Consider the following 230,686-nt stretch of genomic DNA (forward strand, 5'->3'; position numbering starts at 1 on the left):
GAGCGGCGAAACAGCGGATACCGGCCGTCCAACCCCGGGTGCAGGCCCTCGACGCCGTCGAGGAGGGTGTCGAGGACGCGTCGCGCCGCCACCGACGTCATGTCGGCGTTCGCGTGTCCGGGTCCGTCCCCGCCGTTCTCCCGCGACCGTTCCCCGGTCACCGCCACCACGCCTCCAGACACGGGGCCGTCAGGCCGCCGCCTGCTCGAATCCCGTCCGGGGCGGCCGCGGCCACCACGTCCTCAGGCTTCACGGCCGCCCTCCCCGCCGCCCCGACGCAGCCACGGGGCCGCCGTCGCGCCCGCCGCGATCAGGGCGACCGCGGGCCAGCCCCACGCGTACGTGTAACCGGCCGCCTCGGCGAGTGCGCCCAGCACCCCGGGACCCACCGCGAACCCCGCGAAGAACCCCGCCGACACCAGCGCCGTGGCCCGCCCCGCCCGGGGCCCGGGCACGGCGGTCATCACCGCGATCATCGACACCGCGTTCGCCGCCACCGCGAGCCCCCCGACGGCGACCGCCGCCGGGTACACCAGCGCCGGAACCCACGCCGCCGCCACCAGCAGCACGGGCCCCAGGACGGCCCCGCCCGCCAGCGGAGCCAGCAGGCCGAACGGTCCCCGGCGGTCGGCCCTCGCCGCCCACAGCACCCGGCCCAGTACCCCGGCCACACCCAGGACCGCCACCACCAGACCCGCCGCCACCGGGGCCAACCCCAGCTCGTCGGCGGCGAACAGCCCCACGTGCGCGTTCATCGACGACACCCCCACGCCCAGGAAGAGCGAGAACACCGCCAGCCGCGCCACCGGGCCGCGCGGCGGCGGCCCGGCGCCCGCGCCCCGTGCGCCACCGCCCGGGGCGTCGGCGGCGAGCGTGAGCAGCGCCCACACCGCGAGCAGCAGCGCGACCGCGGCGGCCACCGCGATCGCGACCCGCCACCCCGACCAGGCCGCGACCAGCGACAGGGGCACCCCCGCCACCAACGCGCCGAGCTGTACCCCGGACTGCTTCCACCCGGTCACGCCGCCCCGCCGTTCGGCGGGCACCGACCGCAGGATCGCCTTGTTGGTCGCCGGGTTGGCGAACGCCTGTGGAAGCCCGGACAGCGCCAACGCCAGGCACAGCGTGACCAGGTCCTGAGCCGCCGCGAGCAGCCCCAGCCCGACCGCCGCCAGCACCAGCAGCCCGACCGTGCACCGCCGCGGCCCCCACCGGTCGGTCAGCCGACCGGCCAGCGGGGACAGCGCGGCGGCCACCGCGAACCCGGCGCCGACCGCGAGTCCCAACTCCGCCGGTCCCGTGCCCAGGTCGGGGCCGAGCCGCGGCGCCAACGCCGCCACCGTGAACAGGGGCAGCATCGACCAGGCCATGACCAGGGTCAGCAGCACGGTCGTGCCGCCCACCCGGTCGGGTGTCCTCGTCTCCTCCAGGCGGTCGGGGGTCATCGGCGCTCCGATACGGTCAGGGGGTATATGAGGTCCCGGTCAGTGTCTCATCCCGCTCGCGGGTCCGCTCCTTCGCGTCCGCCCCGACCGCCGCATCCGCCGCGTCCGCCCCCGCCGGGCCGTTCCTTCGCGCACGCCACCCGAGGACGGCGTCCACGGCCAGGAACACCAGCAGCGACACCCCGACCAGCGGCACCGCCCAGCCGACCGCCGCCAGCACGACCACGGTCACCGCCTTCAGCGGCAGCGGCAGCGCTCGGAAGGCACCGCGCGGGTAGGGACGGCCGACCCCCAGCGCCCGCGACCGCGTGGGCCGCCGCTGCCACCACATCCGGTAGCCCCAGCCGACGACGGCCAGCAGACCCGCGGTCAGCACGGTCAGCACGACCTGGTTGGCCACCCCGAACAGCAGCCCCATGTGGGCGTCGATCCCCCACCGGGTGAACTTGGCCATCAGCGGGTAGTCGGCGAACCGCACCACGTCGGTGACCTCCGCCGTGTCCGGCGCGATCGCCGCGCTGTCCGCCCGCGTCGGCCAGAGCCGGTCGAGCTGCCGGACCACGTAGGGCGAGGCGGGCGTCTCGGGGTAGGCGATCTCGATCGGGCCGTCCAGACCGGCGTCCCGCGCGCTGGCCGACACGGCGTCCACGCCCAGATCCACGCCGGGTGAGGCGGGCGGGGCCTCCGCGGACACCGACGGGGTCGTCCAGGACATCCGTTCCCGCAGGTCGGCGATGTTTCCGCCCGCGTACTGCGACCACGTCATCCCGGTCGCCGACAGGAACAGCAGGCCCACCGTGATCCACAGACCGGTGGCGCCGTGCAGCGAGACCGACCGCGCCCGCCCCCGGGACGTTCCCGAACCGGGCACCAGCGCACGGCGCGCCCCGCCTCGCGACCGCCGCACCCGGGCGATCCACAGCGCGACGCCGCCCAACGCGACCACCCACAGCCAGCTCGCCGCGAGTTCGCTGTACAGGCGTCCGACGTCGCCCAGGTGCAGGTTCCGGTGGAACACCTCGATCCACGTGCGCACGGGCAGCGCCCCGCTGGTGCCGTAGGACTCGGTCACCCCGAGCACGTCACCGTCGTAGGGGTCGACGAACACCGCCGCCCGCTGCCCCGAGCCCAACCCGGGCACGTCGAACAGCACCCGCGTGGCGTCCTCCTCGGTCGTGGGCGGACGCACCGCGTCGAGTTCGGCGTCCGGCAGCTCCTCCCGCGCCACCCGCACCTGTTCGTGGAGCGGCAGGGTCTCCCCGGCGGGTTCGACGCGCAGCAGGTCGGCGTAGGCGGCGTCCTCGATCTGCGGCGTCCACACGTACAGCAGTCCGGTGACCGCCGCGATCAGGACGAACGGGGCGACGAACACCCCAGCGTAGAAGTGCAGCCGCAGGACCAGCGGCCGGAGCGCCGTCCATGCCCCGCGCCGCGTCCGTTCCGCCGCGTCCTCGGGGGGTGTGCCTTCGGCCTGTTCCATGGCGGCGTTCTCCTCGTCGCCGGCGCGTCGCGCCGATGCTGGTGCTGTTCTCCCTGTTCAGGTCGTTCGCGTGGCCTGTCCGGTTCCCGCGCCGAAATGTTTGGCCCCGGGGGCGAGCGCGGCGGCGCCCGGACCGAGGAAGCACAGGGCCGCGCACACGGCGAGCACCGCCTCGGTGCCGAACGCCTGCGTCGCCGGGGCGATCAGCGCCAGACCGACCGGTGCCAGGCCGTAGGAGAAGAGGAAGTCGAGTGAGGAGACCCGGGCGAGCTTGTCCGGCGCGACCTCCCTCTGGGCGGCGGTGAACCACGGCACGTTGAACAGCTCGATCCCGATTCCCGCGAGCACGTAGGCGGCGACCACCGTCCACGGGCTCGCGGGGAACAGCAGGCTCAGCGGCGCGAACCCGTACAGCGCCAGACCGGCCAGCGCCGCCCATCCCTGGGCGGCGGGACGCCAGCGCCCGATGAGCACGGCCCCGGCCAGGGCCCCGGCGGTGTAGGCGGTCATCGCACCCGCCAGCACCGCCTCGGTGCCGAAGGTGTCGCGGCTGACCACCGGCAGGAGGACGCTGGTCGCGGAGTATCCGGCGGCGATGACGGCGGTCAGCGCGCCCAACCCGGCGAGGAACCAGGTGTGCCGCCGGGCCTCGCGCAGCCCGTCGGCGAAGTCGGTGACCGGCGACCACGGCCGCCCCGGGGCCGCCGTGACCGGCCGCACCCGTGCCCCCTTGGGCGGGGCCAGTGCCGCGACCGCCCACGTCGCGGCCGTGACCAGCAGCAGGGCGGTCGTTCCCAGGACCGTCGACAGCAGCGCCGTCAGCGCGGGGGCGACCAGGGTGGTCACCCTGACGGAGATGGTGAGCGCCGCGTTGGCCCGCTGCCGCCGGGGCTCGTCGACCACCTCGGCGGTCAGCGCCTGGAACGCGGGCCGGCACGCGCCCTGACCCGCGCCGACGAACGCCGCCGCGACCGCCGCGAGCGCGATGGCCGAGGTCCCCACGCCGGTGGCGACCACCGGTGTGGCCACCGCGGCGGTGAGCCCCGCCCACAGCACCACCGACCGGCGGGAGAACCGGTCGGCGAGCAGTCCCCCGAGGGGGAGGGCGACGAGGAAACCGGCGGTGCGCGTGGCCAGGGTCAGGCCGAGCCCGAGGGCGGTGAGCGAACCGTCCAGGACGGCCAGGCCGAGGATGAACGGCATCGCCCACGTGGCCAGGCCGGAGGCGGTGTTGCCCGTCCACAACCGGAGGAAGGCCGGGTCCGGCAGCACGCGCGTGCGCGGTGGGGAGGGGCTTGCGATCTGGGTCTCCTGAGGGTGGGCCACGGTCGTTCGACGTCCTTTCCACGTGCGGTCGGTGAGGGAGGGGGCCGTGCGCGGACTCGCCCGGACGGCCGTGCCGGGCACACGGCCGACACCCCGCGCGGTGCCGGTCCCGTGCGGGGTGTCGAGACCGTGGGGGCGCCTTCGTGCCCGGGGCGGCGGTCGTTCCCGAGACCGAATCCCCGCGCGGAGCCGACACCGTCCGTCGGGCCGCCCCCGCGTCCCGAGGCCGACACCGTTCCCGGGGCGGTGTGCCTCCGCGGCGGGTCGATCGACGGCGTCCCGAACGGTGGTTCCCGACACTCTTTGATGACAATGGTTATCGTTTTCATTAAGATAGCGCACGACCTCCGGAACCCGGACGCCCCGCGCCCCCTTCGCGTCCGCGTGCCACATCCGCCCCAGGAAGGACCCCTGTGGACCGCTCCCTCGTGACCGAGCTGCCCCCGCCACTGCCCGCCGAGCGGATCCTCGCCGTCAATCCGCCCAGGAACGACCTGCGCACCACCCGCTCCTACACCTGGAACGGCTGGGACTTCGAGGTGCCGCCCGGGGTCTTCCTGCCCGGCGGAACCAGCCGGATGATCCACCAGCGCCTCCTGGACGACGACATCGACGTGCGCGGCCGCCGCTACGCCGCCATGGGCGTCGGTCTCGGCGTGGAGGCCGTCGCCGCCGGGGCCCGCGGGGCCGGTGAGGTCCACGCGATCGACGTACACGCCCCCAGCGTCGAGGCCACCGCCCGCAACTTCGACCGCGTCCTCGACGGCGGCACCACCACCCGGCTCGTGCCCTGGGTCAGCGACATGTTCGCGGGCCTGCCCGACGACGCCCGCTTCGACGTGGTCACCTTCAACCCACCCGCCGTCAGCCATCCCACCAGCATCGACCCCGACGTCGTGCGCAACGTCTGCGTCGGCGCGTCGATCACCGCGACGTTCTTCACCCAACTGCGCGAGCGCCCCCTCCTGGCCCCGGACGCCGAGGTCTACCTCATCGCCTCCAACACCGCCGACCTGCGCCGCATCGTCGCCCACGCCGAGGGCTCCGGCTTCTCCGGCGAGGTCCACCACCGCCACGACTGGGGCGACGGAGTCCTGACCTACCTGTTCCGCTTCCGGGAGGACGAGCGCCGGTGACCCTCGACGACCTCTTCCGCGACGCCCTCGGCCAGGTCGGCGACACCGCGGCCACCAGCGTCTTCTGGCTGCACCACGGCACCCGCCTGACCGGGAGCGGCACCACCTACCTCAACCGGTACGTCGCCGTCCGCGTCGGCGGGGCCTTCGGGGCCTGCGCCTTCGAGGACGGTCAGATCCCGCCGGACCTGTGCCGCGAGGCCTCCGGCGCGCCCCTGGCCGACCTGCTGGCCGAGGGCCCGCTGCCCCTGCGGACCGCCGCCCTCGACGCCCACCTCGGCCACACCCGCCCGCACCGCGACGACCCCCGCGCCGAGCCGGTCACCCTGCCCGCCGGGACGCCCGAACAACGCGCCGCCGCCCGCGACGCCGCCGTCGCCGAGCTCGCCCCCGTCACCGAGGGAGCCAGGATCGCCCTCATCGGCGTCGTCAACCCCCTCGTGGCCGCGATCCGCGAGCGCGGCGGCCAGTGCCTGCCCTGCGACCTCAACCTGCGCACCACCCGGTGGGGCGACCCGATCACGGAGTCGATGGCGGAGGTGGTCGACGCCGCCGACGCCGTCGTGGCCACCGGCATGACCCTCGGCAACGGCACGTTCGACGAACTCCTCGCGCGCTGCCGCGAGCGCGACATCCCGCTGTACGTCTACGCCCAGAGCGCGAGCGCCGTCGCCCGCGCCTTCCTCGGGCACGGGGTCGCCGGGGTCTGCGCCGAACCCTTCCCGTTCTCCCAGTTCAGCGCCGACCCCACCACGCTCTACCGCTACCGGGCCACCGGCACGGCCTGAGGCCGCTCCGGCCCCCGAACAGGGCGGGCGCGCGCCCTCGTCCCTCCCGCGCGCCCGCCCACCCGTCAGCCACTCCCAGCGGATGGCCTCCGCCCGCACGACCCCCCACCTCACCAAGGAGAACGACCGTGGACGAGCACGTGTCCGAAGCGATCGGCCGCCCCGACCTCATCGACCTCGGCGGCGGCCTCCTGTGCCTGCGGTTCGAGACCCTCAAGGTGGTCTCGGCCCTGGCCGCGGTCCGCCGCCTCATCGAGACCGGGGCCGTCCGGCCCGGCGACACCGTGATCGACAGCTCCAGCGGTGTCTACGCCCACGCCCTCGCGCTGGCCTGTCACAGGTACGGGTTGCGCTGCCGCATCATCGGCTCCACCACCGTGGACCGCACCCTGCGCGCGCAACTGGAGATCCTGGGCGTCCACCTGGAGCAGATGGAGTCCACCGACGACCTCGGACTCGACCAGAACCGCCGGGTGCGCCGCGTCCGGGAGATCCTCGCCGCGAACCCCGACCACCACTGGATGCGCCAGTACCACGACCCCGTCCACTACCTGGGGTACCGCGAGGTCGCCGAGACGATCCGCCGCGAGGCGGGCGGCGGTGGCCTCACGCTCGTGTGCGGCGTCGGGACCGGTGCCTCCAGCGGGGCGATCGGCACCTACCTCCGCGAGAGTGACCCGGACACCCGCGTCGTGGGCGTGCAGCCGTTCGGCAGCGTCACCTTCGCCAGCGACGGCGTGCCCGACCGGGACATCATCATCGCGGGCATCGGCAGCGCCATCCCCTTCGGCAACGTCGACCACACCCTCTACGACACCGTGCACTGGACCGGATTCGAGGCGGCCCTGGCCGGGACGGTCGACCTGCTCCGGCGGCACGCCGTGTTCGCGGGACTCTCCAGCGGCGCCGCCTACCTGGCCGCGCGGTGGGAGCTCGAGCTCGACCCCGGCCGGACGGTGGTGTTCGTCGCCGCCGACACCGGACACCGGTACACCGACTCGGTGTTCGCCCGGCACCGGGAGGCCGAGGCGGTCGAGGACCTCAAGCCGCTGGACGTCGCCGACACCTCCGAACTCGAGCTCCCCTGGGCGCGCATGGAGTGGCGTCGGGCCGGGGCGCCGCGCCAGGCCCAGTTCGACCGCACCGCCTGAGCCACCCCCCACCACGAACGGGCCCCGTGCGGATCGTCTCCGCACGGGGCCGTGTCCTCGTGGTCCCGCGCTTGGCCTCGGACCGGACGGCAACCCCCTGAGGTCACCGTTCAGGACCTCAGGAGTCCAGTTCGCGCAGGTACTCGGCGAAGCCCTCCAGGCCGTCGATGTTGCGCGGGCTGGAGATGCCCTCGTTGTAGTCGAGGATGTAGAAGTCGTCGTTCTGGACCGCGGGGAGGTCGGCGGTGGCCTCGTACTCCCGCAGGAACTCGATCTTGTCCTCGGCGGGCTGGTCCCCGTAGTCGAAGATGATGATCACCTCCGGCTGCGCCTCCACGACGGCCTCCCATCCCACCTGGGTCCACCGCTCGTCCAGGTCGCCGAAGACGTTCTCACCCCCCGCGAACTCGATGATGTCGTTCGCGGGAACCTGGCTCGCCGCCGTGAACGGCTGGTCGGTGCCCGAGTCGTAGAGGAACACCGGAACCGGGTCGCCCCCGGGGGCCTGCTCCCGGACGGCCTCGACCCGCTCCCGGTACTCGGTGACGAGCTCCTCGGCCCGCTCCTCGACACCGAAGATCCGGCCCAGCCGCTCCAGGTCGGTGTACAGACCCTCGAACGGGGTGTGGCGCTCGGGGAAGTTCGGGTAGTTGTAGCAGGACTCGGCGTGCATGAAGCTCTGGATGCCCAGCCCGTCGAGGATCTCGGGGGTGATCCCGCGCTCGTCGCTGAAGCCGGACTGCCACCCGGCGAGCACGAAGTCCGCCTCGGCGTCCACCACCAGTTCCCGGTTGAGCAGGTCGTCGCTGAGGAACTCCACCCGCTCGTACTCGGCGGCCCAGGGGGACTCCGAGACCGGCGGGTTGGCGGGCGGCAGGACGTAGCCGTGCACGTGGTCGGTCAGGCCCAGCGCGAACATCTTGTCCGCGCTGCCGCCCTCGTAGACCACCGCGCGCCGCGGCGTCGTGTACTCGACCTCCTCGCCGCAGCGGTTGACCGTGACGGTCGCGGCGGCGTCCTCGGCGTCCTCGGCGCCCTCGACCTGGGCTCCGCAGCCCGCGGTCAGCAGCGCGAGGGCGCCGAGCGCGGCGGCGGCGCGCGGCGGTCGGCCGAATCGGTGGCTCATGTGGTGCCTTCCTCTGGTGTGTCGGGGTTGAGGGTGTAGAGGAGCTGGGGGTCTCCGGTCAGGGGGTGGGGGACGACCGTGGCGGCCACGCCGAAGACCCGCTCGACCAGCTCGGGGACGAGGACCTCCCGGGGGGTTCCGGAGGCGACCAGGCGGCCCTCGGACAGCACACCGATGCGGTCGCAGACCGCGGCGGCCAGATTGAGGTCGTGCAGGACGAGCAGAACGGTGATCCCGGCGCTCCGCACGAGCGACAGCAGGCCGATCTGGTGCCGCACGTCGAGGTGGTTGGTCGGCTCGTCCAGGACGAGGACCCGCGGTTCCTGCACCAGGCAGCGCGCGACGAGGACGCGTTGGCGCTCGCCGCCGGACAGCGAGAGCACGCCCCGGTCGGCGAGGTGGGCGACGTCCATGCGCTCCATCGCCGCCCGGCACAGCCCCCGCTCGCGCGCGTCCAACGGCCGGTTGCCCCGCACGTGCGGGGTGCGGCCCAGCGCGACGATCTCGGCGACGGTGAAGTCCAGGTCGCTGCCGCCCTCCTGGGTGAGCGCGGCGACCGACCGGGCGCTCTCGCGCAGGCTCAGTCCACTCAGGTCCCGCCCGTCCAGCCACACCGTGCCGCGCGAGGGCCGCAGCGCCCGGTAGACGCAGCGCAACGCGGTCGACTTGCCCGACCCGTTGGGGCCGACCAGCCCCACGACACGGCCCTCGGGCACCTCCAGTGACAGTTCGCGCACCAGTTCCGTGCCGCCGACGGCGACCGACATCCCGTCCATACGCAGTTCCATCAGCGGCCTCCGAACAGGTAGCCCCTGCGGCGCAGCAGGAGGATGAACACGGGGACGCCGACCAGCGCGGTGATGAAGCCCAGGGGCAGCTCGCGCGGGGCGGCGACCACCCGCGCCACCAGGTCGACCCAGACCATGAACACCGCGCCGACCAGCGGCGCGACCGCCAGCACCCGGCGGTGGCCCGCGCCGACGACGATGCGCACGACGTGCGGGACGACCAGGCCGACGAATCCGATCGCGCCGCTCACCGCGACCATCGCGCCGGTCATCAGGGCGGTGATGAGGAACAGGCCCCGGCGCAGGCGGTCGGTGTCCACACCCAGGCTGGCGGCGGTCTCGTCGCCGAGGGTCATGACGTCCAGGCGGCGGCTGGCCGAGACGAGCAGGGCGATCCCGGCGAGCACGATCGCCGTGACCAGCGGCAGGGAGCCCCACGTCGCCGCGCCGAAGCTGCCCATCGTCCAGAACAGGACGGTGCTGGTGGCCTCGTTTCCGGGGACGAAGTAGACGATCACCCCCATGACCGCCTGGAAGCCGAAGGACAGCGCGACGCCCGTGAGGACCAGGCGCAGCGGCGTGATGCCGCCGGCCGACAGCGACGCGAGGTAGACGAGCACCGTGCCGCCCAGCGCGCCCAGGAAGGCGCCCGCCGAGACCGCGTAGACGCCCAGGGAGCCCAGGACACCGAAGACACCCACCGCGACGGCGCCGACCGACGCCCCCGACGAGACGCCCAGGACGAACGGGTCGGCCAGCGGGTTGCGGACCAGCGCCTGGACGGCCGCGCCGACGGCGCCCAGTCCCGCGCCGACGGTCGCGGCGAGCAGAACCCGGGGCGTGCGCAGCTGCCAGGTGATCTGGTACCGCGTGACCTCGTCGGCGCCGATCAGGTCACCGGTGGTGCCCGCCCACAGGTAGCGGAGGGTGTCGGTCGGGGCGATCACCGCCGACCCCAGGCCGATGGCGAGCACGGCGGAGACGGCCAGCAGGACGGACAGCGCGGCGACCGTCCAGGCGGTGCCCGGGAGGCCGCGGGGGGTCCGCGGGGGCGGGGGAGCGCCGACGGGCGGCGGCGGGGCGGTCGGGGGCGAGGATGCGGTCCGCGCCACGGGGCGCACCTTCCTTCTCGGGACGGGGGAACGGGCGGCGGCGGGGGACCGCGCCGGGGTTCGCGGGGGCGTCGTGACGGGCGGGAGAAGGGGGCGAGGGCGGTCCTCTCCCCAGGACAGGGGGCGAAGCCGGATAGACAATGAAAATGATAATCATTCTGTCAAGCTCCAGGTGAGCGGAGTCCCCGGAGTCGGCGGCGGCCGCGCGCGGACGCTCGCCGTGCGTGGCCGCCGCCGGTTCTCCCGCCGCTACTCCAGGTCGATGACCTCGAAGGACAGCGCGCCCTGGATCCTCACGACGTCCCCGGGCAGCGCCTTGCGGCCGATCGGATGATGGCAGTCGGGCGACGCGTAGAAGCGCAGGAGCCCGTCGGTGCGGTTCTTGGCCCGCTCGGCGGAGGGCAGGCCGGGAAACACCTGCGGGATGTCGTGGCAACCCTCGGCGGGGTCGGCGGCCGCAGTGACGGGTTCGTTCGCGAGGCCGTGCTTGAAGAGGACGACGCCCTCGGCGGCGTGGGCGGGTGCGGTGAACAACGGCAGCGCCACCGCGGCAGTGGCGGCGGTGACGGCGAGGCGCTTCAACACGTTCGGGTGCTCCAGTCGTGCTCGACGGGCGAGATATTGCCAAACGTCCCCATTCAATGACCGAGAGCGACAAGAGTGGGCGGGCAACGCCGATCGAGTGCCGTGTCTTTGCCTGAGCGGGAGTGGCGCCGAAGTCGCACTCCGTCGTGGATCGCGTTCCCGGGGTGATTGGCGCCCCCGTGCGGAGGGCAGACCCGTAGCGGTACCGACCGTGGGGGAGCCGCCGTGCCGTCACCGCTCAACAGCTACGACGAGTGGTCGCCGCTCAGGGAGATCGTGGTCGGCCGGGGTGAGCACCACCCCGCCCACGACCCGGACATCTCCTTCCGGCGCTTCTACCACGACGAACTTCTCGGGCAGGAGGGCGGGACCGACTGGAGCGGGACCTCCCGGCGCCTGCCCGGACGCTACGTCGACGAACTGGTCGAGGACCTGGAGGAGCTCGCCACCACCCTGCGGGGCCTGGGCGTCACCGTGCACCGCCCCGACCCCCTGCCCGAGGGCGCGGAGTTCGCGACTCCCTCCTGGCGGGCGACGATGCTGCCCGCGCTCAACGTCCGCGACCAGACGCTGGTCCTGGGCGACGAGGCCATCGAGACCCCGCCGCAGCTGAGGGCCAGGTACTTCGAGCCGGAACTGATGAAGCCCGTGCTGGGGGACTACTTCCGCCGCGGTGCGCGGTGGACGGTGATGCCCCGGCCGGTGCTGGGAGGGGCATCCCCCGCCGCGGGTGAGGAGATGACGTTCGACGCGGCCCAGTGTGTGCGCCTGGGCCGGGACGTCCTCGTGAACGTGTCCACGCCGGGCAACGCCCTGGCCCTGGAGTGGCTGCGCCGCCACCTGGGGGACCGGTTCCGCCTCCACCGGGTCGACCGGTTGTGCGACTACCACCTGGACACCACCGTCCTGGCACTGCGACCGGGAACCCTCCTCGTGCGCGACCCCGGGGTCGCCGGGCGGCTCCCCGAGGCGCTGCGGCGGTGGCAAATGATCTTCCCGCCCGAACCGGAGGAGGGGGGCTTCCCCGAGCCTCCGCCGGGCGTACCCCTGCTCACCAGCCGCTACATCGACCTGAACGTGCTGTCGGTCGACCCCGACACGGTGATCGTCAACGCGCTGTGGCCCAAGCTCATGGTGTGCCTGGAGTCGCACGGGTTCACGGTCGTGCCGGTCCGACACCGCCACCGGCGGCTGTTCGGAGGCGGGTTCCACTGCGTCACCCTGGACACCGTCCGCGAGGGATCCGAGCCCCTCGACCACCTCGCCTGACCCGGGTGCCGGTCAGGAACGGTCACCCCTGGCCGGATCGGGTTCCGGGAGTAGCCTGGAAGGGGACTCGACGGCCGCGCGCCCGTGTTCACCCGGGTCGGCGGCCCGACGGACGAGGGGGGTCCGCGATGAGTACGGTCCGCGGTGTCATGACGTCCCAGGTCGTCGCCGTCACGGAGGACGCCGGTTACCGGGAGGTCCTCGAAGCGCTGGTCGACCACCACGTGAGCGCGCTGCCCGTCACCGACGCCGAGGGGCGTGTGGTCGGGGTGGTGTCGGAGGAGGACCTGCTCCACAAGGAGGAGTTCAAGGGCGGTGACTACGTGCCGCCGCCGAGGGCGCGCCTGCGGGCGCACCTGGGCGTCGGCGGAGCGGCGCGGGACAAGGCCAGAGCCACGAGCGCGGCCGAACTCATGACGCGGCCCGCCGTGACGGTGGGGCCTGACAACAGTGTGGTCGAGGCGGCTCGGCTGATGGAGCGGCGCGGCGTCAAGCACCTTCCGGTCGTGGACGGGGAGAAGCGCCTGGTCGGGATCGTGAGCCGGTCCGACCTGCTGCGGGTGTTCCTGCGCGGGGACTCCGACATCGCCGACGAGGTGCGCGGTGAGATCGCCGAGGTCATGAACCGGGCGCGCGACGAGGATCCGACCGCGACGGTGACCGACGGAGTGGTCCATCTCACCGGGACCGTGCGGCTGCGCAGCGAGGCCCAGGAGCTGGTCCGCCGCGCCCAGCGGGTGGAGGGCGTGGTGTCCGTCGACTCCAGCGTCGACTGGCACGTCGACGACATCGTCCCCGAACACGTCCGCTGGCGCTCCGTGACGCCGTGACCCCGGACCCGCCCGTCGGAGGAGGCGCCCGCCCGCGGCGGGAACGGCTTCCTCACGCCGGTCCGGCGCGGTTGGCGGGCGGGTTCCAGGACGCCAGTCCGAACAGCCGCGCGGCGTTGTCGTGGCAGACCGCGCGCAGCCACTCCGTTCCCAGTCCGGTGGCCTCCAGCGCGTCGAGCGCGTCGGCGTAGCGGTAGGGGATGTTCGGGAAGTCCGTCCCGAGCAGGACCCTCCCGCCCAGGTCCGCCAGCCGGGGCAGCGCGGCGCGCGGGAACGGCGCCATGTCCTCGATGAACGGGGTGAACGCCATCGTGGTGTCCAACATGACGTGCGTGTGACGCTCCGCCAGGGAGAGGAAGTCCTCGTACTCGGGCGCCCCCAGGTGCGCGACGACCAGCCGCAGCCCCGGGTGGCGGTCCAGGACGGCGCCGATCGGGCCCGGGCCGGTGAAGGCCCCCGGAACCGGACCGGAACCGCAGTGGGTCACGACCGGCGTTCCGGCCTCGGCCAGCAGCCCCCACACCGGCTCCAGGACCGGGTCGGTCGGATCGAATCCGCCGACCTGGAGGTGGCACTTGAACACCCGAGCGCCCTGGTCGAGGGCGCGCCGCACGTCGTCGCGGGCACTCGGCTCGGCGAAGAAGGTGGCCGTGTGCAGACAGTCGGGGGTCCGCTCGGCGAACTCCGCCGCCCAGTCGTTGAGCCAGTGCGCCATGCCGGGCCGGTGCGGGTACAGCATCGACGTGAACGCGCGGACGCCGAAGCCCCGCAGCGTCTCCACCCGCTGCTCCTCCTCCTGGCGGTAGGTGATGGGCCAGGGCCGTCCCACGAGCGGACCCGCCTGGTCGAAGTGGGCCCACACCTTCGCCAGGACCCGCTCGGGCATGAAGTGGGTGTGCACGTCCACCAGGGCGGTCAACCCGAGCGACCGGCGCAGCGCCGCGACCCTCTCCCGGTCGTCGGCGGCCCGCCGCTCCTGTTCCGTGCGCATACCGGCTCCCCCTTCGTTCCTCCTGTCGGGCGACGACGATGCCACACCGACCCCGGACCGCCGCAGGGATGGTCCCGGGCCACGCGCTAGGGTCGCGGGATGGACTGGATCGACCGGGTCGCGGGGATGAGGCGTTGGACCCGCAACGGTTACCGCGCCCCCCACAAACCCCTCCTGCTGCTCTACGCGCTCGGCCACCACCAGCGCCACGGCGCTCGCCCGATCCCCTACAGCGAGGCCGAGCGGCAGCTGGCCCACCTCCTCCGGGAGTTCGGCCCGCCCCGGCGGACGTCGCCCGCCTACCCTTTCCACCACCTGACCAGCGACGGTCTGTGGCGGGTCACCACCGTGGACGGTCGGAAGTGCGACGCCGACACCGCCACGGGGCTGCGGAACGAGAGCGCGCGCGGGGGCCTGAGCCCGGAGTTCTCCACCGCCCTGTCGCGGGACCCCGGCCTGACCGTCCGTATCGCGCGCTACCTGCTCGACGCGAACTTCGAGCCCTCCCTGCACGCGGAGATCTGCGTGCTCGCCGGACTCGACCTGGATACCGGGGCCGTCCGGACCGATGACGTCCGCCTCGTCGCGGGACACCGTGACCCCCGCTTCCGCGACCTGGTCCTGGACGCCTACGACCACCGGTGCGCCTTCTGCGGCTACGACGGGTGGATCGACGGCGGTCCCGTGGCACTGGAGGCCGCACACGTGCGTTGGTGGGCGCTCGGCGGCCCCGACGACCTCACCAACGGCCTGTGCCTGTGCTCGATCCACCACCGGCTGTTCGACAGGGGCGTCCTCGGCCTCTCACGCGACCACACCGTCGCCGTCTCCACCCGGTTCAAGGGACGGTCCCGGGCCTCGGAGCGGCTCGTGTCCTCCCTGGAGGGGCAGCCGCTGAACCGCCCCGGGGGCACGGACCCGGCGGTCGAACCCGACCACGTCGACTGGCACGGCCGCGAGGTCTTTCGCGGCGACCACCCGACTCTCGCCACGTAGTCCGGGGTCAGCCGACCTCGCGGACGACCGTGGCCCGCCACGGGCACCAGATCGATCCGGGAAGGAAGCCGTCGCCGACGACGTCCAGGTGCTCGCCGACATAGGACGGATGGGAGTCGCACACCTCGATCTCCCGCTGGAAGAAGGAGATGCTGGCGGGATCGAGGTGGAAGTCCCAGGCGGGGTTGTAGTCCACCCGTGCCTTGACGATCACGCCCTTGACGTTGACCCGCCTGGTCTCCTCCCCCGAGACGATCCTGCGCGCGTGGGCGATCCGCTTCCCGTTGGTCAGCTTGAAGACGAACTCGCTGTGCCCGGGGTACTGGAAGGCGAAGTAGGCGGTGTCGGCCATGGGGAGCCCCTCGGATACGTGGATACGGTCGGGTCCGTCACCGGGAGGCGCTGAGCGTACGCGGGGCGGACGCCGGTCAGAACACTACACCGGGCGACACGGTGAATGCCGAGGGTGTCTGTTTCTCGGCGGTGCGCCGCTCGTGCGCCGCGGTGGCCGGACCCGGCCAGAGGACGGCACCCGTTCACCTCCGGTATGACCTGCGGTATCCGGCATCGCTAGGATGCGACCCGGACTGAACGGGAAAATCCAGAGAGACGAGAGCACAGTGGCTGCTGAAGGAAGTACCAAGGCCGTCGTCGTGGCGTTGGGGGCGAACCTCGGGATCGCCGCCACCAAGTTCGTGGCGTTCCTCCTCACGGGCTCCTCGTCCATGCTGGCGGAGTCCATCCACTCCGTCGCCGACTCCGGCAACCAGGGCCTGCTCCTCCTCGGAGGTAGGCGCGCCAAGCGCGACGCCACCTCCGCGCACCCCTTCGGCTACGGCCGCGAGCGCTATATCTACGCCTTCCTCGTCGCGATCGTGCTCTTCAGCGTCGGCGGCCTGTTCGCGCTCTACGAGGCCTGGCACAAGATCTCCGACCCGCACCCGATCGAGGACTGGCGCTGGGTCCCGATCGCCGTGCTGGGCGTCGCCATCATCCTGGAGTCGATGGCCATGCGCACGGCCATCAAGGAGTCCAACGCCGTTCGGGGCGAGGCCGGCTGGGTCGACTTCATCCGCCGGTCCAAGTCACCCGAACTGCCGGTCATCCTCCTGGAGGACGCGGGCGCCCTCCTCGGACTGGTGTTCGCGCTCACCGGTGTCAGCCTGACCCTCATCACCGGCAACGGCATCTGGGACGGCCTGGGCACCGCCGCGATCGGCCTCCTGCTCGTCGCGATCGCCGTCGTCCTGGCCGTCGAGATGAAGAGCCTCCTGGTCGGCGAGTCCGCCACCGAGGAGCACGTGCGCGAGATCGAGCGCGCCATCGCCGGGACCGAGGACATCGACTCCGTCATCCACATGCGCACCATGCACCTGGGGCCGGAGGAGCTGCTGGTGGCCGCCAAGGTGGAGGTCGACGGAGAGGACGACGCCGCTCGGGTCGCCCGCGCCATCGACGCGGCCGAGGCGCGCGTCCGGGAGACCGTCCCGATCGCCAGGCTCATCTACATCGAGCCCGACCTCAGGCGCTCCCTCCAGGCCGCCGAGGGGGCCGCCGCCTCCCCGGCCGACGAGTAGCCCTCGCCCTTCCGACCACGTCCCGCGCCCGAAGCCCCGTGCTCCGGGCGCGGTGTCCTGCGCCCACCCTCCGGCCCGCCCGGAGCGCACTCCGCGTGTACCCGGTGACGACCCGGGGTAGATCAGGTACGGCACCCCGCCCGTCCTCCCTCGTCCTGACCGAACCGCGTGACGGCTGTGAAGAGGAGAGGACCATGCTGGAACGGATCCCGGACGCGCCCGCCGGAGTCGACGCCCTGAAGGCCGTCGGCGACGTCACCAAGGACGACTACGAGACGGTGATCGACCCGATCGTCGACGAGGCCCGGCGCGAGGGGCGCCGCATCCGCATGCTCTGCGAGTTCGGCCCGGAGTTCGACTCCTTCACCCCCGGGGCCGCCTGGGAGGACCTCAAGGTCGGGATGGGCGCCATGCGGCTCTTCGAGGGCTGTGCGGTCGTCACCGACACCGGGTGGATCCGTGAGGCGACCCGCCTCGGACGCTTCCTGGCACCGTGCCCGGTGCGCGTCTTCGACGTCGACGACCGGGACGACGCCCTCCGCTGGCTGGCCTCCCTGCCCGAGGGGCCGGGCCTGTCCCACCGCCTCGATCCCCGCTCCCGGGTCCTGGTGGCCGAGGTCGAGGCGCCGCTGCGGGTCCAGGACTTCGACGCGCTGGCGCAGACGGCGGACACCTGGCTCGACACGCACGATGAGCTGGCCGGAATCGTCATCCACACCCGCGGCTTCCCCGGCTGGGAGAACATCGCGAGCCTCCTGCGCCATGTGCGCTTCGTCCGCGACCACCACCGACGGGTCCGCAGGGTGGCGCTGGCGGCGGACAGCGGGCTCGCCGGCCTGATGCCCCGTCTGGCCGATCACTTCGTCCGGGCCGAGCTGCGGCACTTCGACTACGACGACCTCGACGACGCCGTCGCCTGGGCCGCGGGCCCGCGGAAACCGGCCGACGGCGACTGAGGAACGCCCGGAGGCCCCGCGGCACCAGGACGGATCACCCGTCGCCGCGCGCGATCCCGTCGAGCGTGTCCACGGCCCGGTCGATGTCGCCGTGCGAGACGAAGTAGTGCGGTGAGGCGCGCACGACCGCCTCCAGCCCCCGGCGCTCCATGTCGAACCGGGTGGACTCGCGGCGGCTCACCGTGACGGCCACACCCGCGTCCCACAGCGCCGCGGCCACCCGCCTCGGCTCCGCGCCGGCACAGGTGAACGTGACGATCCCGTTGTGGTCGGTCCCGATGTCGGTGACCTCGACACCCTCCACTCCGGCCAGCCCCCGCCGCAGCCGCCCGGCGCGGTCGGCGACGGCGTCGGCGACCGCCTCCAGCCCGAGGTCCAGCGCGTAGCGGGCGGCGGCGATCAGCCCCAGGCGCTCGGCCACGCCGTACTCCCACAGCTGGTGGACGCGGGCGTCGCCGCGGAGCCGGTAGGTGGTGGCGCTGTCCCACTCCGCTCCGGAGTGGTCGACCAGGAGCGGTCGCAGGCGCTCGGCGGCGGAGCGGCGGACCGCGAGGAAGCCGGTGCCCCGGGGCCCGCGCAGCCACTTGCGGCCCGTGCCGGAGAGCATGTCGACCCCCAGGTCGTCCATCCGCACCGGCCGTTGTCCGACGGACTGGCAGGCGTCGAGCAGGACCAGGGCGCCCGCCTCGTGCGCGGCCTCGGCCGCCTCGCGGACGGGGTTGGTCAGCCCGGAGTTGGTCGGTACGTGGACGAGGGAGAGCAGTCTGACGCGCTCGTCCAGCATCTCCCGCAGGGCCCCGACCGACATCGCCCCCGAGGCATCCGAGGGGACGACGTCCACGCGCGCGCCGTGCCGCTCCGCCAGGCGCAGCAGTGCGACGGCGTTCGCTCCGTACTCGGCCTCGGTGACCAGGACGCGGTCCCCCGCGCCCAGGGGAACCGATCCGGCCAGGGTCAGCCACGACCGGGTGGCGCTGTCGGTGAAGGCGACCTCGTCGGGCGCGCAGCCGAGGAGGCCGGCGAACACGGCGTGGCCCGCCTCCACGTCCTCCGCCCGTTCGGCGTAGGCGCGGTAGCCGCCGATCTCCGCCTCGCGCCGCAGGTGGGCGATCACCTCGTCGAGGACGGGGGTGGGCGGCAGGGAGGAGCCGGCGCTGTCGAGGAAGATCCTCCCCTCGCAGCCGGGGGTGTCTGCCCGAGCGGTCTCGATGTCGATCATGCGGGGTCCCTTCCAGGGGGATGCGGAGGGTGGCGGTGTGACGGTGACGGGCATGTCAGCGGCGGCGCGAGCGCCACCACCCGAGTCCGCCGACACCCGTGACGAGGGCCGTGAGGACGAGCGCGGTCCACCACGGGCCGACGGACTCCAGCAGGCGGACCAGCTCCGCCTGCACACGGGTCGCCGCGCCCACGACGGGGTCGTCGGCCGAACCCCCGGAGAACACGCGCAGCTCGAACCACCCGTAGTAGGCCACGTACAGGCCCGCCAGGACGAGCAGTACCCCGCCGGCGCGCGTCACATACGGCATGGCTCGGCGCAGGCGCGAGGCCACCGAGTCCCGGGCCAGCGCGACGGCCACGGTCAGGACGCCGACGACCAGTCCCATGCCCAGCGCGTACGCCAGGAACACGGCCACCACCCCGACCGGGCTGGTCGACCGCAGCGCCGCCGTGGTCAGGGCGAGGAACGGGCCGACCGTGCAGGACAGCGACGCGATCGCGTACGTGATCCCGTAGACCAGGGCCCAGCGGAGGGAGCGGGCGGGCCGCCCCGGGGAGGGCTTGGGCAGCAGCAGTGTGACCTCCCGGCCCGCCGCCAGCCACGCGCCCAGCCCCACCAGGGCCGCGCCGATCACCACCGTCACCCAGGGCAGATGGCGCTCCACCGACAACGCGAGGGGGGTGACGACCAGCCCGAAGCCCGCGAAGACGAAGGTGAAACCACAGGTCATGGCCGCCGTCGTGGCCAGGGCACGCCCCAGCGGGCGCCACCGGGCCCCGCCCGCCGTCGCACCGCCTCCGCCGTCCCCGCCGTCCGAGGCGACCAGGAGCGCCAGGTAGCCGGGCAGCAGGGCGAAACCGCACGGATTGAGTACCGCGAGCATGCCCGCCACCAGGGCGATCGCGATCGGAAGCTGACTCATGACCCCTCGGTGACCGCCGCGACGCGGGCGTCGAGGTCGTCCCCGGTCAGGGTGCCCTGGACCGTCTCGAAGGTCCCGTCGGCGTCGACGAAGGCGAAGGCGGGCTGGCTGGCGACGCCGAAGCCCGACCAGATCGAGCCGTCCTCGTCCGCCAGGTGGGTCATCTCCCCGGTTCCGGTGTCGGAGACGAAGCCGCGCATGGCGTCGACCTCGCCGAGCCCGGCGACGCCGATGAACTCCACGTCGCCGGAGTGCCGCTCGGCCGCTTCGAGCACGCCCGCCGCCTCGCCCCGGCAGACGGTGCACCACGGGGCCCAGAACCACAGCACGGCGGGCTCTCCCGCGAGCGAGGCGCCGGAGAAGCCGTCGCCGTCCACGGTCCGGGTGTCGAACGCCAGCGCGTCGGGGGTCTCCTCGGGGGCGGTGCCGGACCCGGAGGTGTCCGGTCCCGGCGTGTCGGGTGCCTCGGCGGAGCCGTCTCCGGCGCCCTGCCCGGGCTCGGTGGCGGCGCAGGCGGTCAGACCCAGGGTCGCGGACGTCGCCACCGCCGCGAGGATCATCGGGAGGCGGCGGTCGGAGAGGGGCTCGGTCGTCATGGTCACCTCGGGGGACGGTCGCGGGGAGGGGTGGAACCCCAGCGAACCAGACCGCGGCCACGCGGTCCACGGGGGCTCCTCCCCTCCGGGGACCGCGTCCACCGCGGAATGCCGTGAACGGGGGGTCCGACGTGTGACCAACGGCCCGCGCGAGGGTACTCCACTAAGTGAGACGGGTCACATCCCGGGCTCGTGCCATGAGCTCGGATCACCTGGGAGGTGGAGACCATGTCCACGATCGCTCACGCTCGTTCACACGCCATGACGCACGCCTGGAGGGGTGCGGTGGCCGGTGCGATCGGTGGTGTCGTCTTCGGGGTCCTGATGGCCATGACGGGCATGCTGCCGATGGTCGCCATGCTGGTCGGCAGTGAGAACGCGGTCGTGGGTGCGGTGGTGCACCTGGCGATCTCCGTCGTCTTCGGTGTGGTGTTCGGGGTTCTGGCGGGCGCCTACGCCGACCACGTGTGGGCCACCCTCGGGGCGGGCCTGGCCTACGGTGTCGCGCTGTGGGTCGTCGGCGGCCTCATCCTCATGCCCGCGTTGCTCGGCATGGCGCTGTTCCCGATGGGGCAGACGTCCATGATGAGCCTGTTGGGGCACGCCATCTACGGTGTGGTGGCGGGGGCCTCGCTCTACGGCCTGAGCAGGAAGCACGTGTAGTCCGAACCGGGTCCGCCGCCCCGTGTAGCCGCGCCGGCGCCCCCTCCGGGGCGTCGGCGCCGGCGTGCGCCGCGGCGCACGCCACGGGCCCCTACGCCACGGAGGTGCGCGCCCCGGTGACGGCGGCCTCGGCGGCGGCGATCCCGCTGGCGACCGACACCTCGCCCAGCAGCCCGGGCGCCGCCACGGCGTCCCCAGCCAGGTAGACGCCGTCGCCCCGGTCGATCGCGGGCCGGTCCCGCCACGTACGGCCCGGCAGGTCGAGGGCGCCCGTCCGGCCCCGGCACATCTGGTCGCGCCGCCAGGTCGTCCGCTCCCGCCAGCCGGGCAGCGCGCCGTCCAGCAGGCGCTCCATCCGGGCGGTGACCTCGGCACGGGACTCGCCCGCGCGCACCGGGAGCTGCGCCTGGTACAGCCCCTCGCCCTCGGGCGCGATCCCCGGGTCGAGGAAGGAGTAGCACTCGACGAACCCCGACTCGTCGAGGTCGAACACGATCGTCGGATCCTTCGCCCGACCCCGTACCCCCAGGTCCACGAGCAGGGAGTGGCCGCTCTCCCACGCCAACGCGTCGTCACCGAGCAGCGACCGGGCGGCGGCGAGCGAGGTCGCCACGATCGTCGGCGTGCCCGGGAGCTGCGTCACCCGGACGCCGGTCTCGATCCGCACCCCCATCTCACGCGCCCGCGACGCCATGCGTTCCACCAGCGCGCCCCAACCGCCGCGCGGGTAGCGGACGGTGGGGGACTGGAGCGCGGTCACCCGCGTGAAGCGTTCCCACACGAACTCCGCCGAGAGCCGCCCCAGGTCCGCCTCGTAGGTGGTCACGCCCAGGAGGCCGCAGACCGCCCGGGTGGCGGCGGCACCCAGGTTCTCCCGGCCCCACGTGGCGAAGTCCCGGTCGTGCGGGGCCCGCAGCCTCCGCCGCCGGATCGCCCCGAGCAGACCGGCCGACGGCAGGCGACCCACCCGGCCCCCGTGCCGGAACCGCGTCCTGGCGAGGAAGGCCCGGGTCGGCTCGCGGACCGGTGGGAGGAGGCCGCGTTCGGCCAGCCACGTGTACGGCGCCCCGTCGCTGTACAGGGCGTGCGGGCCGTCGTTGACCACGTACGGCGGCTCGGTCGAACGGGCCCTGCCGCCCAGCCGCTCGTGAGATTCCCACAGGGTGACGTTCGCGCCCCTCTCGGCGCCGGCGATGGCCGCGGTCAGTCCGGCGAGGCCACCGCCCACAACGGTGATGTCCATGCCCCTAGGACGAGGCGGGCGTCCGCAGACGTGACATCTTCTCCGGATTGGCGATGAGGTAGACGTGTTGGACCAGGTCATCGACCACGTCCAGCACGAGCAGCGTCACGACGTGGCCGTCCGCCGCGACGTACGCGGCCGGGGCGCCGTTGACCTCCATGACCCCCGTCTCCAGCTCCGCCGGGTCCGCGAGCCCGGCGGAGTCGAGGAAGCGCCGGGCGTTGCGCTCCTGGGCGACGGCGTACAGGAAACCGGCGACCTTCCGGACCCCCTGGAGGACCCGCAGGGGCGCCCTGACCCTTCCGCCGCCGTCGCCGACCAGGGTCGCGTCGTCCGCCAGCAGGGCGGTGAGGCCGTCCAGGTCGCCCTCCAGGCACGCCTGGAGGAAGCGTTCGGTGATCCGGCGCCGGGAACCCCGGTCGGCGTCGAACCGGGGGCGCCGCTCGCGCACGTGGTCGCGGGCGCGCCTGGCGAGCTGCCGGGCGGTGGCCTCCTCGCGGCCGATGACCTCGCCGATGCGCGCGTAGGGGAACTGGAAGGCCTCGCGGAGCACGAAGACCGCGCGTTCGAGGGGGCTGAGGGTCTCCAGGACGACGAGGAGCGCGTACTCCACCGAGTCGGCGAGCTCGGCGTGGTCGGCCGCGTCGGGCAGGTCGCTGACCGGTTCGGGGAGCCACTCGCCGACGTAGGACTCGCGTCGGTGCCGGGCGGAGCGGAGCCGGTCGAGGGCGATCCGGGAGGCGACGGTGACCAGGTAGGCGCGGGGGTCGTCGACGGTGGCGGGGTCGACGCCGCTCCAGCGCAGCCAGGTCTCCTGGGTGACGTCCTCCGCGTCGGCGGCGCTGCCGAGGATGCGGTAGGCCACCCCGGTGAGGAGGGAGCGGTGCTCTTCGAAGACATCGGTGGTCATGTCGCAAAGACGTACCACGGTGCCCCGGGCGTGACATCCCGGGGCGGTGACGGGGGTCACTCGGCGTCGGCGCCGCCCTCCTCGGAGGGGCCGCCGATGTTCTTCCTCCAGGGGCCGCTCGCGACCAGCCAGTGCGGCACGAACCGGACGGGGAAGGGGAGGTCGGTCTCGAAGACCTCCTCGCCGTAGGCCTGGGTGACCTCGCGGTACTGGCCGTCCTCCAACCGGAACTCGACGATGCCGGCCTTGTCGGGCAGCGGGTTGATGATCCAGTAGGACCGGACGCCGAACGCCGCGTACTCCGCGCGCTTGGTGTGGTTGTCGCGGAACACGCTCTCGGGGGACACGATCTCCACGGCGAGCACCGGTGGCACCGTGTAGTAGCCCTGCCCCGGGCGCTCACAGTCGAAGACCGCGAGGTCGGGGATCCGGTGGTGGGTGCCGTCCGGCCTGAGGTTGACGCCCGGACCGGTCAGGACGGCGAACTCCTCCGGAGCCTCGGAGACGAGGTGGTACGTCAGACGAGTGTCCACGTCGGTGTGGATGGGCTTGGGCGCCGGCGACACGTCAAGCCGCCCGTCGACCAGTTCGTACCGCCGTCCGTCGTCCGGCGTGTTCTCCAGATCGTCCACGGTCAGACGCCGCTCGGGTACTTCCGTGTGCCTGATGGTCATGACAGCCATACTGCCTCCTCGGTCGCATGATGACCAGCATGGCGTGGACACGCTCGGTTACCGGCCGGTTTCCCGAAGAAGCCGGATCGATCCTCATGCCACGGACCCCTTGCCCGGCGGCGTGTCGCGCCCCTACCGTGGCGCGCCCGTGGACCGTGTGGAGAGGGGTCCGGGTGTACCGACTGCGGGAGTGGCGTCCCGGCGACGCCGACCGTCTGCTGGAGGCCTTCGAGGACGGGGAACTGGCGCGGCAGACCGTGGTCGTGCCGCGCACGCGCGCGCTGGCGCGGGAGTGGATCGCCCGGTGCCGGGACCGCGCCGCCGGCGGGCGGGCGTTCGCCTTCGCGGTCGTCGGGGGTGACGGGCCGGTCCTCGGCCACGTCGAGGTGGCGGTGACCGACCCGCGCCACGACACCGGCTGGGTGTCCTACTGGGTCCATCCCGCCGAGCGGGGGCGGGGTGTGGCGTCCGCGGGGGCCTCCCTCGTCGCCGAGTACGCCTTCGGCGCCCTGTCCCTGCACCGGTTGGAGCTGGCGCACCGGGTCGACAACCCCGGCTCGTGCGTGGTGGCGCTCCGTGCCGGGTTCCGTCCCGAGGGGGTGCGGCGGGCCCGGTTGCGGTACGGGCCCGAGCGCTTCGACGTCGGGGCGCACGCGCGCCTGGCCACCGACTCGGCGGAGGGCGTCAGTCTGCCGCCGTGCGGTGGCCGATGAGGCGGGAGGAACCGGCGGGGCACGGTGCGCGCCGTGCCCCGCGCTCGCCCCTCAGCGGGATCAGTTGTGGATGTTGTTGTTGGCGTTGCTGTCGATGACGTTGCAGCCGTCCAGGCTGACCAGGGCGAACTGGAGGACGTCGGCGCAGATCGGGACGGTGATGTTCTGGATGTCGGCGTTGTTGTCCGCGGCGGCGGTGCCGGTCAGGGAGCCGAGGGCGAGGCCGGTGGCGAGAACGAGGCCGGCGGCGGTGGAGAAACGCTTCATGGTGTTGGTCCTTGTCGGTTCGCGATGTGATCGTTGGTTCGGTGGAGACCGGTCGGCCTCCGGGATGCGTGCCCGTGGTTAGCGGTGGACGCTGATGTTGCCGTTGGCGTCCTTGTCGACGACGTTGCAGCCGTCGGCGGTCAGGCCCGCGACCTGGATGACGTCCAGGCAGACCGGGATGGTGATGTTCTGGACGTTGGCGTTGTTGTCCGCGGCGGCGGTGCCGGTCAGGGCACCGAGGGCGAGGCCGGTGGCGAGGACGAGCCCGGAGGCCCTGGCGATACGCGTCATGGAGGTCACCTTTCGGAAGGTCCAAAATCGGGTGGCTGTAGCCGCCGGAAATAACTTAGCGTAGTCGAGCGCGTGCTCGGAGTGCTTTCGGGGAAGAATTCAGAGGTTCCTCGGGATTTCTCTGGCCCCGCGCGCGACATGACGGACATGTCACGCCAACACGGCGGCATCCTGTGACCGAACTGAGAACACGGCGTGCGTGGCCCTTCGGCGAGTCCTTCGAGGCCCGACGCGGAAGGCGCGCACGAAAAAGGGCCCGCGCGGCGCGCGAGCCCTTCGGATCGGTGGAGCTGCTACCAGCCCTGCTGCTGCCCGTACCCCGGGTACTGCTGTCCGTACCCCGGCTGCTGCCCGTAGCCGGGCTGCTGCTGGCCATAGCCCGGGTACTGCTGCGGGTCGTACCCCGGGTACTGGTGCTGGTCGTAGCCGGGCTGCTGCCCGTACCCCGGCTGCTGCTGGGCGTAGCCCGCGTACGGGTCGTACGCCTGCTGGGTCCCCGTGTGGGGGTACGCCTGCTGCTGGCCGGAGTGGTCCGGCTGCGGAGCGGGCTGCTGCTGGGCCTCGGCCTGGGCGGCGCCCTGGGCCGCCGACGCGTCCGGCCGGAAGATGAACAGGCGCGAGGCCCTCTCCTCGGACTCGCTCGGCGCGGTCATCTCCAGGCGCCACCCCGCCTCCTCGATCCCCTCAAGGATGCGGGTCAGGCCGGGGCGCAGCTTGCTGTCCTTCTCGTCGTAGGCGTTGACGTCGAGCTGGATGATGAACATCCGGCGCTTCTGCTGCGCGGCGACCTTCGCGTGCTCGACGACCGTGCTGTCCCTCACGACCTGTGTGACGCTCATGAATAACCGTACCCATCTGCTCTGATCGGAGCTGCTTCACCCGCCGGGGGCCTCCCGGTCATCCGCGTCCAGCATGGCGGAACTCCGCCGGGCTCCGGATCCATGATGCCTCCTGTGCGTGCATCTGGCCACAGAACGCCCGAACCGTCCCCCCGAGGCGTGCTCCGCGGAACACGCCTAGGACGCGGCGCCACGGACCGCGTCCGCGACGGGTGTGTGACCGTTCACCAGGTTGAGAGTCCTGCCGACCGTCCCTGGTTCCTCCAACAGGGCGAGGACCACCGCGGCCACGTCGTCACGGGTCACCTCGGCGCGCTCGACGTCCGGGCCGAGCGCCACGAGCCCCGACCCGGGTCCGTCGGTCAGCCGCCCCGGCCGCAGGATCGTCCAGTCGAGCTCCAGGTGGCGCTCCCGCAGGTCGGCGTCGGCGGCGCGCTTGGCCTCGACGTAGGCGGCCCACACCTCGTCGGTGCCCTCGGGGACGGGTTCGTCCACCCCGATGGCCGAGATCTGGACCAGTCGGCGCACACCGGCCAACGAGGCCGCGTCAGCGGTCAGGACGGCGGCCGCGCGGTCCACGGTGTCCTTGCGGGGCGCGCCGCTGCCGGGACCGGCGCCGGCGGCGAAGACCACGCCGTCGGAGTTCATGATCTTCTCGGTCAGCTCGGTGACGGTGGCCTTCTCCAGGTCCACCACCACCGGCTCCGCCCCGGCGTCACGGACGTCCTGGGCGTGGTCGGGGTTGCGGATGAGGGCGACGGGCTCGTCGCCGCGGTCGGCCAGCAGCCTGGCCAGACGCAGCGCGATCTTCCCGTGCCCTCCGGCGATGACGATACGCATGCCCGAAGCGTATTGCCTCGGGTACCGGCCCCGGCCGGGGCGGGGCGGAACCGGGCACCGGGACGGCCCGCGGCCCCGGCCGGGGAGGGCACGGGCCCACGGCCCGCGCCCTCCCCGAGGGCCGTCCGACTACTCGACCGTCCAGGTGTCCCCGCTGGCCAGCAGCGACGCCAGGTCGCCCTCGCCCCGTGCGGCGCGCGCGTCGGCGACCTGCTCGTTCAGCAGCTCGTCGTAGGTGGGGCGCCGCACGTCGCGGAACACCCCGATCGGCACGTGCTCGAACGCGGGCTGGTCCAGCCGGGACAGCGCGAACGCGTACCCCGGGTCCTCGCGGTGCGCGTCGTGCCGGATCAGCCGCTCCTCACCGACGGAGCCGACGTCCACGACCTCCAGCCCGCCGAACTCCCCGGCGACCACGCCCCGGTCCGCCCCCAGTCGGAGCGGTTCGCCGTGCTCCATGCGCAGCAGACGGGTGTCCCGCGAGGACGGGTCCTTGAGCGGCTCGAACGCGTCGTCGTTGAAGATCGGGCAGTTCTGGTAGATCTCCACGAAGGACGCGCCCGGGTGGTCCGCCGCCGCCCGCAGCACCGACGTCAGGTGCTTGCGGTCGGAGTCGACCGTGCGCGCCACGAACCCGGCCTCCGCGCCCAGGGCCAGCGACACCGGGTTGAACGGGTGGTCGAGCGATCCGACCGGCGAGGACTTGGTGACCTTGCCCGGCTCGGAGGTCGGGGAGTACTGGCCCTTGGTCAGCCCGTAGATCCGGTTGTTGAACAGCAGGACGTTGATGTTGACGTTGCGCCGCAGCGCGTGGATGAGGTGGTTGCCGCCGATCGACAGACCGTCCCCGTCGCCGGTCACCACCCACACCGACAGGTCCGGCCGACTGCTCGCCAACCCGGTGGCGATGGCCGGCGCACGCCCGTGGATCGAGTGCATGCCGTAGGTGCTGAGGTAGTAGGGGAACCGGGAGGAGCAGCCGATCCCCGACACGATCACGATGTTCTCCCGTGGGACACCCAGCTCCGGGAGGAAGGACTGGAAGGCCGCGAGGATCGCGTAGTCGCCGCAGCCCGGGCACCAGCGCACCTCCTGACCGGACTTGAAGTCCTTCGCCTTGTAGGCGGCGTCGGTCTTCGGGACCAGGCTCAGCCCGGACGGGCCCGCGCCGTTGCCGTTCACCGCTGCGCCGTTCTCACTCACCACGGTCGATGACCTCCTGAAGCACGCCCGCCAGCTCCTCGGCCCCGAACGGCAGACCGCGGACCTTGTTGTAACCGATGACGTCGACCAGATACCTGCCGCGCAGCAGCAGGGCCAGCTGGCCGAGGTTGATCTCCGGGACCACCACCCGGTCGTAGCGGCGCAGGACCTCGCCGAGGTTGGCCGGGAACGGGTTCAGGTGGCGCAGATGGGCCTGGGCGATCCGTCCGCCCGCGCGCCTGACCCTGCGCACCGCCGCCGTGATCGACCCGTAGGTGCCGCCCCAGCCCAGGACCAGGACGTCGGCGTCGCCGGTCGGGTCGGACACGTCCACCGGGGGGATGTCGCGCGCGATGGCGTCGATCTTGCCCTGCCGGGTGCGGACCATGAGGTCGTGGTTGGCGGGCGTGTAGGAGATGTCGCCCGTCTCGGCGTGCTTCTCGATACCGCCGATCCGGTGCTCCAGCCCCGCCGTGCCGGGCACCGCCCACGGTCGGGCCAGCGTCCCCCCGTCCCGCAGATACGGCAGGAAGGAGTCGTCGGGGCCGTTGGGGCCGGTGGCGAAACCGGGGTCGATCACGGGCAGCGCGTCGACCTCCGGAAGCCGCCAGGGCTCAGAACCGTTGGCCAGGTACCCGTCCGAGAGCATCACCACCGGCGTGCGGTAGGTGACCGCCAGACGGACGGCCTCGACCGCCGCGTCGAAGCAGTCCGCGGGTGAGGACGGCGCCACCACCGGGAGCGGGGACTCGCCGTTGCGGCCGTACAGGGCCATGAGCAGGTCGGTCTGCTCGGTCTTGGTCGGCATGCCCGTACTCGGTCCCGCGCGCTGCACGTCGACCACCACGAGCGGGAGTTCGGTCATGACGGCCAGGCCGACCGTCTCCTGCTTGAGTACCATGCCCGGGCCCGAGGTGGTCGTCACGCCCAGCGCGCCGCCGAACGCCGCGCCCAGCGCCGCGCCGACCCCGGCGATCTCGTCCTCGGCCTGGAACGTGCGCACGCCGAACCGCTTGTGCCGGGACAGCTCATGGAGGATGTCCGAGGCGGGGGTGATCGGGTAGGACCCCAGGAAGAGCGGGAGCCCGGACCGCTGGGACCCGGCGATCAGCCCGTAGGCGGTCGCGAGGTTGCCGGTGATGTTCCGGTAGGTGCCCGAGGGCAGCCGCGCCGGTTTGACCTCGTAGGAGACCGCGAAGTCCTCGGTGGTCTCCCCGAAGTTCCACCCGGCCTGGAAGGCGGTCAGGTTGGCGGCCAGGATGTCGGGCTTGGTGGCGAACTTCGACTTGAGGAAGGACGTCGTGCCCTCGGTCGGCCGGTTGTACATCCAGGACAGGAGGCCGAGCGCGAACATGTTCTTCGCCCGCTGCGCGTCCTTCTTCGAGATGTCGATCTCCGCCAGCGCCTCCACGGTCATGGAGGTCAGCGGTACCGCGCTGACCTTGAACCCGTCGAGTGTGCCGTCGGTGAGGGGGTCGACGTCATAGCCGACCTTGGCCAGGCTGCGTCGGGTGAACTCGTCGGTGTTGACGATGACCGTCGCACCCCGCGGCAGGTCGCCGAGGTTGGCTTTGAGCGCGGCGGGGTTCATCGCCACCAGCACGTCCGGGGCATCGCCCGGGGTCATGATGTCGTGGTCGGCGAAGTGCAACTGGAAGCTGGACACACCGGGCAGGGTCCCGGCGGGGGCGCGGATCTCCGCGGGGAAGTTCGGCAGTGTCGACAGGTCGTTGCCGAACGACGCGGTCTCCTGGGTGAAACGGTCGCCGGTCAACTGCATTCCGTCGCCGGAGTCACCGGCGAAGCGGATGATGACGCGGTCGAGCTGTTCGATCTGTTTGGCCACTGAGATCGACGACCTCCTCGGTGAGCCGCCTGTCGTGTCGGGCGGCGGCGCTCGGTTGTCAGCCCCGGACGAGTCGTGTCGCCTCTGGCGGAACGGCCGGTCCGTGGGCGTGGGGACAGCGTGTGCGGCCCTCGCGGGGACCGGGCGCGCCAACCCGGCCTCGCGTGTCGCGGCGTCGCCGCGGCGGTCGGGTCGTGAAGGGGCCAGCCATCGACGACACGGCCGCTCTCCCACCGGGCCGGGCGGGACCCGGACCGATGTCTGCGGTGCGTGTTCCGCGGACTCCCACCCCGCTCGCGGCGGGCGGAAGTCACCGAACACGCCCTGGTGATAAGGGCCACGTTCGCACTATAGGTCTTCGGCCGCAGTCGGTTCTCTCCTGGGTGGCGATTGTCACAGCGGGTGGGCGGTGGCGGGGTCCGGGGATGTGACGGACAGCTGGTCACATGGGGAACGCAAGACGCCGACCCGCACGTTTGTCACCATGTACGCATCCAAAGCGGGCGCGGATTCGGTTCGGAGGAGGTGGCGGCGTGCACGTCAACGCGGTCCGTGCGGTCGGTCTGTTCGTCGGCGCCGGAGTCCTCCTCGTGGCCGCCGGCTGGCTGTTCGGGGCCGCCGCGGGAGCCCAGTTCTGCCTGGCGCTGGTCGTGTGCGCCGGGGTGCTGGTCCACCTGTTCGGGGAGACCCTGGCGCTGCGCGCGATGCGGGCCCACCCGGTGAGCGAGATCGAGCAGCCGGACCTGTACCGGATCGTCCGCGAACTGGCCACGGCCGCCCGGCAGCCGATGCCCCGGCTCTACCTGTCGCAGGTGCGCACCCCCAACGCCTTCGCCACGGGGCGGAGCCCGAGACGAGCGGCCGTGTGCTGCACCACGGGGCTGCTGCGCACCCTCGACGAGCGTGAACTCCGCGCCGTGCTGGCGCACGAGCTGGCGCACATCCGGGCCCACGACACGGTCATCAGCTCCGTGGTGGTCACCCTGGCCGGGCTCATCACCGCGTTGACGATGGTCACCTTCCTGCTGCCCCTGGGCGACTCGGAGGAGACCGATATGCCCAACCTCCTGGGCGGCCTGCTGCTGGCGCTGCTGGCGCCGCTGGCCGCGGTGGTGGTCCACTGCGGGGCGGGGCGCCGACGGGAGTTCCGGGCCGACGAGGAGGCCGCACGGCTGACCGGTGACCCGGAGGCGCTGTCGAGCGCGCTGCGCAAGCTGGAGGCGGGCGCCCGCGCCTACCCGCTGCCACGGGAACGCCCCCTGATGGCCTCGGCGCATCTGATGACCACCAACCCCTTCCCCTGCGGGATCGGTCGGCTGTTCTCCGCGCACCCGCCGGTGGCCGAGCGCGTGCGGCGGCTGCGCGAGTTGCGTCGCGGCTGGGACCTGGGCTGAGAAGCGCCGCGGCCGTCCTCCCCCGCCTGGGGAGGACGGCCGCGTCCGGCGCCGGGGGCGGTTACCGGTAGTTGACGAACTGGAGGGCCAGGTCGAAGTCCTTGGCCTCGACGAGCTTCATGACGCTCTGGAGATCGTCCTTCTTCTTGGAGCTGACGCGCAGCTCGTCACCCTGGATCTGCGCCTTGACGCCCTTGGGGCCCTCGTCGCGGATGAGCTTGGAGATCTTCTTGGCGTCCTCGGAGGAGATGCCCTCCTTGAGGCTGATGGGGAGGCGGTACTCCTTGCCGGAGGGCTTGGGCTCGTCGGCCGGGTCCAGGACCTTCAGGGAGATCTTGCGCTTGACCAGCTTCTCCTTGAAGACCTCCAGAGCCGCCGTGGCGCGCTCCTCGGAGCCGCTCTTGATCTCGATACCGTTCTCGCCCTGCCAGGCGATGGTGGTTCCGGTGCCCTTGAAGTCGAACCGCTGGGCCAGCTCCTTGCCCGCTTGGTTCAGGGCGTTGTCGACCTCCTGACGGTCGAGTTTGGACACGACGTCGAAACTGGATTCGGCGGCCACGTACGCTCACACCCCGTTGTCTGTCATGGGTAGCGGGCGCTCGTCGGGCGCCCGCGCGGTCTCGTTCGGCCCGTGCCGACAGTCCGGCCGGGCGGGGTCACGAGCTTAGCCGCGTGCTGCCCTGGACGCCCGAAGGCCCTGCTGGGCGCCGGACGGACAAACCGATTTCAGGTTTGGGCCGATCATCCGCTAGTCTCTTACATGCGCCGCGACGAACACGTCGCCGCAGCCCAGGCAGGTTGCCCGAGCGGCCAATGGGAGCGGACTGTAAATCCGTCGGCTTTGCCTTCGAAGGTTCGAATCCTTCACCTGCCACCCTGGGATGAGGCCCCGGTGGCCAGCGGACACGCTGGCCACCGGGGCCTTTCGCGTGTCTGGGGCGGGTGAGCTCCGACGGGAGTGGTGTGCGTCACTCTCCGTGAGTCCTGGCGGGTCTACGCGTGCGCTGTCGTCACTCTCGGTGGATTCGGCCGGTCGCGGATGGATCGCGATGGCGTCACGGGGCGATCACGCTGAGTGATGTTCGGGTTGTGATGGTCGCCTGCCCTCGGCTCTCCGTCCGTACGTCTCTGATCTGCGGTTTCGCCGAAGGGGAGGGCGATCTGGGATCGCTGCCGTGGGGATTGTGGGCGGATATCTCATGTTACGCGCGCCTGGTCGAGTTTGTGTGGCTTGGTGAAGGTGTGCGGCTTTATTCGCTTTCATACGTTAATGGATGGCTGGGGATGTTTCGCGCGCCCCACATAAAGAATGTCAACGACAATCCGGACAAATTGCTTTCCGGGTTTCGGCGTTGACAAAAAACAGGGGCCGGATGATGATTGCTCCAGTCCACCGCGACACAGGTGCAAGAAGCGCCTGCGTCTTTTTCTGTCAACACCTCGCATTGATTCTCGGGGGAAGTCATGATCAAGAAGATGGCCGCTGCTGGCCTGGTCGCCGGTGCCGCGATGGGCGCGATCCTCACGGGGGCTCCCGCTTTCGCCTCCCACGGTGGCGACCAGCAGTTCAACCAGAACCTGCAGGTGGTTCCGATCCAGTCCTGCAACCTGACCGGCAGCGTCGGTCTGGTTGCCGTCACCATCCCGATCCTGTCGCCGCAGACCACCGGCGACTGCACGAACGGGCCCGTCGGCACCAACATCAGCTAGTTTCCGGCAATTCGCCAGACCGAGACAGTTCACAATCTTTTCTGAAGGGTAATGCAAATGCTGCGTAAGCTCGGTGTTGCCGGCCTCATCGCTGGCGCCGCTTTCGGCGTGGTTCTCTCCGGTTCCCCGGCCTCCGCGGACTCGCACGGCGGTCACCAGCAGTACAACCAGAACCTGCAGGGCATCCCGGTTCAGCTGTGCAACACCAGCGCGGCCGTCGGCCTGGTGGCCGTCAACGTTCCGGTCCTGTCGCCGCAGACCACCGGCGACTGCACCAACGGCCCGGTCTCCACCAACATCCGCTAGGGGTTAACCGACATGCTGCGCAAGATCACCACCGCCGGCGCCGTCGCCGGAATCGCTCTGGGCGCCATCCTGGCCGCCACGCCCGCCTCCGCTTCGCACGGCGGCGACCAGCAGTACAACCAGAACCTGCAGGTCGTTCCGGTTCAGCTCTGCAACACCGAGCTGGCCGTGGGCCTCCTGGCCGGTGTCAACATCCCGATCCTGTCGCCGCAGACCACCGGCGACTGCGTCAACGGGCCCACGCACACCAACATCGACTAGGAGATCCGGCGATGCTGCGTAAGCTCACCGTGACCGGTGCCATCGTGGGGATCGCGTTCGGGGCGGCTCTGGCGGCCTCCCCGGCCTCGGCCTCGCACGGCGGCGACCAGCAGTTCAACCAGAACCTGCAGGTCGTTCCGGTTCAGCTCTGCAACACCGAGCTGGCCGTGGGCCTCCTGGCCGGTGTCAACATCCCGATCCTGTCGCCGCAGACCACCGGCGACTGCGTCAACGGGCCGGAGAGCACCAACCTGAGCCACGGGGGCGGCGGGTACTAGTCCCCGAGTGGCGGGGCCTGACGGCCCCACAGTGACGGAAAAGAGCGGTTCGAAGGCCCCCCGGCGTGTGCTGGGGGGCCTTCTCGCTGTTCAGGGGCATGATGGGGGTCACACGGAGGAGGTCGGAATGAAGCGTGCCCTTCTGAGCGGTATCGCCCTTGTCCTGCTGACGGCCTGCGGAGAGCAGGTGGCCACGCCCAGGGAGCCCGAGGGCGGGGGCACGTCCCCGGACGACGGCGGGACGCCGAACTCCGGCGACGCCGACGGCGGGACCCACGTCTTCAACCGGCACGGCGACGCCGAGGGATACCCCGACCAGGAACCCCGGGACTACGTCGCCACCGAGTTCACCACCTTCACCCGGATGAACTGGGAGGACTGGTCCGAGGGCACCGCGCGGGGGCACGGCGAGCTCTCCGGTACCTGGTGCTTCGAGCAGGGCTGCGTGGACGATCCCTACGAGGTGGACGTCGAGCTCTCCGACCCGAAGGAGGTCGACGGCACCGCGTACTTCTCCACCTACACGATCAGCGACCCCGCCGGGGACATGCCCGCTGACGCCCGCGAGGCGATGGAGGCCGCCGACGGTGGCCGACTGGACCTCCCACCGGAGGAGTGACCGTGTGACTCGGAATAGGCCCAAACTTCCGAAAAAGTACATAGTCCCTGCTCAGGACGGGTGATGGAGGTGGCTCAGCCGAGCCATACGGGGCCGATCCGGGCGTGGCGCGTCCGTGAGGTCTCTACTCTGCTGAGTTGTGGGACTCAAGGAGCGTCCGCAGGACGGCGCGCACGACGGAAACGGCCCCGGCGATCAGCCGACGCCACGGCACGGCCGCGCGGCTCTGCTGCGCCTGGCCTCCTGGTTCGAGGAGGCCGAACCCGACCGTGCCGACGCACTGGCCACCGCCGCCTACGGCCTGTACGCCTCCCTCCACCTCGGGGGCCGCGCGGACGACGTCGTCGCCGCCACGACCAGTTGGTGGCAGGCCGACCCCGATCGCAGTCCGGTCACCGAACGCCCCGGCACCCGCCCGCCCGAGCCCGTTCGCGACCATCGCGCCCAGCGCGCCCGGCTTCGCGACGCGGCCGAGTCCTCCGCCCACTGGCGCCGCGCGGGAGCCGCGCAGGTGCGGTCCCTGCTCACCGAGCCCACCGGGGCTCGGGCCAGCCTGGACCTGTCCGGGGCCGGGATGGAGGTCCTCATGGAACTCCTCACCGCGGCTCTCGGTTCCGGCGACGCGAGCCACCGCCCCACGTCCGCCGGGGACCTGGAGTTCTCCCTGCGACTGCACGTGGTCCCCGAGCCGGGAGCGGAGGTCACCGTCCTGGGGGAGGGCGGCGAGCTGTCCCTGGAGGGGCTGCGCCTCTGCGTGACCCCCTACGAACAACACGTCGTCGAACTCCCGCCCCTCCCGGCCCCCCTTCCCGAGCCCGCCGCCCAGGAGCCCCCCGGCCCCCGGGACGCCGTGGCACGGGGGGGCTCCTCCGGCGCTGACGGAGCCTCGGAGTCCCCGGACGTCCTCACCTCCGGCGAGGCCGACCAGCCCCAAACCGCCACGGAGCTCCTCACGTCCCTCCTGCCCCAGGACAACGCTGGGCACCCGCAGCACCCTGAGGCCTCCGACGCCGTGTCGGGGCCCGACGGGTCGACCGAGCCCGCCGAGCCGTCCGAGACGCGGGGCGCGGACGTCCCGCGGGAGACGTCGGACTCCGACGTGGCTCCGGTCGCCACGGCACCTGACGGCACGCCCGCACCAGAGACGCCCCCCGCCGGGGAGGGGCCGTGGGCCGCCCCGGAGGTCCGACCGGACCCCACGGACGCGGACGCGGACGCCGACACCGGCCCCATCCCCGTCGTCCCGACGGAGGTTCCCGGCGCCGGTCCGGCGACGCCGGTCGACACCCCCGGGCCGGACGACGGAGAGACCGAGGATCCTCGGGACGTCCCGCCCTCCGGGGCGGGCGCCAACCCCGACAACGAGACCACCGGACCGATCGACCTGTCCGCGCACCGGCGCGACGCCCACCAAGGGGGGTGAAGGAGACGGACACCTACAGCGAGGACGCCGCCCTCATCGGCGAGCGCCAGGCGGCCGCTCGCGCGCTCATGGCGCGTCCGCTGATCACCGCGCGTACCCACCCGGCCGAATTCGCGCTCGTGCGCTCCCACGCCGAGTGGCTCATCCAGCGCTTCCAACGCGTGCTCGGCTACCGGCTGACCGTCGCCGACGACCACGCGCGCCTCGCCAAGCGCGGGCTCGTCACCGAGGTCACCCGACCCCACACCCGGCACACCGGCGCCCGCTTCACCCCCCGTGCGCACACCTACCTGGCACTGTCCCTGGCGGTCCTGCTGGAGGAACCGGCGGCCGTCCCCGCCCGGACACTCGCCACCCGCGTCCGCTCCGCTGGGCGAGAGGCCGGTGTCGACGCCGACCCCGCGCGCGGGCTCGGGGAACGCCGCGCGTTCTGCGCCGCCCTGACCCGGCTGGTCGACCTCGGCGCCCTCACCGAAGTGTCCGGAACCGTCGCCGACCACCGCGCCGACGCCACCGCAGACCCCCTCCTGCGCCCGGAACACCACGTGCTCCGTTCCGTCGTCGCACACCCGCCCCACGCGGACGACACCCCCGACACCTTCCTCGCGGAGGCGGTCGACCCCGACCCCTCCGGGGACCACGCGGGGGAGATCGCCCTGCGCCGTCTGCTCGCGGAGACCGCCGTCGTCTACCGTGAGGAGCTCCCCGACCGCCAACGCGACCGACTCGTCGCCCACCAGTGGCGCGCGGCCGCCGCCCTCGCCAACCTCCTCGGCGTCGACACCGAGGTCCGCGCCGAGGGCGTCGCGCTCGTCTCCCCCGACGAGGCCGCCCCGCACGCCGCGTTCCCCTCCGGCGACCCCGTCGGCCAGACCGCCCTCGCCCTGGTCCGACACCTCTCCGGCCGCCTGCACCCCGGCCGACCCACCACCTCCGTCCCCGTCCCCGAACACGAACTGGAGACCGCGCTCGACACCCTGTGCGCCGAGGGGACCCCCGAACGGGCCGAGTGGGCCCGCACGGCCGGACCCGAGATCCCCGATCCGGCCCGGCTCCGCTCACGGGTGCTGATCCTGTTGGCCGACCTCGGCCTGATCCGCGGCGGCCCCGGCCACCGGCGGCTCACCGCCGCGGCCGCGCGCTACGGCGCCGACACGGACGAGCGCGTCCTCCGGATCCAGGACAATGACGACAACAGCCGGACACACCCCGACGAAACGAGTGGCGCCGACCCCGGCGCGCCCGGGGCCCCCGCCGACCCCCACGGTGATCTGAGCCGCGTGGCGTCCGTGCTGCAAGCGGTGGCGAACGAGAAGGTGAGCGCGACCAGTGGTGACCCAGGAGACGAGCGAGACCCCCGGAACGGTTCCGACTGACCCGGCCAGCGCGCCCCGCTACCGTCTCGAACGGGCGGGCATCCGCAACGTCTGGCAGTACGACGACCAGGTCCTCGACTTCGCCGAGGGGCGGCTTCTGCTGCGCGGCCGCAACGGCGCGGGCAAGTCCAAGGCCCTGGAGATGCTGCTGCCCTTCCTCCTGGACGGGGACGTCCGCCGCCTGGACACCACCGGCACGAACCGCACCAGCCTGCGCTGGCTGATGGCCGACGGTCCCCGGGCGGGCCGCGGCCCCGGCCCCGAGGAGACCGGCCCCGACCTGCTGGGCGGCGCCGACCCGGACGAACCCGCCGACCAGGACGACGACACGGAGGGCACCGGACCCGCCACACGCCTGGGCTACCTGTGGGTCGAGTTCACCACCGCGCGGGGCGACCGCGGCCTGGACGCCGTCGGGCGCGGCACCCCCCGGGAACGGGACGACTCCGCGGGCGGTCCGGCCGCTCCGCCCCGCCACCTCACCCTCGGCGCCGCCGTCCTGGCCGTCGGCGACGCCGACCCGCGCTGCGTGTTCTTCGTCACCGAGCGCCGCGTCGGGCGCGACCTGGAGCTGGTCACCGACGGCCGTCCCAAACCCATCGACCGCCTGCGCTCCGAGATCGGCGCCGACCACTGCTTCACCAGCCCGGTCGCCTACCGGGCCCGTGTCATGAGCGCCCTCTTCGGCATCGACGACTCCGTTCGCTACCGCAACCTCGTCCACCTGCTCTACCGTCTGCGCAGGCCCACCATCGGCGACCGCCTCGAAGCGGGGGAACTCGTCAGCGTCCTGTCGGAGGCCCTGCCACCGATGGACGAGACCGTCCTCGACGAGGTCGCCCGCAACATCGCCGACCTGGAACAGGCCCGCGCCGAGAAGAACGCCCTCACCCGCGCCGACACCGGGGTCGCCGACTTCCTCACCGACTACCGCGGCTACCTGGTGCACGCCCTGCGCGCCCGCGCCACCGCGGTCCGCGAGCGCCTCGACGCCTGCGCCGAGCGCACCGCCGAAGCCGACCGCCTACGCGCCGAACTCGACGAACTCGTCACCGCCGAGGGACGCGTCTCCGAGGAACGCGACCAGGCTCGCCGTACCCGCGACACCGCCGACGCCGACGGCGGTACCCTCGCCGCGGCCCGGGGCGGGGGAGCGACCGCGACCGACAACGAACGCCGCGCCTACGACGCGGCCGTCGGCGCCTACATCCGCGCCGCCGAGGCCGCCTGGGTCGCCGCGGAACACGCCGAGCGCACCGAGAACCACGCCGTGGAACGGCTCGGCGAGGACACCAGCGCCATCGAACGCGCCCTCGACGTCCTCCGGCAGACCCACGCCGAGGCCACCCGCGCCGCGGTGGCCGCCGGGATCGACCCCGACGCCCTCGGCCGTGTCCCCGACACCGACGCCCGCGTCCACGCCCCCCGCGAGAGCACCACCCGCGTCGACCTCCAGGGACTGGAGCAGGCCGTCGAACGCCCGCCCGTCGACGGCGTCGACCTCGACGCCCTGCGCGAGCACCTCGGCCGCCTCCACGACCGATTCACCTCGGCCGCCGCCCTCGCCGACGACCGCAGCGACGCCGCCACCCGCCTCACCGGCCTCACCACGGACGAGGCCACCGCCGACCGCCGCCTGGTCGCCCTCACCAGCGAGGCGGAGAGCGCCGAGGCCCACCTCGAACACGCGCACACCCGCGAACGCGACGCCATCGACCTCCTGCGCGAGGAGAGCGCCGACTACGCCGAGGGCGTCCGCGCCTGGACCGCCCGCCTGCGCGACTCCAGCCACGCCCACGCCCTGGGTGAGGCCATCCACGAACTGGAGGGCAGTGTCGAACTGCCCATCAGTGAGGACCTGCGGGTCCTGGCCGCCGACGTGCCCGCCACCGTCTCCCGCTTGGCCCACGCCGCCGTCGACCCGCTCCTGGAGGAGCTCCGAGCCCGCCGCGACGTCGCCGTGGGGGAGGAGGGCCAGCTCTCCGACGAACTCCACGAACTCGCCGACCGCCGCACCCGGAACACCGGCCACGCCCCCGAGCGCCCCGCCTGGGCCACTCACCCCCGTCCCGAAGGCGAGGGCGTCGCCTTCCACCTCGCCGTCGACTTCGTCGAGACGCTCACCCACGACCAACGCGCCGGACTCGAAGCCGCCCTCGAGGCCAGCGGGCTGCTCACCGCGTGGATCCGCGCGGACGGCACCCTCCACGACCCCGCCACACGCGACGTCGTCCTCACCCCCGCGCGCCCCGCCAAGGGCCGCACCCTCCTCGACGCCCTCGTCCCCGTCGCCTCCCCCGACACCGGCGTCAGCCACGACACGCTGCGTACGCTGCTGTCCTCCATCGCGCTGCGCTCCGAGGCCCAGGACGCCGCCGAGGACTCCGAACCCAAGCACCGCCGCGACGCCTCGGTCGCCACCGTCAGCTCCATGACCCTCGGCGGCGGGTGGCGCCTCGGCGTCGCCTCCGGGGCGCACCACAAGTCCGACCCCGAGTTCATCGGCGAGGCCGCCCGCAAACGCGCCCGCGACCGCCAACTGGCCAACACCGAACGGCGCAGGGACATCGCCGAGGCGCTGCTCTCCGAGGCGGGGGAACGCCGCTGGGCCGTGGAGAGCTCCTACGCCGAACTCCTGAAGGTCTCCCGGGACCTCCCCGACCCCGCTCCGCTGGTCCGTGCCTGGGCCACCCTCGACGTCGCCCGAGCCGACGTGGCCGCCGCCCGCCGCGCCCACGACATCGCCCAGACCGCCGCCGACGAAGCCCGGGCCGAGCTCCTCGACATCCGCGCCCGGCTTCGCGAGGCCGCCACCTCCCACGCGGGGTCCCCGGCGCACCCGCTCCCGACCGTGCGCGCCGAACTCGACAGCACCCTGCGCGCCCTCGACCACCTGCGCGTCCTGGTCGCCACAGCGCTGCGCGACCTCGACGTTCTGGCCTGGGGCCTGGCCGACCACGAGCGCCACGTCGCAGCCTGGGCGCGTGCCCGCTCCGACCGTGTGCTGGCCGAGGACGCCCGGGCCGCCGCCATCGACGACATGATCACGGTCCGCCGCCAGATCGAACTGGGCGACCGCGCCCGCGGCGTGCCGGAGGACCAGCTCGACGCCGCCCGCGAACAGGTCCGGGCCCGGTCCGAGGAGGCCGCCGCCCGGCTGCCCGAACTCGAACGCGCCGCCCAGCGCGCCCGTGACGACCGCGTCAGCGCGGAGGCCCGCCTCGCCGCCGCCACCCGCGAACGGGCCGAACAGGTCCGCCTGGCCCTCGTCAGCGGGGACGCGCTCGTCTCCGCGGTCACGGTCGGCGCCGCAGCCTCCGGAGACGCACCCGACGCCGTCCTGCTCGGTGCCGCGGGCCTCGCCGCCTGCGCGGCCGCCGACGCGCCCCTGGCCCGCTACCTCGCCGCCCGCGCCGAGGGCGCCGTTCCGTCTGAGGGCGCCGGCGCCGGCACCGACGACCCGGTGGCCACCGCGGCCCCCGCCGCGCCGCCCGGCCCCGACACCCGCCTCGCCCTGCTGGAGGCCTTCGTGGCCCAGTTGGAGGAGGGGCTCGCCGGGCAGGACGGTGTCGCCGACGTCGACGACAGCGCGATCCTCGGCAGCCGCGAGGAGCTGCGCCGCCTGCTCACCTCGGTCGGCTGGTCCCAGACCCGCACCGAACTCAGCGAACCGCGCGGCCTCAAGCGGCTCACCGTCCACGACGAGGACGGGACCCACGACGTCACCGTCTACGCGGAACGCGTCACGGCCGCCGCCGCGCGCGCCGAGGAGACCGTCGCCATCGCCGAGGAAGAGGCCTTCGAACGGCACCTGCTCGGTGAACTCGCCGGCCACCTCTCCCGCCAGATCGACGAGGCGCGTCGCCTCATCGCCACCATGAACGGCGTGCTCAAGGACGTCACCACCTCCGCCGGTCTCGGCGTCCGCCTGGACTGGGACCTGGCCCCCGACGCGGGAGCCGACATCGAGGCCGTCGTCCCGCTCCTGGCCACCCCCGCCGAGAAACGCACCCGCGTCCAGACCACCCGCCTGCGCGACGCCCTGCGCCGCTGCATCGAGGCGATCCGCCGACTCGACCCCACCGCCACCGGCGGCGCCCAGCTGCGCGCGGCCCTGGACTACCGTTCCTGGTTCGCGTTCACCGTCTACGTCACCGACGGCAGCGGGGACGAGCGCAGGCTCGGCCACCGGACCGCCCTCAGCCAGGGGGAGCAGCGGGTCGTGGCCTACCTGGTGCTGTTCGCCGCGGCGGCCGCCCAGTTCGACGCCCTCGGCGCCCACGCCCCCTGGGCTCCCCGGCTCATCCTGCTCGACGACGCGTTCGCCAAGGTCGACGAGCCCACGCACGGGCGCCTGCTCGGCCTGCTCGTCGAACTCGACCTCGATTTCGTGCTGACCTCCGAACGGGTGTGGGGCTGCTTCGCCAGCGTGCCGAGCCTCAACATCTACGAGTGCCTGCGCGACCCCGACGTCCCCGGTATCGCCACCCTGCACTTCACCTGGGACGGGAGCAGGCGCAGGCTGGTCGGCGTGTGAGCGGGGAGAGAACGGGGGGAAGTTCGGGTCGTACTTCCCCCTCTGTCCTAATCTGCTTGTGCAGGATCGACGACGGAGCGGGGTGGCGCAGGTGACTCGGGGACCCGAGGCGTTCGACGACGGAGGACAGCACGACCGTCATCCCCCGCCGTCCGCGGACGACCCCGTCACCGAGGGGCTCCTGGACGAGCTGGCGCGGTCGGGCCTGCCCGCCGAGGTCCGTTCCTGGGTCACCGCCGCCCTGTGGGGCGACGAGGCCCTGACGGCCCTGCTGAACGGCGAGCGCATGCCCGACGCCGCCCAGGGCGCCACGCCCGGACCCGACACGAGCCCGGGCGGCCCGGTCCGTCGCGCCTACCTCACCGGAATCCGGGTGCAGGGTTTCCGCGGCATCGGCCGGCCGGCCGAACTCACCTTCCCGCCCGGCCCCGGCCTCACGGTCATCGTGGGCCGTAACGGCTCGGGCAAGTCCAGCTTCGCCGAGGCCGCCGAGGCCGCGCTGACCGGGCGCAACCCCCGCTGGGACGCCATGCCCACGGGGTGGCGCGACGGGTGGCGCAACCTCCACTACGACGAGCGCACCGAGGCCACCGTCGACCTGCACATCGCGGGCGACGACGGCCCCACACGGGTCAACCGGCGCTGGACCGGGGAGAGCGTGCGCTCGGCGCGCGGAGAGGTGGTCCACCCGGACGGGGAGACCTCTCCACTGCGCACCCTCGCCTGGGGCGAACACCTCGTCCGCTACCGGCCGTTCCTGTCCTACGACGAACTCGGCCGCACCGTCACCGGGCGGGCCGCCGAGCTCTACGACACCCTCACGGCCCTCCTGGGCCTCACCGGTCTCGCGGATGCGGAGCGGCGGCTGGCCCGGGTGTGCGACGGCCTGGCCAAGCGCCGCGACCGGCCCTCACGCGAACTCAGGTTCCTCCTGGAGGCGCTCCAGAGCACGGACGACCCCCGCGCCGCCCGCGCCGTCCAGCTCCTGACGGCGTCCCACCTGGATCTGGAGGCGCTGCGCTCGATCGCCGCCGACGACGGCCCGAACGACCCCGCCCTCCATACCGTCCTGCGCCGGCTGCGCCGGCTCTCCGTCCCCGAACGGGTGGTGATCAGCGACGTCGTCAACGAGCTCCGCGGCGCGGCCATGGAGCTCGCGATGGCCGCGGGCACCAAGGGCGACCACGCGCACGGCGTCGTCCGCCTCCTGGAACAGGCCTTGGAACACCACCAGCGCCATCCCACGGAGACCACGTGCCCCACCTGCTCCACGCAGGGGGCCCTGGGCGCCGACTGGGTTCGCCGCGCCAACGCCCAGCTCCGCGCGCTGCGCTCCCAGGCCGCGTCCGCCTCCGCGGCCTACGAGCGCGCCGACGCCGCGCGCGACCAGGCGCGCTTCCTGCTCGCTCCGGCGCCCTCGTGGCTGCCGCCGGAGAGCGAACTGGGACAGGTGTGGGCCCTGTGGGAGTCCGGGGCCGACATCACCGACCTCGGGGAGCTGGCCGAGCACGTGGAGACGGTCGGGCGCAAACTCCGCGCCGCCGCCGTCACCGCCCGCCGCGACGCCACCGAGCGCCTGGAGGACCCCACCGGCGGATGGGCGCCCCTGGCCGAACAACTCTCCGGGTGGCTCGACGACGCCCAGGAGGCCATCGCGGCCCGGGAGGCGCTCGCTCCCGCGGAGGCGGCCCTGAACTGGCTCTCCGAGCAGGCCCGGGAGCTGCGGTCGCAGCAGCTGGGCCCGGTCGCCACCCAGGCCGAGCAGGTGTGGTTCCGACTGCGCCAGGAGCGTCACATCGACCTCCAGGGGATGCGCCTCATCGGCCGGGGCGCCCGGCGCAGGGTCGAGGTGGACGTGTCCGTGGACGGGGTCGAGGACCAGACCAGCGCGCCCGGTCTGCTCAGCCAGGGCGAGTTCCAGGCGCTGGCGCTGTCCATCTGCCTGCCGCGCGCCCTCGTGGACGGGAACCCCTTCGGCTTCCTCGTCCTCGACGATCCGGTCCAGGCGATGGACACCGAGACCGTGGAGGGGCTGGCCTCCGTCCTGTCCGAGGTGGGGCGCCACCGGCAGCTCATCGTGTTCACGCACGACACGCGTCTGTCCGACGCCCTGCGCAGGCTCGGGCTGCCCGCCACCATCCGCACGATCAACCGCGACGCCATGTCCAACGTGTGGGTGACGGAGGGGGACGGATGAGGCGGGGGAGACGCCCGCGGGGAGCGGCCTGGATCACATCGACGGGTTCCGCGGGCGCCGCGTGAGGGGCCGGGCAGTCCGCGAAACCGCCCCTGTACTGGCCCTTTCCCTCTCCGTGGATGGAGTCGTGAGTGCGCCGGAGGGGCTGTTCCGGGGGCGGAGGGGATTTGATTTGGCAGACCACCCCCGAAGACCTGTATAGTCATGACCAGCGCAAGGGGGCAACGCCCCCGGGGCGGACGAGAGAAAGCCCCACAGCGCGCCCCTTTAGCTCAGTCGGCAGAGCGTCTCCATGGTAAGGAGAAGGTCTACGGTTCGATTCCGTAAAGGGGCTCCACCACTTGAAGCGGTCCGGTCCACTCAGGTGGGTGGCCGGTGGAGCGACTACCGGCCTGGTACCGGGAACGGTCAGCATTGACCGTCCCCACCGATCGGGGCGGAGTAGCTCAGTCGGTAGAGCAAGCGGCTCATAATCGCTGTGTCGTCGGTTCAAGTCCGGCCTCCGCTACCAACCCGCTGACCCCTGAGGCCCTACTCAGGGGTCGAAGCGGGCCCTTTGCAGTGTTCACTGCAAACCAAGTACCGTCTCCAGCGAGAAAGGCACTCCGAAGTGGCTGCCACCGACGTGAGGCCGAAGATCACCCTGGCCTGCCAGGAGTGCAATCACCGGAACTACATCACGCGTAAGAACCGTCGGAACACCCCCGACCGTCTCGCGATCAAGAAGTTCTGCCCGAACTGCCGTAAGCACAACGAGCACCGCGAGACCCGCTGAGTCCCGCCGCGTGCCGTCGCCCGCCCGCAGGCGCGTGTGGGCGGTGGCTCCGTTCGACTTAGACTTCCGGCCCGGCGAGCGATCCGCTCGCCGGGCTGTTCGCGTGTCCGGGCCCTTCCCCGGGCAGAAGGACCAGGAGAGGGAGACCGTGGCGATCAACGCCGAGTACATCGGCCGGGAGTACCCGGCTCCGGAGCCCTACGAGGTGACCCGCGGCAAGATCCGCGAGTTCGCCGAGGCGATCAACGACCCCAACCCGGTCTATGTGGACCGGGCGGCGGCCGAGGCCGCCGGGTACCCCGATGTGATCGCGCCGCCCACCTTCCCCGTCATCCTGGGCATGGCCGGTTCCGCGTACGCCGTCGCCGACCCTGAGCTGGGGGTGGACTTCTCCCGCGTCGTCCACGGCGACCAGAGCTTCCACTACAGCCGTCCCCTGCGCGCGGGCGACGTCCTGACCGCCGTCACCCGGATCACCGACGTCAAGACCCTTGGCGGCAACGGGATGCTCACGCTGGAGACCGTGGCCACGGCGGCCGACGGCGAGCACGTCGTCACGGCGGGCATGATGCTCGTCGTGCGCGGCGAGTGACCAGGACCGACCACCAGAACGTGAGGAACGCGACCGTGAGCCTGCGCCACGCCGACGTCGAGGTCGGCACCGAACTCCCCGAGCAGACCTTCCGGGTCCGCCGCCTGGACCTGGTCCGCTACGCGGGCGCTTCGGGCGACTTCAACCCCATCCACTGGAACGAGCGCTTCGCCAAGTCCGTCGGTCTGCCCGACGTGATCGCGCACGGCATGTTCACCATGGCCGAGGCCGGACGCGTGCTCACGGACTGGACCGGGGACCCCGGCTGCGTCGTCGACTACTCGGTGCGCTTCTCCGCGCCCGTCGTGGTGCCCGACGACGACGAGGGCGCCGACATCACCGTCGGCGGCAAGGTGAAGGCCAAGAACGACGACGGTACCGTGAACGTGCTCCTGACGGCGCGCTCCGGCGGCGCCAAGGTGCTGGCCAAGTCCACCGCCGTCGTCCGCCTGGCCTGAACGGCGGATCCGCGCCGGCCTTCGACCACCGTGCCGCGGCAGCAGTGAAGCAGTGAGGTAGAACCGTGTCCACACTCTCCGGAGCCCTGCTCTCCGACCACACCACGCTCGGGCTGGGCGGCCCGGCCAAGACCTTCCTCGTCGCCCGCACCACCGACGCGCTGGTGGACGCGGTCACCGCGGCGGACCTGGACGGTGAGCCGCTCCTGGTCCTGGGCGGCGGCAGCAACCTGATCGTCGCCGACGACGGCTTCGCGGGCACCGTCGTGCACGTCGACTCGCGCGGGGTCTCCCTCACCGAGGCCGGGCACGACCCGGAGACCGGCGAGGACGTCGTACTGCTGCGCGCGGAGGCGGGCGTGGAGTGGGACCCGTTGGTGGAGCGCACGGTCGCCGAGGGGCTCAGCGGGGTCGAGTTCCTGTCCGGGATCCCGGGCCGGGTCGGATCCACCCCCATCCAGAACGTGGGCGCCTACGGGCAGGACGTCAGCCAGACCGTGCGCGAGGTGCTCGTCCACGACCGGCACACGGGTGAGCGGCGCACCATGGCCAACGCCGAGTGCGGCTTCACCTACCGCGACAGCGTGTTCAAGGGCCAGGACCGCTATGTCGTGTGCGAGGTGGTCTTCGAGCTGCGCAGATCCGAGCTGAGCCGCCCCATCCGCTACGCCGAGGTGGCCAGGACCCTGGGGGCCGAGGCGGGCGCCCGGGTGCCCCTGGCGCGGGCCAGGGAGACCGTCCTGGCCCTGCGCGCGGGCAAGGGCATGGTCCTGGACCCCGACGACCCCGACACGCGCAGCGCGGGCTCGTTCTTCACCAACCCCGTGGTGACCGCCGAGGAGTTCGCCGCGGTGCGCGACCGTGCCGCGGGACGGCTCGGCCCGGACGTCGAGGTCCCCGGCCACCCTGACGGCGACGGCAACGTCAAGCTGTCCGCCGCCTGGCTGATCGACCGCTCCGGGTTCACCAAGGGCTACGGGACCGGCCCCGCGCGGATCTCGGGCAAGCACACGCTGGCGCTGACCAATCCGGGTGGCGCGACCACGCGCGACCTGCTGGACCTGGCCCGCGAGGTGCGGGCCGGGGTCGAGTCCGTGTTCGGCGTGCGCCTGGTCAACGAACCCGTCATGGTCGGTGTGAGTCTTTGAGGCGGTGCCTTTGCGGGCCTTTGCTGCGCCTCGGTTGCCCGCGACATGTTTGAGGCCGTGCCCAATTCTTGAGTTGGGCACGGCCAACTTGTTTATCAGGGGATCCTTAAAAACAAATTCGCCGAGCGAATGAATTGCCTTTTCCTTTTGTTTTGCTAAGGTCTTGTGTGTCGAAGGGGAGTAGTCCCCAATCCACGCGATCGACACACTGGCCGCTCGGCGGCCCGGTCGTGTGAGCCCGTCACGGTAGTGGCTGAACAGCCAAGGAGCAGGTTCCAGTCAGGGCGGACGAGACCTTTGGCCCGGTAGGAAACGACCGGGTTGAAGGGGTGTCCGCTGCTTCCTTCTGCCCGAAACCCTCGGTCGGAGGAGGACGTGTGACAGCATTTCTCACGGGTCTGGCTGTGAGCACCATCGCCATTCTCATCGCGGAGATGGGGGACAAGACCCAACTGGTGGCGATGTCCCTGGCGACCCGCTACCGCGCTCTCACGGTCATCCTCGGCGTCACCGCCGCCACTGCCGTCGTCCACGCGGGCAGCGTCCTCCTGGCCGAGGTCCTGGGAGCCAGCATCCCCACCGACTGGCTGACCTTCACGGCCGGAGTCGCCTTCGTCGTCTTCGGGTTCTGGACCCTGCGCGGGGACGAGATGACCGCCGAGGACGAGGAACGCGCCGCCTCCCGGCGGATCCGTTCCGGCCTGCTCACCGTCTTCGTGGTGTTCCTCACCGCCGAGCTCGGGGACAAGACCATGCTCGCCACCATCACCGTCGGCACCCAGTACCACTGGCTGGCGGTCTGGATCGGCTCGACGATCGGCATGGTCGCGGCGGACGCCGTCGCCATCGTGCTCGGCGCGGTCCTCGGAAAGAAGCTCCCCGAACAGGCCGTCCGGGTGGGCGCCGCGATCCTGTTCTTCGCCGCCGGCGCGGCCATGCTCGGCCAGGGCGCCTGGCTGCTCCTGAGCTGAACCGCCCGCGCGCGGGGGGGAGCCCCGGATCAGGCCGGATCGCCCTCCGGCGCCGTCGCCAGCCACGCGTCGATCCCCGCCAGGAGGTCCTTGCGCACGGCGTCCGGGGCGCCCGACCCCCGCACCGACATCCGCGCCAGCTCGGCGAGCTCCCGGTCCCCGAAACCGAACACCTCCCGCGCGATCCGGTACTGCTCGACCAGGCGCGGCCCGAACAGCAGCGGGTCGTCGGTGCCCAGGGCGATCTGCACCCCCGAGTCGAAGAGCCTGCGCAGCGGCAGGTGCTCCACCCGCTCGAACACCCCCAGGCCGACGTTCGAGGTCGGGCAGATCTCCAGCGTCACGCCCTGGGTGGCGATCCGCTCCACCAGGTGCGGGTCCTCCACCGCACGGACACCGTGCCCCACCCGGTCGGCGCTGAGATCGTCCAGGCACTCGCGCACGCTGCGCGGTCCCAGGAGTTCCCCGCCGTGCGGAGCCGACAGAAGTCCCGCGCGCCGGGCGATCCGGAAGGCGGCCTCGAACTCGCGCGCCCGTCCCCGTCGCTCGTCGTTGTTCAGGCCGAAGGACACCACGCCCCGGCCCGCGTACTGCCGGGCCAGTCGCGCCAGCGCCCGGGCGTCCATCGGGTGGCGCGTGCGGTTGGCGGCCACCATCAGGCCGATCGGGACGCCCGTGTCCCGTTCGGCCGCGCGCGCGGCGTCCAGGATGAGCTCCAGGGTGGCGGTCAGACCGTCGAACAGGGCGGCGTATCCGCTCGGGTCCACCTGGATCTCCAACCAGCCCGACCCCGCGGCCCGCTCGTCCTCGGCCGCCTCGCGCAGCAGCCGGTAGACGTCCTCGGGCCTGCGTAGGACCGAGCGGGCGATGTCGTAGAGGCGCTGGAAGCGGAACCAGCCGCGTTCGTCCGTGGCGCGCAGTCTGGGCGGCCACTCGTCGACCAGGGCTTGGGGGAGGTGGACCCCGTGTTCCTCCGCGAGTTCCACGAGGGTCGAGTGCCGCATCGATCCGGTGAAGTGCAGGTGCAGGTGTGCCTTGGGCAGCCGGTCCAACCGGCGCGCGCTGGTCGGTGTCTCCATGACGCAATGCTGCCGCAAACCGCGCACGCGTGGTACCGGGACCCGAAGACCGGTCGGGAAACGGTGGTCGAACGCGGGTGTGCCCCCGGCCGCGGCCGAGGGCACACCCGCTGATCCGTTCGGGCGCCGGCAGGGTTCTGCAAGACGAGGCGAGCCGCTAGCGAGGAACGAGCGTCAGGCGTGGCCGAGGATGAAGAATCCCTGGCCGCATGGGCGCCCGAACACGGTCCGAAGCGGAGCGGAGGACCAAGGTAGGTGCAGTTCGGGCGCCGTCGGGCGAGGCGAGCACTGCCTACACGGCCTCGGCCAGCAGCTTCTGGACGCGGCTCACGCCCTCGACGAGGTCCTCGTCGCTGAGCGCGTAGGACAACCGGAGGTAGCCGGGGGTGCCGAAGGCCTCACCGGGCACGACCGCGACCTCGGCCTCCTCCAGGATCAGCTCGGCCAGCTCGGTGGAGGTGCTCGGCCGCCGGCCGCGGATCTCCTTGCCGAGGACGCCCTTGACCGACGGGTAGGCGTAGAAGGCGCCCTGCGGCTCAGGGCAGACCACGCCGTCGATCTCGTTGAGCATCCGGACGATGGTCCTGCGTCGGCGGTCGAAGGACTCGCGCATCGTGTCGACGGCGGACAGGTCGCCGGAGACGGCGGCGATCGCGGCGGCCTGCGAGACGTTGGCGACGTTGGAGGTGGCGTGCGACTGGAGGTTGCCCGCCGCCTTGACCACGTCCTCGGGCCCGATGATCCACCCCACGCGCCAGCCCGTCATGGCGTAGGTCTTGGCCACGCCGTTGACGATGACGGTGCGGTCGGCCAGCTCGGGCACCTCGACGGGGATCGAGGCGAACTCGGCGTCGCCGTAGACGAGGTGCTGGTAGATCTCGTCGGTGAGCACCCACAGGTCGTGTTCGAGGGCCCACCGACCGATCGCGCGGACCTGCTCGCGCGGGTAGACGGCGCCCGTCGGGTTGGACGGGGAGACGAACACCAGGACCTTGGTGCGCTCGGTGCGCGCGGCCTCCAGTTGCTCGACACCGGCCATGTAGCCGGTGCTCTCGTCGGTGGTGACGAAGACCGGAACGCCGCCCGCGAGCTTGATGGACTCGGGGTAGGTGGTCCAGTAGGGGGCCACGACGATGACCTCGTCCCCCGGGTCGAGCAGGGCGGCGAAGGCCTCGTAGATGGCCTGTTTGCCGCCGTTGGTGACCAGGACCTGGGAGGGCTCGACCCGGTACCCGGAGTCGCGGGCGGTCTTCTCGGCGATGGCCTTCCTGAGTTCGGGAAGGCCCCCGGCCGGCGTGTAGCGGTGGAAGCGCGGCTCGCGGGCTGCCTCCACAGCGGCCTCGACGATGTAGTCGGGGGTCGGGAAGTCCGGCTCTCCGGCCCCGAAACCGATGACGGGGCGCCCCTCCGCCTTCATGGCCTTGGCCTTCGCGTCGACGGCGAGGGTGGCCGACTCGGAGATAGCGCTGATACGTGCAGAGACTCGCGGTCGCTCAGTCATGTCTCCATGGTGTCACGTGCCCCCGGCAGAGCTGGTGGGGAAGGGTACAGGGCGATCGCGGAACCGGCGCGACGGGGTGCCCGGAGGAGCGCGGTTTGGTCTCCGCGCCGCCCAGGGCATAGACTCGTTCGCGCCGACCGGCCACGGACGGGGCGGCCCCGCGTACAAGTGGGGTGCGGACCCGGTTCGGACCGGCTATGGTGGGGAACGCAGTTTCCGCTCAAGGGCAGTGGCTCAATTGGCAGAGCACCGGTCTCCAAAACCGGCGGTTGGGGGTTCGAGTCCCTCCTGCCCTGCACGAACGCACGGTGTGGCGGTCTTCGGGCCGCCGCACCCTGCGGGGCATACGGAACTACGGGGATGACCAGCAGCCCGCGACCCTAAGGACCCCAGGTGACCCAGACTGACGCCGACGCCAAGCCCGACAAGGAGCCCAAGCGTCGTACCGGTCCTGTGACCTTCACCAAGCAGGTCGTCGGGGAGCTTCGCAAAGTCCGCTGGCCCACGCGCCGCGAGCTGGTCACCTACACCATCGTCGTCCTGGTGTTCGTCGTCCTCGTCCTGAGCTACGTCTCGCTCCTCGACTTCGTCTTCGCCGCGCTCACCACCTGGCTCTACGCTGGATTCAGCCCCGAGGGCGAGTTCCAGGCCCTGCCGCTGTGGACCAGTATCGCCACCGGCGCCCTGGCCGTCATCTTCGGCGCCATGGGGCTCATGCGCAGCAAGGGCGACTGAGCCCCGCTCCCCTGGTCCTCCGCACCGCCCAGGTCCGGAGCCCGAGCGGAGCCGCGGCCGTGACGCGGGCCGCCGTCCCCGTCCACCCGTGCCTGGTCCCATCCCGCGCGCGGAGACCGTAAGCTGGCAGGACTGGGTTCGACGTCGACCGCTGTCCGGTGCGCGTCGGCCCGCAGTAGCGCATCCGACGAGAGAAAGAGCAGCCGTGTCCGAGTCCCCACTGACCCCTGACGACTTCCCCGAAGAGGAGCCGGGTCAGTCGTCGGAGGAAGAGACCGGCCTGGCGGGCGAGCTGTCCGAGGACACGGCCGAGCAGGCCGACACCGACAGCCCGGAGCTGACCGGTGACGCCGACGAGGCCGACGAAGAGGCCGAGGAGGCCGAGCAGGAGCCCGAGCTCCCCAAGCTCGACCCCGTCGAGGAGTTCCGGAACGAGCTGATCCTGCTTCCCGGCGACTGGTACGTCGTGCACACCTACGCCGGGTACGAGAAGCGGGTCAAGGCCAACGTCGAGAGCCGCACCCAGTCGCTCAACATGGAGGACTACATCTTCCAGGTCGAGGTGCCCGAACACGAGGTCACCGAGGTCAAGAGCGGCAAGCGCCAGCAGGTCACCGAGAAGGTCCTGCCCGGCTACGTGCTCGTCCGCATGGACCTGACCGACGAGTCCTGGTCGGCCATCCGCAACACCCCGGGCGTGACCGGCTTCGTCGGCCTGTCCAACAAGCCCGCCCCGCTCAGCCTCACCGAGGTCGCCAAGCTCCTGGCGCCCGAGCCCGAGGAGGAGCCGGAGGAGGAGCGCAAGGCCAAGGCCGGCGCCGGTGTCAGCGAGGCGCGCTCCGACGTGGCCTACGAGATCGGCGAGTCCGTCACCGTCATGGAGGGCCCGTTCGCGACGCTGCCCGCCACGGTGAGCGAGATCAACCCGGACACCCAGAAGCTCAAGGTGCTCGTGTCGATCTTCGGCCGCGAGACCCCGGTCGAGCTCTCCTTCAACCAGGTCGCCAAGATCTGAACCGTCCGGGCAGTGACCCGGCCGACGTAGACTTGGTGGGTCCGCCTCCGGGCGGACCCACTCGCGTGCTCCGCCCACGGCAGGGCGGGGACCAGCACACACCGCACATCAGGCAAAGGACCCGATATGCCTCCGAAGAAGAAACTGGCCGCACTCGTCAAGGTGCAGCTCCCCGCCGGTCAGGCCACCCCGGCGCCGCCCGTCGGTACCGCCCTCGGTCCGCACGGCGTCAACATCATGGACTTCTGCAAGCAGTACAACGCTGCTACGGAGGGCCAGCGCGGCAACGTCATCCCCGTAGAGATCTCCATCTACGAGGACCGCTCCTTCAGCTTCGTCACCAAGACGCCCCCGGCGCCGAAGCTGATCCTCAAGGCCGCCGGCCTGGACAAGGCCGCCACCGACCCGGGTCGCAGCACGGCCGGTTCGATCACCGCCGAGCAGGTCCGCGAGATCGCGCAGACCAAGCTGCCCGACCTCAACACCGACGACATCGAGGCCGCCGCCAAGATCGTCGCCGGCACCGCCCGCTCGATGGGCATCGAGGTCAAGTAGCTCCCCGCACCGGGGCTCCGGGCCGACGCCCGGGCCGCGTGGGGTGCTCGCCGTCAAGAACCGACAGTGGCAGGGCCAGGCGCTGGCCCACTGACCACACGTTCCACAGGAGAACAGCGTGAAGCGCAGCAAGAACCACCGCAAAGCCAGCGAGCTGGTGAACCGTGACAAGCTCTACAGCCCCGCCGAGGCCGTGAAGCTCGCCAAGGAGACCTCCAGCGTGAAGTTCGACGCGACCGTCGAGGTCGCCCTGCGCCTGGGCGTCGACCCGCGCAAGGCCGACCAGATGGTTCGCGGCACCGTGAACCTGCCCAACGGCACCGGTAAGACCGCCCGGGTCCTGGTCTTCGCGACCGGTGAGCGTGCGGAGCAGGCTCGCGCCGCTGGCGCCGACTACGTCGGTGACGACGACCTCGTCCAGGAGATCCAGAACGGTTTCCTCGACTTCGACGCCGTCGTCGCCACCCCGGACCTCATGGGCAAGGTCGGCCGCCTCGGCCGCGTGCTCGGTCCGCGTGGTCTCATGCCCAACCCCAAGACGGGCACCGTCACCCCGGACGTGGCCAAGGCCGTGACCGACATCAAGGGCGGCAAGATCGAGTTCCGCGTCGACCGCCACGGCAACCTGCACTTCATCATCGGCAAGGCGTCCTTCGACGACGCCAAGCTGGTGGAGAACTACCAGGCCGCCATCGACGAGGTGAACCGCCTCAAGCCGTCCGCCGCCAAGGGCCGTTACATCAAGAAGGCCGTGGTCACCACGTCCATGGGCCCGAGCATCCCGCTCGACGCCTGATCGAACGGCGCCCGAACCGGCACGTAGCCGAACGGCCCCCCGGATCCCGTCAGGGAACCGGGGGGCCGTCGCCGTGCGGAGGGCCCCCGACTAGATGTCGGTGATCTGCTCCTCGGAGGGCATCTCGAAGGAGGTCTCGCCCAGGGCGGAGAAGACCATCGAGAGGTCGGTGACGTCGTCGCTGAAGTCGATGCGCATCGGGAAGCCGTCACCGGAGATCCAGATGGACGTCTCCATGGCCCCTTCGATCGAGCCGCCGATCAGATCGTTCAGGGCGCCCGCCTGCCCCTCCGGGAGGGCGTCGATCTCCTCCTGCGTGAACGTGCCGTCGACGCGGGTGGTCTCGACCCCGCTGATCTCCTCGGTCCCGGCCTCCTCGACGGTCTCGATCTCGGAGATCGCGCCCGCGACGTCCGAGAGCTGCGAGGCGTCGAACATGTCCTCCGTGGTCGGCATCGAGTCCATGCCGCTGGCGCCGCGGACCCAGGCCGTGTCGGCCTCGAAGTTGCCGTTGTGGTTGGACACCAGGGCCTCGCCCTCGGCGGGGACGATGACGATCGAGGTGCCGAGCTCCTCCGCGGTCATGCCCGAGCTCTCACCGCTGAGCTCCTCGAGGTCCAGCATCATCTCGCCGATCTCCGGCATGACGATGGTGACCTGGGCCGCCTGCGGGTCGCTCATGACCTCGTAGGTGAAGTCCATGTTCGTCTCGCCGAGCTCGGGGTCGGTCATGCCGATCGCCATGTCGAGGGTGTAGTTGTCCACCGACTCGGTGGTCGAGGCGAGGTCGGCGAGGAGGCTCATGACGCCTCCGCCCCCGTTCTCCTCCTCCGTCGCGGCTTCGGTGGTCTCCTCGGGCTCGGCGGACTGGTCGCCACCGCAGGCGGCGAGGGACAGGCTCAGGGCGCCGACGGCAAGGAAAGCCGGCACACGGGTCTTCATGGGGGTGGATACCTTTTCGATGAGGGAGATGGTGTGCGAGGAAGGGAGCGGGCCTTCAGCGGGTCATGTTGCCACGTGTGTAGGACATCTCGGACACGAGGCAACACTTGTTACTGGGACGTTGTCCCATTTCGTGGGGTTGCGTGACGCTCCTCACGTCAGGTGGGGGCCGGTCGCCCGGAATCCGTTCTCCGCACCCTTCCCGGTCCTGTAGCATGAGTACTTGCCGAAGACCGCTGGTCGTCACCCGAACGGGTGACCTAAGGACCCATCCGCGATGGGCGCCCGCGCAGGTGTCACCAGAGCTTTCCCGTTCCGGGTGCGTTTCCGCGCCCCGTGGACGCGGTCGTGCCCCGTGCGCCTCGCGCTCGGGGCTTTTTCTCGTGCTGACGCCGATCGCGTGAGTCCTTGGGAACCAACCAGCGTTCACTGTTGGAAGGAGTCCCATGGCGAGGCCGGACAAGGCAGCCGCGGTCGCCGAACTCACGGAGGAACTCCGTGGGTCGAACGGCGCCGTGCTGGCGGAATACCGGGGACTCAGTGTGGCCGGGCTCAACGAGCTCCGCCGCAGCCTCGGCCAGAACGCGCGTTTCCGCGTCGTGAAGAACACGCTGACCAAGATCGCCGTGAGCGAGGCCGGAGTCGACGAGAAGGTCAAGGACCTGCTCGAGGGCCCCACCGCCGTCGCTTTCATCCGCGGTGACGTGGTCGAGACCGCCAAGAGTCTGCGTGACTTCGCGAAGGCGAACGAGCCCCTGGTGATCAAGGGCGGCGTCATCGACGGTAAGTCGATGTCCGCCGAGGACATCACCAAGCTGGCCGACCTGGAGTCCCGCGAGGTGCTTCTCTCGAAGATGGCCGGTGCGCTCAAGGCCAAGCAGGGCCAGGCCGCCGCCGTCTTCCAGGCGCTCCCGACCAAGGCCGCGCGTCTCGCGCAGGCCCTGGCGGACAAGCGCTCCGAGGAAGCGGCCTAGACAACCTGATTTCCGGCGGGTGTCGACGTCACCCGCCTCATGGCTCGCACGTGGCGCCGACGGGCGCGCGTGTCCGTAGAGAAAGAGAGATCGCATCATGGCGAAGCTCAGCAACGAGGACCTGCTGGCCGCGTTCGAGGAGATGACCCTCCTCGAGCTGTCCGAGTTCGTGAAGCTGTTCGAGGACAAGTTCGACGTCGAGGCCGCCGCCCCGGCCGCCGTCGTCGCCGCCGCCCCGGGTGCCGGTGGCGGCGCCGCCGAGGCCGAGCCCGAGAAGGACGAGTTCGACGTCGTCCTCGAGTCCGCCGGCGACAAGAAGATCCAGGTCATCAAGGAGGTCCGCGGCCTCACGAGCCTGGGTCTCAAGGAGGCCAAGGACCTGGTCGACAACGCTCCCAAGCCGCTGCTCGAGGGCGTCAACAAGGAGGCCGCTGACAAGGCCAAGGCCGCCCTGGAGGGCGCTGGCGCCACCGTCACCCTCAAGTAGTCCCACGCGGGCCGTACGGGCCCGCTGGTACCCGCGGCGCGGCCGTTCCTCCTCCGGGAGGGGCGGCCGCGCCGTCGTGTGTCCGACTCCCCCGAGGGGACGAAGGTCCCTTCGCCGCTCCCGGCGCCGTGTCCGATCCCGCCCCGGGTGGGAGGTGTGCGAAGCTGGGTCGGCGGTGGGACGGGGATCCGCGTGTGCGAACTGTCCCGCGGACGCGATAATCTCCCGTCCCGGGATTCTTGACGGGCTCGGGGGAGAGTGTTTACCCGCCCTGGGCGGGGGAACTCTTCCGGGTGTCCGACGGCTCGTATCCCCCTGGGGGCCGGGACGGGCGCGCTGGACCACCCACACGGTCCCGGTGGGTCGCCGGGGACGGAATCCGAGGTCGGGTTCCGGGCCGGGGACGGTGTCCGGGCTTGACGGATCGCCCGCCACGGGTGATCCTGCCGGTGTCGTGAGTGGCGCCGTGGACCGTGAGTGGACAGCGGTGTGGTGTTCGGCTACACTGCTCTTTTGCGCTGCCCTTTGGTGATCCCTGTGTCGGTGTACGGCTTCCGCCATCCCATTTTCGTCTGGACACGGTAGCCCGTTCCCGCTCGATGTGACCGTCTCAACCGTGTTGCGGCGGTCCTCCAGTGACGGATCGTCTGGCGTGCGCGCTTCAACCGCCACAAGCCTTCGGAAGGACCCCTGTTGGCAGCCTCGCGCAACGCCTCCGCTAACGCCCTTGGTCCGCACCGCGTTTCGTTCGCCCGTATTCAGGAACCCCTCGAGGTCCCGAACCTGCTCGCCCTGCAGACCGAGTCGTTCGACTGGCTGCTGGGCAACGAGAAGTGGAAGACCCGGGTCGAGACGGCCCGAAACGCTGGCCGCAAGGACGTTCCGGAGCAGTCCGGTCTCGAAGAGATCTTCGAGGAGATCAGTCCGATCGAGGACTTCTCGGGCACGATGTCGCTGTCGTTCCGCGACCATCGGTTCGAGCCGCCCAAGTACTCCGAAGAGGAGTGCAAGGACAAGGACATGACCTTCTCCGCCCCGATGTTCGTCACGGCGGAGTTCATCAACAACGACACCGGTGAGATCAAGAGCCAGACGGTGTTCATGGGCGACTTCCCGCTCATGACCGTCAAGGGCACCTTCATCATCAACGGCACCGAGCGCGTCGTCGTGTCCCAGCTGGTCCGCTCCCCGGGCGTGTACTTCGACCGGTCGGTCGACAAGAGCTCGGACAAGGACCTCTTCGGCTGCAAGGTCATCCCGTCCCGCGGCGCCTGGCTGGAGTTCGAGGTCGACAAGCGCGACTTCGTCGGTGTGCGTATCGACCGCAAGCGCAAGCAGGGCGTCACCGTCCTGCTCAAGGCGCTGGGCTGGACCACCGACCAGATCCTCGAGCGCTTCGGCCAGTACGAGTCCATCCGCAACACGCTGGAGAAGGACCCGACCGCGGGCACCGACGACGCGCTGCTGGACATCTACCGCAAGCTGCGTCCGGGGGAGCCGCCCACGAAGGAGTCGGCCCAGGCGCTGTTGGAGAACCTCTACTTCAACCCCAAGCGCTACGACCTCGCCAAGGTCGGCCGCTACAAGATCAACAAGAAGCTCGGTCTGGAGACCGACTACACCCAGGGCACCCTCACCGAAGAGGACATCGTCTCCACCATCGACTACCTCGTGCGCCTGCACGCGGGTGAGGTCGAGCGCGAGACGGCCATCGGTGTCCGCCCCGTCGAGACCGACGACATCGACCACTTCGGCAACCGGCGCCTGCGCACGGTCGGCGAGCTCATCCAGAACCAGGTCCGCCTGGGCCTGGCCCGCATGGAGCGCGTCGTCCGCGAGCGGATGACCACCCAGGACGTCGAGGCGATCACGCCGCAGACCCTGATCAACATCCGCCCCGTCGTGGCCTCCATCAAGGAGTTCTTCGGCACCTCGCAGCTGTCCCAGTTCATGGACCAGACCAACCCGCTGGCGGGTCTGACCCACAAGCGCCGCCTCTCGGCGCTGGGGCCGGGCGGTCTGTCCCGTGAGCGCGCGGGCTTCGAGGTCCGTGACGTCCACGCCTCCCACTACGGCCGCATGTGCCCGATCGAGACCCCTGAGGGTCCCAACATCGGTCTGATCGGCTCCCTCGCCGCCTACGGCCGCGTCAACTCCTTCGGGTTCGTCGAGACCCCGTACCGCCGCGTGGTCGACGGTCGCATCACCGACCAGGTCGACTACCTCACCGCGGACGAGGAGGACCGGTACGTCATCGGCCAGGCCAACACGCCGATCAACCCGGACGGCACCTTCGCCGAGTCCCACGTCCTGGTGCGCCGCAAGGGCGAGGAGTTCGAGCAGGTCCGCTCGGACGAGGTCGACTACATGGACGTGTCGCCGCGCCAGATGGTGTCGGTCGCCACCGCCATGATCCCGTTCCTGGAGCACGACGACGCCAACCGCGCGCTCATGGGTTCCAACATGCAGCGCCAGGCGGTGCCGCTGCTGCGCGCCGAGGCGCCCTACGTCGGCACCGGCATGGAGTACCGGGCCGCCACCGACGCCGGTGAGGTCATCCTCGCGGAGAAGGCCGGTGTGGTCGAGGACGTCACGGCCGACTACGTCACCGTGATGGCCGACGACGGCACCCGCAAGACCTACCGCCTGGGCAAGTTCCAGCGCTCCAACCAGGGCACCTGCTTCAACCAGCGGCCGATCGTGCAGGAGGGCCAGCGGGTCGAGGAGTCCCAGGTCCTGGCGGACGGCCCGTCCACCGACCAGGGTGAGATGTCGCTGGGCAAGAACCTGCTCGTGGCGTACATGTCCTGGGAGGGCCACAACTACGAGGACGCGATCATCCTCTCCCAGCGTCTGGTGCAGGACGACGTCCTCTCCTCGATCCACATCGAGGAGCACGAGGTCGACGCCCGTGACACCAAGCTGGGCCCGGAGGAGATCACCCGCGAGATCCCCAACGTCAGCGAGGAGGTCCTGGCCGACCTCGACGACCGGGGCATCATCCGCATCGGCGCCGAGGTCGTCGACGGCGACATCCTCGTCGGCAAGGTGACCCCCAAGGGTGAGACCGAGCTGACCCCGGAGGAGCGCCTGCTGCGCGCCATCTTCGGTGAGAAGGCCCGCGAGGTCCGCGACACCTCCCTGAAGGTGCCGCACGGTGAGACCGGCAAGGTCATCGGCGTCCGCGTGTTCAGCCGCGAGGACGGCGACGAGCTCGCCCCGGGCGTCAACGAGATGGTCCGCGTCTACGTCGCCCAGAAGCGCAAGATCACCGACGGTGACAAGCTCGCCGGCCGCCACGGCAACAAGGGCGTCATCGCCAAGATCCTGCCCCAGGAGGACATGCCCTTCCTGGAGGACGGCACGCCGGTCGACATCATCCTCAACCCGCTGGGCGTCCCCGGCCGAATGAACGTCGGCCAGGTGTTGGAGGTCCACCTGGGCTGGCTGGCCAAGAACGGCTGGTCGGTCGAGGGGCTCGACGAACCGTGGAAGCAGTCGCTCCACGACATCGGGGCCTCCGAGTCCGAGCCGGGCTCCAACGTGGCCACCCCGGTCTTCGACGGCCTGCACGGCGACGAGCTCAGCGGCCTGATCCAGTCGGTCCGCCCCAACAAGGACGGCAACCGCCTGATCAACGAGGACGGCAAGGCGCGGCTGTTCGACGGCCGCACCGGTGAGCCGTTCGCCGAGCCGATCTCCGTCGGCTACAAGTACATCCTGAAGCTCCACCACCTCGTGGACGACAAGATCCACGCGCGCTCCACCGGCCCGTACTCGATGATCACCCAGCAGCCGCTGGGCGGTAAGGCGCAGTTCGGCGGTCAGCGCTTCGGTGAGATGGAGGTCTGGGCGCTGGAGGCCTACGGCGCCGCCTACGCGCTCCAGGAGCTGCTCACCATCAAGTCCGACGACGTGGTGGGCCGGGTCAAGGTCTACGAGGCCATCGTCAAGGGCGAGAACATCCCCGAGCCGGGCATCCCTGAGTCCTTCAAGGTGCTCATCAAGGAGATGCAGTCGCTCTGTCTGAACGTGGAGGTGCTGTCCAGTGACGGTATGTCCATCGAGATGCGGGACAGCGACGAGGACGTCTTCCGCGCTGCGGAAGAGCTGGGAATCGACCTGGGTCGGCGTGAGCCGAGCAGTGTCGAAGAGGTCTAACTTCCGCGATCTTCGAGAGCAGGGGACGAATTAAGTGCTCGACGTCAACTTCTTCGACGAGCTGCGCATTGGCCTCGCGACGGCCGACGACATCCGCCAGTGGTCGCACGGCGAGGTCAAGAAGCCCGAAACCATCAACTACCGGACCCTCAAGCCGGAGAAGGACGGACTCTTCTGCGAGAAGATCTTCGGTCCGACCCGGGACTGGGAGTGCTACTGCGGTAAGTACAAGCGCGTCCGCTTCAAGGGCATCATCTGTGAGCGCTGCGGCGTCGAGGTGACCCGCGCCAAGGTGCGCCGTGAGCGGATGGGCCACATCGAGCTGGCCGCGCCCGTCACGCACATCTGGTACTTCAAGGGCGTGCCCTCCCGCCTGGGCTACCTGCTGGACCTGGCGCCGAAGGATCTCGAGAAGATCATCTACTTCGCCGCCTACATGGTCACCTGGGTGGACACCGAGGCCCGTGAGCGCGACCTCCAGTCCCTGGAGGCGCGGATCTCGGTCGAGAAGCAGCACCTGGAGCAGCGCCGCGACTCCACCATCGAGGAGCGCCACCGCAAGCTCGAGGCCGACCTGGCCGAGCTCGAGGAGCAGGGTGCCAAGGGCGACGCCCGCCGCAAGGTGCGCGAGGGCGCCGAGCGCGAGATGCGCCAGCTGCGCGACCGCGCCCAGCGTGAGATCGACCGCCTCGACGAGGTCTGGAACCGCTTCAAGAACCTCAAGGTCCAGGACCTCGAGGGCGACGAGATGCTCTACCGCGAGATGCGGGACCGCTTCGGGAAGTACTTCCGCGGCGGCATGGGCGCCCAGGCCATCCAGGACCGGCTCTCCAACTTCGAGCTGGACCAGGAGGCGGAGAAGCTCCGCGAGACCATCCGCACCGGCAAGGGCCAGAAGAAGGCCCGCGCCCTCAAGCGGCTCAAGGTCGTCTCGGCGTTCCTCAACACCACCAACAGCCCCATGGGCATGGTGCTCGACTGCATCCCGGTCATCCCGCCGGACCTGCGTCCGATGGTGCAGCTGGACGGTGGCCGCTTCGCGACCTCCGACCTCAACGACCTGTACCGCCGGGTGATCAACCGGAACAACCGCCTCAAGCGACTGCTCGACCTCGGCGCGCCCGAGATCATCGTCAACAACGAGAAGCGGATGCTCCAGGAGGCCGTCGACGCCCTGTTCGACAACGGCCGCCGCGGCCGTCCGGTCACCGGGCCGGGCAACCGTCCGCTCAAGTCGCTGTCCGACATGCTCAAGGGCAAGCAGGGCCGCTTCCGTCAGAACCTGCTCGGTAAGCGCGTCGACTACTCCGGCCGTTCGGTCATCGTCGTCGGCCCGCAGCTGAAGCTGCACCAGTGCGGTCTGCCCAAGCAGATGGCGCTGGAGCTGTTCAAGCCGTTCGTGATGAAGCGCCTGGTCGACCTGAACCACGCGCAGAACATCAAGAGCGCCAAGCGCATGGTGGAGCGGTCCCGCCCGGTCGTGTGGGACGTCCTCGAAGAGGTCATCACCGAGCACCCGGTGCTGCTCAACCGCGCTCCGACGCTGCACCGCCTGGGCATCCAGGCCTTCGAGCCGCAGCTGGTCGAGGGCAAGGCCATCCAGATCCACCCGCTGGTCTGCACGGCGTTCAACGCCGACTTCGACGGTGACCAGATGGCCGTGCACCTGCCGCTGTCCGCCGAGGCCCAGGCCGAGGCGCGGCTGCTGATGCTGGCCACGAACAACATCCTCAAGCCGTCCGACGGCAAGCCCGTGACCATGCCCACCCAGGACATGATCATCGGTCTGTACTACCTGACGACGGAGCGCTCCGGCGCCCGGGGCGAGGGGCGGGCGTTCCGCTCCCCGGCCGAGGCGATCATGGCCTACGACCTGGGCGACCTCGACCTCCAGGCCAAGATCCGCCTGCGGATCGCCGACGGCGCTCCCGCGCCCAAGGACTGGACCCCGCCGGAGGGCTGGCAGCAGGGCGACGTCTACGTCCTGGAGACGACGCTGGGCCGGTACCTCTTCAACGAGGCCACCCCGGTCGACTACCCGTACGTCAACTTCCAGGTGGGCAAGAAGCAGGTCTCGGCCCTGGTCAACGACCTGGCCGAGAACTACCCCAAGGTCCAGGTCGCCACGACCCTGGACGCCCTGAAGGACGCCGGTTACCGCTGGGCCACCCGGTCCGGTCTGACCATCGGCATCGAGGACGTCGTCGCGCCTCCGGCCAAGACGGAGATCCTCGAGGGCTACGAGCGCAAGGCCGACAAGATCCAGCGCGAGTACGACCGTGGTCTCATCACCGACGACGAGCGCCGTCAGGAGCTCACCGAGGTGTGGACCCAGGCCACCGCCGAGGTCGCCCGGAACATGGAGGACAACTTCCCCGCCGACAACCCGGTGTGGATGATGGTCCAGTCCGGTGCCCGTGGTAACCCGATGCAGGTGCGTCAGATCGCCGGTATCCGCGGTCTGGTCTCCAACACCAAGGGTGAGACGATCCCGCGCCCGATCAAGTCCTCCTACCGCGAGGGCCTGTCCGTCCTGGAGTACTTCATCTCCACGCACGGTCAGCGCAAGGGTCTGGCCGACACCGCCCTGCGTACCGCCGACTCGGGTTACCTGACCCGTCGTCTGGTGGACGTCGCGCAGGACGTCATCGTCCGCGAGGTCGACTGTGAGACTGACCGCTCGCTCTGGCACGAGATCGGTGAGAAGACCGCCTCCGGCGCCGTCGTGCGCAAGCACAACGTCGAGAACACCGGTTTCGGCCGTACCCTCGCCGAGCCCGCCGTGGACGCGGACGGCAACGTCGTCCTGCCCGCGCTGGCCGACACCTCCGAGCAGAACATCGACAAGCTGGTCGAGGCGGGCATCACCCGCGTGCGCATCCGCTCGTCGCTCACCTGTGAGGCGAAGATCGGCGTGTGCTCCACCTGCTACGGCCGCTCCATGGCGACCGGCAAGCCGGTGGACGTCGGTGAGGCGATCGGTATCATCGCGGCCCAGTCCATCGGTGAGCCCGGTACCCAGCTGACCATGCGGACCTTCCACATGGGTGGTTCGGCCGGTCAGGACATCACCCACGGTCTGCCCCGTGTCCAGGAGCTCTTCGAGGCCCGCATCCCCAAGGGTGTGGCCCCGATCTCCGAGGTGGAGGGCCGGATCCGGATCGACGACACGGAGAAGAGCCGTAAGATCGTCGTCATCCCGGACGACGGCTCGGACGAGATCGCCTACCCGGTGCCGATGCGCGCCCAGCTCCTGGTCAGCGACGACGACCACGTGTCGGTCGGACAGCAGCTGATCCAGGGTGCGATCAACCCGCACGAGGTCCTCCGCATCCAGGGGCCGCGCGCGGTGCAGCAGCACCTCGTGTCGGAGGTCCAGGAGGTCTACAAGTCGCAGGGTGTGTCCATCCACGACAAGCACATCGAGATCATCGTCCGCCAGATGCTCAAGCGGGTGAACATCCTCGAGTCGGGTGACACCGAGCTGCTGCCGGGTGAGATGGTCGAGCGGCCGAAGTTCGAGCGGATCAACCGCCGCGTCGTCTCCGAGGGCGGACAGCCCGCGGCCGGACGCCCGGTGCTGCTCGGCATCACCAAGGCCTCGCTGGCCACGGAGTCCTGGCTGTCGGCGGCCTCCTTCCAGGAGACCACCCGGGTGCTCACCGAGAACGCGATCCACGGCAAGAGCGACCCGCTCCTCGGCCTCAAGGAGAACGTCATCATCGGTAAGCTCATCCCGGCCGGTACCGGTATTCCGCAGTACCGCAACATCCGGGTGGAGCCGACCGAGGAGGCCAAGGCCTCGATGTACTCGGTCTCCGGATACGAGGAGCCCAGCGAGTACACCTTCGGGCAGGGGTCGGGCGAGGCCGTCCCGCTGGAGGAGTACGACTTCGGGCCCTACAACCGGTAAGAGCGGTTGACTGAACGGACGGCGGCGGTCCACCACCTCCTCAGGGGGGTGGTGCCGCCGCCGTTCGACGTGGTCGGTCCGCACATCGCGGTGTGGACGGGGAGAGGGCGCTTCGGCGCTGTCGGGAGAGCAGGCGCACAGTGACTGAAAACGGGGGCGGACGGGACTCGGGCGCGCGCGAGGCGGACTCGTGGTTCAAGCCGAGCGAGAACCGCTACCGCACGCAGTCGGAGTACCAGGACCCGATGGAGGACGGTGAGACCGGCGACACGGTCTTCCCGGACAGCGGGGGCTACGCGGGGCTGAGCACGTCGCGGCCCCCGATGGTCGAGCCGTATCCGGAGGCGCTGGGCGGCCCGCCGGGGTCGACCTCTCCGGCCCCGCCGACACCCGGGGCGCTCTCCTACCCCGGCGCGGGCGCCTCGGCGTACGAGCCGCTGACCCGCGTCCCGGGGGAGCCCGAGCCGGAGAACGAGCCGAGTTTCCCGGGGATCGCCGCGAGCGCGGAGGTGCCGCTGCCCCCGGAGACGGACTCCGTCCCCGGCGGCGCGTCGACGGGCACCTGGCCGGCGGAACCGGGGGCCGGTACCGCGTGGGCCCCTGAGTCCGCCGGACCGTCGTTCGACGAGCCCCGTGACGGTTCCGCGGACGAACCGGGGACCCCTGATTCCGCGTCCTCCTCCGGCGATGAGCCCTGGGCCGCCGGTGACCTCGGTGACCGGAGCGATGATCCGTGGTCCTCCGAGCCCGCCCGCGCGCAGGAGCCGTGGGGCCCGGGCCCGTCCCTTCCCTCTTCTTCGGCGTCGTCCGACTCCGCCACTCCCGTGGATGACGCGCCATGGGGCGCCGGCCATTCTGACGACCGGCCGTGGGCCCCTGAGCCCGCCGGACCGTCGTTCGACGAGCCCCGTGACGGTTCCGCGGACGAACCGGGGTCTTTCGAGTCCACCGCTCCCTCGGTCGGTGAGCCGTGGGGCACCGGTGACGTGAGCGGCGAGGGCGACGAGTCGTGGTCGCCGGGTGCCGCCGGGCCGTCGTTCGACGAACCCGTGGGCGGTGCCACCGGGCAGCCGTGGTCCTCCGGCCCCGAGTCCCCCTCGACCGACGCGCCGTGGGGCGCCGGTGACCCGGGTGACCGGGATGATGACCTGTGGTCCTCCGAGGCCGCTCACGCCGACGGGGCGTGGTCTCCGGGGTCCGACAGCGTGCCGGGTGACGCGCAGTGGTCCCCGAACGACGCCGCTCCCTCGGCCGCGCCGTTCCCCGAGCCCGCCGGGCCGTCGTTCGACGAGCCCCTGGGCGGTGCCACCGGGCGGCCGTGGTCCTCCGGCCCCGAGTCCCCCTCGACCGACGCGCCGTGGGGCGCCGGTGACGTGAGCGACGAGGACGACGCGCCCTGGTCACCGGGTGCCGCCGCGACCACGGATCCGCTGTCGGCCGAGCCCGCCGCTCCCTCGGCCGGTGCCGCTGGCGACCGGCCGTGGGCGCCTGAGCCCGCGCGTGCCGACGAGTCCTGGGGCGGGGAGACCTCCTCCACGGACGCTCCGTGGTCTTCCGAGTCCGCCGCACCGGGTGCCGACGAGCCCTGGACTCCGAGCGCCACCACGCTCTCCCCGGAAACCCCCGCCCCGTCGTTCGACGAGCCCCGTGGCGGCTCCACCGACATGCCGTGGTCCCCCGAGCCCGGCGACGCGCAGTGGAACCCCGGCCCCGCCCTCGACCGCGTCAACGAGGCGTGGTCCCCCGGCACCCCTCCGGCCAACGAGCCCTGGACCCCCGAGGCACCGGCCGACGACGGACTCGGGGCCCGGTCCCCGATGCCCCCGGCGGACGGCCCGGACCCCCTGGCCCCTCGCCCGGACTCCTGGGCCGACGACGAACTCGGCTCCGAGTCCTGGGGCGCGGACGCGCGTTCCGGCGGCCTCGGTGCTCCCCGGACCTGGGACGAGCGCACCGACGACCTGGACACCTGGGCGCCCGCCCGGGACGGAGGCGACACCTGGAGCGGCACGCGGCCCGCCGAGCCGTGGACCGGCCCGTCCACGGACGGTTACGACGACGAGCTCTCGCCCGCTCCGGCGCCCCTCGAGCAGAACCCGCCCGGTGGCGGCACCGGCAACACCTGGGTGTTCGACCGCGATGACGCCCGCCTGCCCGACTCGGTGCGTGAGGCCGAGCGGCGCCGCCGGGAGAACGGCCCCGCCCGACCCGAGTACCGGGACTGGGGCGGTGAGCCCGAGGGGCCGGACGACGGTGCCCCCTCCGCGGCCGTCCCCGGCTCCGACGACCCGCTCGGAACGATCGCCGACATGCAGTCCAGGGCCCGCTTCCAGGACGAGGGGAACGTCCGCGACGCGGAGCAGCAGCCGGGCGGCGCCACCCAGATGTTCGACGCCCTCTCCTTCGACGACCCCGAGCCGGGCGCCGACCGGTACGGGGCTCCCGCGTACGGCGACGGGGGGTACGACGACTACGGGGACGGTGACGATCCCCGCTACGCGGACGACGGGTACGCCGAGCAGTCCTACGACTCCCGGTACCACGACGTCGGATACGACGAGGACCCGGCGGAGGGCTACGACGACGATCCCCGCGCCGCCGCCCCGGGGATGCCCTCGGACCTGGGTCCCGCTCCGGAGGAGACGGCTGATCCGCAGGGGCCGGACGCGGAGTCCGAGTACGACGACGGATTCACCCCGGCCGACTACGGAATGCCGGTGGACCAGCCGAGGCAGCGGCGGCGGCGTGACCCGATCGCGAGCGACTTCCCCGGCTTCGATGACCGTCCTCCCGGCGGTGAGGTGGGCGACGCCTACCCCGGTTACGACAGCATCGAGTACCTCGCCGACACCGATCGGGGGGCGCTGGTCACCCTGTGGCTCGGCCTGGCCTCCCTGCTGCCCGGGATCGGTCTGGCCACCGCGGCCGTGGCGCTGTTCGTCACCGGACCGAAGGCCAGGCGGGCGATCCGCGGGTCGAACGGTCAGCTCGACGGTCTGGGCCTGATCACCACGGGAACGGTGTTCGCGGTGATCGGGATCCTGGTCACCGTGATCTCCGTCGCCTTCTTCCTCGTCCGTTAGCACATCGGCCGCCTTCCCCGGACCTGGTCCGGGGAAGGCGGCCGCTCGTGTGTGGGCGACGACATCCCCATCCAGCACGCAAACCTGGGACGAAACAAGTCGCGAAGCGCGTAGACTAGAGGAGACCCACGGCTACGCGAGGATCGAAACTCGCCATGTCGCACACCGTTTTGACCGTGTACACGGCGGGCGGTAGCCTGTGTGATTGTGCCCGTGAGTCGACGGGTCACACGTGTGTGTGCGGCGCCTTTCGCCCGACCGGGAGCGGCTTGAACCCTCCCGAGGTTCGGCACTGGCGTGCCGCTCATGTGAACCCCCTTCCATCAACGGCCTCCGGCCGGGTGTGTTCCTCTTCGCCATGCGCGAGAACGAGCGCGACACGCCCGACATCGGGGGTCGGGGAGGTTCGGGAAATCCAGCAGGTCAATAGCGATATCGGCTACGAGAACCGGCGTAGGTCACGAGGAAGACGGAGACGCGGTGCCCACCATCCAGCAGCTGGTCCGTAAGGGCCGACAGGACAAGGTCGCAAAGAACAAGACCCCGGCGCTGAAGGGGAGTCCGCAGCGTCGTGGTGTGTGCACGCGTGTCTACACCACTACGCCGAAGAAGCCGAACTCCGCTCTGCGCAAGGTCGCTCGCGTGAAGCTGAGCAGCGGCATCGAGGTGACTGCCTACATTCCCGGCATCGGTCACAACCTCCAGGAGCACAGCATCGTGCTGGTCCGTGGTGGTCGTGTGAAGGACCTGCCGGGCGTCCGCTACCGAATTGTCCGCGGCTCGCTCGACACCCAGGGTGTCCGGGGCCGCAAGCAGGCGCGTAGCCACTACGGCGCCAAGAAGGAGAAGTAAGCATGCCGCGCAAGGGCCCGGCGCCGAAGCGCCAGCTCATCACCGACCCGGTCTACGGCTCGCCGCTCGTCACGCAGCTGATCAACAAGGTGCTGCTCGACGGCAAGCGCTCCATCGCCCAGCGCGTCGTCTACGACGCCCTGGAGGGCGCCCGCGAGAAGACCGGCCAGGACCCGCTCGTCGTTCTCAAGCGCGCCCTGGACAACGTCAAGCCCGCGCTCGAGGTCCGCAGCCGCCGCGTCGGTGGCGCGACCTACCAGGTGCCGGTCGAGGTTCGCGCCTCCCGGTCCACCACGCTGGCCCTGCGCTGGCTGGTCTCCTACTCGCGCCAGCGTCGCGAGAAGACCATGACCGAGCGTCTGATGAACGAGCTGGTCGACGCCAGCAACGGTCTCGGCGCGGCCGTCAAGAAGCGTGAGGACACGCACAAGATGGCCGAGTCGAACAAGGCCTTCGCTCACTACCGCTGGTAAAGCGGCTGGATCGGAACAGACCGAGGGACGACGAGCCTCATGGCTAAGACTTTGCTTGACCTGGCCAAGGTGCGAAACATCGGCATCATGGCCCACATCGACGCGGGTAAAACCACGACGACCGAGCGCATCCTGTACTACACCGGTGTCACCCACAAGGTGGGTGAGGTCCACGACGGCGCCGCCACGATGGACTGGATGAAGGAGGAGCAGGAGCGGGGTATCACCATTACCTCGGCTGCTACCACCACCCACTGGGCCGACCACACCATCAACATCATCGACACGCCCGGCCACGTCGACTTCACGGTCGAGGTCGAGCGTTCGCTGCGTGTCCTCGACGGTGCGGTCGCCGTGTTCGACGCCAAGGAGGGCGTGGAGCCCCAGTCGGAGCAGGTCTGGCGTCAGGCTGACCGCTACGGCGTTCCGCGCATCTGCTTCGTCAACAAGATGGACAAGATCGGCGCCGAGTTCCAGCGCTGCGTGGACATGTTCCGCGAGCGCCTGGGCGCGAACGCGATGCCGATCCAGCTCAACATCGGCGCCGAGAGCGACTTCAAGGGCGTCATCGACCTCGTCCGGATGAAGGCCTACGTCTGGAACGAAGAGGCCGCGCTGGGCGAGATGTACGACACGATCGACATCCCCGACACCCACGCGGACGCCGCCCGCGAGGCGCGCGACCAGTTCATCGAGACGCTGGCCGAGGCCGACGACGAGATCATGGAGCTGTACCTGGAGGGCCAGGAGCCCACCGTGGAGCAGCTCGTTCCCGCGATCCGTCGCGCCACCATCGCCGGTACCGCCGTGCCGGTGCTGTGCGGCACCGCGTTCAAGAACAAGGGCGTCCAGCCCCTGCTCGACGCGGTCACGGACTACCTCCCCTCGCCCCTGGACGTCGAGGCCATCGAGGGCCACGACCCCAAGGACGAGAGCGAGGAGACCAAGCTCGCCCGCAAGCCGAGCGTCGACGAGCCCATGTCCGCCCTGGTCTTCAAGATCATGAGCGACCCGCACCTGGGCAAGCTGACCTACGTGCGCGTCTACTCCGGCGTCCTGGAGCAGGGCACCCAGGTGCTCAACAGCCTCAAGGGCCGCAAGGAGCGCATCGGCAAGATCTACCGCATGCACTCCAACAAGCGTGAGGAGATCTCCCAGGCCGGCGCCGGCGACATCGTCGCCGTCATGGGTCTGAAGGACACCACGACCGGCGAGACGCTGTGCGACCAGTCGGCTCCGATCGTTCTGGAGTCCATGTCGTTCCCGGCTCCGGTCATCGAGGTGGCCATCGAGCCCAAGACCAAGAGCGACCAGGAGAAGCTGGGCATCGCGATCCAGCGTCTGGCCGACGAGGACCCCTCCTTCCAGGTGGCCTCGGACGAGCAGACCGGTCAGACCGTGATCTCCGGCATGGGTGAGCTGCACCTCGAGGTGCTCGTCAACCGCATGCGTGACGAGTTCAAGGTCGAGGCGAACATCGGCAAGCCGCAGGTGGCGTACCGCGAGACCATTCGCAAGAAGGTCGAGGGGCACGTGTACACCCACAAGAAGCAGACCGGTGGTTCGGGTCAGTTCGCCAAGGTCAAGATCAACCTCGAGCCCCTCGAGACCGAGAGCGGCGACGCGTCCGGCTACGAGTTCGTCAACTCGGTCACCGGTGGCCGCATCCCGCGGGAGTACATCCCGTCGGTCGACGCGGGTTGCCAGGAGGCCGCCGAGCTGGGCGTGCTCGCGCACTACCCGCTGGTCGGCATCAAGGTGACGCTGACGGACGGTCAGTACCACGAGGTCGACTCCTCCGAGATGGCCTTCAAGACCGCCGGCTCGATGGCCTTCAAGGAGGCCGTCAAGCTCGCGAAGCCCACGCTCCTGGAGCCGGTCATGGCCGTCGAGGTCACCACTCCGGAGGACTACATGGGTGACGTCATCGGTGACCTGAACTCCCGCCGTGGACAGATTCAGTCCATGGACGAGCGTTCCGGCGTCCGCGTCGTCAAGGCCCAGGTTCCTCTCTCCGAGATGTTCGGCTACGTGGGTGACCTGCGTAGCCGCACGCAGGGTCGAGCCAACTACTCGATGGTGTTCGACTCCTACGCGGAGGTTCCGTCCGCTGTCGCCCAAGAAATTGTGGCGAAGGTTCGCGGCGAGTAATCGCTCGCGGACACGTAACCAGCCCGTTCCCGCGGCCGCGGGAACGGGCACCAGATAGCTCTGTACGTCTAGGAGACATCCAGTGGCGAAGGAAAAGTTCGAGCGGACTAAGCCGCACGTCAACATCGGCACCATCGGTCACATTGACCACGGCAAGACCACGCTGACCGCGGCCATCACCAAGGTGCTGCACGACGCGTACCCGGAGCTGAACCCGTTCACCCCGTTCGAGGACATCGACAACGCTCCTGAGGAGCGCGAGCGCGGTATCACCATCTCCGTCGCCCACGTCGAGTACCAGACCGAGGCGCGTCACTACGCCCACGTCGACTGCCCGGGTCACGCCGACTACGTGAAGAACATGATCACGGGTGCGGCGCAGATGGACGGCGCGATCCTGGTCGTGGCCGCCACCGACGGCCCGATGCCGCAGACCAAGGAGCACGTGCTCCTGGCCCGCCAGGTCGGCGTCCCCGCCATCGTCGTCGCCCTGAACAAGGCCGACATGGTGGACGACGACGAGATCTTCGAGCTCGTCGAGCTCGAGGTCCGCGAGCTGCTCACCGAGTACGAGTTCCCGGGCGACGACGTTCCGGTCACCAAGGTCTCCGCGCTCAAGGCGCTGGAGGGCGACGCCACCTGGGGCCAGGCCATCCTGGACCTCATGGGCACGGTCGACACCTTCATCCCCGAGCCCGAGCGTGACACCGAGAAGCCGTTCCTCATGCCGATCGAGGACGTCTTCTCGATCACCGGTCGCGGCACCGTCGTCACCGGTCGTATCGAGCGCGGCATCATCAACGTCAACGAGACCGTTGACATCGTCGGCATCAAGGAAGAGAAGCAGACCACCACGGTCACCGGTGTCGAGATGTTCCGCAAGCTGCTCGACCAGGGCCAGGCCGGCGACAACGTCGGTCTGCTCCTGCGCGGCATCAAGCGCGAGGACGTCGAGCGCGGCCAGGTCGTCATCAAGCCGGGCACGACCACCCCGCACACCGAGTTCGAGGGCCAGGTCGTCATCCTGTCCAAGGACGAGGGTGGCCGCCACACGCCGTTCTTCAACAACTACCGCCCGCAGTTCTACTTCCGCACGACCGACGTCACCGGCGTCGTCACGCTGCCGGAGGGCACCGAGATGGTCATGCCCGGTGACAGCACCGCGATGTCCGTCCAGCTGATCCAGCCGGTCGCGATGGAAGAGGGCCTGAAGTTCGCCATCCGTGAGGGTGGTCGGACCGTGGGCGCCGGTCGCGTCACGAAGATCATCAAGTAGTACCCAGGTTGGGGTGGCGATTCGCCACCCCAACGTGGTGGTCGGGCCGTGTTCGCACGGCCCGACCACCGCACCACCAAAGACGTCATCGGGCTCTGTGACGGTGACGCACCGCAGGGGCAAGCCCTGTTGCGGTTTCTCAAGGGAATAGGGGCTCACGGTACACGGCGGTCTCCGCCGGGGCCTGGGCGTCTGTGACCGGGACAGACACCGTTACGGACACTGAAGCGAAGGACGAACAGGCCACATGGCGGGACAGAAGATCCGCATTCGGCTAAAGGCCTATGACCACGAGGTCATCGACAGCTCGGCGAAGAAGATCGTCGAGACTGTGACGCGAACTGGTGCACAGGTCGCGGGCCCGGTGCCGCTGCCGACGGAGAAGAACGTTTACTGCGTCATCAAGTCGCCGCACAAGTACAAGGACTCGCGCGAGCACTTCGAGATGCGCACGCACAAGCGGCTGATCGACATCATCGACCCCACGCCGAAGACCGTCGACTCGCTCATGCGGCTCGACCTGCCGGCGGGCGTTGACATCGAGATCAAGCTTTAAGGACGCACAGACATGGCCACCAAGCAGATCAAGGGAGTTCTGGGCGAGAAGCTCGGCATGACCCAGGTCTTCGACGACGCGGGCAAGATCGTGCCCGTGACGGTTCTGAAGGCCGGTCCGTGCGTCGTGAGCCGCATCCGGACTCCGGACACCGATGGCTACTCCGCTATCCAGCTCGGCTACGGGCAGATCAACCCGCGCAAGGTGAACAAGCCGCTCGGCGACTACCTGCGCGCGCACGACCTGACCCCGCGCCGGCACTACGTCGAGGTCCGCACCGAGGACGCCTCCGAGTACCAGCTCGGCCAGGAGGTCTCCGCGGACAGCTTCGAGAGCGGCCAGAAGGTCGACGTCACGGGTAAGAGCAAGGGCAAGGGCTTCGCCGGTGTGATGAAGCGCCACGGTTTCCGTGGTCTCTCCGCCACGCACGGCACGCAGCGCAAGCACCGCTCTCCCGGTTCCATCGGCGGCTGCGCCACGCCCGGCCGCGTTTTCAAGGGCATGAGGATGGCTGGGCGCATGGGCAACGTGCGCAAGACCGTCCAGAACCTGACCGTCCACTCCGTGGACGCGGAGAAGGGCCTCATCCTGGTTAAGGGTGCTGTTCCCGGTCCCAACGGCGGTCTGGTGCTCGTCCGCACCGCTGTGAAGGGGGACAAGTAAGCCATGGCCCAGATCGAGGTCAAGAACCCCGAGGGTGGCGCCAAGGGCAGCGTCGAGCTGCCGGACAGCGTCTTCGCCCAGCAGGTCAGCATCCCGCTGATCCACCAGGTCGTGAACGGCCAGCTGGCCGCCGGCCGCCAGGGCACCCACGCCACCAAGACCCGCGGCGACGTCCGCGGCGGTGGCAAGAAGCCCTACCGCCAGAAGGGCACCGGCCGAGCCCGCCAGGGCTCCATCCGGGCGCCGCAGTACGCCGGCGGTGGCACGGTCCACGGCCCCCAGCCGCGGGACTACTCCCAGCGCACCCCGAAGAAGATGAAGGCCGCCGCCCTGCGCGGTGCCCTCTCGGACCGGGCGCGTCACGGGCGTATCCACGTCCTCAGCGCCTTCGTGGCCGAGGACGCCGACACCAAGCTCACGCAGACGGCCCTCAAGGCGCTGCGTCAGGTGACCGAGTCCGACAAGGTCCTGGTCGTCCTGGCCCGCGAGGACGAGCACAACCGGCGCGCCCTGCGCAACCTCGAGGAAGTCCACATCCTCGACGCGGACCAGGTGAACACCTACGACGTCCTCTACTCGGACGACGTGGTCTTCACCGAGGCGGGCTACGCCGAGTTCCTGGCCCACGCGGCCGGTGCCAAGGCCGCGCAGTCCGAGGAGGACGACCAGTGAGGATCGCCGACCACCGGGACATCATCGTCGAGCCGGTGATCTCCGAGAAGAGCTACGGGCTCATGGACGAGAACAAGTACACGTTCATCGTTCGCCCGGACGCCAACAAGACCCAGATCAAGATCGCGGTCGAGAAGATCTTCGACGTGAAGGTCACGAGCGTGAACACGATCAACCGCAAGGGCAAGCGCAAGCGCACCCGCTTCGGTTACGGGAAGCGTCCCGACACCAAGCGCGCGATCGTCAGTGTCGCCGAAGGCGACCGGATCGACATCTTCGGTGTCTGACCTTCCGGGTCTGACCGCTACACATCAAGTAACACGTAAAGGAATGCGCGAAGAAGATGGGCATTCGTAAGTACAAGCCGACGACACCGGGTCGTCGCGGTTCCAGCGTGAGCGACTTCGTCGAGATCACGCGCTCGGAGCCGGAGAAGTCCCTGGTGCGTCCGCTGCACTCCAAGGGTGGGCGTAACGGCCACGGCCGCATCACCGCTCGCCACCAGGGTGGCGGTCACAAGCGCGCCTACCGCGTGATCGACTTCCGTCGCCACGACAAGGACGGCGTGCCGGCCAAGGTCGCGCACATCGAGTACGACCCGAACCGCACGGCCCGCATCGCCCTGCTGCACTACGTGGACGGTGAGAAGCGCTACATCCTGGCGCCCGCCGGCCTCAAGCAGGGTGACCGCGTCGAGAACGGTCCGCAGTCGGACATCAAGCCGGGCAACTGCCTCCCGCTGCGCAACATCCCCACGGGTACGTTCGTGCACGCGGTGGAGCTCAAGCCCGGTGGCGGTGCCAAGCTCGGCCGCTCCGCGGGGTCCCAGATCCAGCTCCTGGCCAAGGAGGGGCGTTACGCCACGCTGCGTATGCCCTCCGGCGAGATGCGCATGGTGGAGATCACCTGCCGCGCGACCGTTGGACAGGTCGGCAACGCCGAGCAGTCCAACATCAACTGGGGTAAGGCCGGCCGTTCGCGGTGGAAGGGCAAGCGCCCGACCGTCCGTGGTGTGGTCATGAACCCGGTCGACCACCCGCACGGTGGTGGTGAGGGCAAGACCTCCGGTGGTCGGCACCCGGTCAGCCCCTGGGGTAAGAAGGAAGGCCGGACCCGGGCCAAGAACAAGGCCAGCGACAAGCTCATCGTGCGGCGTCGGCGTAGCGGTAAGAAGAAGCGGTAAGGAGCACGTCTGATGCCACGTAGCCTTAAGAAGGGTCCCTTCGTCGACGACCACCTCGTCAAGAAGGTGGAAGCGCAGAACGAGAAGGGGACCAAGAACGTCATCAAGACGTGGTCCCGGCGGTCCATGATCATCCCGGAGATGATCGGTCACACGATCGCCGTCCACGACGGCCGCAAGCACGTCCCCGTGTTCGTGTCCGAGTCGATGGTCGGCCACAAGCTCGGCGAGTTCGCTCCCACGCGTACTTTCCGCAGCCACGTCAAGGAAGACCGCCGTAGCCGCCGTTAGCGGTTGCAGCAGGAGTAAGAACCATTTCTCCACGGTGAGTGGAGATGAATTTCCGTGAGCGAGGGAAAAGCGATGGGAACGAGGGCTCAGGCACGGTTCGTCCGTGTTACGCCCCGGAAGGCCCGCCGGGTGGTGGACCTTATTCGCGGGTTGCCCGCTGACGAGGCACAGGCGGTGCTCCGGTTCGCGCCCCAGTCGGCGAGCGAGCCTGTTGGCAAGGTACTGGCCAGTGCCATCGCCAACGCTGAGCACAATGACAAGCTGGACCGTGAGACGCTGGTGGTCGAGCGCGCGTGGGTGGACGAGGGTCCGACCCTGAAGCGCATTCGTCCGCGAGGCTTCGGCCGCGCATTCCGGGTGACCAAGCGCACGAGCCACATCACCGTGGTCGTCGCTGAGAACTCGGGCGCCTCGTCCAAGACGAAGGAAAGGACCCGATAGTGGGGCAGAAGGTTAACCCGCACGGGTTCCGCCTCGGTGTCACCACCGACTTCAAGAGCCGCTGGTACGCGGACAAGGCCTACAAGGACTACGTCAAGGAAGACGTGGCGATCCGCCGGATGCTGACCCGCGGCATGGAGCGCGCGGGCATCTCCAAGGTCGAGATCGAGCGCACCCGTGACCGTGTCCGCGTGGACGTCTACACCGCCCGGCCGGGCATCGTCATCGGCCGCCGCGGCGTGGAGGCCGACCGTATCCGGACCGACCTGGAGAAGCTGACCGGCAAGCAGGTTCAGCTGAACGTCTTCGAGGTCAAGAACCCCGAGATCGACGCGCAGCTGGTCGCCCAGGGCGTCGCCGAGCAGCTGAGCAGCCGTGTGGCCTTCCGCCGCGCGATGCGCAAGGCCATGCAGAGCGCCGTCAAGAGCGGTGCCAAGGGCATCCGTATCCAGTGCGGTGGCCGTCTGGGCGGGGCCGAGATGTCCCGCTCGGAGTTCTACCGCGAGGGTCGGGTCCCGCTGCACACGCTGCGTGCCGACATCGACTACGGCTTCTTCGAGGCCCGTACGACCTTCGGCCGCATCGGCGTGAAGGTCTGGATCTACAAGGGCGACGCGCCCGCGACCCGCGCCGAGCGCGAGGCGGCCCAGGCCGCCCAGCGTTCCGCCGGCGGTGGCGGCGGTCAGCGCCGTGAGCGTCCGCAGCGCCGCCGTCGTGGCGGCGGTGGCGGCCAGCAGGGTGGCCAGCAGGGCGCCGAGTCCAAGGCCCCGACTGAGTCCGCGAAGACCGAGGGGAGCTGACCAGTGCTTATTCCTCGTAAGGTCAAGTACCGTAAGCAGCACCACCCGGACCTTCGTGGCAAGGCCAAGGGCGGCACCTCGGTGACCTTCGGTGAGTACGGCATCCAGGCGCTGGACGCGGCCTACGTGACGAACCGCCAGATCGAGGCGGCTCGTATCGCCATGACGCGGCACATCAAGCGTGGCGGCAAGGTGTGGATCAACATCTTCCCGGACCGCCCGCTGACGAAGAAGCCCGCCGAGGTCCGTATGGGTTCCGGTAAGGGTTCGCCCGAGTGGTGGGTCGCTCCGGTCAAGCCCGGACGCGTGATGTTCGAGCTGTCGGGCGTGCCCGAGGCCGTGGCCAAGGAGGCCATGCGCCGTGCGATGCACAAGCTCCCGATGAAGTGCAAGTTTGTTAAGCGGGAGGGGGAGTGATGGCGAAGTCCGTGACTGCCCACGAGCTGCGCGACCAGTCCGTCGAGGACCTGGTCGAGAAGCTCAAGGAAGCGAAGACCGAGCTCTTCAACCTCCGCTTCCAGGCCGCCACCGGCCAGCTCGACAACCACAGCCGTCTGCGTACCGTGAAGCGTGAGATCGCGCGGATCTACACGGTCCTGCGGGAGCACGAGCTGGGCATCGTCCCGCTGTCTGGTGAGTCGGCTGAGGAGACGAAGGAAGCAGCCGAATGAGTGAGAACCAGACCGCGACCCGCAACTACCGCAAGGTGCGCGAGGGCTACGTCGTCAGCGACAAGATGGACAAGACCGTCGTTGTCGAGGTCGAGGACCGCGTCAAGCACGCCCTGTACGGCAAGGTCATCCGTCGGACGACCAAGTACAAGGCGCACGACGAGGCGAACTCCTGTGGCGTCGGTGACCGGGTCCGTTTGATGGAGACCCGGCCGCTCTCCGCGACGAAGCGTTGGCGCGTCGTGGAGATCCTGGAGAAGGCTAAGTAACCCCGGCCTGTCGGCGGCCGACACTCGGTGTCGGCCGCCGGCGCGAGGGGTGAGACCACCTAGCCGTGCGGCAGTGGACCGCACGCATCACATCAGGAGCAGACGTGATTCAGCAGGAGTCGCGACTCAAGGTCGCCGACAACACGGGTGCCAAGGAGATCCTCACCATCCGTGTTCTCGGTGGCTCGGGTCGGCGCTACGCCGGGATCGGCGACACGATCGTCGCCACGGTGAAGGACGCCCTGCCTGGCGCTGGAGTCAAGAAGGGCGACGTCGTCAAGGCCGTTGTCGTGCGCACCGTCAAGGAGCGCCGCCGGCCCGACGGCTCCTACATCCGCTTCGATGAGAACGCTGCCGTGCTCATCAAGGACGGTGGGGACCCGCGAGGCACCCGTATCTTCGGCCCGGTCGGGCGCGAGCTGCGGGACAAGAAGTACATGCGCATCATTTCGCTGGCGCCGGAGGTGCTGTAGGCGATGAAGATCAAATCTGGCGACGAGGTCATCGTCATCGCCGGCAAGGACAAGGGTGCTACGGGGAAGGTCGTCAAGGCCCTTCCGCGTGAGGACCGTGTCGTCGTCGAGGGCGTCAACCTGGTCAAGAAGCACAGGAAGGCCAACCCGGCGGGCGGCCAGCAGGGCGAGGTCGTCACCAAGGAGGCCCCGATCCACGTGAGCAACGTTGCGCTCGCGGAGGACGGCAAGGCCGCCCGGGTGGGCTACCGCTTCGAGGAAGACGGAACCAAGGTTCGGGTCTCCCGCCGCACTGGTAAGGACATCTGATGACGGTCACCAACGACATCACGGTCCCTCCGATGCCGCGGCTGAAGGAGAAGTACCGTAACGAGATCGCTCCCGCCCTCAAGGAGGAGTTCGAGCTCGCCAACGTCATGCAGATCCCCGGTCTGACCAAGATCGTGGTCAACATGGGTGTCGGCGAGGCGGCGCGGGACGCGAAGCTGATCCAGGGCGCGGTCGCCGACCTGTCGGCGATCACCGGGCAGAAGCCGCGGATCAACCGCGCGAAGAACTCCATCGCGCAGTTCAAGCTGCGCGAGGGGCAGCCGATCGGCGCCAGCGTCACGCTGCGCGGCGACCGGATGTGGGAGTTCCTCGACCGGATGCTCTCCCTGGCCCTGCCCCGAATCCGGGACTTCCGTGGTCTGTCCCCGAAGCAGTTCGACGGGAACGGGAACTACACCTTCGGTTTGACCGAGCAGGTCATGTTCCACGAGGTGGACCCGGACAAGGTCGACCGGCAGCGTGGCATGGACATCACGGTCGTCACCACGGCGACCAACGACGACCAGGGCCGCAGCCTGCTCAAGCGGCTCGGTTTCCCGTTCAAGGAAGCCTGAGGGGTAAGGCAAGATGGCTAAGAAGTCCCTGATCGCGAAGGCGGCCCGCAAGCCGAAGTTCGCCGTTCGCGCGTATACTCGATGCTCGCGGTGCGGCCGCCCCCGCGCCGTCTACCGGAAGTTCGGCCTGTGCCGCATCTGCTTCCGCGAGATGGCCCACCGGGGCGAGCTGCCCGGTATCGCCAAGTCGAGCTGGTAGTTCCCGGTGGGGCCGGCCCCGCATCGCCCTCCCGTGAGGGAGAGCACCGCGGGGCCGCCCCCCGGAGCCGCCGCTCACTGGCTCAACAGCAGTGGCCGTTCCCCCACGGCGGGAACGGTCCGGCACCATCCAACCATCAGGGCACGGCAGTCCCTCTCGGGATCGCGGTGCCCACGACCACGCCGTAGGTCCGTTTGTGCACCTCCACGGGTACGCCCGTGCGGGGACAGGTTCTGGGAAGACCCGCACTCGGAAACCGCGGTGAGGAAGGGCCAGTCGGCCATGACAATGACCGACCCGATCGCAGACATGCTGACGCGTCTGCGCAACGCGAATTCGGCGTACCACGACACCGTGACGATGCCGTATTCCAAGATCAAGGCGCACATCGCCGAGATCCTCCAGCAGGAGGGCTTCATCCAGGGATGGCGGACCGAAGAGGCCGTCGTCGGCAAGAGCCTCGTCCTGGACCTGAAGTACGGCCCCACCCGTGAGCGCTCCATCGCGGGCATCCGCCGGGTCTCCAAGCCCGGTCTGCGCGTGTACGCGAAGAAGGAGAACCTGCCCCGGGTGCTGGGCGGCCTCGGTGTGGCGATCATTTCGACGTCCGGTGGCCTGATGACCGACAAGCAGGCCAAGAAGCGTGGCGTTGGCGGCGAAGTTCTCGCCTACGTCTGGTAACAGGGAGAGATTGAAGCATGTCGCGTATCGGTCGACTGCCGATCTCGGCCCCCAAGGGCGTCGAAGTCACGATTGACGGGCAAGACGTCACTGTCAAGGGGCCGAAGGGCGAACTGAAGCACACCGTCGCCGAGCCGATCACCGTCTCCAAGGACGAGGCCGGCGTCATCACGGTGGTGCGTCCCGACGACAAGCCGGAGAACCGGTCGCTGCACGGTCTGACCCGTGCGCTGATCAACAACCTCATCGTGGGTGTCTCCGAGGGCTACGCCAAGACGCTGGAGATCCACGGTGTGGGTTACCGCGTCCAGGCCCGCGGCGCCAACCTGGAGTTCTCGCTGGGCTACAGCCACCCCGTCGTGGTGGAACCCCCGGAGGGCATCAAGTTCCGCGTCGAGAAGCCGACGCTCCTCCACGTCGAGGGCATCGACAAGCAGCTGGTGGGCCAGGTCGCCGCGAACATCCGCGGTCTGCGCAGGCCTGACCCGTACAAGGCCAAGGGCGTGCGGTACCAGGGTGAGCACATCCGCCGCAAGGCCGGAAAGGCTGGTAAGTAGGGATGGGCATCACCGTGAGCCGCAAGCGGACCGCCAAGCGCGCCACTTCCCGTGCGCGCCGCCAGTTCCGCGTTCGCAAGAAGGTGCTGGGCACCGCCGAGCGTCCGCGTCTGGCTGTGTTCCGCTCCTCCAAGCACATCGTCGCGCAGGTCATCGACGACACGAAGGGCCACACGCTGGCCGCCGCGTCCTCGGTCGAGGCCGATGTTCGCGGCCTTGAGGGCACCAAGTCCGACAGGTCCGTCAAGGTGGGCCAGCTCCTCGCGCAGCGCGCGAAGGACGCCGGCGTCACCCAGGTCGTGTTCGACCGTGGCGGGAACCAGTACGCCGGCCGTATCGCCAAGCTCGCCGACGCGGCGCGCGAGGGCGGACTGGAGTTCTAGCCGATGACCTCTGTACTTGGCAACATCAACCACGAGAAGAGGAACCACTGATGGCTGCAGCACCGCGGCGCGGCGCCGGTGGCGAGCGGCGTGATCGCCGTGACGATCGCCGCGGCGGCGCCGCAGACAAGGGTGTCTCCTACATCGAGAAGGTCGTGACCATCAACCGGGTCGCGAAGGTCGTCAAGGGCGGCCGTCGCTTCTCCTTCACCGCCCTGGTCGTCGTCGGTGACGGCAACGGCATGGTCGGTGTCGGTTACGGCAAGGCCAAGGAGGTCCCGGCCGCGATCGCCAAGGGCGTCGAGGAGGCGAAGAAGAACTTCTTCCGCGTTCCCCGCGTCCAGGGCACGATCGTGCACCAGGTCCAGGGTGAGGACGCCGCGGGCGTTGTCCTGCTCCGTCCGGCCGCTCCGGGTACCGGTGTTATCGCCGGTGGTCCCGTGCGCGCCGTCCTGGAGTGCGCCGGCATCCACGACGTCCTGAGCAAGTCGCTCGGGTCGTCCAACCCGCTCAACATCGTGCACGCCACCGTGGCTGCTCTGAAGGGCCTCAACCAGCCCGAGGAGATCGCCGCTCGCCGTGGCCTGCCGATCGAGGACATCGCCCCGGCCGCGCTCCTGCGTGCTCGTGCTGAGGCGAAGGCAGGAGCCTGACCATGGCCAAGCTCAAGATCACGCAGACCCGCTCCAAGATCGGCGGCAAGGAGAAGCAGCACGCTGCCCTCCAGTCGCTGGGCCTGGGCCGGATCGGCAAGTCCACCGTCCGTGAGGACCGCCCCGAGGTTCGCGGGCAGATCACGATCGTCTCGCACCTCGTCTCTGTCGAGGAGGTTGCCGAATGAGCGACTACAACCCCGACGAGCTGCTCAAGCTGCACCACCTGCGGCCGGCCCCGGGTGCCAACAAGACCAAGACCCGCAAGGGCCGCGGCGAGGCGTCCAAGGGCAAGACCGCCGGTCGAGGCACCAAGGGCACGAAGGCTCGTAACACCGTGCGCCCGGGCTTCGAGGGTGGCCAGATGCCGCTCATCAGGCGGGTGCCCAAGCTCAAGGGCTTCAGCAACGCCCGGTTCAAGACGACCTACCAGATCGTCAACCTGGACCGTCTGACCGAGCTCTACCCCGAGGGTGGCGCGGTCACGGTCGAGGACCTGGTCGCCAAGGGCGCGGTTCGCAAGAACCAGCCCGTCAAGGTGCTGGGGACCGGTGAGATCACCGTCGCCGTGCAGGTGAGCGCGAACGCGTTCTCCGCCTCGGCGAAGGAGAAGATCACCGCCGCCGGTGGCTCCGTCACCGAGCTGTAGGGGTCTTCCCCGCGATGCGTTTTAGGGGGCGCCCGCCCAGCAGGTCAGTGACAGACCCGCTGGCGGGCGCCCTCGTGCTTTGTGAGTGGCGATCGTTATGACGGTCGGTCCGCCGTGAGCGGGTGATGACTGTTACAGTGCCATCTGTTCGAACCCCCCGCTTGACGTAATGTGAATACTTCCGAGCACAGGGCGAGACGCTCCGTGCTGACGAGCTACGACGATTCAGGATCGGCCGCGATGTCTGGAACCCGTTCCGCCGCCGAAATCGCGCAGGAGGAGACGTGCTAGGTGCGTTCGTCCGTGCATTCCGCACGCCCGATCTGCGCAATAAGTTGCTGTTCACACTGTTCATCCTGACGCTGTTCCGTCTTGGGGCGGTCATCCCCGCACCGGGTATCAACTCGGCGGCGATCCGGGACCAGATGGAGGCGTTGCGAGCCGGGGACGACACCGGTCTGTACGACGTCGTCAACCTGTTCAGTGGTAACGCGATGCTGCAGCTGGCGGTGTTCGCGCTCGGGGTCATGCCCTACATCACCGCGAGCATCATCATCAACCTGTTGACGGTGGTGATCCCCCGCCTGGAGTCCCTGAAGAAGGAGGGGCAGGCCGGGCAGGCCAAGATCACCCAGTACACCCGTTACCTGACCCTGATGCTCGCGGTCCTGCAGTCGACCAGCATCGTGGCGATGGCGCGCACGGACCTGCTCTTCCAGGGCATCATCCCGGTTCAGGCCTACATGCCCAACCAGGACATCATCACCCTGGTCACCATGGTCTTCGTCATGACCGCCGGTACCGCGCTGGTCATGTGGTTCGGTGAGCTCATCACCGAGCGCGGCGTCGGCAACGGCATGTCGCTCCTGATCTTCACCACCGTCGTGGCGTCGTTCCCGTCGGCGATCCTGGGCATGTACGAGGAGCGCTCGGTCTGGGTCTTCACCATCATCTGCATCGCGGCGCTGGCCCTCGTGGCCGCCGTGGTCTTCATGGAGCAGGCGCAGCGCCGTATCCCCGTGCAGTACGCCAAGCGGATGGTGGGACGCCGGATGTACGGCGGGAGCTCCACCTACATCCCGCTGAAGGTCAACCAGGCGGGCATCATCCCCGTGATCTTCGCCTCCTCGATGCTGTTCCTGCCGCAGATGATCGTCAATCTGGTGGGACCGGAGTCGGACAACGTCGTGATCACGACGATCCAGACCTACTTCCTGCGGCCCGACCAGCCGGCGTACATGGTGACGTTCTTCCTCATGATCGTCGGCTTCGCGTTCTTCTATGTGGCGATTACCTTCAACCCCGTTGAGGTCGCCGACAACATGAAGAAGTACGGTGGGTTCATCCCGGGTATCCGACCGGGGCGTCCGACCGCCGAGTACCTCAACCACGTGTTGAACCGGCTGACGACCCCCGGCTCCCTGTACCTGGGCGTGATCGCTCTCCTGCCGATGGTGGCTCTGGGCGCCACCGGCGCCTCGATGAACGTCCCTCTCGGCGGTACGAGCATCCTGATCATGGTCGGTGTCGGGCTGGACACGGTGAAGCAGATCGAGAGTCACCTCCAGCAGAGGAACTACGAAGGTTTTCTGCGATAAATGCGTGCAGTATTGGTGGGACCCCCTGGGGCCGGTAAAGGCACCCAGGCCCAGATCCTCGCGGCCGAGCTGTCGGTCCCCAAGGTGTCCACGGGTGACATCTTCCGGGCGAACGTCAGCGGCGGCACCGAGCTGGGCAAGAAGGCCAAGGAGTACATGGACCGCGGCGACCTCGTCCCGGACGAGGTCACGAACGCCATGGTCAAGGACCGCCTGGCTCAGGACGACGCGGAGCCGGGCTTCCTGCTCGACGGTTTCCCCCGCAACGTCCCCCAGGCCGAGAAGCTCCGGGAGATGCTCGGGGAGCTCAAGACGCGGCTCGACGTCGTGCTGGAGCTGAGGGTCGACGAGGACGAGGTCGTCAAACGGCTCTCGGGCCGCCGTTCGTGCCCCCAGTGCGGTCGGGTGTACCACGTGGAGTACGACGCGCCGGAGACGGCGGGCCGCTGCGACACCGAGGGCGCCGAGCTCTACCAGCGCGAGGACGACCGCGAGGAGACGATCCGCCACCGTCTCAAGGTCTACCGGGAGCAGACCGCTCCGCTCGTGGAGTTCTACGAGGCGGAGGGGCTGCTGGCCACCATCGCCGCGGCGGGTGCCGTGGAGGAGGTGACGGCCCGTGCCAAGGCCGCCATCGCGGAGAAGGTCGGGAAGGCCGACTCCTGATGTTTCGTAGGGCGGAACCGGACGTGCAGATCAAGACGCCGGAGCAGATCGCCAAGATGAGGGCGGCGGGCCAGGTCGTGGCCCGTGCCCTGGACACCCTCCGGGCCGCGGTGCGGCCCGGAGTGTCCACCCTGGAGTTGGACGCGATCGCGGAGAAGGTGATCCGCGACGCGGGCGCCATCCCCTCGTTCAAGGGCTACCACGGCTTCCCCGGCTCCATCTGCGCCTCGGTCAACGAGGAGGTCGTCCACGGCATCCCCAACGCCGAGCGGGTGCTGGCCGAGGGCGACATCATCTCTATCGACTGCGGGGCCATCCTGGACGGCTGGCACGGCGACTCGGCGATCACCGTCGCGGTCGGCGAGGGCCGTCCGGAGGATCTCCGGATGATGGAGGTGTGCGAGGAATCCATGTGGAAGGGGATCGCCGAGCTGCGGCCGGGCAAGCGCCTGGGCGACGTCGGCCACGCGATCGCCGCCCACATCTCCAAGCACGGCGGCTACGGCAACGTCCGTGAGTACGGTGGCCACGGCATCGGTACCGAGATGCACATGGACCCGCACGTGCTCAACTACGGCAGGCGCGGCAAGGGCCAGCGCCTGGTCGAGGGGATGTGCCTGGCCATCGAGCCGATGACCACGCTCGGCAGGCACGACGTGGTCACACTCGACGACGACTGGACCGTTGTGACCAAGGACGGCGGGCGCGCGGCGCACTTCGAGCACTCGGTGGCCATCACCGCCGAGGGCCCGATGGTCCTGACCGCACGCGAGTCCAACCGCGATAAAATCGCGGAGATGGGGTTCGTCCAGCCGACTTGGTAGTGGCCTTCCGCGTCGTGCGGCGCGCGGCGCCCTTCGGGGAGAAGCGAGGTGTGCGCGGTGTCCGAACCGGTTCCGTCGATGCGGACGTCCGACGAGGAACGCGACCGGGTGGCCCAACTCCTCCAGGAGCAGTTCGCCCAGGGGCGGTTGGACCAGGAGGAGTTCACCGACCGGTTGGGGCAGGTCTACAAGGCGCGCACCGTCGGTGAACTGGCGGAGGTCACCCGGGACCTGCCCGAGCGCGACCTCGCCGACCTGACCGGCGCCGGTCCCCGGGGCGCCGAGTTCGCCGTGGCGCCGCCGATCAGCATGCGGGACCCGGCGCTGATCGTGCCGTGGATCCTCTACGGCGGCGTCAACGTCCTGTGCTTCGTCATCTGGCTCATCCTCTTCCTCACGGGGCAGAACAGCTACCCCTGGTTCCTGTGGGTTCTGGGGCCATGGGGGATCGTGATGGGTGTGGTGACCGTGGGGGTGCTGGCCGCACAGAGAGGCCCGGACGACGGTTCCACCTGACGGTGTTCGCCCTGGGCCTGCCGCTTCGCTTCGGCCCGAACGACACCCCCTCGGGTGGCCGTTTCGCCCCGCGGGTGCGACGGTGTAGGGTGCTCTGCCCGTCGGTTAGGAGTACTTGTCCGAAGGGGATACACTGACACTGCCCATACGCGGGCTGTTGGGTCAGTCTGCCTTCTTCGTGCCCCGTCTTTCCGACGACGTACGCTCTCGCAGTTGGCCCGAACTTCCAGTGTGCTTCGGCGTCGACGACGGTTGGCTTCCTGCACCGTCGTCGGGGCCATCGTGTCATGCGAGGGCACACCGGGACCCGTCGGGTTGTCCTGATCAACCAATCGATGAGCGAGGCGTGGAGGACATGGCAAAGAAGGACGGCGCCATCGAGATCGAGGGTTCCGTTGTCGAGTCCCTACCCAACGCTATGTTCAAGGTAGAGCTCGACAACGGGCACCAGGTCCTTGCCCACATCAGCGGCAAGATGCGGATGAACTACATCCGTATTCTCCCCGACGACCGCGTCGTCGTGGAGCTGAGCCCGTACGACCTCACGCGCGGGCGTATCGTTTACCGCTACAAGTAGCCCGTCGCGGGCCGCACGGCCCAGAGCGGGTGACATCGAGTTCGGAGTCACCATGAAGGTCAAGCCGAGCGTGAAGAAGATCTGCGCGAAGTGCCGCGTGATCCGCCGTAACGGCCGGATCATGGTCATTTGCTCGGACCCGCGGCACAAGCAGCGCCAGGGCTAGCACCCTCGCTCGCCGCGGCTTCCGCGTCGCGACCGCCCGGCAGGGGAACGCGTTCCCCACTGGGCCTGCAAGAACGAACACCTGTTCCGATTCCCGGGAGTGCTCGGGAACCACCCCCGGTCGGAGGCCGGGGCCTCGTCGGTTGGGCGACGGGAGGGTGGAACGGGTCAGACCTCCGCACACACATTGGATGGAGTCTCGCCCACATGGCACGTATCGCCGGCGTCGACCTCCCCCGCGACAAGCGGGTGGAGATCGCTCTCACGTACGTTTTCGGGGTCGGCCGCACCCGCGCGCTCGAAACGCTGAAGAACACCGGTGTCGACGGCAACACGCGCGTCTACAACCTGTCCGAAGAGGACCTGGTCAAGCTGCGCGAGTGGATCGACGCCAACTACCAGGTCGAGGGTGACCTGCGTCGTGAGGTCCAGGCCGACATCCGTCGCAAGATGGAGATCGGCAGCTACCAGGGCATCCGGCACCGCCGAGGCCTCCCGGTCCGCGGTCAGCGCACGCAGACGAACGCCCGCACCCGCAAGGGCAAGAAGAAGACCGTGGCCGGTAAGAAGAAGGCCGGTAAGAAGTAGTCCGCTCGGACTGTCGACCGCGTCCGAGACACACACACGGACCGATGATCTCTGGGAGTTTCGCTCATGCCGCCTAAGGGCCGTCAGCAGGGTGCCGCGCGTAAGGTGCGCCGCAAGGAAAAGAAGAACATTGTTCACGGTCACGCTCACATCAAGAGCACGTTCAACAACACGATCGTGAGCATCACCGACCCCACCGGTGCCGTGATCTCGTGGGCCAGCTCCGGACAGGTGGGCTTCAAGGGTTCGCGTAAGTCGACCCCGTACGCCGCGCAGATGGCCGCCGAGGCCGCCGCGCGCCGCGCCCAGGAGCACGGCGTCCGCAAGGTGGACGTCTTCGTGAAGGGCCCGGGTTCCGGCCGGGAGACCGCCATCCGTTCGCTCACCGCGACCGGTCTCGAGGTCGGCTCCATCCAGGACGTCACCCCGGTTCCGCACAACGGCTGCCGTCCGCCCAAGCGCCGCCGGGTCTGACCCCCGGGCGTCGCTCCGCGCCTCCTACCGCGCGGAGCGTACGCGGCGCTTGGCCCGCGTGGTCCCCGTTGGGGCCGCGCGGGCTGGGTAGGAATCCGAGTAGTGGGCACCGCCGTCTGGGCGGTGTCCGTCCGATGGCCGTCAAATAGCGGTCGGCCATGTGGAAGGGAAGACACGGACCATGTTGATCGCACAGCGTCCCACGCTGACCGAGGAAGCCATCTCGGACCTGCGCTCGAAGTTCGTCATCGAGCCGCTGGAGCCGGGTTTCGGTTACACCATCGGCAACTCGCTTCGGCGTACCCTGCTGTCCTCCATCCCCGGCGCGGCTGTCACCAGCATCCGCATCGAGGGCGTCGAGCACGAGTTCACCACCGTGCCCGGTGTCAAGGAGGACGTCACTGAGATGATCCTCAACCTCAAGGGCCTGGTCGTCAGCTCCGAGCACGACGAGCCGGTGCTGATGTACCTGCGCAAGCAGGGCCCCGGTGTGGTGACCGCCGCGGACATCGCTCCGCCGGCCGGTGTCGAGGTGCACAACCCCGACCTGCACATCGCCACGCTGAACGGCAAGGGCAAGCTGGAGATGGAGCTGACGGTCGAGCGCGGCCGCGGTTACGTCTCGGCGACGCAGAACAAGCAGGCGGGCCAGGAGATCGGCCGGATCCCGATCGACTCCATCTACTCGCCCGTGCTGCGTGTGACGTACAAGGTCGAGGCCACCCGTGTCGAGCAGCGCACCGACTTCGACCGTCTGATCGTCGACATCGAGACCAAGCCGGCCATCCGTCCCCGTGACGCGGTCGCCAGCGCGGGCAAGACCCTGGTCGAGCTGTTCGGCCTGGCGCGTGAGCTCAACGTCGACGCCGAGGGCATCGACATGGGCCCGTCGCCGACGGACGCCGCCCTCGCGGCGGACCTGGCGCTGCCGATCGAGGACCTCAACCTCACGGTCCGGTCGTACAACTGCCTCAAGCGTGAGGGCATCCACAGCGTTGGCGAGCTGGTTGCCCGCTCCGAGCAGGACCTGTTGGACATCCGCAACTTCGGTGCCAAGTCCATCGACGAGGTCAAGCAGAAGCTCGTCGACATGGGCCTGTCGCTGAAGGACTCCCCGCCCGGATTCGACCCCAGCACCGCGGCTGACTCCTACGGCTCCGATGACGACGAGGGCCAGTCCTTCGTCGAGACGGAGCAGTACTAACCGACCTTCGTCGCCCACATGGTCCCCGGCCGAGTGCGGCCGCGGACCGCATCACTAGGAGAACGACACCATGCCCACGCCTACCAAGGGCGCCCGTCTGGGTTCCGGGCCCGCTCACGAGCGGCACATCCTGCGGAATCTCGCCACCGCGCTGTTCGAGCACGGCCGTGTCCGCACCACCGAGGCCAAGGCCAAGCGCCTGCGCCCCTACGCCGAGAAGCTCATCACCCTCGGCAAGCGCGGTGACCTCCACGCCCGCCGTCAGGTCCTGACGCAGATCACGGACAAGTCGGTCGTGCACGAGCTGTTCACCGAGATCGGCCCGCGCTACGAGAACCGCCCCGGTGGTTACACGCGCATCACCAAGATCGGTCCGCGCAAGGGTGACAACGCCCCGATGGCGATCATCGAGCTCGTCGAGGCGCTCGCCGCCCCGGCCGCCCCGGCCAAGGCCCCCGCCGCCGAGGCCACCGAGGCTCCGGCCGAGGAGACCGCCGAGGCTCCGGCTGAGGAGACCGCCGAGGCTTCCGCCGAGGAGAGCTCCGAGAGCAAGTAGGACGTGACGGCGCGGTCGGGTGAGGACCCGGCGCCTACCGTTCGTCGAGTGCCCGATCCCCTGGGGGTCGGGCACTCGTGTTTTCCGGGATGGGTGCGATGGACGACAACGACACGACGGTCCGGCTGAGGCTGGACATCGCCTACGACGGCACGGACTTCTCCGGATGGGCGGTCCAGCCCGGTCGGCGCACGGTCCAGGGGGAGCTGGAGGCCGCGCTGGCGCGGGTGCTGCGGCTGCCCTCGGTCTCGCTGACCTGTGCCGGGCGTACCGACGCCGGGGTGCACGCCAGGGGCCAGGTGGCCCAGGCCGACATCCCGGCCGCCACCTGGGAGAGCGAGGGGGAGCGGGTGGCGCGCCGTCTGGCCGGGGTGCTGCCCAAGGACGTGCGGGTGACCGGGGCGAGGTTGGCGCCGCCCGGGTTCGACGCGCGCTTCTCGCCGCTGTTCCGGCGCTACGCCTACCAGGTGAGCGACGCGCCCTACGGGGTCGACCCGCTGCTGCGGCGGTACGTGCTCTGGCACCGCGGCCCGCTGGACGTGGACCGGATGAACGAGGCTGCGGCGCGTCTCGTGGGCGAGCACGACTTCGCGGCGTTCTGCAGGAAGCGGGAGGGCGCCACCACCATCCGCGAACTGCTGCGCCTGGAGTGGGAGCGCACGGACCGGTACCTGTTGCGGGGAACGATCCAGGCGGACGCGTTCTGCCACAACATGGTCCGTGCGCTCGTGGGCGCGCTCCTGGCGGTCGGGGACGGCCGCAGGGGGGTCACATGGCCCGGAGAGGTGCTCGGGGCCGCTGTGCGCGATTCCTCGGTGCACGTGGTGGGCCCGGAGGGGCTCAGCCTGGAGGAGGTGCGCTATCCGGCCGACGGGGAGTTGGCCGAGCGAGCGACCTCGACCCGCAGGGTGCGGACGCTGCCCTGCCGGGGGCACTCGGCCTGAGCGAGCCCCGTGCCGGGCCCCGTGCCGAGCCCACGAGGCCGTAGAAGACACAGTTGAGAACACAGAGGGCACCCGGAACGGATTCCGGGTGCCCTCGCGCGTGTCGGCGGTGGCGTGTCAGCCGCCGCTCCCGGTGAGCAGTGTGAAGGCCTCGCCGAGGAAGCCCTCGCCGATCGTCTGGAGTTCGGTCGCGACCTCCGAGTCCTCCTCGGCGTCGTTGCCGTCCTTGTTGGCGGCCAGGGAGAAGACGATGTGGTTGCCCCACTGCCCGCTGCTGCCGTAACCGCCGGCGAAGCCGAGGCGCTCGGTGCCGCTGCCCTCCTCGCCCGCGAGTCCGGCGAACCACTTGGCGGCGACCAGGTCCTGCTCGCCCTGGGCGGTGACCGCCTCGCCCTCCGTGGCCATGGTGGCGATCCCCACCGTGACGGCGCGCGTCTCGTCCTCGTTGAGGTAGGAGGCCCGGACGACCTGTTCGCAGCCCTGCTCGGTGAGGACCGTGCCGTAGTCGCCGTGGGCGGCGGTCGCGCAGTCCTCGGCATCCTCCGTCACCACGCGGGTGAAGGTGCCGGCGCCCTCGACGTCGATGGTCTCCGGGAACAGGGACTCGGCGGACAGCGGGCCCTCGGGGCCGGTGGCGCCGTCGGAGGAGGCGCCGTTCCGGGCGAACAGGAAGGCGCCGCCGCCCGCGACGACGAGCAGCGCGACGAAGCCCGCGATGAGGAGGATCTTCGTCCTTCCCCCACCGGAGCTCCGGGACCGGTCCGACCGCTGGTCGGGGTAGCCGTCGTAGTCGTCCAGGTCCTGGAGGTCGAACTGCGCGGTGTCCGCGCCCGCGTTCTCGGGGACCTCGTCGCGGTAGAGCGGACGGTCGTTCCGCGAGCTGGGAGCGGCGGGGACCGCCTGGATGTGCTGTGTGGGGCCCGCGGCGTCCACCGGGGCCATGGGGTCGGGCGCCTGGGGCGGGGGAGGCGGTTGATGCCCCTGGGGGGCCTGACCGGGGGCGCCGGGCATCTGGGCGTACGGAGGCGGGTTGATCGGAGCTTCCCGCGGCGGCCCCTGTGGCGCTCCCGGTTGGGGCGTCATGGCGGGGTGGCCGCCGGAGGGGGCGCCCTGGTAGGCGGTCGGAGGCTGACCGGGGCCTCCCGGCGCGGGTGGGCCGGGAGTGTGGGGCTGTCCCGGTGGGAACGGCGGCTGGCCGGTGCCGGGCCGCTGGTGTTGCTGGTCCTGCGGAGGGGGGAACTGCGGTGCTCCGGCGGGTCCCTGCGGACCCGTGCCCGGAGGCTGCTGGGGCGGTCGCTGGCCGGGCCCGGGGGCGCCGAGGGGTGGGTTCGGACCACTGGGGGTGAGATGTGCCATTCCGGACCGGCCGCCCATCGGGGCGGGGCCGTGCGGCTGCCGCGCGCCGGGATCCATCGGCGGTTGCCCGCCGGTCGGCGCGCCAAGGGCCGGGGGCCGGGGGGCTCCGGGTGGTGTCTGCGGGCCGCTCGGACCGTTCGGAACGGGCGTCTGCGGGCCGCTCGGACCGTTCCGCGGGGGGGCTTGGGGCCCACTCGGGCCGACGTGTCCGGTGGGGGCGCCGGGCTGGGCCCCTCCGGGGCCGGCCGGAGGGGCCGGGGGGTAGGGCTGCCCGTACGCGTCGGGGTGCGGGGGAAGGGGCATCGGCTGCCCGGGCGCGCCGTGCGGCGACGGGGCGCCGTGTGTGGGATGCTGACCGTCGGGCCGGGCCGGGGCGGGGCCGAGCAGGTCCTGTCCGTCACCGCTCTCCGGGCCGGTGGGGTACCCGTCGGGGCCGGGCTGCGGCTGGTTCGGGTGCGTACTGATGGGTGTCTCCGAAGGCTCAGAGGGGGGACTGGACGGCCGCCGGATCCCTGCTCCGGGCTACCGTGACGGGCGTCTCCATGATTCGCGTCCGCGCCCGTCGAGGCGGGCGGAGAACGGCCTTTCGGTGCAAGCGTAGCCAACGCGGAGGCGGAGGAAGGACGAAGCACTCCCGGCGACAGGCATAATAAAAGGCGGAGAGGTCACGGATGTGACCCCGTGCCGGCGCTTTCCCGCCAGGCGTGGTCTTGCCGGGTTGCCCCGCCGCTGGCTTTGACCTGCGCATGGTGGCCAGGTAGGATATTCCGTCGTTGTGCGTTGAGTTGCCGTGGGCCCCAGACTCGGAAGAAGTCGGGTGCCGATCCACGCACCATCGTCTGCGCACTCACCTCCGGATCGTCCTCATTGGCATGGGACATCCGGCCAAGAACGCCCCGCAACCGCGGTGGCGTTTCGTAATACGAGTCCGCCATCCCAGTGCGGGATGGGGCAGCCGACTGAAGAGCGAAGGCAAACGATCGTGCGCACATACAGCCCCAAACCAAGCGATGTTCAGCGTCAGTGGCATGTAGTCGATGCCACCGATCTCGTGCTCGGGCGTATGGCGAGCCAGGTTGCCACGCTCCTCCGGGGTAAGCACAAGCCGTACTACGCGCCCCACATCGACACCGGCGACTTCGTGATCGTCGTGAACGCCGAGAAGGTCGCCCTGACCGGCAACAAGCTGGCCCAGAAGCGCGCTTACCGGCACTCCGGCTACCCGGGCGGTCTGCGTTCCGTCGCCTACGCCGAACTGCTGGAGAAGAACCCCGAGCGGGCCATCGAGAAGGCCGTCAAGGGGATGCTGCCCAAGGGTTCGCTCGGCCGTCAGATGGCCAAGAAGCTCAAGGTGTACGCCGGGCCGGAGCACCCGCACCAGGCCCAGCAGCCGGTGCCGTTCGAGATCAGCAAGATCGAGCAGCCCGCCTAAGCGTTCGCGAGACTTTACAAGAAGCACGAGGAGAACCGTGTCCGAGCCCACCGGCATCGAAGACGTCGCCCAGGACTACGCGGAGAACCCGGAGGAGTTCCCCTCCGAGTACACCAGCGAGTCCGACGAGACGACCGCCGCCTACGTCCCCACCGCGTCCGGCCCCAGCGCCGGCACCGGTCGCCGTAAGCAGGCCGTCGCCCGAGTCCGCATCACCCCCGGTGCGGGTGAGTGGAAGGTCAACGGGAAGCCGCTTGAGGTGTACTTCCCGGACAAGGTCCACCAGCAGACCATCAAGGAGCCGTTCGTCTCCCTCGGGTTCGACGGCGCCTACGACGTCTTCGCCCGTCTGGACGGCGGCGGCACCAGCGGCCAGGCCGGTGCGCTGCGCCACGGCATCGCCCGTGCGCTCGCTTCGCTGGACCCGGAGAACAACCGTCCGACCCTGAAGAAGGCCGGCTTCCTCACCCGCGACTCCCGCGAGGTCGAGCGGAAGAAGGCCGGTCTCAAGAAGGCGCGCAAGGCTCCCCAGTTCTCCAAGCGCTAGTGCTCATGCGCCGACGCCCGCTCGGCTGAGTCTCCACCCGTGCGTCGTCCCCGAGTCGGGGGCGGCGTACGGGTTTTTCGTTTGTTCGGTGGCGTTCTCGCCACGTCGATCTTCTTCTCCGGCGCCGGGTCCGGCGCCGCTTTCGAAAGGGGCTGTGGCCTGTGGCACGGCTGTTCGGAACAGATGGTGTACGGGGTGTCGCCGGTCGGGACCTGACCGCCTCGCTCGCTCTGGAGCTGTCCGTCGCGGCGGCCCGCGTGCTCGCCGAGCGCGCGGAGGGGCGGCGCCCCCTGGCCGTCGTGGGCCGGGACCCGAGGGCCTCGGGCGAGTTCCTGGAGGCGGCCGTGGTCGCCGGACTGGCGAGCACCGGCGTGGACGTCGTCCGGGTCGGCGTCCTGCCGACCCCCGCCGTCGCGTTCCTGACCGGGGAGCTGGACGCGGACTTCGGCGTCATGCTCTCCGCCAGCCACAACCCCGCCCCCGACAACGGGATCAAGTTCTTCGCGCGCGGTGGCCAGAAGCTGGCGGACGCGCTGGAGGACGAGATCGAGGGGATGCTCGGTGTCCCCTCGACCCCCGCCGTGGGCGACGAGGTCGGACGGGTCACCGACGCCACCGACGGGGCGGAACGCTACGTCGGGCACGTGCTGTCATCGCTGCCGCACCGGCTGGACGGGTTGAAGGTCGTCGTGGACTGCGCCAACGGCGCGTCGTCCGCCGTGGCGCCCGAGGCGCTGCGCCGGGCGGGCGCCGAGGTCGTGACGATCGGTGACCGACCGGACGGGCTCAACATCAACGAGGGGTGCGGGTCCACGCACCTGGAGGCGCTCCGGGAGGCGGTGGTGCGGCACGGCGCGGACGCCGGTATCGCCAACGACGGTGACGCCGACCGCTGCCTGGCCGTGGATTCCGAGGGGCGGGTGGTCGACGGCGACCACATCCTCGCGATCCTGGCGGTGGAGGCCAAGGAGGCGGGCCGCCTGGCCGAGGACACCCTGGTGGTGACGGTCATGTCCAACCTCGGGCTCAAGCAGGCGATGGAGCGCGAGGGCATCGCCGTGGTGGAGACCGCGGTCGGCGACCGGTACGTCCTGGAGGAGATGAAACGCGGCGGGTTCGGTCTGGGCGGTGAGCAGTCCGGGCACGTCATCCTGCTGGACCACGCGACCACCGGCGACGGCGTCCTGTGCGGCCTGCACCTGCTCGCCGCGATGGCGCGGCGGCAGCTGGGACTGGCGGAGCTGGCCAAGGTGATGACGCGGCTGCCGCAGGTGCTGGTCAACGTGTCCGGTGTGGACAAGGCCCGGACCCACGAGTCCGAGGAGCTCGCCGCCGCCGTGCGTGAGGCCGAGGCCGAGCTCGGTGGTAGCGGGCGCGTGCTGCTCCGGCCCAGCGGGACCGAGCCGAAGGTGCGCGTGATGGTCGAGGCCCCGGAGCAGGAGCAGGCCGGCGCCGTGGCCGAACGCCTGGCCGCCGCCGTGCGGTCGGCGCTGGGCTAGGGGACCCGTGGGCAGAGACACGGGCGTGTGAGTGTTGTGATGACCGGGGACCGCGCGCGGTCCCCGGTCATCGCGTGTCAGGACACGGGAGTGGAACGTATGACGGAGTCACGGACCGAGGACATCCTGACGATCGGGGTGGACATCGGCGGGACCAAGGTGGCCGCCGGTGTGGTCACGGCCGAGGGGCAGGTACTGGCGCGCCTGCGGACCGAGACTCCGGAGCGGAGCAAGAGCCCGGCCGTCGTCGAGGAGACGATCGTCGGCGTCGTCCGGGAACTGATGCGGGAGTTCACCGTGGCCGCCGTGGGGGTGGGCGCCGCGGGGTTCGTCGATGAGCAACGAGCGAACGTCCTGTTCGCCCCGCACCTGTCGTGGCGCCGGGAGCCGCTCCGTGACGCGCTCACCGACCGCCTCGACCTGCCGGTCGTGGTGGAGAACGACGCCAACGCCGCCGCCTGGGCGGAGGTGCGCGCCGGGGTGGGGCAGGGCGTGGACAACGTCGTGGTGGTGAACCTGGGCACCGGGATCGGCGGGGCGGTGGTCCTCGGCGGTCGGCTGCACCGTGGCCGTTACGGGCTGGCGGGGGAGTTCGGCCACATGACGGTGGTGCCGGGCGGCCACCGGTGCGAGTGCGGCAACCGGGGCTGCTGGGAACAGTACGCGAGCGGGAACGCCGTGACCCGGGAGGCCCGGGAACTGGTGCGCGCCGAGTCGCCCGTGGCGCGGATGCTGCACCAGGCCGTGGGTGGCGACGCCAGGCAGATCACCGGCCCCCTGGTCAGCGAACTGGCGAGCAAGGGCGACCGGGCGTGCGTGGAGATCCTGGAGGACGTGGGGGCGTGGCTGGGGACCGGCCTGGCCAACCTGGCGGCCGCGTTCGACCCGGAGCTGTTCATCATCGGCGGGGGAGTGTCGGAGGCAGGTGAGCTGCTGCTCGGCCCGGCGCGGACGGCCTTCGAGCGCAACCTGACCGGGCGGGGCTACCGGCCGACCGCGCGCGTGGTCGCGGCGGCACTGGGCAACGAGGCGGGTCTGATCGGCGCCGCCGACCTGGCGAGGGAGACGCTTCCGCACCAGGAGCACTGACCACCGGGGCGGGCTGAGGCTCGGACGGGGTCAGGCGGTGCGCAGCTCGGCCCAGGCGTGGGTGCCGTAGGGCAGCCGGGGGCCGATGCCCCAGCGGGCCGCCATGAGCGAGACCAGGAACAGGCCGCGCCCCGACTCCTCGCCCGTGTCGCCCCCCTCCGAGGCGGACGGGGCGGCCGACGGGGACGGTGCGTCGCCCCGGTCGTGGACGTCGATCCGCAACCCCGTGTCGGCGGCTGTCCAGACGACGGAGAGGTCGACGGGCGGCTGGCCGTGGACGACGGCGTTGGTGACCAGTTCGCTGACGACGAGGCTGGTCCGGTGGTCGAGGTCCGGGTCGTGGTGGTCGGGCCGGTCGTGCCTCAGGTTCCGGAGGAACTCCGCCACGAACCCGCGGGCGAGGCGGGCCGCGGCGGGCGTGTCCGGGAGCCGCCAGGTGGCCCGGGGCGCGGGGGCCGGCTCACGCGAACGCGCGGAGTCCACACCGCTCACGAACGCGACGTCGCGCGTGTACATGTCGCCATCTCCTTCGGGCAACGGATCGACGCGGGGCCTGGGGCGTGGACGCCGCGATCGTCGTGATGTCCCCGCCACGGGGCGCGCGAGCCCTGGCTCGTCGACGTGACGCGCCACCGGCGTAGGCCCGCGGATCGGTCCGGGGAGAAGTTCGCGTGTGGCGCAGATCACTGGTAACTCAGGTTTATCGCTGCTCGAACAAGAAGTCAACAGGTTGTCTAGACATAATTACAGACAATCTGCCCCTGTCGACCTGGGGCGAGGACGGCGGGCCGGATCGGCTGGTGCCGACCCGGCCCGACCCGGCCCGGGTGTTCTGGGCGCCTTCGGGCGGTGTTACCTCCGGCCCAGCGCCCTCACGTCGATGTCGATGGGGAACGGGACGTCCACCTTGAGTCGCTCCCGGGCGATGGTGATGGGAACGTACCTGGGGTCCCGCACGCCGTCGAGCTCGTACACGTGGATGGCGGGACCGCCGTCCACCCGCTCGATCCGCCAGAAGTGGGGGATGCCCGCCTGGGCGTACTTGAGCGGCTTCGTGGTGCGGTCCCGGTCTCGGGGCTCCTCGGACACGACCTCGACGGCGATGAGCGCGTCCTCGGGTGGGACGTGGGTGGCCCGGTACCAGTCGACGTGGCCCTCGTCCCCCTCCTCGTGCCGGTAGACGAGGACGTCCGGCTCCGGCCGCTGGTGCTTGCCCAGCTTCATGGTCATCTCCAGGAGGACGTCGACCCCTTCGGGGGCAGCGTCTTCCAGGACGTTGGCCAGACGGCGCATGACCTGGCTGTGGAATCGGGTCTGGGGGGACAGCAAAACGAGCGCTCCGTCGATGAGTTCCATCCGGGGGACACCCGGAGGGAGTTCGTCCATGTCATCGGCGGTCCAGCCGCCGGGAGGAGGGGTGGACCAGTCGGGGAGCGGCTCGGCGGTCATCGAATCCTCCGGGGTCGATTCCTGAGGCCGCTCTAGTGCTGCCGGTCTTCTCATGGCAGGAACGTAGCGCGGGGTGACGACACGATCGCGGGGATTCGCGGTGGGGGGATCAGTCGGTCAGGGTGAGCTCGAAGGAGTAGCGCGAGGCCCGGTACACGTGCGATCCGACCTCGACCACCCGGCCGACGTCGTCGTAGACGGTGCGCTCCATGGTCAGCAGCGGGGCCCCGCGGGGCTCGTCGAGCGCGCGCGCCTCCGCGGCCGTGGCGTTGCGCGCCCCGATGCTCTGCGAGGCGATCTTCAGCGTGACGCCCGCCGCCCGCAGCAGCTGGTAGAGCCCCTGGCGGGCGAGTTTCTCCTCGTCGAGGCCGACCAGCCCGACGGGCAGGTAGTTGTGCATGAGGGCCAGTGGTTCGTCTCGCGCGTAGCGGAGCCGCTCCAACACGTACACCTCGGTTCCGGGGGCGACCTCCAGCAAGGTGGCGACCGCGTCCGGCGGGGCCTCCACGGCCAGCCTCAGGACCTCGGTCCGGGGGTGTTCCCCGGCGCGGCTCAGGTCGTCGTACAGGCTGGACAGCTCCAGCGGTCGGCGTACGCGGGGCATGACGACCTGGGTTCCCACGCCGCGTTTGCGGACCAGGAGCCCCCGGTCCACCAGGTACTCGATGGAGCGGCGGAGCGTGGGCCGGGACAGTCCGAGCCGTTCGGCGAGGACGAGCTCGTTCTCCAGGCGCGTGCCCACGGCCAGCTCGCCCGACGTGATGCGCCGCTCCAGTTCCTGGGCCACCTGGAAGTACAGGGGCACCGGGCTGGAGCGGTCGATCGGGATCGACAGCGGGGTCTCGGTCACGTGCGCGTCCGTTCGTCGTGGGGAGTCCGGGAGGGCGTCTCCCTCCCTTGATCAGTGTAGTGATGCCCGGTTGTCTGTAAGTTCATAGGTACTTATGTCTAGACAAACTGTTGACAGGCTCGTTTCGCCTGAGTGAACATGGGGTCGTGGCTGTGATCCACGAAACAGCCACGTGAGCCCCGGGGCCGACCGGCCCTGGAGTCCGGACACCGGGAGGGGTGGGCATGCGCGTCGGGTTGGTGGGAACGGGACGCATCGGCGAGTCGCACGCGGCCGCCGTCGCCGCGCGGGCCGAAGTCGACGAGCTCGTCCTGGCGGACGCCGACGGCGCCCGCGCTCGCGACGTCGCCGGTCGGGTCGGGGCCCACGTCGCCGGAGCCATCGACACCCTCCTCCATCCCGGAGCGGTCGACGCGCTCGTGGTCACCGCCGCCACCTCCGCGCACGCCGAGCTCATCCTCGCCGGGGTCCGAGCCGGAATCCCGGTCTTTTGCGAGAAGCCGGTCGCGCCCACCGTCGCGGAGACCGTCGACGTCCTCCGCGAGGTCGACAAACGCCAGGCCCTGGTCCACATCGGCTTCATGCGGCGCTTCGACGCCGGGTACGCCGAGGCGCGGCGGGCCCTGCGCGACGGGGAACTGGGAGAGCTGCACCGCGTGCACGCCGTGACCTGCGACGCGGCCCCGCCGCCCGCCGAGTACCTGCCGACCTCGGGCGGCCTCTTCCGTGACTGCCTCGTGCACGACTTCGACATCCTGCGTTGGGTCACCGGTCGCGAGGTCGTGGAGGTCCACGCCTACGGCGCCAACCGCGGCGCCGACTACTTCGCCGCGGCCGACGACGTCGACACCGCGGCGGCCGTCCTGCGCATGGACGACGGAACCCTGGCCACCGTGCAGGGCTCCCGCTACAACGGCGGAGGGTACGACGTGCGGATGGAGCTGGCCGGTTCGGCCGGGACCATCGCGGTCGGACTCGACGGGCACGCCGCCCTCCGCTCGGCCGAGGCGGGGGTGGACTTCCCCTCCCAGGACCCCTACCGGGAGTTCTGGTCCCGGTTCGCCCCCGCCTACGGCGCCGAGATCGCCGCCTTCCTCAGCGCCGTGCGCGAGGGCGGCCCCAGCCCGTGCACGGTCGCCGACGCCCTGGAGGCCGTCCTGGTCGCGGACGCCGCCGAGCGGTCGCGCCGTGCGGGCCGACCGGTGCGGATCGAGGAGGTGCGCCCGTGAACTCAGGAAGCCTCGGCGGCCCGCGGGGCGGTCGTCGTGCCGCGCACCACGAGCTCCGGTTCGAGCACGCTGACCCGCGGGGGCGGGTTCGGCGACGCCAACCGGTCGATGGCGGCGCGTACGGCCTCGCGAGCCAGCCCCTGGACGTCCTGGCGGACCGTCGTCAGCTGGATGTGCGCGAGCCGGGCCAGCGGGATGTCGTCGAAGCCGACCAGCGAGACGTCCTCGGGGACCCGCACTCCGGCGCGGGTGATCGCGTCGAGGAAGCCGATCGCGGACCGGTCGTTGCTGGCGAACAGCGCGGTGGGGATGCGCCCTTCGGCGAGCAGCCGGTGCGCGGCCTCGGCTCCGCTGGACTCGGTGTGGTCACCCGGCAGGACCCGCGCGTGGTCGGCCAGGCCGCGGCGGCGCATCCAGTCACGGTAGGCCCGCCTGCGCTCGGCCGAGCCAGCGCAGGCGCCGCCGTCCAGGTGGGTGATGTCCCGGTGGCCGAGTCCCGCCAGATGGTCGAGCGCCTGCCGGGTCGCCTTGCCCTCGGCCGTGCGCACGGTGTCCACGTGGACACCGGGGAAGCGCGGGCCGACCGACACCACGGGCGTCCTCTCGACCACCTCGCCGAGGAAGTCCGTGGTCGTCTCGGGGCCGAGCAGGATCAGCGCCTCGCAGCGGTGCCCGAGCAGGGCGCCGACGGCCTTCTCCGTGTGCCGGGTGCGCGCGTGCGCGGACAGGAGGATGTCGTAGCCGACCCTCTCCGCCTCCGCGTACACCGCCTCGACCAGGTCGGCGTGGAAGGCGTTGTGCACGGTGAGCATGACGCCGAGCACCCGGCTCCGCGAGCTGGCCAGGGTTCGCGCGGCCACGTCCGGCCGGTAGCCGATCTCCTCGGCCGCGCGCAGAACCCGCGCACGGGTCTGCGGGCTCGCGCCGGGGGCGTCGCGGAAGACCACGGAGACCAGGGCGCGCGAGACCCCGACCCGGGCGGCGACGTCCTCCATGGTGGGGCGCCGGTTCCCGCGCCTGTTCGGGCGCTGCGAGGCGTCGTCGCCCCCCTGGGCGGTATCGCCGTCCGTGCTGGTCACCCTGTCGCCTCCCATCGCCCTACATCTACTACCAGATCCGGAACGGGGTATTGACACGACATGTGTGTTGGATCACCATTGCCCAGTCTAGAGCGCTCTAGTAGAGCGCGCTAGTCCCGGGATTCCCATCCGCCCGCGACCGGTGTCGCCGTATCGCGGGACATCACCGACGAACCGAACCCGAGGAAGAGAAGAGAAGTCCCGGTGTACCGCTATCCACGGAGGTCCCCGTGAACGCCAGTGCAGCCCGAAGCTCCGACGCGCCCTTCGGCGTCGTCACCATGGGCCGCGTCGGCGTCGACGTCTACCCCGAGCAGACCGGGGTCGGCCTGGACACGGTGAGCTCCTTCGGCAAGTTCCTGGGCGGCAGCCCCACCAACGTCGCCGTCGCCGCCGCGCGGCACGGTCACCGGTCCGCCGTGATCACCCGTACCGGCGACGACCCCTTCGGCCGGTTCGTCCACCAGGCGCTGCGCGGGTTCGGCGTCGACGACCGCTTCGTCACGCCGGTCGCCGACCTGCCGACCCCCGTGACGTTCTGCGAGATCTTCCCTCCGGACGATTTCCCCCTGTACTTCTACGGCCGCGACCCCGTCGCGCCCGATCTGATGATCCGGGCCGAGGACCTCGATCTGGACGCGATCGCCGCGGCGGACGTGTTCTGGGTGACCGTCACCGGTCTGAGCCAGGAGCCGAGCCGCACCGCCACCCTGGAGGCCCTCCGGGCACGGGACCGGCGGGGCATCACCATCATCGACCTCGACTACCGGCCGATGTTCTGGGAGTCCCGTGAGGAGGCCCGCCACTGGGTCGCCGAGGCGCTCCCGTACGCCACCGTCGCCGCGGGCAACCTCGACGAGTGGGAGACCGCTGTCGGGGACCGCGACCCCCAGGCCGCGGCGAAGGCCGGTCGCGCGGCCGGAATCGACCTCGCCGTCGTCAAGCAGGGGCCCGCCGGTGTACTCGCCGTGGACGACTCCGGCCAGGTCAGCGTCCCTCCGGTCCCCGTCGAGGTGGTCAACGGCCTCGGCGCGGGCGACGCCTTCGGCGGCGCGCTGTGCCACGGCCTGCTCTCCGGGTGGGACACCGAACGCGTCATGCGCTTCGCCAACGCCGCGGGTGCCATCGTCGCCTCCCGCCTGTCCTGTTCCGACGCCATGCCCACCTCCGCCGAGGTCGAGGCCAAGCTGGAGGAGGCGGATCATGTCGGTTGACCTGCTCAGGTCCATTGTCGAGACCCGCCTGTACCACCCCGACGCGATCGCCGACGCCGCGGCCCGGAGGGTCCGGCCCACCTCGCCCGTGGGAGAGAACGGCAAGGCGATGATCGTCGCCGCCGACCACCCCGCCCGCGGCGCGCTGCGCTCGGGTAGCCGTCCGATGGCCATGGCCGACCGCGTCGACCTGCTCGACCGGCTGCGCACCGCGCTGGCGCGCCCCGGCGTCACCGGTGTCCTGGCCACGGCGGACATCCTGGAGGACCTGCTCCTGTTGCGAAACCCCGACGGGAGCGGGGTCCTGGACGGCAAGTCGGTCTTCGGCTCGATGAACCGCGGCGGGCTGGCCGGTGCCGCGTGGGAGATCGACGACCGCTTCACCGGCTACGACGCCGCCGGGATCGCCCGGATGGGATTCGAGGGCGGCAAGATGCTGCTCCGCCTGGACTACGACGACGACCGGACCATCCCGACCCTGGAGAGCTGCGCCAGGGCGGTCGACGAGCTCAACGCCGCCCGCCTCACGGCCATGGTCGAGCCGTTCATCTCCGGTCGCACCGAGGGCGTGGTCCGCAACGACCTGTCGCCGGACGCGGTCGCCCGCTCCGTCGCCATCGGCGCCGGGCTCGGCAACACCTCGGCCCGTACCTGGCTCAAGCTCCCGGTCGTGGACGAGATGGAGCGGGTCGTGGCCACCTCCACCCTGCCCACGGTCCTGCTGGGCGGGGAGCTGCCGGAGGACCCCGACGCCGCGTTCACCCGCTGGGGCGAGGCGCTCAAACTGCCCAACGTCATCGGCCTGACGGTGGGCCGGTCCCTGCTGTACCCGGCCGACGACGACGTCGTGGCCGCCGTCGACACCGCTGTGGGGTTGCTGTGAGTCCAACCAACGGTAAGCACTACCTGCCCGCGGGGAGCACCGCGGCCGCGCCCTTCCGGACCGTCATCACCCCCGAGTCCGCGGGGTGGGGCTACTCCGGGCTGCGCGTCCTGGAACTGGCGCCCGGCGCCGCCGAGGAGATCGCCACCGGGGACGCCGAGACGCTCGTCCTGCCGCTGAACGGCGGCTGCGTCGTCACGGTGGACGGTCGCGAGTTCCGGGTCACCGGGCGGCGGAGCGTGTTCAGCCGGGTCACCGACTTCGTCTACCTGCCGCGCGACGCCCGCGCCACGGTCACCAGCGCGCAGGGCGGCCGGTTCGCGCTCCCGTCCGCGCGCTGCGACCGGCGCCTGACCGCCAGGTACGGCGCCGCCGAGGACGTCCCGGTCGAGCTGCGCGGCGCCGGCCAGTCCAGCCGCCAGGTGAACAACTTCTGCGTGCCCGGGACCTTCGAGGCGGACCGTCTCATCGCCTGCGAGGTGCTCACCCCCGCGTCCAACTGGTCCTCCTACCCGCCGCACAAGCACGACGAGGTCACCGAGACCGAGTGCGAACTGGAGGAGATCTACTACTACGAGGTCTCCGAGGGGCCCTCCGGCCCCGGCATCGGCTACCAGAGGGTGTACGGGACCGAGGAGCGTCCCATCGACGTCTTCGAGGAGGTCCGCGGCGGGGACGCCGTCCTCATCCCGCACGGGTGGCACGGCCCCTCCATGGCCGCTCCCGGGTACGACCTCTACTACCTGAACGTCATGGCGGGCCCTGGAGAGGAACGCGCCTGGAAGATCTGCGACGACCCCGCCCACGGGTGGGTGCGCCAGACCTGGGCCGACCAGGAGATGGACCGGCGCCTGCCGCTGACCTCCACCGCCGAGAGGGAGGCGTGATGGCCCAGTCCACCGTCAGGCTCACCACGGCCCAGGCCCTGGTCCGCTTCCTCGCCGCGCAGTACAGCGAGCGCGACGGCGTCGAACGGCGGTTCATCCCCGGGGTGTGGGGCATCTTCGGGCACGGCAACGTCGCCGGCCTCGGCCAGGCGCTGCTCCAGGCCGCCAGGACCGGCGAGGCCGACCTGCCCTACTACCTGGCCCGCAACGAGCAGGGCATGGTCCACGCCAGCGTCGGGTTCGCCAAGACCCGCGACCGGCTCCAGACCTTCGCGTGCTCGGCCTCGACCGGCCCCGGTTCCACCAACATGGTCACCGGCGCCGCGCTGGCCACCACCAACCGCGTCCCGGTCCTGCTGCTGCCCAGCGACATGTTCGCCACGCGCCTGCCCGATCCGGTGCTCCAGCAGTTGGAGGACACCCGCGGCGGCGACGTCACCGTCAACGACGCCTTCCGCCCGGTCTCCAAGTACTTCGACCGGATCACGCGCCCCGAACAGCTGATCCCGGCGGCCCAGGCGGCGATGCGGGTGCTCACCGACCCGGTGGAGACCGGCGCGGTCACCCTGTGCCTGCCCCAGGACGTCCAGGCCGAGGCCCACGACTGGCCGGTGGAGTTCTTCCGCAGGCGCGTCTGGCACATCGGCCGGCCGGTGCCCGAACCCGACGCCGTGGCGCGGGCCGCCGACGTGATCCGCGGCGCGGAGCGGCCGTTGGTCGTCGCGGGCGGCGGCGTGGTCTACTCCGAGGCGTGCACGGCCCTGCGCGAGTTCGCCGAGGCCACCGGTATCCCCGTCGCCGACACCCACGCGGGGAAGGGAGCACTCCCGTGGGACCACGACCGGGCCGTCGGCGGGGTCGGCTCCACCGGCGCCGGGAGCGCCAACACGCTCGCCCGTGAGGCGGACGTGGTGATCGGCGTCGGCACCCGCTACAGCGACTTCACCACCGCCAGCCACACGGTCTTCGCGCACCCGGACGTCACGTTCGTCAACCTGAACGTGGCCCGGCTGGACGCGGCCAAGCACGCGGCCATCCAGCTGGTCTCCGACGCGCGCACGGGCCTGGAGGCGCTGCGCCGGGAACTGGCCGGCTGGGAGGTCGCGGCCGACTACAGGGCACGCACCCGGGAGCTCGCCGACGAGTGGGCCGAGATCACCGACGCCTGCTACACCGTCGAGCACGGCCCGCTGCCCGCCCAGACGGCCGTGCTCGGGGCGCTCAACGACGTCCTCGACGACCGCGACGTGGTCGTCAACGCCGCCGGGAGCATGCCCGGCGACCTCCAGATGCTGTGGCGGGCCAGGGACCCCAAGGCCTACCACGTCGAGTACGCCTACTCCTGCATGGGCTACGAGGTGGCCGGCGGGACCGGCGTCAAGATGGCCGACCCCTCCCGTGAGGTGGTCGTCCTGGTCGGCGACGGGTCCTACCTGATGATGGCCCAGGAGATCGTCACGATGGTCTCCGAGGGGATCAAGGTGATCATCGTCGTGGTCCAGAACCACGGCTTCGCCTCCATCGGATCCCTGTCGGAGGAGCTCGGATCCCAGCGGTTCGGCACGAAGTACCGCTACCGCGACCCGTCCACCGGCCAGCTCGACGGGTCCGTCCTGCCCGTCGACCTGGCGGCCAACGCCGCGAGCCTGGGCGCCCGTGTCATCCGCGCCGACGGGATCGAGGAGTTCCGTGAGGCCCTCGCCGAGGCCAAGGCGGCCGACACCACCACGGTCGTGCACATCGAGACCGACCTGGAGGGCCCCAACCCGCCCGGCAGCGCCTGGTGGGACGTGCCCGTCAGCCAGGTGTCCGACCTCGACAGCACCCGCGACGCGTATCTGACCTACCACTCGCACAAGCAGGGACAGCGCCACTACCTGTGACGCCTCCCGGAAGCAAGGAATCCACCGTGAAGACCATCCAGCACTGGATCGACGGGGCCGCGACCTCCGGGGCCTCGACCCGCACCGCGCCGGTGTGGAACCCGGCCACCGGTGAGCAGCAGGCCGCCGTCCTGCTCGCCGAGCCCTCCGACGTGGACGCCGCGGTCGCCTCGGCGGCCAAGGCCTTCGAGAGCTGGGGCGACTCCTCCCTGACCAAGCGCACGCGTGTGCTGTTCTCCCTGCGCGAGCTCCTCGCCAGGCACGAGGACGAGATGGCGCGGATCATCGCCGCCGAGCACGGCAAGGTGATCGACGACGCCAGGGGGGAGATCGTCCGCGGTCGCGAGGTCGTCGAGTACGCCTGCGGCATCATCAGCGCGCTCAAGGGCGGCTACTCCGACCAGATCTCCACCGGGATCGACTCCTTCGACTTTCGCCAGCCGCTCGGCGTCGTCGCGGGGATCACCCCGTTCAACTTCCCGATCATGGTGCCCCTGTGGATGCACCCGGTCGCGATCGCCTGCGGCAACACGTTCGTCCTCAAGCCCAGCGAGCGCGACCCGTCCGTGTCCAACCTCGTCGCCGAGCTCTACGCCGAGGCGGGACTGCCCGACGGCGTGTTCAACGTGGTGCACGGGGACAAGGCCGCCGTCGACACGCTCCTGGACCACGACGACGTCGAGGCCGTCTCCTTCGTCGGCTCCACCCCGATCGCCAGGTACGTGCACGAGCGCGGCACCGCCTCCGGCAAGCGGGTCCAGGCCCTGGGCGGCGCCAAGAACCACGCGGTCGTCATGCCCGACGCCGACCTGGAGTTCGCCGCCGACCACCTGACCGCGGCCGCGTTCGGCTCCGCCGGCCAGCGCTGCATGGCGATCTCCGCGGCGGTCGCCGTCGGTGACGCCGCCGACGCCCTGGTGCCGGTGCTCGCCGACAAGGCCAAGGCGGTCAGGGTGGGCCCCGGCCAGGACACCGCCAACGAGATGGGCCCGGTCATCACGGCCCAGGCCCGCGACCGCGTCGCCGGGTTCGTCTCCTCCGGCGAGGAGCAGGGCGCGGTGGTCGTGGTCGACGGCCGCGACCTGACGGTGGAGGGGCACGAGGAGGGCTTCTTCGTCGGCCCGTCGCTCCTGGACGAGGTCACACCGGAGATGGACGTGTACCGGGAGGAGGTCTTCGGGCCCCTGCTGGTCATCGTCCGCGCCGCCGACCTGGACGAGGCGATCGAGCTGATCAACGCCAACCCGTACGGCAACGGCACCGCCATCTTCACCAGCGACGGCGAGGCCGCCCGCCGCTTCCAGCGCAGGGTGACGGTCGGGATGATCGGCGTCAACGTGCCGATCCCCGTGCCGATGTCGCACTACTCCTTCGGCGGCTGGAAGGACTCGCTCTTCGGCGGGAGCCACATCCACGGCCCCGAGGGCGTGCGGTTCTACACCCGCGCCAAGGTCGTCACCAGCCGGTGGCCGCATGTCGACCGATCGGTCGAGGCCGCCTTCAACTTCCCCACCCACGGCTAGGCGGTGTTTTTTGGGTCCTTCGCTTCGCTTCGGACCGTGTTCGGGCACCCACAAGGCAGGGATTCTTCATCCTCGACCTCGCCTGTCGCTCGTTCCTCGCTACGCGGCTCGACTCGCCCGCCCGTCGCCCACCACCACCCTCAACGGACGCCTACGGCGCAGTCTCGATCCTTGAGAACCCTGCCGGCGCCCGAACGACACCCCCTCAGGTGGTCGTTCCAGAAAACAGGCCCCGGCCGAACCTGGCCGTCCACACCAGCCACACCTTTCACGAAACGAGATGGACATGACGGAGAAACTGGTCCTCGGATCCGCCCCCGACTCCTGGGGGGTCTGGTTCCCGGAGGACGAACACCAGACGCCGTGGAACAGGTTCCTCGACGAACTGACCGAGGCCGGGTACGAATGGCTCGAACTGGGGCCGTACGGCTACCTGCCCACCGACCCGAAGCGCCTCGCCGACGAGGTCGGCCGGCGCGGGTTGAAGGTCTCCGGCGGCACGGTGTTCGGCAACCTGCACAACCCGGACGAATGGGATGACACTGTCGCCACCGTCCGGAAGGTCGCCGAGCTCACCGCCGCCGTCGGCGCGCACCACCTGGTCTTCATCCCGCCCATGTACCGGGACGAGAAGACCGGGGAGTTCTCCGAGTCCCCGACGCTCGACGACGGTCAGTGGAGGAACCTCCAGCGCTCCGCCGACGAGCTCGGCAGGATCCTGCTGGGCGACTACGACGTGCGCCTGTGCCTGCACTCGCACGCCGACACCCACATCCAGACCCAGCCCGAGATCGAGCGGTTCCTCGACGGGACCGACCCCGACCTCGTGTCCCTGTGCCTGGACACCGGTCACGTGGCCTACGGCGGCGGTGACGCCGTGGACCTGATCCGCCGGTACTCCGAGCGCGTCGACTACGTGCACATCAAGCAGATGGACCCGGAGGTCGTCCGGCAGGTCCACGAGGAGAAGCTCGGCTTCGGCGAGGCCGTCAAGCGCGGTGTGTGCGTGGAGCCCCCGGCGGGGGAGCCCGCGCCCAAGGCCGTCATCGACGCGCTCGACGAGGTCGACGCCCGGCTCTTCGTGATCGTCGAACAGGACCTGTACCCGTGCGAGCCGGAGGTTCCGCTGCCCATCGCGGTCCGGACCCGCACGTACCTCAACAGCTGCGGATTGGGGGCGCGCCACCAGAAGGCCTGACCTCCACACCACACGCTGAGCCCGCCGCGCAGAGCGGACTCCCCGCAAGTCGCACCGGCCCCTGCGACCAACCACAGGTTGAGTGAATCCCCCAGATCGACAAGAGGTCGAATCATGAAGCGCAACACCACCTACACCGCCCTGATCGCAGGGGCCGCGTGTCTGACGCTCGCCGTCACGGCGTGCAGCTCGGAGGGAGGCCGGGAGGCGGGGGGAGGCGGCGGCGACGTCGAACTCCCCGACATGACCGTCGCGATGATCACCCACGAGGTCCCCGGCGACACCTTCTGGGACATCATCCGCTCCGGGGCGGAGGACGCGGCGGCCAAGAGCGGGATCGAGCTGGAGTACTCCTCCGCGCCGGAGGCCCGGGAACAGGCCAACCTCATCCAGAACGCCATCGACCGCGACGTGGACGGCATCGCCGTCACCCTCGCCAAGCCGGACGCGCTGGAGGGCGCCATCTCCGACGCCATCGAGGCGGGCATCCCGGTGGTCGCGTTCAACGCCGGTCTCGAGGAGTGGCAGGACATGGGCGTGCTGGAGTACTTCGGCACGGACGAGCACGTGGCCGGTGCCGCGTTCGGCGAGCGGCTGAACGACGTCGGCGCGGAGAAGGTCATGTGCGTCATCCAGGAGCAGGGGCACGTGGCGCTGGAGACCCGGTGCGCCTCCCTGGGCGAGGCCTTCGAGGGTGAGTCCGATGTCGTGTACGTGGACAGCGCGAACATGCCGGAGGTCCGGTCCAGCATCGCCTCCACACTCCAGGCGGACGAGGACTTCGACTACGTGGTCACCCTGGGCGCTCCGATCGCCATGACCGCGGTCGACGCGGTCGACGACGCGGGCAGCGACGCCAGGGTCGCCACCTTCGACACCAACCGGGACCTGGTCAACGCGATCCAGGGCGGCATCGTCGACTGGGCCGTCGACCAGCAGCCCTACCTCCAGGGCTACCTCGCCGTGGACGGCCTGTGGCTGTACAACACCAACGGCAACACGTCCGGGGGCGGGACCGAGCCGGTCCTGACCGGCCCGGCGTTCATCGACGAGACCAACATCGACGCGGTCGCCGAATACGCCGAGCGGGGGACCCGATAACCATGAGCCACGTCATCACCCCTCCGGCGCCGTCGCCGGGCGGCTCCGAGAAGGCACTGCGGTTGGGCCGCAGATCCGTGCTCCGGCACTTCCTGACGCGGCCGGAGGTCGGATCCCTGGTCGGCGCGGTGATCGTGTTCACCGTCTTCTTCACCATCGCCGAGCCGTTCCGCTCGGCGGGGGCGTTCACCAACATCCTCTACGCCAGCTCGACGATCGGCATCATGGCCGTGGGCGTGGCGCTGCTGATGATCGGCGGTGAGTTCGACCTCTCCGCCGGGGTCGCGGTGATCAGCTCCGGCCTGGCCGCGTCGATGTTCGCCTGGTACTTCTCGCTGAACGTCTGGGTCGGTGTCCTGTTCGCCCTGGCGGTGTCGCTCGCCATCGGGTTCCTCAACGGGTGGATCCTGGTCCGGACCAAACTCCCCAGCTTCCTGGTCACACTGTCGATGTTCCTGATGCTCCAAGGGCTCAACATCGGCATCACCAAGCTGGTCATCGGTACCGTCTCCACCCGCAACATCTCGTCGATGGACGGCTTCGACCAGGCTCGGGCGGTCTTCGCGTCCAGTTTCACCATCGCCGGGGTCGAGGTGCGCGTGACCGTTCTGTGGTGGATGGTCTTCGCCGGGCTGGCCACGTGGGTGCTCATGCGCACCAAGGTCGGCAACTGGATCTACGCGGTCGGCGGCGACCAGGAGAGCGCACGGGCCGTCGGCGTCCCGGTGGCCAGGGTCAAGATCGGCCTGTTCATGACCGTGGGGTTCATGGCCTGGTTCTCGGGCATGCACCTGCTCTTCATGTTCAACACGGTGCAGTCCGCGGAGGGCGTGGGCAACGAGCTGCTGTACATCATGGCGGCCGTCGTCGGCGGGTGTCTGCTCACCGGCGGCTACGGGACGGTGATCGGCGCCGCGATCGGCGCGTTCATCTACGGCATGACCCGCCAGGGCATCGTCCTCGCCGGGTGGGACAACAACTGGGTGTTCTTCTTCGTCGGGGCGATGCTCCTGCTCGCGGTCGTGGTCAACGGCTGGGTCCGTACGCAAGCGAACAAGAGGTGACCGAGGTGAGCACGATGACGGACACCACGTCGACTTCCACCGGGAACACCACGCCGCGGACCGCGCCGCTGCTGGAACTACGCGGTATCGGCAAGACCTTCGGCAACATCAGGGCACTGAACGGCATCAATCTGAGGGTCGACGCGGGCGAGGTCACCTGCATCCTCGGTGACAACGGCGCGGGCAAGTCCACACTGATCAAGATCATCGCCGGGCTGTACGGGCCGACGTCGGGCGAGTATCTGGTCGACGGTGAGCCGGTGGACTTCTCGTCACCGCGACAGGCCCTCGACCGGGGCATCGCCACGGTCTACCAGGACCTGGCGATGGTTCCCCTGATGCCGGTGTGGCGCAACTTCTTCCTCGGCTCCGAACTGCGCAGGGGCGTGGGCCCCTTCCGGATGCTCGACGTCGCCCGGATGCGCCGCATCGCGGACGAGGAGCTGAGGAAGATGGGCATCGACCTGCCCGACATCGACGCTCCCGTCGGCAACCTGTCGGGTGGCCAGCGCCAGGTCGTGGCCATCGCGCGGGCCGTCTACTTCGGCGCCCGCGTGCTGATCCTGGACGAGCCGACCGCCGCGCTGGGGGTCAAGCAGTCGGGTGTGGTCCTGAAGTACGTCAGCGCGGCCCGCGAGGCCGGCCTGGGCGTCATCTTCATCACGCACAACCCGCACCACGCGTACATGGTCGGCGACCACTTCGTGGTGATCAAGCTCGGCGAGACCGAGCTCGACCAGCCCCGCTCCGAGCTCACCCTCGACGACCTCACCCACCACATGGCGGGCGGCGCCGAGCTGGACGCGCTCCAGCACGAGCTGGAACGGGCCAAGGACCCGCAGGTCGATCCGCTGCACGACGCGGCGGGTGAGGGCCCGGACGTCCAGGGGCTCTGACCTCGGACGGCCGATACCTCAGGTCGGCCGGGGCTCCGGCCCCGGCCGACAGGGGACTCCGACCGGAACGGGCGGGTGTCCACACCCGCCCGACCGTCAAGAAAGGCAAGGAACGATGACCGTCAAGGTAGGAGTGATCGGCACCGGCTGGATCGGAGCCGAGCACATCCGCAGGATCACCGCCTCGGTGGGTGGTGCCGAGGTCGTGGCGGCGACCGACATCGACGCCGACCGCGCCGCCAGGGCGGTCGAGGGCACCGGTGCGCGCGTGCTGCCCACCGGGACGGACGTGATCGCCGATCCGGAGGTCGACGCGGTCGTGGTCACCTCCTGGGGCCCGGCGCACGCCGAGTCGGTCCTGGAGGCGATCGCGGAGGGCAAACCGGTCTTTTGCGAGAAGCCGCTGGCCACCACCGCCGAGGACGCCCAGCGCATCCTGGACGCGGAGGCCGCGCACGGCTCGCGTCTGGTGCAGGTCGGTTTCATGCGGCGCTTCGACACCGGCTACCGGGAGATGAAGGAGGCCGTCTCGACGGGCGCGATCGGCACGCCGCTCCTCGCGCACTGCGTGCACCGCAACCCCACCGTGCCCGAGGCCTACCACTCCGAGATGGCCTCGCAGGACACCGCCGTCCACGAGGTGGACGTGATGCGGTGGCTGCTGGACGACGAGATCTCCTCCGTCCAGGTGATCGTCCCGCGTTCGACCACCAAGAAGTTCGAGCACCTGCGTGATCCACAGGTCATGCTCTTCGAGATGGCCAGCGGCGCCCGGGTGGACCTGGAGGTGTTCGTCAACTGCCAGTACGGCTACGAGATCGGTTGCGAGGTCGTGGGGGAGGAGGGCACCGTCCGGCTGCCGGAGATCCCCGGCGCGGTGGTGCGCTCGGCCGCCCGCCAGAGCACGCCCGTCCTCCAGGACTGGGTGAAGCGGTTCGCCGCCGCCTTCGACACCGAGTTCCAGACGTGGGTCGACGAGGTGGCCGCGGGGGTCCCGACGACCGGACCGAACGCCTGGGACGGCTACGCCGCGGCGATCGTCACCGACGCGCTGGTGCGGTCGCTGCACTCGGGTGGCGTCGTCGAGACCGGCATCAAGGAACGCCCGGCGTTCTACGCCTGAGGGAGAGAGCAGAACATGAAGATCGCCATTGACCCGTACATGTTCCGGGGTCTGCCGATCACCGAGATGGTGCGGACCGTGGCGGACCTGGGCTACGAGTACATCGAGCTGTCCCCTCGCGCGGAGTTCATGCCGTTCTTCCAGCACCCGAGGGCCGACGACGCCCGGGTGGCGGAGCTGCGGGGCGCGCTGCGCGAGACGGGGGTGAAGCTGTCCTCGATCCTGCCGCTGTACGCGTGGTCGAGCCCGATCGAGCAGGAACGCCGGGACGCGGTCCGCTACTGGAAGCGGATGATCGAGGTCGCGGTCGAGCTCGACGTGAACCTGATGAACTCCGAGTTCAACGGCCGCCCGGAGCGGGCCGCCGAGAGCGAGGGCGCGTTCTGGCGGTCGATGGAGGAGCTGCTGCCGATCCTCGAGCGTGAGGGGATCGCCCTCAACCTCGAAGCGCACCCGGACGACTTCTGCGAGGTCAACGAACCCGCGGTGGACCTGGTCCGGGCGATCAACCGGCCCTGGGTGAACTACCTGTACTGCGCTCCGCACACCTTCCACCTGTCGGGTGAGGACCCGGGCGCGGACGTTCGGCGGATGATGGAGTACGCGGGCGACAAGCTCCAGCACGTGCACATCGCCGACTCGTTCAACCACAAGGGCTCGTCCGGGTTGCGGTACATCCTCAACCCGCCCGGCACCCCCGCGCGGATCCACCAGCACCTGGACATCGGCCAGGGCGAGGTGGACTGGGACGAGTTCTTCGGCGCCCTGCGAGACCTGGACTTCGACGGCGTGGCCACGGTGTGCGTGTTCGCGTGGGAGGAACGGGCACGGGAGTCCTCCGAGTTCATGCTCAAGAGGGTCACCCAGGAGCTCGCCTCCTGACCAGGCGCCGGGGCGTCACGTCGGTCAGTCACAGAGGGCGGCCGAGGGGCCGGACGTCCCGGCGGGGCGCCGCACGCGATCATGTGCGGCGCCCTTTTCGGGTTTTCCGCGCAGCGGGGGTTCCTCCGGGGTAACGTGCGAGCTCACGCCCTGCTTATGTAAGGTAGCTCGGACTTTCGTGGGCTCTTCGCCCCGTGGGGCCGAGCCCGCCCCCGACTCCCAAGAGAAGCCGACGCACGCGATGACCCGCACACCTCATCCGACGCGACTCCGGCGAAGCGAGGCACGCCGTATCGAACGGCGCCGCCAGCGTCTCCTCCAGGCCGCGATCGCCTGCTCCGTGGGCGTGATCACCATGTCCGGAGCGCTCGTCTTCGTCCTCGTCTCCCAGGACCCGCCCGAGACCGGTGGGGACGACCGCCAACGCGTGGGGCAGGCCGAGCAGCTGCCCTCCGGCCCCGCCGCCGACCCGGCCTCCCCGGTCCCGAGCGCCGCCGCCCCCGAGCCCTCCGACTCGGCCTCCCCGTCGGAGGACGACGAGGCGGAGGAGGAGCCCTCGGCCTCGCCGTCTCCGGAGCCCTCGCCCTCGGAGGGGCCGTCTGAGCCGTCCGGGGAGGCGTCGGAGCCGGAGCCCGAACCCGAGCCGGAACCCGAGCCCGAGCGCCCCGAACCGGAGCCTGAGCCCGAGCCGGAACCGGAGCCCGAACCCGAGCCCGAGCCCACGGAGGAGGACCCCGTGCCCTGGTGGCCCTGGTAGCGGTGTCCGTCGGTACCCGGCCGTCCGGTCGGTCGCTGGTTCGACCGCTCCTGGTGCCGCGGCGCGGGGCACGTATTCTGCTGGCCGGACGATCGCACCTGAAGGAGCTGGCGTGACGCGCATCGGTATCACCGGGCACTCGAACCTCAGCATGGACAGCGTGCCGCTCGTCCGCGCGGCGCTGGCGGAGGCCCTCACCCCGTACGCGGGTGACGGGCTCACCGGTCTGTCGTGCCTGGCACGCGGGGCCGACCAGCTCTTCGCGGAGGCCGTGCTCGACGCGGGAGGACGGCTGGAGGTCGTCCTCCCCTCCGTCGACTACCGGGAGGTCAAGGTCAAGCGCGACAACCTCGACCAGTTCGACGGTCTGCTCATGCGCTCGACCCTGGTGCGGTACATGCCGCACCGGACGGCTGGTCGCACCGCCTACGAGGACGCCAACGAGGCCGTGCTGGGCGCGATCGACCGGCTGTTCGCGGTCTGGGACGGCCGGCCCTCCGGTGGCAGGGGCGGGACGGGCGACGCCGTCGAGGCCGCCCGGTGGCGGGGCGTCCCGGTCGACGTCATCTGGCCCGAAGGCGCTCGCCGGGAGTGAATTCGGCGTGTCCCGCGCTGATTAATTCTATTAATTCGGGCGAATTCGGACTCTTCTGGCTTGGCGGATAAACCGGGCTGGTTCTGTGCAACACGCGGGTTGAACTGGGAAAACGAAAAACCTGGTTCTCGAAGCAGCGCGGTTTCGCAGAAAAGTTCACCCATCCCGCCGGAGTGCTCTACTCTTTGTCGCGAACGACAACCGCATACGAAGACCCCGCGACGTTAGTCATACGTCCGGGGTCGTGGCCAGCAACTTCCACCTTTACCAAGGACTTGCCGACATGGCTGATTCTAGTCGTGCGGTCCTCGGCTCTGCCCTGGACTGCCTGAAGACCCTCCTCGCCCCCGCCCGTGGCCGCCACGGCGCCCGTCGGTGCCGCTCCACCCGGGTCCGCCGCTACGCGCCGGTGCCCGCCCCGGTTTCCGAACCCGCGTCGGTCCCCGCCTCGCCCCCGACCTGCACGGCTCATCCCGTCAGGGACGCCGCCCCCGTTCGGCCCTACTTCCTCGCCCACGAGCGCGAACTCGCCTACGCCGCGGCGCACCCCGCCCGCCGCCTGCGTGCCCGCACGACCCGGCCGACCGCCGACGGACCCCGGGTATCGACCCCCGCCTATATCCCCAAACACGCGGCCCCGCGCGTTCCCGCACCCCGTCCGGCGCCCGGCGGCGACCTGCTCGCCCCCGACCCGCCCGGCGAGTTCGACGAACTGCGCGACCTGACCCGCGCATGGCTCAGTATGGGTAGGGCCGGATCTCGAGGGTCCTCCGTGAAAAACCGAACCCGGTTCTAGTGCGTGGGTCACATCGTCTGTAGAGTGCGGCCCATGGATCTGAACGGAATCTCCGCCCTCGTCTCGGGCGGCGCCAGCGGCCTCGGTGAGGCCACCGCCAAGGAACTTGCGAACGCCGGTGCGACCGTCGTCATCGCCGACCTCAACGCCGAGCGCGGCGAGGCCATCGCCAAGGAGATCGGCGGTGTCTTCGTCAGCACCGACGTCTCCAAGGAGGACCAGGTCAAGGCCGCCGTCCAGGCCGCCGTCGACACCGGAAAGCCCTTCCGCGCGGCCGTCTCCTGCGCCGGGATCGCCTGGGCGACCCGCACCGTGGACAGGAACGGCAACCCGCACGACCTGGACAGCTACCAGAAGGTCATCCAGGTCAACCTGATCGGCACCTTCAACGTGCTGCGCCTGGCCGCCGCCGAGATCGCCAAGACCGAACCGGTCAACGAGGACGGCGAGCGCGGCTCCATCGTCAACACCGCCTCCCTGGCGGGCATCGAGGGGCAGATCGGCCAGATCGCCTACTCCTCCTCCAAGGGCGGCGTGATCGGCATGACCCTGCCCGCCGCGCGCGACCTCGCCGCGGTCGGCATCACCGTGAACACCATCGCCCCCGGCATCCTGGAGACCCCCATCTACGGTGAGGGTGAGGGCGCTGAGGAGTTCAAGAAGCGCCTCGCCGCGCCCATCCCCTTCCCCAAGCGCATGGGGACCGCCGGAGAGTTCGGCAAGCTGGCCCGCGCCCTGCTGGAGATCAGCTACGTCAACGGCGAGGTCGTCCGCATCGACGGCGGCCTGCGCATGCCGCCGAAGTAGGGGGTCCCCGTGTCCGACGAGGTTCTCTACACGGATGAGGACGGCGTCGCCGTCATCACCATCAACCGGCCCGAGGCCAAGAACGCGGTCAACGCCGCCGTCGCCCAGCAGGTCGCCGAGGCGCTCGACGACCTGGACGCCCGCAAGGACCTGAGCGTCGGCGTCATCACCGGCGCGGGCGGCACCTTCTGCGCGGGGATGGACCTGAAGGCGTTCATGAAGGGCGAGCTGCCACTCGTCGAGGGCCGCGGATTCGGCGGGTTCGCCGAGCGCGGACCGAGGAAGCCGCTCATCGCGGCGGTCGAGGGGTTCGCCCTCGCGGGCGGCTTCGAGGCGGTGCTCGCCTGCGACCTGGTGGTCGCCGCCGAGGACGCGAAGTTCGGCATCCCCGAGGTCAAGCGCGGCCTCGTGGCGGGCGCGGGCGGCCTACTCCGCCTCCACCACCGGATCCCGCGCAACATCGCGATGGAGATGGCCCTGACCGGCGACTTCGTCGACGCCACGCGCCTGGCGGAACTCGGCCTGGTCAACCAGGTGACGATCCGCGGCGGCGCCCTGGCCGGGGCCAAGGATCTCGCCGCCCGCATCACCCCGAACGGCCCCTTGGCGCTGAAGGTGTCCAAGGAGGTCATCCAGTCCTCCAATGACTGGTCCGCCGAGGAGATGTGGGACCGGCAGAACGAGCTGGCGGGCCCGGTCTTCGTCAGTCAGGACGCGATGGAGGGCGCGGCGGCCTTCGCTGAGAAGCGCGCCCCCGTCTGGAAGGGCGAGTAGCCCCGACCCGCGTACGCGGCGGCCGTCCCCTCAGGAGGGGCGGCCGCCCTGGGGGGTTTCGTTCGGGCGCCGGCAGGGTGCTGCAAGACGAGGCGAGCCGCGAGCGAGGAACGAGCGTCAGGCGTGGCCGAGGATGAAGCATCCCTGCCTTTGGGGCGCCCGAACCCGGGCCGAAGCGAAGCGGCAGGCCCAGAACGAACACAGTTCGGGCACCGGCAGGGTGCTGCGAGACGAGGCGAGCCGCGAGCGAGGAACGGGCTTGAATCGGACTGCGCCGTAGGCGCCCGTTGAGGGTGGTGGAGGGCGACGGGCGGGCGTAGCCGAGGATGGGGCATCCCTGCCTTCGGGGCGCCCGAACCCGGGCCGAGGCGAAGCGGCAGGCCCAGAACGAACACGGCTAGGGCTCCTCGTACAGCACCGCCGCCGACTCCACCAGGCTCGCGTCGGCCTCCGGGGCCTCGGGCAGGGCGTCGAGCAGGTCGGGTTCCAGCACGGTCGCCATCGAGCGCGAGAACGCATGCGACATGTGGTTGGTGTCGTAGTACGCCAACTGGTTGCCGATGACCCCCGGGCAGAGGCCGTCCGAGCACAAGTACTCGGTCATGTCCACGAAGGCCGTGTTGTCCGGGACGTCCTCCAGCGCGTTGGCCGGTGAGGTGCGCGCCATCGAGTACGACTGCCGCTCCGAGCACTCCGGGGAGCCGGCGCCGTTCCGGTCGACGCATTCGGGCACGTTGAACCCGAACCGCGGGGTGTCGCGGACCGCCACCACGTCGACGCCCAGCTCGTCCAGTTCACGCCAGCGCTCGACGTATCCGTCCGGCACGTGCTCCGGGCGGTCCGCGCCGGTCCGCGTTCGGGTGCCCGTGGTGAACACCGCCTCGGGCCGCAGGTCGCGCAGCTCGGCCATGACATGACCGTTCCACGCGTCGCACTCCTCGAACGCCTCGCCCCGGTAGGTCTGATCCGCCGTGCTGAACTGGCAGGCGTTCTTGGTCATCACGACCAGCCGCCACCCGTGCCGGTCGGCCAGGGTGTCGAGCGCCTGGTACCAGTGGCGGGCGTGCGAACTGCCGACGAGCGCGATCGTGTAGTCGCCCTCCGGGTCCCCGGCCTCGCACCGCACCAGTTCGGTGTCGTCGATGAGCGCGTTGCACGCCCGGGTCTGGTCGATGGTCTCGCGCGCGACCGTGGTCGTGTCGGGGTACACGGGCAGGTCGGGCAGACCCTCGGCCAGCGCGGGGCTCAGGTGGACGCCCGCCCCCGGGTAGGCGGTGGGGTCGGAGGCCAGCTCCAGCCGCAGCTCCTGGTCACGCTGGATCACCTGGCCCCACGCCAGGCCGCCGAGCAACACGGGCACGACGAACAGGACTCCGGCGGCCAGCGACCACGAGGGAGCCGTCCGCGTCCGGGTGAGGCGGGTGAGCCCGCCGTCGACCACCCAGCTCGTGGCGAGCGCGGCCGCGAAGGACAGACCGAGGACGAGCAGCCCGCCACCGAGCGTGGGCCGCTCCGTTCCGGTGACCTCCAGGTAGAACACCAGGACCGGCCAGTGCCACAGGAACAGCGTGAAGGCGTGCCCGCCCAGCCAGGTCAGCGGAGCCCAACCCAGGAGCCGGTTGGCGGACAGCCGCCCGACGTCCGCACCGGCCCCGGCCACGATGACCAGGACCGCCGCGAGGGTCGGCCACAGTGAGGCGAGGCCCGGATAGGGCAGGTGGTCGCTGACGACGAGGCCGCACAGGACCAGTGCGGTCAGTCCGGTCCACCCGGCGGCGCCGCGCATCCGGGAGGACAGGCGGACACGGCCCAGGGTGAGGGCGAGCAGGCCGCCCAGGGCGAGTTCCCACAGGCGGGCACCGGTGTCGAAGTAGGCCCAGACGGGTTCGTTCGCCGTGATCCACAGTGAGTACCCGAACGACCCGGCGAACACGGCGGACAGTGTCATCACCGCGGCCGTGCGGACCCGCGCGCCCAGGGCCGCGGCCACGAGCCCGGCCGCCGTGAGCAGCAGCGGCCACAGCAGATAGAACTGTCCCTGCACACCCAGCGACCAGAAGTGCTGGACGGGGCTGGCGGCACCGTTCTCCGCCATGTAGTCGACCGAGCCCAGCGCGAGGTGCCAGTTCCCGTGGTAGAGCGCGGCGGCCTGGACGTCGGCGATGACGTCGGTCCACCGCGACCGTGGCAGGAGCAGGTAGGCGCCGACCAGGACCGTGCCGAGGACGACCGCGCCCGCCGGGAAGAGACGCCGCACGAGCTTGGCCCAGAACGCCCCGAGCGCGATCCGCCCGTCGCGCTCCAACGCGCGCACCAGGGAGCCCGTGATGAGGAAGCCGGTGAGCACGAGGAAGACGTCCACACCGCCGGAGACCTTGCCGAACCAGATGTGGTAGACGGCGATCAGCAGCGCGGCGACGGCGCGCAGGCCCTCGATGTCGGAACGGCGTCGGCGGGTGGTGGCGGTCGAAGGGGTGGGAACCGTGTCGGTGGCGCGGTTCAGGGCAGGATCGGACACGAGTCAGCCTCGGGTTGGCGGAGGTGGAGGCAGGGGCGGCGGCGCGGCGGAGGGCCTCGGATGGAGCCTGGCGTGGCGCCGGAGCCGTGGCGATGGTCGGCGTCCGGGGGCGCGTGGCCCTGCCGGTCCAGTATCAGCGGGTCCTGTCACTGACCCGTGGGACGCGCGGCGCATGTTGTCGAGTCGAGATGAAATCTGTGTGCACGCGTAGCCGTGGAGGGGGAAATCGGGTGATCCGCCGCACATGAAGTTCCGGGGTTGACACCGAACGCGGAGACATGGGGTACATTCCGGCGTTCACGCCGGTCGAGGTGGAACGGTAGGGGTGGGGCGGTGGAGGAGGGATCGGCGCCGTTGGTGTGACGTCATGTTGACGTGGTGTTTATGTCACATGTGATAGGCCTGGTCACCGTCATGAGTGTCTGTTCGGGTCACCAGTCGTGTGTGGATGTGAACCCGAGAGCCTGAGAGGGCGTCAACTCAGCATCACCGGTGTGACACGCCCTTCCCGGCGGCGCCCGGCTCCCCCGCGCCCTGATCTCGCGCCCGCGGTGTTCGTGCGTTCCCGCCGCCGCACGACGACCCCGAACCATCGTCCACCGTGCCTGGAGTTTCTCCCATGCCCGCGTTCACCCTTCGTGACGTACAGGAACAGACCTACAAGACACGTGATTCGTGGTGGACCGTCTGGTTGGTCGACCCCCTCGCCTCGCGGTTGGTCAGGGCCACCGCGAACCGGACCCGCCTCACCCCGAACCAGCTGACCCTGGCGGCGCTGATCCTGGGCGTGGCGGCGGCGGTCTGCTTCTTCCTCGCCGACTGGTACTGGCTGCTGGCCGGGGCCGTCCTGTTCCACCTGAGCTTCGTCCTGGACTGCATGGACGGCAAGATCGCCCGGCTCAAGGGCAACGGGTCGGTGTTCGGCAGCTGGCTCGACTACGTCTTCGACCGCGTCCGCGTCCTGATCTGCGCCATCGCCCTCATGGGCGGTCAGTTCGCCGAGTCCGGGAACTCGGTCTTCCTCTGGTTCGCCCTGGGCATCGTGTTCACGGACATGTTCCGCTACCTGAACTCGCCGCAGATGGCCAAGGTGCGGACCACGATGCGCAAGCACATGGTCCAGGCCATCCGCGAGGCCGAGGAGGGCGACGGCGAAGGCGGTAGAGAGGTCCGCGAGTTGGCCGCCCGGTTCGAAACGGGCGGAGCCGTCGACGACGCCGACGACGAGGGCGGTGTCTCCGTCGGCGGCGCCGAGCGCGTCGCCGCACCGGAACGGCCGTCCGGCCCCGTCACCCGGACCGCGCCCGCCGACGAGGAGGAAGAGGACCAGGCGGAGCCCACCGTCCTCACCCCGGGGCGCAAGGCGCGCCAGATTCAGAGCACGGCACTCCAGGAGGGCTTCCACCGGCGCTTCCCCTGGTACCGGCGCGTCCGCGACGTCCTGCGGGAGAACCGCATCCGCCCGCACCTGTTCAGCGGCATCGAGTTCCAGATGGGCGTGTTCATCGTCGCTCCGCTGGTCGGCCTGTTCTCCACGACGGGGATGCTCGTGACCATCGCCGTGTCCGGCTTCCTGATGCTCGCCTTCGAGCTGGTGATCATCTACAAGCTGTGGCTGTCCACCCGTGCGTTCACCCGGGTCACCCGCGACATCAACGCGGTGCTGGCCTCGCTCGACCCCCAGGAGCAGCGCCCGGCCGCCTGACCGGGAACACATCCGACGACGACCGTGGGGTCGGCACGCGCGTGCCGACCCCACGGTCGTTTCCCGTGTGGCCCGGGTGACTGGTGGGTCAGCCGGTCCGTGTGCCCGCCGCGCCCTGCCCGGCGGCCGCGCGGGAACGGCCGTCGGGCAGGAACACTCCCAGGCCCCAGTGGATGAGCAGCGCGGACGCGAACCCGACGACCCATCCGTAGTCGGACAGCGGAGCCAGGAACGGGATCAGTCCGTCCTCGGGGAAGGGGCCTTCTCCAGGAGCGGAGTGGGAGCCGCCGACCGCCAAAGCCGCGCCCGCGGTGAAGGCCACCAGCGCCCGCCAGTTCCAGCCGCCCGTGTACCAGTACTCCGAGCGGCGCGTGTACAGCGCGGTCAGGTTCATGCGGGTCCGGCGCAGCAGCCAGTAGTCGGCGACGAGGATGCCGCCCACGGTGCCGAGCACGCCGCCGACCGTGCCGAGCCAGGTGAAGATGTACACGTTCGGGTCCGAGATCAGCCTCCAGGGGAAGATCGCGACGCTGACGACGCACGTGATCACCGCGCCGGTCCGGAAACTGATCAGCCTCGGCTTCAGGTTGGCCAGGTCGTAGGCCGGCCCGACCAGGTTCGCGGCGATGTTGGTCGACACGGTCGCCAGCAGCACCACGAAGATCGCGAACAGCAGCGCGATTCCGTTCGACATCTCCGCGACGATGTCCACCGGGTCCCACAGGGGAGCCCCGTAGACCGCCTGTGTGCCCGCCGTGACCATCACGGCCAGCAGCGCGAACGCCGCCATCGTGGTGGGCAGGCCGAACGTCTGCCCCAGTACCTGGGAGCGCTGGGAGGACGAGAACCGCGTGAAGTCGCTGATGTTGAGGCTCAGCGTCGCCCAGAACCCGATCATCGCCATCAGGGACGGGAAGAACAGCGCCCAGAACTCCGGGCCCCACCCGAGATCGGAGTTGACCGTCAGCAGCGGGCCGAAGCCACCCGCCTGGGCGACCATCCACCCCAGCAGCGCGACACCTCCGACCAGCATGAGCGGGGCCGCCCACACCTGGACCCTGCGCACGCCCTCCATGCCCCACAGGATGATCCCGAGCTGGGCCACCCAGAACAGCCCGAAGGACAGCCACATCGTCCAGGGCTGCCCGCCGACCTCGGCCGCGCCGCTCCAGCCGTCGCCGAACGCGCGGCCCGCGAGGATGTACACGCCCTGGCCGCCGATCCATGTCTGGATGCCGTACCACCCGCATGCCACGGCCCCGCGGATCAGGGCGGGCAGGTTGGCGCCGCGCAGCCCGAACGACGCGCGCGCGAACACGGGGAAGGGGATGCCGTACTTCGCCCCCGCGTGGCCGGTGAGGACCATGGGCACCAGCACGATGAGGTTGCCCAGGGCGATGGTCAGGACCGCCTGCCGCCAGTCCATCCCCACGGCGATCAGGCCGCTGGCGAGGGTCCAGGCGGGCAGGTTCACCGACATGCTCACCCACAGGGCGGTGAAGCTTCCGGTGCCCCAGGTGCGTCGGGACATGGGTACGGGGTGCAGGTCCTCGTTGACGAACGGGCCCTCGGGCAGGTTCTGCCCCTTGGGCATGGACACGCGCCCGTCGGGGTGGGTGACGACGGCGGAGGAGGCGGCGGGTTCGGGTGGGGAAGGAGCGTGGGTCACGTGACACCTGGTTTCGGTGGTGCTGATGGGGGATCGCGAGGTGGGCGGGGACACGGGCACGGCTCGGGACCCGCGTTGGTGGACGGGAGGAATGTTCGGGTTCGTCGCAGGACGCCGATCATCCTCGCACGTCAGGAAGGGGGTTCTGGTGCGCGGATGGTGTGGTGTTCCCCTTGGCCCCATGGGGCGGTACCCGACACCCGTCGCGCCCCGTCCGGCGGTGGGACGCGGCGAGCGGGGGACCGCGGCCTCGGAGCCCGGGCCTCCTGGACCCCCAGCGCCCTGAAGGGCCCCGAAGGGCCCGGGAGGCCCGGCTGCCCGGAAGGCCCCGGGTGGTCCGGGAACCCCGGGTCTCCCGGGGACCTCGGCCACACCCGGAACCCCGGAACCGTTCTGCTCGCACGTCGGACAGTGTGCGAGACGCGTGTTGACTCCGTGTTTCAGGACGGCGTCGCGGTTGCGGACACCACCGGGATCACGTCACGTCCGTAGGCGTCGATGACCCCGTCGACGTCGTCGTGCATCGCGTACACGGCGAACTGGTCCACGCCCGCCTCGCGCAGTCGCTCCAGCTTCGCCAGATGCTCCTCGACCGGGCCGACCAGGCAGAACCGGTCCACGATGGCGTCCGGAACGAACTCGGTGTCCGGGTTGCCCGCCCGCCCGTGGTGGCTGTAGTCGTAGCCCTTCCGTGCGCGGATGTAGTCGGTCAGCTCCTCGGGGACCGCCCCCGAGTGCTCGCCGTACCTCTCCACCAGGTCGGCGACGTGGTTGCCCACCATCCCGCCGAACCACCGGCACTGCTCGCGTCCGTGCGCCAGCCCCTGCGCCGAGCCGTCCGTGACGTAGGCGGGCGCCGCCACGCACACCTTCACCTCGCTCGGGTCCCGACCGGCGTCCGCCGCCGCCGACCGCACCGCCTTGACCATCCACTCGGTCAGGTACGGGTCGGCCAGTTGCAGGATGAACCCGTCGGCTCGGCGCCCCACCAGGTCCAGCGCCTTGGGTCCGTAGGCGCCCATCCACACCGGCAGGGAGCCGTCCCGCACCCACGGGATGCGCATCGACGCCCCGTCGACGTCCGCCTCCCGACCCTCGGCCAGGTCCTTGATCGCCCGCATGGCCTTCTCCAGGCGGGCCAGGGTCGCGGGCTTGCGCCCGGCCACGCGCATCGCCGAGTCGCCGCGCCCGATCCCGCACACCGTCCGGTTGCCGAACATGTCGTTGAGCGTGGCGAAGAGCGAGGCGGTCACCTCCCACGTCCGCGTGCTCGGGTTGGTGACCATCGGTCCGACGACCAGGTTCTCCGTGCGCTCGAGGATCCGGCTGTAGACGACGAAGGGCTCCTGCCACAGCACCACCGAGTCGAAGGTCCACCCGTGGGTGAACCCGAGCCCGTCGGCGCGCGCCATCCGGTCCACCAGCAGGTCGGCGGGCGGATCGGTCTGGAGGACGAGTCCGATGTCCATGCTGTTTCTCCTCCTCAGACCAGGTACTGGCAGGTGGACCGGGGCACGTACCGGCCGTGCCCGGCCTGCCCCAGGTAGTTTCCGTCGTCGACCACGACGCGTCCGCGTGACAGCACCGTCCTGGCCCTGCCGGTGACGCGCCTGCCCTCGTATGCCGAGTAGTCCACGTTCATGTGGTGGGTCTCGGCGGACATGACCTGTTCGGCCCGGGGGTCGTAGACCACGATGTCGGCGTCCGCACCCGGAGCCACCGTCCCCTTCCTCGGATGGAGGCCGAACATGCGGGCGGGCGTGGCGCAGGCGATCTCGATCCACCGCCGCCTGCTGATGTGTCCGTCCACCACCGCCTGGTGCAGCAGGTCCATCCGGTTCTCCACACCCGGCATGCCGTTGGGGATCTTGGAGAAGTCGCCCACGCCCATGTCCTTCTGTCCGGTGAAGCAGAACGGGCAGTGGTCGGTGGAGACCACGGACAGGTCGTTGGTGCGCAGCGCCCGCCACAGGAGCTCCTGGTGCTCCCTGGGGCGCAGCGGCGTGGAGCACACGTACTTGGCGCCCTCGAATCCCGGCTCGGCCAGGTTGTCCGTGGACAGGAAAAGGTACTGCGGGCAGGTCTCGCCGAACACGTTGAGCCCCTTGTCCCGGGCCCGCGCCAGCTCCTCGACCGCCTCGCCCGCCGACACGTGCACGACGTACAGCGGAGCCCCGGCCACCCGGGCGAGTTGGATCGCGCGGTGGGTGGCCTCCGACTCCAGCAGCGCCTTGCGGACCTCGCCGTGGTAGCGCGGGTCGGTCCGGCCCTCGGCCAGGGCCTGCTCCACCAGGACGTCGATGGCGATGCCGTTCTCCGCGTGCATCATCGTCAGCGCGCCGTTGGCGGCGCCGCGCTGCATCGCGCGCAGGATCTGGCCGTCGTCGCTGTAGAAGACGCCCGGGTAGGCCATGAACAGCTTGAACGACGTGACGCCCTCGTCGACGAGGACGTCCATCTCCTTGAGCGAGGACTCGTTGACGTCGGACAGGATGGCGTGGAAGGCGTAGTCGATCGCGCACGCCCCGTCGGCCTTGGCCATCCACGCGTCCACGCCGGAGCGGACGGACTGGCCGGGGCTCTGGATGGCGAAGTCGACGATGGTGGTGGTGCCGCCCCAGGCCGCCGCGCGGGTGCCGGTCTCGAAGGTGTCGGCTGACTGGGTGCCGCCGAACGGCATCTCCATATGGGTGTGGGCGTCCACGCCGCCCGGGATGACGTAGTGGCCGGTGGCGTCGATGACGGCGGCGTCGCCGCGCGCCCAGGTCCCGGCGGCCTCGGTGCCGCGCAGGGCCAGGGCGGCGACCCGTTCTCCCTCGATCAGGACGTCGGCCTCGACCTCCTCGGCCGCGGTGACGACCAGTCCGCCTCGGATGACGGTGCGTCCCATGTCCGTCGCCCCCTATCCCTCGACCAGCGGTCCGTAGGCGTCGGGGCGTCGGTCCCGGTAGAAGGCCCACTGTTGGCGGACCTCGTCGATCATGTCGAGGTCGAGGTCGCGCACGACCAGCTCCGCGTCGGAGTCGGAGGCGACGTCGCCGACGAACTGTCCGCGCGGGTCGACGAAGTAGCTCGTGCCGTAGAAGTCGTTGTCGCCGTACTCCTCGACGCCCACGCGGTTGATCGCGGCCACGAAGTAGGCGTTGGCGACGGCCGACGCGGGCTGTTCGAGCTTCCACAGGTAGGCGGACAGGCCGCGGCTGGTGGCTGAGGGGTTGTACACGATCTGGGCTCCGCCCAGACCGAGCGCGCGCCAGCCCTCGGGGAAGTGGCGGTCGTAGCAGATGTAGACGCCGACCCGGCCGACGGCGGTGTCGAAGACCGGCCAGCCGAGGTTGCCGGGGCGGAAGTAGTACTTCTCCCAGAAGCCCTTGACCTGGGGGATGTGGTGCTTGCGGTACTTGCCGAGGTAGCTGCCGTCAGCGTCGATGACGGCGGCGGTGTTGTAGTAGAAACCGGGTTTTTCGACCTCGAAGACCGGGAGCACCATCACCATGTCGAGTTCCCTGGCCAGGGCCCGGAAACGGGTGATCGTGGGGCCGTCGGGCACGGGTTCGGCCCAGCGGTGGTGTTCGGCCTCCTGTACCTGGCAGAAGTAGGGCGCGTTGAAGACTTCCTGGAACCCGATGACCTTCGCCCCTTGCGCGGCGGCGTCGCGCGCGTACTTCTCGTGGGCGGAGAGCATGGATTCGGTGTCGCCGGTCCACTCGGTCTGGACGAGTGCGGCACGGACGGTGTGCGGCATGGTTCCCTCGCTCCTCGCTGAGCGCCGCCCGGTCCGGGCGGCCAAGAACGCCTGAAGTGTCCGCGTATCGCCTGTTCGCACGGGTGGTGGGAGCAGGTGGCGCGTGCCGTCGCACCTTAGAGAAGAGGGGAATGACCGGTCAACGTCCGACATTCTTGCGGACGTGATTCCATCGTGTTGCGTATATTCGCCAATGTGACGTTAGGGAAGTAATGTCCGTTGTGTGGATGTAGGAATTCGGAGGAAGTGCCAGGTTTGATGCTGATCAAGCCATGAATTTCGGATGTCCCTACATATCCGAAATGGACCTTGTCGCTCTCGTGCGCCCGACCGGCGGTCACCCCCCGCCACGATCGCGGTTCCACGCGTGAGGCCCTCCACCCGGGGGGCGGAGGGCCGTGCGGGGCGTGCGCCACGCGCCGACGTCGGGCGGACCGGGCCGCGTCCGACCGTCCGGTCAGTCGGCCAGGGACACGTAGGTCTCGTTGCCCCCATAGGTCTCGGTGCTCAGGCCCATGTAGCTGATCTCGTCGGCGTCGGGCACGTCGAAGGCGATCGTCACGCTGGAGACGGCGCCGTTCGGGTCCAGGACCTCGTAGATGTCGCCGTTGATCTCCTGGGTGAGGTCGTAGGCCTCCCCGTACTGGGTGCCATCCGCCGTGTACACGTGCTGTTCGTCCATCCAGAACCAGCTGCTGCCCGTACCGGAGGTGTCGGCCACGTCGATCTCGACCACGAGGAACTCGCCGTCCGCCCCGGTGCCGTTCAGTTCGTCGACCACGTCGACGCCGGTGACGGTGAAGGACATGCCGTCGTACTCGAACTCACTGCCGACCGCTTCCATGTCGGAGGGGTCGGGAACGGGGCCCGCGGGCTCCTCCGGCTCCTCCGGCTCCTCGGGCTCCGCCGGCTCCTCCAGACCCGGTTCGTCGGTGTCGGCCGCGCCGCCGGGCTCACGGGCCTCGACGGTCTGCGGGTCCTCGCCGGTGAAGACGACGGAGACCAGGACCACCACGACGACGCCGATGACGAACAGCGCGGCGCAGCCCAGACCGAGGAAGAGCCACGGGGAGGTCTTCTTCGGCTGCTGCTGGCCGTACGGGTTGCCGTAGGGGTCGATCGGCGGGGCGGCGTAGGGGTCACCGTGGGGAGGGGCGCCGTACGGGCCGGTGCCGTGCTGGGCGTACGGGGCGCCCGGCTGGCCGTAGGGGGATCCGCCCTGGTTGTAGGGGTCCCCGCCGTGGCCGTAGGGGTCGTTGCCGTGGCCGTAGGGGTCGCCGGGGGCTCCAGGGATGCCCGCTCCGCCCGGGGGCGGCGGCGGGCCCATGGGCGGCTGGCCGCCGGTGGGCGGACCCATGGGGGGCTGACCGCCGGTGTGGGGCCCCTGCGGGGGCATACCGGGCGGAGGTCCTTGGTAGGGGCCGTTCGAAGGAGGCTGGCTCATGGCGGTCCTGGCTTTCTGCCGTGAGCGGGGCGAGCGCCCGAGCCCGGGGGGTGCTTCCTGCCCGCGGGTCCGGGTCGAGGCGTCGGCCGGGGACGCCCGCGATCAGCGGCTGCTCGTTCTCTGTCGGGTCAGACGCCGACGGGAGCGGATCGGTTCCCGTGACGTGCCTACTGTGGGGTCATGGCACGACTGCTCATCGTTCACCACACCGTCTCGCCCGCCACCCAGGAGATGCTGACGGCGGTCCTCGACGGCGCCCACACCGACGATATCGAAGGAGTGGAGGTACGGACGAAGTCGGCTCTGTCCGCGACCGTCCCTGACCTGCTGGAAGTCGATGCGGTCATACTCGGGACACCCGCCAATATCGGGTACATGTCGGGCGCCCTGAAGTTCTTCTTCGACAACGTCTACTACCCCGCGCAGGGCGACACGGCGGGACTGCCGTACGCGCTCTACGTCCACGGTGACAACGACACGTCGGGGGCGGTGCGCGCGGTCGAGTCGATCGCGAAGGGGATGGGGTGGCGACAGCAGCGGCCGCCACTGTCGGTGACGGGGCGTCCGGACGCCGAGGCGCGGGAGGCGTGCTGGGAACTGGGGGCGGTGATGGCGCTCGCGGCGCTCGGGGAGGCCTGAGACGGCCCGTGGCCCGGGCCGGGGACGGACGGACGGCCTCCGGTACGCCCGACGAGGGGAACAGGTCCCGGACGCATTGCCGCCGGATTCTGGACGGTTCCCGCCACTTTCAACCTATAGCGCACCCGGGGGCTTGCGGCAAGACCCGGGCCGTGCCCCAGAATCGTCGACCGTCGCCGGATCACATGGGGTGCCCGGCCGACATCCGCGCTATTCGATCGGGGGTTCCATGGTTGACGTGATCGTGGTCGGGAGTGGTCCGACCGGCCTGATGCTGGCGAGCGAACTGCGGCTACACGGTGTGCGGGTGGTCGTACTGGAGAGGGAGGCGGAGCCGACCAGCGTCGTCCGCGCGCTCGGCCTGCACGTGCGCAGCATCGAGGTGATGGACCAGCGCGGCCTGCTGGAGCGATTCCTCGAACACGGCCAGAAGTTCACGGTGGGCGGTTTCTTCGCCGGTCTCGGCACCTCCTGGCCCGACCGGCTGGACACCGCGCACTCCTACGTCCTCGGCATCCCGCAGCCCGTCGTCGACCGCCTGCTGGAGGAACGCGCCACCGAGCTCGGCGCCGAGCTCCGGCGCGAACGCGAGCTGGTCGGGTTGAGCCAGGACGACGACGGGGTGACCGCTGAGCTGGCCGACGGCACACGGCTGCGCTCGCGCTACCTGGTCGGCTGCGACGGCGGCCGCAGTACGGTGCGCAAGCTGCTCGGCGTCGGCTTCCCCGGTGAGCCCACCAGGGTCGAGACGCTGCTGGGCGAGATGGAGGTGTCCATGCCGCCCGAAACGGTGGCCGCGACGGTGGCCGAGGTCCGCAAGACGCAGAAGCGGTTCGGCGTCGGGCCCCTCGGGGGCGGGGCGCACCGCGTCGTCGTTCCCGCCGAGGGGGTGACCGAGGACCGTTCGGCCCCACCGACTCTGGAGGAGTTCCGAAAGCGGCTGCGGGCGGTCGCGGGCACCGACTTCGGGGTGCACTCGCCGCGCTGGCTGTCCCGCTTCGGCGACGCCACCCGGCAGGCCGAGCGCTATCGGGTCGGCCGGGTCCTGCTCGCGGGCGACGCGGCGCACGTCCACCCGCCGACCGGCGGGCAGGGGCTCAACCTCGGTATCCAGGACGCGTTCAACCTCGGCTGGAAACTGGCGGCCGAGGTGGGCGGCTGGGCTCCGGAGGGACTGCTGGACAGCTACCACGACGAACGCCACCCGGTGGCCGCCGACGTGCTGGACAACACCCGCGCGCAGATGGAGTTGATGTCCACCGAACCGGGTCCCCAGGCGGTGCGCTGTCTGATGTCGGAGCTGATGGACTTCGAGGAGGTGAACCGGTACCTCATCGAGAAGGTCACCGCGATCGCGGTCAGGTACGACTTCGGTGAGGGGCACGGCCTGCTCGGCGGGCGGATGCGCGACATCGGGCTGAGGCGCGGTCGCCTCTACGAGCTGACGCGCGGCGGGCGCGGACTGCTGCTCGACCGGACCGGACGGCTCTCGGCGGCGGGCTGGGCGGACCGGATCGACCACGTCGTGGACGGAACCGAGGAACTGGACGCGCCCGCCGTGCTGCTGCGGCCGGACGGCCACGTGGCGTGGGTCGGTGAGGACCAGGAGGAACTGGTCGGCCACCTGCCGACGTGGTTCGGCGCCGCCGCCGGATGAGTCCGCGGGTGGCCCCGCCCGGGCGAGGACGGTTCGCTCCGGGCGGGGCGGCCCTGGGAGTCAGCCCACTGCGGCGGACTGGTGGCGGGCGATCTGGGCGTGGAGCTGGGCGAGCGCGTAGGAGGTCACGGTGTCACCGTCGGTGGCCTTCGAGCCCATCTGTTTGCGCACCCACAGCAGGGCGGCGGAGGTCTCCTGGCCATAGGAGCCGTCGACCCCGTACTCGGGCAGGCTGGCGCCCGCGTACGTGAGCATCTGCTGGAGCAGTGTGACGCGGCTGCCGCTGTCGCCGACCTTGAGTCCGAGCATCTCGTCTCCCGATCCTGGAGGGGCCCCGGGGGCCTGGGTGAACGTGCCGTTCTCGACCAGGGCGTAGAGCACACTCCCTGGGCATGAGGTGGATACGAAGTCACGGTGGCCGAGCACCGTCCCGGACACTCCGTGGTCGGACCTCAGCCAGGCGCGCAGCCGGCGGACGCCGTCGATCTGGGCGTCGGTGGGCCGCTCGCCCTCGCCGATCATCAGGGTGACGCTGTAGTAGTTCGCGTTCCCGGAGAAGGTGCCCTGGGCGGCCTGGTACCGGCGCAGCCCCCGGCCCTCGAAGATCCCGCCCTCGACTGAGACGCCGAAGCTGTACCCGATGTCGTCCCACCCGCGGCCGTCGACGTGGTGGCCGCGCGTGTTCTTCCAGTAGGAGACGCACGCGGCGTGGCCGTCGAGATCGGTCGGGGGGCCGTTGTAGTGGACGACGAGACCGGACCGGGGGTCGGCGTAGTCGGCGGGGGAGGAGGCGGACCAGCCGAAATAGGTCCGCGGGTAGTCGATCACGGGTGACCTCCTGCGGGTGTGGTGGAGGGGACTCGCTCAGACAGACCTCTACGCTGGATTACCAGTTGTTCACTGATTGTGCGCTCAATGCGCGGAGAACACCAGACCTTGGGCGGCATGAATCTCGGGATATCGGCTGCGTGGCGCCCTTCCGACGGGGTTCCGGCCTCGGCGCTCCCCGCCCCGTCGCGGCCCGGGGAAGGGGAAAAGGGGCGTGCCCCCGCCCGGAAGTCGGGGGCGGGGGCACGCGGACCGCGGGACCGGCGGGATCAGAGCCGTTCCCAGGCCTCGGTGAGAACCTTGCGCAGGATGCGCTCCATCTCGTCGAAGTGCTCCGGGCCACAGGTCAGCGGCGGCGAGAGCTGGACGACGGGCTCGCCGCGGTCGTCGGCGCGGCAGACCAGGCCGGCCTCGAACAGCGCCTGCGACAGGAAGCCCTTGAGCAGTCGGGCGGACTCCTCGGCGGTGAAGACCTCCTTGGTCTCCTTGTCCTTCACCAGCTCGATGCCGTAGAAGAACCCGTCGCCGCGCACGTCGCCGACGATCGGCAGGTCGAGCAGCTTCTCCAGCGTCGCGCGGAACACCGGGGCGTTCTCACGGACGTTGTCGAGGATGCCCTCCTTCTCGAACAGGTCGATGTTGGCCAGCGCGGCGGCCGCGGCGACCGGGTGTCCGGCGAACGTGATGCCGTGCAGGAAGACGTTGCCCTCCTCCTTGAACGGCTCCATCAGCCGCTCGCGGGCGACCACACCGCCGAGCGGGACGTAACCGCTGGTCGCGCCCTTGGCGAAGGTGATCATGTCGGGCACGTAGCCGTACTTGGTGGCGCCGAAGTACTCGCCGAGGCGGCCGAAGGCGCAGATGACCTCGTCGGAGACCATGAGCACGCCGTAGCGGTCACAGATCTCGCGCACACGCTGGAGGTACCCGGGCGGCGGCGGGAAGCAGCCGCCGGAGTTCTGCACCGGCTCCACGAAGACCGCGGCGATGGTGTCCGGGTCGTTCTGGAGGATCGCGTCCTCGATCTGGTCGGCGGCCCAGCGCCCGAAAGCCTCCGGGTCGTCGCCGTGGACCGGCGCGCGGTAGAAGTCGGTGTTGGGCACCTGGATGGTGCTCGGCACCAGCGGCTCGAACTGGGTCTTGATGCCCTGGAGGCCGGTGATGGACAGCGCGCCCAGGCTGCTGCCGTGGTAGGCGATCTTCCGGCTGATCACCTTGTGCCGGAGCGGCTCACCGATCGCCTTGAAGTACTGGCGGGCGAGCTTCCAGGCGGACTCGACGGCCTCGGAGCCGCTGGTGGTGAAGAACACGCGGTTCAGGTCGCCGGGGGCCAGGTCCGCGATCCGCTCGGCCAGCTCGGCGGCCTTCGGGTGGGCGTAGGTCCAGATGGGGAAGTACGCGAGCTCCCTCGCCTGCTCGGCGATGGCGTCGGCGATCTCCGTGCGGCCGTGCCCGGCCTGGGAGACGAACAGCCCCGCGAGGCCGTCCAGGTACTTCTTGCCGTTCGAGTCGTAGACGTGGACGCCCTCACCGCGGGTGATGACGGGGACGTCGGCATCGTCGTAGGCGGCCATCTCCGTGAAGTGCATCCACAGGTGGTCCTTGGCGGCCCGCTGAACGTCCTGCGGGCTCAGGCTCGCTGCCACTTGGTACTCCCATGATCGCTGGGTAGGTGCGGGGACCGTGTGGAAGGTCGGTCGACCCGTGGGCCCCTGCATGGACCCGCTATAGAAATAGTGGCACGAAGACTGATCTTGTCAAGTATCCGTCGCGAAACCGAACTTTTACAACGGAATCCCTTGAACTTCTGCTGTCCTGATGGCAACGTGATCCATGACACGAAAGCGCGCGCGACGTGCCTGACCAGCCAAGGGAGCAGACGTGACACAGGGGACCGATCTCGACCACCTCCGGAACTTCGTCGACGGGAAGTACGTCGACACGATCGACGGAATCCGCAGTGACATCGTCGACCCGGCCACGGGCAAGGTCTTCGCCACGGCTCCCGTGTCCTCCGCCGCCGACGTCGACCACGCCTTCAAGGTCGCCCAGCGGGCCTTCGAGGACGGGTGGCGCGACACCACGCCGGCCGAGCGGCAGATCGCCCTCAACAAGTTCGCCGACGCGGTCGAGGCCCGCGCGGACGAGCTGGTCGAGGCCGAGGTGCGCAACTGCGGCAAGCCCGTCGCGCTGACCAAGAGCGAGGAGATCGCCCAGGTCCTGGACGCGCTCCGGTTCTTCGCCGGTGCCGCGCGCAACCTGGAGGGCCGCGCCGCGGGCGAGTACATGGCCGACCACACCTCGTGGATCCGCCGCGAGCCCATCGGCGTCGTCGGCCAGATCTCCCCGTGGAACTACCCCATGGCGATGGCCGCCTGGAAGATCGGCCCCGCGCTGGCCGCGGGCAACACCATCGTGCTCAAGCCCTCGGACACCACCCCGGTCTCCACACTGCTGCTCGCCGAGATCGCGTCCGAGTTCCTCCCCGCGGGCGTGTTCAACGTGATCTGCGGTGACCGCGACACCGGTCGCGCGCTCGTCGACCACAAGATCCCGCAGCTGATCTCACTGACCGGCTCCACCCGCGCCGGGCTCGAGGTGGCCCAGGCCGGTTCCCGCGACCTCAAGCGCCTCCACCTGGAGCTGGGCGGCAAGGCACCCGTCATCGTCTTCGACGACGCCGACATCGAGCGGACCGCCGCCGGGATCGCCGAGGCCGGCTTCTTCAACGCGGGCCAGGACTGCACCGCGGCCACCCGCGTCCTCGTCGCGCCGGGTGTCCACGACGACTTCGCCGCCGCGTTGGCCGAGCAGGCCCGAGGCACCGTGACCGGCCCGCCGAGCAACGCCGACGCCCTGTTCGGACCCGTCAACAACGCCAACCAGCTCGCCCGGGTCAGCGGCTTCCTGGAGCGCACCCCGGACCACGCGGAGATCCTCGCCGGCGGCGAACGGGTCGGCGACGAGGGCTTCTTCTACGCCCCGACCGTCGTGTCCGGCCTCAAGCAGGGCGACGAGCTGGTGACCGACGAGATCTTCGGCCCGGTCATCACCGTGCAGCGGTTCACCGACGAGGACACCGCCGTCCGGTGGGCCAACTCCGTCGAGTACGGCCTGGCCTCCAGTGTCTGGACCAGGGACCACGCCCGGGCGCTGCGCGTCTCGCGCCGCCTGGACTTCGGCTGTGTGTGGATCAACACCCACATCCCGATCACCGCGGAGATGCCGCACGGCGGCTTCAAGCACTCCGGCTACGGCAAGGACCTGTCGATGTACTCCTTCGACGAGTACACGCGGATCAAGCACGTCATGAGCTACATCGGTGACTGACCCGACACCCGACCCGGCGGCCGACCCGGACCGCGACCACGCGGCCGGGCGGCCCGACCGGCATTCCCCTGGAACGCGAGCTGATAGGAACCACCCCGCCATGGCAACAAGCACCACCACGTCCGCGCCCGAGGCGGCGGTCGAGCCGCCAGCCCAGACGGGGGAACCCGCCATCAGCCTGGAGGACGTGACCAAGTCCTTCCGTTCGGGGTCGGAGACGGTCACGGCCGTGACCGGGGTCGACCTGACCATCGGCACGGGGGAGTTCTTCTCACTGCTCGGCCCCTCGGGGTGCGGCAAGACCACGACCATGCGCATGATCGCCGGGTTCGAGGAGCCGACCTCCGGCACCGTCCGGCTCGACGGCCGCGACGTCACCGGGGTCCCCGCCAACCACCGCGACGTCAACATGGTCTTCCAGAGCTACGCGCTCTTCCCGCACATGAACATCGCCGACAATGTCGCGTTCGGGCTCCGGCGACGCGGGGTCGCCAAGGCCGAGATCCGCACCCGCGTCGCGGACATGCTCGACCTCGTCGAGCTGGGCCACCGGGCCAAGCACCGGCCCTCCCAGCTCTCCGGCGGTCAACAGCAGCGGGTCGCGCTGGCCCGGGCCCTGGTCAACCAGCCCGGAGCGCTCCTGCTCGACGAGCCCCTGGGCGCCCTGGACCTCAAGCTCCGCCAGTCCATGCAGGTCGAGCTCAAGCGCATCCAGCGCGAGGTCGGCATCACCTTCGTCTACGTCACCCACGACCAGGGCGAGGCGCTGACCATGTCGGACCGCATCGCGGTGATGAACCACGGCCGGGTCGAGCAGCTGGGCACTCCCGCGGAGATCTACGAACGCCCCGCCACCCGCTTCGTCGCCGACTTCATCGGGACCAGCAACCTGCTCACGGGTGTGGTCCGGGACCGCTCCGGCGGGGAGCCCTGGCGGGTCGAGGTGGGCGACGGCGCCACCGCCCTGGCCGCCGAGTTGCCGGACACGGCGGAGGCGGGCGGCGAGGTCCACCTGACCGTTCGCCCGGAGAAGGTCCACATCGGTGTGGCGGAGCCCGAGGGAGCGGTCAGCCGCGTGCCCGGGACGGTCACCGAGACCGTCTACCTCGGTTCGGCCACGCACTACCAGGTCGACATCGGTTCGGACCAGCAGGTCACGGTCTTCCAGCAGAACGCCTCGGGATCGGGTCTGGTCGCCGAACGGGGCGAACGGGTGTGGCTGTCCTGGCTGCCCGAGCACTCCTACGCGCTGTCCGACTGACCGACCCCGACCGGGTCCGCGGACACCGCTCCGGACCGGCCCGGTCCCCAAGCCGCATCCCCCGATCAGAAGCAGGGAATTCGACATGAACCACCGTCCTCGCCTGAACCCAGACCCTTCGCTCCTGCGCGGTCTGACCCGCCGCCGACAGCGAGGCTCCCTCGCCGTGCCCGGCATCAGCCGTCGCAGCACCCTTCAGGCGGGCGGCGTGGCCGCCGCCGCGCTCGCCCTGTCCGCCTGCGGGGTCGGCGGCCAGCAGCGCGACGCTGAGCCCGTCGAGGACTACTGGGGTGACAAGGAGCGGACCGGCTCCCTGCGGTTCGCCAACTGGCCGCTGTACATGGACTCCGAGCGCACGCAGCTCCAGCAGTTCACCGAGGCCACCGGGATCGAGGTGGACTACAAGGAGGACGTGCAGGAGGCGGCACCGTTCTTCGGGCAGATCCAGCCCAAGCTCGCCAACGGCGACGACACCGGCTACGACCTGATCGTGTTGCCCAACGGTTTCGAGCTGGCCAAGCTGATCGAGCTCGGCTACCTCGCGCAGTTGGACCACACCCGGTTGAACAACTACGCCGACTACGCGGGTGAGATCTACAAGAACACCGCCTACGACCCCGGCAACAAGTACACGGTCCCCTACACCTCGGGCATCACCGGCATCGCCTACAACCCGGAGTACGTCGACCGGGAGATCACGAGTATCGCCGACCTGTGGGACCCGGCGTTCGAGGGCAAGGTCGGCATGATGGCCGACGCCCAGGAGATCGCCAACTTCGGTCTGCTCAAGAACGGCGTCAACCCGGCCGACTCCACCCGGGAGGACTGGGAGGCCGCGGCCGAGGCCCTGCGCGAGCAGCGCGACGCCGGGATCGTGCGCGCCTACTACGGCCAGGACTTCATCCAGCCGCTGACCAACGGCGACCTGTGGATGACCATGGCCTGGTCGGGCGACATCTACCAGCAGAACGCCGAAGAGGGCACGAACCTCAAGTTCGTCGTCCCCGACGAGGGCGCCACGATCTGGACCGACTGCATGATGATCCCCTACACCTCGCAGGCGCCGGTCGACGCGATCGAGCTGATGAACTTCCTCTACGAGCCGGAGATCGCCGCCGGACTCACCGAGTACATCGCCTACATCACCCCGGTTCCCTACGTCCAGGAGGTCATGGGGGAGTGGGCCGACGCCGAGGGTGACAGCGAGCGCGGCCAGGCGCTCAGGGAGATGGCCGAGAGCTCGCTCGTCTTCCCGACCGAGGCCGAGTACCAGCGGCTGCACAACTACGTGAACCTGGCCGCCGAGGACCAGGAGGGGTTCGCGTCCCTCTTCCACGCCATCACACAGAGCTGACCGCCATGAGCAACCGAAAGACCACTCCCTACGTGCTGGTGCTGCCGGCCTGGGTCTGGCTGGCCATGTTCTTCGTCGTGCCCATCGGCGGGATGCTGTCGCTGTCGCTGACCACGGGCAACGTGGTCACCGGCTTCCAGCAGACCTTCGAGGTGGGCAACTACGTCGAGGCCGTCGCCACCTACTGGGAGCAGATCGTCCGCTCCCTGTTCTACGGGGGCTGCGCCACACTGCTGTGCATCGCCATCGGCTACCCGATGGCCTACTGGATCGCGTTCCGGGGCGGGGCGCACAAGTCCACGTACCTGCTGCTCATCCTGCTGCCGTTCTTCGTGTCGTTCGTGCTGCGGACCATCTCCTGGCGGTTCCTGCTCGCCGACAACGGCGTCGTGTTGGGCACCCTGAAGTCAGTCGGGCTGCTCCCGTCCGACGCGGCCGTCCTCAACTCCTCGCCCGCCGTGATCCTGGGCCTGGCCTACAACTTCCTGCCGTTCATGGTCCTACCGATCTACGCCGTTCTGGAGCGCATGGACCCGCGCATGGTGGAGGCCGCCCACGACCTGTACGCGGGCCGGGTCCAGGCCTTCCTACGGGTGATCCTGCCGGTGTCCCTGCCCGGGGTGTTCGCCGGTGTGCTGATGACCTTCATCCCGACCAGTTCCGACTACGTCAACTCGTCGGTCCTGGGCGGCACGCACAACACGATGATCGGCAACGTCATCCAGACCCAGTACCTGGTCAACAACAACTACCCGATCGCCTCGGCGATCACCTTCGTCCTCATGGGGCTCCTGCTGGTCGGCATCTTCAGCTACGCGCGGGCCCTGGGAACCGAGCGGGTCATGGAGGTGCACACGTGAGCACCGGAGTCCACACACCCACCGAGCCCGCCCCGCAAACCCCGGAGAACACGGGGGCCGTGAAGCGGTCCGCGCGCCCGCGACGACGGATCGACTGGGGGCGCGTCTACACGATCGCGGTCCTGGCCTGGCTGTTCCTGCCGATCCTGTTCATGGCCGCGTTCAGCTTCAACGACCCGGCCGGGCGACACAACGTCACCTGGCAGGGGTTCACGTTCCGCTGGTACCAGGACGCGCTCGCCTACCCCGACCTGAACCAGGCGATGTTCAACTCGGTGAGCATCGCGCTCCTGACGATGGTCATCTCCGGGGCGCTCGGCACCCTCCTCGGCCTGGCGCTGGGCCGCTTCACCTTCCGGGGCAAGCAGCTCACCAACCTGGTGATGTTCTCCGCGATCAGCGCGCCCGAGGTGGTCATCGGCGCCGCCCTGCTGTCCACGTTCCTGATGATGAACATCACCACGGGCTACTGGACGACGGTCGTCTCGCACGTGATGTTCTGCGTGTCCTTCGTCGCCATCACGGTCCGGGCGCGCGTCATCACGCTGGACCCGCGGCTGGAGGAGGCCGCACGCGACCTGGGCGCCGGACCGTTCACCACGTTCCGGCTGGTCACCCTGCCGATGCTGTTCCCGGCGGTGATGTCGGGCGGGCTGCTGGCCTTCGCACTGTCGATCGACGACTACATCATCACCTCGTTCGTCAGCGGTGACGTGACGACCTTCCCCCTGTGGATCTGGGGCACCACCCGCGTCGGTATCCCGCCGCAGGTCAACGTCATGGGCACGCTGCTGTTCCTGGTGGGTGTGGTTCTCGCGGTGGTGAACGTCATCAGCAGCAGACGCAGGAGGTGAGCGGTCGGGACGTCTCCGCGGGGACGTCCCGACGCCACCGAGCCACACCGACCCCGCGCGGCGGCGTCCCCGCGGATCCCGGATCCCGGGTGTGTCGTACGTGCGGTGGGGGAGGCGTTCCGGCACCATCCGTCCATGCCGGACCACCTCCCCCTTTCCCCGGACAGGGGATCCGTGCCCGCCGGACGTCGGCGGACACGGTCACGAGAAAGCGGAGTGATAACCCATGGCCGACGGAGCGACCGCGCGAGCGGAGAGGGCGTTGAAGGGCGCCCGCCCGAAGGTCTTCTGGCTGGACCCCGAGATCGAGGGCCACGACGTGCCCGAACCCGCACCGTCCCTGACCGGGGACGTCCACGCCGACCTCGTCGTGGTCGGCGGCGGGTTCAGCGGACTGTGGACCGCGCTCCTCGCCAAGGAGCGCGACCCCGACCGTGACGTGGTGCTGGTGGAGGCGAGGACCGCCGGGTGGGCGGCCTCCGGGCGCAACGGCGGGTTCTGCGCGGCCAGCCTCACCCACGGGTACGACAACGGCGCCGAGCGCTGGCCCGAGGAGGTCGGCGAACTGGAGCGGCAGGGACGCGCCAACCTCGACGGGATCGAGGAGGCGGTCCGGCGGTACGGGATCGAGTGCGAGTTCGAGCGCACCGGGGAGATCCTCGTGGCCACCGCGCCCTGGCAGGCGGAGGGCTTCGAGGAGTCCGCGGCGGCCATGCACGAGCTGGGGTACGAGGCCCACGTGTGGGACGCCGAGCGGATGCGTCAGGAGGTGGATTCGCCCACCTATGTCGGCGCGCTGTACGAGCCCGACGCGGTCGCCATGGTGCACCCGGCCAAGCTCGCCTGGGGGCTGCGGGCCACGTGCCAGGAGCTGGGCGTGCGGATCTTCGAGAACACGCCCGTGCGGGCGATCCGGTCCACGCACTCCGGGCTCCGCTTGGAGACCAGTGCCGGGGCCCTGCACGCGCAGAAGGTCGCGTGGGGCACAGGGGCCTTCCCAGGGCCGCTGCGCCGCCTGAGGCACTACCTGGCTCCGGTGTACGACTACGCCCTGATGACCGAGCCGCTCAGCGACGAGCAGATGGCGTCGATCGGGTGGAAGGGCCGCCAGGGCGTCGGCGACGCCTCGAACTTCTTCCACTACTACCGTCTGACCTCGGACAACCGCATCCTGTGGGGCGGCTACGACGTCGTGCACCACTACGGCGGCAAGGTGCGCCCCGAGTTCGACCAGCGGCCGGAGACCTTCCAGAAGCTCGCCGAGCACTTCTTCGAGAACTTCCCGCAGCTGGAGGGCGTGCGGTTCACGCACACCTGGGGCGGGGTGATCGACACGTGCAGCCGGTTCTCCGGGTTCTTCGGCACCGCGCACAAGGGACGCCTGGCCTACGCGGCCGGGTACACCGGCCTCGGCGTCGGGGCGACGCGCTTCGGCGCGCAGGTGATGCTCGACAAGCTCGACGGCCTGGACACCGAGCGCACCCGGCTGCGGATGGTGCGGGAGAAGCCGCTGCCGTTCCCGCCGGAGCCGGTGCGGTCGCTGGGGATCGAGCTGACGCTGCGGGCGACGGCCGCCGCCGACCGCAACGACGGAAAACGCAACCTCTGGCTGCGGACCCTGGACGCGATGGGTCTGGGCTTCGACAGCTAGGCAGTGCCTTTTGGGGCCCGCCGCTTCGGACCGGGTTCGGGCGCCCCGGGGCGCATGCTTCGAACACGAGGACCCCGGGTCCGGGGGAGTGAGGGCTCCCGGACCCGGACGGGTGCGGCCCGGGTCGACGATCGGCCCGGGCCGCGACGCGTCGGGCGTCCGGCGGCGCGGTGCCGCCGACCCTCGTACCCAGACGAAGGCGAACCCCCGGCGGCCAGGTCCCGCCCCTCCGCCATGGACACGGGGTAGGTGTACAGCCCCAGGATGGACAGACTGGAGGTGAACGCCAGCAGGCCCCGGCCCGGACGCGGCCGGGAGCCCGTGTGTCCGTCGTGGGAGTCAGCCCCGGCCGTTCCCCGCTGCCGCACTGAGCCGCTGGGTGTGCACGTCGAACACCGCGTCGCAGGCGTCGCGCACCGCGTCGTTGTGCGTGGCCACGACCACGGCGCAGCCCTCGCGCGCCATGCCTCGAAGCGTATCGATCACCATCCGCCCGTTGTCCTCGTCCAGGGCTCCGGTCGGTTCGTCGGCCAGCACGACCGACGGACGCTTGACCATCAGGCGCGCGAGCGCGACGCGCTGCTGCTCACCGCCCGACAGGCGGTGCACCACGGCCTTCTCGCGACCGGCGAGACCGACCCGTTCCAACGCCTCGGCGTGCGAGGCCCGGTCCCGCCCGACCACGTCGAGGTTGTCCCGGATCGTGCCGTTCTCGATGAGGGCGTAGTTCTGGAACAGGTAACCCAGGTGCGCGCGGCGGAAGCGGCGACGCCCCCCCGCGCCGAGCCGGGTGACGCTTCGGCCCCCGTGCATGACGTCTCCCGCGCTGGGTCGCTCCAGCAGGCCCAGGCAGTTGAGCAGGGTGGTCTTGCCTGACCCCGAGGGGCCGACGAGCGCGAGCAGCTCGCCGGTCTCGACAGTCAGGTCGACGTCCTTCCACAGGGTGCGGTCTCCGAAGGACTTGGCCAACCGGGCCGTGCTGATCATGGGAACTCCTTACGCCTGGGAGGCGCCTTCGAGGACGATGCGGCGGTGGAAGGACGCCAGCGCCGTGACGGTGATCGCGAGGGAGGCCACGGCGATCGCTGCGGCATAGTACGGTTCCGTGCCCGTGGTGGTCATCAGCCCCCGGGGAAGGGGGTTGCCCGGGTCGTTGGCCGCGGCCAGGGCAGACAGTGTGTCCCACACCGCCCACGCCACGAAGGCCAGCGCGATCAGCCCCTCGACCGCCAGCAGCCGGCGGTGCGTGGCGACGAACGACCATCCGCTGATGTGCCTGGCGAAGATTTCCTGTGCCCGGGTGCGCACATGGATGACGCACGCGGCCATGGCGGTCAGGACCAGCACGGCCGTCGCGCCGACGAGGTTGAACATCTCGGTGCGCAGCGTGGTCAGGGTGTTGGCGTGCGCCACCAGCGCACTGGTGGTGAGCGTCTCGACCATTGAGATGTAACGGGACGCCTGCGGGTTGCTGGCGCGGAACTCCTCCACGACGCCGGGGGCGGGGAAGATGGTCTCCCGCGCGGACATGTGAGTGACGTAGCTGGTGTCGGACAGGACCTGACCGTTGGGTAGGGCGATGAGCACCGGTTCGTACACCAGCGGCAGGAACAGCGGTCGCCCGCCGCCTTCCATGCCGTAGGTGAACAGTGTCTGGCCGTCGGCCGCGGGAAGGACCTCGACATCGAGGGCGCGTTCGGACTCGCTCGCCCCACTGAGCCAGTTCTCCGTCGACGCGACGATCTGCTCGGTGTGCTCCGCGGCCGAGTCCGGGATGATCACGCGGACCTCGTCGCCCGATCCGTACCGCTCGCCGGAGGGCGCGAGGACCTCCTGTTCGGCGAGATAGGTGTCGTTGACCAAGAGGATCCGCAGGTCGATCGCGGGGGGCGCCACGCCGGCGGGATCGGGCGGGACGAACTCCAACGGGCTCTGATGCGCTGCCAGGACCATGTCGCCGTCGGCGTCGACCCGCCGGAGCCAAGGGCCGAGCGCGTCGTCGACCGCGTCGGCATCCGCCCAGCCGTAGTTGGAGCTGAGCGCGGGGCGTGAGGTATCCGGATACTCCTCGTACAGCTCTAGGGCGGCGCTCTGCTCCCGGGCACTCTGGGCGGACAGGGCGATCGCGCTGACGATGACCAGGGACAGCGCCAGCACGGGCACGCGCACCAGGTAGATCGCGACCGTGGTGCTGCGCACCGGCAGGCGGCCCTTGAGCGCCGGGAGGATCCCGGTGGCGTGCACCAACCCGAGTGTCCCCGCGTGCACGAGCAGGCACGGCACGATCAGCAGCCCCAGGAACACCAGGGCCAACGGCGTGTAGAAGCCCAGTTGGTTCCAGCCGTTGTAGACGCCGAGGAACCCCAGGGTCGCCGCAGTCGCAATGGGGAGCGCGATCGCGCACAGTCGACCGACCCGGCCCAGGTCGGTCCGGAGAACACGCAGGTAGGAGTGGCCCTGGAGCCGCCGGACGGCGTACTCGCGAGAGCCGAGCAGGACCCCGGCGCCGACGGCGGTCACGGTCCCCAGGAGCGCGACAGCCACCAGGTTGAACAGTCGGCCCCCGGTGAAGTAGTGCCACAGCTGGGTGACCGTCGTGCCGGTTGCCTCACGCAGCCCGTGTTCGGCCAGCGCTTCCCGCAGGGCGGGTTCGGCCTGGGGCGCGCCGAGGACGAGGTAGTGGCCGTTGGGGCCAACGTCGCCGAACGCGTCGATGGGGTGGGTCTGGACCGTCATGGCGCGGCTGAACGAGGGGTACCCCGAGTCCAACCAGTCGGCGTAGCGCGAATCGGGGTCGGACACTGCCAGGTACATGTGCACCAGCGTCGACGGTTCCTCGACGTCGGGGATCACGTAGGCGATCGCCGCGCCGTGGTCGTCGGCGATCCGTTGGACGCTGGCCGCGACCTCGGCGTTGTCGTGCGTGCCGTCGTTCTCACTGATCCAGACCAGTTCCGAGTCCTCCAGGACGTAGATGGTCTGCTCCGCGGTGGTTGCGAGGAGGAAGGCGATGACGGCGGCGAAGGCCAGGCACGCGCTGTAGGCGAAGGAGAGGATGCGGTTGGGCACCTGCTGGTCCTGTCACGGGAGGGGCGGCCCGCCGGGGCAGGATGCTGGCGGGCCGCGTCGAGTTCGGTGGTCAGCAGCTCGTGCGCCAGTACGTCTGGTTGTTGCCGAGCGCCTTCGGCGCCGCAGCCCTGGACCATTCCCCCGCGGGTGCTGAGTCGCGGACCGTGTACGCACCCACGGCCGTAGATCCGTGACACACGGAGCCGTGATGGTAGTTCGACCACGTGACGCCGGCGCCGGCCACTCCTTGCGAGCCGTGTGACCAGGTGCCGCCGCCGACGTATTCGACGACGGCCGCAGCCACTCCAGCAGTGCCCACGGTGATACCAGAGGCGATGAGCGCAGCGATGGAGATACGTTTGAAAGCGTTCATGAATAAGCTCCTTAGGTTAGCATGAGGTCCGGTAGTAGGACTGGTTGTTCGTCCATGCTCTGGGTGCGCTCGCGCGTGATGTGCCGCCTGCTGGTGCCGAGTCCCTGACCACCGTTGTGCCCACTGCGGTGGACCCGTGGCAAACGGAACCGTGGTAATAATTCGAGTACACGCGGGTTTCGGTGATTCCGTGGTACCAAGTTCCACCGCCAACGTAATCGACATCGGCAGCTGCGATTCCTGCCGCACCCAGCGCGAGACCACTGGTCAATAGCACTGTCACGGTTGTGCGTCTGAAATTGATTTTCATGGGGATCCTTGCCGGAAAAAAGGGGGGTAAGGATGTGAGTCAAATTCTCGCTTGCTCACTGCGTGAAAATCTAACAGTTGCCAACCAGTCAGGGCAATTGACTGTAACGTGGAGAAATTCGGATCCGCCCGTGGAATGTGCCTTCCCACCTGGCGTTTCTCGTGCCCGTGGTACCCATGGCCGCATGTGGCCACTCGCGTGCCGTGCGTGATGTGCCGTCGGAAAGGGGTGGGTAAGGCTGGGTAAGGGTTCTCCCGGGCGATACGCGGAGCGGCGTGGCGCGGCCGTCGGATCGCCGGTCCGTGTCCAGTATGGTGACGTCCGCCTCACCCAGATCCACCGCGTGGCCGCCCACCGGCCCGAGTTCCCAGGCTGCGCGGTGTCAGCGTGTGCGGCTCCGGAACCCCGGCACGGGTTCCGGAGCGCTCGGAACCCTCGCCCCGAGCCCGGTCAGTACCCGCGCCAGGCGCCCCGCTGGTAGTCGATCACGCGGGGGTGCATCAGGGTGGACTCCTCCACCCCGGGGTCGCGTCGGTCCATCGGGAACACCAGGGACGCGGCGAGCAGGTCCTCGTCGAGGAAGCGCAGGGGCGGCGCGTCCCCGGGCAGGGTCGGAGTCGGCGCCGCCTCCTCCGTGGCCAGGTAGAACCCCCAGTTCCCGAACGAGGGCACGTCCACGTTGTACGGGGTCGAGGCCAAACCGGCCTCCTCCAGGGTGTGGCTCACGCTCCAGAACGCCTCCGGGGCGAAGAACGGGGAGCCCGCCTGGACGACGAGGCGCCCGTCCTCGGCCATGGCCTCGGCGACCAACGCGTAGAACTCCACCGAATACAGCTTCGAGGTGCCCACGTCGTCCCCGTCCGGAAGGTCGGCGACCACGGCGTCGAACTCCCGTCCGTTCTCCTGGAGCCAACGGAAGGCGTCGGTGTGCACGACCTCCACCCGCGGATCCTCGAACGAGTCCTCGTTGACCTCGCGGATCACCGGGTCGGTCGACGCCAGTTCCACGACCGCCGGATCGAGGTCGACCAAGGTCACCGAGGAGACGTCGTCGTAGGCCAGGATCTCCCGCAGGGCCAGGCCGTCGCCGCCGCCCAGGACGAGGACGTCCTCGCGGGGGCCGTCCATCACCGGGTGGATCAGCGACTCGTGGTAGCGGTACTCGTCCAGGGTGGAGAACTGGAGCGACCCGTTGAGGAACATCCGTACGTCCTCGCCGTCCACCGACCGGGTGAGCACGATCTCCTGGTACTCGGAGCGCTCGGCGTACACGATCGGGTCGCGGTACAGCGCCTGGCGCGCGTCGATCTCGAACTGGTCCGCGTAGGCGAAGGCCAGCCCGAGTACGCCCAGGACGACGACCAGCCCCGCGGTCAGCCCCGCGTAGGCGCGTCGGCCCAGCTGGGCGCGGAACAGCCACAGGACGACGGCCACACCCACCACGGCGTTGAGCGCGCCGACCATGACCGAGCCCTTGGGCAGCCCCAGGAGGGGGAGCAGCACGAACGGGAACGCGAGGCCGCCGATGAGGCCGCCGACGTAGTCCGCGGCGAACAGGTCGGCGACCGCGTCGGAGGCGTCCTGCCGACGGATGCGCTGGATCAGCGTCATCAGCAGGGGGATCTCCACTCCGATGAGCGCGCCGATGACGAACGCGAGCACCACCAGCGCGGGCTGGTAGGCGGAGAACCAGGCGAAGGCCCCGTACAACAGGAGCACCGACAACCCGCCGACCAGTGACAGCAGGCCCTCGACGACCGCGAAGGACAGCGCGGGGTTGCCCTGGAACCGTTTGGACAGCAGTGAGCCGACCCCCATGGCGAACACCATCACCGACAGCACCACGGAGGCCTGGGTGATGGTGTCGCCCAGCAGGTAACTGCCGATCGCCACCAGCGCGAGCTCGTACACCAGACCGCACGCGGCGCACACGAACACCGCCGTCAGTACGAGGAACCGCGCCACACGGGGCGGAACCGGGAGTCTGGAGGCCGGTCGGTCGGTGGTCTCGGTCAACGGAGCACGCCTAACTGTGGAGAGGGGCCGACCGTGGTCTCGGGCCGGCCGGTGCGGTGGTTCCCGTCCCTCAGGTGAGGGCCGCCGCGACCACCAGGGCGATGGCCACGTGCGCCGTGGCACTCACCCACGTGGCCGGGTGCGGCTCGGGGCTGCTGATCATCCGGGCGATCTTGACCGGGGTGATGAGGTCGATCAGGAGGAAGGACACCGCCATGACGGCCAGGCCGATCGCGCCGTAGACCGCGGTGGACAGGAGGCCTGCGGCCACACTCACCTCGGACTCGCTGCTGAGGATCGCGGAGAGCACGACGATGGCCGTCCCCAGCGTGTTGGCCGACACCAGGAGCACCGCGTTGGTGTTGCGGTCCTCCCAGATGAGCTTGTGCAGCTTGCCCGGGGTGAGGAGGTCGACCACCAGGTAGCCGACGATGAGGACGGCGATACCCACGCCGCCGTAGGCGAGGGCGGACAGGGAGTTGAAGAGAAGGTCGTTCATGGTCCTTGCCTGCGAGGTTGGGGGAAGGGGGTCGTGATGTCGTGGTGCATGCCGTGACGTGCCTGAATGCTACTTGCCGAAGCCGGAGCCGCCACCGCGGTAGCTGCTGCCGCCGCCGCTGTTGAAGATGAAGAGACCGCCTCCGCCGCCGGAGCTGTTGTAGCCGTTCTCGCAGTCGTCATCGTCGTAGGTCGGGTCCGAGACGTAGTCGTCGTCCGGGCAGTAGTTGGTCGAGCCGTTGTCACAGGACGCGATCAGCACCAGGATCACGATGACGGCAAGGACGATGAGGACCACCGTCAGCAGTGTCCTGTTCTTTCCTTCGTCGTCCATGAAGGGATCTCCTCACGGTGGGGGATGGTCGCGGACGGGCCCGGAATCCGGCTCGCCGCGTCGTTGGACATATGGAATCGATGGCGCCGGACCGCTCGGCGCGGCCGGACGCTCCCCGGGGGCAGGGGGACCCGGCGGCACCGGGAGGGGGCCGTCGGCCCGGTCGAGGTGGTCAGGACCAGGCGGGGCGGACACACGTGTCGGGGGGCGCTCGCCCCCCGACACCGCAGGGTACCGCCCCTACTTACCGGAGCCGCTGCCCCCGCCGCGGTGGTCGCCGCCGCTGCCGCTGCTGTTGGAGCCGCCTCCGCCACCGCCGAAAAAGAAGAAGAAACCGCCCCCTCCGCCGCTGCGGCCGCCGTCGCAGTCGTCGTCATCGTCCGTGGGTGTGGCGTTGGGACCGGACCCGTAGGCGCCGCCGGGGGCGTTCGTCGGGCTGGGGGTGCTACCGGCGCGACGGCAGTCGTCGTCCCCACCGCCTCCACAGGAGGTCAGCAACAGAGCGAGCAGGGCCGATCCGACGACCACGCCGAGTCTCGCGGTCGGGGTCCGGACGGTGGTGGGGGGCATGGTGGCTCCTCGGTCAGGGGGTGATGGTCGCCGTCGTCGAGACCAGTTCGCCGCTCTGGGGATAGGCGTGCCAGGTCCGCCAGCCGAGGGGGGCCTGAGGGTTCAGGTGCAGCGCGGTCACGGCGAGGGGGTCGCCGGGAAAGGTGACGTACAGGCCGCCGGGGGAATCGGCCACCTCGTCGCGGAGGCGGCCGATCCGGCGGGAGAGGTCGTCGTCCGCGAGCGTCTCGACGGTCGACGCGAAGCGGTAGTCGCCGAGCCCCCAGGAGGGCAGGACGGCGTCACCGGGCAGCCCGCCGGTGAAGCCCGGCAGGCAGGCGACCGTCTCGATGAGGGGGTCGGTCCCGTTCCCGGGCTCCCGCTCCACGACGACCTGGTGCGACGCGCCGAGGACCCGCAGTTGCACGCGCAGCCCCGGCCGCTCGACGGTGCGGGCGGCCAGGGGTTCGACCACGGGGTGGTTCAGGGTCCACACCAGGTCGTCGGCCCGGGTGTCGACGAAGGGCGTGCTGATGCTCGCGCGCACGTGCCGATCAGCTCCCGGGGTAGATCGTGAAGCTGCCGGGGAGGATCTTCTGGCCGGTGGCGGCCTCCCAACCGCCGTGGTCGAACCGCTCGAAGGACAGCAGTCGGCCGTCGGCGGACTCGTAGTCGGCGTAGTCCAGGCCGCCCTGGGCCCGCAGGCCGGTGGTGCCCTCGGAACGGTAGGAGCCGGTGCCCCTCTCCTCCAGCCGGTAGGTGACGCCCTCGAACTCCAGGGTCTTGGCGTGCGGGGTCAGCTCGGTGTCGGGGCGGCCGGTCCACAGGACCAGCTCCAGGTCGGGGTCCTCCTCCACGGAGAGCCAGCGCTTGCCGCCGTCGACCTCCAGGAAGTGCTCGGACCAGGTGAAACCGCCCTCGGACAGGCGCAGGGAGCCGCGGATCCAGGTGCGCTCGTGCCCGAAGTCGAGCATGTCGCCCGCCTTGAGTGTTCGGGGGTCGCCGGTGGTGTCGCCCTCGTTGGCGAACGGGTCCCGGGGCGTGGGCTGCGGGGACTTCATCGTCGATTCCTTCTTGCGTGAGCGGTTCGACGTGATCACGACAGCGATCAGGATGCCGATGATCACGAGGAGCAGCAGTAGGAGTGCGGTGGTCACGGTTCCTCGCTTGGCTGTGGGGCGGAGCTGGTGCCAACGGCGCCCGCGGGCGTCCTTCCTCTGACGCGTCCGACGGCCGCACGGTTTCGTCCTGGCCGAAAACGGCCAGGCAAGGAGGCCGTCCGGCGGAAAACCGCGCGGACGGCCTCGGGACGTGGGCGCAGACTACCCGGGGCGGTGGGGGTCGCCGGTCTCGACCGGCAGACCGTCGTCGGCGCCCCAGCGGCTCCACGAACCGGGGTAGAGCCGCGTGCGCGTGTACCCGGCGTGCTCCAGCGCCAGGAGGTCGTGGCAGGCGGTCACGCCGGAGCCGCAGTAGGCGGTCACGGTGGCGGCGGAGTCCGCCCCGAGCCCGGCGAAGCGTTCGCGCAGGGCCCCGGGAGCGGCCAGGAAGCCGTCGTCGTCCAGGTTGGCGGGCCACTCGGCGCTCCGCGCGCCGGGGACGTGGCCGGGACGGGCGTCGACGGGGGCGGGCGCCTCGCCGGTGTAGCGGCCGTACACGCGGGCGTCCAGGATCAGGTGCGCGGGGTCGTCGGTCTGGGCGAGGAGCGTGGGCGTGTGCACCACGCGGTCGGCGGGCCAGGCGCGCGCGGTGCGGCGGGCGGGTTCGGGAGTCACGTGACCCGTCTCCAGGTCGCCCTTCCAGGTCGGCAGACCGCCGTCGAGGAAGGCGGCGGGCGTGCCGAGCACGCGCAGCATCCACACGAGGCGGGCGGCGACGGAACCGTTCGCGTCGTCGTAGACCACGACGGCGTCGTCGTCGCCGACGCCCAGACGGCCGAGCGCGGCGGCGAAGTCGGTCGGGGAGGGCAGCGGATGGCGCCCGCCCTCGGGGCTGGCCGGAGCGGCCAGGTCGGTGTCGACGTCGGTGAACACGGCGCCGGGCAGGTGGCCGGAGAGGTAGGCCTCGTGCCCGGAGCGGCCGTCGAGGTACCAGCGGGAGTCGACGACGACCACGTCGTCGCGGTGGTCGCTGAGCCAGTCGGCGGACACGGCCACGGGGAGGGTCAAGGGTTCGGACATGGCCGCCAGCCTAGATCGTGGCGGGTCGCCACACACGGGCGCCTCGCGGGAATCCCGACCGGGTCAGCGGCGGTCCATGCGGTGCACGCGCAGGATCCACCACAGGCCCAGGACGGGCAGGACCAGGGGGACGAACCCGTAGCCGGAGCCGAACCGCGACCACACGGTGTCGTCGGGCAGCAGACCCGGGACGAACACGCTGAGCGCGCCGACGAAGAGCACACCGGCCAGCTCGACGCCGCACGAGACCAGCGCGACCGTGCGGGAGGTGCGGTCGGCCCGGGCCAGGCAGACGGCGGCGACCAGGTAGACCGCCCCGGCGGCTACCGACAGGCCGTACGCCAGCGGGGCCTCGTCGAACCTCGTGGCCAGTTGGTAGGAACCGCGCGCGGTGGCGGCCAGGGCGAACACGGAGTACACCGCGACCAGGAGCCGCCCGGGTCCGGTGCGCAGGGTTCTGTCGGAGGACGCGGCGGTGTCAGACAACGGGGGTCCAGAGCTGTTCGAGGCGGACCAGGAGCACCGGGAGCACCAGGCAGGCGAAGGCGATGACGGCCGGGCCCCACTTGCTGCGCTCCATGAAGCCCCACACGGCGCACGCGGGCGGCAGGAGCACCACGGTGGCCAGGTAGGACACGAACATCGCCGTCTCGGCGGGGCGCTCACCGCCGACCATCGCCACGGCCGAGACGACGGCCTGACCGATCACCAGGAGCCACAGGGCGCCCATACCGACCAGGTGCGGGACCATCATGGGTCGGTCGCGGAAGGTCGAGACGAGGCACCAGCCGGCCATCGCCAGCGACGCCATCTGAATCGTCATGGTCAGCCAGTCGACCACGGCGCCTCCGCTCACGCTCGCTTCCTGGCGTCCGCCCATGTCAGCGGACCGCCGTCAACGACACAGCGTAGTACTCGCCCGCGACCGCATCGGACCGGCCCCCGGAACCGACGGAGGGCCGCCGAGGCGGCGGGTGCGGGCCCGGGGAGCCGGGTGGTGACGCTCTGACGCCGTGTTGGATATCGTCCTTGTCGGCACCATTCTCCCCAGGGTGCGCGGCCCAGCGCGGCACACCCGCTCCGCCGCCTGTTCACGCCCCAAGCCCCCACACCGGAGCGCTCCCATGTCCTATCCCGAGTACCCGCCCAACCCCCAGTACGACCCCCCGTCCGGCCGACCGGCCAAGCGGGGCATGTCCATCGGAGGCAGGATCGCCCTCAGCTCCGGCTTCATTCTCGCGTTCGTCATCATCGTGGTGCTCCTCATCGCGATCGTGAACGCCGTCACCGGTGACGGCGCAGACACCACGGCCTCCACCACCCAGCAGCCCACCCAGGAACAAGGCCAGGACACGGTGGAGACCGACACCGAGGGCTCCGCGGAACCGGGCACGGGAGAGACGGAGGGCACGGAGGAGGGTGACGGCGACGTCGTCATGACGGCCACGAACGCGGGCACCGCGGGCGACCTCCTGGACGACACCGTCTACACGGTGGTGGACGTCGAGATCGTCAACAACTCCGACGAGTCGATCGACGTCAACCCCGTCTACTTCACCCTGGTCCTGGACGACGGCCTGACCGTGAGCGCGATGGACAACTACACCGCCGACATCGACTCCTTCGGCATGGTGACGGTGCGGCCCGGAAACAGGGCCTCGGGGCAGCTCGCCGCGGAGGGCGAGGTCACCATCGCCCAGGTGGAGTTCAGCGAGTTGTACGGGATGGGAGGGGAATCGATCATCGCCGACGTCGAGTGACCCCGTGCGCCGGGCTCCGGCCGGGGAGGGGCCACGGTGTGGCGGAGGCGGCGCACCGGGTCCCCCGTGCGGCACGATGGGGACGATCCGACCCTCCTCGGGGAACCGTGCCCGGAGGGTGATCCACACCAGGAGGTGACCCCCGTGCGGTCCGCACACCCCGTCAGCGCCGTCCGCGAGGCCGAGCGCGCACTCATGGCCCGCCTTCCCGAGGGTGCGCTCATGCGCCGCGCCGCGGCCGGACTCGCCGCGGAGTGCGCCCGGATGCTGCCCCGCGTGTACGGGGCGCGTGTGGTGCTGCTGGTCGGCACCGGGGACAACGGGGGCGACGCGCTCTACGCGGGCGCGGCCCTGGCAGCGCGCGGAGCGGCCGTGCGCGCTCTGCTCGCCGGGCCGCGCGCCCACGAGGGCGGACTGGCGGCCCTGCGTGCGGCGGGCGGCAGGGTGCGCGGCTTCGAGAGCGAACCGGGTGACGGGGAGGAACTGTTCGACGCCGACCTCGTCGTCGACGGGCTGTTGGGGATCGGCGGACGCGGCGGGCTGCGCGAACCGTACGTGACGCTGGCCGTGCTCGCCGAGAACGCCCCCGCCCCCGTCGTCGCCGTCGACCTGCCCAGCGGGGTGGACGCCGACACCGGAGAGGTGCCCGGCCACGCGGTGCGCGCCGACGTCACCGTCACCTTCGGCACCCTCAAACCGGGGCTGTGCGTCGACCCGGGCGCCGACCGGGCCGGGCGGGTACACCTGGTCGACATCGGCCTCGTTCCCGAACTGGGCGGACCCGAGCTGGTCCAACCGGGACTCGGGGACGTCGCCGCTCTCCTGCCGAGGCCGGGAGCGGAGTCCGACAAGTACCGCCGGGGGCTGCTCGCCGTTCGCGCGGGCTCCGAGCACTACCGGGGCGCCGCCGTCCTGACCGTGGGCGGGGCTCTGCGCACGGGGGTGGGGATGGTGCGGTACGGGGGCGCGAGCGCTGCTGTCGCCCAGGTGCTCGGGCATTGGCCGGAGGCGGTCGCCGTCGACCTCGACCCCCGGTCCAGCACCCGCCTCGACCCCGGGCGCGCCGCCGCCGTCGTCATCGGCCCCGGCCGGGGCACGCACCCGGCCAACGCCGACGAGCTGCACGCGGTCCTGGAGAGCGACTGCCCCCTGCTGATCGACGCCGACGCGCTGACCCTGCTCAGCGGCGACGGCGGGACGCCGCTGGCGCGGACTCTGCGCGAGCGCTCCGCCCACACGATCCTGACCCCGCACGCCGGTGAGCTCGCCCGCCTCCTGCCCGGCAGCGAGCGGGCCGACATCGAGGCGCGCCGCCTGGAGCACGTACGGCGGGCCGCCGAGGAGTACGACTGCACGGTCCTGCTCAAGGGGTCGACCACCCTCGTCGCACAGCCCGGCCTCCCCGTGCTGGCCAACCCGACGGGGACCCCCCTGTTGGCCACGGCCGGTTCCGGCGACGTGCTGGCCGGGGCGATCGGTGCGCTGCTGGCCGGCGGGCTGCCCGCCTACGAGGCCGCGATGTGCGGTGCGTACCTGCACGGGCGCGCGGCCGTCCTGGCCCGGGGCGGGGCGCCGGTCAGCGCCTCGGACCTGCTGGACGGCCTGCCGCTCGCCACCGCGGAGGCGAGGCGGGGCGCCTGACACGGCGCGCCGGTCGCGGGCCCGGCGGACCGGTTCGAGCCCGGGGAGGGTCAGCCCCTCCGGGCCGTGTCGAGACCGCGCCGCACGATGTCGGTGATGAAGTAGTCGCCGGGGTCGCGCTCGTCGCGCAGCACGTGGACGGTGGAGTCGTCCACCCACAGGAACTCGGTGTGCTTGCCGGGCTCCAGCCGTGGCGCGGACAGGTCGCCCTCCACCCGGACCAGGTAGTCGATCTCGCGGCGGGTGACGCCGTCGCCGGGGTCCCAGTCGAGGGAGAACAGTTCGGCGAGCACCCCGGTCAGGCGCCAGCCGGTCTCCTCCTCGACCTCGCGGGCCAGCCCTTCCAGCATGGTCTCGCCCGGTTCGACGTGGCCGCCGACGATGTCCCAGCAGTGCGGGAACACCTTGCGGGTGGGGGAGCGGCGCTGGGCGAAGACCCGGCCCGAGGGGTCGGCGATCACCGCGCCCGCGACCCAGGTCCGTCCGTCGGACGTGTCCGGGAACTCGATCCCCGGCGCCACCTCGATATCGTTCACGCGTCCTCCTCGGTGACCTCGCCGTCGACCGGCAAGCCTACGTCGCCGCTGCGCGCGCCGCGCCGGGGCAGCCGGAGCGTGAGCAGCTTGGCGCGCGGGGCCAGCTGGGCGGCCAGGTCGAACACCGCCTCCGTGCGGGAGTGGTCCTCGTCCAGGACCGAGAACAGGTTCACCCCGAGGTAGAAGGTGATCGCCCCGTAGGCCACCTCCCGGGCGGGCACCAGCCTGGCCAGCGGCGACCCCCCGAGCACCCGCTCCCACTCCTGCTCGATGAAGGCGATCCAGGGCTCGGCGCGTTCCTTGATCTCCCCGCGCAGCTCCGGTTTGGTGACGGCGGCCGCCACCAGCTCGGAGAACTCGGTGATGTAGCCGCGTTCCAGGTCGGTGCGGTAGATCCGGGTCGCCGCCGCCACGAGTTCCTCCAGGGTGCGCGCGGGGGCGGTCAGTTCCCGGTACATGGCCAACCGCTCGGCGCTCGACCGGTCCAGCGCGGCGAGCAGCAGTTGGTCGACCCCGCCGAAGTGGTAGAAGACCAACGCCGAGTTGGCCTCCGCACGCGCCGCGATCGCCCGCGCCGACGCCCCCGCGTACCCCTCCTCGCGCAGGACCGCACCGGCCGCGACCAGGAGTCGCTCCTTGGTCTCCTCGCTCGTCCTGCGTCCACCGCCGCCCTTGGCCATGACCCTCCTTGCGATTCGCGATGGATTCATCATACGGTTTAATCGAGTGATTAAAACGAGTGGTTTAACCATATGGCCGAATCAAGGGAGAGCGAGCCTTCCGTGCCCGAGGAACCCCACCGCCCCCCGTCCCCCGCACGCGCCCGGTTGGCGCTGCTCCTCCTGGCGCTCTTCGCCCTGCTGCTCCTCCTGCGGGTCAGTCACTGGGGGCGCCTGGACCAGACCGCGCTGTTCTACGTCGGCCTTCCCGCCGTCATCGCCCTGCTGGTCGTGTGCACCGCCCGGCCGCGCACAGCCGTCGGCGTCGCGATGGCGGTCACCACCGTCCTCCTGGCACTGTCCGGTCCGCTGCTCGGCGAGGGCCTGGTGTGCCTGGTCATCGCCGCGCCGCTGATCTACGGAGTCGCCGCGCTCGTCGCCTGGGTGTGCGTGGCGATCCGACGGGACGGCCCCGCGGCCCGACACGCCCTGTTCGCCGTACCGCTGCTCTTCGGCCTGACGCTGGAGGGCGTGGGCGGGGTCGGCCTCCTGCCCGCCGACGACCGGGGCGAGGGGGAGGTTTTGGTCGCCGCGGCCCCCGACGCGGTCGCCGCGGCCCTCGCCGCACCGCCCGACTACGGCTCCCCGGACGCCCTCCTCCTACGCGCGGTCCCCTTCCCCGAGCCGGTCGGGGCGGAGGGTGCGGGGTTGGCGGTCGGCGACACCAGGACCGTCACCTTCACCCGGGCGCGGTCGCTGGGGATCGGCGCCGAGTGGGTCGACCAGCACATGGAGCTGGTGGTCGTCGAGAGCGACGTGCGGTCCGACGGCGGACGCGTCGTCTTCGAGGTGACCGAGGACACCGCGTTCGCCCGGTGGATGGACATGCGCCGGGCCGAGGCCGTGTGGACGGCGGAGGGCGACGGGACCCGGCTGTCCTGGGCGATCGACTTCGAACGCACCTACGAGCCCTCGTGGTACTTCGGGCCGCTCCAGTCCTACGCGACCGACCTGGCCGCCACCTACCTCGCCGACACCTTCGCGGCCTCCGCGACGGAGGGAGGCCGATGAGCCCAGAACTCCACGCCGGGCTCGTCCGGGGCCTCGGCCTGTTCGTCCCCCTGCTGCTGTTCACCGGGCTGTGCCTGTGGCGCGCCCCCCGCCGGCGCGAGACCGCCGCGGTGATCGTGGCCAGCGCCTGGTCCCTGCTCACCCTCGTCCCGCTCAACCTGTACGCCCCGCACACGGGCTGGTGGACCTTCCACACCGACGGGGCCGAGTGGCGCGGCATCCCCCTCGACCTCCTGCTCGCCTGGGTGGTGCTGTGGGGCGCGCTCCCCGCGCTGCTGCTGCGCCTCCTGCCGGTCCCGCTCCTGGCCGGCCTGCTGGTCTGGATCGACGTGATCCTCATGCCGTTGGCCGACCCGGTCATCGACCTGGGCACCTTCTGGCTGGCCGGGGAGCTGACCGGCGCCACCGTGACCCTCATCCCGGCGCTCCTGCTCGCCTACTGGACCCGGAACGGCCAGCTCGTCCACGCCCGCGTGTGGACCCAGGCCACCCTGGCGGGCGGGCTCATGGTGGCTCTGCCGATCCTCGTGCTGGGGCCGGAGGTCCCGTCCGGCCCGGAGGCCCTCGCGGGCGCCCAACTCCTCCTCCTGGCGGGGCTGCCCGGCCTCGCCGCCGCGCGGGAGTTCGCCCGGGTGGGCGGAGGGACCCCGCTCCCGTACGACCCCCCGGAACGTCTGGTCACCAGCGGCCCCTACGCCTTCGTGCGCAACCCCATGCAGACGTCGCTGGTCGTCGTCCACCTCCTCCTCGCCGTCCTGCTGCGCGAACCCCTCGTCCTGCTCCTGGCGGTGTCGGCGGCGGTCTACTCCGTCGGTGTGGCCGCCTGGCACGAGGGCGCCCAGCTGCGCGAGCGCTTCGGAGCGGACTGGACCGCCTACCGGTCACGGGTGCGGCCCTGGCTGCCCCGGTGGCGGCCATGGCCGGGCAGGACCAGGGGCGTGCTCCACGTCGACGCGAACTGCGCGCTGTGCCTGACCCTCGCCCGCTGGTTCACCGTCCGGTCACCGATCGCCCTCGACATCCGCCCCGCCGCCGAGCACCCCGACGTGCTGTACCGCCTCACCTATGAGACCCCGGACGGGTTGCGCTGGAGCGGGGTCTCCGCGTTGGCCAGGGCGTTGGAGCACCTCAACCTCGGCTGGGCGCTCACCGGGTGGGCGATCGACCTTCCCGGGGTGCGGCACCTCGTCCAACTGTGCGGCGACGCCTTCGGGGCCGGACCGCACCCGGCCCGCGCCCCGCGTGCCGATCGGGGCGGATCCGAACTGCCCGCCCCGGCCTGAGCCGTTCGGAACGGCGCGCTGAGCGGGCCGGGCCGGTGCACGGGGCGTCGCGTAGCGGTCCCCGAGGGTGAGAGGCCGCGTGACGCGCCCCACGCACCGCGCCGTTATGCTCGGTCCGGGCCGCCCCGCCTCCACGGCGCGGGAGGTCCGGACCGCCCCCTGGTACGGCACGAGGACACCCATGGAAGAACAGGCCATGCTCGCGCGCGACCTCGTTCTGCGCGTCTGTGCCGGAGCCACCGAGCTCGATCCCCACTGGATCAGGGCCGGAGGCAAGGTGACGACCCCGTTCGTGGTGCCCCGCGACCGCAACCTCATCCGCGCGATCGTCTCCGCGGGCCGCGCCATGGGGGTGTCCCGGCTCCTGGTCTGCCGCACCCGGGCCGAGTTCTCCTACGACGCCGTCACCGAGGTCCCCCTCGACACCGACACCCTCATCGACCTCATCCGCGGTTGGGGACCCCACCCCACCGACTTCCTCGTCTGTGTCGAGGACTTCTCCGCCGCCGTCCTGGTCGCGGCCGACGAACTCACCGTCGCCGCGGGCCCCGCCGACTTCGTCCGCGAACTCGTGGGCGCCGACATCCCCCAGGCCCGCACCGCCTTCGCCGCCCGAGCCAGAGCCGACGGCGGTGTCCAGCTCACCCGCGCCGCCCAGCTCTACGGCTGCGTCGCCCCCGGCGCCAGGCACACCAAGGCTCCCCGCGTGCCCGGGCCCGACCTGGCCGAACGCGTCGCACGCGGGTTCGCGAGGGCCCGAGAGCGCTCACCGCGCACCGTCCGCGCCCTGCGCGCCCTGCGGGGCGCCTGGGGGTGGGCCGTGCTCGTCGTGCTGCTCGCCGCGCCCCTGGCCGTCCCCGGACTGGACGCCGCGATCCCGACCCTGGTCGCCGCCTTCCTCCTGCTCTTCCAGCTGTCCTGGCTCGCCCGCTCCCGCACGGTCTCCTTCGCCGACCTGCTGCGGATGGCCGCCGTCGGCGCGGCCCTGCTCTGGCCGATCGCCGCCGCCGAGGCCGCCCTCCTCCGGCTCCTGGGGGCCGAGCCCTACGGCGTGGTCGGCTACGCCTACGTCGCGGTGCCCGTCGAGGAGCTCGGCAAGCTCGTCCCGCTGCTGCTGTTCGCGTTGGTCGCGCGGCGCCGCGCCCGCCGCCTGGCCGCGGTCGACCTCCTGCTGCTGGCCGCCGCCTCCGGAGCGGGTTTCCAACTGGCCGAACGCCTGCTCACCGAGGTCGCCCTCGGCGCCGCCGACGTCTCCGCCGACGACGGGGTCCTGCTGCCCGGAAGCACCACGGTCACCGCGCCGGACGGGACCGTCCTCGCGGTCTTCGCCGGGCACGCCGTGACCACTGGTCTGGTCGGGGCCGTCCTCGGACTGGCGGTCGTCGGGCGCCGGTACGGCGGGTGGCTCTGGCTGCTGCCTCCCGTGGCACTGGCGGTCGCCCTCCTGGACCACCTCAACCTCAACGCGGTGCTCGCCGGGGCCGCTTTGCACCCGGCCACGGACGTCGTCCACGGCCTGCTCGGCGGCGGGGTCCTCACCCCGTGGCTGCTCCTCCTCGCGCTGGCGTGCGCCGTCGCCATGGACTACCGGATGATCGGCACCGCGGCCGAGAGCACCCCCGCCCTGCCCGGCCAGCCGCCCCTGCCCCGGCTGCGGCGCCGGGCGTGGGGGAGGTCGATCGCGATGCGGGTCCGGGTCCCGGCCGACATCGCGCCGCTGTTCCGGCGCATCGCGCTCTCGTGGGTGGACCTGCCGGTCACCCTCGCCACGACGGTGTCGTCGATCGCGCACGAACTGGCCGTGTCCGCCACCGCCGCCCGGCGCGGGCCGACGGCGCTGTGCGACACCTGGCGGTTCCTGCGGTGGCGCCGCGCGAACGCGATGGGGGAGGCCAGATCCGAGGGGCGGGCCTGGCGTCGGTACCCCGACCAGGAGGAGCTGACGCGAGGTGTCCGGGAACTGGCCGCCCGGCTCGGGTTGTCCGCGACCGGCGGTGTGACCGGTGCCCGCGCGGCGGGCGCGCTGTTCGCGGCGTCGCCCGTGGTGGCGGGGGTGTCGCTGTTCTCCGGGACCCCGGAGGCGGGGGACGGGACCGACGGGGCGGCGTACGCGCTGCTGGCGCTGGACCGGGCGCAGACGTGGCTGGGCGGTCTCGACGCGGGCGGGACCGTGTGGGCGGCGCTGTCGCTGGTCGCGGTGGTGACGCTGCTGGTGTCGGGCAACGGGGTGCCCTACGTTCACCCGAGGATGGGCGCGTTCCTGCGCGCGCCCGGCGCCAACACGGGGGTCGTGCTGGGGATGCTGGCACCAGGGCAGGTGGGGTACGCCCTGGTCGGCCTGGCCGGGATGGCGCTGCCGAGGCGGGTGGACCGGCTGCTGGTGCGGTGACGCGCGGCGACGCCGACTTCGAGCGTGCGGTCCCGTCCTGGTGACCTCACTGACGTGAGGCCACGCCGTCATGCAACAGACTCCGACGCGATGATCGGGCGGATGTCGCGGCCGTCCCTCGGGCACACCCAGGAAGGAACACCGTCCACCACATCGGGTTTGGCGGGATGGGGGTGTCCCGGGCAGGTGGGCACCGGATCGCCGTGGGTGCTTTCCAGAACCTCCTCCTGAAGCTGGTCCGCGAGCATCCTGATCGATTCGGCGTCCGGCAGGGAGTTCGGAAGTCTCACCATGGACCCTGATCCCCCGGGGTCAAGGGAGAGGCCGACCAGCACGCCCGGCTCACCGCCTCCCCAGGAAGCACTGTCGGAACCCAGACGAAGGGTGGAGCCGGGTTCGAGTCCGCTTTCAATGATAAAAGCATTGACATTTTCCAGTTCCGTGACGGTCAACCTGGATGTGCGAGGACTCCCGAGTTGGCGGAGGATATCCTCCGCCCACTTCCTGACGGCGTCTGCGCTTCGCTTCTGGTTCACTGTTCGGCCCGGACGCCAGCGGACCAAGCGATGGTGCCATCGCCAGAATTTCCTGCAACATTGACTCGAAATATCAGAATATCTTCACATTGGGTTCTGTCACCGTCGTCCGCTGGCGCTAGTGTTCCGTGCCAGTGGTAGCTCTTGCCTTGGGCGGTGTGTGGAGAATTCTGCGGCATGCCCCTCCCGTTCCTTCTCCAGGAGATCCCATTCTCCTCGACTTGGCTCGTGATGATCCTCTGCGCCTGGCGGGATATTTTGTACCCTCAGTCGATGTTGCCGATTCCACAATTTTAGAGGACTCGGGCAGTCTATCAGTTGGAATCGCGCATCTTCGGTTTGCGCAGGGGGACGTGCCACTCGAGGTTGAAAATTCCTCATGGGGTCACGCAAAATAACAAAAGATCAGCACATGAAATCTGAATTGGGAAAAATGTGTCAATATAAAATTAGATTGCACTTTTGGCGTGCGGGGGATGTGTCGGTGCCCTCGGGCTCGGCGCCGACACGATTCTTCGGTGGACGAAGGAGCGAGGTGCCGCCCTCATCGCGGTCGAGGCCCGTGGCGGCCGGGGTGTCGCCCGTCGCCTCGACGGGCCCGCCCCGCAGTGGCCAACGAGTCCTCCGTTTCCAGCCGGACCGCCCGGATGGTGCGGAGGGAACGGCGGTCCGCACTTGACCCGTCCCCCGACGTCCGGGTTTAACGTTTGGACGACGAGGAGGTGCGCATGCGTGCAGGTGAGGCGGCTGCGGCCGCTGGCGTGACGATCAAGGCGTTGCGCTACTACGAGGAGTGCGGTCTGCTCAGGCCCGACCGCGCGGCCAATGGCTACCGCGACTACAGCGCGGAGGACGTCCGGCTGGCGGAGGAGATCCGCAGCCTTGCGGCGCTCGGCCTCACACCCAGGGAGACCAGGCCATTCCTCACCTGCCTGCGCGCGGGACACGAGGTGAGCGACCACTGCGCGGAGTCGCTGGCCGCCTACCAGCGAAAGATCGAGGCGCTCGACCTGCTCGTCGCCCGGCTGGCCCGCAGCCGGGACCAGTTGATCCGCCGCCGTGACGCGGCGGCCCAGCGAGGATTTCCCATCCCGGCCGCCACCGAGCCGACGAAGGAGCCCGACATCATGCTGCCCAAGGCCGATCCCCTGCCCGCCGACCTGCCGGCCCCGGTCGACGACGGCGCCGCTGACCACCTGCCCGGCCGCACGCTCCCCGCCATGTCGTTCACCAGCACCGACGGCAGTGACCTACTCCTGGACGAGGTCTCCGCGGACCGCTGGGTGCTCTTCCTCTACCCGCTCACCGGAGACCCGGCCGCCGACGTCCCCGAGGGCTGGAACGAGATTCCCGGTGCCCGGGGATGCAGCCAGGAAGCCTGCGGCTTCCGCGACAACCTCGACGTGTTGAGGGCGCAAGGCGTCGAACGTGTGATTGCCCTGTCCTCGGACCGGGCCGACTACCAGCAGGCGCTCGTGGATCGCCTGCACCTGCCCTACCCGATGCTCTCCGACCCTCGACTCACGCTCGCGGACCAGCTCGGGCTCCCCACGTTCGAGGCCAACGGCCAAACGCTCTACCGACGCCTGACCCTGCTGCTGCGCGGCGCCACGATCGAACACGTCTTCTACCCGGTCTTTCCGCCGGACACCCACGCCGACGAGGTGGCCCGGTGGTGCCGCGGTCATCGCGATGCGTGACCGAGGCGATCGAGGGGGTGCCGCCCTGGCCGGAACGGCACCCCTCGCTGCCGCGGGTGAGGACGAGACGGCCGGTCCGGCACCCGGTTCGCGGTCATGTCGGCTCGCCCGCACACGGTGAGGTCGGCGGTTGGGCCACCGCCGCTGCGGTTCCTCAGGGCCTGCCCGGTGGATCGTGGCTCACGGTCGCCAGCAGGTTTGTCACCAGGGGGTTTCGTCGGTGGCGTGCCCGGCGGCTGAGGCGATCCAGCGCTGATGCCGCACCTTCGACGCCTGGTTCGGGAACAAGCAGACCCCCGAGAACGGCTTCCTCGAACCGAGCCCGGAGCCGAAGCTCGAGGGGCATCCGGAGTTCGAGCCGGCGTCCTTGAGCAGGACCGCGATGCTCGGGACTCCGGACGAACTCATCGAGCGGACGCGCCGCGACGAGTACGGCCTCCGGACGGACAACGGCCTGCCGCACGAGGAGAGGCGAAAGTCCCTCGAACCGTTCGTCAAGGAGGTCATGCCGGCCCTCCGGTAGGCGGCACGATGCCCGGCCCCATGGTGACTCTGTCGACGTGACGCCGCGCGCGGTCCGGTTCCGCCCGCACTCCTGAGGTTCTCGCGGGCGGGGCCGGGCATGCCGGAACTGGCGACGTGAGCGTCCCCCTATATCAAGGAAACCGCGCCGCTCCGCTGTGTGCCAGGCCGGAGTCCCGACCTGTGGACCAAGGGCCGCGCAACGAATCGCCGAGCCCTCACGGCCCGGCTGAACCGGAGCGTGCGAGGTCAGGCCGGGGTGACGCCCCGCGGCGGATCGAAGGCCCGCACCGGCGGCAGCGGGTCCGTGAACGGCTCCACCCGCACCCGGGTCAGCTGCCCCGTGCACGCCTGGGACAGCGACGACGTCCCCACGTCCTCGGTCAGCGCGTTCGGGTTGCCGTGCGCGCAGGTCGCCCCGTCCGCCGACGGGTCGAACCACGCGCCCGTCGACAGCTGCGCCACCCCCGGCCGGAGCGCGTCGCTCACCACCAGTCCGGCCAGGCACGACCCGCGCGCGCCGACCACCCGCACCACGTCTCCGTCGGCGACCCCGGCGGCCCGGGCGTCGTCCGGGTGCATCCGCAGCGGCGCGCGGTCCCGGACCTTCTGCGACCGGCTGTGCGCCCCCATGTCCTGCTGGCTGTGCAGCCGCCCGCTCGGCTGGTTGGCGAGCAGCACGAGCGGCCGTGTGGCGTCCTTCTCCACCGCCGGGCCCGGCAGCCACACCGGGTGCCCGGGGCAGTCCTCGTACCCGAAGGACGCGATCGTCTCCGAGTACAGCTCGATCCGCCCGCTCGGCGTCCGCAGCGGCCGCCCCTCCGGATCCTCGCGGAACTCACCGAGCAGCGCCTCGTCCTCCACCCGGCCCGGGATCTCCACCCGTCCCCGCGCCCAGAACGCGTCGAAGTCGGGCACCTCCAGCCCCCGGCGGGCCGCCATCGACCGCCAGCGCCCGTAGATGTGCCGCAGCCACTCCCCGCTCGTCCGGCCCTCGGTGAACTCCTCACGCACACCCAGCCGCTCGGCCAGGTCGGCGTAGGTGTCGTACTCGTCGCGCGCCTCACCGTGCGGCGGCACCGCGCGCGGCATCGCCCTGACGGTCAGGTCGCCCTGGCTCGCGGTCAGGTCGTCGCGCTCCAGGACGGTCGTCGCCGGGATCACGATGTCGGCGTGGCGCGCCGTCGCCGTCCAGTGCGTCTCGTGCACCACCACGGTCTCCGCCCGGCCGAACGCCCGGCTCAGCCGCGTGAGGTCCTGGTGGTGGTGGAAGGGGTTGCCGCCCGCCCAGTACACGAGCCGCACGTGCGGGTAGCGCCGTTCGGCCCCGTCGTACCGGTAGGCGCCGCCCGGGTGCAGCAGCATGTCCGCGACCCGCGCCACCGGGATGAACGAGTCCACCGGGTTGTCGCCCTGCGGCAGGCGCGGCAGCCCCAGTGGCGTCGCCCCGCCCCCGTAGCTGCCCATGGAGCCGTACCCGGACGCGAACCCGCCGCCGGGCAGACCCACCTGCCCCAGGCAGCAGGCCAGCGCCAGCCCCGCCCACAGCGGCTGTTCGCCGTACCGGGCGCGCTGCACCGACCAGCCCACGTTGACCAGCGTCCGCCGCGCGGCCATCCGCCGTGCCAGACCCCTCAGACGCTCGGCCGGGACCCCGCTGATCGCCTCCGCCCACTCGGGGGTGCGCGCCGTCCCGCCGGGCCGCCCGCGCCCGTCGCGCTCGCCCATGACGTAGGCGCGCAGCCGGTCGGCGCCCACCGTGTACCGGTCGAGGAAGCCGGTGTCGGCCAGCCCCTCGTCGAACAGGACGTGCATGAGGGCGAGCAGCACCGCGGTGTCGGTGCCCGGGGCGACCGGCACCCACTCGGCCCGAACGCCCTTGTCGGTGTCGTCGGCCAGCGGAGACACCGACACGAACTCCACGCCCGCGTCGGCGGCCCCGCGCATCGCGGGACCGGCGGTCTGGGCGGCACGGCCACCGGACGACGTCCACGTGTTGGACACCCGCAGACCGCCGAAGGTCACCAGCAGCTCCGTGTGTCTGCGGATCTGGGTCCACGCGGGGGCGCGGTGCAGCAGACGGTTGGCCGCCGGAGTGCCCAGCAGCCGGGGCATGAGCACCTCCACGGCCCCGTGGCTGTAGGTCGTTCGCGAGCGCGTGTACCCGCCGATCGTGTTGAGGAACCGGTGCAGCTGGCTCTGCGCGTGGTGGACGCGGCCCGCGCTGCCCCAGCCGTAGGAGCCGCCGTAGATCGCGGCGTTGCCGTGCTCGGCGCGCACCCGGTCCAGCTCGCGCGCCAGCAGGTCCAGGGCGGTGTCCCACCCCACCTCGACGTACTCGTCCTCCGGGTCGCCCCGGCGCGGGTCCGGTCCCGGACCGTGGTCGAGCCACCGGCGGCGCACCGCCGGACGCGCCACGCGCGACGCGTGGTGCTGAGCCTCGGGCGTGTTGCCCATCACCGGGGACGGCGCCGGGTCGTCCGGGTCCGGGCGCACCCCCACCACGCGGCCGTCGTCGACGACGACCTGGTAGCTGCCCCAGTGGGCGCTGGTCGGGTGGCGCGTGGCGGACATGGTCACTCCCGGTCTTCGTGCTCTCCGGGGCGCGTCGGGCCCCCGGACCACACCCTACGCACCGCACGGTGCGATGATGAGCCCCGCGCCCCGGCACAGGGCGGGGCGACGCCACACGGCGTGACGTCGGTGGCGGCACGGACGAACGGGTGAGCGGAGCGGGAACGGCGATGGGCGAACTCAGGTCGCGGCGGTCGGTACTCGCGGTGCCGGGGTCCAACCCCCGGTTCGTGGAGAAGGCGCGGGGACTGGACGTCGACGCGTTCTTCCTGGACCTGGAGGACGCTGTGGCGCCGCTGGAGAAGGCGGCCGCGCGCGAGAACGTCGTCCGGGCGCTCAACGACGGCGGGTGGGACGGGAAGCTGCGCTCGGTGCGCGTCAACGACGTGTCGACCGAGTGGGCCTACCGGGACGTCATCACCGTCGTGGAGGGCGCCGGGGCCGCACTGGACTGCCTCGTGCTGCCCAAGGTCACCTCCCCGCGCGACGTGCACTGGCTCGACACCCTCCTCACCCAGATCGAACGCGCCGCCGGACTGGAGGTCGGCCGGATCGGCATCGAGGCCCAGATCGAGGACGCGCGCGGCCTGACGGAGGTCGACGCGATCGCCGCCGCGTCTCCCCGCCTGGAGTCCCTCGTCTACGGGCCCGCCGACTTCATGGCCTCGCTCAACATGAAGAGCCTGGTCGTCGGCGAACAGCCACCCGGGTACGACACCGGTGACGCCTACCACTACGTGCTCATGCGCATCCTCACCGCCGCGCGCGCCCACGGGCTCCAGGCCGTCGACGGCCCCTACCTCCAGGTCCGCGACGTGGACGCCTTCCGGCGCTCGGCGGCCCGCACCGCGGCGCTCGGGTTCGACGGAAAGTGGGTCCTGCATCCCCTCCAGGTCGAGGCCGCCAACGAGGTCTACGCCCCGACCCAGGAGGACTACGACCACGCCGAACTCATCCTGGACGCCTACGCCCACGCCACGACGGTCGACCGCCGGGGCGCCGTCATGCTCGGCGACGAGATGCTCGACGAGGCCTCCCGCAAGATGGCGCTCGTCGTGGCGGGCAAGGGAAGGGCCGCCGGACTCCGTCGCACCCGCTCCTTCACTCCCGGGGCCTAGATGTATTGACCACGGAGGTTGGTAACACCCACCCCGGCTGACACACGACAAGAGGGCCTTCGGTAACGGTGTGGATTGCGACGTCTACACCAAGCACCAGAAGGCCCTCGATGCCCCACGCTACCCACACCAACGCCAAACTCACACCCACCGGACGCCTGGCCCTGGCCCGCTGTGTCGTCGAGGACGGCTGGCCCCTGCGACGGGCCGCCGAACGCTTCCAGGTCAGCACCACCACCGCCAGGCGGTGGGCCACCCGCTACCGGATGCTGGGCCAGGCGGGCATGCACGACGCCTCCAGCCGCCCCCACCACTCGCCCCGACGCACCCCCACCCGCCGCGAACGCCGCGTCATCAAACTCCGCCTCACCCGCCGATGGGGACCCGCCCGCATCGGCGGACACCTTCGCATGCACGCCTCGACCGTGCACCGGATCCTGACCCGCTACCACTGTGCCCGTCTGGCCCACACCGACCGAGCCACCGGACGGGCGGTGCGCCGCTACGAACGGGCCCGGCCCGGCGAGCTGGTGCACGTGGACATCAAGAAACTCGGCAACATCCCCACCGGCGGCGGCCACAAGACCCTGGGGCGCGCTCAGGGCCGCAAACACCGCTCCAAGGTCGGGTACGCCTACATCCACAACGCCGTGGACGACCACACCAGGTTGGCCTACAGCGAGATCCTGGCCGACGAGAGGAAGGAGACCGCGACCAGCTTCTGGGAACGCGCGCATGCCTACTTCGCGTCGGTCGGCATCACGGTGGAGCGGGTGCTGACCGACAACGGGGCCTGCTACAAGTCCCACGCCTGGCGCGATGTGCTCGCCGACCAGAAGATCAAGCACAAGCGCACCCGCCCCTACCGGCCCCAGACCAACGGCAAGGTCGAGCGGTTCAACCGCATCCTGGTCGAGGAGTGGGCCTACGCCCGCCCCTACACCAGCGAGGCCGAGCGGCGGGAGGCGTTCGGGCAGTGGTTGCATCACTACAATCACCACCGGTTCCACACCGCACTCGGCGGCCCTCCCGCCTCCCGTGTTCCTAACCTCTCAGGTCAGTACACCTAGATCCTGTCCCCTGGACGGTCACCCGAGCGGGTGTCGTTCGGGCGCCCGAACACGGTCCGAAGCGAAGCGGAGGACCCGAGAACACCGCCTGACCCCCACCGGGCGCCCGGCGACGCGGGCCCTCCGGCTCCAGACACACCCTCACCGGGCTCTTACCGCCCTCTCACCCGGATACGCGACGATGTTGCCCATGGAAGCCACCTCCGCCGCGGCCACCGTGCTGGTCGCCGACGACGACCGGGCGATCAGGGAGTCACTGGAACGCGCACTCCAACTGGAGGGTTACGAGGTGCGCACGGCGGCGGACGGAGTCCAGGCGCTCGCCTCCGTGCACGCCGAGCCCGTGGACCTGCTCGTCCTCGACGTCATGATGCCCGGTGTCGACGGCCTGGGCGTGACCCGGGTGCTGCGCGCCGAGAACGACCGCACCCCGATCCTCATGCTCACCGCGCGTGTGGAGACCCCCGACCGCGTGGCCGGACTCGACGCGGGCGCCGACGACTACCTCGCCAAACCCTTCGAGCTGGACGAACTCCTCGCGCGGCTGCGGGCCCTGTTGCGCCGGGCCGCCCCCGCCACCGAGGAGGGCGCCGTGGAGGGCCCGCTCCAGGTCGGTGAACTGCGACTCGACCCGCTCGCCCGGCGGGTCTGGCGCGGCGACCGCGAGATCGACCTGTCCAAGACCGAGTTCGACCTCCTGGAACTCCTGGTTCGCAACGAGGGGATCGTCCTCGACCACGCGACGATCTACGACCGCATCTGGGGCTACGACTTCGGACCCGAGTCCAAGAACCTCGCCGTCTACATCAGCTATCTGCGCCGCAAACTGGAGGGCGGCGGCCCGCCGCTCATCCAGACCGTCCGCGGCGTCGGGTACACCCTCCGCCCATGAACGCCCCGCCGCCGAACACTCCTCCGGACGCGCCGCCGCCTCCGGGCCCACCGCCTCGGGGCACACCGCCGTCGGGCGCGCCCCGCCCCTGGTGGCGCGGGCTGGTCGACCAGCCGCGCGACTGGCGGCTGGGCACCCGCTTCGCGGTCCTGTTCGCCCTGGTCGCGGCGGTGACGATCGCACTGGTGGGCACCCTCGCCTACACCACCGCCGCCTCGCTCATCCGGACCGACGCCCGGGAGGAGTTCGACCGCACCGTCGAGGGGCTGTCCGAGGAGCTCGTCGCCCGCCACGCGTCGGGGGGAACGGAGTCGGTCGGCAGGGCTCTCGTCATCATGTCCAGCGGGAGCTTCCAAGCGCAGTACCTCAGCCCGGTCGGCACCCGGTCGGTCACCGCCGCCGACCCCGACCAGGTCGTCATCCTCCCCTCCGACGAACGGGACCTGGAGATCGCCCGGGACACGGAGCCGGGGGTCACCGACGTGCGCGAGGTCAACGTCGAGGGCCGCGACTTCCGCCTGGCCACGGTTTCCTTCGGCGCGGAACGCGGAGCCATCCAGCTCCTGCAGCCCCTGTCCCCGGTGGAGGCGATGATCGACCGGCTCGCCACCCAGATCCTGTGGGTGGGGCTGCTCGTCGCGCTCGCCGCCGCCGCGGCGGGCTGGCTCGTCGGCCACCGGACCACCCAGCGCCTGGTCCGCCTCACCGACGCCGCCGAGTACGTCAGCTCCACCGGACGCCTCGACCCGGTCGGTGGCGGCGAAGGCGGGGGTGAGGCCGGACGTGACGAGGTGGGCCGCCTCAGCAGCGCGTTCGACGCCATGCTCGGGCGCCTGGCCCGCTCCAAGGAGGAGCAGCGCAGACTCGTGCAGGACGCCGCCCACGAACTGCGCACGCCGCTGACCAGCCTCTACACCAACGTTCAGGTGCTGGGCAGAGTGGACCGGCTCACCCCCGAGGCGCGCGAACGGCTCATCGACGACCTCCGGGGCGAGACACGCGAACTCACCTCGCTCGTCAACGAACTCGTCGGCCTGGCCACCGGCGAGCGCGAGGACGAGCCCCAGAGCACGGTCGTCCTGGGCGACGTCGCCGAACGCGTCGCCGTCCGGACCCGGCGGCGCACCGGTCGCGAAATCACCGTGCACGCCGACGACAGCACCGTGTGGGGCCGACCCAGCGCCCTGGAACGCGCTGTCGCCAACCCGGTGGAGAACGCCGTCAAGTTCGACCCCGAGGGCACCGCACCCATCGAGATCCGTGTGCACGAAGGCGTCGTGGAGGTCCTCGACCGCGGACCCGGGATCGCCCCCGAACAGCTCGGCCGCGTCTTCGAACGGTTCTACCGCGCGACCGAGGCCCGCGGCCTGCCCGGCTCCGGCCTCGGGCTGGCGATGGTGCGCGACATCGCCCGGGCGCACGGCGGCGACGTGTTCGCGCGCAACCGGGAGGGCGGCGGGGCGGTCGTCGGGTTCCACCTACCGCTGTTCACGCCCCCCGGCGAAGGCGGCTGAGGCCCGACCGCTTCGGCCGATCAGCCCGCCGACCCGGCCGCGGCCCCGATCACCGCGCCGCGCGCGGCGTCGCGGTAGATGCGCTCGAACCGCTCCAGGGAGTCCGCCAGCCGGTGCCGCTCCGCCATGGCCCGGCTGCGCTCGCCCATCCGCGACCGCCGGTCCTCGTCGGCCACGACGTCCGCCACCCGCAGCGCCAGCGCCTCGTGGTCACCGGGTGGGAACAGGTACCCGTTGCGCCCGACCTCGACCAGGTGCGGCAGGGCCATCGCGTCGGCCGCCACCACGGGCAGGCCGCTCGCCATCGCCTCCAGCGTGGCGATGCTCTGGAGTTCGGCGATGCTCGCGATGGTGAACACGTCGGCGCAGCGGTAGACGTCCGGCAGGTCGGCGTGGGACACGAACCCCAGGAAGACCACCCGGTCCGCGACACCCTCCGCCGCGGCCACCGCCTCCAGCCGACGTCGGCCGCCACCCTTGCCGACCAGGGCCAACTGGAGATCCGGGATGCGAGCCACGGCGCGGATCAGCTCCTCGACGCGCTTCTCCTCGTCCAACCGCCCGACGAAGAGCATCGTCCGGCGATCCGGCAGGCCCAGACGGGCGCGCAGCCGCCGACGCTCGGGGGCGCCCGCGCGCGAAGGGCTGAAACGGACGAGGTCGATCCCGCAGGAGACCGGTTCGACCGTCCGGGTGAACCCCTGCTCCCGCAGCAGCCGCGCCGCCGCGGGGGTCGGCGTCGTCACGTGCTCGGCGTCCGACAGGACCGTGCGCAGGTCCCACCAGGCGAGCCGGGCCGCGTGCGGTCGCAGGGAATCGGGCACCCGCAGGTAGTCGAAGAGGTTCTCCGGCATGAAGTGGTTGGTCGCCACGACCGGGACACCGTGGTCGCGCGCCGCGCGGGTGAGCGTTCGGCCGACGATGAAGTGGTTCTGGACGTGTACCGCGTCCGGGCGCAGACGGGACAGCAGGCGGTCGAGGTGGCCGCGCGCTCCGGCCGGGACGGTCAGGCGGACGCTCTCGTGGGCGAGCGAGGGCATCGACCGCAGCCGGTGCTCCACCACCCCGTCGCGCTCGGCCACGTACGGCCGCCCCCCGGAGGAGGGGCACACGACGTGCACGGACACACCACGCTCGGCCAGGCCCCGGGCCAACCGGGCGGTGAAGTAGGCCGCGCCGTTGACGTCGGGAGGGTAGGTGTCGGTTCCGATGAGGAGCCGGATCCCGCGGTCCGCGCGCCGGAGGGGCGCGGACCGGGCGCCATCCGGGTCGGGGTCCGTGGGGTGGCGGGGGCGGGGGAGACGAAGGACGTCGACATGGGGTGCTCTCCTGCGGGCGGGACGGCGTTGGGGGCGCGCCGGACAGGCACGAGTGTGGATCACGTGAGTTGACCGCCACCGACCTTCCGGTGACGGCGGAGCGACCGGTCAGGTAGCACCTGACTCAGCGGTCGGCCGGGAGCCCGCCGAGCGCCGCCGGTGGCACGGAAACCCGCCCGGGGGCGGAGGCGGTACCACCCGTACGGACACGCGTGAGGGGCGGCCCGGGACCCCCATGCCCGGGACCGCCCCTCGGGAGGGACGACCGTGGTCGTCAGGTTCAGTCGCCGATACCGTCCGGGCCCCCCGACCTGACGGAGGAGGAGGTCTGCTCCCCGAGCGTCACCGTCACCTCCCGCACGTCGCCGGAGCCGCCCTCCAGGACCCCGAAGGTCACCTCGTCACCGGGCCGGTGGGAACGGATCAGCGCGATCAGCTGATCGGGCGAGGAGACCGTCTCCCCGTCGACGGACACCACCACGTCACCGGCGGACAGCCCCGCCGCCTCGGCGGCACTGTCCCTGTTGACCTCCACGATCTCCGCTCCGCCCGCCGTGCTGCGGGTGATGGTCGCCCCGATCGCGGCGTAGCTGGCGGAGCCCTCCTCGACCAGCTGCTCGGCGATGGGCCGGACCTGGTTGACCGGGATCGCGAACCCCAGGCCCACCGATCCGCTGTCCTGCGAGATCCCGGCGATCGCGGTGTTGATCCCGATGACCTCGCCGTTCATGTTCACCAGCGGTCCCCCGGAGTTGCCCGGGTTGATCGCGGCGTCCGTCTGGATCGCGTTGATCACCGTCGAGGTGGGACCGGCCTCGCCCTCGGCCACGCCCGTGTTCACCGGTCGGTTCAGCGCGCTGACCACACCCGTGGTCACCGTGCCGGACAGCCCCAGCGGCGAGCCGATCGCGACCACGTCGGCCCCCACGCCGACCTGGTCGGAGTCGCCGAGCACCGCCGGTTCGAGGCCGGTGCGGCCCTCGGCCTGGATCACCGCGATGTCGGACACCGTGTCCGAACCCAGGACCTCGGCGCGCGCCGTCGATCCGTCGTTGAACGTCACCTGGAGGGCGTCGCCCGGGGCGGCCTCCACCACGTGCGCGTTGGTGAGGATCTGGCCGTCGGAGGAGATGATCACCCCACTGCCGCTGCCGTTGGCGGTCTCGATGGACACCACGCTCGGCAGCACGGCGTCGGCGACCTCGCCGACCTCACCCTCGGTGGGCGTCGACCCCTGGTCACCGGTGAGCGAGCTGATCGGGGACGACACTCCTCCCGGCAGCAGGTAGGCGGTGCCCACCGCGGCGATCGGGCCCACGATGAGGCTGGTGATCAGGGCGGTGACCGCCGCGACGGTGACGACGCGCCCTCCGCGGGGCTTGTCGGGCCGCGGTACCGAACCCGGGGGAGGCCCCTGGTGGCCGAACGGCGGCTGCCCCGGACCGCCGCCGTGCCCACCGGGTCCTCCCGGCCCCTGGACTCCTCCCGGCCCGCCGAAGGCGGAGTGTCCGCCGGAGAACGCCGAGCCGCCACCGCCGGGTCCCCCCGGGCCCCCGTGCGGCGGAACCGGGCCGCCCGCGTGGTGGGCGTACACACCTGGGTGGCCACCGGCCGGGCCCCCGCTCGGGCCGGTGGACCAGGCGCCCTCGGCGCCGGGCGGAGGAGGCGCGGGATAGGTGTAGGCCGCCTGGCCGGACGCCTCCGGGCCGGCCCAGTCGCGGTCGGGACCGGAGGGGAGGAACCGCGGCCCGGTCTCCTGACCGGACACGGCGTCCGGCGCGGTGTCCGGCACCGCGCCGGGGGCGTCGTCCCCGGCCTCCCGGCCGGCGGATGCGGCCTGCTGGGCGTCGTCGTCCTGGGAGGAGCGCTCCCCGGCCGGGCCGGACGCCTCGGGCTGGTCGGCGGGCCCGGCCGGACGGTACTCGGGCTCCTCGTTCCCGGCCGCCGTGCCTGCACTCGGTTCGTTGGGGTTCAACTCAGCCTCCGACTCGCGGGACGATCCCTGCTGACGGGTTCCATGATGGTTCGCGTGGGTTAGAGCAGGGTGAGAGACCGATATGGCAAGGTTTCGAGTCCGTGTGACGCAGTCTTCCCCGGAACGATAACGTCCTTCTGCCACCGTGGCGTAAAGGAAGGGCAGGCCTTGATCAAGATCGTTCTGGCGGACGACGAACACCTCGTCAGAGGGGCGATCGCCGCGCTCCTCGGGTTGGAGGAGGACCTCGACGTCATCGCCGAGGTCGGCCGGGGCGACCAGGTCGCCGACGCCGTCCGCGCACACGGCGCCGACGTCGCCGTCCTCGACATCGAGATGCCCGGCGCCACGGGGCTGGAGGTCGCCGCGCGGCTCAAGGAGGAGGCACCCGGTTGCGGGGTCGTCATCCTCACGAGCTTCGGCCGCCCGGGGTACCTGCGCCGGGCGCTGTCCTCCGGCGCGCGCGGCTTCCTGGCCAAGGACGCCCCCGTCGACCAGTTGGCCGGGGCGATCCGCCGGGTCCACGACGGAGGGCGCTACATCGACACCGACCTGGCCGCCGCGGCGATGGTCGGCGGTGAGAGCCCCCTCACCGACCGTGAGACGGAGGTGCTGCGGGCGGCCTCGGACGGGGCCACCGTCGCGCGGATCGCCAGGTCGCTGCACCTGAGCGAGGGGACCGTGCGCAACTACCTGTCCAACGCCATCGGCAAGACCGGTGCGGACAACCGGATGGCGGCCATCCGGACCGCCCAGGACATGGGGTGGCTGTAGGGGCCCGCGCGTGCGTGGGAAGCGGTGCCCTCCTCCGTCCGCTCTCAGCCGGACCGGCCGGTGGTGGAGGGGCCGGTGTCGGCCCGGGCCCTCCGGAAACGGGTGCGGCCGTCCCAGGCCCACCCCTGGCGCCGCCCCCGCTCACAGCAGGCGCAGCACCATCATCGCCGTGTCGTCGGTGTGCCCGCCGGGAGCGTACTCCTCCAGCTCCCGGTCGATCCGGCTGATCACCGCCTGCGCGGTCAGCCCCGCGCACCCGGAGAAGATCTCCTTCAGCCCCTCGTCGCCCAGCATGTCCGCGTTGCTCCGCCGCTCGGTCACGCCGTCGGTCACCGCCAGCACCACCTCGCCGGGGCGCAGGTCCACGCTCTCCGTCTCGAACCCCACGTCCTCGAACGCGCCCAGCAACGGCTGCGAGGACCCGAACGAGTTCACCTCGCCCTTCTGGTTCAGCCGCAGCGGCAGCGGATGTCCCGCCGACACCATCCGCACCCGCATCCCGCCACCGCTGTCCGTCGCTGGGGTCATCTCCCCGTACAGCATGGTCAGGAACCGGGTCGAGGTGTTCTCGTCCAGGATCGCCATGTTCAGCCGCTGCATGATGTGCGCCGGGGAGAACCCCTCCCTCGCCAGAGCCCGCAGCGTGTGCCGCGCCAACCCCGTGATCGCCGCGGCCTCCGGGCCTGTCCCGCACACGTCGCCGACCGCGAAACACCACCGGCCGCTGGCGGCGAACACGTCGTAGAAGTCCCCGCCGACCACGTTCTTCTCGTCTGCCGGACGGTAGAACACCGCGTGGTCCACACCCGGGATGACCGGCTCCTTCTCCTTCGCGGGAAGGAGGCTGCGCTGGAGCGCGCCGCTCATCGACGCCTGCCGCTCGTGCAGCCGGGCGTTCTCCATCGCCGACGCCACCCGGCGGCTCAGGTCGTCGGCGACGTCCACCTGGTCGCGGGTGAAGTCGCCGGCCTCGTCGTTGCCGATCGTCATCCGGCCCAGGGCGCGACCGTGTGCCACCAGGGGGATGCTGATCGCCGGGCCGTGCGTGAGCTCGCGGACCAGCTCCTCGGCCAGTCCCTCCTCCTCGAGCTCCGCCGGGCTCCACAGGGGCCGCGGCTCGCGCTGTTCGCGCGGCGGCTCACCGGACAGCAGGTCGCGCAGGATGTCATTGAGGTTCTCGTCCCGGTGCACCACGTGCGTCAGCTGGTAGACGCCCAGGTCGTTGGTGGTGTGGATGGCGCACCACCGGCCCAGCCGGGACGTGATCAGCTGCGCGGCGAGCGCCCCGGTCATCCGCTCGTCCAGGGTGCCCGCCAGCAGGTCGCTCGCCTCGGCGAGGAAGCTCAACGACGCACGGCGGCTCAGCTCCACCTCGGCCAGACGGGACCGCTCCACGGGAAGGGCGATGCGGTCCGCCCCGTCCTGGAGCCGCTGCGCCGCCGCCGGGCCGAAGTGCCGCGTCCGTTTCGACGCCACCCCCAGCAGGCCCGTCACCCGGCCGTCCACGATGAGCGGCGCCGTCACCAGGGAGCGCATCCCCGCGCGGGAGAGCCGTCCCCGGTTGGCGCGGGCGATCATCAGGTCGTCGTTGATCGTCGGCCCCGGCTCCGGCGCCGCCGACGGGAAGGCCTCCTCGGTGCGCACGCGCAGCGGGCGCCACGGGGACCCGTCGACGGTCAGGCCGACCGCCGATCGCACCTCCCACATGGTCTCGTCCGACGTGGCCAGCGCGATGTAGGCCGCGTCCCCGCCCAGCGCGGTCGCGGCGTACTCCACCGTCCGCTCCAGGAGTTGCCGCAGGCTCAGCCGCGAGCTCAGCGCCGCGTCCAGCGACGACCACGCACTGCGCGACGGGCGGTTGCCGCCCGTGGTGCCCCTGCGCACCGGGGGCGACTCCAGTGACGGAGGAGACGACGACCGTGTGGCGTCCTCGATGCGGAACCACACCGCCTTGTCCTCACGCCCGTAGCTCACCCCCCAACTGGAGGCGATCGCCGAGGCCAGGGCCAGCCCGAGGCCGCCCGGCCTCCGATCCCCGGAGGCCGGTTCGGCGTCGACCGTCAGCGGACCCGCCTGCGGCACCGCGCGCTCGGGCGCCGAGTCGGTCACCATCACCTCGATACAGCCGTCGATCCGGCGCACCGCCGCCTCCAGCGTTGAACGCGCATGGACGACGGCGTTGGTGACCAACTCGCTGACCAGGAGGATCACGTCATCGAACGGCTCCGGCACCCCCCAGGAGACCAGGGTGTCGTGGACGAATTCCCGGGCCGCGGCCGCCGTCTCCGGGGCGGGCGGGAAATCTCGTCGGGCGACCTTCGACGCGTCGTGTACTGGCAAGCCGTGCAAGTCCTTCGTCACTGGGCGTGGGGCGGCGGGGAGTACGCCTGCCCTTGTAACGATACGCCGGGGGCGCGGTCCGGGAGGCGCGGATACGGCGGAGTGCTGTTCTGGTGGGACCGACATGGCCAACCCGCCTGTGCCGGGCACCACGGCCAGTTAGTCTAAGTCACCGACACATCGGCTTCTTTCGGGTGGTATAACGCGGCGGTAGCGTGAGGTGTCGCCGGGCGACGGGCCACGAGCCCACCCGGCGGACTGACGCGCGGCCGGCTCCGTCTCGGCGGGCCCGGGCCACGAGCGTGTACGGGTGGGAAGCCGAGGTGGACACAGACCAGCAGGAGGGGTTCGATGCCCGACGCGGCCAAGGAACTGGCTGAGGAACAACTCGACGAGATTCTCAGTGCCCTGTACCGCATGCGGGACGGCGACTTCAGCGTGCGCCTCCGCCAACGCGGCAGCGGCGCGATCAAGGAGATCGCCTCGGTCTTCAACGAGGTGGTCGACCACAGCGAACAGCTCAGCAACGAACTCCAGCGCGTCGGCCAGGTCGTCCGCGACGAGGGCCGACTGCACGAGCGCGTCGCGGTCAACCCCTCCCGTGGGGCGTGGGGCGAGAGCGCCCGCGCCCTCAACGACCTCCTCGACGAGGTCGCCGAACCCGTCACCGACGTCGCCCGCGTCCTCGACTCCGTCGCCGAGGGCCAGCTCAGCCGCCGCGCCTCCACCGAGGGCCGCAGGGGCGAGCTCAAGGGCGACCTCCTGCGCCTGGCCACCACCGTGAACCGCATGGCCGACCAGATGAGCGGCTTCACCGAGGAGGTCACCCGGGTGGCCCGCGAGGTGGGCACCGAGGGCAAGCTCGGCGGCAGCGCGCAGGTCGAGGGCGTCTCCGGTGCCTGGCGCGAGGTGACCGAGTCGGTCAACCAGATGGCCTCCCGCCTCACCAACCAGGTGCGGGACATCTCCGCCGTGACGACGGCGGTCGCGCGCGGTGACCTGAGCAAGAAGATCACCATCGACGTCCAGGGCGAGATGCTCGACCTCAAGGACACCGTGAACACGATGGTGGACCAGCTGTCCACGTTCGCGGACGAGGTGACCCGGGTGGCCCGCGAGGTGGGCACCGAGGGCAAGCTCGGCGGCCGCGCCAACGTGCGCGGGGTCCAGGGCATCTGGAAGGACCTCACCGAGAACGTCAACTCCATGGCGGACAACCTCACCAACCAGGTGCGGGACATCTCCCAGGTGACCACCGCCGTCGCCCGGGGCGAACTGACGCGCAAGGTCGAGGTCGACGTCCAGGGTGAGATGCTCGCCCTGAAGAACACCGTGAACACCATGGTCGACCAGCTGGACTCGTTCGCCGACGAGGTCACGCGGGTGGCGCGTGAGGTGGGCACCGAGGGCAAGCTGGGCGGCCGGGCCAACGTCAAGGGCGTCTCGGGCATCTGGAAGGACCTGACCGACAACGTCAACTCGATGGCCAACAGCCTCACCTACCAGGTCCGCAACATCTCCCAGGTGACGACGGCCGTCGCCAAGGGTGACCTGAGCAAGAAGATCACCGTGGACGCCCAGGGTGAGATGCTCGACCTCAAGGACACCATCAACAAGATGGTCGACCAGCTGGACTCCTTCGCCAGCGAGGTCACGCGGGTGGCGCGCGAGGTCGGTACCGAGGGCAAACTGGCCGGTCAGGCCCATGTCCGGGACGTCTCCGGGGTCTGGAAGGACCTGACGGACAACGTCAACTCGATGGCCAACAACCTGACCTACCAGGTGCGGCAGATCTCCATGGTCACCCGCGCGGTCGCGGCGGGCGACCTGACCAAGAAGGTCACGGTCAACGCCAAGGGCGAGATCCTGGAGCTGAAGGACACCATCAACGTCATGGTGGACCAGCTCTCGGCCTTCGCCGACGAGGTGACCCGGGTGGCGCGTGAGGTGGGCACCGAGGGCAAGCTCGGCGGCCGCGCCGACGTCAAGGGCGTCTCGGGCATCTGGAAGGACCTCACCGAGAACGTCAACTCGATGTCGCACAACCTCACCACCCAGGTGCGCAACATCTCCGAGGTCACGACCGCGGTCGCCGCCGGTGACCTGACCAAGAAGATCGACGTCAACGCTCAGGGCGAGATCCTGGAGGTCAAGACGACCGTCAACACGATGGTCGACCAGCTCTCCGCGTTCGCCACGGAGGTCACCCGCGTCGCCCACGAGGTCGGCAGCCAGGGCCAGCTGGGCGGCCAGGCCAAGGTCGAGGGCGTCTCCGGCACGTGGAAGCAGCTCACCGACAGCGTGAACGGCCTGGCGGGCAACCTGACCACCCAGGTGCGGGCGATCGCCGAGGTCGCCAACGCCGTGGCCAAGGGCGACCTGACCCGCCGGATCCAGGTCGACACCCGCGGCGAGATGGAGGAGCTCAAGGACAACATCAACCTGATGGTGTCCAACCTGCGCGAGACCACCGCCACCCAGCAGGACGCCGACTGGCTCAAGTCCAACCTCAACCGCATCTCCGGCCACATCCAGGGCCACCGGGACCTGCACGAGCTGGCCCGCCTCATCATGACCGAGGTGACGCCGCTCCTGAACGCCCAGCACGGCGCCTGCTACCTGCCCGAGGACCAGGGTGACCAGGACGTCTTCCGCCTCTACGCGGGCTTCGGGTTCGCCCCGGAGGAGAGCCGCCGCCGTATCCGCAAGGGCGTCGGACTGGCGGGCGAGGCCCTGGAGCAGCAGATCGAACAGCAGGTCGGCAATCTCCCGTCGGGCTACGTCACCGTCCAGTCCGGCCTCGGCCAGGCCGAACCCCGGCACCTGTACGTCCTGCCGATCATCTCCGAGGAGCGCTCGCTCGGCGTCATCGAGTTCGCCTCCTACGAGGAGTTCCGGGAGATCCACAAGAACTTCCTGCGCCAGCTGGTCGCCCTGCTCGGGACCACGATCAACACCATCCTGGCCAACAACCGCACCGAGTACCTCCTCGAACAGTCCCAGCAGCTGACCAGCCAACTGCGCGAGCGTTCCAACGAGCTCCAGCGCCAGCAGGAGGAGCTGCGCGGCAAGAACGCCGAACTGCGCCAGAAGGCCACCCAACTCGCCAACCAGAACCGGGCGATCGAACTCCAGAACCAGCAGATCCAACGCTCCAGGAACGCCCTGGAGGAGCGCGCCCACCAACTCCAGGTCTCCTCCAAGTACAAGTCGGAGTTCCTGGCGAACATGTCGCACGAGCTGCGCACGCCGCTCAACAGCCTGCTGATCCTGGCCCGACTCCTGGCCGACAACGCCGAGGAGAACCTCTCGCCCAAGCAGGTCGAGTTCGCCCAGACCATCCACAAGGCGGGCAGCGACCTCCTGCTGCTCATCGACGAGATCCTCGACCTGTCCAAGGTGGAGGCGGGCCGCGCCGAGGTCCAGCCCAGCGAGGTGTCCATCGCCCAACTCGTCGACTACGTGGAGGCCACCTTCCGCCCGGTCACCGGGGAGCAGGGGCTGGCGTTCGCGGTGGACGTCTCCCCCGACATCCCCGGCACCCTGTGGACGGACGAGCAGCGTCTCCAACAGATCCTGCGCAATCTGCTGTCCAACGCGGTGAAGTTCACGCCGCAGGGCGAGGTGCGCCTGCTCATCGAGCCCGCGTGGGCGCTGGAGGACGCCGACCTCGACATGTTCGTGGAGGACGAGGAGGTCATCGCGTTCACCGTGGCCGACACCGGCATCGGGATCGCGGAGGACAAGCTCCAGGTGATCTTCGAGGCCTTCCACCAGGGCGACGGAGGAACCTCGCGGCGGTTCGGCGGCACCGGCCTGGGCTTGTCCATCAGCCGGAACTTCGCGCGGCTCCTGGGCGGTGAGATCCGCGTCCAGAGCGTGGCCAACCAGGGATCGACCTTCACCCTCCTGCTCCCGGTGCGCCTGCCCGAGGACGCCGGCGAGCGCGGTGAGGAGACCACCGGGGTGGACACGGTCCCGGCGCTGGGGTCCTCCAGCGGTCAGGACCCGCTCACCGACGGAGCCACCGATGTCGAGTACGTCATGCCCGACGAGGACTTCGACGCGGCCCTGGCCGCCCTGACCGACATCGGCAACGAGCCGCTGCCCAGCGTCCCGGTGCTCAAGACACCCGAACCCGCGGCCGAGAGCGAGCGGGAGTCCGAGTCCGGCGGAGAGCGCGCCGAGGCCCGGACCGACCCCGAACGGCGCGCCATCCTCAGCGGGCAGCGGGTCCTCATCGTCGACGACGACGTCCGCAACGTCTTCGCCCTCACCAGTGCGCTCGAGGCCCAGGGGCTGGAGGTCCTGTACGCCGACAACGGCCGTTCGGGCATCGCCATGCTGGAGGCCAACGAGGACATCTCGCTCGTCCTCATGGACGTGATGATGCCCGAGCTGGACGGCAACGCGACCACGCGGGCGATCCGGGAGATGCCCCAGTTCGAGGAGCTGCCGATCATCTCCCTCACCGCCAAGGCGATGCAGGGCGACCGGGAGCGCAGCCTGGCGGCCGGTGCCACCGACTACGTCACCAAGCCCGTCGACCTGGACCACCTGCTGGACGTCATGCGGCGCTGGCTCACCGCCGACCGCTCGGAGACCATCGCCGGAGCCGCCGCCGACACCGACGGATCCGGGGGCGGCGACGCGGCGGGGTCCCCCAGGGGGCACAATGGCGCCACGGAAGACGACACCCGCACCGGCAACGGAGACCACCCGAACGGGGACGCCGACGGCGTCGGCGCCGCCCCGACAGAGGACCTGGAGTAACGAGCAGTGACCCAGAAGGCCAACATCCTTCTCGTGGACGACCGAGAAGAGAACCTGATCGCGCTGGAGGCGGCCCTCACCTCCCTCGACCAGAACCTGGTCCGGGCGAGCTCCGGTGAGGAGGCGCTCAAGCACCTTCTGGGTACCGACTTCGCGGTCATCCTGCTCGACGTCGTGATGCCGGGCATGGACGGCTTCGAGACGGCCGCGCACATCAAGCAGCGCGAGAAGACCAAGGACGTGCCGATCATCTTCCTGACCGCCCAGGAGGTCGACCGGCACGAGGTCTTCCGCGGCTACGCCTCCCGCGCGGTGGACTACCTGCTCAAGCCGTTCGACCCGTGGGTCCTGCGCTCCAAGGTCGAGGTGTTCGTCGAACTCCACCAGCTCAAGGCGCAGATGCGTGAACAGGCGCGCAGTCTGCAACGCGACCTCGGCCAGGAGACCGGCGAGCCCGGCCGTGTCCTGGCCGAGCGGCTCGCCCAGCGCTCCCGCCAGGTCCAGGGCGACCTGGCCGCGCTGCGCGAACACATCATGGCCAACTACCAGGACAGCGACCAGCCGCTGGTGGACGGGGTACGACGGATGGACCGCTCGGTGAGCCAGCTGTCCACGCTGGTGGACACGTTGTACGGGCCCGCCTAGGTCGTGTTTTTCGGGCCTGCCGCTTCGCTTCGGCCCGCCCGCCGCTCGTTCCTCGCCGGCGTCTCGGCTCCTCCTGCAGAACCCGGTACGCCCCTCTGTGTTGATGCGGCCTCGCGGGCTCGGCCGGGGCTCGGGGCGTGGGGAACGGGGGTCCTTCATCCTCGGCGGCGCCTGTCGCTCGTTCCTCGCTGGCGGCTTGCCTCGTCTTGCAGGACCCCGTACGCCCCTCGCTCAGGCTGAGGGGCGCGGGGGGAGCGCCAGACCGATGTGCTCGCCGATCTCCTCGATGAGACCCAGGTCCGCGAGGCGGAAGCTGCCCCGGTTGCTGCGCCGGATCAGGGTCAGCGCGCCGCGCACCCCCCGGCTTCCGCGCAGCGGCACCGACATCAGGGACCCCGCGCCCAGCGCCGCCAGGAGCGGCGCCCCCGACTCCGCGTACCCGAGGACGTCCTCCTCCTCGATCAGCGGGAACAGCTGTGACTGGCCGCTGCCGAGCACCTCGCCGGGGACGGCGGAGTCGCACGGCGCCGCCGCCACCTCCGCCCGCAGCTCCTCCGGCGCGTCGGGCGGCCCGGCCACCGCGGCGCGCCTGGCCGCACGAGGGCCGGTGGGCAGGTCGCACACGTCCAGGAGCACCCAGTCGGCGTAGGAGTCCGCCAACAGTTCGGCGGCGTCCGCCAGGGCGAGCGGCTCACCCTTGCCGCCCGGCCCCGCGCTGCGCAGCAGCAGCCGCGTCATCCGGGTCAGCACGTCCAACCGCCGTGCCGCCAGGACCACGACCTGGTCCTCCACCTCCGGCTCCAGCGGCGCGGGGCCCTCCTCCTCGGAGCCGCTCATCGGCGGGGACATCGCGACCAGGACGAGAGGATGCGCCTCCGTGGGCAGCTCCAGCCGGGTCATGGTCAGATGCACGTCCTCCGCCCAACCGCGCTGCGCCAGCCGCGACTCCAGCGAGGCGGTGCCGCCCCCGCGCAGAACCGACGCCAACCACGACTGCATCGTCGCGCGTTTACGCAGGTCGACGAAGTGTGCGAAGGGTTTGCCGGTGAGGTAGCCGGGAGCGCTCCCCAGCTGTGCGGCCCCGGCGTTGTTGATCCGCCGGATGTAGCCGTCGTGGTCCAGCAACACCACGGGCACGCTCAGCTCCGCGAACATCGCGCGCAGCAGGACCCGGTCGCCGTCGTCGCCCGACCGGCGTGGGCCGGGCTGTTCCGGGCGCGCCCGGCTGAGCTGCTCCTCCGCCTCACCGAGGAGGCGTTCGGCGTACTCCAGTTCCGCCAGCGCCGCCTCGGCCGTGCTCTGAGCGTCGTCGGGGTACATTGCGTGGGTGCTGCCAAGGGCGGCCACGCGCTCTCCCAGAGCGGTGATCTCCCTGCGCAGCCCGGCGAGGTTGTCCGACACGCTCAGGTCTCCGGTCGTCGTCGATCGCGTCTTCGGCGGTACCCGTCAGGTTGTCCCGACACCGTTGTCTCACACCGACGCTAACCGATGTGAGGGGCGGTGCCCGCCACGGTTACCGTTAAGGGCACGGGGCACGGTGGCGGAAGTGAGGTGGGACGGTGTGGATCGAACGCCTGGCTCGTGACATCGGGGCGCTGGGCCAGGCCGAGAACACCACCCTCGAACGCGCCCTGGACCAGATGAGCAGGGCCGCCGCGCTGGGGGTGCCCGGTTGCTCCGCCGCCCTGGTGGTCGTCTGGCGGGAGGTCGCGGGGCCCGACGGCTCAGCCCGGCACGTCGTCACCGACTACGGTGCCTCACACGCCGACCTGTCCGAGGCCTTCGAGTACCAGTACACCAGCGACCAGGGACCCACGGTCGAGGCGGTGCGTGAGATGCGCCAGGTGCGGGTCGGCGACGTCCTGCGCGAACACCGCTGGCCCGGCTACACCAGCATGGCCGTGCAGTGCGGCGACCGCTCATCCGTCACACAGCCCAGCCTCATCCCGGGAGACGAGGGCGACGACGACCGCGTCGTGACCTTCGGCGTGCACTCCGGCCGGGCCGACGCCTTCGACGAGGACGTGGTCGTCCCCCTCACCGCCCTGCTCGCCGAACACGCGGCGGTCGCCCTGCTCAGTGTGGGCCGCCAGGCCGACGTGGCCCGCGAGACCGCGCACATGCGCCGGGCGATGTCCGCGCGGACCGTGATCGACCAGGCCAAGGGCATCATCATGCACGCGCGCGCCTGCGACGCGGACGCCGCCTTCGCGGCGCTGCGCGAGGTCGCCCAGCGCAACCGGATGAAGGTCGTGGACGTGGCCCGCGACCTCGTCCGCGAGAACACGGGCAGCCCGGCACGGGTCCGTCGCCCGCGACCGGACAGCGGGTGAACACGGCACCAACCTCACACCGATGAGTCCGGAGCGTGACCGAAGCCGGGGATGATGGGCTTCCGGGGCCGTCCCGGAACGACAAGGAGAGCCGAGAGTGACGTCAGACATCTCGACCCGTCGCGAGGATGGCGTCGTCGTGGTCACCCCGGTGGGGGAGATGGACGCGGTGACCTCTCCGGCCCTGGCGGAGGTTCTCGAGGGGCTCCTGTCCGAGGAACGGACCGGTGGGATGGTGGTCGACCTCGCCAAGGTCGCCTTCTGCGACTCCCGCTGCATCGGCGTGCTCGTCGCCGCCTACCGGCACGCTCGTGACAGGGGTGTGGGTCTCGTGGTCGCCGAACCCCAGCAGCAGGTCCACCGCCTGTTCGTGATCGCCGGGATCGACCAGGTCATCCCCATCATGACGAGCACCGGCGCCGCCGTGGACTCCCTCCGGCCATAGGCCGCGTCCTCTTCGGCCCTTCGCCTCGCCCATCACCCTCAAACGACGCCTACGGCGCGGCCCCCGACCCGGTCGAGGAAGTGCAGCCGGACCAGCGACCCCGCGGCGCTGCCGCAGATCTCCAGGAAGTCGCAGGTCTGCCGGGTGATCCACAGCCCGTACCCGCGCGGGCGCGTTCCGTCGGCCGGCCGGTAGCCGGTCAGCGGGTCGACGAGGCCGCCGTCCTCGTCGAAGACGTCGCACACCCATCGCCCCGGCGCGCGCCACACGGTCACCGTGCCCTTGCCCGCGCCGTGCTCCAGCACGTTGGCGGCCAACTCGTTCACCGCCACGACCAGATCGTCCACCCTCACATCCGGCCAGCCCGCCGCGCGCCCGAGTCCGGTGAGTTCCCGGCGCAGCCGCGGCAGGGACTGCCCGATCTCCAACTGGTGGACGGGCCCCGCGGTCGGCAGCGGTTCCGGCGCCGTCGGCCGGACCCCGAACGCCGCCGTCCCCAGGTACCCGCCGTTGGGGCGGGGGCCGTCGGGACCCACCAGCACCGGGTGGGTGGCGCGCACCGCCGACCGCACGTGCGGGGCGAGGCCGCGCGCGTCGTGCGCACACAGCAACCGCAGCGGTGTCGGGGCCAGCGCGGTGGACAGCACGGACTCCAGCCGGAGCCACTCCCGCAGCTCCATCGCCGACCCGTCGGACAGAGGGGGCTCGGCGATCACGGCCACGGGGGAGGAGCCGTGCACGAGCGCCAGCCGGTGCAGGAAGGCCAGCGTCCGCCCCGGCGCGGCGTAGAGCTCGGCGCGGTCGGTGACGTGTACCCGGGCTCGCTCCGGGGCGCTGAGGCCCTCGGTCAGGGCTGCCACGCGGCAGGCGCTGACGGCGAGCACGGCGTGGGCGTCCTCGCGTACGGCGGAGCGCAACCGCTGCTGGGCCACCTCGTGGAACCTCTGCTCGCGGTGGAAGAGCAGGCCCTGGTGTTCGAAGATCATCGGTGAGGGTTCGCGTTCGGGGGAGCGGCGCCCGGGTACGTACGCCGTCGTCTGAGGTGTACCCACTCCGCGCCCGGTCCCCCGGAGCGGGTTCCGGGAGACCGAGGAGGCGTGTGCGGAGGGAGCGGGGACACGGCTCAGTGGGCGGCCGTCGACAGCAGAACGCCGTCGACCTCGTCCTCGTCGGGCTCCTCGTTCTCCGGGGTCTGGGGCAGGGAGCGCTGGTAGGCGATCTCGGTCTCCACCGCGATGCGCTGCCACGTGAACCGGGAACGGGCGCGGTCGGCGGCGGCGATGCCGTACGCCGAGCTCATCGTCGGTGTGTTGAGGACGGCGCGCACGGCGCGGGCCACCTCGTCGGGGCGGCCGAAGCGCATGAGGACACCGCTGGTGCGGTGCAGTACCGCGCCGGGGACCGCACCCGTGGCCGTGGCGACCACCGGAAGGCCGCACGCCATGGCCTCCACGACGGCCCCGCCGTAGGGGTCGTAGGCGGCCGCGGACACGTACACGTCCGCCGAGCGCAGCAGCCGGGGCAGCTCCTTGCGCTCCACGGGGCCGGTCAGGTGGACGCGGTCGTCCACGCCCGCCTCCTTGGCCAGCAGTTCCAGGGCACGGGCGTTCTCATCCAGGGCCACGTCGCGGTCCTCGGTGGTGGACACGATCAGGAGCTCGGCCTCGGGCAGCCGGGTCATGGCCTCGACGAGCCGGTCGGCGCCGCCGGGGCCGGACAGGGACGTGACCGAGACCAGGCGGGGCCGCTCCTCGCGGCGGGTCTGCCAGGGCTCGGAGGACGCGCTGCCCTCCACACTGAAGTGGTCGGTGTCCACGCCGAAGGGGACGACGCTGACGTGGTGGCGGGGCACGCCGAGCCGGGCCAGTTCACCCTGCTGGTCGGTCGAGTTGACCAGGACGTGGTCGGCGCGCGATGCCAGGATCGTCTCCATGCGTGCGCGTTCGGGCTGGTGGGCGAGGCCGGAGCGCTGCTCGCTGGCGTTGAGCGAGTGGAAGGTCTGGACGATCGGGGTGCCGCTCTGATCCCGGTCGCAGTGCGCCTGGGCGTGCAGGGCGGCCAAACCGCTGGTCCATCCGACGGAGTGGAGGACGTCTGGGGTGTCCTCGTCGAGGGCGGCGGCGAGCGCGGTCCCGAAGGCGCCGGTGTGCTCCGTCTCCTCGTCATCGCCGAGGGGACGGGCCGGACCCGCGTCGAGGTAGACGACGGAGACTCCGCGTGACATGCGGGTGCGGCCGTCGGGCTGGTCGGGGTCGCTCCGGCGCGAGTACACCGTGACCTTGTGGCCGCGTTTGGCGAGCTGCCGGGACACGGCGCAGGCGTGCAGACTCGCCGGGCAGGCCGGTTCCCCCCGGTGGGCGGGGAGGGGGTTGGCGTGTTCGGCGACCATGGCGATCTTCACTGAGTTGGACTCCTTGGACACGAGGGACGGGTCCGTCATCGGCGGGTGCTGCGGCCGGAGGCCGTCCGTTGAGGGCGGTCCCGAGGCGACTCCGGAGCGGGGTCGGAGCCCCCCGGGAGGGAAACGTGGTCGACGGGCCGTTCTCCCGGCCCGTCCGGTGATCGGCGCGCGTGGCACGGGGCCCAGGGCGCGTCAGGGGGCGACGGGGCGCGTTCGCGGCACGGGCGGAGGTCTGCGGGCAGCGCTGAGGACCGTGCGCATCGAGGGCACGCGGAAGCCAGGTGGTGAAGAGGAAAGGAGGGGGGAGGGCAGACGCACAGAAACCACACCAAACGACCGATAGGGAGAGCGAGCCACCGTGCGAACCCGGATCGGGTCAACGCGCGGGCGAGGTCGTGTGTGTCTGCGTCTTAGACACCCAACGGCACCCATTCTGCCAGACGGTCAGGTGAGTCACAACGTGACAGGGGATCGCTGACCGTGCCAAAGGGGGGCTTCGGGGCTGCCCGTAACCCCGGAGGAGTCCCTTTGTACTGCGGCTTCTCGATCTCGTCCGATCCCCACTGTCGCCGTCAGGGCACCGCCGCTACTGTCGGACAGGAACAACAGGACTGGACCTCGTTCACCACCGGCTCACCGATCACAGCACTTTCGGCGATGGCAACCCGCGTGGGAACTGCGTATCCGGGTGTTTTCCGCCATGATGTACGCGGATTTTGACCGACTCCACCGGTACCTCGGTACGGTTACAGAATCCACACGTTGAACGGGACTCGAGCAACGTCCGGCGGTGCGCGCCGGGCAACCGGCCACGGCCGATGAAACGGGAGGAAGGGCGTATGGGTGTCGCTGGTGGGGAAGTCATTGTCACGGCCCTCACGCACCGGGGCGCTGTCCGTCCCGCCAACGAGGATTCCGTCGTCATGGGTGCGCTCACCGTCGCCAGCGCCAACATGACCTCGCCGGTCCGTTGCGTTCTGCCGGTGAGCGAGCCCGTCATCCTCGCCGTCGCCGACGGGATCGGCGGTCAGGCCGCGGGTGAGATCGCCTCCGAACACGCCGTGCACCGCATGGCCGAGGTGGGCCCCCGGCTCAAGGGCCCGGACGAGATCGCCCAGTTGCTGACCAACATCGACGAGGAGATCAAGGACCACGCGACCCAGCACACCGAATTCTCCGGTATGGGGACCACGGTCGCCGGTGTCCTGCTCAACAACGACGGCAACTTCTGGTTCAACGTCGGTGACTCGCGGACCTACCGCCTGGAGGGGCGCTACCTGCGCCAACTCTCCGAGGACGACTCCCCCGCCCTCCCGCCCTCCGAGGACGGCCGTCCGGTCACCACCAACTTCATCACCCAGTCCCTCGGCGGCAGCGCGGGCGGCGCGATGGTCCCGCACGTGGGCCGGGACGAGGGCGCCGACCCCAGCGCCTGGCTCATGTGCAGCGACGGCCTGTCCGACCTCGTCCTGCCGGAGGAGATGGAACGGATGATCGCCGAGGCCGGGAGCGACGAGGCCGCCGTGCACGCACTCTGGCAGGCGGCGATGGAAGCGGGCGGCAAGGACAACATCAGCATCCTGCTCGCGCGCCGCGTGTAGCCCGAGAACGACGGTGGGGCCCGGACATCATCGTGTCCGGGCCCCATCTGCTTTGTGGGCCGCCGCCTCGCCTCGGCCCGCTCCTAGTTCTGGTCGCCCCGCGAACGGGAACGCAGCAGCACCGCCAGGAGTACGACCGCGCCGATGCCGATGACCGCCGCGGCGACGGCGCCCACGATCACGATCATGGTCCCCGGCGACGCACCGGAGTCGGCCTCGGCCGCCGCCTCATCGGCCGCGACCGGGGTCTCCTCCGCGGGGGCGGCCGTCTCGTCGCCGGTTCCGGGGCCCTCCTCGGTCTCGCCGCCCTCCGACCCGGCCTCGGGAGCGGCCGCGGCCGCGGCCGCCTCCGTCAGGGTGAACGTGAGCGTGTCCTGGATGGGGTGGCCGTCGGAGGAGACGACCCGGAAGCCGATCGTGTACTCGCCCGCCTGGTCCAGGGGGAGCAGGCCCGTGGTCACGTCCAGGTCCTCGAACCCCAGGGCCTCGCCGTCCTGGTACTGCTCGCCGTCGGGTCCGGTGACGATGATGTCGCTCGCGCTGTCCGACGCCATCGGCGTGTTGTTGAAGGTCAGCACGATCTCCTCGGGTGCGGCGTCCAGGGTGGCGCCGTCCTCGGGTGAGGAGCCGGTGAGGACGTCGTGGGCGAGGGCGGGCGCGGGGGCCAGCACCAGCGCGGCGGCGGCCAGCGGAGCCGCGGCCGCGGCGATCACACGCGGGAGGCGGCGGGTCGTCGCGTGGCCGGGGGTGTTCGTGGTCTCGGTGGACGCCATGTCTTCTCCCAGTGCTCGGGGTCGGTACGCGCACCGGCGGAGAAGGCCGGGTCGCACGTGTTCGAAACTAGGGCATGGTCGGCGGACGGCCGTTCCGCCGCGCGACCCTCGGCCCGGCTCCTGCGGCGCTCTCCCTACGTAGTCGACCGCATCTTCGGTCGAGTTCCCTCTTCGTCCTTGCGGCAACCGCGCCGGGGACGGCTCTCGCGGGCCCGAGGGGCGCACGCACACGGAAAAGGGGCCGTCGGGTGCGGTCCCCCTCGCACCCGACGGCCCCGCCATCGCCTCAGGAGGCCGGGACCAACTCGCGCCGCATGTAGCGGCGCTGCTCCGGGGTCGTACCGCCCCAGACGCCGTGGGCCTCTCCGGCTCGCAGAGCCCACCGCAGGCACTCTTGGCGAACAGTACAGCTGCGGCAGACGGCGACGGCCTGCTCGGTGTCGGCGCGCCCGATCCCGGTGCTGCTCACCGGGAAGAAGATCTCCGGGTCGTGGGAACGGCAGTTCCCCTGCTCGACCCAGTCCTCGCTCTCGTGGTAAAGGCGGTTCACGTGCGCCTCCGATCCGTGGCTGCGATCCGTGGTCTGGGGCCGCGCCGTGGGTCGCACGGCGGGCGGGTCCTCGTCCTCACCACGGCTGTCGGGTGCTTGACCCCTCTGGTCTGCGGCGAAGCGATGCGACTAAGTGTAGTACGACCTGATGTAGTACTACACGGAGTCTGGTGGAAAGTCGGCGAGACATCAAGGGTTTCGGCGAGGTCGTGTCGGCGCCGTGGAGGGCCGCGCGCGAGTCTTGGGGCGCGGGGGCCGAAGGGGCGTCGGGCGCCGGGCCGGAGGGGAAGTCCCTGCCCAGAGCCGGTTTTCGAAGGGGGCTGGAGTGGGGGTCCGCGCCGGGGCTCGCGCTCCAGAGGCGTTATGTCGCGAGGTTTCCACCGAATTGATGTGACTTAACGCACTGTTAATATTGCTCGATCAGGCTCTATGTTTGACCCTGAGTGCTGCCCGCCACACGGGGCGAGCCGCGCGGCCACGTACCGGGTCCCGGCCCCGGTCCAAGCGTCGAAGTCCCTGATGGGCAGGGGGCTCGCGGGTGGAGGGGCGCTCAGTGCCTCTCCCGCGAAACCCCTGGTCAGGGCGGTTGTATGCTGCTAAATAAACGAGCCATACCCGATGCTGATCTGATGAAACATCTACGCGGAGTCTCTCTGAAACGTCATTGACATTCGTTCGCTAAGTTCGATCGACGTGCCACATCTACGAACGAACCTCCAAGCACACGACCGGACTGACGGCGGGGCCACCGGCTCCGGCACCACAGGGTCCGTGAGCCGTGGGGACGTGCACCTGACGCACCCCACCGCGGAGGACGGGCCGCGCATGTGGCGGCTGGCAGGGAAGGCGGGGATGGACGTGAACTCTCCGTACGCCTACACGCTCTGGTGCCGTGACTTCGCGAAGACCAGTGTCATCGCCTACGACGACGCGGGCCGTCTCGCCAGTTACGTCACCGGATACGTGCGCCCTGACAGCCCGGACACGTACTTCCTCTGGCAGGTCGCCGTGGACTCCTCGTTCCGAGGACAGCGGCTGGCCCGCCGGATGCTCGACTTCGTCGGCGACGGGTTCGCCGACATGGGACTGCGTTATCTCGAAGCGACCGTCACGCCCGACAACACCGCCTCACGCGCGCTGTTCGCCTCGTTCGCCCGCGACCGTGACGCGGAGATCGAGTGGAGCCCTCTCTTCACCGGGGAGCACTTCCCGCACGAGGACGGGACTTCCCACGAACCCGAGGAGCTCGTGCGTATCGGCCCCTTCGGGCAGGGGACGAGCCAAGAGCGTGCCTGACCGTCCGCACCGGATCGACCGATCCTGACCCGCCCCGTCGTCACAGCCCTGAGCCCACGAACCTGGGGAAAGGAACCAAGGAACCCACGATGGAGACCTTCCAGCGCCTCGAATCCGAAGTCCGCGGATACTGCCGGAACTGGCCGGTCGTCTTCGACAAGGCCCTCGGAAGCCACGTCTACGACGAGAGCGGCAGGCCCTACCTGGACTTCTTCGCCGGGGCCGGGTCCCTCAACTACGGGCACAACAACCCGGAGTTGAAGAGCTCGCTCATCGAGTACCTGACCGATGACCGGATCGTGCACAGCCTCGACGCCTACAGCACCGCGAAACGGGACTTCCTGAAAACGTTCGAGGAGATCATCCTCAAACCCCGGGGCCTGGACTACAAGGTCCAGTTCCCCGGCCCCGCGGGCAACAACGCGGTCGAGGCCGCGCTGAAGCTGGCCCGCAAGTACACCGGTCGCCAGACCATCATCAACTTCACCAACGGCTTCCACGGCATGACCCTGGGCGCCCTGGCGGTGACCGGCAACTCCATGAAGCGCGGCGGCGCCGGCGTCCCGCTGGACCACGTCGCCACCATGCCGTTCGACAACTACCTCGACGGCCAGACGCCGGACTTCCTGTGGCTGCGCAGCCTGCTCGAGGACAGCGGCAGCGGTCTCGACAAGCCCGCCGCGGTCATCGTCGAGACCGTCCAGGGCGAGGGCGGCATCAACGCGGCCAGCGCCCAGTGGCTGCGCGGGCTGTCCGACCTGTGCCGCGAGTACGAGATCCTCATGATCGTCGACGACATCCAGATGGGCTGCGGCCGCACCGGCGACTTCTTCAGCTTCGAGGAGGCCGGGATCACCCCGGACATCGTCACGCTGTCGAAGTCCATCAGCGGCTACGGCCTGCCGATGGCGCTCACGCTGTTCAAGCGCGAGCTGGACGTGTGGAGCCCGGGCGAGCACAACGGCACGTTCCGCGGCTTCAACCCGGCCATGGTCACCGGCACCGAGGCGCTGCGCCGCTTCTGGAGCGACGACTCCTTCGCCCGCGCCACCAAGGCCAAGGGTGACATGGTCGCCGCCCGCCTGACGGAGATCGCGGCCGAGTTCCCCGAGGTCGGCGCGCACGTGCGCGGCCGCGGCCTGGCCCGCGGTCTGGGCTTCGAGGAGACCTCGATCGCCAAGCGGGTCGCCGCCGAGTCCTTCGAGCGCGGTCTGCTCCTGGAGACCTCCGGACCCGAGGACGAGGTCGCCAAGCTCCTTCCGGCGCTCACCACGACGGAGGAGGAGCTCAACGCCGGGCTCGACATCATGGCCGACGCGGCCCGCGCGGCCGTGAAGGTCGCCCAGCCGGTGTAGTACCCGCCCCTTGAGGGGCGAACGGTCACGGGGCCGATCGGCCTACCCGATTCGGGAAGCCGATCGGCCCCTGACCGTGTTCAATGGACCAAAAGCGACGGCGCGAGAGCGCGTTAAGGAGAGTTCAGTGATCATTCGCAGCGTGGACGACGTCAACGACACCGACCGTGACGTCAAGCACGGCAACTGGCGTAGCCGCCGGATGATCCTCGCGAAGGAGGGCGTCGGCTTCTCCTTCCACGAGACCGTCCTGTACGCGGGCACCGAGACCACGATGTGGTACGCCAACCACGTCGAGCTCGTGCACTGCATCGAGGGCGAGGCCGAGCTCACCAACGAGGAGACCGGGGAGAAGCACACCATCACCCCCGGCACCCTCTACCTGCTCGACGGTCACGAGAAGCACACGCTCCGCATCAAGGAAGACTTCCGTGTGTTGTGCGTGTTCAACCCGCCGGTGACCGGGCGCGAGGTGCACGATGAGAACGGCGTGTACCCGCTCATCATCGAGGAGCCGGAGTCGGAGAGCACCCCGGTCTCCTGACGACCGAGTGTGAACGAGTGGGCGGGGTCCGTGGTGATCGGACCCCGCCCACAGTCGTGTACGGCACCGGGTTCCCAGGGTGACCGGGTATCACACCCAGGGTCACAAGTCACAGGTGACCCAGCATGCACGCCTCTTCGGGCTGTTCATCACACGGCTGATTGCTCATAACCAGTGCATAACGGACTAAACCTGCCTCGTTACGGCTGGGCGGGCCAGGGGAGGGAGAGATCCGTACCTGCGCCGTCGGTCCGTGTCCCGGTCGGCGGCCGGACCCCGCGGAGTGACTCGGCCGCGGACACCAGCCCGCACAGGCGTCCCCATCCGAACGCGCGGTGCCGTCGTCCCCTCGGGCGCGGCGCCGCACTCAGTTACACGAGGAGCAGTCGTGAAGAAGCAGGTATCAGCGGTCACCCGAGGAGCCCTGGGTCGCCGGGACGCATTCCGCCTGGGTGGCGTCGGACTCGCCGTGGCCGGACTCGCCGCCTGCAGCCGTGTCGAGGACGGAGGCGGAGGCCCGGAAGGAGGCCCCTCGACCCTGGAGCAGCTGCGGGAGCAGGGCTTCGTCCGGATCGGTCTGGCCAACGAGATCCCCTTCGGCTTCATCAACGACGCCGGTGAGCCCGCCGGGCAGTCCCCGGCCGTGGCCGCCGCGGTCTTCGAGGAGCTGGGCGTGCCCGAGGTCCAGGCATCCCCGGTCGCGTGGGACGGCCTGATCCCCGGTTTGCAGGCCAACCGCTTCGACGTCATCGCCGCGGGCATGTTCATCACCCCGGAGCGCTGCGAGCAGGTGGCCTTCAGCGAGCCGACCGCGACCTCGCCGGAGGCCTTCCTCGTGAAGGAGGGCAACCCCGAGGACATCTCGCACTTCACCTCGTTCGTGGACAACCCCGACCTGAAGCTGGCGGTCCTCAACGGGTCCGTCGAGCAGACCTACGCGGAGGAGTTCGGGATCCCCGAGGACCAGCTGGTGCTCATCCCGGACCAGACCACCGGCTACGAGCGGCTGGAGTCCGGCCGGGTCGACGCGGTCTCCATGCTGAGCGTGTCCCACGAGTACCTGCTGATCGACCGCGGCGGCCCCTTCGAGGTTACCGAGGCCTTCTTCCCCGAGATCGACGGCAAGGAGCAGCGCGGCTGGGGCGGTCTGGCCATGCGTCAGGAGGACACCGAACTCCTGGAGGAGGTCAACCGCGTGATCGGCGAGTTCAAGGAGAGCAACCGCCTCCTGGAGCTGGGCGAGGAGTGGGGCTTCACCGAGGCCGACCTGCCCGACGACACCACGACCGCTCAACTCTGCGAGGGCTGATCCTGCCGTGCAGTTCCTGATCGAGCGGCTTCCGCTCTATCTCGACGGCGCGTGGGTCACGATCCAGCTCACCCTCGGCGGCAGTGCCCTGGCCTTCGTCCTGGCCATGGCCTTCGGCATCCTGGGCACCATCAACCACTGGCTGCCCAGGGCCGTGGCCACGGTCTACGTCGAGGTGTTCCGGGGCATCGCCGCCCTCGTGCTGATGTTCTGGATGGCCTTCGCCCTGCCACAGCTCACCGGTTTCCAGCTGGAGAACCGGTTCGCCGCGATCCTCGCCGTGGGACTCAACGTCGGTGCCTACGGCGCCGAGGTGGTCCGCGCGGCGATCAACGCCGTGCCCAAGACACAGGTGGAGGCCACGGTCGCGCTGAACCTGTCCTGGTTCCAGCGCATGCGGCTGGTCGTCCTGCCGCAGGCCTGGGCACAGATGCTGCCCACGTTCGGCAACCTGGTCATCGAGCTGATGAAGGCGACCGCCGTCGCCTACCTCATCGGCGTCATCGACCTGACCGCCGTCGCGCAGCAGATGCGCCAGGCCACCGGTGAGACGATCGTGGCCTTCTCCGGCGCCCTCGTGTTCTACTTCCTGATCGCGCAGGCGCTGATCACCGGCATGCGTCTCCTCGAACGCCGGGCCAACCGCAAGCTGGGCCGGACGACCCCGGGCGGCACCGGCCTGAGCGCCCTGCTGAAGCACCCGGTCGTCTCCGGTTCCGGAGGTGCACGCCTGTGATCTGGGATTTCGAGTTCACCATCGACGCCATGCCCGACCTGCTGTCCGGGCTGTGGGTCACCGTCCAGATCACGGTCCTGGGCTACCTCATCGCGCTCTCCCTCGGCCTGCTGATCGCCATCGTCCGGCGGGCCCGGGGGGTCGGTGCGGTCGTGCACGGGGTCATGGAGTTCATCCGGACGACCCCGCTCGTGGTCCAACTGGTCTTCGTCTTCTTCCTGGCCCCCTCCACCGTCTCCGGGATGACCGTCGGCATCGTGGTGCTGGGCGTGCACTACTCCGCCTACACCGCCGAGGTGTACCGCTCGGGTATCGAGGGGGTGGCCAAGGGCCAGTGGGAGGCGGCCCGCGCGCTGAGCCTGCCCGCGAGCCGGACCTGGGGAGCGATCGTGCTGCCGCAGGCCATCCGCAAGGTCATCCCCGCTTTGGGCAACTACCTGATCGCGATGTTCAAGGACACGCCGCTGCTCTTCGCGATCGGTGTGGCCGAGCTGCTCACGGAGGCCCAGAGGATCGGCAGCGTGACCTACCGGGTCGTGGAGGCCTACACCCTGGTCGGATTCCTCTTCCTCGCCGTGAGCATCCCCTCCGCGATCCTGATTCGACGACTGGAGCGACGCTATGCCGCCGTCTGAGACCCCGTCCGCAGAAACACCCCAAGGGGGCGCTGGACAGCCGCAGATCGTCTTCGACCAGGTGGTCAAGCGGTTCGGGGACCTGACCGTCCTCGACCACCTCGACTTCTCGGTCGAGCCCGGCGAGCGGGTCACCCTCATCGGCCCCAGCGGTTCGGGCAAGACGACCATCCTGCGCCTCCTCATGACCCTGGAGAAGGTCACCGAGGGCCGGATCGACGTGGCGGGGGAGCCGTTCAGCCACATGCGGCGTGGCGACCACCTGGTCCCCGCCAGCGAGAGCTACCTGCGGCGCAGGCGCAGGAGCATCGGCATGGTGTTCCAGCAGTTCAACCTGTTCCCCAACATGACGGTGCGCAAGAACGTCATCGAGGCGCCCGTGCACGTCCTCGGCCTGTCCAAGGGCGAGGCGAACGAGCGGGCGGAGGAGCTGCTGGACCTGGTCGGCCTCGGCGACAAGATCGACGCCCACCCGACGCAGCTGTCCGGCGGCCAGCAGCAGCGCGTGGCCATCGCCCGCGCGCTGGCGATGCGCCCCGACATTCTCCTGCTGGACGAGGTCACCTCCGCCCTCGACCCGGAACTGGTGGCGGGGGTCCTGGACGTGCTCCGCCAGGTGGCCGAGACCACGGACATCACGATGCTGTGCGTGACCCACGAGATGGCGTTCGCGCGCGACGTGTCGCACCGCGTCCTGATGTTCGACAAGGGTCGGATCGCCGAGGAGGGGCCGCCGGAGCAGATCTTCGAGGACCCGCGTGAGGACCGGACCAAGTCCTTCCTGCGCTCGGTGCTCGACAACGGGTTCTGAGGTCCCCGCCGGTTCTCGTCGAACCTGGCAGGAGGTCCACCGGCCCGGGGCGCGACGCGCCCCGGGCCGACGTGTGTGCACCCGACCACACTGACGACATACCGTAGTCATTAGATCACTTTTAGTTTCCCCTTGGGCAGAATGGGTGCTCTGATGCTGGGGGGACTCTTGTGACCAAGGTGCGAAGTTGGGGGCTCATCTCGTGGGGCGTGTTCTTCGCTCTGCTCGTCGTGGCGATGCTCGCCCGCCCCGAACTGCTCGCCGACGTCATGAGCGAGTCCCGTCCCGTCTACGTGGCGGTCTGGGGCCCCATGCTGATCGCGGGCGTCCTCACCTGGGCGCTCGTCCGCTGGTTCGGGGATCGCGACCAACTCGACCGGCGGGTCGCCGCCGCCCTCGACGGACATCCGATCCACCGTGAGTTCGGCTGGCTCATGGTGTTCCTCTGCGGGTTCGTCCTGGCCATGTTCGTGCTCTCGTGGGTCTCCTCCCTGTACGGGGAGGAGCTCGGCATGGACCTGCGGATGTCCGTCTCCCTCGTGTCCCGGCTGCTGTTCCTGTTCACCCTGCCCATGCTCGTCATGGACCGCTCCGGCGTCACCATCGACGGCAAGGGCACCGCGATGCCCGCGCTCTCGATGGCCGTCCGCGAGCCCTGGCGGTGGCTCGGCCTGGTCTCCGTGGCCCTCGCCGTGGGGCTCATCTCCTACCGCCTCGTCCCCGCCTTCGGCCTGCCCCCGCTGTCCCTGGCCGTCGTCGGCTTCTTCCTGGCCTTCGCCCTGGTCTCCCTGTGCGAGGAGATCTTCTTCCGGGCGATGGTGCAGACCCGGCTGGAGTTCATCCTGGGCCGTTGGGCCGGGATCGCGGCCACCTCGACCGTCTTCGCCCTGGCCTACGCGATCACGCAGCCCCACGACGCGGTGGCGCAGATCCGCGGCCAGGACGTGGTGACCGACCTCGGCCTGTCCCTGCTCACCTACGGTGTGAGCGGCGTCCTCTACGGCTACCTGTGGACGTGCTTCCGCAACGTCTGGATCACCGTGATCCTGCGTATCGCGCTGTTCGTCATCATCCTGCCCCCGGGACTCGACGCCCTCCTACACTGACTCCCACGAAACCCGGGAACCCCGCGACGCACCGTGTTCACCGCGGGTGCGCCGCCGGACCCTCCGTGTGAAGACCACGCAAACTCTGCGTCCGGAGTTCGGATGAAGGTGTCCTGATGGGTACAGAAGCTCCATAGCAGTCGCACGGCGGTCATATTCCCCTCACGGGGAAGTCACCGTCCAGTCATGAACAGGGGGGAGTCTGCCACCTGTGAGCACGGAATCAGCGCCAACACCAGTGGATCCCACGATCGCCGACCTGCCGCCGGACAGGTTCATGGACCGGGAGGAGGGCTGGCTCCGGTTCAACCAACGCGTCCTCGAACTCGCCGAGGACGAGGACATCCCCCTGCTCGAACGCGCGCGGTTCCTCGCCATCTTCTCCAGCAACCTGGACGAGTTCTTCATGGTCCGGGTGGCCGGGCTCAAGCGTCGTATCGCCACCGGGGTCTCCGTGACCTCCTCCGGTCACCACCCCCGCGCCATCCTCGAACGCGTCTCGGAGTTCACCCGCGAACTCATGCTCCGCCAGGCCACCTGCTACGAGGACAGCGTCGCCCCCGCCCTGCACGAGGTCGGCATCCGCATCGTTCGCTGGAACGAGCTCGACGACGCCGAACACGAGTACCTGCACGGCTACTTCCGCCGCTCCATCTACCCCCTCGTCACCCCCTTCGCGGTCGACTCCGCCCACCCCTTCCCCTACGTCTCCGGGCGGTCGCTCAACCTCGCCGTCACCGTCCGCGACCCGCGCGACGAGCGCGGCATGTTCGCCCGCGTCAAGGTGCCCGGCTCCCTGCCCCGGTTCATCGAGCTCACCGCCGGCGCCGGTGGCCGCTTCGTCCCCGTCGAGGACGTCATCGCCGCCCACCTGCCACAGCTGTTCGAGGGCATGGAGGTCGTCGAACACCACGCCTTCCGCGTCACCCGCAACGCCGACCTGGAGGTCGACGAGGACGAGACCGACAACCTCGTCCAGTCCCTCGAACAGGAACTCCTGCGCCGCCGCTTCGGCCCGCTGGTGCGCCTGGAGGTGGAGCAGTCCATCAGCGACGAGGTGCTCGGCATCCTGACCCGGCACCTCGGCGCGGAGGAGGAGGAGATCTACCGGGTCCCCGGACCGCTGAACCTGGCCGGACTCTCCCAGATCGCCGACGTCGACCGGCCCGAGCTGTGCTTCCCGCCCATGGTCCCCGTCGAGCCACGCGCCCTGAACTCCGGTGACCTGTTCGCCGCGATCCGCGACCGCGAGATCCTCGTCCACCACCCCTACGAGTCCTTCGCCACCACCACCGAGAGGTTCCTGGCCCTGGCCGCCTCCGACCCCAAGGTCGTGGCGATCAAGCAGACCCTGTACCGCACCAGCGGCGACTCCCCGATCGTCGAGGCGCTCATCGAGGCGGCCCGCGCGGGCAAGGAGGTCGTGGTCCTGGTCGAGGTCAAGGCCCGTTTCGACGAGCAGAACAACATCCACTGGGCCCGCAAGCTCGAGGACGCGGGCTGCCACGTCGTCTACGGCGTCGTCGGGCTCAAGACCCACTGCAAGCTGTCCATGGTCATCCGCCAGGACGACGACGGCCTGCTGCGCCGGTACTGCCACGTCGGAACCGGCAACTACAACCCCGCGACCGCCCGCGTCTACGAGGACCTGGGCCTGTTCAGCGCCTCCGCGGAGGTCGGCGAGGACGTCAGCGACCTGTTCAACAGCCTCACGGGCTTCTCGCGCAAGAAGCACTACCGGCGCCTGCTCGTGGCTCCCGCCGCGCTGCGGGAGGGGCTTCTCGACCAGATCGCGGGAGAGATCGACAACTGCCACAGGGGCGAGCCCGCCCACATCCGGATCAAGGTCAACTCCCTGGTCGACCGCGAGATCGTCGACGCCCTCTACCGCGCCTCCCAGGCCGGTGTCAGCGTCGACCTGTGGGTGCGCGGGAGTTGTGTCCTGCGCGCGGGCGTCCCCGGGCTGTCCGAGAACATCCGGGTCCGCAGCATCCTCGGCCGCTTCCTCGAACACTCCCGCGTCTTCGTCTTCGCCAACGGCTGGCGCCCCCAGGTGTGGATCGGCAGCGCCGACCTCATGCCCCGCAACCTCGACCGGCGGGTGGAGGCCCTGGTGCGCGTCTCCGACCCGGAGCAGTGCCGCCGCCTCGTCGGCCTCATGGAACTGGCCATGTCGGACGGGACCTCGTCCTGGCGTCTGCGACCCGACGGGACGTGGGATCGGGCCACCCACGACGAGGACGGTCACCCACTCCTGGACCTCCAGGACATCCTGCGTGGGGACCGGCACCTCAGGGTGGTGGAAAACTGATGGACATGGATACCACGGACGAGACCAAGCGCGCCGAGGCCGTCCTCGGCGAACCCCGTGTCACCAGCGCGTTCCCGCCGCGCGACACGGCGGTCGGCGGCTACCTGGAGCCCATTCGCGCGGGCGGCACCGTCCTGTGGCGCACCGGTCCCGGGGGCGGGCCCGAGGTGGTGCTGATCAGGCGGCCCGACCGCGACGACTGGACCCTGCCCAAGGGCAAGCTGAAGAACGGCGAGCACCTCATCACGGGCGCGGTGCGCGAGGTGTGGGAGGAGACCGGGCTCACGCCGGTGCTCGGCCGCCGGCTCCCGCCGCAGCGCTACCTCAAGGACGGGTGGCCCAAGCAGGTCGAGTGGTGGGCGGCCACGCCCGCCGAATCCGACGGCGCGATCGACTACAAGCCCAACGAGGAGGTCGACGCCGTCGAGTGGGTGCCCCTGGAGGACGCCCTGGTCCGCCTCACCTACGACCACGACGTCCAGGTCCTCGACAACTTCCGCGCCGGGCCCGCCGAGACCTTCCCGGTCGTCCTGCTGCGCCACCTGTCGGCGGGGGAGAAGCGGGCGTGGCGCGACAACGACCTGTTGCGACCCCTCGACGAGACCGGCCGCGCCGACGCGTTGGCCCTGCCGCGCGTGCTGGGCGCCTACGGTCGGCCGCGCGTGGTGTCGTCGGGGGCGGCCCGGTGCACCGAGTCCTTGCTGCCCTACAGCGTCGAGGCCGACGTGCCGATGCGTACCGAGCGAGCCTTCACCGTGCGTGGGACGGGCAGGGGCGAGTCAGCGGAGTTCGACGTCGAGGCCGCGCGGGAGGCGTTCGAGGGAGTCCTGTCAGAGGGGCGTCCGACGGTGGTGTGCACGCACGGCGAGCTGATCCCCCATCTGATGCGGGAGGCGCTGACCCGGTTGGACGCGCCGGTCTCGCAGCAGTTGGGTCTGCGCAAGGGCTCGTTCTGGGTGGTGCACGTCGCCGCGGGCGGTGCGCTGGCCGGGGTTGAGCGGCACGGCATCCGGGGGTGATCCGGGGTCGGTCCGGGACGCGGGTCGGGCGGTGACATCATCGGACCATGGCCACTCACAGGATCTCGCGGAGCATCACCGTCAAGGCTCCCGCCAAGCGCGTCTTCGACATCATCGCCTCGCCGGCACGGCACTCGGAGTTCGACGGGTCGGACACCGTGCGCGGTGTCCGGTCCGGTCCGGAACGGCTGTCGCCCGGTTCCCGGTTCGGGATGACCATGCGGATGTTCGGACTGCCGTACCGGATGTCCAACCGGGTGGTGGAGTTCGAGGAGGGCCGGCTGATCGCCTGGCGGCACGTCGGTCCGCACCGCTGGCGGTACGAGCTGGAGGAGGTCTCCGAAGGCGTGACGAGGGTCACCGAGACCTTCGACTACACCAGCGGCCCCTCGGCGTTCTACATTCTGCTCGGAGCCCCCGCGAGGAACGCGCGGGGCATCGAGCGGACCCTGGTGCGACTCAGGGAGGCGGCCGAGCGGGGCTGAACCGACGCGGACGCCCCCGCCGCGGTTCCGGTGCGGCGGGGGCGCGAAATCGGGTGCGCTTCGGTCCTTCGCTGCGGACCGTGCCCGGCGTCTAGCGCCAGGGGTAGCTGTCGCGCCAGTCGTGGTGACCGTGGTCGTGGTAGCCGTCCCAGTCCTTGTCCTTGCCGTGGCCGCGCCAGTCGTGGTGACCGTGGTCGTGGTAGCCGTCCCAGTCCTTGTCGCGGTCCATCATGGTCGAGCCGCCGCGGTGGTGGTCCCAGTAGCCGTCAGCGGCGGCGGGAGCGGCGGCCAGGCCGACGGCGGCACCGGCCGCCAGGGTCACGATCGCGAGCGCAGCAGTACGTTTCACGTGCGAATCCTCACTTTGGGTATGCAGGTAACTACTACCAGTGGTGACTTTAGGGTGGCGCTCTCCGTTTGGCCAGCACTTCGACGCACTTGGCGCTGATTGGCCTCTGAACGAGGACCTCCCCCACGGCACGTACGCCACGGACGCAAATGTCCTAAAGTTCGGCGAGGGCCCGCGTCCCCCGGTTCGGCCGCCTCACGGAGGAGACTTCGCGTCGAAGGTGTTTCGCACGGGCCCGTGACGGAGTGTCGACGAGTCGGGAGCAGTGGTGGGAACAACCTTCGGTGACGTCTGGCGTGAGGTGCTGTCCGTCCAGCCCGCCCCCGACCAGTGGATCATCATCGCCGCGGCGGTCCTGGCGCTGGCCGCCGTCCTGCTCGGGCCGCCGTGGAGGGTGGCCCGCAACGTCGTCACCATCGCGCACGAGGGCGGCCACGCCCTGGTGGCGCTGCTCAGCGGACGCCAGCTCACGGGGATCCGCCTGCACTCCGACACCTCCGGCGTGACCGTCTCCCGGGGCAGGCCGACCGGCGTCGGCATGATCCTCACGGTCTTCGCGGGCTACGTGTCGCCGTCCATGGTCGGACTCCTGGGCATCCTCATGCTCATGTCCGACCGGATCACGGCTCTGCTGTGGCTGAGCATCCTCGTGCTCGCCGCGATGCTGCTGATGATCCGGAACGTCTACGGCGTGGTGTCGATCGTGGGTACCGGTGCCGTCGTGTTCGGCGTCAGCTGGTTCACCCCGCCGGAGGTCCAGGCGGCCTTCGCCTACCTGTTCATCTGGTTCCTGCTCTTCGCGGGGGTCCGCCCGGTGTTCGAACTCCAGGTCCAGCGGATGCGTCAGCCCTCCCCCCACTCCGACGCCGACCAGCTGGCCCGTCTCACGGGTGTGCCGGGAACCCTGTGGGTGGTGGTCTTCGCCCTGGTCAACATCGCGGTGACCGCCCTGGGCGGGTGGCTGCTCCTGCTCAGCTAGGTGCGGTCCGACGGGGCGCAGCCAGGGCGCCAGAGGATCGGGACCGCGCCGTGGGCGTCCGTTGAGGGTGGTGACGGTGGGCCGAGGCGAGGTCAGGGCCCACGACGAGCACAGCTCAGGCGCGCGGGGCGGAGAGCGCCTCGGCGACCGAGGCGAAGACCGGGATCCGGGTGTCCAGAGCGGTCACCCGCAGGGTCTGCATCACCCGGTCGACCGGGGCGGCGATAGCCAGCAGCGCCCGCTGCTCCAGGGCGGCCTTGTGCGCGCGGATGAGCACGCGCAGCCCGCTGGAGTCGATGAACCGCAGGTCCGAGCAGTCCAGGACGACGCGCCCGGACGGCTGTGTGGTCAGCGCCTCGATCACCGCGTCCTGGAAGCGGTGCTCGGTGGCCATGTCGATCTCCCCGTCCAACGACAGGACGCGTCCCGCCTCGTTCAGGGTGGAGACGATGGTCAGGTCGGGCATTGCCACTCCGGCGAACTCGGGCCGTGCCAGACGGGTGGGCGAGGCGGGCCGCGCGCCACCCCGGATGCGGGTGCCACCCGGTGTGTCCGTTGCCTTACGGCGGTAGCGAAGCTGCTGGTTCATCAAGTTCCTTGCCTGGTACCCCGTGCTGGGGCCGGGGATGAGACGCCTTTCTCGCATGGCCTGCTCGGGAAAGCGCGTCAGTACCTCGAACGCGCGAGGACGGCACGAAAGTTCCGTGGATACCGAGTCCCGCAGTCGGGATGGGGGCGGGCTCCGCGTCGTGGCGGCCGCCGCCGTGGAATTCCTCGTCTCCCGTGCGATGGAGCGGGCTGGTCGGTGAGACCGGTCGGCCACATCGATGATCGTTCCCACGAGGGCCGCCCAGCCTCGGATTTTACCACAGGCCCGTAGCCGATTCGTGACGTGAGCGACGCAAGGTCGTGCTCGTGTGGTTTGGTGTCCGCGTGCCGCCAGGGGCGCGTGTCACGTCCCTTGGGCGGTTCCGGCGGGTTCCGCGGACTCCGGCGGTGTCAGATCCTCCTGCTGCAGCGCCCACACGCACGCCGACAGGGTCAGCGGGACCGCCACCGTCAGCGCGATCGCCGGAATCGCCACCCCCGAGTCGTTGACCGCGAACCCCACCAGGGCGGTCACCAGCGAACCGGTCAGACCCGCCCGGAGGGTCGGAGCGTACTCGTAGGCCCGCTGGAGCGCGCCGATCCGCCAGTTGGTCGGTCGGTTGAGCACCGCGAACAGGAACACCAGCGCGCACGCCGCGAGCAGGGTCAGCTGCCAGTTGCCGAAGGTGCCGAGCATGGCCGACAGCTTGCGGCCCAGCACCGTCCCCGCCTCTCCGTCCAGCACCTGGGCGGCGAACGCGCCGACGTGGCTGCGCGCCTTCGCGGGGCGCTGGAGGTCCAACCAGGCCAGGGCGGTGATCGCCGCCACGGCGACCGTCCCCACGGCGGCCAGCCGCGGTGGGGTGATCCTCACCCCCGCGATCATCATCGCCGTCACCGCCAGTCCCGGGATCAGGGCGATCACCCCGCCGAAGTCGGTGCCCAGGCCGGGCCAGCCGACGATCAGCACCGTGGCCGTCCCGATGACGAGCGTGGTGGTCACGGCGGCGCGGTGCCACCCCCGCGTGATGAGTTCGTGCGAGACCCCCGCCACCGCCATGAGCATCCCGGTCGCGAACGTGGCGAAGGCGATGTTCCCGATCCCGTAGAACCGGCCCGCGACGATCGGCGAGTACCCCGTCGGCGAGTTCATCTGGAGGTTGGCGCCGAAGCACAGGTCGAGGAAGAGCACGGCCGTGGTCGCGCCCGCCACCACGGTCATCGGACCGAGGACCGACCGCCGCCACGGCCCTGCCACGGCGGCCGCCACGACCAGTGCGTCGGCGACGACCACGCAGGTGAGGAGGGCGAGGAACGGGGCGCCGGAGGCCCACCAGGGGACCAGGTTGGCGAGGTAGCTGGCCACCGGGAAGGCGGCCCCGGCCAGTGCCACGATCCGCGTGACGGAGAACACCAGGGAGCGCTTGTCCGGTTGGCGGTTCGAGTACCGGTGCAGGGCGAAGGCTGCCGCCGCGTAGATGAGGAGCTGGAAGGTCACCAGGCCGCTGTAGAACCCGGGCAGAGCGGTGCCCACGATGGTGGCCGCGGTGTTGAAATCCACCAGCTCGTCCACCGCCGCCGCGGTCGTCGCCGGGCGCGCCGTCGTGTGCCAGGCCCGGCCGCCGGTCGGGTCCGAGGGGGCCACCCCGAGCGTGTCCATGACACTCGGCGTGGTGTCGGTGAGCGCCACCAGTCCGGCGCGCCGGGTCGACTCCGAGGCCAGGAACCCCTCCCGACCCACCACACCCCCGTCGGTGACACGGCCCGACATGGCGACGGTGAGCTCGGAGGGGCCGGTGTCCATGGACACGCCGACCACCATCAGGGTCGTGCCCTCGGGCAGGAGCCGCGTGAGCGTGCGCATCCGGGCGTCGATCTCCGCCAGAGCCCCGTCACGCTCCCATTCCGGGACGTCGTCGGGGTCGGTGCGCTCCCCCTTGTCCCCGAGGTCGTCGCCGTCGCCGTCGCCGTCGTCGTCGGGGGAGGGGCTCGGGTTCGGACGTGTCGGGTCGGGGTAGAGGCGGGTCAGCTCCGGAAGCTCGACCACGGTCAGCGACGCCTCGCGGAGGTGGCCGGGTGTCAGGCCCCGCGGGTCGCGGAGGTAGCGGTCGACCGTCCCGGAGGTGTCGGCCGCGCCGACCGCCGCCCCCGGCCCGACCGCGAGGGTCGTCCCGCCCGCGTCGCGCACGGTCTGGCCGAGGAGGCCCACGGGCGCGGCGAAGACCGACCGCGCGTTCTGGCGCACGTACGTGTCGAAGCCGGTGACGCGGGCCCCCGCCCCCACGAGCTGGGGTTTGGGGGCGGGTTCGCACACCGTGAAGCGCTCGCGCACGGACAGCGCCCGCTGTCCCGCCGACACGGAGAGCCATCCGTCGGTGGGGCACGTACGCGAGGTGGCCGTCCGGATGGACACGTTGGCGATCGAGGTCCGCCCGGCCAGGTCCCAGAGGGTTGGTGTGGACTCGGGGGTGATGTCCCGCCACAGCAGGCCCGGTACCCCCACCAGGACCACGGGAGCGCCGTCCACCGTGCGTGTGTCGGCGGAGGCGGCCGGTCCCGTGAACACCAGCGTCGACGCCGTGGCGGCGAGGAGGAGCGCGAGGAGCGCGAGGGCCCCCGGTCGGGCGCTCCGGTCCCGTGCCGCCAGCGGGGCGGCCCCTCGCTTCCCTGCCATGGCTGCCCCCCGTCGTGTCCGGTCGATCACCCTAGTGACCGGCGGCGTCGCGGTGGGGGACCCGGCACCCGGGAGTGGGGTCGTGTCCGCCCCGCGCCCGGGGCCAGGGCCTGTTGGGGAACGGTCACCTCAGGGGGTTGCCGTTCGGGCGCCGGCGGGGCGCTGCACGACGAGGCGAGCCGCGAGCGAGGAACGAGCGGCAGGCGAAGGGGAGGAGGAAGCATCCCTGCCTTCGGGGCGCCCGAACCCGGGCCAAAGCGCAGCGGAGGACCCAAAAAAGCACTGCTCAGTCCGCCAGGCCCCACCGCTTGAGGGTCTCGGCCGTGTCCGGCAGTTCCCGCCCCCGGGTGACGCCGCCGGGGGTGCGGCCGAAACGGGGCGCGGGCCCGGACACCACGCGGTCGCCGTCGCGGACGAGCGTTCCGCGGGCCCGCATGTGCGGGTGGTCGGGGGCCTCCGCCAGCGACAGGACCGGCATCACGCACGCGTCGGTGTCCTCGAAGACCTCGGCCCACTCGTCGCGGGTGCGGCCGCGCAGGACCTCGGCGAACCGTTCGCGCAGCCGGGGCCAGCCCTGGCGGTCCCACTGGTGGGGCAGGTTCTCGTCGGTCAGGCCGGTGCCCTCCAGGAAGGCCGCGTAGAACTGCGGCTCGATGCACGCGACCGACACGTGGCGGCCGTCGGCGCACTCGTACACGTCGTACCAGGGAGCTCCGGTGTCGAGGTAGTTGGTGCCGCGTTCGTCGCTCCAGGAACCGCGGGCGCGGTCCTCGTGCACCATCGACATGAGCAGTGAGCTGCCGTCGACCATCGCGGCGTCCACCACCTGGCCGCGGCCCGACCCCTGCCGCTCGACCAGGGCGCTGAGGATGCCCGTGACCGCGAACATCGTGCCGCCCGCGAAGTCCCCGAGCAGGTTGATCGGGGGGACCGGCGGGCCGCCCGCACGGCCGACGGAGTGCAGCGCGCCGTTGACGGAGACGTAGTTCATGTCGTGTCCGGCCGTGTGCGCCAGGGGGCCGTCCTGTCCCCACCCGGTCACCCGGGCGTAGACCAGGCGCGGGTTGAGCTCCAGACACGTGTCGGGGCCGAGGCCGAGCCGTTCCATGACCCCGGGCCGGAAGCCCTCCAGGAGGACGTCGGCGCGCGCGACGAGGTCGAGTGCGAGCCCGCGGCCCTCGTCGGACTTGAGGTCGGCGCCCAGGACGGTGCGCCCCTCGCTCATGTGCGGGCCGTTCCCCCCGGAGCGCATCGCTTCGGCGGCGGCGGGCCGGTCGAGGCGAATGACGCTCGCGCCCAGGTCCGCGAGGAGCATTCCGGCCATGGGGGCGGGGCCGATCCCGGTGAACTCGACGACACGGATTCCGTTGAGGGGTCCCATGGGTGGCCTCCTGAACCTGGGGATGGACTGTGCGAGGGCGAGGGGTGCCCGCTCGACTAGAACGACGTTCGGTTCATTGTGCAGTCTCGGCCGCCCGGGTGCCACACGGGGCCGGAGGAATCTGGTCGGGCGGGCCGGTCACGCGCCGGTCCAGGGGTCCGTGAGTGAATTTCGGTTGAGCGCCACAACGCATTCTTCGATGGGTGTTAATGTGACGGTGTCCGCTGGTCACAAGAGATGCGGCGTGCATTATGCGCGCGATTTCCGTTATGTCCGAAATCCATCGCCGCCAGCGTGAACCCCCGCCAACCCCAGGAGTCGCGGGGATGATCCGTTGTGTGGACCTTCCGGTTCGGGCGATGCGACGGATGGCCGTCCGGGCCTTTCCCTCCCTCAGGAAAAGGGTGAATCCACCATGAGTCGTGTTCCGAGGAATTCCTCCCGCCGTACTCGGGGCGGGCGCCGCCGCGCCCGCCGTGCCACGACCCTCCCCCTCCTGGCCGCGGCCGCCGCCGGACTCCTCGCGGCCGCTGTCGGGGGGACCGCCCTCGCCGTGGACCGGAGCGTCGTCCTCGACGCCAACGGTGAGGAGCGCACGATCCACACCTTCGGCGGGACCGTCCAAGACGTCCTCGACGCCGCCGGAATCACCCTCACCGAGGGTGACGTCGTCGCCCCCGACCCCGACGCGCCGGTCGCCGACGGAGAACACGTCGTCCTGCGCTCGCCCCGCGACCTCACCGTCGAACTCGACGGCCACGCACTCGACCACAGCGTCCACGCCGCCACCCTCGGGGAGGCCCTCCCGCAGATCGGCCTCGACCCCGAGGCCGTCGAGCTCTCCCAACACCGGGACACCCCCCTGCCCGACGACGGGCTCGTCGTGAGCGCCGAGCGGGCCCCGCGCATGGTGGTGATGTACGACACCGTCCGGACCGAGACGCGCACCGCCGGCGCCACCGTCGCCGACGTCCTCGACGCCGCCGGAGTCACACCGGGCGAACACGACGTCATCACCCCCGCACCCGACGCGCCCGCCGAACCCGACATGGTCATCCGGATCCTCCCGGTCGTCGGGGAACCCGTCACGGAGGAGGTCGTCATCGAGGCGGAGACCGTCGAGGAGGAGGACCCCGAGCTTCCCGAAGGTGAGCGCGAGGTGGTCACCGAACCCGTCGACGGGCTCAGGGAGATCACCACCGCCACCGTGCTGCGCGACGGGGAGGAAGTCGAACACGAACTGTCCGAGACGATCGTCACCGAACCCGTCGACGGTCTCGTCCGCGTCGGTACCCGTCCGTCGGAGACGGCCCCGGTCGGCGGTGGACCGGCGGCCGGGCTCAACTGGTCCGCGCTCGCCGAGTGCGAGTCGGGCGGCGATCCCACGGCCGTCAACCCCGCGGGCTACTACGGCCTCTACCAGTTCAGCCCCAGCAGTTGGAGCTCGGTCGGCGGCAGCGGACTGCCCTCGGAGGCCAGCGCGGCGGAACAGACCCAGCGCGCCCAGCAGCTGTACACCAACGTCAACGGGGACTGGCGGAGCCAGTGGCCGCACTGCGGCGCACGCCTGTTCGACTGAGTTCCGGTGTCCGGGCAATGGCAAGATGTGGGGGTGACACAGACACCCGCACCCGACCCGACCGACCCGTCCGAGCAGTCCCGACTGCTGACGCCCGCTGACGTGCGCGCGCTCGCCGAACGGTTCGGTATCCGGCCCACCAAGACCCTGGGCCAGAACTTCGTCATCGACCACGGCACCGTCCGCCGGATCGTCAGGGTCGCGGGGGTCACCGCCGACGACGTGGTCGTCGAGGTCGGACCCGGCCTCGGCTCGCTCACCCTGGCCCTGTTGCCACACGTGCGCCAGGTCACCGCGATCGAGATCGACCCCGCTCTGGCCGAGGCGCTGCCCGGAACCGTCGCCTCCCACGCTCCCGACCTCGCCGACCGGCTGAACGTCGTCCCGGGCGACGCCATGCGGATCGCGGAGGTTCCCGGGCCCACGCCCACCGCCCTCGTGGCCAACCTGCCCTACAACGTGTCCGTGCCGGTGCTGCTCCACCTGCTCGAGCTGCTCCCCAGTCTCGAACGGGTACTGGTCATGGTGCAGGCGGAGGTCGCCGACCGGATCACCGCCACACCGGGCGGCCGGATCTACGGCGTCCCCTCCGCCAAGATCGCCTGGTACGCCGCGGCCAGGCGGGCGGGTGCGGTCGGGCGCAACGTCTTCTGGCCCGCGCCCAACGTCGACTCCGGACTGGTCGAACTGATCCGCCGGCCGCCCCCCGCCACCGAGGCCACCCGTGAGGAGGTCTTCCGGGTGATCGACGCCGCCTTCGCCCAGCGCCGCAAGACCCTGCGCGCCGCCCTGTCCGGGTGGGCGGGTTCGGCTCCGGCCGCCGAGGGGGCCCTGCGCGCCGCGGGGGTCGACCCGACCGCGCGGGGCGAGTCGCTCGGGATCGAGGAGTTCGCGGCCATCGCGGAGCACCGGCCGCGGGACTGAGGCGTATTCGCCTGGGGCCTTCGTGCTGCTCCGACCCACCCGTCACCCACCACCGCCCGTGTGCCGCTTCGCGGGAGTGCGGGGCACCCTCAACGGACGCCTTCGGCGTGGTGTTTCCCTCTTCGTCACCCACCACCGCCCGCATGCCGCTTCGCGGAAGTGCGGGGCGGCCCCGGCGCCCCTCAGGCCTGGGGCTTGGCGTGGCTGTCGTGGCGGTCACCGTTGCGGCGCGACCGCGTGAGCGCACGCGCCACACCGGCCACACCCAGCCCTGCCGCCAGCACGGGCAGCACCCACACCACGTTGAACCCCCAGTCGCCCGTGCCCCGGACGACGAACGCCAGTGCCAGCCCCAGGAACAGCAGGCCCGCGACGAACGACCCCCAGTCCGTCCTACGCCTCGCCATGCCGTACCTCCACAACCCCGACCAGTCCGTCGGTGTCCACGCTGATCGACGGGGCTTCGGCGCCGTCGCCGTCCCCGTCGCTTCCGTCCGCCGTGACCGGCGGGAGGACCTCCCGGTGGTCGAGGGACACCCCGACCCGGTCCTCGCCCTCCTTACCGTCCCCCAGGTCCACCACGCCGACCCCCAGGTGGGATTCCACCTCCACGCGCGCGTCCTCGGGCAGGAGCAGCGTCGTCACCCCGTTCACCCGGACGGTCAGGTCGAGCGTGTCGCCGGGCTCCAGGTCCGCCAGGCCGGTGAGGTCGAGCGTGGCCCTCCCCACCGTCAGCCGGTAGTCCCCCGACTCGGCCTCGGCCACCGTCTCCGGCCGCCAGTCCGACTCGCCGGCGCGCAGCCGGGTCAGGTCGGTCGACAGCGAGGCGGCCGCCGCCAGCGCCAGGACCAGGCCCAGGGCCATCAGACCACCGGTCCGCCCCGTCCACGTGCCGACCAGGGCGTACACCCCCACGACCGCCAACGCCCCGGCCAGGAAGAAGACCCCGGTCTCCGGACCGAACACCAGGGTGGCGGTCTCCCCGCTCCACAGTGACGAGTTCCACCCCTGGACCGCGACCGACACGACCACCGTGAGGCCGACGATGGTCCACAGTGCGAGAGAGGCCAGCGGCACCCCACCGCGCCGACACTTCTTCTCGGCGGACCGCTCTTCGGGTTCCCGGGGCTCGGGCCCGGGCGGTGCCGACCCCCCGCCCCCGTCCGCACCGTGCGGATCGGCGCCCGCTCCCGCGGTGCGCCCGGCGACCACGGCCAGGTCCACCGGTCCCTGCGGAGCCGAGGCCCAGGGCTGCGCCGGGTTGTAGTAGGCGGGCGCCGGTGCTGGCGCGGGTGTGGTCGGGGGCGGCTGCCGCCGACGCAGTTCGTCACGCAGCCCCGTGAAGCTCGCCCGCAGGTCCACGCCCCGGTTGCGCGCGGCCAGCAGCCCCAGGATCAGCGGGGTGGCCAGGACCAGGGTCGACCACCCGAACCCGCCGACCAGGCTGAACGCGGTCGCCACCGCCAACCCGACCGCCAGCAGCTTCACCACCGTCCCCGACGGGATGCTCCGGTCCAGCATCTGTTCGAAGGTCGCCGGTCCGCCCTGGTCGTCGCGCATGAGCATCCAGGCGCCGACGTAGAGGAGGAGGCCGGTCGCCCCGGCGAACGCCGTCAACGCGAACGCGGTGCGCCACACGATCGGGTCGGTGCCCGTGTAACGGCCGAGCCCGGTGCACACACCCGCGAGTACGCGGTCCTCGCCCTTGCGGAGCTCCTGCTCGGGTCCGAGCGTGGCCGCCTCCGCGGCCGGCCCGTCAGTCATCGTCGATCACCGCACCCTCCTCATGCCCCCATCGTCACCCGAACACGCTGGTCGGCGGAATCCGGGACGACCCTGAACCCACCCTGACCGACACCCGGGTCCGACCGGGGGAGCCACCCGATGGTGCCCGTGTCCGTCCACCGTGCATCCTGTTCACACGGGAAACACGAAGGCGGCGCGCGCACCCGCGCCGCACACGGACGGAAGCGGTGATCGGGCGGTGGCAGGAACGGTGGTCGACACGCCACGGCTCACCAGGGCGGTGGACGGTCGGCTCCTCGGCGGAGTCGCCGCCGGGCTGGCACGGCACCTGGGCGTCGACCCCGTCGTGGTCCGTCTCGCCTTCATCGCCCTGTCCGTCGGCGGTATCGGCGTCGCGGTCTACACCGCCCTGTTCTTCTTCGTGCCCAAGGAGGAGGCGCACACCCAGGAGGAGGGCCGGGACGGGGCGCTGCGCAAGGGCCGCGACGTGTCCCAGCTCCTGGCCTACATCGGCCTCGGCGTCGGACTGGGCACCCTCTTCCTCGTCTTCGGCGGCGTCTTCGACCCGCTCCTGTGGTTCGTCGTCTTCGGCGCGCTCGGCGCCACCATCCTGTGGCAGCAGGCCAACCCCGCCCAGCGCGACGAGTGGATGTCCACGACCGTGCGCCACGCCGGGAGCAAGGCGCTCATGCGCACGGGCGCGGGCGTCCTGCTCATCGTCGTCGGGGTCATCGGCTTCCTCGTCTTCCAACAGCAACTCCAGGACGCCCGGGCCGGGCTCACCTTCGCCTTCACCCTGCTCGCCGGTATCTCGCTGGTCGTCGCCCCGTGGATCATCGGCCTGATCCGCGACCGGGACCAGGAACGCCGCGAGCGCATCCGCAACGCCGAACGCGCCGAACTCGCCGCGCACATCCACGACTCCGTCCTGCACACCCTGACGCTCATCCAACGCCGGGCCGAGGACCCCCGCGAGGTCCAACGCCTGGCCCGCGTTCAGGAGAGGGCCCTGCGCAGCTGGCTCTACCAGCGCCCCGCCGACGCCGAGACCACCGTCTCACCCGGGCTGGAACGCGTCGCCGCCGAGGTCGAGGAGGAGCACGGCGTCCCGATCGAGGTGGTGTGCGTGGGCGACTGCCCCCTCGACGACGCGCTGGGCGCGATGCTCCGCGCCGCCCGGGAGGCCATGGTCAACGCCTCCAAGTACGCCGGCTGCGACACCCTGTCGGTGTTCGGGGAGGTCGACCAGGAGGAGGTCCTCGTCTTCGTCCGCGACCGCGGCGCCGGGTTCGACCTCGACGAGGTGCCCGAGGACCGCATGGGGGTGCGCGGCTCCATCATCGGCCGCATGGAGCGTCACGGCGGTTCGGCGCGGATCCGCACGGCCCCGGGCGAGGGCACGGAGGTGCAGTTGCGGATGCCCAGAATTCCGCAGTATTAGGGCGTGTGTGGTGGGTGCTGCCCGTCGCGAGCGGCGCATCCAGTGCGGCTGTCGCAAGGCCGAAGAAGGAGTAAGCCTGGGTGTGCTTTCGACTGATGAGAACGTAGCGAGAGTTGTGCTGGGGCGTCGCGCAGCAGGGCGTGTATCCGCCATACACGCCCTAACTTCCGGAACCGATTGTGGACACGACCGGATGCGGACACCGCTCGAACACGGGTACCGGGAGGCCGAAGGTGCTGGATAGAGTCCAGGATGTGGCAGACGAGAGCACGCGCTTCAGTGACGGTGACGCGGTTCCCCGCGTCGTGATCGTGGACGACCACCGGCTGTTCCGCAGCGGTGTGCGGGGCGAGCTCGGCGACGCCGTCGAGGTCGTCGGGGAGGCGGGGGACGTCGACGGCGCGGTGCGCGTCATCGGTGAACAGCTCCCCGACCTCGTCCTCCTGGACGTCCACCTTCCCGGTGGCGGGGGAGTCGAGGTCCTGCGCCGTGTCCTGGCCCAGCACCCGCAGATCCGCTTCCTGGCCCTGTCGGTCTCCGACGCGGCCGAGGACGTGATCGGGGTCGTGCGGGGCGGCGCGCGCGGCTACGTCACCAAGACCATCTCCGGCAGGGACCTCGCCCAGGCGATCGTTCGGGTGGCCGACGGCGACGCGGTCTTCTCACCGAGGCTGGCCGGGTTCGTGCTGGACGCGTTCTCCGCGACCGACGCGCCGCCGGTCGATCCGGAACTGGACCGACTCACCCAGCGCGAGCGCGAGGTCCTGCGGCACATCGCTCGCGGCTACGCCTACAAGGAAGTGGCCAAGGAGCTGTTCATCTCGGTCAAGACCGTGGAGACCCACGTGTCCTCGGTGTTGCGCAAGCTCCAGCTGTCCAACCGGCACGAGCTGAGCCGTTGGGCGACGGCGCGCAGACTGGTCTGAGCCCGGCCCCGGGCGGGGCGGGACGCGCGTCGGCCGCCACCCCCGGCGGGGGTGGCGGCCGACGGAGGCGCCGGGGGCGTGTTCCGGATCAGCGCAGGGCGTCGAGCATCCGGCCGAGGAACTCGGCCTCCGCGACCTCGGTGATCACACGCGCGGGGCGGCGGTCATCCGACGCGGGGCGCGGACGCAGGTCGGCGACGGTCATCCCCCGGGTCAGGTCCCCGGAGAGCTCCACCCGCAGCGGCGCCTCGAAGGACTCCGTCACCAGGTGCGGGTCGACCAGGACGGCCGCGGCCAGCGGATCGTGCATCGCGCACTGGCGCACGCCGAAGATCCCCGTGTAGAACTCCGCGTAGAAGTCGAGGAAGGCCGAGGTGCGCTCGGCGCGCTCGCTCCCGACCTCCTTGAGCTCCGCCAGCCATGCGGGCGTGGCGACCGTCTTCATGGTGATGTCCAGCGCGATCAGGTCCAGGTCGAACCCGGCGGCGAACACCGCCTCCGCGGCCTCGGGGTCGTTGTTGATGTTGGCCTCGACGTGCGAGGCGACATTGCCCGGTGCGCGGACGGCGCCGCCCATCACCACCAGGCGGCGCACCAGCCTGGGCAGCTCCGGCTCCAGGCCCAGGGCGATCGCCAGGTTGGTCAGTGGGCCCACGGCCAGCACGTCGATCTCACCGGGTGACTCGCGTACCAGCCGCACCAGCAGTTCGGCCGCGGACTCCGCCACCGGCTTGCCGGTCGGGGCGGGCAGCTCGACATCGCCGAGACCGTTGCCTCCGTGTACGTGCTCGGCCAGGCGCGGGGCCTGGACCAGCGGACGCGCCGCGCCGACCGCCACGGGCACGCCGGGGCGCCCGTACAGGTCGAGCAGCCGCAGCGCGTTGTCCGCCGTGACGTCCACGCTGTTGTTGCCGAATACCGCGCCGATACCGGCGATCTCCACCTCGGGCCGCGCGGCGAGGTAGGCGAGCGCGACGGCGTCATCGATGCCAGGGTCGCAGTCGACGAACACACGCATGGTCAAGGAACTCCCCCCGAAACGTCGAACGGTCCCGGAAGGGACCCGTACCAGACCAGCCTAAATCGCCCATGGGTCCCCATTGGCCCGTCGACGTCGTGGAACGCCCAGGTCGGACCACCCGGGCGGTCCGACCAGGCACGGAGCCGGACGGTGGTTCGGGTGGCCGGTCGGGGCGGTGACGGAGCGGCACCGGTGTCGCACGGGACCCGTAACCTGGTAGTCGTGTCCTCCCAAGAGCAGCTCCTCGAAGGTCTGAACGGTCCCCAGCGCGAGGCGGTCACCCACAGCGGCGCTCCGCTCCTGATCGTGGCGGGTGCCGGTTCGGGCAAGACCCGTGTCCTCACGCACCGCGTCGCCTACCTCATGGCCGAACGCGGGGTGCGGCCCGGCGAGATCCTCGCCATCACCTTCACCAACAAGGCCGCGGCCGAGATGAGGGAGCGCATCGAGGCGCTGCTCGGCCCCCGGGCGGCCAACACCATGTGGACGATGACCTTCCACTCGGCGTGCGTGCGGATCCTGCGCCGGGAGGGGCACCGGCTCGGTTACCCGAGCAGCTTCACGATCTACGACTCCGCTGACGCCGCGCGCCTCATGCAGCTGGTCTGCAAGGAGATGGACCTGGACCCCAAGCGGTTCCCGCCCAAGTCCTTCTCCGCCCAGGTGTCCAACCTCAAGAACGAACTCGTCGACTACGACGCCTTCGCCGAGCAGGCCCAGAGCGAGCAGGAGAAGAAGCTCGCCGAGGCCTACCAGCTGTACCAGCGCCGCCTGCACGAGGCGGGCGCCATGGACTTCGACGACCTGATCATGCTCACCGTCAACCTGTTCCAGATGTATCCGGACGTGGCGGAGTACTACCGGCGCCGCTTCCGGCACGTGATGGTCGACGAGTACCAGGACACCAACCACGCGCAGTACGTGTTCGTTCGTGAGCTGGTCGGAGTGGCGGACGCGGACGGTCCCGGGGCGGGGGACGCGGCGGTGGGCGGTGTCCCGCCCGCCGAGCTGTGCGTGGTCGGTGACGCGGACCAGTCGATCTACGCGTTCCGCGGCGCGACCATCCGCAACATCCTGGAGTTCGAGCGCGACTTCCCCAACGCGCGGACCATCCTCCTGGAGCAGAACTACCGCTCCACCCAGACCATCCTGTCGGCGGCCAACGCCGTCATCGACCGCAACGAGGGCCGCCCGGCCAAGAGCCTGTGGTCGGAGAAGGGCGAGGGGCCCGCCATCACGGGTTACGTCGCCGACAACGAGCACGACGAGGCCGCGTTCGTCGTGGGTGAGATCGACACGCTCACGGACGACGGGACGGTCACGCCGGGACAGGTGGCGGTCTTCTACCGGACCAACGCGCAGTCCCGCGTGTTCGAGGACGTGTTCATCCGGATGGGGCTGCCGTACAAGATCGTCGGCGGTGTGCGCTTCTACGAGCGCAAGGAGATCCGGGACATCCTGGCCTACCTTCGTGTGCTGGCCAACCCGGAGGACACGGTGAGCCTGCGGCGCATTCTCAACGTGCCCAAACGTGGTATCGGGGCGCGCGCGGAGGAGGCGGTCGAGCTCTTCGCCGCGCGGGAGCGGATCTCGTTCGCCCGGGCGCTGCGGAGGGTGGACGAGATCCCCGGCATCGCGACCCGGTCGGCGCGCGCGGTGGGATCGTTCACCGCTCTCCTGGACGAACTGGCCGAGATCGTTCCCACGAGCAGCCCGGCCGAGATCGTCGAGGCCGTACTGGGCAAGACGGGCTATCTGTCCGAGCTCACCGAATCCAAGGACATCCAGGACGAGAGCCGGGTGGAGAACCTGGAGGAGTTCGTCGACCTGGCGCGCGAGTTCGAGCACACCTTCGCGGCCCTGTTGGAGGAGGAGCCGCAGGACGTCGGCGAGCCCCTGGAGGAGAGCGAGGACGAGTCCGCTTCCGGGGAGGGAGACCGACCCGGGGGCGTGGATCCGGGAGAGCCGACGCTCGTCGACTTCCTGGAGCGGATCTCCCTGGTCGCCGACACCGACCAGATCCCCGACGCGGACGACGAGGGCGGTGTGGTCACGCTGATGACGCTGCACTCCGCCAAGGGGCTGGAGTTTCCCGTGGTGTTCCTGACCGGTATGGAAGACGGGGTCTTCCCGCACATGCGCACGCTCGGGGACAAGCAGGAGCTGGAGGAGGAGCGGCGGCTCGCCTACGTCGGGCTCACCCGTGCCCAGCAGCTCCTGTACGTGAGCCGTGCCGCCGTGCGCAGTGCCTGGGGGTCGCCCTCGTACAACCCGGCCTCCCGGTTCATCGACGAGATCCCGTCGTCGCTCGTGGAGTGGCGCCGGGCGGAGTCGACCCTGGCCGCTCCGCCGAGCCGGAGTATCGGCGGGTCGTCCTGGGGCTCCGGGGGCCTCAGCGGTGGCCGCGGTGCCGGTGCCGGTTTCGGCGGTGGTTTCGGTGGCGGCTCGAAGTCGCGCGGCGCGGTCAGGAGTCCGAAGAAGGAGGCCCCGACACTGAGTGTGGGGGACCTGGTCAACCACGACTCGTTCGGCATGGGCCGTGTCCAGCTGGTCGAGGGCACGGGCGACAAGACCAAGGCGCGGATCGACTTCGGCGCGGACATCGGCGAGAAGGACTTCCTGGTCAAGTACGCCCCAATCGAGAAGCTCTAGCCGTTGGGGCGTTGCCCGGGGCGGGTCAGGTGTAGGGCACGACACCGCCACGTTCGTGGAAACGTGTCACGAACACTCCCCGGCGGGGGTAGAGTTGGGGACGACCGAGCGAACCGGACGCGACATCTGCGCGGACGTGCCGGTCGTTCCCCAGGATTCAGGACGGCTCCTCGTCGTCCGTTCGATCCAACCGGATGTGGTTCGAGCAGGTGCTCGGGGCATGTACGATCGGGGAGTTGCCTCAAAGCGGAGAGATTCGCGAAAAGGCAAAAGCAGGGCAAGTGGGTACTTTACCCCGTTCGGTTGATCCGAAACCGCCGATTTGGCGGGACACGGAACACCTGATAAAGTAAAGACACAACAAAGCGGAAACGCAGACGCCTTCCACGGAAGAGCGACCGGACACACAAACCGGGGCTTGTACGGGAAGAGCGGTTGCTTCTTGAGAACTCAACAGCGCGTGTTTGATTTTCTTTAAGCCATGTTTGTTTTGGCCCCGTCACACACGAACCACGTGTTCGGTGTGAAGGGTTCCTTTGATTAACCACGAGAGTGGTTGGTCAGGATTACTTCTAGGTTTACCCGCCCAGACCCCTTTCAGGTGGTCGGGCAGGGTTGAGTGACCTTTATGGAGAGTTTGATCCTGGCTCAGGACGAACGCTGGCGGCGTGCTTAACACATGCAAGTCGAGCGGTAAGGCCCTTCGGGGTACACGAGCGGCGAACGGGTGAGTAACACGTGAGCAACCTGCCCCTGACTCCGGGATAAGCGGTGGAAACGCCGTCTAATACCGGATACGACCCACCACCTCATGGTGGAGGGTGGAAAGTTTTTCGGTCAGGGATGGGCTCGCGGCCTATCAGCTTGTTGGTGGGGTAACGGCCTACCAAGGCGATTACGGGTAGCCGGCCTGAGAGGGCGACCGGCCACACTGGGACTGAGACACGGCCCAGACTCCTGCGGGAGGCAGCAGTGGGGAATATTGCGCAATGGGCGAAAGCCTGACGCAGCGACGCCGCGTGGGGGATGACGGCCTTCGGGTTGTAAACCTCTTTTACCACCAACGCAGGCTCCGGGTTCTCCCGGGGTTGACGGTAGGTGGGGAATAAGGACCGGCTAACTACGTGCCAGCAGCCGCGGTAATACGTAGGGTCCGAGCGTTGTCCGGAATTATTGGGCGTAAAGAGCTCGTAGGCGGCGTGTCGCGTCTGCTGTGAAAGACCGGAGCTTAACTCCGGTTCTGCAGTGGATACGGGCATGCTAGAGGTAGGTAGGGGAGACTGGAATTCCTGGTGTAGCGGTGAAATGCGCAGATATCAGGAGGAACACCGGTGGCGAAGGCGGGTCTCTGGGCCTTACCTGACGCTGAGGAGCGAAAGCATGGGGAGCGAACAGGATTAGATACCCTGGTAGTCCATGCCGTAAACGTTGGGCGCTAGGTGTGGGGACTTTCCACGGTTTCCGCGCCGTAGCTAACGCATTAAGCGCCCCGCCTGGGGAGTACGGCCGCAAGGCTAAAACTCAAAGGAATTGACGGGGGCCCGCACAAGCGGCGGAGCATGTTGCTTAATTCGACGCAACGCGAAGAACCTTACCAAGGTTTGACATCACCCGTGGACCTGCAGAGATGTGGGGTCATTTAGTTGGTGGGTGACAGGTGGTGCATGGCTGTCGTCAGCTCGTGTCGTGAGATGTTGGGTTAAGTCCCGCAACGAGCGCAACCCTTGTTCCATGTTGCCAGCACGTAATGGTGGGGACTCATGGGAGACTGCCGGGGTCAACTCGGAGGAAGGTGGGGACGACGTCAAGTCATCATGCCCCTTATGTCTTGGGCTGCAAACATGCTACAATGGCCGGTACAATGGGCGTGCGATACCGTGAGGTGGAGCGAATCCCTAAAAGCCGGTCTCAGTTCGGATTGGGGTCTGCAACTCGACCCCATGAAGGTGGAGTCGCTAGTAATCGCGGATCAGCAACGCCGCGGTGAATACGTTCCCGGGCCTTGTACACACCGCCCGTCACGTCATGAAAGTCGGCAACACCCGAAACTTGTGGCCCAACCCCTTGTGGGAGGGAATGAGTGAAGGTGGGGCTGGCGATTGGGACGAAGTCGTAACAAGGTAGCCGTACCGGAAGGTGCGGCTGGATCACCTCCTTTCTAAGGAGTCTTTCACAGACCAGCGTTTTTCCTATGTGCTGGTCGGACTCGAAAGTGGACCCGCCGGGTTCCCTTGGTGGAACCGGTTGGGAGTGGCTTAGATGAGAATCGAACTTTGCCCCGGGCGACTAGAAGCGCCCGGGGGCGCGCTGTTGGGTGTCTGAGGAAGCAACCCTTGGGTTGGTTCCCGCGGACCGCCCCGGAGAACTCTTGTTCTGGTGGTGGGAGACGATGAGTCTTCTTGCTTCTGGTGTGAGTGGTGTTTGGGTATGCGGTTGGTGTTTTGATTTGTGAATAGTGTGCGCGAGCATCTTGTTATCTGTAGTGGCCAAGTGATAGTGGCATACGGTGGATGCCTTGGCACCAGGCGCCGATGAAGGACGTGGGAGGCCGCGATAGTCCACGGGGAGTTGTCAACCGAGCTTTGATCCGTGGGTGTCCGAATGGGGAAACCTAGCCCGAGTTGTGTCGGGTTGCCGCTGTCTGAATGTATAGGGCAGTTGGTGGTGACGCGGGGAAGTGAAACATCTCAGTACCCGTAGGAAGAGTAAACAACAGTGATTCCCTGAGTAGTGGTGAGCGAACGGGGAAGAGGCTAAACCGTGCGCGTGTGATAGACGGCAGTCGTTGCGTGTGCGGGGTTGTGGGGTGCATCTTTTCAGGTCTGCCGGCCTGGAGCGCTGATATCGACGATAGTTGAAGCTGTTGGGAAGCAGCACCGTAGTGGGTGAGAGTCCCGTAGATGAAGTCGTTGGTTAGGTGTTGATGTTCTCCCGAGTAGCGCGGAGCCCGAGGAATTCCGTGTGAATCTGGCAGGACCACCTGCTAAGCCAAAATACGTCCTGGTGACCGATAGTGCACTAGTACCGTGAGGGAAAGGTGAAAAGTGCCCCGGTGAGGGGTCGTGAAATAGTACCTGAAACCGTGTGCTGTCAAGCCGTCAGAGCTGACTTTCGGGTTGGTGATGGCGTGCCTTTTGAAGAATGAGCCTGCGAGTCATGGTGTGTGGCGAGGTTAACCCGGGTGGGGTAGCCGTAGGGAAACCGAGTCTGAAGAGGGCGTTGAGTCGCATGCTGTGGACCCGAAGCGGAGTGATCTACCCATGTCCAGGGTGAAGCGGGGGTAAGACCTCGTGGAGGCCCGAACCCACCAGGGTTGAAAACCTGGGGGATGAGGTGTGGGTAGGGGTGAAAGGCCAATCAAACTCCGTGATAGCTGGTTCTCCCCGAAATGCATTTAGGTGCAGCGTCGCGTGTTTCTTGCTGGAGGTAGAGCTACTGTTTGGCTGATGGGCCCGACAAGGTTACTGACGTCAGACAAACTCCGAATGCCGGTGAAGTGAAGCGCGGCAGTGAGACTGCGGGGGATAAGCTTCGTAGTCGAGAGGGAAACAGCCCAGATCATCAGCTAAGGCCCCTAAGCGTGTGCTAAGTGGGAAAGGTTGTGGAGTTGCTGAGACAACCAGGAGGTTGGCTTAGAAGCAGCCATCCTTTAAAGAGTGCGTAATAGCTCACTGGTCAAGTGGTTCTGCGCCGATAATGTAGCGGGGCTAAAGCACACCGCCGAAGCTGTGGAGCCCAGTCGTTTGGCTGGGTTGGTAGGGGAGCGTCGTGCATCCGGTGAAGCTGCCGAGTGATCGTGTGGTGGAGGGTGTGCGAGTGAGAATGCAGGCATGAGTAGCGAAAGCAACGTGAGAAACGTTGCCGCCGATTGACTAAGGGTTCCTGGGGCAGGTTAATCCGCCCAGGGTGAGTCTGGACCTAAGGCGAGGCCGACAGGCGTAGTCGATGGATAACGGGTTGATATTCCCGTACCCGTGCACGAGCGTCCAGTATCGAGGCGACGGATGCTAACCACGCTGGATGCCTAGGGTCCCTTCGGGGAGCTTGGGTTTTCTGGTCTGGGAACCGATGTTGTAGTAGGTAAGTGATGGGGTGACGCAGGAGGGTAGCTCTACCCGGCGGTGGTTGTCCGGGGGTAAGCGTGTAGGCTGGTGTGTTGGTAAATCCGCGCACCGTGTGGCTGAGACGTGATGCCGAGCCGTTTTTGGTGAAGTGAGTGATCCCATGCTGTCGAGAAAAGCCTCTAGCGAGTTCGTGTGTGGCCAGTACCCTAAACCGACGCAGGTGGTCAGGTAGAGAATACCGAGGCGTTCGGGTGAACCATGGTTAAGGAACTCGGCAAATTGTCCCCGTAACTTTGGGAGAAGGGGAGCCCTGTCTGGTGAAGATCTTTTCGGTCGGAGCTGGGTGGGGTCGCAGATAGCGGGGGGAAGCGACTGTTTATTAAAAACACAGGTCCGTGCGAAGTCGTAAGACGCTGTATACGGACTGACGCCTGCCCGGTGCTGGAACGTTAAGAGGACTGGTTAGTGGGTTTCGGCCCGCGAAGCTGGGAATCTAAGCGCCAGTAAACGGCGGTGGTAACTATAACCATCCTAAGGTAGCGAAATTCCTTGTCGGGTAAGTTCCGACCTGCACGAATGGCGTAACGACTTCCCCACTGTCTCAACCATGGGCCCGGTGAAATTGCACTACGAGTAAAGATGCTCGTTTCGCGCAGCAGGACGGAAAGACCCCGGGACCTTCACTATAGCTTGACATTGGTGTTTGGGATGGTTTGTGTAGGATAGGTGGGAGCCGGTGAAGCTGTCACGCTAGTGGCGGTGGAGGCGTTGGTGAAATACCACTCTGACTGTTTCGGGCATCTAACTTTGGACCGTGATCCGGTTCGGGGACAGTGTCTGGTGGGTAGTTTAACTGGGGCGGTTGCCTCCTAAAGAGTAACGGAGGCGCCCAAAGGTTCCCTCAGCCTGGTTGGTAATCAGGTGTTGAGTGTAAGTGCACAAGGGAGCTTGACTGTGAGACGGACGTGTCGAGCAGGAGCGAAAGCTGGGACTAGTGATCCGGCACCGGCGTGTGGAAGCGGTGTCGCTCAACGGCTAAAAGGTACCCCGGGGATAACAGGCTGATCTTCCCCAAGAGTCCGTATCGACGGGATGGTTTGGCACCTCGATGTCGGCTCGTCGCATCCTGGGGCTGGAGTTGGTCCCAAGGGTTGGGCTGTTCGCCCATTAAAGCGGCACGCGAGCTGGGTTTAGAACGTCGTGAGACAGTTCGGTCCCTATCCGCTGTGCGCGTTGGAGACTTGAGAAGGGCTGTCCCTAGTACGAGAGGACCGGGACGGACGAACCTCTGGTGTGCCAGTTGTCCTGCCAAGGGCATGGCTGGTTGGCTACGTTCGGGAGGGATAACCGCTGAAAGCATCTAAGCGGGAAGCTTGCTTCGAGATGAGGTCTCCTGCCTCCTTTGAGAGGGTAAGACTCCCTAGAGACGATAGGGTTGATAGGCCGGGTGTGGAAGCCTTGTGAGGGGTGGAGCTGACCGGTACTAATAGGTCGAGGGCTTGTCCGCTGCAGATAATTGGGTGTTCGCGCATACTGTTTCACACGGTTTTCCGCTGTGGCTCCTTGGTTCCCTTTGTGGGGGTGGGGGTTGTGGTGGTGTTGGGTTTCCGTGGTGGTTATGGCAGAGGGGTTACACCCGGTAACTTTCCGAACCCGGTCGTTAAGTCCTTGTGCGCTGATGGTACTGCCCTGTGGTGGGGTGGGAGAGTAGGTCGCTGCCACGGTTTTTCTTGGGGGGTCGTCCTTGACGGGGCGGCCCCCTTCTTTTTTGTGTTGGGGGGTGCCCGGGAGGGCGCCCCCCTTTTTTTTGTTGCGTGGGGACGATCTGGGCTGGCGGATACCCCGCTAGCGGCCGATCTGGTCCAGTTCGGCGAGATCCTCGTCGGAGAGCGAGAGACCGGCCCCGGTGACGTTCTCGCGCAGGTGTGCCGCCGACGAGGTGCCGGGGATCAGCAGGACGTTCGGTGACCGTCGCAGCAGCCAGGCGAGGGCGACGGACATCGGCGTCGACTCCAACCGGGTGGCGACGGTCGTGAGCGCCGAGGACTGGAGCGGACTGAAGCCGCCGAGCGGGAAGAAGGGCACGTAGGCGATGCCCTCCCGGGCGAGCGTGTCGATCAGTTCGTCGTCGTGGCGGTGGGCGAGGTTGTACATGTTCTGCACGCACACGATCGGTGCGATCGACCGTGCCTCGGCGACCTGCTCCGCCGTCGCGTTGCTGACTCCCAGGTGCCTGATCAGGCCCTGTCGCTGGAGTTCGACGAGCGTCTCGAGCGGCTCGGCGAGTGAGCCGGGCTGAGGTCCTGTCGCGTCACCGAGTCGGAGATTGACCAGATCGAGCACGTCGAGGTCGAGGTCTTCGAGGTTCTCGTGGATGGCGCGACGCAGATCCTCGGGCTCGCGGGCCGGGGGCCAGCCGCCCTGCTGGTCGCGGTCGGCACCGACCTTGGTCACCACGTGCAGCGCTTCGGGGTAGGGGTGTAGCGCTTCACGGATGAGTTGGTTGGTGAACCGCGGTCCGTAGACGCCGGCGGTGTCGATGTGGGTGATGCCGAGATCGACGGCTTCGCGGAGGACCGCGACCGCGTCGTCGTGGTCAGCGGGCGGCCCCATGACCCCGGGTCCGGAGAGCTGCATGGCGCCGTAGCCGAACCGGGTGACGTTCAGGTCGCCCAGAGTCCAGGTGCCGCCGGGAAGCGAGGTGGAGAGCGTGCTCATGTTCCTGTCCTTCATCGCAAGCTGAGGGTGGTGCCTGATGGCGCCTTGCATCAGTATGGGAACGCAACTTCCGAACGGGAAGTAGGCACTTCAGAGTGCGTAAGGCACTCACGGGTAGGGGGTAGCTGATGGCAACGCTGACGGCGGAGCAGAAGAGGGCACAGAGCAAGGCCCGCTACGACGCCTTCCTGGCGGCCTGTCCCAGTCGCAAGCTGCTCGACCGCATCTCCGACAAATGGGCCACGCTGATCCTGTGCGCACTGGGTGGCGGCGGCTCACACCAGCCAGGTTCCGAAGGTCCCGGCGAGCCGCGGTCGATGCGCTACTCCGAACTGTCGCGCCAACTGGTCGGCGTCAGCCAGAAGATGCTCACCCAGACGCTGCGCTCCTTGGAACGTGACGGTCTCCTCACCCGCACCGTGACACCGACCGTGCCCGTCACGGTCACCTACGAGCTGACCGAGCTCGGTCTCTCCCTGCACCAGGCGGTGCGCGTCATCAAGACCTGGGCCGAGACGCACATGGACGAGGTGCTCACCAACCGCGAAGCGCACGACGCCCGCGTCACCTGAACCAGGAAGGGGTGGGATGCCACCCCGGGGACGGGGCCGCGGACGACCGAAGGCCCGGGAGGGGCTCTCCCCCTCCCGGGCCGGTCCGTGTCCGTCATGACTCCAGGGAGAGAAGGAACCTCTTCCGCTCCAAGCCGCCCGCGTAGCCGGTGAGGGACCCGTCGGCCCCGATCACCCGGTGGCACGGCACGATGATGCTGATCGGGTTGCGCCCGTTGGCCATCCCCACCGCACGGGAGGCGGTCGGGCGGCCCAGCTCCTCCGCCAGCTGACCGTAGGAGGCGGTCTCCCCGTACGGGATCGTGGTCAGCGCGGCCCACACCGCCAACTGCCAGTCCGTTCCCGCGGGGGACAACGGGAGGTCGAACTCCCGCAGGTCGCCCGCGAAGTAGGCCCCCAACTGGTTGATCGCCTCCTTGAAGGCGGCCTGGTCCCTGGTCCAGCTCTCCGGAACGGTCCGCGACCGGGTCCACACCCCGCTGAGGGACTCGGTGTCGCCGAACAGGGTCAGCTCGCCGATGGGCGAGTCCATCAGGGCGAAGCGGGTCGGTCCCGTGGCCGTCCGGAACTCCTTCCTCGGCATCCGAGGCGGCTCCTTCGGGTCCGGTACTTCCAGGTTCAGTGGCAACGCCTGCTGGTTCATGCTGTGTCCGTTCTCGCCCACAGGAGGTGCGTGGCGTAGGACCGCCACGGACTCCATTGTTCCGGTGTGGTCTGCTCGCCGCGCAGTCCCTGGCGGACCCCGAGGTCTCCGTCGAGGAAGACGTCCGGGTCGCCCAGGCCGCGCATGCGGATGTAGCTCGCGGTCCACGGGCCGATGCCGCGGAGCGCCAGCAGGTCCTTCTCGGTCCGCTCCCGGTCACAACCGGGGCCGAGGTCGACCTCGCCGCTGGCGATCGCCGCGCAGAGCCCGACCAGGGCGTGCCCCCGTGACACGGGGATGGACAGGTCGGTCGGGTCCGCGGCCGCCAGCACCGCCGGGGCCGGGAAGAGGTGGGTCAGTCCGCCCCCCGTGTCCTCCAGCCCCTCGGGCAACGGCTCGCCGAACCTCTCGACCAGCCGTCCGGCCAGCGTTCGGGCCGCCCGGACGGAGACCTGCTGCCCCAGTACCGCGCGGACGGCCAGCTCGGCCGGGTCCACGTGCCCGGGGGAGCGGATCCCCGGGTACGCGGTCACGGTCGGGCCGAGAACAGGGTCGGCCCGCAGGGCCTCGAGTATCGCGCGCGGGTCGGCGTCCAGATCCAGCAGCAGCCGGCACCGCCGGACGGCGCTCATCAGGTCGCTCGGCTCGGACAGCCGGAGCCGGCACACGACGTGCCCCCTCCCCGGGGACAGTTCGACGATGCCGGGGCCGTGGGGGAGGGCCAGCGTACGGCGGTACGCGCCGTCCCGGAACTCCTCCACCCCCGGCACCGCGCGGTCGCCGAGGAACCGCAGCATCCGGTCGAGGTCGATCGGTTCCCGGTAGGGCAGTCGGAGGGTGAGTGATCCCTCCGGCGCCGGGCCGCCCGCGCGCATCTCGCTCGGGCTCCGGTCGAAGACCGCGCGCATGGTCTCGTTGAACTGGCGGATGCTGGAGAAGCCCGACGCGAAGGCCACGTCGGCCAACGGCATGTCGGTGGTCTCCACGAGGATGCGGGCGGTCTGCGCGCGCTCGGTCCTGGCCAGAGCCAGGGCCCCCGCCCCCAGCTCAGCGGTCAGCAGCCGGTTGAGTTGACGTTCGCTGTAGCCGACCGCCGCCGCCAGGGCACCGACCCCGCCCCGGTCCACCGCGCCGTCCTGGATGAGTCGCATCGCGCGCCCCACGACGTCGGCCCGCAGGTTCCACTCGGGCGAACCCGGGGTCCGGTCGGGGCGGCAGCGCTTGCACGCCCGGAAGCCGGACTCCTGGGCAGCGGCGGCTGACGGGAAGAAGCGCGTGTTCTCCCGCTTCGGGGTCACCGCCGGACAGCTGGGGCGGCAGTAGATACCGGTCGTGCGCACCGCTGTGTAGAACACCCCGTCGAAGCGGGCGTCGCGGCTGTGCACGGCGCGGTAGCGCTGGTCGTCGTCCATGGATCCATACTCACCGACGTGCCGGACCCCGGGCTGGCGGTTTTCGGACGTTCAGCTCCCCTGCTCCCCGTGCTCCCTGAGGTACTCGACGTAGACGGGGCGCAGCGCCTCCTGGACTTTCGGGTCCGTCTCCACGGACAGGGCCTCGTACAGGAATCCGGACGCCTGCGCGACGCTGGCCTCGCTCGCCTCCATGTTGCCCGCGACCGCCTCGGCCGCCGGGATGAGACCGAGCAGGCGCCAGAAGAAACGCACGTCCCACCGCTTGCGCGCGAGTTCCACGGCGCGGTCCCGCAGGTCGTCGGTGCTGATCTGTTCGAAGTTCTCCCCCATGCGGGCAAGATACCCCTGAGCACGGTGTCCACCCCTGGGTTACGCTTCTCACGAGAGGGGTGCGCCATGACAAGGGTCGTCGTCGCCAAGCCTGGTCTGGACGGGCACGATCGCGGGGTCAAGATCGTCGCCCGCGTGTTACGCGACGCCGGGGTCGAGGTGATCTACACCGGGCTGCGGCAGACCCCTGAGATGATCGTGGCCGCCGCGCTCCAGGAGGACGCCGACGCGATCGGTCTGTCCGTGCTCTCCGGCGCCCACATGACCATCTTCGCCCGTGTCATGGAGCTGCTCCGCGAGAACGACGCGACCGACATCCGGGTCTTCGGCGGGGGCATCATCCCCGACGCCGACATCGAGGAGCTGGAGCGGATGGGGGTCGCCAAGATCTTCACGCCCGGTGCGCCGACCGCCGAGATCGCCGACTGGGTGCGGGAGAACGTGCGTCCGGCCACCGCGCACGGGTGACCTTCGTCGCATCGCACAACGGGTGAAACCGTCCCGTCTGGTGTGATTGGAGGTGTCTCTGGTCACACGAATTCCCATCGGGGGCGGCGCGCAACGCCGTATGCGTGGTGATCGAGCCGGAACGGCCCTGGACAACACGCCCCCGGTGTCCGTCGCCCGGATGCCGGGCGACTAAGCTTTGCGCATGTCGCGGGTGGCAACTCCGCGGCGTTCTCGATCTTCTGTAGCGGCTCAGCCCACGAGGCTGCGCGTCGTGTGACACATGATCAGTGGGTCACAGCCGATCCGGACGAGGCCACCCCGGCAGACACTCTTGAGCCAGCGAGTTACAAGGACGGACCCTCGTGGACCTGTTCGAATACCAGGCGAAGCAACTCTTCGCAGAGTACGGGGTTCCCGTACCCCAGGGGAAGGTGGCGAGCACGGCCGCTGAGGCACGTGCCATCGCTGAGGAGTTCGCCGCCGCCGGTAAGCCGCGCGTCGTCGTCAAGGCGCAGGTCAAGACCGGTGGCCGCGGCAAGGCTGGCGGTGTGAAGGTCGCCGAGGGCCCCGAGGACGCCCAGGCCAAGGCCGAGCAGATCCTCGGAATGGACATCAAGGGCCACACGGTCCACCGCGTCCTGGTCGAGGAAGCCTCCGACATCGCGGAGGAGTACTACTTCTCCTTCCTGCTGGACCGTGCGAACCGCACCTTCCTGTCGATCTGCTCCGCCGAGGGAGGCGTGGAGATCGAGGAGGTCGCGGTCTCCAACCCCGACGCGGTCGCCAAGATCGCCGTCAACCCGCTGACCGGCGCTCCCGCCGACGTCGCCGCGGAGATCGTCAAGGCGGGCAAGCTCCCGCAGGCCGCCGCGGAAGGCGCCGCCGAGGTCATCACCAAGCTGTGGGACGCCTTCGTCGGCAAGGACGCGAACCTCGTCGAGGTCAACCCGCTCATCCTCACCAAGGACGGCCGTGTCGTCGCCCTCGACGGCAAGGTGACCCTGGACGAGAACGCCGAGTTCCGCCAGGACCTGGAGAGCCTCACCTTCCCGGAGGAGGGTGACCCGCTCGAGGTCGCCGCCAAGGCGAAGGGCCTCAACTACGTCAAGCTCGACGGCGAGGTCGGCATCATCGGCAACGGCGCGGGCCTGGTCATGTCCACCCTGGACGTGGTCGCCTACGCCGGCGAGGCGCACGGCAACGTCAAGCCCGCCAACTTCCTCGACATCGGCGGCGGGGCGTCCGCCGAGGTCATGGCCAACGGCCTGGAGATCATCCTCGGCGACCCGGCGGTCAAGAGCGTGTTCGTCAACGTCTTCGGCGGCATCACCGCCTGCGACGCCGTCGCCAACGGCATCGTCCAGGCCCTGGAGATGCTGGAGGGCCGCGGCGAGGACGTCTCCAAGCCGCTCGTCGTCCGCCTGGACGGCAACAACGCCGAGCTGGGCCGCGACATCCTCACCAAGCGCGCCCACCCGGCCGTGCGACAGGTCGACACGATGGACGGCGCCGCCGCTCAGGCCGCCGAGCTCGCGGCGAAGTAGGGGAACGGACACCATGGCTATCTTCCTGAACAAGGACAGCAAGGTGCTGGTCCAGGGCATGACCGGCTCTGAGGGCACCAAGCACACCCGCCGCATGCTCGCGTCGGGCACCAACATCGTCGGTGGCGTGAACCCGCGCAAGGCCGGGCAGAGCGTCGACTTCGACGGCACCGAGGTTCCCGTCTTTGGCTCGGTCGCCGAGGGCATGGAGGCCACCGGCGCCGACGTCACCGTCATCTTCGTCCCGCCGAAGTTCTGCAAGGACGCGGTCATCGAGGCGATCGACGCCGAGATCGGCCTCGCGGTCGTCATCACCGAGGGCATCCCGGTCCACGACACCGCCGTGTTCTGGGCCCACGCGGGCGCCAAGGGCAACAAGACGCGGATCATCGGCCCCAACTGCCCGGGTCTGATCACGCCGGGGCAGTCCAACGCGGGCATCATCCCGGCCGACATCACCAAGCCGGGCCGCATCGGGCTGGTGTCCAAGTCCGGGACGCTGACCTACCAGATGATGTACGAGCTGCGTGACATCGGCTTCTCCTCGGCCGTGGGCATCGGTGGCGACCCGATCATCGGGACCACGCACATCGACGCGCTCGCCGCCTTCGAGGCCGACCCCGACACCGACGCGATCGTCATGATCGGTGAGATCGGTGGTGACGCCGAGGAGCGCGCCGCCGACTTCATCAAGGACAACGTGTCCAAGCCGGTCGTCGGCTACGTGGCCGGGTTCACCGCCCCCGAAGGCAAGACCATGGGCCACGCGGGTGCGATCGTGTCGGGTTCCTCCGGCACCGCGGCCGCGAAGAAGGAGGCCCTGGAGGCCGTCGGCGTGAAGGTCGGCAAGACCCCCAGCGAGACCGCCAAGCTGGTGCGCGAGCTGTTCTAGGACACCGCGCCGTGCCGGCCCCGTCCCCCGTGTGGGGGCGGGGCCGTTCTCCTATCCGCCCTCGATCTCGCCGCGGTCGCCACCGAGTCCGCGCCGCTGCTTCCTGGCACGGACGCCGCGTGTGGTGGCCACCGCCAGGCCGGGCACCATGACCAGGGCGAAGAAGGCCAGCCAGCCGACGATGGCGTAGACGTTGCCGCTGGCGATCGCGGGCATGCCCCACATCGCGAAGAGGAGCCCACCCCAGATCAGCAGTGCGGTCGGACGGGGTCCCCCGCGCTCGTCGCCGCTCGGGGCCGTGGGCGCACTCGGGGCCCGGGCCGCCGGTTCGGCGGGCGCCGCGTCGGCCGACGGGCGTTCCGGGTCCGTGAGCGTCGCGGGGTGCAGGCGCGGCGGGAGATCCGCGAAGAGCGGGGCCAGGTCGGCGGTGGTGACCGCGTGCAGGGCCGTGTTCGAGCGGGACTCGTGCTCCTCCAGGTCCAAACGCCCCTCCGAGAGCGCCGTCCGCAGCAGGTTCAGGGCGTCGTCGCGTTCGTCGTCGGACAGTCGGTAGCCGTGGTCGGGGCCGCTCATGGGTGTTTCCTTCGGAAGGTGTGACGGGGGTGGCCCGCTTCTCACGTTAGGACGTCGTCTGTCGCCGTCGGGTTCCGGTTCGCCCGTGCGTCGGCTCGGCGGGCGGGTCACACGCCACCGCCTCCGCCCCCGCCACCGCCTCCGCCCCCATCGCCTCCTCCGCCCCCGTCGCCGCCTCCTCCGCCACCGGACCAACCCCCTCCGGCGCCACCATCGCCCGCTCGGCCACCGTGACCGGACCGACGGCCGGACCGGACGCCGACCCAGACGATCCCGGCGAAGTTGAGGACCGCGCACAGCATCAGGATCGGAGCCCAGGTGAACATGGCGAGGGGATGGGTGGCGGCGACCACGAGGAAGGCTCCGACCGACAGGGCGAATCCGACGAAGGGCAGCGTGGTGGGTACCGTGCCCTTCCTCAGGAACGCGGGACGGAATCGCCGGGGGAGGTCGTCGAAGATCGGGAACAGGTCGGAGACGGTGGTCGCGTGCAGGACCGCCTCCGTGCGGGTCTCGTGCTGGGTCGTGATCAGCCATCCGGCCGAGCGTGCCGTCCGCAGCGCTTCCAGGGCCTCGTCGCGTTGGTCGTGGGAGAGGGGGCGGGTCATGGGAGTGCTCGCCTCCGGGGATGTCGGGTGTGTCTCGTCTCCCATGGTGGGACGAAGGTGCGGGGCGTAGGGTTGGCTCGCCCACGACACGCGACGCCG

214 protein-coding genes, 4 tRNA genes, 3 rRNA genes and 1 pseudogene (1 of these 222 running past the window's edge) are annotated in these 230,686 nt (G+C 70.4%); 145 read left to right on the plus strand and 77 right to left on the minus strand.

Going from position 1 to position 230,686, the window contains the following annotated elements; genetic code table 11:
* From KIK06_RS26540 to KIK06_RS26555, 4 genes are all read right to left on the minus strand, one after another.
* Positions 1–161, minus strand: the beginning of a protein-coding gene (locus KIK06_RS26540; RefSeq protein WP_268645562.1) for a hypothetical protein. 1,258 nt of this gene lie to the left of the window's left edge; 161 of the gene's 1,419 nt are visible here — the first part of the coding sequence; the start codon lies at positions 159–161; the stop codon falls past the left edge of the window.
* Between the two features lie 81 nt (positions 162–242).
* Positions 243–1,445: an MFS transporter gene (locus KIK06_RS26545; protein ID WP_268645563.1), complete on the minus strand. Its 1,203-nt coding sequence runs from the start codon at positions 1,443–1,445 to the stop codon at positions 243–245.
* A gap of 16 nt (positions 1,446–1,461) precedes the next feature.
* A complete protein-coding gene (locus tag KIK06_RS26550; RefSeq protein WP_268645564.1) occupies positions 1,462–2,925 on the minus strand; it encodes a PepSY-associated TM helix domain-containing protein in 1,464 nt (487 codons plus the stop codon).
* Positions 2,926–2,982: 57 nt separating this feature from the next.
* A complete protein-coding gene (locus KIK06_RS26555) occupies positions 2,983–4,251 on the minus strand; it encodes an MFS transporter (RefSeq protein ID WP_268645565.1) in 1,269 nt (422 codons plus the stop codon).
* Positions 4,252–4,664: 413 nt separating this feature from the next.
* Here KIK06_RS26555 and KIK06_RS26560 point away from each other — a divergent pair, with 413 nt between their 5' ends.
* The 3 genes from KIK06_RS26560 (at position 4,665) to KIK06_RS26570 (ending at position 7,326) form a co-directional block, all read left to right on the plus strand.
* A complete protein-coding gene (locus tag KIK06_RS26560) occupies positions 4,665–5,387 on the plus strand; it encodes a methyltransferase (RefSeq protein WP_268645566.1) in 723 nt (240 codons plus the stop codon).
* Complete coding sequence (locus KIK06_RS26565) at positions 5,384–6,175, plus strand: Rossmann-like domain-containing protein (protein ID WP_268645567.1); 792 nt, start codon at positions 5,384–5,386, stop codon at positions 6,173–6,175. Before KIK06_RS26560 ends, KIK06_RS26565 begins: the two co-directional genes overlap by 4 nt.
* Positions 6,176–6,303: 128 nt before the next feature.
* Positions 6,304–7,326, plus strand: a complete 1,023-nt coding sequence (locus tag KIK06_RS26570; RefSeq protein ID WP_268645568.1) for a pyridoxal-phosphate dependent enzyme — start codon at positions 6,304–6,306, stop codon at positions 7,324–7,326.
* A gap of 118 nt (positions 7,327–7,444) precedes the next feature.
* On the opposite strand, the gene KIK06_RS26575 is transcribed toward KIK06_RS26570, so the two are convergent.
* The 4 genes from KIK06_RS26575 to KIK06_RS26590 form a co-directional block, all read right to left on the minus strand.
* Positions 7,445–8,452: an ABC transporter substrate-binding protein gene (locus tag KIK06_RS26575; protein WP_268645569.1), complete on the minus strand. Its 1,008-nt coding sequence runs from the start codon at positions 8,450–8,452 to the stop codon at positions 7,445–7,447.
* Positions 8,449–9,240: an ABC transporter ATP-binding protein gene (locus KIK06_RS26580; RefSeq protein WP_017598481.1), complete on the minus strand. Its 792-nt coding sequence runs from the start codon at positions 9,238–9,240 to the stop codon at positions 8,449–8,451. The genes KIK06_RS26575 and KIK06_RS26580 overlap by 4 nt, the downstream gene beginning before the upstream one ends.
* Complete coding sequence (locus KIK06_RS26585; RefSeq protein WP_017598482.1) at positions 9,240–10,352, minus strand: FecCD family ABC transporter permease; 1,113 nt, start codon at positions 10,350–10,352, stop codon at positions 9,240–9,242. Before KIK06_RS26585 ends, KIK06_RS26580 begins: the two co-directional genes overlap by 1 nt.
* A 249-nt stretch (positions 10,353–10,601) precedes the next feature.
* The gene (locus KIK06_RS26590) at positions 10,602–10,937 is read right to left on the minus strand and encodes a hypothetical protein (RefSeq protein WP_268645570.1); all 336 of its coding nucleotides are present in this window, start codon (positions 10,935–10,937) and stop codon (positions 10,602–10,604) included.
* A gap of 225 nt (positions 10,938–11,162) precedes the next feature.
* On the opposite strand from KIK06_RS26590, the gene KIK06_RS26595 reads away from it, so the two are divergent.
* Both KIK06_RS26595 and KIK06_RS26600 read left to right on the plus strand, forming a co-directional pair.
* The gene (locus tag KIK06_RS26595) at positions 11,163–12,206 is read left to right on the plus strand and encodes a glycine amidinotransferase (RefSeq protein WP_268645571.1); all 1,044 of its coding nucleotides are present in this window, start codon (positions 11,163–11,165) and stop codon (positions 12,204–12,206) included.
* Between the two features lie 128 nt (positions 12,207–12,334).
* Complete coding sequence (locus KIK06_RS26600) at positions 12,335–13,036, plus strand: CBS domain-containing protein (protein WP_017598484.1); 702 nt, start codon at positions 12,335–12,337, stop codon at positions 13,034–13,036.
* Positions 13,037–13,088: 52 nt separating this feature from the next.
* Here the strand turns inward: KIK06_RS26600 and KIK06_RS26605 are convergent, their stop codons facing one another.
* Positions 13,089–14,027: an amidohydrolase family protein gene (locus KIK06_RS26605; protein ID WP_268645572.1), complete on the minus strand. Its 939-nt coding sequence runs from the start codon at positions 14,025–14,027 to the stop codon at positions 13,089–13,091.
* A 99-nt stretch (positions 14,028–14,126) separates the two neighbouring features.
* Here KIK06_RS26605 and KIK06_RS26610 point away from each other — a divergent pair, with 99 nt between their 5' ends.
* Entirely contained in the window at positions 14,127–15,023 is an 897-nt protein-coding gene (locus KIK06_RS26610) for a phosphorothioated DNA-binding restriction endonuclease (RefSeq protein WP_268645573.1), read from the plus strand.
* Between the two features lie 7 nt (positions 15,024–15,030).
* Here the strand turns inward: KIK06_RS26610 and KIK06_RS26615 are convergent, their stop codons facing one another.
* Positions 15,031–15,375, minus strand: coding sequence for a BP74-related protein (locus KIK06_RS26615; RefSeq protein ID WP_017598487.1), 345 nt, complete (start codon positions 15,373–15,375; stop codon positions 15,031–15,033).
* 268 nt (positions 15,376–15,643) lie between these two features.
* Between KIK06_RS26615 and KIK06_RS26620 the strand changes: the two genes are divergently transcribed.
* Positions 15,644–16,600: a cation diffusion facilitator family transporter gene (locus tag KIK06_RS26620; RefSeq protein WP_026127579.1), complete on the plus strand. Its 957-nt coding sequence runs from the start codon at positions 15,644–15,646 to the stop codon at positions 16,598–16,600.
* 194 nt (positions 16,601–16,794) lie between these two features.
* A complete protein-coding gene (locus KIK06_RS26625) occupies positions 16,795–17,556 on the plus strand; it encodes an STAS/SEC14 domain-containing protein (RefSeq protein WP_268645574.1) in 762 nt (253 codons plus the stop codon).
* A gap of 34 nt (positions 17,557–17,590) precedes the next feature.
* Here the strand turns inward: KIK06_RS26625 and KIK06_RS26630 are convergent, their stop codons facing one another.
* Genes KIK06_RS26630 through KIK06_RS26640 form a run of 3 tightly spaced genes read right to left on the minus strand, consistent with a single transcriptional unit; the run spans position 17,591 to position 20,296 of the window.
* Positions 17,591–18,775, minus strand: a complete 1,185-nt coding sequence (locus KIK06_RS26630) for an aminotransferase class V-fold PLP-dependent enzyme (RefSeq protein WP_268645575.1) — start codon at positions 18,773–18,775, stop codon at positions 17,591–17,593.
* A gap of 55 nt (positions 18,776–18,830) precedes the next feature.
* Positions 18,831–19,700 (minus strand): cytochrome c biogenesis CcdA family protein, encoded by an 870-nt coding sequence (locus KIK06_RS26635; protein ID WP_017598492.1) that lies wholly within the window; start codon positions 19,698–19,700, stop codon positions 18,831–18,833.
* Positions 19,697–20,296 (minus strand): redoxin domain-containing protein, encoded by a 600-nt coding sequence (locus KIK06_RS26640; protein ID WP_442789803.1) that lies wholly within the window; start codon positions 20,294–20,296, stop codon positions 19,697–19,699. The genes KIK06_RS26635 and KIK06_RS26640 overlap by 4 nt, the downstream gene beginning before the upstream one ends.
* Before the next feature lie 228 nt (positions 20,297–20,524).
* Between KIK06_RS26640 and KIK06_RS26645 the strand changes: the two genes are divergently transcribed.
* A complete protein-coding gene (locus tag KIK06_RS26645; protein ID WP_268645576.1) occupies positions 20,525–20,959 on the plus strand; it encodes a hypothetical protein in 435 nt (144 codons plus the stop codon).
* Positions 20,960–21,050: 91 nt separating this feature from the next.
* Here KIK06_RS26645 and KIK06_RS26650 read toward each other — a convergent pair whose 3' ends face one another.
* Genes KIK06_RS26650 through KIK06_RS26660 form a run of 3 tightly spaced genes read right to left on the minus strand, consistent with a single transcriptional unit; the run spans position 21,051 to position 23,786 of the window.
* Positions 21,051–22,202, minus strand: coding sequence for a phytoene desaturase family protein (locus tag KIK06_RS26650; RefSeq protein WP_268645577.1), 1,152 nt, complete (start codon positions 22,200–22,202; stop codon positions 21,051–21,053).
* Between the two features lie 4 nt (positions 22,203–22,206).
* On the minus strand, positions 22,207–23,112 hold the full coding sequence (sigJ, locus tag KIK06_RS26655) for an RNA polymerase sigma factor SigJ (protein ID WP_017598496.1): 906 nt from the start codon (positions 23,110–23,112) through the stop codon (positions 22,207–22,209).
* 56 nt (positions 23,113–23,168) lie between these two features.
* Entirely contained in the window at positions 23,169–23,786 is a 618-nt protein-coding gene (locus KIK06_RS26660; RefSeq protein ID WP_268646204.1) for a Uma2 family endonuclease, read from the minus strand.
* 173 nt (positions 23,787–23,959) lie between these two features.
* On the opposite strand from KIK06_RS26660, the gene KIK06_RS26665 reads away from it, so the two are divergent.
* Positions 23,960–24,499 (plus strand): GNAT family N-acetyltransferase, encoded by a 540-nt coding sequence (locus KIK06_RS26665; protein WP_268645578.1) that lies wholly within the window; start codon positions 23,960–23,962, stop codon positions 24,497–24,499.
* 60 nt (positions 24,500–24,559) lie between these two features.
* On the opposite strand, the gene KIK06_RS26670 is transcribed toward KIK06_RS26665, so the two are convergent.
* From KIK06_RS26670 to KIK06_RS26695, 6 genes are all read right to left on the minus strand, one after another.
* The gene (locus KIK06_RS26670) at positions 24,560–24,766 is read right to left on the minus strand and encodes a hypothetical protein (protein WP_017598499.1); all 207 of its coding nucleotides are present in this window, start codon (positions 24,764–24,766) and stop codon (positions 24,560–24,562) included.
* Between the two features lie 78 nt (positions 24,767–24,844).
* Positions 24,845–25,057, minus strand: a complete 213-nt coding sequence (locus KIK06_RS26675) for a hypothetical protein (protein WP_017598500.1) — start codon at positions 25,055–25,057, stop codon at positions 24,845–24,847.
* Between the two features lie 293 nt (positions 25,058–25,350).
* Complete coding sequence (locus KIK06_RS26680) at positions 25,351–25,896, minus strand: hypothetical protein (protein WP_268645579.1); 546 nt, start codon at positions 25,894–25,896, stop codon at positions 25,351–25,353.
* 177 nt (positions 25,897–26,073) lie between these two features.
* Positions 26,074–26,736 (minus strand): NAD(P)-binding oxidoreductase, encoded by a 663-nt coding sequence (locus KIK06_RS26685; RefSeq protein ID WP_268645580.1) that lies wholly within the window; start codon positions 26,734–26,736, stop codon positions 26,074–26,076.
* Between the two features lie 129 nt (positions 26,737–26,865).
* Positions 26,866–27,942 (minus strand): 2-oxoacid:ferredoxin oxidoreductase subunit beta, encoded by a 1,077-nt coding sequence (locus tag KIK06_RS26690; protein ID WP_017598503.1) that lies wholly within the window; start codon positions 27,940–27,942, stop codon positions 26,866–26,868.
* Entirely contained in the window at positions 27,932–29,785 is a 1,854-nt protein-coding gene (locus KIK06_RS26695) for a 2-oxoacid:acceptor oxidoreductase subunit alpha (RefSeq protein WP_268645581.1), read from the minus strand. Before KIK06_RS26695 ends, KIK06_RS26690 begins: the two co-directional genes overlap by 11 nt.
* Positions 29,786–30,318: 533 nt before the next feature.
* On the opposite strand from KIK06_RS26695, the gene KIK06_RS26700 reads away from it, so the two are divergent.
* Entirely contained in the window at positions 30,319–31,179 is an 861-nt protein-coding gene (locus KIK06_RS26700) for a M48 family metalloprotease (protein WP_268645582.1), read from the plus strand.
* A 61-nt stretch (positions 31,180–31,240) separates the two neighbouring features.
* On the opposite strand, the gene KIK06_RS26705 is transcribed toward KIK06_RS26700, so the two are convergent.
* Positions 31,241–31,738: a YajQ family cyclic di-GMP-binding protein gene (locus KIK06_RS26705; protein WP_017598506.1), complete on the minus strand. Its 498-nt coding sequence runs from the start codon at positions 31,736–31,738 to the stop codon at positions 31,241–31,243.
* A 233-nt stretch (positions 31,739–31,971) separates the two neighbouring features.
* Here KIK06_RS26705 and KIK06_RS26710 point away from each other — a divergent pair.
* The 17 genes from KIK06_RS26710 to KIK06_RS26790 all read left to right on the plus strand — a co-directional run bounded on the left by KIK06_RS26710 (position 31,972) and on the right by KIK06_RS26790 (position 47,830).
* Positions 31,972–32,053, plus strand: a tRNA-Tyr gene (locus tag KIK06_RS26710).
* Positions 32,054–32,643: 590 nt separating this feature from the next.
* Positions 32,644–32,889, plus strand: coding sequence for a hypothetical protein (locus KIK06_RS26715; RefSeq protein WP_017598507.1), 246 nt, complete (start codon positions 32,644–32,646; stop codon positions 32,887–32,889).
* 57 nt (positions 32,890–32,946) lie between these two features.
* Positions 32,947–33,195: a hypothetical protein gene (locus tag KIK06_RS26720; protein WP_017598508.1), complete on the plus strand. Its 249-nt coding sequence runs from the start codon at positions 32,947–32,949 to the stop codon at positions 33,193–33,195.
* 12 nt (positions 33,196–33,207) lie between these two features.
* The gene (locus tag KIK06_RS26725; RefSeq protein ID WP_017598509.1) at positions 33,208–33,456 is read left to right on the plus strand and encodes a hypothetical protein; all 249 of its coding nucleotides are present in this window, start codon (positions 33,208–33,210) and stop codon (positions 33,454–33,456) included.
* 11 nt (positions 33,457–33,467) lie between these two features.
* Positions 33,468–33,734, plus strand: coding sequence for a hypothetical protein (locus KIK06_RS26730; protein WP_017598510.1), 267 nt, complete (start codon positions 33,468–33,470; stop codon positions 33,732–33,734).
* Positions 33,735–33,861: 127 nt separating this feature from the next.
* Entirely contained in the window at positions 33,862–34,353 is a 492-nt protein-coding gene (locus KIK06_RS26735) for a hypothetical protein (protein WP_017598511.1), read from the plus strand.
* 139 nt (positions 34,354–34,492) lie between these two features.
* Positions 34,493–35,776 (plus strand): DUF2397 family protein, encoded by a 1,284-nt coding sequence (locus KIK06_RS26740; RefSeq protein WP_268645583.1) that lies wholly within the window; start codon positions 34,493–34,495, stop codon positions 35,774–35,776.
* Positions 35,773–37,152 (plus strand): TIGR02678 family protein, encoded by a 1,380-nt coding sequence (locus tag KIK06_RS26745; protein ID WP_268645584.1) that lies wholly within the window; start codon positions 35,773–35,775, stop codon positions 37,150–37,152. The genes KIK06_RS26740 and KIK06_RS26745 overlap by 4 nt, the downstream gene beginning before the upstream one ends.
* Positions 37,106–41,689 (plus strand): SbcC/MukB-like Walker B domain-containing protein, encoded by a 4,584-nt coding sequence (locus tag KIK06_RS26750; protein WP_268645585.1) that lies wholly within the window; start codon positions 37,106–37,108, stop codon positions 41,687–41,689. The genes KIK06_RS26745 and KIK06_RS26750 overlap by 47 nt, the downstream gene beginning before the upstream one ends.
* A gap of 82 nt (positions 41,690–41,771) precedes the next feature.
* Entirely contained in the window at positions 41,772–43,886 is a 2,115-nt protein-coding gene (locus KIK06_RS26755; protein WP_268645586.1) for an ATP-binding protein, read from the plus strand.
* A 261-nt stretch (positions 43,887–44,147) separates the two neighbouring features.
* A tRNA-Thr gene (locus tag KIK06_RS26760) sits at positions 44,148–44,223 on the plus strand.
* 98 nt (positions 44,224–44,321) lie between these two features.
* Positions 44,322–44,397 (plus strand) — tRNA-Met (locus KIK06_RS26765).
* A 99-nt stretch (positions 44,398–44,496) separates the two neighbouring features.
* Positions 44,497–44,661 carry a 50S ribosomal protein L33 gene (gene rpmG, locus KIK06_RS26770; protein WP_013156089.1) on the plus strand — a complete coding sequence of 55 codons (165 nt, stop codon included), beginning with the start codon at positions 44,497–44,499 and terminating at the stop codon, positions 44,659–44,661.
* 148 nt (positions 44,662–44,809) lie between these two features.
* Entirely contained in the window at positions 44,810–45,253 is a 444-nt protein-coding gene (locus KIK06_RS26775) for a MaoC family dehydratase N-terminal domain-containing protein (protein WP_026127584.1), read from the plus strand.
* 35 nt (positions 45,254–45,288) lie between these two features.
* The gene (locus KIK06_RS26780) at positions 45,289–45,711 is read left to right on the plus strand and encodes a MaoC family dehydratase (protein WP_040689120.1); all 423 of its coding nucleotides are present in this window, start codon (positions 45,289–45,291) and stop codon (positions 45,709–45,711) included.
* A gap of 65 nt (positions 45,712–45,776) precedes the next feature.
* On the plus strand, positions 45,777–46,859 hold the full coding sequence (locus KIK06_RS26785; protein ID WP_268645587.1) for a UDP-N-acetylmuramate dehydrogenase: 1,083 nt from the start codon (positions 45,777–45,779) through the stop codon (positions 46,857–46,859).
* A gap of 377 nt (positions 46,860–47,236) precedes the next feature.
* Positions 47,237–47,830, plus strand: coding sequence for a TMEM165/GDT1 family protein (locus KIK06_RS26790; RefSeq protein WP_026127586.1), 594 nt, complete (start codon positions 47,237–47,239; stop codon positions 47,828–47,830).
* Positions 47,831–47,859: 29 nt separating this feature from the next.
* Here the strand turns inward: KIK06_RS26790 and KIK06_RS26795 are convergent, their stop codons facing one another.
* Positions 47,860–48,909: an adenosine deaminase gene (locus KIK06_RS26795; RefSeq protein WP_268645588.1), complete on the minus strand. Its 1,050-nt coding sequence runs from the start codon at positions 48,907–48,909 to the stop codon at positions 47,860–47,862.
* Positions 48,910–49,201: 292 nt separating this feature from the next.
* Positions 49,202–50,410 carry a pyridoxal phosphate-dependent aminotransferase gene (locus KIK06_RS26800; RefSeq protein ID WP_268645589.1) on the minus strand — a complete coding sequence of 403 codons (1,209 nt, stop codon included), beginning with the start codon at positions 50,408–50,410 and terminating at the stop codon, positions 49,202–49,204.
* Positions 50,411–50,633: 223 nt separating this feature from the next.
* On the opposite strand from KIK06_RS26800, the gene KIK06_RS26805 reads away from it, so the two are divergent.
* The 5 genes and pseudogenes from KIK06_RS26805 (at position 50,634) to rplA (ending at position 53,511) form a co-directional block, all read left to right on the plus strand.
* Positions 50,634–50,706, plus strand: a tRNA-Trp gene (locus KIK06_RS26805).
* Between the two features lie 97 nt (positions 50,707–50,803).
* Positions 50,804–51,037: pseudogene (gene secE / locus KIK06_RS26810) on the plus strand (preprotein translocase subunit SecE); the annotation flags it as partial.
* 313 nt (positions 51,038–51,350) lie between these two features.
* A complete protein-coding gene (gene nusG, locus KIK06_RS26815; RefSeq protein WP_017598523.1) occupies positions 51,351–52,160 on the plus strand; it encodes a transcription termination/antitermination protein NusG in 810 nt (269 codons plus the stop codon).
* Positions 52,161–52,286: 126 nt separating this feature from the next.
* Positions 52,287–52,715, plus strand: coding sequence for a 50S ribosomal protein L11 (gene rplK / locus KIK06_RS26820; protein WP_017598524.1), 429 nt, complete (start codon positions 52,287–52,289; stop codon positions 52,713–52,715).
* A 118-nt stretch (positions 52,716–52,833) separates the two neighbouring features.
* Complete coding sequence (gene rplA / locus KIK06_RS26825; protein WP_017598525.1) at positions 52,834–53,511, plus strand: 50S ribosomal protein L1; 678 nt, start codon at positions 52,834–52,836, stop codon at positions 53,509–53,511.
* 90 nt (positions 53,512–53,601) lie between these two features.
* Here rplA and KIK06_RS26830 read toward each other — a convergent pair whose 3' ends face one another.
* On the minus strand, positions 53,602–54,453 hold the full coding sequence (locus tag KIK06_RS26830; RefSeq protein WP_017598526.1) for a hypothetical protein: 852 nt from the start codon (positions 54,451–54,453) through the stop codon (positions 53,602–53,604).
* A 446-nt stretch (positions 54,454–54,899) separates the two neighbouring features.
* On the opposite strand from KIK06_RS26830, the gene rplJ reads away from it, so the two are divergent.
* The 41 genes from rplJ to truA all read left to right on the plus strand — a co-directional run bounded on the left by rplJ (position 54,900) and on the right by truA (position 89,960).
* Entirely contained in the window at positions 54,900–55,427 is a 528-nt protein-coding gene (gene rplJ / locus KIK06_RS26835) for a 50S ribosomal protein L10 (RefSeq protein WP_017598527.1), read from the plus strand.
* 97 nt (positions 55,428–55,524) lie between these two features.
* The gene (gene rplL / locus KIK06_RS26840; RefSeq protein WP_017598528.1) at positions 55,525–55,914 is read left to right on the plus strand and encodes a 50S ribosomal protein L7/L12; all 390 of its coding nucleotides are present in this window, start codon (positions 55,525–55,527) and stop codon (positions 55,912–55,914) included.
* A gap of 693 nt (positions 55,915–56,607) precedes the next feature.
* The gene (gene rpoB / locus KIK06_RS26845) at positions 56,608–60,075 is read left to right on the plus strand and encodes a DNA-directed RNA polymerase subunit beta (RefSeq protein ID WP_017598529.1); all 3,468 of its coding nucleotides are present in this window, start codon (positions 56,608–56,610) and stop codon (positions 60,073–60,075) included.
* Positions 60,076–60,109: 34 nt separating this feature from the next.
* The gene (locus KIK06_RS26850; protein ID WP_268645590.1) at positions 60,110–63,988 is read left to right on the plus strand and encodes a DNA-directed RNA polymerase subunit beta'; all 3,879 of its coding nucleotides are present in this window, start codon (positions 60,110–60,112) and stop codon (positions 63,986–63,988) included.
* A gap of 140 nt (positions 63,989–64,128) precedes the next feature.
* Positions 64,129–67,071 (plus strand): hypothetical protein, encoded by a 2,943-nt coding sequence (locus tag KIK06_RS26855; protein WP_268645591.1) that lies wholly within the window; start codon positions 64,129–64,131, stop codon positions 67,069–67,071.
* Positions 67,072–67,551: 480 nt separating this feature from the next.
* A complete protein-coding gene (gene rpsL, locus KIK06_RS26860) occupies positions 67,552–67,923 on the plus strand; it encodes a 30S ribosomal protein S12 (RefSeq protein ID WP_014912437.1) in 372 nt (123 codons plus the stop codon).
* Between the two features lie 2 nt (positions 67,924–67,925).
* A complete protein-coding gene (gene rpsG, locus KIK06_RS26865; RefSeq protein WP_017598533.1) occupies positions 67,926–68,396 on the plus strand; it encodes a 30S ribosomal protein S7 in 471 nt (156 codons plus the stop codon).
* A 39-nt stretch (positions 68,397–68,435) separates the two neighbouring features.
* Entirely contained in the window at positions 68,436–70,547 is a 2,112-nt protein-coding gene (gene fusA / locus KIK06_RS26870) for an elongation factor G (RefSeq protein WP_026127588.1), read from the plus strand.
* 82 nt (positions 70,548–70,629) lie between these two features.
* Positions 70,630–71,823, plus strand: coding sequence for an elongation factor Tu (gene tuf, locus KIK06_RS26875; protein ID WP_017598535.1), 1,194 nt, complete (start codon positions 70,630–70,632; stop codon positions 71,821–71,823).
* A gap of 247 nt (positions 71,824–72,070) precedes the next feature.
* Entirely contained in the window at positions 72,071–72,379 is a 309-nt protein-coding gene (rpsJ, locus tag KIK06_RS26880) for a 30S ribosomal protein S10 (protein ID WP_017598536.1), read from the plus strand.
* 12 nt (positions 72,380–72,391) lie between these two features.
* The gene (rplC, locus tag KIK06_RS26885) at positions 72,392–73,042 is read left to right on the plus strand and encodes a 50S ribosomal protein L3 (protein WP_017598537.1); all 651 of its coding nucleotides are present in this window, start codon (positions 72,392–72,394) and stop codon (positions 73,040–73,042) included.
* Between the two features lie 3 nt (positions 73,043–73,045).
* Complete coding sequence (rplD, locus tag KIK06_RS26890) at positions 73,046–73,714, plus strand: 50S ribosomal protein L4 (RefSeq protein WP_017598538.1); 669 nt, start codon at positions 73,046–73,048, stop codon at positions 73,712–73,714.
* Positions 73,711–74,001: a 50S ribosomal protein L23 gene (gene rplW / locus KIK06_RS26895; RefSeq protein ID WP_017598539.1), complete on the plus strand. Its 291-nt coding sequence runs from the start codon at positions 73,711–73,713 to the stop codon at positions 73,999–74,001. Before rplD ends, rplW begins: the two co-directional genes overlap by 4 nt.
* A gap of 56 nt (positions 74,002–74,057) precedes the next feature.
* Entirely contained in the window at positions 74,058–74,897 is an 840-nt protein-coding gene (gene rplB / locus KIK06_RS26900) for a 50S ribosomal protein L2 (RefSeq protein ID WP_017598540.1), read from the plus strand.
* A gap of 12 nt (positions 74,898–74,909) precedes the next feature.
* A complete protein-coding gene (gene rpsS / locus KIK06_RS26905) occupies positions 74,910–75,188 on the plus strand; it encodes a 30S ribosomal protein S19 (protein WP_017598541.1) in 279 nt (92 codons plus the stop codon).
* A 72-nt stretch (positions 75,189–75,260) separates the two neighbouring features.
* The gene (gene rplV / locus KIK06_RS26910) at positions 75,261–75,629 is read left to right on the plus strand and encodes a 50S ribosomal protein L22 (RefSeq protein WP_017598542.1); all 369 of its coding nucleotides are present in this window, start codon (positions 75,261–75,263) and stop codon (positions 75,627–75,629) included.
* On the plus strand, positions 75,629–76,429 hold the full coding sequence (gene rpsC / locus KIK06_RS26915; protein WP_268645592.1) for a 30S ribosomal protein S3: 801 nt from the start codon (positions 75,629–75,631) through the stop codon (positions 76,427–76,429). Before rplV ends, rpsC begins: the two co-directional genes overlap by 1 nt.
* A 3-nt stretch (positions 76,430–76,432) precedes the next feature.
* On the plus strand, positions 76,433–76,846 hold the full coding sequence (gene rplP, locus KIK06_RS26920) for a 50S ribosomal protein L16 (protein WP_017598544.1): 414 nt from the start codon (positions 76,433–76,435) through the stop codon (positions 76,844–76,846).
* Complete coding sequence (rpmC, locus tag KIK06_RS26925; protein WP_017598545.1) at positions 76,846–77,100, plus strand: 50S ribosomal protein L29; 255 nt, start codon at positions 76,846–76,848, stop codon at positions 77,098–77,100. The genes rplP and rpmC overlap by 1 nt, the downstream gene beginning before the upstream one ends.
* Complete coding sequence (gene rpsQ, locus KIK06_RS26930) at positions 77,097–77,369, plus strand: 30S ribosomal protein S17 (protein ID WP_017598546.1); 273 nt, start codon at positions 77,097–77,099, stop codon at positions 77,367–77,369. The genes rpmC and rpsQ overlap by 4 nt, the downstream gene beginning before the upstream one ends.
* A 104-nt stretch (positions 77,370–77,473) precedes the next feature.
* Positions 77,474–77,842: a 50S ribosomal protein L14 gene (gene rplN / locus KIK06_RS26935; RefSeq protein WP_013156121.1), complete on the plus strand. Its 369-nt coding sequence runs from the start codon at positions 77,474–77,476 to the stop codon at positions 77,840–77,842.
* Between the two features lie 3 nt (positions 77,843–77,845).
* Entirely contained in the window at positions 77,846–78,151 is a 306-nt protein-coding gene (rplX, locus tag KIK06_RS26940) for a 50S ribosomal protein L24 (RefSeq protein ID WP_017598547.1), read from the plus strand.
* Positions 78,151–78,726, plus strand: a complete 576-nt coding sequence (gene rplE / locus KIK06_RS26945; protein ID WP_017598548.1) for a 50S ribosomal protein L5 — start codon at positions 78,151–78,153, stop codon at positions 78,724–78,726. Before rplX ends, rplE begins: the two co-directional genes overlap by 1 nt.
* Before the next feature lie 13 nt (positions 78,727–78,739).
* Positions 78,740–78,925, plus strand: a complete 186-nt coding sequence (locus tag KIK06_RS26950) for a type Z 30S ribosomal protein S14 (protein ID WP_017598549.1) — start codon at positions 78,740–78,742, stop codon at positions 78,923–78,925.
* Between the two features lie 282 nt (positions 78,926–79,207).
* The gene (gene rpsH / locus KIK06_RS26955) at positions 79,208–79,606 is read left to right on the plus strand and encodes a 30S ribosomal protein S8 (RefSeq protein ID WP_017598550.1); all 399 of its coding nucleotides are present in this window, start codon (positions 79,208–79,210) and stop codon (positions 79,604–79,606) included.
* Positions 79,607–79,623: 17 nt separating this feature from the next.
* The gene (gene rplF, locus KIK06_RS26960) at positions 79,624–80,163 is read left to right on the plus strand and encodes a 50S ribosomal protein L6 (RefSeq protein ID WP_017598551.1); all 540 of its coding nucleotides are present in this window, start codon (positions 79,624–79,626) and stop codon (positions 80,161–80,163) included.
* 2 nt (positions 80,164–80,165) lie between these two features.
* Positions 80,166–80,546, plus strand: coding sequence for a 50S ribosomal protein L18 (gene rplR / locus KIK06_RS26965; RefSeq protein ID WP_017598552.1), 381 nt, complete (start codon positions 80,166–80,168; stop codon positions 80,544–80,546).
* 50 nt (positions 80,547–80,596) lie between these two features.
* Positions 80,597–81,199, plus strand: a complete 603-nt coding sequence (rpsE, locus tag KIK06_RS26970) for a 30S ribosomal protein S5 (RefSeq protein WP_017598553.1) — start codon at positions 80,597–80,599, stop codon at positions 81,197–81,199.
* A gap of 2 nt (positions 81,200–81,201) precedes the next feature.
* On the plus strand, positions 81,202–81,387 hold the full coding sequence (rpmD, locus tag KIK06_RS26975) for a 50S ribosomal protein L30 (RefSeq protein ID WP_017598554.1): 186 nt from the start codon (positions 81,202–81,204) through the stop codon (positions 81,385–81,387).
* Positions 81,384–81,848, plus strand: coding sequence for a 50S ribosomal protein L15 (gene rplO, locus KIK06_RS26980; protein WP_268645593.1), 465 nt, complete (start codon positions 81,384–81,386; stop codon positions 81,846–81,848). The genes rpmD and rplO overlap by 4 nt, the downstream gene beginning before the upstream one ends.
* Positions 81,849–82,132: 284 nt before the next feature.
* On the plus strand, positions 82,133–83,446 hold the full coding sequence (gene secY / locus KIK06_RS26985) for a preprotein translocase subunit SecY (protein ID WP_026127589.1): 1,314 nt from the start codon (positions 82,133–82,135) through the stop codon (positions 83,444–83,446).
* On the plus strand, positions 83,447–84,112 hold the full coding sequence (locus KIK06_RS26990; protein ID WP_268645594.1) for an adenylate kinase: 666 nt from the start codon (positions 83,447–83,449) through the stop codon (positions 84,110–84,112).
* Positions 84,112–84,936 (plus strand): type I methionyl aminopeptidase, encoded by an 825-nt coding sequence (gene map / locus KIK06_RS26995; RefSeq protein WP_268645595.1) that lies wholly within the window; start codon positions 84,112–84,114, stop codon positions 84,934–84,936. The genes KIK06_RS26990 and map overlap by 1 nt, the downstream gene beginning before the upstream one ends.
* 57 nt (positions 84,937–84,993) lie before the next feature.
* Entirely contained in the window at positions 84,994–85,452 is a 459-nt protein-coding gene (locus KIK06_RS27000; RefSeq protein ID WP_026127590.1) for a DUF1707 SHOCT-like domain-containing protein, read from the plus strand.
* A gap of 355 nt (positions 85,453–85,807) precedes the next feature.
* Positions 85,808–86,029: a translation initiation factor IF-1 gene (infA, locus tag KIK06_RS27005; RefSeq protein ID WP_013156135.1), complete on the plus strand. Its 222-nt coding sequence runs from the start codon at positions 85,808–85,810 to the stop codon at positions 86,027–86,029.
* 52 nt (positions 86,030–86,081) lie between these two features.
* Complete coding sequence (gene rpmJ / locus KIK06_RS27010) at positions 86,082–86,195, plus strand: 50S ribosomal protein L36 (protein ID WP_013156136.1); 114 nt, start codon at positions 86,082–86,084, stop codon at positions 86,193–86,195.
* 206 nt (positions 86,196–86,401) lie between these two features.
* Positions 86,402–86,782: a 30S ribosomal protein S13 gene (gene rpsM / locus KIK06_RS27015; protein ID WP_017598560.1), complete on the plus strand. Its 381-nt coding sequence runs from the start codon at positions 86,402–86,404 to the stop codon at positions 86,780–86,782.
* 66 nt (positions 86,783–86,848) lie between these two features.
* A complete protein-coding gene (rpsK, locus tag KIK06_RS27020) occupies positions 86,849–87,256 on the plus strand; it encodes a 30S ribosomal protein S11 (RefSeq protein ID WP_017598561.1) in 408 nt (135 codons plus the stop codon).
* Between the two features lie 181 nt (positions 87,257–87,437).
* Entirely contained in the window at positions 87,438–88,460 is a 1,023-nt protein-coding gene (locus tag KIK06_RS27025; RefSeq protein ID WP_017598562.1) for a DNA-directed RNA polymerase subunit alpha, read from the plus strand.
* Positions 88,461–88,530: 70 nt separating this feature from the next.
* Positions 88,531–89,016 (plus strand): 50S ribosomal protein L17, encoded by a 486-nt coding sequence (gene rplQ, locus KIK06_RS27030; protein WP_017598563.1) that lies wholly within the window; start codon positions 88,531–88,533, stop codon positions 89,014–89,016.
* A 98-nt stretch (positions 89,017–89,114) separates the two neighbouring features.
* The gene (truA, locus tag KIK06_RS27035; protein WP_268645596.1) at positions 89,115–89,960 is read left to right on the plus strand and encodes a tRNA pseudouridine(38-40) synthase TruA; all 846 of its coding nucleotides are present in this window, start codon (positions 89,115–89,117) and stop codon (positions 89,958–89,960) included.
* A gap of 117 nt (positions 89,961–90,077) precedes the next feature.
* On the opposite strand, the gene KIK06_RS27040 is transcribed toward truA, so the two are convergent.
* Entirely contained in the window at positions 90,078–90,902 is an 825-nt protein-coding gene (locus KIK06_RS27040; protein ID WP_193789756.1) for a hypothetical protein, read from the minus strand.
* A 1,396-nt stretch (positions 90,903–92,298) separates the two neighbouring features.
* On the opposite strand from KIK06_RS27040, the gene rplM reads away from it, so the two are divergent.
* The 4 genes from rplM (at position 92,299) to KIK06_RS27060 (ending at position 95,883) form a co-directional block, all read left to right on the plus strand.
* A complete protein-coding gene (rplM, locus tag KIK06_RS27045) occupies positions 92,299–92,748 on the plus strand; it encodes a 50S ribosomal protein L13 (protein ID WP_017598565.1) in 450 nt (149 codons plus the stop codon).
* A 37-nt stretch (positions 92,749–92,785) separates the two neighbouring features.
* Positions 92,786–93,295, plus strand: a complete 510-nt coding sequence (rpsI, locus tag KIK06_RS27050; protein ID WP_017598566.1) for a 30S ribosomal protein S9 — start codon at positions 92,786–92,788, stop codon at positions 93,293–93,295.
* A 161-nt stretch (positions 93,296–93,456) separates the two neighbouring features.
* The gene (gene glmM / locus KIK06_RS27055; RefSeq protein WP_017598567.1) at positions 93,457–94,794 is read left to right on the plus strand and encodes a phosphoglucosamine mutase; all 1,338 of its coding nucleotides are present in this window, start codon (positions 93,457–93,459) and stop codon (positions 94,792–94,794) included.
* Between the two features lie 99 nt (positions 94,795–94,893).
* Positions 94,894–95,883 (plus strand): ROK family glucokinase, encoded by a 990-nt coding sequence (locus tag KIK06_RS27060; protein ID WP_268645597.1) that lies wholly within the window; start codon positions 94,894–94,896, stop codon positions 95,881–95,883.
* Positions 95,884–95,913: 30 nt separating this feature from the next.
* On the opposite strand, the gene KIK06_RS27065 is transcribed toward KIK06_RS27060, so the two are convergent.
* From KIK06_RS27065 to KIK06_RS27075, 3 genes are all read right to left on the minus strand, one after another.
* A complete protein-coding gene (locus tag KIK06_RS27065) occupies positions 95,914–96,399 on the minus strand; it encodes an ATP-binding protein (RefSeq protein ID WP_268645598.1) in 486 nt (161 codons plus the stop codon).
* A 336-nt stretch (positions 96,400–96,735) separates the two neighbouring features.
* Positions 96,736–97,332, minus strand: coding sequence for a Uma2 family endonuclease (locus tag KIK06_RS27070; protein ID WP_268645599.1), 597 nt, complete (start codon positions 97,330–97,332; stop codon positions 96,736–96,738).
* A gap of 109 nt (positions 97,333–97,441) precedes the next feature.
* Entirely contained in the window at positions 97,442–98,182 is a 741-nt protein-coding gene (locus KIK06_RS27075; protein WP_268645600.1) for a GntR family transcriptional regulator, read from the minus strand.
* 224 nt (positions 98,183–98,406) lie between these two features.
* Here KIK06_RS27075 and KIK06_RS27080 point away from each other — a divergent pair, with 224 nt between their 5' ends.
* A complete protein-coding gene (locus KIK06_RS27080; protein WP_268645601.1) occupies positions 98,407–99,411 on the plus strand; it encodes a Gfo/Idh/MocA family protein in 1,005 nt (334 codons plus the stop codon).
* Between the two features lie 2 nt (positions 99,412–99,413).
* Here the strand turns inward: KIK06_RS27080 and KIK06_RS27085 are convergent, their stop codons facing one another.
* The gene (locus KIK06_RS27085; RefSeq protein WP_241479598.1) at positions 99,414–100,490 is read right to left on the minus strand and encodes a LacI family DNA-binding transcriptional regulator; all 1,077 of its coding nucleotides are present in this window, start codon (positions 100,488–100,490) and stop codon (positions 99,414–99,416) included.
* A gap of 230 nt (positions 100,491–100,720) precedes the next feature.
* Between KIK06_RS27085 and iolC the strand changes: the two genes are divergently transcribed.
* The 16 genes from iolC to KIK06_RS27165 all read left to right on the plus strand — a co-directional run bounded on the left by iolC (position 100,721) and on the right by KIK06_RS27165 (position 116,873).
* Positions 100,721–101,704: a 5-dehydro-2-deoxygluconokinase gene (gene iolC, locus KIK06_RS27090; RefSeq protein ID WP_442789804.1), complete on the plus strand. Its 984-nt coding sequence runs from the start codon at positions 100,721–100,723 to the stop codon at positions 101,702–101,704.
* Positions 101,694–102,587: a Cgl0159 family (beta/alpha)8-fold protein gene (locus tag KIK06_RS27095; RefSeq protein ID WP_017598575.1), complete on the plus strand. Its 894-nt coding sequence runs from the start codon at positions 101,694–101,696 to the stop codon at positions 102,585–102,587. Before iolC ends, KIK06_RS27095 begins: the two co-directional genes overlap by 11 nt.
* Positions 102,584–103,474 (plus strand): 5-deoxy-glucuronate isomerase, encoded by an 891-nt coding sequence (gene iolB / locus KIK06_RS27100; RefSeq protein WP_268645602.1) that lies wholly within the window; start codon positions 102,584–102,586, stop codon positions 103,472–103,474. The genes KIK06_RS27095 and iolB overlap by 4 nt, the downstream gene beginning before the upstream one ends.
* Complete coding sequence (iolD, locus tag KIK06_RS27105; RefSeq protein WP_017598577.1) at positions 103,474–105,357, plus strand: 3D-(3,5/4)-trihydroxycyclohexane-1,2-dione acylhydrolase (decyclizing); 1,884 nt, start codon at positions 103,474–103,476, stop codon at positions 105,355–105,357. Before iolB ends, iolD begins: the two co-directional genes overlap by 1 nt.
* 26 nt (positions 105,358–105,383) lie before the next feature.
* Positions 105,384–106,880 (plus strand): CoA-acylating methylmalonate-semialdehyde dehydrogenase, encoded by a 1,497-nt coding sequence (locus KIK06_RS27110; protein WP_268645603.1) that lies wholly within the window; start codon positions 105,384–105,386, stop codon positions 106,878–106,880.
* Positions 106,881–107,160: 280 nt separating this feature from the next.
* Complete coding sequence (locus tag KIK06_RS27115) at positions 107,161–108,078, plus strand: TIM barrel protein (protein WP_017598579.1); 918 nt, start codon at positions 107,161–107,163, stop codon at positions 108,076–108,078.
* Between the two features lie 114 nt (positions 108,079–108,192).
* On the plus strand, positions 108,193–109,179 hold the full coding sequence (locus KIK06_RS27120) for a substrate-binding domain-containing protein (RefSeq protein WP_017598580.1): 987 nt from the start codon (positions 108,193–108,195) through the stop codon (positions 109,177–109,179).
* A gap of 2 nt (positions 109,180–109,181) precedes the next feature.
* The gene (locus KIK06_RS27125) at positions 109,182–110,243 is read left to right on the plus strand and encodes an ABC transporter permease (protein WP_017598581.1); all 1,062 of its coding nucleotides are present in this window, start codon (positions 109,182–109,184) and stop codon (positions 110,241–110,243) included.
* Positions 110,244–110,257: 14 nt separating this feature from the next.
* Complete coding sequence (locus tag KIK06_RS27130) at positions 110,258–111,139, plus strand: ATP-binding cassette domain-containing protein (RefSeq protein WP_051059142.1); 882 nt, start codon at positions 110,258–110,260, stop codon at positions 111,137–111,139.
* Positions 111,140–111,254: 115 nt separating this feature from the next.
* The gene (locus tag KIK06_RS27135; protein ID WP_017598583.1) at positions 111,255–112,262 is read left to right on the plus strand and encodes a Gfo/Idh/MocA family protein; all 1,008 of its coding nucleotides are present in this window, start codon (positions 111,255–111,257) and stop codon (positions 112,260–112,262) included.
* 15 nt (positions 112,263–112,277) lie between these two features.
* Complete coding sequence (locus KIK06_RS27140; protein ID WP_268645604.1) at positions 112,278–113,144, plus strand: sugar phosphate isomerase/epimerase family protein; 867 nt, start codon at positions 112,278–112,280, stop codon at positions 113,142–113,144.
* A 241-nt stretch (positions 113,145–113,385) separates the two neighbouring features.
* Positions 113,386–113,901: a hypothetical protein gene (locus KIK06_RS27145; protein WP_268645605.1), complete on the plus strand. Its 516-nt coding sequence runs from the start codon at positions 113,386–113,388 to the stop codon at positions 113,899–113,901.
* A 112-nt stretch (positions 113,902–114,013) separates the two neighbouring features.
* Positions 114,014–114,496 (plus strand): hypothetical protein, encoded by a 483-nt coding sequence (locus KIK06_RS27150; RefSeq protein ID WP_268645606.1) that lies wholly within the window; start codon positions 114,014–114,016, stop codon positions 114,494–114,496.
* Between the two features lie 283 nt (positions 114,497–114,779).
* Positions 114,780–115,292, plus strand: coding sequence for a hypothetical protein (locus tag KIK06_RS27155; RefSeq protein WP_268645607.1), 513 nt, complete (start codon positions 114,780–114,782; stop codon positions 115,290–115,292).
* Positions 115,293–115,325: 33 nt separating this feature from the next.
* Positions 115,326–116,099 carry an SDR family oxidoreductase gene (locus KIK06_RS27160; protein ID WP_017598591.1) on the plus strand — a complete coding sequence of 258 codons (774 nt, stop codon included), beginning with the start codon at positions 115,326–115,328 and terminating at the stop codon, positions 116,097–116,099.
* Between the two features lie 9 nt (positions 116,100–116,108).
* Positions 116,109–116,873, plus strand: a complete 765-nt coding sequence (locus KIK06_RS27165) for a crotonase/enoyl-CoA hydratase family protein (RefSeq protein ID WP_268645608.1) — start codon at positions 116,109–116,111, stop codon at positions 116,871–116,873.
* Positions 116,874–117,270: 397 nt separating this feature from the next.
* Here KIK06_RS27165 and KIK06_RS27170 read toward each other — a convergent pair whose 3' ends face one another.
* The gene (locus tag KIK06_RS27170) at positions 117,271–119,391 is read right to left on the minus strand and encodes an acyltransferase family protein (RefSeq protein WP_268645609.1); all 2,121 of its coding nucleotides are present in this window, start codon (positions 119,389–119,391) and stop codon (positions 117,271–117,273) included.
* Positions 119,392–120,010: 619 nt separating this feature from the next.
* Here KIK06_RS27170 and KIK06_RS27175 point away from each other — a divergent pair.
* Positions 120,011–121,096: a CDP-alcohol phosphatidyltransferase family protein gene (locus KIK06_RS27175; RefSeq protein WP_268645610.1), complete on the plus strand. Its 1,086-nt coding sequence runs from the start codon at positions 120,011–120,013 to the stop codon at positions 121,094–121,096.
* Between the two features lie 88 nt (positions 121,097–121,184).
* On the opposite strand, the gene KIK06_RS27180 is transcribed toward KIK06_RS27175, so the two are convergent.
* The 5 genes from KIK06_RS27180 to KIK06_RS29295 all read right to left on the minus strand — a co-directional run bounded on the left by KIK06_RS27180 (position 121,185) and on the right by KIK06_RS29295 (position 127,954).
* Positions 121,185–122,765 carry an NCS1 family nucleobase:cation symporter-1 gene (locus KIK06_RS27180; RefSeq protein ID WP_017598596.1) on the minus strand — a complete coding sequence of 527 codons (1,581 nt, stop codon included), beginning with the start codon at positions 122,763–122,765 and terminating at the stop codon, positions 121,185–121,187.
* 440 nt (positions 122,766–123,205) lie between these two features.
* On the minus strand, positions 123,206–124,234 hold the full coding sequence (locus tag KIK06_RS27185; RefSeq protein ID WP_268645611.1) for a TIGR03842 family LLM class F420-dependent oxidoreductase: 1,029 nt from the start codon (positions 124,232–124,234) through the stop codon (positions 123,206–123,208).
* A gap of 14 nt (positions 124,235–124,248) precedes the next feature.
* A complete protein-coding gene (gene hydA / locus KIK06_RS27190; RefSeq protein WP_017598598.1) occupies positions 124,249–125,655 on the minus strand; it encodes a dihydropyrimidinase in 1,407 nt (468 codons plus the stop codon).
* 12 nt (positions 125,656–125,667) lie between these two features.
* Positions 125,668–126,510, minus strand: coding sequence for a nitrilase-related carbon-nitrogen hydrolase (locus KIK06_RS27195; protein WP_268645612.1), 843 nt, complete (start codon positions 126,508–126,510; stop codon positions 125,668–125,670).
* A 457-nt stretch (positions 126,511–126,967) separates the two neighbouring features.
* Complete coding sequence (locus tag KIK06_RS29295) at positions 126,968–127,954, minus strand: hypothetical protein (protein ID WP_327084670.1); 987 nt, start codon at positions 127,952–127,954, stop codon at positions 126,968–126,970.
* Positions 127,955–128,134: 180 nt separating this feature from the next.
* Here KIK06_RS29295 and KIK06_RS27205 point away from each other — a divergent pair, with 180 nt between their 5' ends.
* Together KIK06_RS27205 and rox are read left to right on the plus strand one after the other, a co-directional pair.
* Positions 128,135–128,593, plus strand: coding sequence for a flavodoxin family protein (locus KIK06_RS27205; RefSeq protein WP_268645613.1), 459 nt, complete (start codon positions 128,135–128,137; stop codon positions 128,591–128,593).
* 229 nt (positions 128,594–128,822) lie between these two features.
* Positions 128,823–130,250, plus strand: coding sequence for a rifampin monooxygenase (gene rox / locus KIK06_RS27210; protein ID WP_268645614.1), 1,428 nt, complete (start codon positions 128,823–128,825; stop codon positions 130,248–130,250).
* A 60-nt stretch (positions 130,251–130,310) separates the two neighbouring features.
* On the opposite strand, the gene KIK06_RS27215 is transcribed toward rox, so the two are convergent.
* Positions 130,311–131,078, minus strand: a complete 768-nt coding sequence (locus KIK06_RS27215) for a peptidoglycan recognition protein family protein (RefSeq protein ID WP_017598603.1) — start codon at positions 131,076–131,078, stop codon at positions 130,311–130,313.
* A 269-nt stretch (positions 131,079–131,347) separates the two neighbouring features.
* Positions 131,348–132,724 (minus strand): aspartate aminotransferase family protein, encoded by a 1,377-nt coding sequence (locus tag KIK06_RS27220; protein WP_017598604.1) that lies wholly within the window; start codon positions 132,722–132,724, stop codon positions 131,348–131,350.
* 235 nt (positions 132,725–132,959) lie between these two features.
* Here KIK06_RS27220 and KIK06_RS27225 point away from each other — a divergent pair, with 235 nt between their 5' ends.
* The 6 genes from KIK06_RS27225 to KIK06_RS27250 all read left to right on the plus strand — a co-directional run bounded on the left by KIK06_RS27225 (position 132,960) and on the right by KIK06_RS27250 (position 140,388).
* Complete coding sequence (locus KIK06_RS27225) at positions 132,960–134,408, plus strand: gamma-aminobutyraldehyde dehydrogenase (RefSeq protein ID WP_017598605.1); 1,449 nt, start codon at positions 132,960–132,962, stop codon at positions 134,406–134,408.
* 100 nt (positions 134,409–134,508) lie between these two features.
* Complete coding sequence (locus KIK06_RS27230; RefSeq protein ID WP_268645615.1) at positions 134,509–135,669, plus strand: ABC transporter ATP-binding protein; 1,161 nt, start codon at positions 134,509–134,511, stop codon at positions 135,667–135,669.
* Between the two features lie 85 nt (positions 135,670–135,754).
* Positions 135,755–137,023 (plus strand): ABC transporter substrate-binding protein, encoded by a 1,269-nt coding sequence (locus tag KIK06_RS27235; protein WP_026127597.1) that lies wholly within the window; start codon positions 135,755–135,757, stop codon positions 137,021–137,023.
* A gap of 5 nt (positions 137,024–137,028) precedes the next feature.
* Positions 137,029–137,883, plus strand: coding sequence for an ABC transporter permease (locus KIK06_RS27240; protein WP_017598608.1), 855 nt, complete (start codon positions 137,029–137,031; stop codon positions 137,881–137,883).
* On the plus strand, positions 137,880–138,737 hold the full coding sequence (locus KIK06_RS27245; protein ID WP_017598609.1) for an ABC transporter permease: 858 nt from the start codon (positions 137,880–137,882) through the stop codon (positions 138,735–138,737). The genes KIK06_RS27240 and KIK06_RS27245 overlap by 4 nt, the downstream gene beginning before the upstream one ends.
* 226 nt (positions 138,738–138,963) lie before the next feature.
* Positions 138,964–140,388 carry an NAD(P)/FAD-dependent oxidoreductase gene (locus KIK06_RS27250; protein WP_017598610.1) on the plus strand — a complete coding sequence of 475 codons (1,425 nt, stop codon included), beginning with the start codon at positions 138,964–138,966 and terminating at the stop codon, positions 140,386–140,388.
* 339 nt (positions 140,389–140,727) lie between these two features.
* Here KIK06_RS27250 and KIK06_RS27255 read toward each other — a convergent pair whose 3' ends face one another.
* From KIK06_RS27255 to KIK06_RS27315, 13 genes are all read right to left on the minus strand, one after another.
* On the minus strand, positions 140,728–141,375 hold the full coding sequence (locus KIK06_RS27255) for an ABC transporter ATP-binding protein (RefSeq protein WP_268645616.1): 648 nt from the start codon (positions 141,373–141,375) through the stop codon (positions 140,728–140,730).
* Between the two features lie 9 nt (positions 141,376–141,384).
* Positions 141,385–143,457 carry a bacteriocin-associated integral membrane family protein gene (locus tag KIK06_RS27260; protein WP_268645617.1) on the minus strand — a complete coding sequence of 691 codons (2,073 nt, stop codon included), beginning with the start codon at positions 143,455–143,457 and terminating at the stop codon, positions 141,385–141,387.
* A 70-nt stretch (positions 143,458–143,527) separates the two neighbouring features.
* Positions 143,528–143,830, minus strand: a complete 303-nt coding sequence (locus tag KIK06_RS27265; protein ID WP_083924182.1) for a lactococcin 972 family bacteriocin — start codon at positions 143,828–143,830, stop codon at positions 143,528–143,530.
* Positions 143,831–143,846: 16 nt separating this feature from the next.
* On the minus strand, positions 143,847–144,140 hold the full coding sequence (locus KIK06_RS27270) for a lactococcin 972 family bacteriocin (protein ID WP_083924183.1): 294 nt from the start codon (positions 144,138–144,140) through the stop codon (positions 143,847–143,849).
* 450 nt (positions 144,141–144,590) lie between these two features.
* A complete protein-coding gene (locus tag KIK06_RS27275) occupies positions 144,591–146,156 on the minus strand; it encodes a polyamine aminopropyltransferase (RefSeq protein ID WP_268645618.1) in 1,566 nt (521 codons plus the stop codon).
* 70 nt (positions 146,157–146,226) lie between these two features.
* Positions 146,227–146,655, minus strand: coding sequence for a DUF350 domain-containing protein (locus KIK06_RS27280; RefSeq protein ID WP_017598614.1), 429 nt, complete (start codon positions 146,653–146,655; stop codon positions 146,227–146,229).
* Positions 146,656–146,724: 69 nt separating this feature from the next.
* The gene (locus KIK06_RS27285; RefSeq protein ID WP_268645619.1) at positions 146,725–146,988 is read right to left on the minus strand and encodes a hypothetical protein; all 264 of its coding nucleotides are present in this window, start codon (positions 146,986–146,988) and stop codon (positions 146,725–146,727) included.
* Between the two features lie 240 nt (positions 146,989–147,228).
* Positions 147,229–147,558: a hypothetical protein gene (locus tag KIK06_RS27290; RefSeq protein ID WP_268645620.1), complete on the minus strand. Its 330-nt coding sequence runs from the start codon at positions 147,556–147,558 to the stop codon at positions 147,229–147,231.
* A gap of 13 nt (positions 147,559–147,571) precedes the next feature.
* Positions 147,572–148,084: a DUF2617 family protein gene (locus tag KIK06_RS27295; protein ID WP_268645621.1), complete on the minus strand. Its 513-nt coding sequence runs from the start codon at positions 148,082–148,084 to the stop codon at positions 147,572–147,574.
* Positions 148,085–148,091: 7 nt separating this feature from the next.
* Entirely contained in the window at positions 148,092–148,637 is a 546-nt protein-coding gene (locus tag KIK06_RS27300) for a DUF4178 domain-containing protein (RefSeq protein WP_394296853.1), read from the minus strand.
* 222 nt (positions 148,638–148,859) lie between these two features.
* Positions 148,860–149,717 (minus strand): sulfurtransferase, encoded by an 858-nt coding sequence (locus KIK06_RS27305; RefSeq protein ID WP_268645622.1) that lies wholly within the window; start codon positions 149,715–149,717, stop codon positions 148,860–148,862.
* Between the two features lie 63 nt (positions 149,718–149,780).
* Positions 149,781–150,203, minus strand: a complete 423-nt coding sequence (locus tag KIK06_RS27310; RefSeq protein WP_017598620.1) for a hypothetical protein — start codon at positions 150,201–150,203, stop codon at positions 149,781–149,783.
* The gene (locus tag KIK06_RS27315; protein ID WP_268646211.1) at positions 150,196–150,558 is read right to left on the minus strand and encodes a hypothetical protein; all 363 of its coding nucleotides are present in this window, start codon (positions 150,556–150,558) and stop codon (positions 150,196–150,198) included. The genes KIK06_RS27310 and KIK06_RS27315 overlap by 8 nt, the downstream gene beginning before the upstream one ends.
* Positions 150,559–150,841: 283 nt before the next feature.
* On the opposite strand from KIK06_RS27315, the gene KIK06_RS27320 reads away from it, so the two are divergent.
* Entirely contained in the window at positions 150,842–151,477 is a 636-nt protein-coding gene (locus tag KIK06_RS27320; protein WP_268645623.1) for a DUF4352 domain-containing protein, read from the plus strand.
* Between the two features lie 144 nt (positions 151,478–151,621).
* On the plus strand, positions 151,622–153,118 hold the full coding sequence (locus KIK06_RS27325; RefSeq protein WP_268645624.1) for an NAD(P)H-hydrate dehydratase: 1,497 nt from the start codon (positions 151,622–151,624) through the stop codon (positions 153,116–153,118).
* 50 nt (positions 153,119–153,168) lie between these two features.
* On the opposite strand, the gene KIK06_RS27330 is transcribed toward KIK06_RS27325, so the two are convergent.
* Both KIK06_RS27330 and KIK06_RS27335 read right to left on the minus strand, forming a co-directional pair.
* Positions 153,169–153,654: an NUDIX hydrolase gene (locus KIK06_RS27330; protein WP_017598624.1), complete on the minus strand. Its 486-nt coding sequence runs from the start codon at positions 153,652–153,654 to the stop codon at positions 153,169–153,171.
* The gene (locus tag KIK06_RS27335) at positions 153,651–154,334 is read right to left on the minus strand and encodes a TetR/AcrR family transcriptional regulator (RefSeq protein WP_268645625.1); all 684 of its coding nucleotides are present in this window, start codon (positions 154,332–154,334) and stop codon (positions 153,651–153,653) included. The genes KIK06_RS27330 and KIK06_RS27335 overlap by 4 nt, the downstream gene beginning before the upstream one ends.
* Positions 154,335–154,406: 72 nt before the next feature.
* On the opposite strand from KIK06_RS27335, the gene KIK06_RS27340 reads away from it, so the two are divergent.
* From KIK06_RS27340 to KIK06_RS27350, 3 genes are all read left to right on the plus strand, one after another.
* A complete protein-coding gene (locus KIK06_RS27340) occupies positions 154,407–155,384 on the plus strand; it encodes a hypothetical protein (RefSeq protein WP_442789805.1) in 978 nt (325 codons plus the stop codon).
* Positions 155,381–156,667 (plus strand): methyltransferase family protein, encoded by a 1,287-nt coding sequence (locus tag KIK06_RS27345; RefSeq protein ID WP_268645627.1) that lies wholly within the window; start codon positions 155,381–155,383, stop codon positions 156,665–156,667. The genes KIK06_RS27340 and KIK06_RS27345 overlap by 4 nt, the downstream gene beginning before the upstream one ends.
* Positions 156,668–156,848: 181 nt before the next feature.
* Positions 156,849–159,056, plus strand: a complete 2,208-nt coding sequence (locus tag KIK06_RS27350) for a PrsW family glutamic-type intramembrane protease (RefSeq protein ID WP_268645628.1) — start codon at positions 156,849–156,851, stop codon at positions 159,054–159,056.
* Between the two features lie 68 nt (positions 159,057–159,124).
* On the opposite strand, the gene KIK06_RS27355 is transcribed toward KIK06_RS27350, so the two are convergent.
* Positions 159,125–159,508, minus strand: coding sequence for a hypothetical protein (locus tag KIK06_RS27355; RefSeq protein WP_268645629.1), 384 nt, complete (start codon positions 159,506–159,508; stop codon positions 159,125–159,127).
* A gap of 812 nt (positions 159,509–160,320) precedes the next feature.
* Between KIK06_RS27355 and KIK06_RS27360 the strand changes: the two genes are divergently transcribed.
* Both KIK06_RS27360 and KIK06_RS27365 read left to right on the plus strand, forming a co-directional pair.
* Positions 160,321–161,292, plus strand: coding sequence for a MerR family transcriptional regulator (locus tag KIK06_RS27360; protein WP_268645630.1), 972 nt, complete (start codon positions 160,321–160,323; stop codon positions 161,290–161,292).
* 382 nt (positions 161,293–161,674) lie between these two features.
* Complete coding sequence (locus KIK06_RS27365) at positions 161,675–161,815, plus strand: hypothetical protein (protein WP_268645631.1); 141 nt, start codon at positions 161,675–161,677, stop codon at positions 161,813–161,815.
* Between the two features lie 248 nt (positions 161,816–162,063).
* Here KIK06_RS27365 and KIK06_RS27370 read toward each other — a convergent pair whose 3' ends face one another.
* Positions 162,064–164,388, minus strand: coding sequence for a molybdopterin-dependent oxidoreductase (locus KIK06_RS27370; protein WP_268645632.1), 2,325 nt, complete (start codon positions 164,386–164,388; stop codon positions 162,064–162,066).
* Positions 164,389–164,558: 170 nt separating this feature from the next.
* On the opposite strand from KIK06_RS27370, the gene KIK06_RS27375 reads away from it, so the two are divergent.
* From KIK06_RS27375 to KIK06_RS27390, 4 genes are all read left to right on the plus strand, one after another.
* Positions 164,559–165,506, plus strand: coding sequence for an HpcH/HpaI aldolase/citrate lyase family protein (locus KIK06_RS27375; protein WP_268645633.1), 948 nt, complete (start codon positions 164,559–164,561; stop codon positions 165,504–165,506).
* Positions 165,507–165,616: 110 nt separating this feature from the next.
* Entirely contained in the window at positions 165,617–166,576 is a 960-nt protein-coding gene (locus KIK06_RS27380) for an IS481 family transposase (protein WP_268643059.1), read from the plus strand.
* A 190-nt stretch (positions 166,577–166,766) separates the two neighbouring features.
* On the plus strand, positions 166,767–167,468 hold the full coding sequence (locus KIK06_RS27385; RefSeq protein ID WP_268645634.1) for a response regulator transcription factor: 702 nt from the start codon (positions 166,767–166,769) through the stop codon (positions 167,466–167,468).
* The gene (locus tag KIK06_RS27390) at positions 167,465–168,982 is read left to right on the plus strand and encodes a sensor histidine kinase (protein ID WP_268645635.1); all 1,518 of its coding nucleotides are present in this window, start codon (positions 167,465–167,467) and stop codon (positions 168,980–168,982) included. Before KIK06_RS27385 ends, KIK06_RS27390 begins: the two co-directional genes overlap by 4 nt.
* 20 nt (positions 168,983–169,002) lie before the next feature.
* Here the strand turns inward: KIK06_RS27390 and KIK06_RS27395 are convergent, their stop codons facing one another.
* Entirely contained in the window at positions 169,003–170,205 is a 1,203-nt protein-coding gene (locus tag KIK06_RS27395) for a glycosyltransferase (protein ID WP_442789836.1), read from the minus strand.
* Positions 170,206–170,581: 376 nt separating this feature from the next.
* Positions 170,582–172,276, minus strand: coding sequence for a trypsin-like peptidase domain-containing protein (locus KIK06_RS27400; RefSeq protein ID WP_268645637.1), 1,695 nt, complete (start codon positions 172,274–172,276; stop codon positions 170,582–170,584).
* 168 nt (positions 172,277–172,444) lie between these two features.
* Between KIK06_RS27400 and KIK06_RS27405 the strand changes: the two genes are divergently transcribed.
* Positions 172,445–173,050, plus strand: coding sequence for a response regulator transcription factor (locus KIK06_RS27405; protein ID WP_017598638.1), 606 nt, complete (start codon positions 172,445–172,447; stop codon positions 173,048–173,050).
* A gap of 141 nt (positions 173,051–173,191) precedes the next feature.
* Here KIK06_RS27405 and KIK06_RS27410 read toward each other — a convergent pair whose 3' ends face one another.
* Positions 173,192–175,390: a SpoIIE family protein phosphatase gene (locus KIK06_RS27410; protein WP_268645638.1), complete on the minus strand. Its 2,199-nt coding sequence runs from the start codon at positions 175,388–175,390 to the stop codon at positions 173,192–173,194.
* A gap of 351 nt (positions 175,391–175,741) precedes the next feature.
* Here KIK06_RS27410 and KIK06_RS27415 point away from each other — a divergent pair, with 351 nt between their 5' ends.
* Both KIK06_RS27415 and KIK06_RS27420 read left to right on the plus strand, forming a co-directional pair.
* The gene (locus KIK06_RS27415) at positions 175,742–180,163 is read left to right on the plus strand and encodes a HAMP domain-containing protein (protein WP_268645639.1); all 4,422 of its coding nucleotides are present in this window, start codon (positions 175,742–175,744) and stop codon (positions 180,161–180,163) included.
* A 6-nt stretch (positions 180,164–180,169) separates the two neighbouring features.
* Positions 180,170–180,808: a response regulator gene (locus KIK06_RS27420; protein ID WP_017598641.1), complete on the plus strand. Its 639-nt coding sequence runs from the start codon at positions 180,170–180,172 to the stop codon at positions 180,806–180,808.
* Positions 180,809–181,039: 231 nt separating this feature from the next.
* On the opposite strand, the gene KIK06_RS27425 is transcribed toward KIK06_RS27420, so the two are convergent.
* Positions 181,040–182,209 (minus strand): PAS domain-containing protein, encoded by a 1,170-nt coding sequence (locus tag KIK06_RS27425; protein ID WP_268645640.1) that lies wholly within the window; start codon positions 182,207–182,209, stop codon positions 181,040–181,042.
* A 158-nt stretch (positions 182,210–182,367) separates the two neighbouring features.
* Here KIK06_RS27425 and KIK06_RS27430 point away from each other — a divergent pair, with 158 nt between their 5' ends.
* Positions 182,368–183,141 (plus strand): ANTAR domain-containing protein, encoded by a 774-nt coding sequence (locus KIK06_RS27430; protein ID WP_017598643.1) that lies wholly within the window; start codon positions 182,368–182,370, stop codon positions 183,139–183,141.
* Positions 183,142–183,238: 97 nt separating this feature from the next.
* Positions 183,239–183,586 (plus strand): STAS domain-containing protein, encoded by a 348-nt coding sequence (locus KIK06_RS27435; RefSeq protein WP_017598644.1) that lies wholly within the window; start codon positions 183,239–183,241, stop codon positions 183,584–183,586.
* A gap of 38 nt (positions 183,587–183,624) precedes the next feature.
* On the opposite strand, the gene KIK06_RS27440 is transcribed toward KIK06_RS27435, so the two are convergent.
* Together KIK06_RS27440 and KIK06_RS27445 are read right to left on the minus strand one after the other, a co-directional pair.
* Positions 183,625–184,572, minus strand: a complete 948-nt coding sequence (locus tag KIK06_RS27440) for an anti-sigma factor RsbA family regulatory protein (protein ID WP_268645641.1) — start codon at positions 184,570–184,572, stop codon at positions 183,625–183,627.
* 137 nt (positions 184,573–184,709) lie between these two features.
* Positions 184,710–185,987, minus strand: a complete 1,278-nt coding sequence (locus tag KIK06_RS27445; protein ID WP_268646213.1) for a glycosyltransferase — start codon at positions 185,985–185,987, stop codon at positions 184,710–184,712.
* Between the two features lie 839 nt (positions 185,988–186,826).
* On the opposite strand from KIK06_RS27445, the gene KIK06_RS27450 reads away from it, so the two are divergent.
* Complete coding sequence (locus KIK06_RS27450) at positions 186,827–187,588, plus strand: PP2C family protein-serine/threonine phosphatase (protein ID WP_017598648.1); 762 nt, start codon at positions 186,827–186,829, stop codon at positions 187,586–187,588.
* 83 nt (positions 187,589–187,671) lie between these two features.
* On the opposite strand, the gene KIK06_RS27455 is transcribed toward KIK06_RS27450, so the two are convergent.
* Together KIK06_RS27455 and KIK06_RS27460 are read right to left on the minus strand one after the other, a co-directional pair.
* The gene (locus tag KIK06_RS27455) at positions 187,672–188,361 is read right to left on the minus strand and encodes a copper resistance CopC family protein (protein WP_017598649.1); all 690 of its coding nucleotides are present in this window, start codon (positions 188,359–188,361) and stop codon (positions 187,672–187,674) included.
* 286 nt (positions 188,362–188,647) lie between these two features.
* Positions 188,648–188,911, minus strand: a complete 264-nt coding sequence (locus KIK06_RS27460) for a WhiB family transcriptional regulator (protein ID WP_026127606.1) — start codon at positions 188,909–188,911, stop codon at positions 188,648–188,650.
* Positions 188,912–189,682: 771 nt separating this feature from the next.
* Between KIK06_RS27460 and ectA the strand changes: the two genes are divergently transcribed.
* From ectA to KIK06_RS27515, 11 genes are all read left to right on the plus strand, one after another.
* Positions 189,683–190,207, plus strand: coding sequence for a diaminobutyrate acetyltransferase (ectA, locus tag KIK06_RS27465; RefSeq protein ID WP_268645642.1), 525 nt, complete (start codon positions 189,683–189,685; stop codon positions 190,205–190,207).
* 89 nt (positions 190,208–190,296) lie between these two features.
* The gene (gene ectB, locus KIK06_RS27470) at positions 190,297–191,562 is read left to right on the plus strand and encodes a diaminobutyrate--2-oxoglutarate transaminase (RefSeq protein ID WP_017598652.1); all 1,266 of its coding nucleotides are present in this window, start codon (positions 190,297–190,299) and stop codon (positions 191,560–191,562) included.
* 127 nt (positions 191,563–191,689) lie between these two features.
* Positions 191,690–192,106 carry an ectoine synthase gene (locus KIK06_RS27475; RefSeq protein ID WP_017598653.1) on the plus strand — a complete coding sequence of 139 codons (417 nt, stop codon included), beginning with the start codon at positions 191,690–191,692 and terminating at the stop codon, positions 192,104–192,106.
* 469 nt (positions 192,107–192,575) lie between these two features.
* Positions 192,576–193,415: an ectoine/hydroxyectoine ABC transporter substrate-binding protein EhuB gene (gene ehuB / locus KIK06_RS27480; RefSeq protein WP_268646215.1), complete on the plus strand. Its 840-nt coding sequence runs from the start codon at positions 192,576–192,578 to the stop codon at positions 193,413–193,415.
* A gap of 7 nt (positions 193,416–193,422) precedes the next feature.
* Positions 193,423–194,151 (plus strand): ectoine/hydroxyectoine ABC transporter permease subunit EhuC, encoded by a 729-nt coding sequence (gene ehuC, locus KIK06_RS27485; RefSeq protein ID WP_268645643.1) that lies wholly within the window; start codon positions 193,423–193,425, stop codon positions 194,149–194,151.
* Entirely contained in the window at positions 194,148–194,786 is a 639-nt protein-coding gene (gene ehuD / locus KIK06_RS27490; RefSeq protein ID WP_268645644.1) for an ectoine/hydroxyectoine ABC transporter permease subunit EhuD, read from the plus strand. Before ehuC ends, ehuD begins: the two co-directional genes overlap by 4 nt.
* Positions 194,773–195,597: an ectoine/hydroxyectoine ABC transporter ATP-binding protein EhuA gene (gene ehuA, locus KIK06_RS27495; RefSeq protein ID WP_268645645.1), complete on the plus strand. Its 825-nt coding sequence runs from the start codon at positions 194,773–194,775 to the stop codon at positions 195,595–195,597. Before ehuD ends, ehuA begins: the two co-directional genes overlap by 14 nt.
* Positions 195,598–195,767: 170 nt before the next feature.
* Positions 195,768–196,703, plus strand: coding sequence for a CPBP family intramembrane glutamic endopeptidase (locus KIK06_RS27500; RefSeq protein ID WP_268645646.1), 936 nt, complete (start codon positions 195,768–195,770; stop codon positions 196,701–196,703).
* 238 nt (positions 196,704–196,941) lie between these two features.
* Entirely contained in the window at positions 196,942–199,014 is a 2,073-nt protein-coding gene (locus KIK06_RS27505; RefSeq protein ID WP_017598659.1) for an RNA degradosome polyphosphate kinase, read from the plus strand.
* 5 nt (positions 199,015–199,019) lie between these two features.
* Positions 199,020–200,033 carry an NUDIX hydrolase gene (locus KIK06_RS27510; protein WP_268645647.1) on the plus strand — a complete coding sequence of 338 codons (1,014 nt, stop codon included), beginning with the start codon at positions 199,020–199,022 and terminating at the stop codon, positions 200,031–200,033.
* 47 nt (positions 200,034–200,080) lie between these two features.
* Positions 200,081–200,518, plus strand: coding sequence for an SRPBCC family protein (locus KIK06_RS27515; protein WP_017598662.1), 438 nt, complete (start codon positions 200,081–200,083; stop codon positions 200,516–200,518).
* A gap of 91 nt (positions 200,519–200,609) precedes the next feature.
* On the opposite strand, the gene KIK06_RS27520 is transcribed toward KIK06_RS27515, so the two are convergent.
* Positions 200,610–200,867 carry a hypothetical protein gene (locus KIK06_RS27520; RefSeq protein ID WP_268645648.1) on the minus strand — a complete coding sequence of 86 codons (258 nt, stop codon included), beginning with the start codon at positions 200,865–200,867 and terminating at the stop codon, positions 200,610–200,612.
* Between the two features lie 268 nt (positions 200,868–201,135).
* Between KIK06_RS27520 and KIK06_RS27525 the strand changes: the two genes are divergently transcribed.
* On the plus strand, positions 201,136–201,846 hold the full coding sequence (locus tag KIK06_RS27525; protein WP_026127610.1) for a M50 family metallopeptidase: 711 nt from the start codon (positions 201,136–201,138) through the stop codon (positions 201,844–201,846).
* Between the two features lie 115 nt (positions 201,847–201,961).
* Here the strand turns inward: KIK06_RS27525 and KIK06_RS27530 are convergent, their stop codons facing one another.
* From KIK06_RS27530 to KIK06_RS27540, 3 genes are all read right to left on the minus strand, one after another.
* Complete coding sequence (locus KIK06_RS27530) at positions 201,962–202,312, minus strand: STAS domain-containing protein (protein ID WP_017598664.1); 351 nt, start codon at positions 202,310–202,312, stop codon at positions 201,962–201,964.
* Positions 202,313–202,798: 486 nt separating this feature from the next.
* The gene (locus KIK06_RS27535) at positions 202,799–205,108 is read right to left on the minus strand and encodes a hypothetical protein (RefSeq protein ID WP_268645649.1); all 2,310 of its coding nucleotides are present in this window, start codon (positions 205,106–205,108) and stop codon (positions 202,799–202,801) included.
* Between the two features lie 286 nt (positions 205,109–205,394).
* A complete protein-coding gene (locus KIK06_RS27540) occupies positions 205,395–206,489 on the minus strand; it encodes a CaiB/BaiF CoA transferase family protein (protein WP_268645650.1) in 1,095 nt (364 codons plus the stop codon).
* 415 nt (positions 206,490–206,904) lie between these two features.
* Here KIK06_RS27540 and KIK06_RS27545 point away from each other — a divergent pair, with 415 nt between their 5' ends.
* Both KIK06_RS27545 and rsmA read left to right on the plus strand, forming a co-directional pair.
* Positions 206,905–208,068: a resuscitation-promoting factor gene (locus tag KIK06_RS27545; RefSeq protein WP_268645651.1), complete on the plus strand. Its 1,164-nt coding sequence runs from the start codon at positions 206,905–206,907 to the stop codon at positions 208,066–208,068.
* A gap of 27 nt (positions 208,069–208,095) precedes the next feature.
* Positions 208,096–208,992, plus strand: a complete 897-nt coding sequence (gene rsmA, locus KIK06_RS27550; protein ID WP_026127612.1) for a 16S rRNA (adenine(1518)-N(6)/adenine(1519)-N(6))-dimethyltransferase RsmA — start codon at positions 208,096–208,098, stop codon at positions 208,990–208,992.
* Between the two features lie 182 nt (positions 208,993–209,174).
* On the opposite strand, the gene KIK06_RS27555 is transcribed toward rsmA, so the two are convergent.
* Complete coding sequence (locus tag KIK06_RS27555; RefSeq protein WP_017598668.1) at positions 209,175–209,399, minus strand: hypothetical protein; 225 nt, start codon at positions 209,397–209,399, stop codon at positions 209,175–209,177.
* Positions 209,386–210,756, minus strand: coding sequence for a PspC domain-containing protein (locus KIK06_RS27560; protein WP_268645652.1), 1,371 nt, complete (start codon positions 210,754–210,756; stop codon positions 209,386–209,388). Before KIK06_RS27560 ends, KIK06_RS27555 begins: the two co-directional genes overlap by 14 nt.
* 220 nt (positions 210,757–210,976) lie before the next feature.
* Here KIK06_RS27560 and KIK06_RS27565 point away from each other — a divergent pair, with 220 nt between their 5' ends.
* Both KIK06_RS27565 and KIK06_RS27570 read left to right on the plus strand, forming a co-directional pair.
* Positions 210,977–212,179: an ATP-binding protein gene (locus KIK06_RS27565; protein ID WP_026127613.1), complete on the plus strand. Its 1,203-nt coding sequence runs from the start codon at positions 210,977–210,979 to the stop codon at positions 212,177–212,179.
* A 254-nt stretch (positions 212,180–212,433) separates the two neighbouring features.
* Entirely contained in the window at positions 212,434–213,105 is a 672-nt protein-coding gene (locus KIK06_RS27570; RefSeq protein WP_017598671.1) for a response regulator, read from the plus strand.
* An 88-nt stretch (positions 213,106–213,193) separates the two neighbouring features.
* On the opposite strand, the gene KIK06_RS27575 is transcribed toward KIK06_RS27570, so the two are convergent.
* Positions 213,194–214,123 carry a nucleoside hydrolase gene (locus KIK06_RS27575; protein WP_268646219.1) on the minus strand — a complete coding sequence of 310 codons (930 nt, stop codon included), beginning with the start codon at positions 214,121–214,123 and terminating at the stop codon, positions 213,194–213,196.
* 225 nt (positions 214,124–214,348) lie between these two features.
* Between KIK06_RS27575 and KIK06_RS27580 the strand changes: the two genes are divergently transcribed.
* The 4 genes from KIK06_RS27580 to rrf all read left to right on the plus strand — a co-directional run bounded on the left by KIK06_RS27580 (position 214,349) and on the right by rrf (position 222,566).
* On the plus strand, positions 214,349–216,778 hold the full coding sequence (locus tag KIK06_RS27580; RefSeq protein WP_268645653.1) for a UvrD-helicase domain-containing protein: 2,430 nt from the start codon (positions 214,349–214,351) through the stop codon (positions 216,776–216,778).
* Positions 216,779–217,403: 625 nt separating this feature from the next.
* A 16S ribosomal RNA gene (locus KIK06_RS27585) occupies positions 217,404–218,936 on the plus strand.
* Between the two features lie 325 nt (positions 218,937–219,261).
* Positions 219,262–222,350, plus strand: a 23S ribosomal RNA gene (locus KIK06_RS27590).
* 100 nt (positions 222,351–222,450) lie between these two features.
* Positions 222,451–222,566 (plus strand): 5S ribosomal RNA (gene rrf / locus KIK06_RS27595).
* Together the 16S, 23S and 5S rRNA genes form the textbook arrangement of a ribosomal RNA operon.
* A gap of 121 nt (positions 222,567–222,687) precedes the next feature.
* Here the strand turns inward: rrf and KIK06_RS27600 are convergent.
* Positions 222,688–223,560 (minus strand): oxidoreductase, encoded by an 873-nt coding sequence (locus KIK06_RS27600; protein ID WP_017598029.1) that lies wholly within the window; start codon positions 223,558–223,560, stop codon positions 222,688–222,690.
* 128 nt (positions 223,561–223,688) lie between these two features.
* Between KIK06_RS27600 and KIK06_RS27605 the strand changes: the two genes are divergently transcribed.
* Positions 223,689–224,132, plus strand: coding sequence for a winged helix-turn-helix transcriptional regulator (locus tag KIK06_RS27605; RefSeq protein WP_017598030.1), 444 nt, complete (start codon positions 223,689–223,691; stop codon positions 224,130–224,132).
* 94 nt (positions 224,133–224,226) lie between these two features.
* On the opposite strand, the gene KIK06_RS27610 is transcribed toward KIK06_RS27605, so the two are convergent.
* Genes KIK06_RS27610 through KIK06_RS27620 form a run of 3 tightly spaced genes read right to left on the minus strand, consistent with a single transcriptional unit; the run spans position 224,227 to position 226,520 of the window.
* Positions 224,227–224,715 (minus strand): methylated-DNA--[protein]-cysteine S-methyltransferase, encoded by a 489-nt coding sequence (locus tag KIK06_RS27610; RefSeq protein ID WP_268645654.1) that lies wholly within the window; start codon positions 224,713–224,715, stop codon positions 224,227–224,229.
* A 56-nt stretch (positions 224,716–224,771) separates the two neighbouring features.
* Positions 224,772–226,187, minus strand: coding sequence for an AlkA N-terminal domain-containing protein (locus tag KIK06_RS27615; protein WP_268645655.1), 1,416 nt, complete (start codon positions 226,185–226,187; stop codon positions 224,772–224,774).
* 51 nt (positions 226,188–226,238) lie between these two features.
* Complete coding sequence (locus KIK06_RS27620) at positions 226,239–226,520, minus strand: hypothetical protein (protein WP_017598033.1); 282 nt, start codon at positions 226,518–226,520, stop codon at positions 226,239–226,241.
* Positions 226,521–226,586: 66 nt separating this feature from the next.
* Between KIK06_RS27620 and KIK06_RS27625 the strand changes: the two genes are divergently transcribed.
* The 3 genes from KIK06_RS27625 to sucD all read left to right on the plus strand — a co-directional run bounded on the left by KIK06_RS27625 (position 226,587) and on the right by sucD (position 229,406).
* On the plus strand, positions 226,587–226,988 hold the full coding sequence (locus KIK06_RS27625) for a cobalamin B12-binding domain-containing protein (RefSeq protein ID WP_017598034.1): 402 nt from the start codon (positions 226,587–226,589) through the stop codon (positions 226,986–226,988).
* A 344-nt stretch (positions 226,989–227,332) separates the two neighbouring features.
* Positions 227,333–228,514 carry an ADP-forming succinate--CoA ligase subunit beta gene (gene sucC / locus KIK06_RS27630; RefSeq protein ID WP_017598035.1) on the plus strand — a complete coding sequence of 394 codons (1,182 nt, stop codon included), beginning with the start codon at positions 227,333–227,335 and terminating at the stop codon, positions 228,512–228,514.
* A 13-nt stretch (positions 228,515–228,527) separates the two neighbouring features.
* On the plus strand, positions 228,528–229,406 hold the full coding sequence (gene sucD, locus KIK06_RS27635; RefSeq protein WP_017598036.1) for a succinate--CoA ligase subunit alpha: 879 nt from the start codon (positions 228,528–228,530) through the stop codon (positions 229,404–229,406).
* Between the two features lie 51 nt (positions 229,407–229,457).
* Here sucD and KIK06_RS27640 read toward each other — a convergent pair whose 3' ends face one another.
* On the minus strand, positions 229,458–229,979 hold the full coding sequence (locus KIK06_RS27640; RefSeq protein WP_268645656.1) for a DUF1707 SHOCT-like domain-containing protein: 522 nt from the start codon (positions 229,977–229,979) through the stop codon (positions 229,458–229,460).
* A 107-nt stretch (positions 229,980–230,086) separates the two neighbouring features.
* Positions 230,087–230,587 (minus strand): DUF1707 SHOCT-like domain-containing protein, encoded by a 501-nt coding sequence (locus KIK06_RS27645; RefSeq protein WP_268645657.1) that lies wholly within the window; start codon positions 230,585–230,587, stop codon positions 230,087–230,089.
* Positions 230,588–230,686 lie beyond the last annotated feature (99 nt).

The sequence above is a fragment of the Nocardiopsis sp. EMB25 genome, from assembly GCF_026797795.1.
In the GTDB taxonomy this organism is placed as follows: Bacteria; Actinomycetota; Actinomycetes; order Streptosporangiales; family Streptosporangiaceae; genus Nocardiopsis; species Nocardiopsis lucentensis.

Bases quoted from the DNA above. Each gene is read 5' to 3' on its own strand.
- rpmC (WP_017598545.1), top strand. From the start codon at position 76,846: ATGGCGAAGTCCGTGACTGCCCACGAGCTGCGCGACCAGTCCGTCGAG.
- rplK (WP_017598524.1), top strand. From the start codon at position 52,287: ATGCCTCCGAAGAAGAAACTGGCCGCACTCGTCAAGGTGCAGCTCCCC.
- KIK06_RS27305 (WP_268645622.1), bottom strand. From the start codon at position 149,717: ATGTCCGAACCCTTGACCCTCCCCGTGGCCGTGTCCGCCGACTGGCTC.
- KIK06_RS26635 (WP_017598492.1), bottom strand. From the start codon at position 19,700: ATGAGTCAGCTTCCGATCGCGATCGCCCTGGTGGCGGGCATGCTCGCG.
- KIK06_RS26725 (WP_017598509.1), top strand. From the start codon at position 33,208: ATGCTGCGCAAGATCACCACCGCCGGCGCCGTCGCCGGAATCGCTCTG.
- rplD (WP_017598538.1), top strand. From the start codon at position 73,046: ATGGCCCAGATCGAGGTCAAGAACCCCGAGGGTGGCGCCAAGGGCAGC.
- truA (WP_268645596.1), top strand. From the start codon at position 89,115: ATGGACGACAACGACACGACGGTCCGGCTGAGGCTGGACATCGCCTAC.
- KIK06_RS27530 (WP_017598664.1), bottom strand. From the start codon at position 202,312: ATGCCCGACCTGACCATCGTCTCCACCCTGAACGAGGCGGGACGCGTC.
- rplO (WP_268645593.1), top strand. From the start codon at position 81,384: ATGAGCGACTACAACCCCGACGAGCTGCTCAAGCTGCACCACCTGCGG.
- rplL (WP_017598528.1), top strand. From the start codon at position 55,525: ATGGCGAAGCTCAGCAACGAGGACCTGCTGGCCGCGTTCGAGGAGATG.
- KIK06_RS29295 (WP_327084670.1), bottom strand. From the start codon at position 127,954: ATGAGCCAGCCTCCTTCGAACGGCCCCTACCAAGGACCTCCGCCCGGT.
- KIK06_RS26735 (WP_017598511.1), top strand. From the start codon at position 33,862: ATGAAGCGTGCCCTTCTGAGCGGTATCGCCCTTGTCCTGCTGACGGCC.
- KIK06_RS27575 (WP_268646219.1), bottom strand. From the start codon at position 214,123: ATGCGTGTGTTCGTCGACTGCGACCCTGGCATCGATGACGCCGTCGCG.
- KIK06_RS27070 (WP_268645599.1), bottom strand. From the start codon at position 97,332: ATGACCGCCGAGCCGCTCCCCGACTGGTCCACCCCTCCTCCCGGCGGC.
- KIK06_RS27385 (WP_268645634.1), top strand. From the start codon at position 166,767: ATGGAAGCCACCTCCGCCGCGGCCACCGTGCTGGTCGCCGACGACGAC.
- KIK06_RS27545 (WP_268645651.1), top strand. From the start codon at position 206,905: ATGAGTCGTGTTCCGAGGAATTCCTCCCGCCGTACTCGGGGCGGGCGC.
- KIK06_RS26720 (WP_017598508.1), top strand. From the start codon at position 32,947: ATGCTGCGTAAGCTCGGTGTTGCCGGCCTCATCGCTGGCGCCGCTTTC.
- KIK06_RS27360 (WP_268645630.1), top strand. From the start codon at position 160,321: ATGCGTGCAGGTGAGGCGGCTGCGGCCGCTGGCGTGACGATCAAGGCG.
- KIK06_RS27290 (WP_268645620.1), bottom strand. From the start codon at position 147,558: ATGCCCCCCACCACCGTCCGGACCCCGACCGCGAGACTCGGCGTGGTC.
- rpsS (WP_017598541.1), top strand. From the start codon at position 74,910: ATGCCACGTAGCCTTAAGAAGGGTCCCTTCGTCGACGACCACCTCGTC.
- KIK06_RS26575 (WP_268645569.1), bottom strand. From the start codon at position 8,452: ATGAGCCACCGATTCGGCCGACCGCCGCGCGCCGCCGCCGCGCTCGGC.
- rplF (WP_017598551.1), top strand. From the start codon at position 79,624: ATGTCGCGTATCGGTCGACTGCCGATCTCGGCCCCCAAGGGCGTCGAA.
- KIK06_RS27605 (WP_017598030.1), top strand. From the start codon at position 223,689: ATGGCAACGCTGACGGCGGAGCAGAAGAGGGCACAGAGCAAGGCCCGC.
- rplE (WP_017598548.1), top strand. From the start codon at position 78,151: ATGACGGTCACCAACGACATCACGGTCCCTCCGATGCCGCGGCTGAAG.
- KIK06_RS27555 (WP_017598668.1), bottom strand. From the start codon at position 209,399: ATGGCGAGGCGTAGGACGGACTGGGGGTCGTTCGTCGCGGGCCTGCTG.
- iolD (WP_017598577.1), top strand. From the start codon at position 103,474: ATGGCCCAGTCCACCGTCAGGCTCACCACGGCCCAGGCCCTGGTCCGC.
- KIK06_RS26670 (WP_017598499.1), bottom strand. From the start codon at position 24,766: ATGAAGCGTTTCTCCACCGCCGCCGGCCTCGTTCTCGCCACCGGCCTC.
- KIK06_RS27340 (WP_442789805.1), top strand. From the start codon at position 154,407: ATGGCCGAATCAAGGGAGAGCGAGCCTTCCGTGCCCGAGGAACCCCAC.
- KIK06_RS27610 (WP_268645654.1), bottom strand. From the start codon at position 224,715: ATGCCGAGGAAGGAGTTCCGGACGGCCACGGGACCGACCCGCTTCGCC.
- KIK06_RS27270 (WP_083924183.1), bottom strand. From the start codon at position 144,140: ATGAAAATCAATTTCAGACGCACAACCGTGACAGTGCTATTGACCAGT.
- KIK06_RS27155 (WP_268645607.1), top strand. From the start codon at position 114,780: ATGGCTGATTCTAGTCGTGCGGTCCTCGGCTCTGCCCTGGACTGCCTG.
- rpmD (WP_017598554.1), top strand. From the start codon at position 81,202: ATGGCCAAGCTCAAGATCACGCAGACCCGCTCCAAGATCGGCGGCAAG.
- ectB (WP_017598652.1), top strand. From the start codon at position 190,297: ATGGAGACCTTCCAGCGCCTCGAATCCGAAGTCCGCGGATACTGCCGG.
- KIK06_RS27120 (WP_017598580.1), top strand. From the start codon at position 108,193: ATGAAGCGCAACACCACCTACACCGCCCTGATCGCAGGGGCCGCGTGT.
- KIK06_RS27230 (WP_268645615.1), top strand. From the start codon at position 134,509: ATGGCAACAAGCACCACCACGTCCGCGCCCGAGGCGGCGGTCGAGCCG.
- KIK06_RS27440 (WP_268645641.1), bottom strand. From the start codon at position 184,572: ATGATCTTCGAACACCAGGGCCTGCTCTTCCACCGCGAGCAGAGGTTC.
- KIK06_RS27335 (WP_268645625.1), bottom strand. From the start codon at position 154,334: ATGGCCAAGGGCGGCGGTGGACGCAGGACGAGCGAGGAGACCAAGGAG.
- rpsG (WP_017598533.1), top strand. From the start codon at position 67,926: ATGCCGCGCAAGGGCCCGGCGCCGAAGCGCCAGCTCATCACCGACCCG.
- KIK06_RS26550 (WP_268645564.1), bottom strand. From the start codon at position 2,925: ATGGAACAGGCCGAAGGCACACCCCCCGAGGACGCGGCGGAACGGACG.
- KIK06_RS27130 (WP_051059142.1), top strand. From the start codon at position 110,258: ATGACGGACACCACGTCGACTTCCACCGGGAACACCACGCCGCGGACC.
- infA (WP_013156135.1), top strand. From the start codon at position 85,808: ATGGCAAAGAAGGACGGCGCCATCGAGATCGAGGGTTCCGTTGTCGAG.
- rplX (WP_017598547.1), top strand. From the start codon at position 77,846: ATGAAGATCAAATCTGGCGACGAGGTCATCGTCATCGCCGGCAAGGAC.
- KIK06_RS26580 (WP_017598481.1), bottom strand. From the start codon at position 9,240: ATGGAACTGCGTATGGACGGGATGTCGGTCGCCGTCGGCGGCACGGAA.
- KIK06_RS26715 (WP_017598507.1), top strand. From the start codon at position 32,644: ATGATCAAGAAGATGGCCGCTGCTGGCCTGGTCGCCGGTGCCGCGATG.
- KIK06_RS27095 (WP_017598575.1), top strand. From the start codon at position 101,694: ATGTCGGTTGACCTGCTCAGGTCCATTGTCGAGACCCGCCTGTACCAC.
- rpmJ (WP_013156136.1), top strand. From the start codon at position 86,082: ATGAAGGTCAAGCCGAGCGTGAAGAAGATCTGCGCGAAGTGCCGCGTG.
- KIK06_RS27265 (WP_083924182.1), bottom strand. From the start codon at position 143,830: ATGAACGCTTTCAAACGTATCTCCATCGCTGCGCTCATCGCCTCTGGT.
- KIK06_RS27250 (WP_017598610.1), top strand. From the start codon at position 138,964: ATGGCCGACGGAGCGACCGCGCGAGCGGAGAGGGCGTTGAAGGGCGCC.
- KIK06_RS27285 (WP_268645619.1), bottom strand. From the start codon at position 146,988: ATGGACGACGAAGGAAAGAACAGGACACTGCTGACGGTGGTCCTCATC.
- KIK06_RS26990 (WP_268645594.1), top strand. From the start codon at position 83,447: ATGCGTGCAGTATTGGTGGGACCCCCTGGGGCCGGTAAAGGCACCCAG.
- KIK06_RS26625 (WP_268645574.1), top strand. From the start codon at position 16,795: ATGCTGGAACGGATCCCGGACGCGCCCGCCGGAGTCGACGCCCTGAAG.
- KIK06_RS27255 (WP_268645616.1), bottom strand. From the start codon at position 141,375: ATGATCAGCACGGCCCGGTTGGCCAAGTCCTTCGGAGACCGCACCCTG.
- KIK06_RS27080 (WP_268645601.1), top strand. From the start codon at position 98,407: ATGCGCGTCGGGTTGGTGGGAACGGGACGCATCGGCGAGTCGCACGCG.
- KIK06_RS27185 (WP_268645611.1), bottom strand. From the start codon at position 124,234: ATGGACATCGGACTCGTCCTCCAGACCGATCCGCCCGCCGACCTGCTG.
- KIK06_RS27390 (WP_268645635.1), top strand. From the start codon at position 167,465: ATGAACGCCCCGCCGCCGAACACTCCTCCGGACGCGCCGCCGCCTCCG.
- hydA (WP_017598598.1), bottom strand. From the start codon at position 125,655: ATGGGACGCACCGTCATCCGAGGCGGACTGGTCGTCACCGCGGCCGAG.
- rpsM (WP_017598560.1), top strand. From the start codon at position 86,402: ATGGCACGTATCGCCGGCGTCGACCTCCCCCGCGACAAGCGGGTGGAG.
- KIK06_RS27240 (WP_017598608.1), top strand. From the start codon at position 137,029: ATGAGCAACCGAAAGACCACTCCCTACGTGCTGGTGCTGCCGGCCTGG.
- rox (WP_268645614.1), top strand. From the start codon at position 128,823: ATGGTTGACGTGATCGTGGTCGGGAGTGGTCCGACCGGCCTGATGCTG.
- KIK06_RS26950 (WP_017598549.1), top strand. From the start codon at position 78,740: ATGGCTAAGAAGTCCCTGATCGCGAAGGCGGCCCGCAAGCCGAAGTTC.
- KIK06_RS27380 (WP_268643059.1), top strand. From the start codon at position 165,617: ATGCCCCACGCTACCCACACCAACGCCAAACTCACACCCACCGGACGC.
- KIK06_RS26630 (WP_268645575.1), bottom strand. From the start codon at position 18,775: ATGATCGACATCGAGACCGCTCGGGCAGACACCCCCGGCTGCGAGGGG.
- KIK06_RS26605 (WP_268645572.1), bottom strand. From the start codon at position 14,027: ATGCGCACGGAACAGGAGCGGCGGGCCGCCGACGACCGGGAGAGGGTC.
- KIK06_RS26645 (WP_268645576.1), top strand. From the start codon at position 20,525: ATGTCCACGATCGCTCACGCTCGTTCACACGCCATGACGCACGCCTGG.
- KIK06_RS27195 (WP_268645612.1), bottom strand. From the start codon at position 126,510: ATGCCGCACACCGTCCGTGCCGCACTCGTCCAGACCGAGTGGACCGGC.
- KIK06_RS27560 (WP_268645652.1), bottom strand. From the start codon at position 210,756: ATGACTGACGGGCCGGCCGCGGAGGCGGCCACGCTCGGACCCGAGCAG.
- KIK06_RS26615 (WP_017598487.1), bottom strand. From the start codon at position 15,375: ATGGCCGACACCGCCTACTTCGCCTTCCAGTACCCCGGGCACAGCGAG.
- KIK06_RS27645 (WP_268645657.1), bottom strand. From the start codon at position 230,587: ATGACCCGCCCCCTCTCCCACGACCAACGCGACGAGGCCCTGGAAGCG.
- rplC (WP_017598537.1), top strand. From the start codon at position 72,392: ATGGCCACCAAGCAGATCAAGGGAGTTCTGGGCGAGAAGCTCGGCATG.
- rplV (WP_017598542.1), top strand. From the start codon at position 75,261: ATGGGAACGAGGGCTCAGGCACGGTTCGTCCGTGTTACGCCCCGGAAG.
- KIK06_RS27640 (WP_268645656.1), bottom strand. From the start codon at position 229,979: ATGAGCGGCCCCGACCACGGCTACCGACTGTCCGACGACGAACGCGAC.
- rpsK (WP_017598561.1), top strand. From the start codon at position 86,849: ATGCCGCCTAAGGGCCGTCAGCAGGGTGCCGCGCGTAAGGTGCGCCGC.
- KIK06_RS27455 (WP_017598649.1), bottom strand. From the start codon at position 188,361: ATGGCGTCCACCGAGACCACGAACACCCCCGGCCACGCGACGACCCGC.
- KIK06_RS27345 (WP_268645627.1), top strand. From the start codon at position 155,381: ATGAGCCCAGAACTCCACGCCGGGCTCGTCCGGGGCCTCGGCCTGTTC.
- KIK06_RS27375 (WP_268645633.1), top strand. From the start codon at position 164,559: ATGGGCGAACTCAGGTCGCGGCGGTCGGTACTCGCGGTGCCGGGGTCC.
- KIK06_RS27235 (WP_026127597.1), top strand. From the start codon at position 135,755: ATGAACCACCGTCCTCGCCTGAACCCAGACCCTTCGCTCCTGCGCGGT.
- KIK06_RS27540 (WP_268645650.1), bottom strand. From the start codon at position 206,489: ATGGGACCCCTCAACGGAATCCGTGTCGTCGAGTTCACCGGGATCGGC.
- KIK06_RS27320 (WP_268645623.1), top strand. From the start codon at position 150,842: ATGTCCTATCCCGAGTACCCGCCCAACCCCCAGTACGACCCCCCGTCC.
- KIK06_RS26545 (WP_268645563.1), bottom strand. From the start codon at position 1,445: ATGACCCCCGACCGCCTGGAGGAGACGAGGACACCCGACCGGGTGGGC.
- KIK06_RS27025 (WP_017598562.1), top strand. From the start codon at position 87,438: ATGTTGATCGCACAGCGTCCCACGCTGACCGAGGAAGCCATCTCGGAC.
- rpsQ (WP_017598546.1), top strand. From the start codon at position 77,097: ATGAGTGAGAACCAGACCGCGACCCGCAACTACCGCAAGGTGCGCGAG.
- KIK06_RS26685 (WP_268645580.1), bottom strand. From the start codon at position 26,736: ATGCGTATCGTCATCGCCGGAGGGCACGGGAAGATCGCGCTGCGTCTG.
- KIK06_RS27040 (WP_193789756.1), bottom strand. From the start codon at position 90,902: ATGGCCCCGGTGGACGCCGCGGGCCCCACACAGCACATCCAGGCGGTC.
- KIK06_RS26640 (WP_442789803.1), bottom strand. From the start codon at position 20,296: ATGACGACCGAGCCCCTCTCCGACCGCCGCCTCCCGATGATCCTCGCG.
- sucD (WP_017598036.1), top strand. From the start codon at position 228,528: ATGGCTATCTTCCTGAACAAGGACAGCAAGGTGCTGGTCCAGGGCATG.
- KIK06_RS27125 (WP_017598581.1), top strand. From the start codon at position 109,182: ATGAGCCACGTCATCACCCCTCCGGCGCCGTCGCCGGGCGGCTCCGAG.
- rplB (WP_017598540.1), top strand. From the start codon at position 74,058: ATGGGCATTCGTAAGTACAAGCCGACGACACCGGGTCGTCGCGGTTCC.
- KIK06_RS27515 (WP_017598662.1), top strand. From the start codon at position 200,081: ATGGCCACTCACAGGATCTCGCGGAGCATCACCGTCAAGGCTCCCGCC.
- KIK06_RS27350 (WP_268645628.1), top strand. From the start codon at position 156,849: ATGGAAGAACAGGCCATGCTCGCGCGCGACCTCGTTCTGCGCGTCTGT.
- rplJ (WP_017598527.1), top strand. From the start codon at position 54,900: ATGGCGAGGCCGGACAAGGCAGCCGCGGTCGCCGAACTCACGGAGGAA.
- rplQ (WP_017598563.1), top strand. From the start codon at position 88,531: ATGCCCACGCCTACCAAGGGCGCCCGTCTGGGTTCCGGGCCCGCTCAC.
- KIK06_RS27620 (WP_017598033.1), bottom strand. From the start codon at position 226,520: ATGGGGGAGAACTTCGAACAGATCAGCACCGACGACCTGCGGGACCGC.
- KIK06_RS26800 (WP_268645589.1), bottom strand. From the start codon at position 50,410: ATGACTGAGCGACCGCGAGTCTCTGCACGTATCAGCGCTATCTCCGAG.
- KIK06_RS27280 (WP_017598614.1), bottom strand. From the start codon at position 146,655: ATGAACGACCTTCTCTTCAACTCCCTGTCCGCCCTCGCCTACGGCGGC.
- ehuA (WP_268645645.1), top strand. From the start codon at position 194,773: ATGCCGCCGTCTGAGACCCCGTCCGCAGAAACACCCCAAGGGGGCGCT.
- KIK06_RS27615 (WP_268645655.1), bottom strand. From the start codon at position 226,187: ATGGACGACGACCAGCGCTACCGCGCCGTGCACAGCCGCGACGCCCGC.
- KIK06_RS27205 (WP_268645613.1), top strand. From the start codon at position 128,135: ATGGCACGACTGCTCATCGTTCACCACACCGTCTCGCCCGCCACCCAG.
- KIK06_RS27600 (WP_017598029.1), bottom strand. From the start codon at position 223,560: ATGAGCACGCTCTCCACCTCGCTTCCCGGCGGCACCTGGACTCTGGGC.
- KIK06_RS27115 (WP_017598579.1), top strand. From the start codon at position 107,161: ATGGACATGACGGAGAAACTGGTCCTCGGATCCGCCCCCGACTCCTGG.
- KIK06_RS27450 (WP_017598648.1), top strand. From the start codon at position 186,827: ATGGGTGTCGCTGGTGGGGAAGTCATTGTCACGGCCCTCACGCACCGG.
- KIK06_RS27135 (WP_017598583.1), top strand. From the start codon at position 111,255: ATGACCGTCAAGGTAGGAGTGATCGGCACCGGCTGGATCGGAGCCGAG.
- KIK06_RS27145 (WP_268645605.1), top strand. From the start codon at position 113,386: ATGACCCGCACACCTCATCCGACGCGACTCCGGCGAAGCGAGGCACGC.
- rpsE (WP_017598553.1), top strand. From the start codon at position 80,597: ATGGCTGCAGCACCGCGGCGCGGCGCCGGTGGCGAGCGGCGTGATCGC.
- KIK06_RS27370 (WP_268645632.1), bottom strand. From the start codon at position 164,388: ATGTCCGCCACGCGCCACCCGACCAGCGCCCACTGGGGCAGCTACCAG.
- KIK06_RS26830 (WP_017598526.1), bottom strand. From the start codon at position 54,453: ATGAAGACCCGTGTGCCGGCTTTCCTTGCCGTCGGCGCCCTGAGCCTG.
- KIK06_RS27415 (WP_268645639.1), top strand. From the start codon at position 175,742: ATGCCCGACGCGGCCAAGGAACTGGCTGAGGAACAACTCGACGAGATT.
- KIK06_RS26680 (WP_268645579.1), bottom strand. From the start codon at position 25,896: ATGAGCGTCACACAGGTCGTGAGGGACAGCACGGTCGTCGAGCACGCG.
- KIK06_RS26600 (WP_017598484.1), top strand. From the start codon at position 12,335: ATGAGTACGGTCCGCGGTGTCATGACGTCCCAGGTCGTCGCCGTCACG.
- rplR (WP_017598552.1), top strand. From the start codon at position 80,166: ATGGGCATCACCGTGAGCCGCAAGCGGACCGCCAAGCGCGCCACTTCC.
- KIK06_RS27140 (WP_268645604.1), top strand. From the start codon at position 112,278: ATGAAGATCGCCATTGACCCGTACATGTTCCGGGGTCTGCCGATCACC.
- KIK06_RS27060 (WP_268645597.1), top strand. From the start codon at position 94,894: ATGACGGAGTCACGGACCGAGGACATCCTGACGATCGGGGTGGACATC.
- map (WP_268645595.1), top strand. From the start codon at position 84,112: ATGTTTCGTAGGGCGGAACCGGACGTGCAGATCAAGACGCCGGAGCAG.
- KIK06_RS27365 (WP_268645631.1), top strand. From the start codon at position 161,675: ATGCTCGGGACTCCGGACGAACTCATCGAGCGGACGCGCCGCGACGAG.
- KIK06_RS26610 (WP_268645573.1), top strand. From the start codon at position 14,127: ATGGACTGGATCGACCGGGTCGCGGGGATGAGGCGTTGGACCCGCAAC.
- KIK06_RS27065 (WP_268645598.1), bottom strand. From the start codon at position 96,399: ATGTACACGCGCGACGTCGCGTTCGTGAGCGGTGTGGACTCCGCGCGT.
- KIK06_RS26675 (WP_017598500.1), bottom strand. From the start codon at position 25,057: ATGACGCGTATCGCCAGGGCCTCCGGGCTCGTCCTCGCCACCGGCCTC.
- KIK06_RS27175 (WP_268645610.1), top strand. From the start codon at position 120,011: ATGCCCGCGTTCACCCTTCGTGACGTACAGGAACAGACCTACAAGACA.
- KIK06_RS26660 (WP_268646204.1), bottom strand. From the start codon at position 23,786: ATGACCATCAGGCACACGGAAGTACCCGAGCGGCGTCTGACCGTGGAC.
- KIK06_RS27535 (WP_268645649.1), bottom strand. From the start codon at position 205,108: ATGGCAGGGAAGCGAGGGGCCGCCCCGCTGGCGGCACGGGACCGGAGC.
- KIK06_RS26795 (WP_268645588.1), bottom strand. From the start codon at position 48,909: ATGGAGACACCGACCAGCGCGCGCCGGTTGGACCGGCTGCCCAAGGCA.
- KIK06_RS27510 (WP_268645647.1), top strand. From the start codon at position 199,020: ATGGATACCACGGACGAGACCAAGCGCGCCGAGGCCGTCCTCGGCGAA.
- KIK06_RS26650 (WP_268645577.1), bottom strand. From the start codon at position 22,202: ATGGACATCACCGTTGTGGGCGGTGGCCTCGCCGGACTGACCGCGGCC.
- sigJ (WP_017598496.1), bottom strand. From the start codon at position 23,112: ATGACCACCGATGTCTTCGAAGAGCACCGCTCCCTCCTCACCGGGGTG.
- KIK06_RS27625 (WP_017598034.1), top strand. From the start codon at position 226,587: ATGACAAGGGTCGTCGTCGCCAAGCCTGGTCTGGACGGGCACGATCGC.
- KIK06_RS27160 (WP_017598591.1), top strand. From the start codon at position 115,326: ATGGATCTGAACGGAATCTCCGCCCTCGTCTCGGGCGGCGCCAGCGGC.
- KIK06_RS26730 (WP_017598510.1), top strand. From the start codon at position 33,468: ATGCTGCGTAAGCTCACCGTGACCGGTGCCATCGTGGGGATCGCGTTC.
- rpsH (WP_017598550.1), top strand. From the start codon at position 79,208: ATGACAATGACCGACCCGATCGCAGACATGCTGACGCGTCTGCGCAAC.
- fusA (WP_026127588.1), top strand. From the start codon at position 68,436: ATGGCTAAGACTTTGCTTGACCTGGCCAAGGTGCGAAACATCGGCATC.
- rpsJ (WP_017598536.1), top strand. From the start codon at position 72,071: ATGGCGGGACAGAAGATCCGCATTCGGCTAAAGGCCTATGACCACGAG.